Here is a 211,859-nt window from a genome sequence, read left to right as displayed (position 1 = left end):
TGGGAAAAAACCTTCGGTGTACTGGGCAATGCGGACACTGCAAAACTGTTGCCCACTCCCCGACCCTCCGGCGCCAGAAGTCCGGGGAGGATCAGGAAGTAGGCATCACTAATAAAGACCTTGAAGACAGACTTACTTCAACAGCTTGTCGATCGCCCTGGAGAATTCCTCGAACGACTGGGCGCCTTCAATGCGGGCCTTGCCGTCGTTGAGGATGAAGGTCGGGGTCGCTTCGACCTTGTACTGGTTCTGGCCGGTCAGGCGGCTGTTCAGGATGGCGTCGGCCAGCTCCTTGTTGGCGAGGCAGGCATCGATGGTCTCCTGGCTCATGCCGGCCAGCTTGCCATACTGGCCCAGCGCCTTGGCCGGATCGGACGCGCGGCTCCAGGTCGCCTGGCTCTTGAACAGCACGTCGGTCAGCGGATAGTAGCGCTCGGCCGGCGCGCAATGGGCCAGCATGCTGGCGCTGAGTGCGGCCTGATCGAAGGGGAAGTCGCGGAAGATCAGCTTCACCTTGCCGGTGTCGATGTAGGCTTCCTTGATCTTCGGCAGGATGTCGGTGTGGAAGTGGGCGCAGTGCGGGCAGGTCATCGACGAATAGTCGAGGATCGTCACCGGCGCCTTCGGGTCGCCCATGACGCGGTCGGCCATCAGCTCCGACACCGGCGGCAGGGTGGCGGCGGCCTCTGCCGCCGACGGCGCCGCGGTCATGGCGGTGCCGAACGCGGCGGTGAAGCCGATGGCCAGAAGCCCGGCCAGCCCGAAATACCTGCGTCCCAGAATTTTGCGGTTCACTTTGCCCTCGTTCCTACCAGATGTTGACGTATAGACAATGACGTACCGATGCGTCCAGCAAGGCGGCTAGCGCGCCGCCCGCTTCGGCCGGGCCATCAGCGAACGGCCGAAGCGCTCCAGCGTGGCGCGCAGTTCCTCGTCCTCGATGGTCGCCGTGGTGGTGGTGATGCCGATCTCCTCGTCCATCGTCAGGGCGCGCGGGCGCACCACCGGCGACGGGGTGGACGGCAGGGCCGCATGGATCAGCTTGATCTTCGCCACCGCGCGATAGCCGAAGAAGCTGTTGATGCGCTCGATGATCTGCGGCTCCAGATGCTGCAACTCCAACGCGATGGCACCCATGGCGCGGATGTGCAGGGTTGCCTCCTCCCGCTTGCCGCGGGGGAAGCTGAGCTTGTCGGGGGCGGTGCGCAGCGACAGCTGCTGGCCGACGATGGACGGCCAGTCGGTGATCAGCGCGCCGAAGGCAAGCCCGCGCTTGCCCAGCACCTTGCCGGCGACCTCCGGAACGGATTGGCCGATGCGACGCGGTCCGCTCATGCTCTGCGATCACTCCTGTGCGGCCCCGGCCTTGGCGACCGGTTCCGGGTCATGTGGGTTGGCGGCACCCTAGCGCAAGCGTGGGCCGATGCCCAGCGCCCGGCCAGCGGGGTTGGGCCGGGGATTGGCCGAACACGTGGACGGGCACTTGGACGGGCACCTGCCCACTCCCTTCCCCAGACGCTCCGAACCCTCTATTTCTTCCCATCATGATTCCAGATTCCATCGAGGCCGCCCGGCGGCTGCTGTCCTGGTACGACCGCCACCGCCGCGACCTGCCCTGGCGCGCCAAGCCGGGGGAGACCGCCGACCCCTACCGGGTCTGGCTGTCGGAGATCATGCTGCAGCAGACGACCGTCCCCGCCGCAGCGCCCTATTTCCGCAACTTCACCGAACGCTGGCCGACCGTGCGCGATCTGGCGGACTCGCCGCTGGACGATCTGCTGGTCGCCTGGGCCGGGCTCGGCTACTACGCGCGGGCGCGCAACCTGCACAAATGCGCCCGCGTGGTGGTGGACCGTCATGGCGGGCGGTTCCCGGGCGACGAGGCGGCATTGCTGGAACTGCCGGGCATCGGCGCCTACACCGCCGCCGCCATCACCGCCATCGCCTTCGACCGCAAGGCGACCGTGGTGGACGGCAATGTCGAGCGGGTGATCGCCCGCATCTTCGCGGTGGAGGAACCGCTGCCCAATGCCAAGCCGACGCTGCGCCGGCTGGCCGCCACCCTGACGCCGGACTTCCGGCCCGGCGACTATGCCCAGGCGATGATGGATCTGGGCGCCACCATCTGCACGCCGCGCAAGCCGAAATGCATGCTGTGCCCGTGGGCGGAATATTGCGAGGCGCGCGCCGCCGGCATCGCCGAAACCCTGCCGCGCAAGGTCGCCAAGGCGGAGAAGCCGACCCGGCGCGGCGTCGCCTATTGGCTGCTGAACCCCGACGGTTCCGTCCTGCTGCGCCGCCGGGCGGAGGAAGGGCTGCTCGGCGGGATGGCGGAAGTGCCCTCCACATCCTGGGGGCCGGAGCTGCCCGGCGAGGCGGCGGTGGCGGCGCAGCAGCCCCTGCCCGCCCGCTGGCGCCGGCTGCCCGGTCTGGTCCGCCATACATTCACCCATTTTCACCTGGAGCTTGAGGTGGTCGCCGGACAGGCCGGCGCCGACTGGCGGCTGGCCGACGGCAACTGGGTGCCGGTGGACCGGCTGGGCGATCACGCCCTGCCGTCGGTGATGGTGAAGGTGGTGCGCCATGCCCTCTCGCATGCCTGAGCGGGGGGCGTAAGGCGCGCATAGGATGGAGTGCCGATGGAAATGCCGCGTGCCGTGATCGTCCTTCTGGTGGCCCTGCTCGGCCTGTGCGGAACGGCGCAGGCCGCCCCGCCCGGCGGGACGGATGGGAAGGCGGGGGTGGCGCTGGTTCTGGCGCTCGACGGATCGGCCTCGATCACCACCGGCGATCTGGAGTTCCAGCTGCAGGGCCATGCCGCCGCCTTCCGCGATCCGGCCGTGGCCGACGCGCTGGCCTCGGCCGGGGCACAAGTGACTCTGGCGGCCTATTCCGGGCCGAACAGCCTGCGCGTGCTGATCCCCTGGACCGCACTGACCAAGCCGGAGGATGCCGGCCGCTTCGCCGACCGCATCGACGCCCTGCCCCGCGGCTTCCAGGGCGACTCGACCGCCATCGGCAGCGCCCTCGTCGAGGCGGCGAAGCTGTTCGACCGGGGAGGCAAGGCGCCGCGGCAGGTGATCGATCTGGTGTCCAACGGTTTTTCCAATGCCGGGATCGAACCGGCCGAGGCGCGCGACCGGGTGACGAAGCGCGGAATCACCGTCAACGGCCTCGCCATCCTCGACGAATTCCCCTGGCTGGAGGAGTATTTCGAGGAGTCGGTGATCGGCGGACCGGGCAGCTTCGTGAAGAGCGCCCTGGACAAGGACAGCTTCGTCGCGGCATTGCGGCAGAAACTGATCCTTGAAATGGTCGCCCTGCCGGATCACATGCCGCAGCAAAGCGCCGCCGCAAGATAGGCGGCCGATAACAAGGCGAGAGGAGCGGGACCGTTGGAGCGCGTCGATTTCCTGGTGATCGGGGCCGGCATTGCCGGCGCATCCGCGGCCTACGAGCTGGCCGCCCATGGCCGGGTGCTGGTGCTGGAGCGCGAAACGCAGCCCGGCTATCACTCGACCGGCCGCTCGGCGGCGCTCTACACCCAGACCTACGGTCCGGCGCCGATCCGCGCGCTGACCGTGGCCAGCTGGGACTTCTACACCGACCCGCCCGCCGGCTTCGCCGAGCATGCGATGCTGACCCCGCGCGGCGTCCTCATCGTCGGGCGCGAGCATGAGATCGACCGGCTGGATGCGGAGTACGAACAGGGCCGCAGCCTGACGCCGTCGGTGGAGCGCTACGACCGCGAACAGGTACTGGCCCGCGCGCCCTTCCTGCGCCCGGACTATGTCGCCGGCGGCGTGTGGGAGCCGGATGCCCGCGACATCGACGTGCATGCCCTGCACCAGGGCTATCTGCGCGGGCTGAAGGCGCGCGGCGGCCGGGTGGTGACCGACGCCGAAGTGCGGACGCTCTCCCGGAAGGACGGGCTGTGGGTGGCGGAGACCGGGGCCGGCAGCTTTGCCGCACCGGTGGTGGTGAACGCCGCCGGTGCCTGGGCGGATGGGGTGGCGAAGCTGGCCGGCGTCGCCACCGTCGGTCTGGTGCCGAAGCGGCGCACCGCCATCACCTTCGACCCGGTGTTCGAGGATCCCGCCGACAAGGCCGGGCTGGACGGCTGGCCGATGGTGTCGGACGTGGCCGAGACCTTCTATGTCAAGCCGGATGCCGGCCGCCTGCTGGCCTCCCCCGCCGACCAGACGCCGATCGAACCCTGCGACGTGCAGCCGGAGGACATCGACGTCGCCATTACGGTGGACCGGCTGGAACAAGCCGCGCGCTTCTCCGTTCGCAGATTGGCCCACCGCTGGGCCGGTTTGCGCAGCTTCGTCGCCGACAAGGTGCCGGTGGTGGGGTTCGCGCCGGATGCGGAGGGGTTCTTCTGGCTGGCAGGCCAGGGCGGCTACGGCATCCAGACGGCGCCGGCCATGGGCCGGGTGGCGGCCGGGCTGGCCACCGGACGCGGCCTGCCGGAGGATGTGCGGGCGCTGGGCGTGACCGAGTCGGATCTGTCGCCCGCCAGGAAGCGCTAACAGGGAAGTCGGCAGTCGCCCGTCGGGGCGCAGGAGGCGTGCGATGCGTGTGCGTCGGTCGGTGGTGCGTCGGTCGGGGACGATGAGCGGGCGTGCTCTTGCCATAGCGGCGCTGGCCGCCGGAGCGCTGGCCGGCTGTGCCAACCCCGCGGCGGACGAGGCGCTGGTGGCGCAGACCGCCCTGGTCGGCATGCCGAAGGAAACGCTGCTGTCCTGCGCCGGGGTGCCGGAACGCCAGGCCAGCGTCGACAACCGCGAGTTCTTCACCTACCGCAGTTCCCGCCTCGTCTCCTACCCAAGCCCGCCGCCGGTGGGCTATTACGGCGGCTGGGGCTGGCCTTACTACGGCTATGGCGCCGGCTGGCCGTCCTATGGTTATGAAGTCAACAGCTTCGACTGTGAAGCAACCTTCAGTTTGAGGAATGGCGTGGTCGAGCGCGTCGTATATGGCGGCGCCACCGGCGGGTCGGCGCGACTTGGCCAATGCTATGCCATCGTCCAGAACTGCATGGCGCTGGTTCCGCAACGGACGATCAAACCAAGCCCTTGATTTCCTTGTCCATGCGACAACTCGTCACTGTTGCATAGCTGCTGCATCAGGAGAGGAAGGGTTGTAGCCCCCCTAGTACCCGTACTCGGTGTCTGGTAATAGCTCCATCGGCTGATGCCACAGAACAGCAACAACGCATTGCCTGGAGCAGACCCCATGACCATCCTGTCGCGCGCCGTCGCCGCCCTGCTGGTGACCTCGGCCCTTGTCGCCATCGCTTCCCCGTCGCTCGCTCAGGACTTCAAGGGTAAGTCGGCCGGCGACATCGTCGTCCGTGCGCGCGGCCTGGCCGTGCTGCCTCAGGAAAAGGGCACGATCAACAACACGACGCTGGGTGACGTCGGCTCGGCCAAGGTCGGCAACGACTACATTCCGGAAGTCGATTTCACCTACTTCTTCACCGACAACATCGCGGCCGAGCTGATCGCCGGCACCAGCCGTCACCGCGTGAAGGGCAACCTGATCGCCGCCGCCGGTGGCGTCACCGAGATCGGCAAGGTCTCGCTGCTGCCGCCGACCCTGACCTTGCAGTACCACTTCCTGCCGAAGGAGCGCATCAGCCCGTACGTCGGCGCCGGCATCAACTACACCTTGTTCTACAACGAGGACGCGGCCGAGAGCCCCAACGCCGGTGGCCTGCGCATCACCGACACCAACTACAAGAACCGCTTCGGCTGGGCACTGCAGGCCGGTGTCGACGTTGCCCTGACCGGCAACTGGTCGCTGAACTTCGACGTCAAGAAGGTCTTCCTGAAGACCGACGTGACCGCCAACGCCCGCCTGGGCTCCGCCGTCCTGCCGGTCACCTCGAAGGTCACGCTGGACCCGTGGCTGGTCGGCGTCGGCGTCGGCTACCGCTTCTAAGACCGGGTTTCGGGACCCGTCCCGGGCATCCGAAGGGCTGCCTCCCCCATTTTGGGGGAGGCAGCCTTTTTTCTTTTTACCGTCAGCCTTGCGGATTGTACGGTCATTCCCATGATTCCGATATAGGGGTCATCGGAAGGGAGGCCGTACCGTCATGCATGTTGCAGCCGTTTTGAAGCGCAAGGGCAACAGGATCGTCTCTGCCGCACCGGACGACAGCGTTGCCGCCGTCACCCGCCTGCTGACCGAGCATCGGATCGGCGCCGTGCTGGTGATCGATGGCGACGGGCAGCCGGTCGGTATTCTGTCGGAACGCGATGTCGTGCGGGCAATCGCCCGCAACGGTGCCGCGGCCCTGGACGGCCCGGCCGCGAACCTGATGACGCGCGAGCTGATCACCGCCGCCCCGACCGACACCGTTGCCGACATGATGGCGGTGATGACCGAACGGCGCATCCGCCATGTGCCCATCGTCGAGGCCGGCCGGGTGATCGGCGTCATCAGCATTGGCGACGTGGTGAAAGCCCGCATCGACGATGCCGAGCTGGAGGTCGAGTCGCTACGCGGCTACGTCGCCGGCATGGGCTGACCCGGCTCCCGCAGCCTGAAAAGCAAACGCCCCGCCGGATCGCTCCGGCGGGGCGTTTGCTTTTGCTCGGAAAGAGCGGCGTCAGGCCGAGTGTGACTGCGGGAAGGCCATCGCCGCCTGGGTGCGGTTGCGCACGCCCAGCGACTTGAAGATCGCCGTCATGTGGATCTTCACCGTGCCTTCGGACAGGCCCAGCTCGTGGGCGATCTGCTTGTTCGACTTGCCTTCGCGCAGACGGTCCAGCACCTCGCGCTGGCGCTGGGTCAGCAGCTGTTCCAACTGCGGATCGGTCGGCGGAATGAGCGAGCCGCCGCCACGCTGGTCGGGCTCGTTCCCCTCGCGCAGAACCGTCGCCGGGACATAGACGCCGCCGGAGAAGATCAGGTCGAGCGCGCTCAGCATGATCTTCACGCTGGACGATTTCGGGATATAGCCGGCAGCGCCGTTCTCCAGCGCCTCGCGCACGTCGGCATGCGCTTCGGACGCGGAGATCACCACGACCTTCGCGTTCGGCTGCCGGTCGCGCAACATGCCGATGCCGGAAAAGCCGGGCCATCCCGGCATGCGCAGGTCGGTCAGGACGAGGTCATAGGCCTCGTCCTTCGATGCCGCCATGTCCAGAAGCTCATCGAAATTGCTTGCCTCCGCAAAGGCGGCATTATCTCGAAGCTGCTCAAGCAGACGGCGAAGACCTTCCCGAAACAGGACGTGATCATCACCGATCAGGATCTTCATCGCTCTAACTCCTGAACCATGCTGCCCCTCCGAAAGACGCCCAAGGGGCTCGAGAAAAGGAGGGGGTTGTCGCCACCCGCATATTCCCTAAAATCCAAAGGATATAGCAGGCACCGGCCGAACGTAATCTCTGTTGAGATGTAACACGCAGGGACGATGACCGACAACCGGAAATTAACTTTTGTCACCGCTCCGAAGGCCTAGGGGACAGGGACCGCACTTCCCACCCGTGATATTCCCAAAGAGCTATGACAATTTTGGGTCACTGTGCGAATGCGCCGCTGGATCTGCGGAAAGCGCGCAAAAAAAGAGCCGGTCCGGCACCATTTCAGTGCACCGGACCGGCATTGAAGTTGCGCGTCCCGGAGGACGGACGGATCAGGGATCGACCGGTCCGTCACAAGGACGGACCGGGGATCGACAAGTCCGTCAGAAGGCGGCGTCTTCCAGTTCCATCAGCGGCTTGGCGCCGGCGGCGATGGTGATGAACAGGCTGTTGGTCTGCGGCAGCAGCTTGGTCATGTAGAAACGCGCGGTCTTGATCTTGGCATCGAAGAAGGCGGCATTGCCCTCCCCAGCTTCGAGCCTGGCCTGCGCCTTCTCCACCATGGTCAGCCAGGTCCAGCCCAGCGCCACCAGCCCGAACAGGCGCAGATAGTCGCTGGCGGCGGCACCGGCCTCCTCCGGATCCTTCAGGCCCTTCTGGGCGATCAGGGCGGTGGCCTGCTGCAGCTTGGAGAAGGCCTTGGCCAGCGGCATCACGAACTCGCCCAGCTCGTCCTTCTCCATCGCCGCCTCGATGTCGCGGCCGACGGGGTGGAAGAAGTGGCGCAGTAGGCGGCCGATGTCCTGCGGCAGCTTGCGCCCGACGAGGTCGAGCGCCTGGATGCCGTTGGTGCCCTCATATATCTGGCAGATGCGGGCGTCGCGGACATATTGCTCGACGCCGGTCTCCCAGATGAAGCCGTGGCCGCCATGAACCTGCACGGCGATGTTGGCCGAATCGAAGCCGATGTCGGTGAACAGCGCCTTGACGATCGGCGTCATCAGCTGGACGAACTCGTCGGCATCGCGGCGGGTGCGCTCGTCGGGGTGCTTTTCCGCCACGTCGAGCTTGTAGGCGGTCAGTGCGCCGAGCGCACGCGCCCCTTCGGTGAAGGCGCGGGCGGTCAGCAGGTTCTTGCGCACGTCCGGATGGACGATGATCGGGTCGGCCGGCTTGTCCGGTGCCTTCACCCCCGACAGCGAGCGGCCCTGGAGCCGCTCGCGGGCGTAGTTGACGGCGTTCTGGTAGGACACCTCGGCCAGCCCCAGCCCCTGGATGCCCACGGCCAGACGGGCCGCGTTCATCATCACGAACATGGCGCGCATGCCCTTGTGCGGCTCGCCGACCAGCCAGCCGGTGGCGTCCTCGAAGTTCATGACGCAGGTCGACGACGCCTTGATGCCCATCTTGTGCTCGATGGAGCCGCAGGCGACGCCGTTGCGCGCCCCCGGCGTGCCGTCGGCATCGGGCATGAACTTCGGCACCAGGAACAGGCTGATGCCACGGGTGCCGGCCGGGGCGTCGGGCAGACGGGCCAGCACCAGATGCAGGATATTCTCGGTCAGGTCATGCTCGCCGGCCGAGATGAAGATCTTGGTGCCGGTGATCCTGTAGCCGCCCTCCCCGTCGGGCACCGCCTTGGTGCGGATGATGCCCAGGTCGGTGCCGCAGTGCGGCTCGGTCAGGCACATGGTGCCGGACCAGGTGCCGTCGACCAGCTTGGGCAGGAAGCGCTGCTTCAGCTCATCGGACCCGTACATCGCCAGCGCGTTGTAGGCGCCGAGCGACAGGCCGGGATACATGCCGAAGCTGAGGTTGGCGGAGCAGATGAACTCCTCCAGCATGGTGTTGACCAGCTTCGGCAGCCCCTGCCCGCCATAGGCCGGGTCGCAGGCCAGCCCCTGCCAGCCGGCTTCGATGTAGGTGGTGTAGGCTTCCTTGAAGCCCTTCGGCGTGCGGACCTCGCCATTCTCGAAATGGCAGCCCTCGCCGTCGCCGGACTGGTTCAGCGGGAACAGCACCTCCTCGCACAGCTTGGCGCCTTCCTCCAGCACCTGCCCGACGAGTTCCGGCGTGGCGTCCTCATAGCCCGGCAGGGCCGACAGCTTGTCCAGACCGACGATCTCGTCCAGGACGAAGCGCACATCCTCAAGCGGAGCCTTGTAGATCGGCATCTCTCGTTCCTCCCCCTCAGTTCCGCAGCGGCTTGCCGGTGAGCAGCATGTGCTCGATCCGGTCGATGGTGCCGCCGGTGCGCACCAGACCCATGAACGCCTCGCGCTCCAGCCGCAGGATGTGGTCCTCGCCGACCGGCTTGGAGATGTCGGCCTCCTCGCCGCCGCTCAGCACCTCAGCCAGGGCGGCGCAGACAATCTTGTCGTGCGGCGTGACCTTGCCCTGCAGGGCGAAGCCCTCCACCGCCAGTTCCATCGCCGCCTTGGCGCTGGGGCCGGGCAGGACGTAGCTGGTGGTCTTCTCCGGCGCGGTGTAGTCGGCTGCCAGTTCCAGCGCCTTGGCCTTGGCGTCGGCCAGCAGCCGGTCGCGGTTCATGGTGATGCCGTCGCTGGCGCGGAAATACAGCAGCTCCTTGGCCTCGGCCGCCGACTTGGCGACGGTGGCGGTGCTGATGATTTCGAAGGCCTTGGCGATGCCGGGCATCGGACCGCGCGGCGCCTTCGGGTTGGCCTGATGGCGGGCCAGCATTTCGGTGCAGCCACCCCAGGCCGGGATCAGCCCGACGCCGACCTCGACGAGGCCGACATAGGTCTCGGCATGGGCCTGGACATGGTCGGAATGCAGCAGGATCTCACAGCCGCCGCCCAATGCCATGCCGCTGGGGGCCGCCACCACCGGGAAGGGCGCATATTTCAGCGCGCGGTAGGTGCGCTGGCCGCCCTCCACCATCTCCTCGATCTGCGGCCACAGGCCGATGTTCAGCGCGAACAGGGCAAGACCGAGATTGGCGCCGACCGAGAAATTGTCGGCCTCGTTGTGGATGACCAGCGCCTTCCAGTCACCTTTCCCGTCGCCGATCAGGCGCATCGCCTTCTCGTAGGCGGCCATGATGTCGGCATCGACGGCGTTCATCTTGCTGGTGAACTCGACGCACAGCACGCCGTCTCCGATGTCCCACAGGCTGGCCGAGCCGTTCTTCCACACCGGCTTGCCGGCGGCGCGCTTGATGTCCGACAGCAACAGCACGCCGTCCGGACGCACGACCGTGTCGTAGACGCCGGCAGTGGTCAGGTGCTGGAGCTTGCCGCCCTCCACCCGGTAGAAGGGACGGCCGGCGGCGGTCTCGACCAGCGCCGGGACCGGGATGCCTTCGGAGCGGCACAGCTCGGCGAACCAGTCGGTGCCCAGCCGGTCGATCAGTTCGAACGGCCCCTGCTTCCAGTTGTAGCCCAGCCGCATGCCCTCATCGACGGCGACGATGCTGTCGGCGATTTCCGGCACCAGGCTGGCGGCATAGGCCAGCGTCTGCGCCAGGACGCGGCGGGCGAAGCGGCCGCCCTTGTCCGGATGCTCGCACAGCTTGCGCAGATCGCGGCCGGCGGCGGACACGCTGTCCAGCCGGGCCTTCTCCGACGGGGCATACTCGCCGGTCCGGAGGTCGACCGACTCCTTCACCTTGCCGCCGCCGGCCTTGTTGATGCGGTAGAAGCCGCCCTTGCCCTTGCGGCCGGTATAGCCCTCGGCGATCATCTTCGTGATGACCGGGTGCTCGCGCATCTGGCCACGATAGGCGTCGTTGGCCGGCAGGGTGGCCGACATGCTCTTGGCGATGTGCGGCATCAGGTCGAGCCCGACCAGATCCATCAGGCCGAAGACGCCGGTCTTGGGGATGCCCATCGGACGGCCGCCGACGGCGTCCGCCTCCTCCACCGTCAGGCCGAGATCGACCGCGGCATTCACCGCCGCCTGGATCCAGAAGACGCCGATGCGGTTGGCGATGAAGCCCGGCGTGTCCTTGCAATGGACGACGCCCTTGCCAAGACGGCGGTCGCAGACATCGGCGATGGCGGCCAGCGCATCGGCGCGGGTGCCGGCGCCGCCGACGATCTCCAGCAGCCGCATGTAGCGCGGCGGGTTGAAGAAGTGGGTGATCAGGAAGTCGCGGCGGAACTGCTCGCCCTGCCCCTCGGTCAGCACCGCCAGCGGAATGGTGGAGGTGTTGGATGACACCACCGAGCCCGCCTTGCGCACCGGGTCGATGCGCTTGTAGAGGTCGGCCTTGATCGCCGGGTTCTCGACGATGGCCTCGACGATCCAGTCGACGTCGGCCAGCAGGTTCAGGTCGTCCTCAAGATTGCCGGGCGTGATCAGCTTGGCGTTCTTGGGATGCATGAAGGGAGCCGGATCGGTCTTCAGCATCTTGGCCACCGCACCCCTGGCGATGGCGCTGCGGTCGGCACCCTCCTTGGCGGGGATGTCGAGCAGGACGCAGGGGATGCCGGCGTTGGCGAAATGGGCGGCGATGCCCGCACCCATCACGCCCGCACCGATCACGGCGGCGCGTTCGATCTTCATGGTCGTTTCCTCCCCGATCCCGTTCGTCAGACCGCTTCCAGGATGGTGGCGATGCCCTGGCCGCCGCCGATGCACTGGGTCGCCAGCGCGAACTGCTTGCCTTCGCGCTTCAGCAGGGCCGCGGCCTTGCCGGTGATGCGGGCGCCGGTGGCCCCCAGCGGATGGCCGAGCGCCAGCGCGCCGCCGTCCGGGTTGATGCGGGACGGGTCGATGTCGAGGTCGCGCATGCAGGCGATGGCCTGGGACGAGAAGGCCTCGTTGATCTCGATGATGTCGATGTCATTGATCGACAGGCCGGCGCGGGCCAGCGCCTTGCGGGTCGCCGGGACCGGGCCCAGCCCCATCAGCTCCGGCGCGCAGCCGGCGACGGCGACCGAGCGGATCTTCGCCAGGATCGGCAGGCCGTTGGCGCGGGCATATTCCTCCGTCGTCACCAGCACGGCGGCGGCGCCGTCGGTCAGCGGCGAGGAGGTGCCGGCGGTCACGGTGCCGTCGGCGGTGAAGGCCGGCTTCAGGCCCGACAGGCTGTCGGCATTGGTGCCGGGACGGATGCAGCCGTCCTTGTCGATCAGGCCGGCCGGGGTTTGGATGCCGACGATCTCATCGGCCATGCGGCCGGCGGCCTGGGCCTCGGCGGCCTTGGCGTGGGAGGCGACGGCGAGCGCCTCCTGCTCGGCGCGGGAGATGGCGTATTTGCGGGCGACATTCTCCGCGGTGATGCCCATCGAGCAGTAGGCCTCGGGGTAGGAGGCCTTCAGCGCCGGGTTCGGCATCGGGTTGAAGCCCATGATCGGCACGCGGGTCATCGATTCGACGCCGCCGCAGAGGAATACCTCGCCGGCCCCCATCTGGATGGCGCCGGCCGCCTGATGGATCGACTGCATGGAGGAGCCGCAATAGCGGTTCACCGTGGTGGCTGCCGCGGTCTGCGGCAGCTTGGCCAGGAAGGCGATGCTGCGGGCGACGTTCAGGCCCTGCTCGCCCTCGGGGAAGGAGCAGCCGACGATCACATCCTCGATGTCGTCGGTCTTCAGGCCGGTGCGCTCGACCAGCGCCGCGAAGACGCGGGCCAGCAGATCGTCGGGGCGGACCTTGGTCAGCTCGCCCTTATGGGCGAAGGCGAAGGGCGAACGGGCATAACCGGCGATGACGACCGACTTCATGAGTGCTTCTCCTCCATGTCCTGCGTCTCCGTGATGCCGTTGCGGCGAAGATGCTCGGAGATCTGGGTGTCGATGGTGCACAGCTCCGCCAGCGTCTGCTGGACGTCGGCAAGCTGCTGTTCAAGTGCGGAAATCCGGCGGCGCGCGATGGAGCGCATGTACCGCATCTGCTCGATCTGGGCGTCGTCGGTGTCGTAGAGGTTCAGGAAATCCTTGATCTCGGCCAGGCTGAAACCCAGCCGCTTGCCCCGGCAGATCAGCGCCAGCCGGGCGCGGTCGCGGTGGCCGTAGACACGCGCGCTGCCACGGGCGCTACCGAGCCGTTCCGGCGACAGCAGCCCCTCATCCTCGTAATGGCGGATGGTGCGGTGGGTCAGACCGAACTCCCCGGCCAGTTCGCCGATGGCGAGCCGCGGACCGGACAGGCAGCCATCGCTGTCCCCCTCCCCTGTCTCCATCGCGCCGTTGCCGAACGAAAGCCGATCCACTCCGCTTGCTCCCTTCCCTGACGTTTACGTAAAGGTAAGGTCGATGCCGCTTGCTGTCAACAGACTTGTTGACCATGCCAACCAGTTGACAGGCCAGCAGGCAGGCCCTGTCCAGCCACCAATAGGTGCGGCGCGCCCGCACAGTGACAGGATGCCACGCCCCGGCACTCCCAATAGCTGTGGCAGGCTTTGCGGTGAACGCGCGCGTCCGCCCCATTCCCCTATCGGATGTGGGAAGCGGAGGCGGCGAATAACAGACGGCCGGAAGGCCGTGACGGCTTCAGGGCGGGTTTTGAAAGTTTCGGGCGGATCAGGACAGGGGACAGGAGACAACCCATGTCGGCGCGCGCCATCGTATCGTTGGGCGTCTGGATACTGGCCATGGTGCTGATCGGCACCATGACGGTCGGCCTTGCACTGGCCTTTTACCTGATGCTGACCTTGGCTTTCGCCGTGGTGGTCGCAGGATTGACCCTGCTCGCCCGGCGGCGGGACAGCCACCGGGGCGAACAGAGCTACCTTTAGGCATCGTCAGCTCGTTTGGGGGCGCCGTTGCCGGCGCCCCTTACGCCTGTGCCTGCCTCACTCCGGCAGCACGCGCAGCCGGGAGGCGGCGGTGCGGGCGGACAGGTGGGGACGCTGGAGATCCTGCACCTGGGCGCCGGGGGCCGCGAAATCGCCGGGGGTGACGGCGCGGACCAGATAGACCAACCGGAAGCGGGGCGCCGCCTTCGGCAGGTCGACGGCGGCCAGGAAGCGATCCTCGCGGAACTCGACATTGCGGGCCGACGACAGGTCGCCCAGCCAGGACAGCTTGCCGAGTTGGCCGCTGTTGGCGAGCCGGACATTCTCGATCTCGAAGCCGGCCGGCAGCGGATCGCTGACCATCACCGAATGATCGAGCGGGTCGCCGACTTCGCCCTCCAGGATCACCACCAGCAGGTCGTTGTGGCGGATGCCGGCCGGATCGACCGGACGGCCGGCCATGTCGAACAGGCGGCGGCGGATGGTCATCCCCTGCTCCTCCGCGCCGGCCGGCTGGTCGGGCACGCCCGTCACCGAGACGATCTGCCGGACCTCGCCGCCCAGATTGCGGATGGCGGGCGGGGCAGCGGGATCGACGGCCAGGATCTGCGGCTTGGCGTTCTCCACCGTCTGCTCGCCGATGGCGAGCTTCATCGGAGCGGCGCGGTCGATCAGCGCCTTGGACGCCAGCAGCAGCCAGGCCTGCTCCTGCAGGTTGGTGGTGCGGACGGCGGCGAAGGTCTTCGCCACGCGTTCGGCGGCCTGGAAGATGCGGTCGCGCTCCACGGCACCGCTCTCCGCCATCAGGAAGACGACGCCGGCCTCGTCCCGCAGGGAGGAACCCTGGTCGCGCAGGCCGGCGGTCACCATGCGGGCGCCGGACAGCTTGGAGAAGGCTTCGGCCGCGCCCGGCTGGTCGCCCAGCACGGCGGTCGCCGCAGCGATCTGCGCCCGGGCGAAGTCGGTCGGCAGACGGTCCCAATAGTTCTCGCGGAAGTACCGCACCGCACCGGCATCGATCATCTTGGCCCGCGCCAGCACATGGAGCGCATAGGCGCGGCCCGGCAGGTCGGCGGTCTCGACCCAGGCGTTGTCGATGGCCTGCTTCAGCCAGTCCAGACCCTTGCGGTAGGGCTGGTCGGGAATGCGGTAGCCCGCCGCCTTGGCCCGGCCCAGCACATCCACCGCATAGGCGGTCAGCCAGGGATCGAGATCGCCCTTCGGCGACCAGGGGGCGAAGGCGCCGTCGAGGCGCTGGAAGGTCAGCAGCCGGTCGATGCTGCGCTGGACGCGCGCCTTGATGCGGTCCTCCGGCGCGATGCCGAGGCCGGCAGCGACGTCGCTCAGCGACAGCAGCGGCAGGATGCGGCTGGCGGTCTGCTCCGCTCCACCGGCGGCGGTGCGGTCGAGCGCGAAGAGCAGGCCCGGCACGTCCAGGTCCGGCAGCGGCGCGACCTCCGCACCGACCGCGACGGTTTCCGGCCGCAGGCCGGCGGTGATGTCGGCCGGAACGGTCAGCCCCTTGTCGGTCGGCAGGGCGGCGACGTTGCGGCGCGACACCGGCGGCGAGGCCGGGCGCACCGTCACGTCCCAGCGGCGGGTGACGCGCACGCCGTCGGGACCGGTGACATCCAGCGTGACATGGCCGGCCCCGACCGCGGTGGCGGTCAGCACACGGCCGGCGGTCGCCCGCTTGCCGCGCACCAGCTTCGGCACGGCCAGTTCAATGCCCGGCTCATTGCCCGAGTCGCTTTGGACAATGGAGACGGCGCCCTCGGCGGTCAGCGTCATGCGGTAATCGCCGGACGGGCCGCTCAGGTTGTCGAGCGACAGCAGAACCTGCGCCGAATCGCCGGGGGCGAGGAAGCGCGGCAGCACCGCGTCGGCGACGACCGCGTCGCGCACCAGCATCTGGCTTTCGGCCTGGCCGATCCGCCCTTCGCTCCAGGCCACCGCCATCAGGCGCAGGCGCCCCTGGAAATCGGGCAGGTCGAAGGGAACCGAAACCTTGCCGTCGGCGCCGACGGTCAGGATGCCGGAATAGAGCGAGACCACCCGTTCCGACTTGGGCGGAACCATCCCGGAGATCTGGCGCAGGCGCGGCGTCGGCTGCACCGGTGGCCGGGCGGCCTCCAGGCTGGCCGGGTCGATCAGGCGGCCGTAGGAATCGCGCAGTTCCACGGTCAGCGGGCGCTTGCGCAGGTAATGGCGGGCCGGATCGGGCGAGGGCTGGTCGGTCAGCTGCATCACCGATTCGTCGACGGCGGCCAGCGTGACGAAGGCCTGCTTGCCTTCGGCGACACCGTCCACCGTGATGTCGGCGGTCATGGCGCGGCGCGGTTCCGTCTCCGCCGGGGCGGAGAGCCGGACGTCCAGCGTGCGCGGGGCCTTGTCCATCGCCAGCCAGGCGAGGCCGACGGCGCGGCGCGGCGGCTTCTTCGACTGCGGGTCGGAGGTGGCGAAGGCGGTCGCCAGCACATGGGCGCCGCTGGTCCAGCCCTGCCCGACCGGGATTTCCAGGAAGGCGCCCTGCGGACCGATGGCGCGGGTGACGGCATAGCTGACGCCGCGATCGGCCACCGCCACCAGCACCTGGCTGTCATAGGGCGGCTTGACGAAGATCCAGGCGCTTTCGCCGGAGCGGTAGGCCGGCATCATCACCGAGACGTCGACCGCGTCCGGCCGGTCGCCGGCGGTCGGGGTCATCCACCAGCCGGCGGCGAAGCGGAAGCTGCTGGCGACGCCGGTCTTGGGATCGAACACCTCCAGCCGGTAGCGGCCGGCGGCGACCGGGGTCTCCACCGAGGCCGGGGCGGCGGCCTGGGCCGACAGCGACCCGCCGGTCACCCGCTGGTCCTTCACCGTGACCTTGTAGTCCCAGCGGCCGTTGGCCTCGTACCACGCGTAGTCGTATTCCTCCTCGAACAGCTCGTAGGAGAGGTCGGCGCGGTCGGTCGGCTTGCCGTCGGGGCCGACGGCGATCACGTCGAAGCCGGCGGTGGCACCCTCCGGCACGCCGTCGCCTTCGAAGCGCGGCTTGATGCCGACGGCGAAGGGCTGGTGGCGCACCGGCAGCACGAAATCGCGGCCGACCGGGCGGCCGCCGATGTCGAACAGGGTGGCGCGCACCACCGCCTCCAGCGGACGGGTGCTGTCGGGCGGACGCGGCAGCTTGACCTTCAGGCGGGCGGAGCCGTTGGAGTCGGTGATGAAGCCCGGCAGGTCGGCGCGGGCCGGCTTCACCTCCTCCTGTACCAGACCGAAATGGTAGCCCGGCAGGTTGGGATAGGGGTTGTTGGCGGCGCGTAGCGTCACCGTCAGCTCGCCCGGCAGGCCGGAGGCTGGCGCGCCATAGAGATAATGGCTGTCGAGCGCGATGTCGGCCTCGCCGTCGGACGCCAGCTCCGTTGTCGGGGAGGCAAGCGCCACGTCCAGCCGCGGCGGCACGAAATCCTCCAGCAGGAACTCGACCCTGCCGATGGCCGGGCCGTCCGGCTCGGCATGGGCGGTGACGACCCAGTTGCCGGGATAGGCGTTCAGCGGCAGGTCGATGCGGGTGGCATAGCCGCCGGCCCCGCTGTCGGCCAGGCTGCGCCGCTCCACCTCGAGGCCGTCGGGGCGCAGGACGCGGATGGTCAGCTGCTTGCCGGCCGGCGGCGGGTTGAGGTCGGCGTCGCGCAGCAGGGCGGTCAGCTGCACCGTCTCGCCCGGCCGGTAGATGCCGCGCTCGGTGTAGAGATAGGTGTCGAGTCCGCCGGCTGCTGGGCGGACGACGCCGACCGGTTTGTCCTGCGCCTCGGCCGGCGGGGCGCCGCCGGCGGTCAGGTCGAGAACGGCGAAGTCGCCGTCGCCGCGCGCGGCGAACAGCGCCTGGACGGGTTCGGCCCCGGCGGCGCGCAATGCTGCGAGGTCGAAGCGGCCGAGCCCGTCCTCGCCGGTCTGCAGGCGTCCCAGCTCGGTGCCGTTGCGGGCGACCAGACGCAGCTCCACCCCGGCAGCGGGTGCCGCGGTCTGGACGGAGCGGGAGAAGACCACCAGCGAGTCGTCGCCGAGGATGGTGTTGAGGCCGAGGTCGGAGACGACGAACCACTGGGTCGCCTTGCGGTCCCAGCCGCCCGGCTTGATCTCGTCGGCACCGGCGATGGCGACATAGACGCCGGGGTCGAGCTTGCCCAGCACGCCGTCGATCGGGAAGGCGGTGGTGACGGTGCGGTTCGGCTGGTTGCCGATGCCCATCTCGCCGCGCCAGACCTCCTGGCCCGACTTGTCCAGGATCTCGCCGATGTCGTAGTCGGTCATCTGCTGGGTGATGCGGCCGAAATAGATCTTCTCGACCAGCGCGCGGTCGGCGATGCGCAGGACCTGGAGCTTCGCCCGGTCCAGATTGATCGAGCGCAGCGGCAGTCCTTCGGCGCCGACGCGCGGCAGGATGTAGCCGGCGCCGCGGAAGGCCAGCGACGGCTTGCGGTTGGGCACCTGCACCTCGCGGGTGTCGGCGGCCGGCAGGCGCTTGCCGTCGGCGCCGGGCAGCCCGTCCTTCAGCGTGACGCGGTAGCTGTCGCCGTGGCGCAGACCCTCGACGCAGAGCGTGCGGTCGCGGGCGATGGCGGCACCGTCGACCGCCGGCTCCACCGTGACATAGTCGCGGTAGTTGACGGCGCGCGAGCGCTCCAGCCGGTCGGTGAAGGTGAAGCAGGCCTGTGGCGTATCGCGCTCCGCCACCACCTCGACGCTGGATACGCCGAAGGGCACCGGCTCGGCCGGCGGGTCGGCGGCGAAGGTCTGGGATACGGTGAGCGTGCCGGAGCACGCGGCAAGAACGGCACAGACACGCGCCAGCGCACGCAACATTATAGACAGGCCCCAATTCCGCGGGTGGATCCGAAGGCACGCGGCCGGGGACAGCCCTGGCGTCGGCTCGGACCTGGATAAAACCGGCGCGGAGTATGCCCAAGCGGCAATGGTTTCGCCATGGCTTTGCGGCGCCGGCACGAAGATCGCTTTGATCGCGCGCCGGAAATGGGAGCCGGCGGCAGGGTCAGGCGGCGAATTCCAGCGTGACCTGGCTGCCCTGCCCCGGCCGGCTATCGATGCGGAGGCTGCCGCCATGCGCCTCGATCAGCGACTTGACGATGGGCAGTCCCAGGCCGGTGCCGCGGCCGGGCTGGGTGGTGAGGGCGGAGGTCTGTCCGAAGGGAATGGAGGCCTGCCGCAATTCCTCCGCCGTCATGCCGATGCCGTTGTCGGTGACGCGGACGACGCAGCGGCCACTCACCCCGCGCGCGACGCTGACCAGCACGCGCCCGTTCTCGGGCGTGAATTTCAGGGCGTTGCCCAGCAGGTTCAGCAGCATCTGCTTCAGCGCCCGCTCGTCCGCGCGCACCAGCGTGGGCGACGGCGGGCGGTTGATCTCCAGCCGGATCGACTTCTGCTCGGCCTGGGGAGCGACGATGCGGGGCGCCCATTCGGCGGCGGCGACCGGGTCGACATCCTCCATCAGCAGGGCGAACTTGCCGGCCTGGAGGCGCGACAGGTCGAGGATGTCGTCGATCAGGGTCAGCAGATGCTGGCCGGAGGCATGGATGTCGCGGGCATAGTCGGCATAGCGCGGACCGGCGTCCTGTCCGAACATCTGGTCCTTGATGATCTCGGAAAAGCCGAGGATAGCGTTCAGCGGCGTGCGCAGCTCGTGGCTGACACGGGCGAGGAAATCGCGGTTGACCGCCAGCGCCGCCGCCAGCCGTTCGGCGTTGCGCTGCTGGACCAGCAGGAAGGCGGCGACCAGCAGGATGGAGACGCTGAGCAGCGCCGCGATGATCCGCATCTGCCCACGGAAGCCGGCGACCGCGGCGTCGATGTCCTTCACCGCGATGCCGACGACGAGGATCAGCGGGTAGCCCTCGACCGGCCGGTAGGCGTAGGCGCGGCGGATGCCGTCGGCGATGCTGTCCTGCCAGAAGACACCGCTCAGCGACTGCTGGACCGCAACCCACAGGTTGGAGCCATTGCTGTCGAGCCCGATGGAATCCTTTCCGTCCTTGGAGCCGCGGGCGCGGATGACCCGGTCCAGCCCGACCAGCGTGACCACACCGTTGCGGCCGACATCGGCCTGCCGGTAGAAGCCCGAGAGGTGATCGGGATCGACATTGGCGACCGCCACGCCGGCGAACTCGCCCGCCGCATCCTCCAGCCGCCGGGAAAAGCGCAGCAGAGGCTGCCCGGTCGCCGAGCCGTTGAAGGGCAGGCCGATCTTCATCAGCGACCGCCCCTCCCCCTGGTGATAGGCGATCAGACCGCTGCCCTCCAGCCCTTCGGGCGGCCCCATCCCCTCGCTGCGGAAAAGCTGGGCGCCGTCGGGACCGAAGACGCTGAAGTGATGGATCAGGCCGGTGTCGTAGAGCCCGTCGTCGATGATGCGGCGGGCGCGGGGCAAGCCGCCTTCGGCATAGCGTTCGGCGAAGGAGCGCAGCGTGGTGTCGACGTCATGCACGGTGCGGCTGGTGCTGCTCTCATAGGCGCGTGCCGTCGTCTGCGCATTGACGATGGCCTCCCGCATCTGGCCTTCCAGCATGGAGGACGCCATCACGGCATAGCCGACCCACACCCCGGCCAACGCCAGGGCGGTTGCCGTCAGGATGCCGTTCCGAATGGACAGCAGCCTAACGGAGGGGAACCGAAAGGTCGGGAGACGTGGCATGCCCTGCGCTCCGCCGTTCCACCGCCCCCCGCATCCGGTCCGCAGTGCCGATCCGTAACGTCCGGCGCGATGCGGCGGGGGTGGAGCCGATCATCGCACCAATCGGTTAAGACTTGTCAAATGTCCGAACTGTTTGTCTACCTACCAATTGTGCCCGTGGATTTCTATTTTGATACGAAACGGTGCCGCAGCCGCTCGATGGCGGTGTCGAGCACTTCGTCCTTCTTTGAGAAGCAGAAGCGCACGACGTTGGTCGGCGCGTTTTCCACGAAGAAGGCGCTGACAGGGATGGCGGCGACCTTCGCCTCCGCCACCAGCCAGCGGCAGAAGGCCTGATCGTCACCGTCGAAGCCGAAGCGCGAGATGTCGGCGGCGACGAAATAGGTGCCGGCGCTGGGCAGCACGTCGAAGCCGACCGAGGCGAGCCCGGCCGACAGCCGGTCGCGCTTGGCCTGGAGCCCGGCGGCGAGCCCGGTGAAATAGCCCTCCTCCTTGCCCAGCCCGTAGGCGACGGCGGTCTGGAGGTTCGGCGGGGTGGTGAAGGTCAGGAACTGGTGTGCCTTAGCGACCGGCTGCAACAGGTGCGGGGCGGCGGTGACGTAGCCGACCTTCCAGCCGGTTAGCGAGAAGGTCTTGCCGGCCGACCCGATCTTCAGGCAGCGGTCGCGCATGCCCGGCAGGGTCATCAGCGGGATGTGGCGGCGGCCGTCGAAGACGATGTGCTCGTACACCTCGTCGCAGACCGCCAGCGCATCGTGGCGCTGCACGAACTCGGCGATCAGCTCCAGCTCGGCCCGGTCGAAGACCTTGGCGGCGGGATTCAGCGGATCGTTGATCAGCACCAGCTTGGTGCGGGGAGAGAAGGCGGCCTCCAGGTCGGCGCGGCTGAAGCTCCAGTCCGGCGCCTTCAGCGAGACGAAGCGCGGCACGCCGCCGGCCAGCCGGACGATGGGCAGGTAGCTGTCGTACATCGGCTGGAACAGCACCACCTCGTCGCCCGGATCGATCAGGCCGAGCAGGCAGGCGGTCAGCGCCTCGGTCGCACCGGAGGTGACCATCGTCTCGGTCTTCCAGTCGACGTCGAGCCCGTAGAAGCGGCCGGCGTGGGCGGCCAGCGCCTGACGCAGATCGGGCGTGCCCATCATCGACGGGTACTGGTTCCACCCGGTCAGCAGCGCATCGGCCGCAGTTTGCAGCACGTCGGCCGGCCCGCGGTCGTCGGGGAATCCCTGGCCCAGGTTGATCGCGCCATGCTCCTCCGACAGGCGGGACATGACCTCGAAAATGGTGGTGCCATAGCTGGACAGCAGCGCGTTGCCCGACTTCACCGGAAAGCCTCCTCATGCGAACGGACGCACAAGATGGCCGCTGCGGGGCGACGCTGTCCAGTGCCCGCTTCCGCAGGGCAGACCGCAGAGGAGCGGTTGCTGGCGGTCGGCGAAATCGTTTGGACTCCCACCGAGCGATGGAGACGGCCATGGTATGGCTGTTGCATACTCAGGTAAGTTTCTGTCCCAAGGAGTGTAATTCCGATGTCATTCTCTTCCCGCTGCCGCGGTGCCGCCCTGTCGGCCCTGGTCCTGTTCGGGCTGGCCGGTTCCGTGCAGGCTGCGGAACCGATCAAGGTCAAGGTGTTCGTCGGCTCGATGTTCGAGATCGGCAAGAACACCGGCGACCGCGCCGGCGAGTTCCAGCACTGGTACGAGCGCTATTGGCAGACGGCCGAGCCGATCGCGGTGAAGGGCGCGCTGAACCCGGTCTACTGCAACGCCGACGGCGTCTGCGGATCGGTGCTCGGCATGGGGAAGGTCAGCTCGTCGGCCTCGATGCAGGCGATCCTGCTGAACCCGCAGCTCGACCTGTCGCAAGCCTATTTCATGGTCACCGGTGTGGCCGGCACCCCACCGTCGCGCGGCACCATCGGCGAAGTGAGCTGGGCGACCTGGGTGGTCGACTATGACCTCGGCCACCGCTGGGCGCCGGAGGAGAACAAGCCGGGCGAGCCGACCTTCATGCCGCGCAAGGGCTACGAGGCGGTGCGTCTGTTCCCGATGAACCCGGCGCTGGTGTCCTGGGCGATGCGCCTGACCGCCGACACGCCGCTGAAGGACAGCGACTCCGCCCGCGCCTACCGCAAGCGTTATCCGCAGGAAGCGGCACAGCGTGCTCCTTTTGTGGGCACCGGCACGCACATGACGGGCGACACCTTCTTCCACGGCCCCGGCATGTCGGCCCAGGCGCAGTATATCGCCAAGCTCTATGGCGCGGACGACTACGTCATCACCGAGATGGAAGCGGCGGCGATCACGCTGGTCATCAAGCGGCTGCAAGGCTCCGACCGGGTGATGAGCCTGCGCGGCGCGGTCAATTTCGACCAGGGCAACCCGAACGAGACCACGCTCCAGCACCTCGACCCGAAGCCGGGCGAGACCGCCGGTGGCTTCGCCGAGACGGTGGAGAATGTGGAGCTGGTCGGGTCGCGGATGGTCGACCACATCGTCGGCCATTGGGACCAGTGGAAGGACGGCGTTCCGGCCCTGCCCGCTCCCTGACGGACGGACTCGTCAGCGCCTGCCGGGAAACCGCCCGGCAGGCGCCTGCGAGTCACTCACCGTAAATCTTGCGCAGGCGGCGGTTGCGCAGCTTCAGCCGGATGCGTTCGACCGGGCTGAAGATGCGGGGATAGCGGCGCTTGCCCCGTACGAACAGACGGCGGGCGTCGGCGGAGTTGCGCAGCACCAGCACGCCGCCGAGCAGCATCACCGGCAGGCCGCCGGGACCGGGCAAGGGGGCGATCAGCAGGCCGAGCAGGATGATCGTGCATCCGGCGCCGATCAGGGCCAGCTGTCGCACGCGCGCGAAAGGCAGCGTCTGGGCGGTATCGGGAGGACTCATCTGCGGTTCGACAGGCTCCAAGCTTTGCGTTCGTCCGCATATGGGCCTGGGGGAGCGGCTCGAAAAGGCCCCCCTCCCCTTTGCAGGTGTGGGAACGCGTCTTCTCCCGTCCCGGAAGGGGGCTGGACTCAATGCCCCGATTTTCAATGCAGCGTGCGCATCGGTTCCGGCGGCGCGGCGCGCAGGCGGGCCGGGTCCAGGCGGCTGAGGGCGGCGTCGCGTTCGGCGGGCTTGGGTTCCCAGCCGAATTCACGGATCAGCTGGTCGCGGGCGGCGACGGCGCGGCGGGACAGGTGGGCGCATCCGTCCGGCGCTTTGCCCCGGCTCGGCGGCGGGCAGCGGCGGTCGGCGCAGCTTTCCAGCATCAGGCGGATCATCCGCTCGCGCTTCGCGGCGTCGACATAGCCCATCTGGTCGAAATAGAGCTTGGTGAAGGCCAGTTCCGTGACGCGGGCCTGGGCTTCGCGGTCACCGACGATCACCGCCGCCACCACCTCCACGCAACGGCCGGCGAAATGCGGCAGCGGCGCGGTGCCGTCGTCGGCACGGTCGAGCAGGCGGCTCGGCAGATCGACCAGCCGGCCGGTCACGTCCTTCACCAGATAGCGGCGCCACACCGACATTTCCGCCTCCCGTCAGGCTTCAGCCCCGATGCGAAGCCTACACCAGACGGAGGGAACACGGAACCGGTCATGAACACACGATCTCGTGAACGGTCGGGTTCCGGCGCGCCTCGGCCTCAGCGCGGCACCAGCGGCCAGAAGATCGCGATGGCCGTCGTGCCGAACACCACCACCATGATCGACAGCGGCAGGCCGAGCCGCCAGTAATCGCCGAAACGGTAGCCGCCGGGGCCCATCACCAGCGTGTTGCACTGGTGGCCGATGGGGGTGAGAAAGTCGCAGCCCGCCCCGATCGCCACCGCCATCAGGAAGGCGTCGGGCCGCAGCCCGAGATGGGTGGCGAGGCTGGCGCCGATGGGCGCCATCACCAGCACCGTCGCGGCGTTGTTCAGGAAGGGCGTCACCGCCATCGCCGCCACCATGATCATCGCCAGCGCCCCCGCCGGCGGCAGGCCCTGCGACATCTCCGACAGGAAGCCGGCGATCAGTTCGGTGCCGCCGGTGGTGCGCAGCGTCTCGCTGACCGGGATCAGGGAGCCCAGAAGCACCAGGATCGGCCATTCGATGGCCTCGTAGGCGTCGCGCAGGCTGACCACCTTCAGGGCGGTCATCGCCACCGCCGCGCCGAAGAAGGCGATGGCGACCGGCACCAGCCCGGTGGCGACCAGCGTGACGGCCAGCCCCAGCACCGCCACCGCCGCGGCGCGCTTCGGCGTGCGGCCGATGGCGAGGTTGCGCTCGGCCAGCGGCAGGCAGCCCAGTTCGGCCAGCGTGTCGGAGACGGCGGCCTGCCGGCATTGCAGCACCACCAGATCGCCCGATTGCAGGCGGATGCGGCGCAGCCGCTGGCGGATCGGCCTGCCGCGCCGGCTGAGCGCCACCAGATTGGCGCCGAACCGCTCGCGCAGGTTCACCTCCTCGATGCTGTGGCCGATCATGGCGGAACGCTGCTCCACCACCGCCTCGACCACGGCGATGTCGTCCTCGTTCTCGACCCCCTCCTGGTCCTTGTCGTGCATCATGCGCAGGCCGGCGCGCTTGACCAGATCGCCCAACGCCGTGGTGTCGCCCTCCAGCACCAGGATGTCGTCGGCGAACAGCACCCAATGGCCCGACGGGACATAGCGGCGGTAATTCTCGCGCACGATGGCGGCGACGGTCACCTCGTTCTCGCCGAAGGTCTCCAGCTCCGCCACCGTGCGGCCGACGAACTGCGAGCCGGCGGGCAGCCGCGCCTCCGCCGTGTAGTCGTCGATGTTGAAGGCAGGACCGGCCCCCGCCGCCCGCCCCTTCGGCAGCAGCCGGTAGCCGACCGTCAGGAAGGCGACGCCGACCAGCGCGATCACCAGCCCCACGGGGGTGAAGTCGAACATGTGGAAGGGCTCGCCCGTCATCTCCGCCCGCACGCGCGACACGATGATGTTGGGCGAGGTACCGACCAGAGTCATCAGCCCGCCCAGCAGCGAACCGAAGGCCATCGGCATCAGCAGCATCGACACCGGCGTACCGCTCCTCCGCGCGACCTGCAAGGCGATGGGCATGAAGATGGCCAGCGCGCCGATGTTCTTGACGATGGCCGACAGCAGGGTCACCGCCCCGGCCAGGACCGCCACCTGGGTCCAGACGCCGCTCATCCGCGCGGTCAGCGGGCGCATCGCCGCCTCCACCACGCCGGAGCGGCCGACGGCGGCGCTGACCACCAGGGCCGATCCGACGATGATGACGATGTCGTCGGAAAAGCCCTGGAACGCCTCCTTCGCCGGCACGATTCCGGCGGCGACCGAGGCCAGCAGGGCGATCATCCCGACAAGGTCGTAGCGCAGCCGGTCCCAGATCAGCAGCGCGATCACCGCGCCGATGATCCCAAACGATAACATCTGGTCGATGGTCATTGGGAAAGGCAGCGTCCTTATCCTGTAATCCGGAGCCGGATCGGACAAAGGAACGCGGTTCTGCGTTCGGTCAGCGCGCCGAACCCGACGCCTTTCCGTCCCCGCGGCCATTGCCCGACTTGCCGGATGCCGCTGCCCCCTTGTCGGGTGACCGGGCATCCTGCACCAGTCGGCCGCACTGTGGCTGTTCCTCGCTGCCCGGGTCAAGGAAGGGCAGCACGCCGGCCAGCGGGGTCAGCAGCACGCCCAGCGCCACCGCCGCAGCACCCCGCGCCGCCGACTCGGTGGGATCGACGCCGATGTCCGGGTTGCCCAGCGTGCCGCCGACCAGCACCGGGACATGGGTGGCGAAGACCTGCGGCGACTTCGAATCGCCGACGATGCGCAGGTCGAGCGCCTCGTTGCGCAGGCTGATCCGGCCCTTGCCGGTCACCAGCGTTTCCGGCGTGTCGAGCACCAGCGCCTCGACCTGGGCGACACCGTTCTGCACCGACATATTGCCGACAAGGCAGTTGAAGGGCATCGGCTTCGACCCGGAAATGACCACGCCCAGCGTTTCCAGGATGTTGGTCTTCAGCCCCTTGACCGCGAGGCTGGTGACCCGTCCGCCGTCCACCGCGACGCCGATCTTGCCGTCGGAGCTGCCCAGCAGGTCGGCCACCGTCTTACCCGAGCCGGCGAGTTGGATGCGCCCGGCCACCGTGCCGCCGATCTGGCCCGCCAGGGAGGTTTCGCTGAAGAAGGTGGACAGCTTCATCGCGCGGATGTCCAGGTTGGTGCGCATCGCCGGCACCTTGCGGCTGCCATCCACCTGCACCGTGCCGGCGATCCGCCCGCCGCCGATGCCCAGCGACAGCGGATCGAAATGCAGATCGCCGTTGGCCAGCCTGACCCGCATGTCCAGATCCTGAAGGGGGGCGAAGGGTGCCTCCACCCGCTTGCCGCGCAGGCGGACGTCCATGTCGGTGTTGCGCAGCATCTCCACATTCACCGGGGTGGCGGGGATGACGCGGCCGTTGCCGCGGGTCGGATAGTCGTCGCTGCCGCGCGGCGAGGCGCCGATCAGGCCGGCCAGATCCTGGGCCGCCAGCCGGTTGGAGGTGAGGTCGGCCTTCACCATCGGCCGCTCCCCATTGGTGTCGACCGACAGGTCGCCGGACAGGTCGCTTTCGCCGACCTTGCCGTTCATGCCGTGGAAGGCCCACAGGCCCCCTTCGCGCGACAGGTGGCCGGAAATGGAATAGGGCCGGGTCTTCGGCGTCGGGATGCCGAGGATCGGGAAGATCTCCGCCAGATCGTTGCCGCTGAGCGCCAACGACAGGTCGACGCCCTCCAGCTTCACCGGCTCGGCCACCGACCCTTCGATGCGGCCCTTGGTCTTGCCGACGGCGGCATCGATCTTCAGCGGATAGGGCTTGGGATCGTCGCGCAGATAAAGCAGCGAACCGCCCTCCACCGCCAGGGTGAAGGGCTTGCCGGCGAAGTTGCCCTTGCCGTTCAGCTGCACGGTGTCGCTGTCGTTGTCGCCGGTCGCGGTGTTGATGCTGTTGTCGATGTCGATGTCGCCGGTGGGGTCGCGGTAGCGAAGCCGCCCGTCGGCGATCAGCAGCCGCTCGATCACCGGAATGTCGCCGCGCTTGTCGGGGGTCGCAGCCTCCTTCGCCACCGCCTTCTCGGCATTGGGCGGGCCGAAATTCCAATTCGCCTCGCCCTTGTCGTTCTTTTCCAGGATCAGCTTCGGCCCCTGGAATTTCAGCTCCGGCAGTTCCCAGTTGCCGCGCAGCAGCGGCCAGAGACGCAGCGAGGCGTCCAGCGCCTCGATCTCCGCCATTGTTCGGTCCTGCGCCCAGTCGGCATTGGCGACGCGCAGCCCTTCCAGATGGATGCGGATCGGGTTGCCGAGATGCACGCGCAGGTCGCCGTCGATGGCGACCTCGCGGTTCAGCGCCGCCGAGGCGCGGCGAGCGACAAAGCCGCGGGCGTCGTTCCAGTCGAACAGCAGCACCACCGCGCCGACCCCGACGACGACGAGACCGACGAGGCCCAGCAGGCCGTAGCCGATCCATTTGAACACCGATCCCGCACCCGCTTTCATCCCCCTGCCCTCCACGCACCGTCCCTTCCCCTGACAACGGACAAGGGGGCGGAACAGCGAAGGCCGGAAGCAGGGAGTACCGCAAGAGATCCGTTCCGACTCTCCGAAGGTTATATATTCCATTGGCGCTTATATTGGATTTAACGCAAAATTCAGTATCGCAGCGCCGTAATCCAACGACGCCCCGCCCCCACCCCGCAGCCAGGGCCGCAGGACAAGATGCGTTCTCTGACCAATTTCGCCCCGTCCACCTTCGAAGAGCGCGGCGCCGCCGTGGCCTTCACCACGCCGGTGCTGGCGCAGACCCGCGTGCGCAAGGACAGCCGCGACCAGCTGGAGGTGCTGGTGCCCAACCTTTCGGAAGGGCGCGGCGTTTATGTGGTTCCGTGGAAGTCGCTGCCGCTGGCCTTCCCGATGACCGTGCATGACCGGATGCTGCACGATCTGATCGCCAAGGCCGACGGCTGCTCGCCCGACGACATCCGCAAGGCGGTGCTGGAGGCGGCGCGCTGCGGGCTGGCCGGCGGTGGTGCCGTGGCGGCGGCGGAAGCGGCGCTGAGCGACGACGAGGACCAGCGGCTTCTGATCAACTACCAGCTGATCGTCGAGGCGCTGAAGGCGGTCGGCCTGGAATCGACGGAGATCCTGAAGGTCGGCCTGACCTCCGCCGCAGGGCAGAAGCTGACGCGCGACCTGATGATGAAGGCGGCGCAGCGTCTGGCTCTGGAACCGAAGGAACTCTATGGCCGCATCGCCGAGCTGGCGCTGATGATGGAGGCCATCGGGCTCGCCAGCTCGCCCAAGCCGGCGCGGCTGCGGCGGCTGATGCGCGATCTCCAGGGCTTCCGCGACAGCATGACCGACTGGGCGACCGACAACGTGTCGGAAGCGGCCCCCATCGGCGGCTTCTGCGCCGAGGTGGCGGAACATACGGTCAACCATGCCCGCAACGTCATCGGCCAGTTCGATCAGGCGATGGCGTCGTTCGAGGTGCTGCTACGCCAGTGGGAGACCAAGCGCCCGCAGATCCGCAAGGCGTCGAGCCGGCTGTCCTGGCTGCTCGACGGCTGGGAATATCTGATCCTGCTGTGGAACGACGCGCTGAGCCAGGACCGCTACACCCAGGACATGGCCGTCCACGACATCTTCCGCGTCATCCCCCTGCTGCCGAAGGACGAGGGGCGCGCCGACCAGTCGATGCTGGCGGACAAGCTGACCAGCAGCCACAAGCGGTCGGTGCGCGCTTATGTCGACTGGCGCAGCGGCCAGCTCGACGTCGATCTGGTCATGCGGATCGAGACGATCAAAGGGAGAGCGGCCTGATCATGGAGATGAGGGATCTGGTCGCGCTGGGCGACAAGCTTCTGGACATCGACGAGCCCAAGTTCCGCCAGATCGTCGATCTGCTGGAGCAGATGAACGACCATCCCGACATCCAGCGCACCATCGCCGTGATCCGCCCCCGTCTGGTCGAGCTGCGGCTGCACCGCCGGCCGACGCTGAAGCGGCTGTTCTGCGATCCGTTCGAAGACCTGTTCGAAGCGCTGGGCAAGGCCGACCCGGTGCCGCTGAGCGTGATCGAACGGTCGCTGATGAACAGCCTGTGGCCGCTGGTGGAGGCGCAGGTCGGCAAGGAGCGCATGCGCGCCTTCCGCCCGGCCCTCCAGAACGGGCCGGAGCGCAAGGCGCTGACCGAAGCCTTCTGGGGGGAATGCGCCGCGGCGGTGTCGACGATCGCCGAGGGGGCGGTGTCCGGGCATTTCAGCGAAGCGCTCGACCTGCGGATGAACCCGAGCCGGACACGGGCGCTGGCGGACATCACCATCATCCTGTCCATCGCGCCCGAGATCATGGAGCTGAAGGCGGCGCTGTCGCCCAAGCCGGTGCCGAAGCTCCATGGCGACCATATCGAGGCGATCCAGACCATCGGCCGCCGGCTGTCCCGCGCCAGACCGGAGACGCTGAAGATCTTCATCCTGCTCGCCGCCTCGCGCCTGACCGATCCGTCGGTGCTGCTGAGCGGGCTGTGGGACATGGATCTGGGCCAGAAATCGGCCGACCGCGCCGCCCTGTTCATGCAGCTGAGCGGCACCGTCGTCGCCCAGATCGAGGACCGCTCGCGCAGCTGGCAGAACACCCCGGCCAGCGACCGCATGGCGGTGGCCGATCTGGCGCTCGACCTCGTCGCCAGCCTGGACGCCACGCGGACGGCGATGGAGCACAGCCGCAACAAGGAGTTCGACCAGCGGCTGAAGCAGGTCCGCAACTCAGTCCATACCATGGTGAAGACCCAGGTGTTGCAGGACGCCGATGCCGGCATCGTCGCCGCCGTCGGCGTGCTGGACAACGCCGCCATCGGCGCCAGCGAGGGACGCGCCCAGCTCGCCCAGGCGGAGAACCACGCCCGTGCGCTGCGCAAATGCGCGACCATCGCCGATACGCTGGGGCTGCGCGGCGAGCTGCGCGAGATGACGCAGAAGACCACCGCCTCGCTGACGGAAAAGGCGCAGCAGGCGCTGGCCGGTCCCGCCGGCAGCACCCGCACCGGCTACACCGCCATCCGCATGATCGAACTGATTGCCGGACCGGCCGAAGCGAATAAGATCATGGACGACATCATGAGCGGCGGCCGGCGGTGAGTGTGCCGGCGCCTTTCGGTTCGGAGGAGCGGGCGATGGGATCGGGATACACCGGGTGGGAACTGCCGGCGGACGAGCGCGGGCGCCTGCTGGCCCTGCTTCCGCCCCGCTATGAGAGGCTGGTCGCCGACCATGTGACCCTGACCTTCGGCGTCGGGCCGCAGGAGCCGCTGCCCGCCGCCACCGAGGCCGACGTGATCGGCTATGCCGACGACGGCGAGGGGGTGCAGGCGCTGGTCGTCGCCGTCGACGGCGCCAGCGACCGGCCGGACGGATCGACCTACCACATCACCTGGTCGCTGGCGGACGGGCGGCGCCCGGTGGAATCCAACGACGTCATCCGCGACTATGGCTGGCGTCCGGTGGACCCGGTGACGGTCAGGCTGGTGCCGCGCTATTTCGCGCTGTAAGGCAAAACCTCACAGCAGCTTACGGCACCTCCGCCACCCCCTCTGCCACGACGCCTCGTTTCACGCGCTGTTCGCGGTAGACGATGAACAGGCCGCTGCCGATGATCAGCGCCGCCCCCACCCCCATGCGCGCGGTGGGGGCCGTGCCCCAGACGGCGAGGTCGAGAATCACCGCCCACAGGATCGACACATACTGGAACGGCACCACCACCGCGGCCGGGCTGAGTTGCAGCGAGCGGTTCATCATGGCGTGACCGGCCAGCGCGGTGACGCCCAGCAGCCCCAGCAGGATGAAGCCGAACCAGCCCGGCGCCTCCCAGGTCCAGGGCAGCGTCACCCCGCCGATCAGCAGGCCGCCGACCATCTGGTTGCCGACCAGCGTCAGGCTGGAGGCGGAGCGCAGGACGCGGGTGGAGATCACGCCGCTGGAGAAGATGAAGGCGCCGATCAGCGCCACCAGCGACGGCCACAGGTCGAAGCGGCCGGTCGGGTTCAGCACGATGACGACACCGACGAAGCCGACCAGCACAGCCACCCAGCGGCGCCAGCCGACGCTTTCCCGCAGGACCAGCACCGACAGTGCGGTGACGATCAGCGGCGCCGACATGTAGATGGTCATCACGTCGGCCAGCGGCAGATAACCGACCGCCCAGTAGAAGCAGGCGACATCCACCGTCATCAGCAGCACACGCAGGATGTGCAGCGGCAGCCGGTCCACCGCGAAGACCGCGGCGATGCCCTCGCGCCAGATCATCGGCGCCAGCACCGCCAACCCGAACAGGCTGCGCACGGCCAGCAGCATGGCGACCGGGTGGTCGGCCACCAGCCATTTGCCGAGCGCGTCGTTCAGCGTGAAGAGCGTCATCCCGCCCAGCATCATCAGGATGCCACGGCGGGTGTCGGTCGCGGGGGCCGCGGTCATGGAGGGGTCCGGCAATGGTTGAGAGCGTGGGATCCGCGGGAGCAGGCCGGAGACCTGCGCGGGCAGCGATATTGCTGGAATGGCGGACGAACGCAACCCCCGCCCGGCGGGCAGGAGCGATGCGAAAATTCAATCGGCCCGATTGACTCCGCCTGCGGGGCCGGGACGGTCAGCGATAGGGCGCCTGTTGAACGGGCAGCCGGTTGGTCTCCTTCATCTCCCGCAGCGACAGGTTCGAGCGGATGCTGGCCACGCCCGGCAGCTTCCGCAGAACCCGGTCGACGAACCCGCTGTAGTCGTCGAGATCGCGCGCGACGACCACCAGCAGGAAATCCGCCTCTCCGGTGGTGTTGTGGCAGCTCAGCACAGAGGGGCAGCCCTGGATGATCGCCTCGAACGCCGCGGTCGCCTCCTCGCCATGCTGGGTGCAGACGATCTGCACGAAGGCCATGACACCGAAGCCGAGCTTGCGGCGGTCGAGAACCGCCTGATAGCCCTTGATCACCCCGCTTTCCTCCAGACGCTTCTGCCGCCGCCAGCAGGACGCCTCGCTGAGCGTCAGCTGTTCGGACAGCCTGGCGTTGGACAGCCGGCCATCCTGTTGCAGCCGGTCCACAATCGCGGCATCCATTTTATCCAGCGGGTCCATATCGAAGGACTCCTTCATCAGTGCGCCATCAGAAGAAAGAATCCTTCATATCTGCGGTTCGACCGATCTTCAATTGAAAGCCAATTTCAGCGGGTCCGTCGTAGACTGCGGGGAGCGTCCAGACGGAGTTCCCCGATGAAAGCCGTGGTCTACGAGGCATTTTCCGCCCCGCCCAAAATCATGACCGTGCCCGATCCGACGCCGGAGCCGCATGGCGTCGTCGTCAAGGTGATGGCGACCGGCGTCTGCCGCAGCGACTGGCACGGCTGGGTCGGCCACGATACCGACATCCAGCTTCCCCATGTTCCCGGCCACGAACTGGCCGGCATCGTCGAGGCGGTCGGCAGGGATGTGACGAAATGGAAGGTCGGGGACCGGGTGACGGTCCCGTTCGTCGGCGGCTGCGGCGCCTGTCCCGAATGCCATTCCGGCAACCATCAGGTCTGCGACCGGCAGTTCCAGCCCGGCTTCACCCATTGGGGGTCGTTCGCGCAATATGTCGGCCTGCATCAGGCGGACATCAATCTGGTGGGCCTGCCGGAGAGCATGGACTTCACCACGGCGGCGAGCCTGGGCTGCCGCTTCGTGACCTCGTTCCGCGCCGTCATCGACCAGGGCAAGACCTCCGCCGGCCAGTGGGTCGCCGTTCACGGCTGCGGCGGCGTCGGCCTGTCGGCGATCATGATCGCCAATGCCGTGGGCGCCAATGTCGTCGCCGTCGACATCTCGGAAGACAAGCTCGCCCTGGCCCGCGCGCTCGGCGCCGTCGCCACGGTGAACGCGTCGGAGGTCGGGCAGGTCGCCGAAGCGGTCATCGAGATCACGCGCGGCGGCGCCCATGTCTCGCTCGACGCGCTGGGCCACCCCACAACCTGCTTCAATTCGATCGCCAACCTGCGCAAGCGGGGCAAGCATGTGCAGGTCGGGCTGATGCTGGCCGAGAACAGCACGCCGGCCATTCCGATGAGCCGCGTCATCGCCAACGAGCTGGAGATCCTCGGCAGCCACGGCATGCAGGCTCACCGCTACGACGCGATGCTGGAGATGATGCGGTCCGGCAAGCTGGCGCCGGAGAAGCTGATCGGCCGGACGATCACGCTGGAACAGTCCATCGACGCCCTGATGAGCATGGACAGGTTCGAGGGCACCGGCGTCACCGTGGTGACGGAGTTCTGACGACAAAGCCGGAAAGCTCGCGCTTTCCGGCTTCCGAAACAGCGCTCAGATCACGCCCTTCTCGCGCAGGGCGGCGATGTCGGCCTCGCCCAGCCCGAGGGATTCTGCCAGCACCGTGTCGGTGTGCTGGCCAAGCGTCGGCGGGGCGGTGTCGTGGACCAGCGGGGTGCCGCTGTAGCGGATCGGGCTCGCCACCGTCGGCACGCTGCCCTGGGTCGGGTGCGGCAGATCCTGGTGGATGTTGCGGGCCTTGACCTGCGGGTCTTCGAAGACCGCGGCCAGATCGTTGATCGGACCGCAGGGCACGCCGACCTGCTCCAGCGCGCCCAGCCAGTCCTGGCTGTCGCGGGTGCGGATCAGTTCCTCCAGCAGGGCCACCAGTTCCTTGCGGTTGGCGACGCGGGCCGGGTTGGTGGCGTAGCGCTCGTCCTTCGCCAGATCGAGGCGGCCGGCGACCGTGCAGAACTTGGCGAACTGGCCGTCGTTGCCGACCGCCAGGATGATGTAGCCGTCGCGGGTGGCGAAGGCCTGATAGGGCACGATGTTGGGATGGGCGTTGCCGAGACGCTGCGGCGCCTTGCCGCCGACCAGACAGTTCATCGCCTGGTTCGCCAGCACCGCCACCTGCACGTCGAGCAATGCCAGATCGACCTGCTGCCCTTCGCCGGTGCGGTCGCGGTGGGCGAGCGCGCCCATGATGCCGATGGTGGCGTAAAGGCCGGTGAAGATGTCGGTCACCGCGACGCCGACCTTGACCGGACCGGCGCCCGGCTCGCCGTCGGGCTGGCCGGTGATGCTCATCAGCCCGCCCATGCCCTGGATCATGAAGTCGTAGCCGGCGCGGTTGCGGTACGGCCCGGTCTGGCCGAAGCCGGTGATCGAGCAATAGACCAGCCGCGGATTGACCGCTTTCAGGCTGTCATAGTCGAGCCCGTATTTGACCAGCCCGCCGACCTTGAAATTCTCGATGACGACGTCGGCCTGGGCGGCGAGCCTGCGGACAAGCTCCTGCCCTTCCGGCCGTTCGAAATCGATGGTGATCGACCGCTTGCCGCGGTTGGTCGACAGGAAATAGGCAGACTGGTCGCCGGCCCAGGGCGGGCCCCAGGCGCGGGTATCGTCACCGGCACCCGGCCGTTCCACCTTGATCACGTCGGCGCCGAGATCGGCCAGCGTCTGCGCCGACCACGGCCCGGCCAGCACGCGCGACAGCTCCAGCACCCGGATGTGCGACAAGGGTCCGGCCAAGGTGTCTTCCTCCTGAATTATTCTGTTCCCCACGTCCCTCCCGCCCGTCCGCCCCTCTCGGGACGGACGGGCGGGAGGGGGAGGTTATTACGCCGACACCAGTTCTTCCAGCGAGCGCTCGATGATGTCCAGGCCTTCGTCGACCAGGGCGTCCGACGCGGTCAGCGGGACCAGGATGCGGATGACGTTGGCATAGGTGCCGCAGGACAGCAGGATCAGGCCCTTTTCCGCCGCCTTGGCGACCAGCGCCTTGGTCAGGTCGGCCGCCGGCTCCTTGGTCTCGCGGTCGGTCACCAGCTCCATGGCGACCATGGCGCCCAGGTTGCGGACGTCACCGATCACCGACAGGCTGTTGCGCTGGGCCATGGTGCGGAAGCGGCCGGCGATGCGTTCGCCCAGCTTCTCGCTGCGCTCGACCAGCTTCTCTTCCTCGATGACGTTGATGACGGCCAGCGCCGCGGTGGTCGCCAGCGGGCTGCCGGCATAGGTGCCGCCCAGGCCGCCGGGGATCGGGGCATCCATCAGCGCCGCCTTGCCGGTCAGCGCCGACAGCGGGAAGCCGCCGGCCAAGCTCTTCGCCATGGTGACGAGGTCCGGCTCGATCCCGGCATGCTCGAAGGCGAACATCTTGCCGGTGCGGGCAAAGCCGGTCTGGATCTCGTCGACGATCATGACGATGCCGTGCTTGTCGCAGACCGCACGCAGCGACTGGAGGAAGGACGGGCTGGCGATGTTGAAGCCGCCTTCGCCCTGCACCGGCTCGATGATGATCGCGGCGACGCGGGCCGGATCGACGTCGGACTTGAACAGAGTGTCCAGCGCCTTCAGGCTCTCCGCCTCGCTGATGCCGCGATAGGCGTTGGGGAACGGCACGTGGAAGATTTCGGCCGGGAACGGGCCGAAACCGACCTTGTAGGGCACGACCTTGCCGGTCAGGCCCATGGTCAGCAGCGTGCGGCCGTGGAAGCCGCCGGAGAAGGCAACCACGCCCGGACGGCCGGTGGCGGCGCGGGCGACCTTCACGGCATTCTCGACCGCCTCGGCACCGGTGGTGAAGAAGGCGGTCTTCTTCGGGGTCGGGCCGGGAACCAGCGCGTTCAGCTTCTCCGCCAGCTCGACGAAGCTGTCATAGGGCGTGACCATCGCGCAGGTGTGGGTGAAGCGCTCCAGCTGCGCCTTCACCGCCTCCATCACCTTCGGATGGCGGTGGCCGGTGTTCAGCACGGCGATGCCGCCGGCGAAGTCGATGAAGCGCTTGCCCTCGACGTCCCACATCTCGGCATTCTCGGCACGGTCGATGTAGAAGGGCATGCCGGCGGAAATGCCACGGGAGACGGCGGCCTCGCGACGGGCGACGAAGGACTGGTTGGTGGTCATGGTCTGTGTTCCTTTGTCTTTTCCCTTGGGGGGATCAGGCGCCGAGGCCGACGCAGAGATATTTGACTTCCATGAAATCATCGAGGCCGTACTTGGAGCCTTCGCGGCCGATGCCGGACTCTTTGACGCCGCCGAAGGGAGCCACCTCGGTGGAGATGATGCCCTCGTTGATGCCGACGATGCCGTATTCCAGCTTTTCCGCCACGCGCCAGACACGGCCGATGTCGCGGCTGTAGAAATAGGCGGCAAGCCCGAACTCGGTGTCGTTCGCCATGCGGATGGCGTCCTCTTCCGTCTCGAACTTGAACAGCGGGGCGACCGGGCCGAAGATCTCCTCGCGGGCGACGCGCATTTCGGTGGTGATGCCGGTCAGGATGGTCGGCTCGAAGAAGGTGCCGCCCAGCGCGTGGCGCTTGCCGCCGAGAGCGACCTTGGCGCCCTTCTCCAGCGCATCGCCCATCAGCTCTTCCACCTTGGCGACGGCGTCGGCGTTGATCAGCGGACCCTGGGTGACGCCGGCCTCGGTGCCGTCGCCGACCTTCAGCGCCTTGACGGCCTCGGCCAGCTTGGCGGCGAAGGCGTCATAGACGCCGGCCTGGACCAGCAGGCGGTTGGCGCAGACGCAGGTCTGGCCGGCATTGCGGTACTTCGACGCCATGGCGCCCTTGACCGCCTCGTCCAGGTCGGCGTCGTCGAAGACGATGAAGGGAGCATTGCCGCCCAGTTCCAGCGACACCTTCTTGACCGTGCTGGCGGCCTGCCGCATCAGCAGCTTGCCGACCTCGGTCGAGCCGGTGAAGCTGACCTTGCGGACGATCGGGCTGTGGGTCAGCTCGTTGCCGATGGCGGCCGGCTCGCTGCCCATGACGATGTTGAAGACACCGGCGGGGAAACCGGCGCGCTCGGCCAGCTCGGCCAGCGCCAGCGCCGACAGCGGGGTGTCCTCGGCCGGCTTGACCACCACGGTGCAGCCGGCGGCCAGCGCCGGAGCCACCTTGCGGGTGATCATGGCGTTCGGGAAGTTCCACGGCGTGATCGCCGCGACGACGCCGATGGCCTCCTTCAGCACGACGATGCGCTTGTTGGCGGCGAAGCTCGGGATCACGTCGCCGTAGGCGCGCTTGCCCTCCTCCGCGAACCACTCGATGAAGGACGCGCCATAGACGACCTCGCCGCGCGATTCGGTCAGCGGCTTGCCCTGCTCGGCGGTCATCAGCTGGGCCAGATCCTCCTGCGCCGCGAGGATCAGCTCGTACCAGCGGCGCATGATGGCCGCGCGCTCCTTGGCAGTCTTGGCCTTCCAGCCCGGCAGGGCGGCGTTGGCGGCATCGATGGCTTCGCGCGTCTCGGCCGCGCCCATGTCGGACACTTCGGCGATGACGGCGCCGGTGGCGGGGTTGGTGACCGGGAAGCTCTTCCCGGAATCGGCCGCGCGCCACGCACCGTTCACGTAGCCCTTGGTTCGGAGAAGGCCCTGGTCGTTCAGCGACAGCATGTTCGATCCGCCCTGGATGAAGGAATGTGGAACCGGCCGGCCGCGCCCGGCGAAAACTTCCTTGGCATTCAAGGATTTCCTGCGCGGGGGCCTGGACCTTGGACAGAAGCCTACCATGTTTAATAAATTAAACAACCCCTGTTTAACTGTTCATATTCTGATGACGGGGTTGCGCGAATGGGCTATTGCCTTAATGGAAGTGGAGCAGGAGTCCGGTGATGGAATTCGACGTCGGCGCCAGGTTGAAGCAGATCCGCGAGCAGAATGGGCTGTCGCAGCGGGCGCTCGCCCAGCGGGCCGGAGTGACCAACGGCACGATCTCTCTGATCGAGCAGAACCGCAGCAGCCCGTCGGTATCGTCGCTGCGCAAGGTGCTTCAGGGCATCCCGATGACCCTGGCCGAATTCTTCTCCTCCGATGACCTGCCGCCGCCCGAGCAGATCTTCTTCAAGGGCGACGAGCTGATCGAACTGGCCGGAGAGCTGAAGGGCACGGTCGGCCAGGTTTCCTTCCGTCAGGTCGGCGACCTGCGCAGCCGCAACCTGCAAATCCTCCACGAACGCTACGCCCCCGGCGCCGACACCGGCCGCACCATGCTCCAGCACGAGGGAGAGGAAGGCGGTATCGTCATCAAGGGCCAGATCGAACTGACGGTGGGTGACCGCAAGCAGCTTCTCGGTCCCGGCGACGCCTATTTCTTCGACAGCCGCGTCAGCCACCGCTTCCGCAACATCGGCGAAGTGGAGTGCGAGGTGATCAGCGCCTGCACCCCGCCCTATCTGTGAGCGGGACCGGGGAGGAGCGTACCCCCCTCCCCGTCAGACACTCCCCTACTCCGCCTTCCCTTTCAGCCGCTCGTTGCGCCGGCGCAGGATTTCCAGCGTCGACAGCATGCAGACCGAGATCACCGTCAGCACCACCGCCACCGCGGTGATGGTCGGGCTGATGTTCTCGCGGATGCCGCTGAACATCTCACGCGGCAGCGTCCGCTGCTCCGGCCCGGCGAGGAACAGCACCGTCACCACCTCGTCGAAGCTGGTGGCGAAGGCGAACAGGGCACCCGACGCCAGACCCGGCAGGATCAGCGGCAGGATCACCTTGCGGAAGGTCAGCAGCGGCGGCGCGCCCAGCGAGGCGGCGGCCTTCGCCAGCGTCATGTCGAAGCTCTGCAGGGTCGCCGACACGGTGATGACGACGAAGGGCGTCGCCAGCGCGGTGTGGACCAGGATCAAGCCGAGATAGTTGCCGGTCAGCCCCAGCGGCGCGAAGAAGAAATAGACGCCGACCGCGGTGATGACGACCGGGACCACCATTGGCGACAGCACGACGGCCAGCACCAGCGGCTTCCACTTGCTCTTCCACTGGGCCAGACCCAGCGAGGCCAGCGTGCCCAGCGCCATCGACAGCATGGACGACGCCACACCGATGATGACGCTGTTCTTCAGCGCGTTCATCCAGCGGGCCGAGCCGAGGAAATCCTCGTACCAGCGCAGCGACAGGCCGGGCAGCGGATAGGTCAGGTAGGTGCTGGAGCTGAAGGAGAGCGGCACGATCGCCAGGATCGGCGCCATCAGGAAGATGAACACCAGCGTGGAGGCGACGACCGTCGCCATCCAGGCGAAACGCTGGCTGGCGGTCTGGGGGGAATGGTTCGCGCTCAATTCTTCAGACCTCCCGTCGTCTGGCGGCCGAGCGCCAGCTTGCCGTAGACCAGCGCCAGCACCAGCGTGGAGAGCAGCAGAACCGCTCCCAGCGCCGAGGCGAGGCCCCAGTTGACCGTTTCCGTGGTGTAGAAGGCGATGAAGGACGAAATCATCTGGTCGGCGGCCCCGCCGACCAGCGCCGGCGTGATGTAGTAGCCGATGGCCAGGATGAAGACGAGCAGGCAGCCGGCGCCGATGCCCGGAATGGTCTGCGGCAGGTAGATGCGCATGAAGGCGGTCGCCGGCGGCGCGCCCAGCGAGGCGGCGGCCCGCATATAGGCCGGCGAGATGCCGCGCATGACGCTGTAGAGCGGCAGGATCATGAAGGGCAGCAGCACATGGGTCATCGCCATGTAGACGCCGAAGCGGTTGTAGATCAGCCGCATCGGCTCGTCGATCACGCCCAGCCATTGCAGCGAGCCGTTGACGATGCCCTCGCTCTGCAAAATCACGATCCAGGCGCAGGTGCGCACCAGCAGCGAGGTCCAGAAGGGCAGCAGCACGAAGATCATCAGCAGGTTCGACCGGCCGGTCGGCAGGTTCGCCAGCAGATAGGCGACCGGGAAGCCGAGGATCAGGCAGAGCGCGGTGACGCCGAAGCCGATGGTGAAGGTGCGGATGAAGACGTCGCGGTAGATCGCCTGATCCGGCGGGGCGGCCACGATGGCGCCGTCGGCGTTGCGGGTCAGGTCGACCGCGGCCAGCAGGTAATAGCTGGTGACCGGGCCGCTGGCGCTCTTGATCGCCGTCCAGCTCTCGCGCTCGCCCCAGGCGGGCGAGAGGCCGATCAGCGTCTCCTTCGCAGTGCCGGGAGCGGGCTGCTCCTTCAGCTTGCGCGCGGTGGAGAGCAGCGTCGTGCGGTAGCCGTTGACGATGTAGTTCAGCCGCTTGGCCGCAACGGCCAGCGTTCCGGCATCGCGCGCGGTGCGCATGTCGGCGGCGAGTGCGGCGAAGGCGGCCTCGTCGGGCAGGCCCTGGCCGTTCCACTGCTTCAGCGCCGCGACGGTCTGCGGCATCACCTGCGGCACCTCCCAGTCGTCCGCGGACTTCCAGATCATGCCGGCGAGCGGCACGACGAAGGTGAACAGCAGGAAGGCCAGCAGCGGCAGCACCAGACCCAGCGCACGGAACTGCCGGGCCCGCTCGGCCCGTTTCAATCGACGCTTCAACGGCACGTCGGCGCCGGCAACGAATGCGGCTGTCATCGGCATTGTCCTGTTGGAAAGACGCAGGTGCATAAAGCCCCGAAACGCGGGACCATCCCCTCTCCCCCCGGGGAGAGGGTCAGGGTGAGGGGGACGCATGGCGTCCGGTCACCGAAGGGCGGGAAACGATCCGCCGAAAAGTATAGTGGGGAAGCATATTTCGGCCCGATGCGTGCCGCTGCGCTTCCCCCTCACCCCGACCCTCTCCCCGCTATCGGCGGACCGGAGGTCCGCCTGTCGCATCAGCGCAAACTTCGTTTGCGCGTCAGCGGGGGGAGAGGGGGTATAGGGTGGCCCTCAGATAGAGCTTACTTCGCCGCCCACTTGTTGAAGCGCTCGGTCAGGCGGTCGATGTTCTCCAGCCAGAAGTCGGTGTTGATCTCGATCGCGTTCTTCATGTTGTCCGGCGCGGTCGGCAGGTCGGTCAGAACCGCCTTCTGCAGCAGCGCCGGGGCCTTCTTGTTCGACGTGCCGTAGGCGATGCCTTCGGACAGCTTGGCCTGGTTCTCCGGCTTGCCGACGAAGCTCAGGAACTTGTAGGCGGCATCCTGGTTCGGGCTGCCCTTCAGGATGACCCAGCTGTCGACGGTGTAGAGCGCACCGTTCCAGACCATCCCGAAGTTCTTCTTCTCGTTCTTGTTGGCGGCGTCGATACGGCCGTTATAGACCGAGGTCATCGCCACTTCGCCCGACGCCAGCAGCTGCGGCGGCTGGGCGCCGGCCTTCCACCAGACGATGTCGTTCTTGATGGTGTCGAGCTTCTTGAAGGCGCGGTCGATGCCGGCCTCGGTGCCCAGAACCTTGTAGACGTCGGCAGGCGCCACGCCGTCGGCCATCAGCGCGATTTCCAGCGTGGTCTTGGCGCCCTGGCGCAGGCCGCGCTTGCCCGGATACTTCTTGGTGTCGAAGAAATCGGCCCAGCTCTTCGGCGCGTCCTTCAGCTTGTCCTTGTCGTAGCCCAGGACGAAGTCATAGACGATGGCGCCGACGCCGCAGGCGTTGACGGTCGACGGCAGATAGGAATCCTCGCCGCCGATTTTGGAGAAGTTCATCTTCTCGTACAGGCCCTCGTCGCAGCCGAGCGCCAGTTCCTCGCTCTCGACCTGCACCACGTCCCAGGTCGAGGCGCCGCCCTGGACCTTGGCGCGCAGGACGCCGACGCCGCCGTCCCAGGACTCGTCGTTCATCGCCGTGCCGGTGGCCTTGAACGGCTCGAAATACACCTTCTTCTGGACGTCCTGATAGGCGCCGCCCCACGACACGACGGTGAGGTCGCGGGCGCTGGCCGCCGATGACAGGGCCGTGAGGGCGGTGAAGGTCGCAGCGAAACCGAGAGCCACCTTAATCTTCGACATGATCCCCGTCCTTATTCGTCGTGGTTGTTGTTGCTGGAAGGCACCCTGGCGCTGAGGAACCACGTCCTCAGACCGGATCGAGCGCCCGGCAGTCCTCCGGGCGGAAAGCGATGTAGACGTCCTGGCCCGGCACCAGGCCGGCATAGGAGCCGGCCGGCAGCTTGACCATGAATTCCGGGTTGGCCGGGGTGCTCAGCACCGCCAGCGTGTGATCGCCGAGATAGATCAGGTCGGTCAGCGTCGCCGGCAGCCGGTTCATCGTGCTGTCGCCGCTGTCGCCGGTCTCGATCGCCACGCGCTCCGGGCGGAGCGACAGCGAGGTGCGGTTACCGGCGCCGCCGATGTTCACCGCCTGCGCCACCACCGAACCGCCGGCATCCAGCGCGACCCGCGCCCAGCCCTGTTCGATATTTTCGACAACGCCGCTCAGAACATTGTTCTCGCCGATGAAGTTGGCGACGAAGCTGTTCACCGGCCGCTCGTACAGCGCGTCCGGCCGGTCGATCTGCTGGACGATGCCGTCGTTGAAGACCGCGATGCGGTCGGACATCGTCAGCGCCTCCCCCTGGTCGTGGGTGACGTAGACGACGGTCAGGCCCATCGTCTCGTGCAGCCGCTTGATCTCCAGCTGCATATGCTCGCGCAGGCGCTTGTCGAGCGCGCCCAGCGGCTCGTCCATCAGCACCAGCGCCGGGTTGAAGACCAGGGCGCGGGCGAGCGCCACGCGCTGCTGCTGGCCGCCCGACAGCTGGCCGGGACGGCGGCCGGCGAGGTTGCCGAGCTTGATCATGTCGAGCGCGGCCCGGACCCGGTCCCTGGTTTCCGCCTTGGAAACGCCGCGGACCGACAGCGGGAAGGCGACGTTTTCCTCGATGGTCAGGTGGGGGAACAGGGCGTAGTTCTGGAAGACCATGCCGATGTCGCGCTTGTGCGGCGGAACGTTCTTGATCGGCCGGTCGCCGATGAAGATGTCGCCATGGGTCGGCACCTCGAACCCGGCCAGCATCATCAGCGTGGTGGTCTTGCCCGACCCCGACGGCCCCAGCAGCGTCAGGAATTCGCCCTTGCGGATGTCGAGATCGAGGCTTTTCACCACCAGATGCTCGCCATCGTAGGTCTTCTGCACCCCGGTGAAGCGCACCAGGGTATCTGTCGTCGCGATCATCCCGCCGTCCATCCGTCCGCTCCCGTCACAGGCGACCTGCGGCCGGGTACGCCACCCCGGCCCGGTCCGTCTTTCTGGCCCTGACGGTAACACGCGTTTAAGAAAATAGACAAGAGGAATGACTATGTCTTGATCAATTCAACAGTCTGCCGAATCTTTGTGCAAATGCGAAGGCGATGCCCACGCTTAGACCGCCAGTGTGCTCCATCCGCGTGCGATTGAGAAGACCGATGATCGAGATAGCGGACATACGGCGGCATGAAAATCGGTGTTTTCCGCGAAGGGAGGGGCGAATCGCCGCAGGCGACCCGCCCCGTCACGGCTCAGCGCTCCAGACTTATTTCTGCTGCGCCGCCTGGCTGTAGACGAAGCTGTCGAAGCCGTTCTCGGCGACGCGGAACCACAGGCGCTCCTGCTCCAGGAACGGCTTCCAGCCGTCATAGACCTTCTTGAAGCGGGGATTGCTGGAGGCCAGCTTTTCGTAGAATTCGAACGCTGCCTTCTCGCAGGCCTGCATCATGTCGCGCGGGAAGGGACGCAGCACGGCGCCGGCACCGACCAGACGCTTCAGCGCCGCGGCGTTCAGCGTGTCGTACTTGGCGATCATCCAGCTGTTGGCCTCCCAGCAGGCCTGCTCCAGGATGGTCTGGTAGGATTTCGGCAGCTGTTCCCAGGCCTGCATGTTGAACATCAGCGGGATCTGGGCCGACCCCTCCCACCAGCCGGGGTAGTAGTAGTATTTGGCGACCTTGTGGAAACCGAGCTTCTCGTCGTCATAAGGACCGACGAACTCCGCCGCGTCGATGGTGCCGCGTTCCAGCGCCGGATAGATGTCGCCGCCGCCGAGCTGCTGGGGCACGAGACCGAAGGGCGTCAGGATCTGGCCGACCAGACCGCCGATTCGCATCTTCAGGCCCTTCAGATCGTCCAGGCTCTTGATCTCCTTGCGGAACCAGCCGCCCATCTGGGCGCCGGTGTTGCCGGCGGGGATGTGGTGGATGTTGTAGTCCTTGAACACCTCCCGCATCAGCTCCAGCCCGCCGCCATGCATCATCCAGGCGATGTGCTGGCGGGTGTTCAGGCCGAACGGCATGGCGGTGTCGAAGCAGAAGGTCGGATCCTTGCCGACATAGAAATAGGCCGCCGACTGGCCGCACTCGACCGTGCCGTTCTGCACCGCGTCCAGCACCTGCAACGCCGGGACGATCTCGCCGGCCGCGAAGGTGCGGATCTGGAACTTGCCGTCGGTGGCGTCGGACACCCGCCTGGCGATGAATTCGGCCGCGCCATAGATGGTGTCGAGGCTCTTGGGATAGCTCGACGCCATGCGCCACTTGATCTCGGGCTGGGAGGACTGCGCGATGGCCGGAGCCGCAACGGTCCCGGCGGTCCCGGCGGCGGCAAGGCCGACGCCGGCGCTGGTGAGAAACGCACGCCGTTTCATGATGAGGACTCTTCCCGATCTTATGGTTCGTTGGGCCGACATGATAGCGCAACCAACTCTCCGGGAAATCCCCCATTGACGGGGCGACGGCGCTGGGAGGAAGATTCTTGCGGCGGAAACGAAAAATCCAGCCTCATCGGGCTGGATTTTCGGCGACACAGCATTATTTGTTGTTTCTATCGCCTTTCAGGCGTTTCCTCCCTAAACTCGGGCCGCGGCTGTATTGCTAGCGGCCTTTTCCTTTTTACGCAATATGCTGAAAGTCAGCTTTGCGAACTTTTTTGATCGCCATGCGCTCGAAACGGGTCCGGAGCGCGACCCGACACGCCTGCAGATTGCACAGTAAAGTCATGGTTCCGCTTGACCCTTTATAAAGGGCTGGGATGATAGAGCGTCTTCACAGACCGTTCCTTATCCGGCTTGGGCCGAGATCGCCCGAAAGGATCACGCCACGATGACGGCCATCGGACAGCCGAGCGGCAGCACTGCCGGAGAGCGCAGCAGGCCGGCCCGCAAGCCGGGCCGGGCCATCGGGTTGCGGGCGACCGTCGCGGTCACCGTCGCCGTTCTGCTGCTCGGCTCGACACTGGTGAAGGGGCTGGTGGTCGGCAACGGTGCGGCGGATGCGCTGGCGAAGGAGGTCGGCAACTCGATGACCGGGCTGGCGCAATCGCTGGCGCGGCAGCTCGATTCGACCATGTGGGCGCGCGCCAACCAGATCGCCGCGCTGTCGCGCATCGAGGCGCTGAAGGACCCGACGGTGGCGCAATCGACCATCGACGAGCTGAAGCGCCGCGACCCGACCATCGCCTGGATCGGCATGACCGATGTGAACGGACGGGTGGCCGCCGCGTCCAACGGGTTGCTGATGGGAGCCGACATCTCCAGCCGTCCGGTCCATCAGGAAGGCATGAAGGGCCTGTTCGTCGGCGACGTGCACGAGGCGGTGGCGCTGCGCGGCAAGGTGCCCTACCTGGAAGGCGAGACGCCGAAATTCGTCGACGTGTCCGCCCCGCTGCAAAAGGCGGACGGCAGCATTGTGGGGGTGCTGGCGACCCATTACAGCTGGGAATGGGCGCATGCCCTGATCCGGCAGCTGGTCGAGCCGCTCGCCGACCACAAGGGACTGACCCTCTACATCCTGTCGGCCGACGGCACCGTACTGATCGGCCCCGATTCGGCCGTCGGAAAGCCTCTGCCCGTGCCGACGTTGAATTCCAAGGCGCGCGACGGCTGGCGCAGCGAGGTCTGGCCCGACGGCATCACCTATGTGACCGGCGTCGCCCACGGCAAGGGGCTGCACGATTACGCCGGGCTGGGCTGGACCGTCGTCGCCAGCCAGCCGGCCGGCATCGTCAATGCCGAGACCGACCGCCTGCGGACGATGATCGTCGGGGTGGGCGTGCTGCTGGCCCTGCTGTTCAGCGGACTCGGCTGGATCGCTGCCGGCCGCATCGCCCGCCCGCTGGGCGCCATCGCCGATGCCGCCGAGCAGATCGGCAAGGGCGAGCGCGGCATCGCCATTCCCGACGTCGGCGGTGCGGCGGAGATCCGCCGCCTGTCGGTATCGCTGCGTGAGATGATCGACAACCTGACCAACAAGGACGCCGCGCTGATGCGGCTGGAGGACATCGCTTACGAGGACCGGCTGACGGCGCTGCCGAACCGGCGCTATTTCGAGCAGTATGTCGAGGCCTCCACCGGCACGGGCGGCGGCTCGGCGACGGTGATGTACATCGATCTCGACGGCTTCAAGCCGGTGAACGATCGGCTGGGCCACGATGCCGGCGATGTCGTGCTGCGCCAGATCGGCGGCCGGCTGGCCGGCATCTTCCGCGACGACGACGTGGTCGCCCGGCTGGGTGGCGATGAGTTCGCCGCCGTGCTTCCCCGCCGCGCCGGACGCCCGGCCCCGGACACCGCGGAACTGGCCGCCCGGATCATCGTCGCCGTCAACGAACCGGTGTCGTTCAACGGCGAGCGGATCAGGGTCGGCTGTTCCATCGGCATCGCCTCCTGGCCGGAGGACGACCGCGACATGGCGACGGTCATGCGCCACGCCGACGCCGCGCTTTACAAGGCCAAGCGCGACGGGCGCAACCGTGCGGTGCGCTGGATGCGGTCGGCGATGGCGGCGGAGGGTTAAGACTGGGGCTTCGTTACAGCCCCCGCACCATCCCGTTCATGAAGCCCAGCTTCTCGATCACCGCGGGCGACAGGATGAAGGGGTAGAGGTCAGGCTGGCCCATGCTGCGGTTCAGGCTGTTCACCGCATAGGTCAGCGGCAGCCAGGGTTCGATCAGTTCCTCGATCCGCCGGGCCTTGTGCGGGTTGAAATCGACCTCCGCCTCCAGTTCGGCCCCCTCGGTGATGCGCGGCCGGATCTTCAGCCCGAAGGCGCGGGCGGTCTCCAGCGTGTCGACGATGTGCAGGAAGTGCGCCCAGGTCTCGGCGAAATCCTCCCACGGGTGGGCGGTGGCATAGGTGCTGACGAAGTTGGCCTGCCAGTCGGCCGGCGCGCCGTTGGCATAATGGCGCTTCAGCGCCTCGCCGTAATCCTCCCGCTCGTCGCCGAACAGGGCGCGGAACCGCTCCAGCAGGGCCGGGTCGTCGCGCACCAGACGGTCCCAAATGTAATGGCCGATCTCGTGCCGGAAATGGCCGAGCAGCGTGCGGTAGGGCTCGCCCATGTCGGTGCGGCGCTTCTCGCGCTCGGCGTCGTCGGCTTCCGCGACATTGATGGTGATCAGGCCGTTGGCATGGCCGGTCAGCACCGGCGTCACCGTGCCGTCGGGGACCACCGTGTCTGTCAGGAAGTCGAAGGCCAGCCCCTCTTCCGGATTCTCGATCCGGGTCTGCAAGGGCAGCTTCAGGTTGGTCAGGGTGTAGAACAGGTGATGCTTGGCCAGTTCCAGCTTGCGCCAGCGCGTCAGGTTGTCGGTGTCGGACAGGTCGGGAATGATGTGGTTGTGCCGGCAGGCGGCGCAGTGGGTGTCGGCCGAATCGGCCGGCAGCATCCAGTTGCAGGCGTCCAGTTCGGCATTCGCGCAGAATTTATAGAGCGGTTCGCTGGTGGCGAGCGCGCTCCACACCCCGTCATGGTCGGTGGGGTCGATGGCCGACAGGGTTCCCACATCCGGCAGATAGCCGAGCCGGTAGCCGCAGCGCTCGCACAGCGTGTTCTCGAAGTAGAGAGGCTGGTGGCAGTTCTGGCATTCGTAGAGTTTCATGGCGGGCGATCCGGGGTCCGGGAGGCCCCCTCTCCCTTGCCGGGAGAGGGGGAAACAAGGCGATGGGTCAGCTGGACGTCTTCGCAGGGGCTTCGCCCGTCGCCGGTGCGGGCTCCGCAGCCGCTTCGGCCTCCGCCGGCTCCTTCGTCTTCCCAGTCTCCACGGTCTCCGCTGGGGTCTCCGCCGGCTTCGCCGTCTCAACGATCTCTGACGGCTTCGCCGTCTCGGCGGTCTCCTCGCCGAAGGACAGGGTCGGGCTCTCGGCGACGTTGCGCAGGGCGCGGGCGGCGCGGCGAAGCGCGAAGGAGGTCTTGCCGTCCGGTTCCAGCGCCAGCAGCAGCAGCGAGCGGCCGGTCACCATATAGCCCTCGCCGGTGTTGACGCGCGGCACCTCGTCCGGGTCGGGCAGGTTGGTGTCGAGCAGGCAGCGCCAGACGCTGCCGCCGGTCACTTCCGGCAGGGTGAACTCCACCACGTCATGGTGGGAGTTGATGACCAGCAGCAGGGTGGCGTCCATCGCCGGGCGCTTGATGCCGCTGGCCTGGGCGCGGCCGTCCAGCAGCATGCCGAGGCAGCGGGCGTTGCCGTCGTGCCAGTGGCCCTCCTCCATCTCGTCGCCGGCGGGGGTCAGCCAGGTGACGTCCTTCACGTCGAACTCGGCGTTGTATTCGCCCGACAGGAAACGGCCGCGGCGCAGCATGGGGAAGGATTGGCGGATGGCGATGACGCGGCGGACGAACTCGATCAGCGACTGGCCGTCCTCATCGATGTCGTCCCAATTCAGCCAGGCCGTCTCGTTGTCCTGGCAATAGGCGTTGTTGTTGCCGTGCTGGGTGTTGCCGAGCTCGTCGCCGGCCAGCAGCATCGGCGAGCCCTGCGACAGCAGCAGCGTCGCCAGAAGGTTGCGCTTCTGCCGTTCGCGGAGCGACCTGATCTCCGGATCGTCGGTCGGCCCCTCCGCCCCATGGTTCCAGGACAGGTTGTGGGAGTGGCCGTCGTTGTTGCCCTCGCCATTGGCCTCGTTGTGCTTGTCGTTGTAGGAGACGAGGTCGTTCAGCGTGTAGCCGTCATGGGCGGTGATGAAGTTGACGCTGGCCCAGGGCTTGCGCCCGCGCTTGTTGAAGACGTCGCCCGAACCGCAGAGCCGCGGCGCCACCTCGGGCAGCTTGCCCTCGTCGCCCTTCCAGAAGGCGCGGACGGTGTCGCGGAACTTGTCGTTCCACTCCGCCCAGCCCGGCGGGAAGTTGCCGACCTGATAGCCGCCGGGGCCGCAGTCCCACGGCTCGGCGATCAGCTTGACGCTGTTGAGGATCGGGTCCTGCAAACAGCTGTCGAGGAAGCCGCCGCCCTCGTCGAAGCCGTAGGGCTCGCGGCCGAGGATGGTGGCGAGGTCGAAGCGGAAGCCGTCGACATGCATCTCCGTCGCCCAGTAGCGCAGGCTGTCGGTCACCATCTGCAACACGCGCGGGTGGCTGAGATTGACGGTGTTCCCGGTCCCCGTCTCGTTGATGTAGTAGCGTTTCTGGTCCGGAAGCAGGCGGTAGTAGGAGGCGTTGTCGATGCCCTTGAACGACAGGGTGGGGCCGCGCTCGTTGCCTTCGGCCGTGTGGTTGTAGACGACGTCGAGGATCACCTCCAGCCCGGCATTGTGGAGATGGGCGACCATCTCCTTGAATTCCTTGATCGTGTTGCCCGACGCGGCATAGCGCGGCTCCGGCGCGAAGAAGCCGATGGAATTGTAGCCCCAGTAATTGGCCAGCCCCTTGTCGACCAGATGCTGGTCCTGGACGAAGGCGTGGACCGGCAGCAGCTCCACCGAGGTGACGCCGAGCGACTTGATGTAGTCGACCACCTCCTTGACCGCCATGCCGCCATAGGTGCCGCGCAGGCTGTCGGGCACCGCCGGATGCAGCTTGGTGAAGCCCTTCACATGGGTTTCATAGAAGATGGTGCGGTCCCAGGCGGTGCCGGGCTTGTGGTCGCGGCCCCAGGTGAAGGCGGGGTCGATCACCTTGCATTTCGGCATGAAGGGCGCGCTGTCGCGCTCGTCGAAGGTCAGGTCGTCGCCCGACTCCATCACATAGCCGAAATGGGCCGGGTTCCAGCGGATCTCGCCGACCAGTTCCTTGGCATAGGGGTCCAGCAGCAGCTTGTTCGCGTTGAAGCGGTGGCCGTTCTCCGGCTCGTAGGGGCCATGCACGCGGTAGCCGTAGAGCAGGCCGGGGCGGGCGTCGGGCAGATAGCCGTGCCAGATCTCGTTGGTGAATTCGGGAAGCTCGATGCGTTCAAGCTCCTCCTCACCGCTTTCATCGAACAGACACAGTTCCACCTTGGTCGCGTTGGCGGAAAACAAGGCGAAGTTGACGCCGAGTCCATCCCATGTCGCGCCCAGCGGAAAGGGCAATCCTTCACCGAGCCGCGTTGCCTGTTTCAGGATGTATGCCATGGTCGCCCGTTTCTCCGCCTGGATCGAAAGTCATTGTCCGGTCCTCTTGGACAGTGAGGAGCACGAACCGAGCCTTCAACCCGGCCGATGGGCGCTTGTTCCTCCCGCCTCAGTCATCTCTTCGGGATAGAACGGATTCCGTGCCCGGCGGCAGAGTGCGGCGCAGCAAGGCCGCCAGATCGTGCAGGCCGCGGTCGCGCGGATCGCTGCTGCGCCAGACCAGACCGATGACACGGCCCGGCGGCCGCCCCCCTGCGGATGCCCCGTCGAAGGGGCGGTAGTCGACCAGTCCGCCGACAGTGGCGGTCCGTCCCTCGTCCCCCATGGTCGCCAGCATCGGCATCAGCGTGCAGCCCGCCCCGGCCGCCACCATGTGGCGCAGGGTTTCCAGCCCGGTCGCATGCACACCGCCGCCCCGCGCACTAAGGCCGCAGGCGGCCAGCGCCTGATCGCGCAGGCAATGCCCCTCCTCCAGCAGCAGCAGCTCCGCCGGATCGAGATCGCCCAGCGACAGGTGGGGAGCGCCGCACAGGCGATGGCCGGCGGGGTGGGCGAGCAGGAAGGGTTCGAAGAACAGCGCTTCGGCGGCCAGCCCGTCGGCCTCCACCGGCAGGGCCAGCAGAACGGCGTCGAGCCGGCCGTCGCGCAGTTCGTCCAGCAGGCTGTCGGTGCGACCCTCCGACAGGATCAGGGTCAGGTCGGGCCATGAGCTGCGCAACTGCGGCAGGATATGCGGGAACAGGTAGGGGCCGAGCGTGTGGATCGCCGCCAGCCGCAGCCGTCCGTTCAGCGCCCCGTCCGACCCGTCGGCGAGCGCCAGCAGGCGCCGCGCCTCCTCCAGCACGACGCGGGCCTGGGCGACGATGGTCTCGCCGCGCGGGGTCAGCAGGACCTTGCGGCTGGTCCGCTCGAACAGGGAGAGGCCGAGCAGTTCCTCCAGCTTGCGGATCTGGGCGCTCAGCGATGGCTGGCTGACGGCGCAGCGTTCAGCGGCGCGGCCGAAATGGCGCAGCTCGGCGACGGCGACGACATATTCCAGGTCGCGCAGGGACAGGCCGGAGAGATTCATAGAGACATTCATAGACAGTTCCTATTGGTGCATTTCCTTCTATGTCCTGGATATATCGTTCAAGACGCCGGATAACCAGGGGCGAGACAATGACGCCGCTTCAGGCGACACCGCCCCAACGAGGATGACCCGGATGAGCACCCTGACCACCAGCTTCGGCCAGCCCGTTCCCGACAACCAGAATTCGCTGAGCGCCGGGCCGCGCGGTCCGCTGCTGCTCCAGGATTTCCACCTGATCGAGAAGCTGGCCCACTTCAACCGCGAACGCATTCCGGAGCGCGTGGTGCATGCCAAGGGCGCCGGCGCCTACGGCACCTTCCGCGTCACCCGCGACGTGACGCAATGGACCAAGGCCGCCTTCCTGTCGGGCGTGGGCAAGGAAACTGGCGTCTTCCTGCGTTTTTCCACCGTCGGCGGCGAGAAGGGGTCCGCCGATGCCGCCCGCGACCCGCGCGGCTTCGCCGTTAAGTTCTATACGGAGGAAGGCAATTACGATCTGGTCGGCAACAACACGCCGGTCTTCTTCCTGCGCGATCCGCTGAAGTTCCCGGACTTCATCCACACCCAGAAGCGCAACCCGGCCACCAACCTGAAGGACCCCACCGCGATGTGGGACTTCTTCTCGCTGTCGCCGGAGACCATGCACCAGCTGACCATCCTGTTCAGCGACCGCGGCACCCCGCGCGGCTATCGCCACATGGACGGCTTCGGCAGCCACACCTTCTCGTGGATCAATGCGGCCAACGAGCGCTTCTGGGTCAAGTACCACTTCAAGACCCGCCAGGGCATCCAGAACCTGACCGCCGAACAGGCGGAAAACATGAGCGGCATCGACCCCGACCACGCCACCCGCGACCTGTACGCCGCCATCGAGGACGGCGACTTTCCGGCCTGGACCGTGTCGGTGCAGATCATGCCGGAGGCCGAGGCCGACGGCTACCGCATCAACCCGTTCGACCTGACCAAGGTGTGGCCGCACGCCGATTACCCGCTGGTCGAGATCGGCGAGCTGTTGCTGAACCGCAATCCGGAGAATTTCTTCGCCGAGACCGAGCAGTCGGCCTTCAGCCCGGCCAGTGTGGTGCCCGGCATCTCCTTCAGCCCGGACAAGATGCTGCAAGGCCGGCTGTTCGCCTATGCCGACGCCCACCGCTACCGGCTGGGCGGCAACTACGCCACCATACCGGTGAACAAGCCGCAGGGTTGCCCGGTGCACAATTACCAGCGCGACGGCGCCATGCGCACCGACGGCAACGGCGGCGGCCGGCCGAACTACGAGCCGAACAGCTTCGGCGGCCCGACCCAGACCGGCGTGGCGAGCGAGCCGCCGCTGCGCATCAGCGGCGACGCCGCCCACTACGACCACCGCGAGGGCAACGACGATTACGCCCAGGCGGGCGCGCTGTTCCGCCTGATCGGCGCGGAGGCTCAGGACCGCCTGATGGACAACATCGCCGGCAGCCTGCGCAATGCCCCGCTGAACATCCAGCAGCGCCAGCTCAAGCACTTCCTGGCCGCCGACCCGGCCTATGGCGAGGGCGTGGCGCGGCGTCTGGGCCTGACGGTGGCGCAGGCCGCCGAGTGACGTGACCATTCCGGCTCTTCCGCGACGCCCGCGGAGGGGCCGGCTTCGAGATGCCGCGCCTGCCCCCCGCGGGCGCCGGCATGGTTGCCGGCATCCTGCCGCGCAGTTCCCCGACTGACTTGCGGTCCTCTTCCCTGAATGGAAAGAGGACCGTTCTTATTCCGACCGCCGGCCGGCTGTTCGCTATGCCGCCCGGACACTGTCGAGGAAGCCCTTGACCTCGGCCGCCAGGACCTCTGCCTGATGCGACAGTTCCTGGGCCGCACCGAGGACCTGTGCCGCCGCCGCCCCGGTTTCGTTGGCAGCCTCGCGAACACTGACGATGTGCGAGGACACCTCCTGAGTTCCGACGGCCGCCTGCTGGACATTGCGAGAGATCTCCTGCGTGGCGGTGCCTTGTTCTTCAACCGCCGCAGCGATCGCCGCGGCGATCTCACTGATCTCGCCGATCACACCGCCGATTCCCTTGATAGCGTCGACGGCACCATCCGAATCCTGTTGCATCTGGGAGATCTGCTGCCTGATCTCGTCGGTCGCCCGCGCGGTCTGGGTGGCGAGCGCCTTGACTTCGGAAGCCACCACGGCGAAGCCCTTCCCGGCTTCACCGGCTCGCGCAGCCTCGATGGTCGCGTTCAGCGCCAGAAGATTGGTCTGGCTCGCGATATCCTGGATCAGATCCACGACCTGCCCGATCCGCTTCGCACTGTCGGCCAGCTTGCGCACGGCCTCATCGGTCTGCCTCGCATCGGTCACGGCATTGCCCGCCACGTTGTGCGACTGCGACGCTTGGCTGCCGATCTCGGTGATGGAGGCGGCAAGCTCCTCGGTCGCCGCTGCCACCGTCTGGACATTGGCGGACGTCTGCTCCGAAGCCGCGGCCACCGCGGCGGATTGCCGGTTCGTCTGCTCCGCGGTGGACGACATCGACCCTGCCGATGCCTCCATTTCCGTCGCCGCCGAGGATACGGCGCCGACCAGACGGCCGATCCTCTCCTCGAAACGGTCGGCAAGCTCGAGCATCGCCGCCCGCCGATCTTCCAGCCCCCGCTGCTTCAGAACCTCCTGCTCGGCCCGCAGCGCCTCGGTTTCGATCATGCCGCGGCGGAACACCTCGAGCGCGTCCGCCATGGCGCCGATCTCGTCGCGGCGCCCGATCCCGGAAACGCGGATATCGGTGCTCCCCCTGGCAAGGTCGCCCATCGATTCGGTCATCGCCTGAATGGGACGTGCAATGCCCCGGTTCACCAGCCAGGCGACGCCGAGCGCCACCGCGAGCACCGCCAATCCGATCAGGATCGCCGAGGTCCGCGCCTCCGCGATTTCCACGTCGAACGCGCTCCGGTCCATCGCGATGGTGTAGAAACCGATGGCGGTTCCACGATAATCACGGACGGGAGCGAGCCGGACGGCGTAGCTGGCGCCGCCGAGCTGGTAGGTCTGCACCTCCGATTCCCGGGTCAGCGCGTCCTTCATCCGGTCCTGGCCGAGGGCAAGCGCCTCTCGGAAGGTCGAGGCGAAGGTTTCGAATCCCCCGTCCTTTACAATATTGAACGCGACCTCGGCACCGGTCTCCTTGTGAAACGCCTCGAAGAACGGTTTGCCGAATGACAGGCCGACCTCGAAGGAGCCGATCTGGGCTCCCTGGCTGACCATCGGCACGACACCGCGAATGCCGAGGCCCTCCACTCCGTTCTCCAGCCCGAAGACCGGCTTGTGGGTCTTGTTCACCTCGACCACGGTGAAGCGGAACGAGGACAGGTCGTCGCCGAACTTCTCCGGACGATGAACCCGCAGGAACGATACCGATGCCGGTGTATGGAACTGCATCTGGGTGATGCCATGCTGTTCCTTGAGATCCTTGAACCCCGGCACGAGCATGCCCGCCAGACGGTTGCGGTCCTGCGCGGCGAACGCCGCCTGGATTTCCCCGTTCCCCGCCAGCGCCTGGGCAAGGGTCAGAGCGCGCCGGGCCTCGCTCGCAACATTCGCATCCAGGAATTCCTGCAGCGTCTTCAGTTGATTGTCGGCGGCATGTTCGACGAGCAGGCGGCTGAGCCACAGATTGCTGAGCGTGGTCGCACCGACCGCCAGTACGACGCTTCCCGCCAGAGCAACCGCCAAACGGGCACCGATCTTCATTCCGCGGAACATGGTCGCCCTCCTGATTGTACCGCAGGAACGGATAGATCTGCCTTGGCCTTCGCCCGGCCATACCGTCTCTGCATACTATAATATTAGCTACGGCCGGAAATGATGAAGAAAGCACTAACTGTATTTGAGGAACGACCACAGCTTCACGGGAACATTGCGTCCTGCTCTGGCAACATCTTGATCGGAAGCAGGATTAGAGATGCATCATTTGCACATATATTCGGCGTCCGAGCCCAAAGCAGCGCCGGAAACCACGTCCCTTTCCCGGGCTTCCCCAGTGGGCCACCCAACGTCCTGCATCTACGGCAAACAGCAAAAAGCCGTTCTGTCACGCCGGAGTTCGCTTCATCACGGCCACATGTCGGCTCCGTCGGCATCTCCCGGCAGAGCCGAATTCCCTGCCCTCCCCCACCCAAACGGTGTGGCCCCCGCTTGGGGGCAGACAAAGCGGCGGTCGGCGTCCTAAAGTCCGCCTTCGGTGCGACAGCTTCGATGACGGAATGGGACGGGACCGCGACACCGACAGACCCAATGGGGAGCAATCCAGCGGGGAACGATCCACCAGCGCCTTGACCGGCAAGGGGCTGGATACCCTGCTGGCGGCGGCGGAAACCCTGCCGCATGCGCCGGAGGATGCGTGGCGGCTCGACCTGCTGCGGGTGGCGCTGCGCATCGCCCGTTCCACCGAGGACCTCGCCGACCTGGAACGCGCCAACCTCGCCTTCAAGGCGCTGCCGCGCCGGCTGCGCAACCCGCTGGTCGACCGCGCCGCCATGCTGGCACGGCGCGAGGCGGAGCGCGCCCAGATGACCGAGGAGCCGGAGGACGCGCCGAAGCCCGGCGGGCTGCTGGGTGGGCTGTTCGGGCGCGGCGGCGGCCGGCCGAGCCGGAAGACTGCCAAGGAACGGCTGCTGCGCGAACTCGCCACCCGCCGTGATCCGGACGACGACCGCGAAAGCTGAGAACCCCGAACGGTGATCGCCGCGAAAGCCGATGGCCCGAAAATCCGGCGACGGAAATCCCGCCATAGGCCGCACCGGACGGCAGATGCCCGGACGGCCGCTTGCGCGTCCGAAGGACTAGACGGCCCCCTCCCCCTCCGCGCTCTCCGGCCGCGTCGAAGGTCACAGCTGGGACGGTTTACGGCGGGCCGGGAATGTGCAAATGTCCGTACCTCCAAATCGGGCTTATCCAGAAGATTGAACTGAACGATGACCGGGGGTTCCGTGCGTCGCCTGAAGCCGTTGCTGACCTGCGCCGCCTTGACTGCCCTGCTGAGCGCCTGCGCCAGCGGGGGCGGTTCACATCGCGTTGCCTCTCCGGAGGAAGTCGATGCCCATGTCGCGGAGGCATCCAAGCGGTTCGACATGCCGGAGCTGTGGATCCGCGAGGTCATTCGCCAGGAGAGCGGCGGACGCACCACCGTCAACGGCAAACCCATCGTCAGCAAGGCCGGCGCCATGGGCCTGATGCAGGTGATGCCCGCGACCTATGACGAGATGCGGCGCAAGCACAATCTGGGATCCGACCCCTTCGATCCGCATGACAACATCATCGCCGGTACCGCCTACCTGCGCGAGATGTACAATCTGTTCGGCGCGCCGGGCTTCCTCGGCGCCTACAACTGCGGTCCCGGCTGTTACGGCGATTATCTGGCCGGCAAGCGCACCCTGCCGGGCGAGACCAAGCGCTACATCGCGTCGGTCGGGCCGCGGTTGAACCGCACCCCGGCGCCCAACGGCGCCGACATCGTGCTGGTCAGCGCCCCGCCATCCACCTCGTCCGATTCGCCGCCGGATTACGGCTCGCCCTACGCGCGGCCGTCCTCCTCCTATTCGGCGCCGGTCAATCCGGCGCCGTCCTACACGCCGCCCGCCAGCACCCGGCCGGCAGCCAGCCGTCCGCCGATTGCGGTGGCGGCCCTGCCCTCCCCCGCTCCGGCACCGGCTCCGGCACAGACCGTGCGCGTGGTGGCGCCCGACACCTCGACCCCCGATGCTCCGGCTCCGCGGCCGGTCGCGACGATGGCTGGCGCCGCGACGGCCGGCGGCGGGGTGTGGACGGTGCAGCTCGGCGCCTTCCGCTCGCCCGACGACAGCCAGCGCGTGATCGACCGCGCCCGCAGCTCGGTGCCGGTGCTGTCGCGCTCGCAGCGGATCGTGCAGGCGGTGGATACCCAGACCGGGCCGCTCTACCGCGCCCGCCTGTCCGGCCTGTCGCAGCAGGACGCGGCCAACGCCTGCAGCGGGCTGGTCAACCAGGGCATGGCCTGCTTCGTGGTGGCGCCGGGGGCCTGACTGGCCCCCGGACCTATGCCCGTCAGCCTTCGCTGACGCGGCGGCAGCGGCGCTTGACCAGGGCCAGCGCCTCCTCCGCACGGTCGCCGCTCAGGTCGAACGACCGTTCGTCCAGCAGCACGCCGTCGGAGTTGTAGGCGCGCAGCTGCAAGCCGTCCGGCCCTTCGCTCACCGTCACGTCGAGGACGCCGTCGCCGGTCTCGTTGCCGGCGATGTCGAGGAAGTCGTTGACCTCGTCGAAATTGGCATCCACGTCGTCCGGCCACACGCCTTCGGCGGTGAAGTCCAGCAGGTCGTTCAGCCCGCCGACCGGCTCGCAGCGCTTGACCCGCGGGTCGGCGGCGCCGACCGCCTCGGCGAAGGCGACCATCGACTGGCGGATGCGCTCCTGCTCGATGGGGTCGATCTCCATCTCCCGGCCCTCGCCGGCGAAGCCGAGGTTGAGCGGGTCGGGCATCGCCTCGCCCTCCTGCTCGGCATCCTCCTCGATCACCAGACCGACGACGCCGACAAGGCGGACGCCGGCATCCTCGGGGGCGGCGACCAGATCCTGTTCGCGCACGAAGGTCTCCGCCGCTTCCGTCGAGTCGATCAGGCGGCGCAGCAGGGTGCGGCGGTCGGCGGCCTCAAGGTAGGACAGCGGTTCCGGATCCAGCCACAGCGGCAGCAGGCGCATGTCGGATGCCTTCTCCAGCAGCCCGGCCGAATCCAGCGCGCGTTCGATGGTGTCGACCGACGGCGGCTCGTCCAGCCGGCCATCGACCTCCAGCGCCAGCCAGAACAGGGTCGACAGGGTCGGGTCGCCATGCTCGTCGGTGCTCTGCGCCGTTTCCGAGAAGGCCTCGACCTCGTCCATGAAGTCGTAGCTTTCCTCCTCGCGCAGCTTGCCCACCGCGGCCTCGATCACGCCCTGGCGGTTGCCGTCCAGCACCTCGTCCAGCAGGGCGCCGAAGCGCTCGTCGTTGTTGCGCCACAGCCGGACCAGCCGGTCGGCCGGCGTCCCGCTGAACTGGCCGCCCTTGCCGTTGACTCCGTCCTTTTTCGCCATGATGCGCCCGTTCCTTTCTGAATTCGCTCGTCCGGTCGGCGAGACCATAGGAGCGCCGCGCCGTCCTGTCGACCGCGATATGGTGACGGAATACCCGGTGGATGGTGGTGCCCCACGCCACCCGCCGCAGCGACGATTGGCCCCTTCCCCGCCGACGGGAAAGGGGTAGGATCCAACCACTCTCCTTTCGGGTGATCCGCCATGGCCGAACGTCCGGTTTTTCCCAAAGAGTTCCTGTGGGGCGCCTCCACCTCCGCCTATCAGATCGAGGGCGGGGCCGAAGCCGACGGGCGGGCGCCCAGCATCTGGGACACGTTTTGCAAGCTGAAGGGCCGGGTCGACAACGGCGACAGCGGCGACGTGGCCTGCGACCATTACCACCTGATGCCGCAGGACGTGGAGCTGATGGCGGAGCTGGGCTTGCAGGCCTACCGCTTCTCCGTCTCCTGGCCCAGGGTTCTGCCGCGCGGGCGCGGGGTTCCGAACGGCAAGGGGCTGGAGTTCTACGACCGGCTGATCGACCGGCTTCTGGACAAGGGGATCGAGCCCTGGCTCTGCCTCTACCACTGGGATCTGCCGCAGGCCTTGCAGGACATGGGCGGCTGGGCAACCCGCGACAGCATCGGCTGGTTCGAGGATTACGCTGCCCTCTGCGCCCGGCGCTACGGCGACCGGGTCAAGCGCTGGGCCACCTTCAACGAGTTCTCGGTCTTCACCCTGTTCGGCTGGGCCTTCGGCTGGGGCGCCCCCAGCATCGCCGACCGCGCCACCCATTTGAAGGTGATCCACCACGTCAACCTCGCCCATGGCGCCGGGGTCGACGCGCTGCGCGCCCTGGTGCCGGAGGCCTCCATCGGTGCGGTGCACAGCGTCCAGCCGATGCGGCCGGAGACCGACAGGCCGGAGGATGTCGAAGCCGCGGCCCTGTTCGACGAGCATTGGAACCGCGCCTTCCCCGACGCGCAGCTGCTGGCCCATTACCCGCGCCGCATCGCCGAGGCCATCGAGCCCTATGTGCAACCCGGTGACATGGCGCGCATCGCCCGGCCGGTGGACTGGTTCGGGCTGAACCATTACGCCCCTGTCTACGGTCGCCGGGACGACAGCCTGATCTGGGGCTTCGGCTTCGGCTCGCCGCCGCCGGGGATGAAGCGGACGGCCATCGACTGGCCCTACGATCCCAGCTGTTTCCGCGACACGCTGCTCGACCTGACCCGGCGCTACCGCCTGCCGGTCTATGTCACCGAGAATGGCTACGGCACCAAGGCGGCGGAGACGCCCGACGCCGAGGGCCGCGTGGTCGATACGGAGCGGCTGTCCTACCTCCAGGCCTACATCGCGGCGATGGCGGAGGCGAAACGGCTGGGGGCCGACGTGCAGGGATATTTCGTCTGGTCGCTGCTCGACAATTTCGAATGGGGCGGCGGCTACGGCACCCGGTTCGGCATCGTGCGCGTCGATTTCGAAACCCAGGCGCGGATCCCGAAGGAGTCCGCGCGCTGGTATTCAGACCTGATCCGGGGGGCGTGAGGAAAAAGCCCTCTCCCGGGACGGGAGAGGGAGATTCTCCCCCCTCCCCGCTTACTTCAGAAACGGCAGGTTCAGCCCCTGCTCCTTGGCGCACTCGATGGCGATGTCATAGCCGGCGTCGGCATGGCGCATCACGCCGGTGGCCGGGTCGTTCCACAGCACGCGCTCCAGCCGCTTGGCCGCTGCGTCGCTGCCGTCGCAGACGATGACCATGCCCGAATGCTGGGAGAAGCCCATGCCGACGCCGCCGCCATGGTGCAGGCTGACCCAGGTCGCCCCGCTGGCGGTGTTCAGCAGCGCGTTCAGCAGCGGCCAGTCCGACACGGCGTCGGTGCCGTCCTTCATCGCCTCGGTCTCGCGGTTCGGGCTGGCGACCGAGCCGCTGTCGAGATGGTCGCGGCCGATGACGATGGGGGCCTTCAGCTCGCCCGACTTCACCATCTCGTTGAAGGCGAGGCCGAGGCGGTGGCGCTGCCCGAGCCCGACCCAGCAGATGCGCGCCGGCAGGCCCTGGAACTGGATGCGCTTGGCCGCCATGTCGAGCCAGTTGTGCAGGTGCGGATCGTCGGGGATCAGCTCCTTCACCTTGGCGTCGGTCTTGCGGATGTCCTCCGGGTCGCCGGACAGCGCCGCCCAGCGGAACGGGCCGACGCCGCGGCAGAACAGCGGACGGATATAGGCGGGGACGAAGCCGGGAAAGTCGAAGGCGTTCTCCAGCCCCTCTTCCTTCGCCATCTGGCGGATGTTGTTGCCGTAATCGACGGTCGGGATGCCCATGGCGTGGAAGGCCAGCATGGCCTCCACCTGCACCCGCATCGACTGGCGCGCGGCGGCGGCGACGGCGGCGGGCTGGCTTTCGCGAGCGCTCTCCCACTCCTCCAGCGTCCAGCCCTGCGGCAGATAGCCGTTCACCGGATCGTGGGCGGAGGTCTGGTCGGTGACGATGTGCGGCCGGGCCTTGATGTCGGTGCCAGCGCGGCGCGCCAGTTCCGGGAAGACGTCGGCGGCGTTGCCGAGCAGGCCGACGGAGATCGCCTCGCCCTTGGCACAGGCCTCGTCGATCCAGGCCAGCGCCTCGTCCAAGTCGGCGGTGTGGCGGTCGAGATAGCCGGTGCGGATGCGCATCTCGATGCTGCTGGGACGGCATTCGACCGCCAGCATGCAGGCGCCGGCCATCGTCGCGGCCAGCGGCTGCGCCCCACCCATGCCGCCCAGGCCGCCGGTCAGGATCCACTTGCCCTTCAGGTCGCCGTTGTAGTGCTGGCGCCCGGCCTCGACGAAGGTCTCGTAGGTGCCCTGCACGATGCCCTGGCTGCCAATGTAGATCCAGCTGCCGGCGGTCATCTGGCCGTACATCGCCAGACCCTTGCGGTCCAGCTCGTTGAAATGCTCCCAGGTCGCCCAGCGCGGCACGAGGTTGGAGTTGGCGATCAGCACGCGCGGCGCGTCGGCATGGGTGCGGAAGACGCCGACCGGCTTGCCCGACTGGACCAGCAGCGTCTCGTCGTCGTTGAGAGTCTTCAGCGCCGAGACGATGCGGTCGAAGCTCTCCCAGTCGCGGGCGGCGCGGCCGATGCCGCCATAGACGACCAGCTCCTGCGGCCGTTCGGCGACGTCGGGGTCGAGGTTGTTCATCAGCATGCGCATCGGCGCCTCGGCGAGCCAGCTCTTGCAGCTCAGTTCGGGGCCGTGCGGGGCACGGATGACGCGCTGGTTGTCGAGGCGGGATGACATCTGGTGATGGCTCCTGGTGGGAGGGATGTGCTGTTCCGAGGATCGGTTTTGCTAATGGGGCGGCAGCTGGAAGCGTGCGCCCAGCCGGTAGCGGCTGCCGGGATGGACCAGCATCGCCACCGTCACCACTCGTCCACCGACCCAGGTGCGGCGGGTCACGCGCAGGCAGGGCTCGGTGACGGGGATGTCGAGCAGGCGGGCGATCTCCGCCGTCGGCGACACCGCTTCGATGACATGCTCGACCTGCGGCGAGGACTCCAGCCGGATCAGGTACTCGCCCGGCGTCTGGCGGGTGAAGTCCTGGTCGAGATAGTCGGGCGCCACCGCCGGGTTGACCCAGCGTTCCTCCAGCTGGACCGGCACGTCGCTTTCGCTGTGGACGACGATGGAATGGAACAGCCTCGCCCCGACCGGCAGGTTGAAGCGGCGGGCCAGCCCGGCATCGGCGGCAACCGCGAGCAATTGCTCCACCCGGCAGGAATGGAGGTTGCCGCGCTCGGCGATCTCGTCGGCGATGCTGCGCAGCTCAACCACGTCGGTGCTGGGCGGCCGTTCGGCGACGAAGGTGCCCAGCCCCTGCACGCGGGTTAGCAGCCCCTCGTCGGTCAGGTCGCGCAGCGCGCGGTGGACCGTCATGCGGCTGACCGAGAATTCTTCCAGCAGCTTGTGCTCCGACGGGATCTGGAAGCCTTCGGGCCAGTCGCCGGAGCTGATCCGGCGGCGGATGGCCTCCTTGATCTGGGCGTAGCGCGGCTGGGCGGTGGAGATGGTGTCGCTCATGCGGCCTCCAAACGCGGCTTGCGGACCACCCCGCCATTGACCACCGCTATGCAGGGGTTGAGGCCGATGGCATAGGCCAGTTCCGCCGGATGCTCGATGCGCCAGACCGCCAGATCGGCGCGCTTGCCCGGCGCGATCACACCGCGGTCGTCCAGTCCCAGCGCCTTGGCCGCATGGCGGGTGATGCCGGCCAGCGCCTCCGCCGGGGTCAGGCGGAAGAAGGTGCAGCCCATCGACAGCATCAGCAGCAGCGAGGTCACCGGCGAGGTGCCGGGGTTGTTGTCGGTGGACAGCGCCATCGGCACGCCATGGCGGCGCAGCAGGTCGATTGGCGGCAGCCTGGTCTCGCGCAGGGCGTAGAAGGCGCCGGGCAGCAGCACCGCCACCGTGCCGGCCTTGGCCATGGCGACGACGCCGTCCTCGTCGAGATGCTCGATATGGTCGGCCGACAGCCCGCCGAACTCCGCCACCAGCCGGGCGCCGCCGAGGTTGCTCAGCTGTTCGGCATGCAGCTTCACCGGCAGGCCGAGCCGCTTCGCCGTTTCGAACACCCGGCGGGTCTGGGCGACGGAGAAGCCGATCCCCTCGCAGAAGGCGTCCACCGCATCGGCCAGCCCGGCTTCGGCGATGGCCGGCAGCGTCTCGGCGCAGATGCGGTCGATGTAGCCGTCGGGGTTGCTCTTGAACTCCGGCGGCAGGGCGTGGGCGCCAAGGTAGGTGGTGCGCACCTCCACCGGGCGGACCTGGGCCAGCCGGCGGGCGACGCACAGCATCCGCGTCTCGGTTTCGGTGTCGAGGCCGTAGCCGGACTTGACCTCCACCGTCGTCACGCCCTCGGCCAGCAGGCTGTCCAGCCGCGGCAGGCTGGCAGCGAGAAGCTGGTCCTCGCTGGCGGCGCGGGTGGCGGTCACGGTGGACAGGATGCCGCCGCCGGCCCGCGCGATCTCCTCATAGGTGGCGCCGTTCAGCCGCATCTCGAATTCGCGGGCGCGGTTGCCGCCATAGACGAGATGGGTGTGGCAATCGATCAGGCCGGGGGTCATCCAGCCGCCCTGCCCCGAATGCACCTCGGTCGCCAGCGCGTCCGGCGCATCGGTCAGCTCGGCGCGGCGGCCGACGAAGGCGATGCGGCCGTCCTTGATGCCGACCGCCGCGTCGGCGATGGCGCCGTAGCCGTCGGCCCCGTCCGTCGCTGTGCCAGCCATCGTGGCAACGGACAGGTCGATCCACAGGGAATCCCACGGCGCGCTGGTCGGCATCGGTTCGGCTCCTTCCTACAAGTTCGTGCAGCAACCCTCTTGGCATCAGGTTGCCTATACTTGTATAGTGTTGTCTATAATAGCGAGGGCGCCCTCATGAGCAACCTGTTTTTTGCCTCGGCGTTGCTGCCGGACGGCTGGGCGGAGGATGTGCTGGTCACGGTGGACGACCAGGGCAGGATCGTCTCGGCGACGCCCGGTGCCGCCTGCCCGGCCGATGCGGAGCGCTTCGCCGGAGCGGCGGTCGCCGGCATCGCCAATTTGCATTCCCACGCCCACCAGCGCGCCATCGCCGGCATGGGTGAGTCCTCCGGCGAGGGGTCGGACAGTTTCTGGAGCTGGCGCGATGTGATGTACCGGGCGCTCGACCGCATGGGTCCGGAGGATTTCGAGGCGGTCGCCGCGCAGCTCTATGTCGAGACGCTGAAGGCCGGCTTCACCGCCATCGCCGAATTCCATTACCTGCACCATGACCGCGACGGCAGCACCTACGCCGACCCGGCGGAGATGAGCCACCGCGCCATCGCCGCCGCGCGGACCGCCGGTCTGCCGATTGCGTTGCTGCCGGTGCTCTACAACGCGTCGGGCTTCGGCGGCACGCCGCCGACCGCCGGGCAGCGCCGCTTCATCCATGACGGGGCAGGGTTCGACCGGCTGACCACCGCCCTGCGCCGCACCTATGGCGAATCATCCGACGTGCAACTCGGCATCGCCCCGCATTCGCTGCGCGCCGTGCCGGACGAACTGTTGACCGAGGCCGTCGCCGCCAACCCGCAAGGCCCGATCCACATCCACATCGCCGAGCAGCGCCGGGAGGTCGAGGACTGCGTCGCCTACCGCGGCCGCCGCCCGGTGGAGCATCTGCTCGACACCCAGCCGGTCGATGGCCGCTGGTGCCTGATCCACGCCACCCACATGATCGAAGCCGAGGTGGCGGGCGTCGCCGCCAGTGGCGCCATCGCCGGCCTGTGCCTGACCACCGAAGCCAATCTCGGCGACGGCTTCTTCGCCGCCCAATCCTACATGGCGCAGGGTGGGCGCTGGGGCATCGGCTCCGATAGCCACATCTCCGTCAGCCCGGTGGAGGAACTGCGCTGGCTGGAATACGGCGCGCGGCTGACCAGCGAACGGCGCACCGTGCTGGCCGGCGGCCCCCGCCGCTCCACCGCCCGCCGGCTGGTGGAAGACGCCCAGGCCGGCGGGGCGCAGGCGACCGGGTTCGACTCCGGCCGCATCGCCACCGGCCTCCGCGCCGACATCGTCGTGCTCGACACCGACCACCCGCTGCTGGCGGCGCGCAAGGGCGATGCGCTGCTGGACGGCTGGATCTTCGCCGGAAACACTCCCCTCGTCCGGGACGTGGTGATCGCAGGATGCGCCGTCGTCCGCGACCGCCGCCACCCGCGCGAGGAGGAGATCGCCGACCGCTTCAAAAAGACACTTGGGAGACTTCTGGGATGAGCGAGACCATCACTCTGGTTCCGGGCGCGCTGTCGCTCGACACGCTGCGCAGCATCTACCGCGACCGTCCGGCCCTGACGCTCGACCCGGCGGCCTATCCGCGGATGGAACGCTCGCGCGCGCTGATCGACCGGATCGCCGGCGGCGACGAGGCGGTCTACGGCGTCAACACCGGCTTCGGCAAGCTGGCCCATACCCACATCGCGGCGAGCGATCTGGAAAAGCTCCAGCGCAACCTGATCCTGTCGCACGCCACCGGCGTCGGCGCCCCGCTGGCCGACGGCGTGGTGCGGCTGATCCTGGTCATCAAAGCGGTCAGCCTCGCCGTCGGCGCCTCGGGCGTCCGTCCGGCGCTGGTCGATGCGCTGCTGAAGCTCTATGAGGCCGACGTGCTGCCGGTGGTGCCGGGCAAGGGGTCCGTCGGCGCGTCGGGCGATCTGGCGCCGCTGGCCCATCTGTGCGGCGTGCTGCTCGGCATCGGCCATGTCCGGGTGAAGGGCGAGACCCTGCCGGCGGAGGAGGGTCTGCGCATCGCCGGCCTGCCGGTCTTCGACCTGAAGGCCAAGGAAGGTCTGGCGCTGATCAACGGCACCCAGGTGTCGACCGGTCTGGCGCTCGCCGGCCTGTTCGAGATCGAGCGCACCTTCAAGGCGGCGCTGGTCGCCGGCTCCCTGTCGGTCGAGGCGGTGATGGGCAGCCACCGTCCCTTCGACGCCCGCATCAGCGCCCTGCGCGGCCAGCCTGGCCAGATCGCCGTCGCCGCCGCCTTCCGCGACATGCTGGCCGGCAGCGAGCTGAACGCCAGCCACCAGGGTCCCGACTGCCACCGGGTGCAGGACCCCTACAGCCTGCGCTGCCAGCCGCAGGTGATGGGCGCCGTGCTCGACCAGATGCGGCAGGCGGCGCGCACCCTGGTGATCGAGGCCAACGGCGTCACCGACAACCCGCTGGTTCTGGTCGATACCGACGAGGTGCTGTCCGGTGGCAACTTCCATGCGGAGCCGGTGGCGATGGCCGCCGACCAGCTCGCCATCGCCGCGTCGGAGATCGGTGCCTTGGCCGAACGCCGCATCGCCATGCTGATCGACACCACCATCAGTGGGCTGCCGCCCTTCCTCGTCGCCGAGCCGGGTCTGAACTCCGGCTTCATGATCGCCCATGTCACCGCCGCCGCGCTCGCGTCGGAGAACAAGACGCTCGCCCACCCCGCCAGCGTCGACAGCCTGCCGACCTCCGCCAACCAGGAGGACCATGTCAGCATGGCGACCTTCGCGGCGCGCCGGTTGGGCGACATTGCCGGCAACGTCGCCGACATCGTCGGTATAGAGCTTTTGGCCGCGATTCAGGGGCTGGAGTTCCATCGCCCGCTGAAGACCACCGAACGGCTGGAGCAGGCCATCGCCACCATCCGCGCCCAGGTGCCGCGCTACGAGGTCGACCGCTACTTCGCCCCGGATCTGGCTGCCATCGGCACCCTGGTGCGCGACGGGTCGCTCGACCATCTGATGCCGGTATCGCTGGAGACCGCACAATGACCGATACCATCTTCGATCTGGAGCGAGGCGACGGGCCGCTGGTCATCAGCATGCCCCATTGCGGCACCGAGCTGTCCCCCGGTCTGGCCGAGCGGCTGACGGAGGAGGCGCTGACCCTGCGCGACACCGACTGGCACATCCCGCGCCTGTACGGCTTCGCCAAGGACATGGGCGCCACGCTGCTCAGCGCCCGCTATTCCCGCTATGTCGTCGACCTCAACCGGGCCTCGACTGGCGAGAGCCTCTATCCCGGACAGGCGACCACCGGCCTCTGCCCGGACGTGATGTTCGACGGCACGCCGCTCTACCGCGACGGCCAGACCCCCGACGAGGCCGAGGTGGCGCAGCGGGTGCAAGGCTATTGGCGACCCTACCACGAGGCGCTGGCGGCGGAGCTGGAGCGGGTAAAGGCGCGGCACGGCTTCGCCCTGCTCTATGACGCCCATTCGATCCGCAGCCATGTGCCGCGGCTGTTCGACGGACGCCTGCCCGACCTCAATCTGGGAACGGCGCGCGGTACCAGCGTCGATCCGCAGCTGGCTGCCCGGGTCGTCGCGGCGATGGAGAGTGCCACGGCGGCGGAGGGCTTGACCTGCATCACCAACGGCCGCTTCGTCGGCGGCCACATCACCCGCGCTTACGGCCAGCCGGCAAACGGCGTCCATGCCATCCAGATGGAACTGGCGCAGGACCGCTACATGGACGAGGAGGCGCCGCCCTTCGCCTACCGTCCGGACCGGGCTTCAAGCCTGCAGCGGGTGCTGACCGCGCTGCTGGACGCCTTCACCGGCTGGCGGCCGGCGCAGGGCTGATAGGAACGGACAGGCGCGCGGGGGCGCGGAACCGCCCCTGCGTCCGCTGCGTTCCTCTGCGGCGCCGGTTTTCGCGGCGCGGCATGCAGGGGACCGGCATTGAGCGACATCATCGAACGGAACGGCGACCAGGGCGGCATCGAGAATCAAGGCATCGAGAATCCCGGTGGCGGCATCGGTTATGGCGGGCGGCCCGCACCGGCGGTTCTTCAGCCGGCCCTGACGGCGGTCGACGCGCTGGACGCCCAGGTCCATGACATCGTCACCTGCGATCCGGGACCGGTGAGCCGGGTGCTGGCAAGCGCGGGCCATTACGTCATAAAGCGGCCGGTTCTGATCCCCAGCTTCGCCATCGCCGGACTTGTCGGACTGCTGACCGGTCAGGAGGATCTGCGCCGCGCCGGCAGCGTCGGCGTCCTCGGGCTGGTGGCGACGGCGACGGCCAGCCGCTCGATCAAGCGCTACGTCAAGCGCCGCCGTCCCGACGAATGCGAGCCGCGGCAGAGGCCGGGCAAGCGGATCAGCGCCCGCTCACTGCCGTCCGGCCATGCGGGAAGCGCCTTTGCCGCCGCGACCGCGCTCGCCACGGTCAGCCGGTCGCCGGCGCAAAGTCTGATGATTTACGGCGCCGCGGCGGCGATGGCCAGCGGCCGGGTGGTGAAGCACCGCCATTGGGCGTCCGACGTGGTAGCCGGCGCCCTGCTGGGGACCGCCATCACGCTGGTGGCGCGGCGCCTGCTGGCGCGCTGAGCGGCTATTTCTTCGGCAGCGGCAGGCTGGCCTGTTCGGCCTTCGCCGGATCGGCCAGCCGCTTGGCGCGCTTGTTGCGCATTTCCGCCACCTCGCCAGCCTTCAACGGCACGAAGCCGTCGGGCCGCATGGCGTTGCCGACGATCTGCTTGAGCAGGTCGATGTTGGTGATCTGCACCCGGCGGCCGCGGCGGACCTGATCGAGGAACTTTTGCGACGGGGTCAGCACATAGTCGATGGCGTCGATGCGCTTGCCGACCTTGGTATATTCCTTGTCGGCGATGTCGAGAATGCCCTCGTCCACCAGGGCGTCGACGGCCGACGTCACCACGCGCAGGGTGTCGCGGCGGCGCGACCACTCGTTCATGCCGCTGTTCTTGATGATCTCGTCGGCGCTGATCGACACCGGCTTCGCCTCGTCGTCGGCGGTGTCGTACTCGATGGACAGGCGGTTGTAGAGCCAGCGCGACACCGGCGACTTCAGCTTCATCAGCCAGGCGTAGGAGACCGGCTTGAACTCCAGGTCGCGGATGGCGGCGGAGACCAGCGGGTTGAACTCCAGATAGGTCTCCTCGACCCCGCCGTCCTCATCGACCAGATCGGGGCGCGAGCGGATTGCCAGCACCGGGAAGGCGGTCGATTCCAGCAGGTTCTGCCCGCGGCTCTTCTTGCCCGGCTCGGCGCTGCCGCCGGTGGAGATGATGATGCGCGAGCGGGCCAGGATGGTCAGGGATTCGCGGATGTCCTGGATCGACAGGGTGTGGTTGACCGCCCGCAGTTCCCGCTGGATCTCGTAGAGGCTGAAGCGCATCTGCACCTTGTCGCGGTTCTCGCCGGTCAGCGACAGGCGCGAGCGGTCCATCGCGAGGCGGCGGACGACCTGCTCCACCACCTGCTCGCGCTCCGACGGGAAGATCTCGACTTCGACCAGATCCGGACCGGCGCCGGGGGCGCGGTCGTCCTTCTTCGCCGTGCTGAGCCGGTCGATACGGGCGGGCTGGACGGTCAGGCGGTAATTGCGGCCGCGGAAAGCGAACTCGCGCCGCACCGACTTGATGAAGTTGTCCTTGGTGACCAGCTCGCCCTTGTCCTTGGCGGTCTTTTCCTTGTCGTTGTCGCGGGAGACGAAGACGAAGCGCGGCGCCAGATCGTAGAGCGCGATCAGGTGCGATTGCGAACGGTCTTCCAACTCGAACAGGATGAGCTGTGCGGCGCTGGTCGGGGCCATCTTGGTCATGAACGTCTCCGGATGTCGGGAGTAACCATGGCGCGGCGGACCCGCCGGTGCAACAGAACGCAGTGAGTTTACCGCATCCGGGATGGAGCGACAGCCCGCGGATATGGTGCCGCACCCCGCGATGATGGAGCAACGGCCCGCGGTCATGGAGCGATAGCCCGCGATTGCCGCCCGGACGCGGCATCGCTGGGGCCGAACTCCGCGAGCCCTTGAAGAATCGGGGAGAATCGGCCCAGCCGGCCGGGAATTGCGGCGAGGCGAACCGCGGGCTGCCGCTCCATAGGGGGCGGAGGCGGATCGCTTCGGTGCCGGATTGCCCGCGATTCGCACCATCGTCACGGCATCGGCGGCCAATCGCGGGCTGTTGCTCCAGCATCGCGGGCCGCGGACCGCCGGCAATCGCGGGCAATGGCTCCACATCCGCGGCCAAAGGCGCCAGGATCCCGATTCGGCGCGCCATCGCCGGCCAATCGCGGGCCGATGCTCCATGGTCGCGGGCAGGGGCTTTACGGTCGCGGGCTGTCGCTGACCATCCGCGGGCTGCGGCTCCATGGAGTGCGAGCCCGCGATTCGACTCTTCCGCCGACCGCTTCGAATCCTCTGCGCCAATCGCGACGGCCGATCATGCGGCCAATCTTGCGCCCATGGCGCGGAGGAGTATCGCCACAGATGACAAACCGGACCGCAAGCCCGAACCGCCCCGGGCAAACCCACACCCAGCAACCCCAAACCCGGCAAACCCACGCCGGCCAAAACAATACGCGACAGAACCGCTGGGGCCGGATCCCGGCCTGGTGGCTCGACCATCCCGAACTGGACGCCGACGGGCTCGCCGTACTGGCGGCGCTCAGCACCTACGCCGACGAGGCGGGGGTGTGCTGGCCGTCGCAGGCGACGCTGGCGGACAAGCTGAAACGCAGCCGGCCGACCGTCAACCGGATCCTGGGCCGGTTGGAAGCGCTCGGGCTGGTCGGCATCGAACACCGCCGCTCGGCCAATGGCGGGCGGCTCAGCTGCCGCTACCGGCTGGCGCTGACCTGTTCGAACGGGACGCAGGACGGTGCAGGGGTGGACATCCCCGCTGACTCATCCACGGACTCCCCCTGTTCAACGGCGAGTCACGAACAGCCTGAACCAGAACAGATTCCTGACACGCTCCATCGGCGTGCGGACGAGGGGACATCGTTCAGCTCTGCCGGCGCCGCCGAACTGGTTGCTCCCGATTGGGCGCCACCCCCGGCCGACCGGCAATGGGCGGCAGAGCGCTTTCCCGGCATCGACGTCGACAGCCATGCCGAGCGCTTCGTCCAGCAATGCCGGGCCCACGGCTACCGCTACCGCGACCCGGCCGCGGCGTGGCGATCCTGGCTGCTGCAGGATGCCGGCCGTATGGCGCAACAGCTCGCGGCAACGGCCCGCGGACCGAACAGCCGGGGACCAAACGAACGAGCGGCGCGAACGACGCCCCGCACCGCCGCTTCCAGGCCGAATTCCGCAGCCGCCAACGCCGAACAGCGCCTGTCGGCCTGGGCCAGCGTTGCCGCCCGTCTGAACAACACGCCGTCCAACGCACCAACCAACCCCTGGGGGATCGCATGAGCAACCTGCACCAGTTCCCCACCTCCTCCTCCACCGCCGCTGCACCGCCCGGCCTGCCGCTGCCCTTCGACCCGGCGATGGCGCCGGCCCTGCGCAGCCGCATGCTGCGCGACGCCCTGCCGGAACCGTTGCAGCGCCTTCTCGACCGTGGACAGGTCGGGCGCCACAGCCGCTTCACCGAGGACGGCTTTGCCGATGTCGTGGAGGACTGGACACCACCGGACGGGGTGACGCCGCGCCATGCCGCACTGGCCCGCCGCGCTCTGTCGGAGATCACCGACACCATCCTGGCGCCGGCGTCGGCCAACCATCTGTTGGGACGGGTGCTGGCTCTGCTGAGCCATTTTCCGGCGAAGGCGACCAGCCCGGAGGTGGAGCAATTGCTCGCGATGGACTGGGCCGACGATCTGGGCGAGTTCCCGGCCTGGGCCATCGATCAGGCGGCACGCCGGTGGCGGCGCACCCGCAAATGGCGGCCGAGCATCGCCGAGATCCGCGCTCTGTGCGAGGAAGCCTGCGCCGAGGAAAATGCCCTTGCCGACCGGTTGCGCGCCATCGCCATGGCAGGCGAGCGGGTCGGGGAGACGGGCAGCGGAACCGGTGCGGTGCGCCCGGTGCTGGCGTCGGCGATGCGTCGTATGCGATGATGAGGGGAGGTTCTGTCTTAGATCGCCAATCTGTGGCAGGGGCGACACCCTGTCCGGCCGCTGCGAAGCTAAGACATGTCTTAGATTTGCGCCACGGCCGGGCTTTGGTAAAAGGGGCCGACAGCCGATGGCGATAAGGGGCACGGGAATGAGCAACGACACGGGACACGTGCCGGTGAAACGCTTGCTGGTCAATGGCCCGAAGGGCGGGATCGGCAAGACGACCCTCAGCCGCAACATCGCGGTGGCGGCGGCGCTCGATGGCTGCGCGGTGGCGACGCTCGACCTCGATCCGCAGCGCAGCCTGACCAAGTGGTTCGCCAAGCGCCCGGACGGCATGGCGTCCATCACGCATTTCGAAGCGGGCATGACGCCGCTCGACATCCGCGCGGCCCTTGACGGCATCGCGGGCTTCGACCTGCTGGTGATCGACACGCCGCCGTCCATCGAGGACCATCCGGAGGAGTTCAAGCTGCTGGCCCTGTCGTCCGACCTGATCGTCGTTCCGACCGGCCAGAGCGACGACGACCTGGACTCCGTCCGACCCTGGATGCGCTTCGTCCGCCGCTACGGCAAGAACGCCGCCTTCGTGATGAACCGCGTCAAGCCGCGCACCCGTGGCTTCACCGAGGCGCAGCGCAAGCTGCTGGGCGACGGCCGGATCTGCCCGGTCGAGGTTCCCGACTACGAGGACATCCAGTTCACCGCCGGCCGCGGGCTCGGCCTGCTGGAGCTGAAGGGGGGCAAGGGGGCCGAGCATGTCGCCGGCGTCTGGGCCTTCGTCCGCCACGAACTGGAGCTGGCGCAATGAGCGGGTTCAAGCAGGTTTCCAAGGCCCAGGCCCGTCGCCACATCGCGGTGGACGAGCGGATCGAGCGCATGGCGGAGGCGACGGTCGACCTCGTCCGGCGCGAGGAGTTCGTCCAGGAGATCTCCACCCTCTGGCGCAGCGCGCAGGAGAAGTTCCTGCTGATCGGCCGCTATCTGGTCCAGGCGCGGGCGCGCCTGCCGCATGGCGAATTCCAGGCGATGGTCGAGAACGAGCTGCCCTTCGGCTATCAGGTCGCCTACCAGCTGCGCATGGTGGCCGAGGCGGTGGACAGCGGCCGCCTGCCGGGGGCGAAGCTGCCGCCGAGCTACGCCACCGTCTACCAGCTTGCCACCTTGACCGGCGAGCAGCTGCGGCTGGCCGACCAGAGCAACCTGATCCGGCCCGACGTGACCCGGCCGGAGATCGTCCGCTTCAAGCGCGACCTGCGCAACCGTGCCCTCGACCATGTCAGCCGCCGCGAGGCGCTGGAGGCCGAGCGCGACCGGCTGCGGGAACGGCTGGCGGTGATCGAGGTTGAGCTGGCGGCGCTGGACGACCGGGACTGACAGGACAGCAGCGATGGTCCGGCGTGCGATGATCCGAAACGGGGATGAGTGAGGCATGCTGGACCTGAAGTCGCTGGAGACCTTCATCTGGACGATGCGGCTCGGCGGGTTCCGCCGGGCGGCGGAGCGGCTGAACACCACCCAGCCCGCCATCTCGGCCCGCATCGCCCAGCTTCAGGACGAGTTGGGCGTCGTCCTGTTCGACCGTGTCGGCCGGCGGGTGGCGCCGACGCCGCAGGCGATGGTCCTGCTGACCTATGCCGAGAAGATGATGGCGCTCAGGTCGGAATTGCTGACCGCGGTGGCAGACCGCAGCGCCATCCGCGGCGTCATCCGGCTGGGCGTGGCGGAGACGGTGGTCCACACGTGGCTCAGCCAGCTGATCGAACGGCTGAATGCTCTCTACCCGGCGGTATCGCTGGAGATCGAGGTCGAAACCTCGCCCAGCCTGCGCGATGCGCTCGCCCGCCACGAGCTGGACGTGGCGGTGATGCTGGCCTCCTACACCGACGTGCGGTTCCGGGCGATCCCGGTCGGCAACTATCCGCTGGGCTGGGTGGCGAGCCCGACGCTGCCCCTGCCGGAAGAGCCGGTGTCGCTACGCGATCTGGCGGTCTGGCCGATCATCACCTTCTCCCGCACCACCCAGCCCTACGGCGTGATCCGCGAGATGTTCTCCTCCGTCGGATTGCAGGTGCGGATGTTCGGCAACAGCTCGCTCGCCAGCGTCGTCCGCATGGCGGTGGATGCCGTCGGCGTCAGCGTGATCCCGACGGTGATCGTCCAGCGCGAATTGGCGGAGGGCCGGCTTCGCCTGATCCGCTCGCAAGCGCCCTTGCCGGGGATGACCTTCTGCGCCGCCCATTCCGCCACGGCGGAGAACCACATGGCGTCGGTCGTCGCCGATCTGGCCGCCGCGGTGGCGGCCGACTACGAAGCCGCCACCGGCAACGAGGCGCCGCGCGCATTAGAAGCCGATTGATCGCCGCAGCTTATCAATCCAGATCAAAACTTACGATTGGACGCACCCAAGACTGTTCGTGTCATCATCCTGTCAGAAGCGCAACCGAACAGCCGTAAAGGCCCGCGCTGCAAGCCACCAAGGCACTGAACAGAGGAGATTTCACGATGCGGTTCGCGGCAGCGATCACCAACCCCACCCGCACGCCCACCCGCCGTCAGACGATCAAGCGCATGCTTGCCGCGGCGGCCCTGCTGACCACGACCGCGCTGACCGGCATCGGCTTCGGAGCCGCCCCGGCCCATGCCGAGGATGAAATCCGCATCGGCGTGATCTATCCGCTGACCGGTGCCGCCGCCTCGACCGGCGTCGAACTGAAGGCCGCCGCCGAACTGGCCGCCGCCATCGTCAACAAGGAAATCCCCGCCCCGCCGGGGCTGGTCGCCGGCATCGGCCTGCCGAACCTGAAGGGGGCCAAGATCAAGCTGATCTTCGGCGACCACCAGGGCAACCCGCAGGTCGGCGCCACTGAGGCCGAGCGGCTGATCACCAGCGAGAAGGTCGTAGCGCTGACCGGCGCCTATTTCTCCAACGTCACCGCCACCGCCAGCCAGGTCGCCGAACGCTACGGCGTGCCGTTCCTGAACGGCGAATCCTCCTCGGCCTCGCTGACCCAGCGCAAGTTCAAATGGTTCTTCCGCACCACGCCCCATGACGACCTGTTCGTCGGCAACTTCTTCACCTTCCTCGGCGACATGGAGAAGAAGACCGGCGACAAGCTGCGCAACATCGCGCTGTTCAACGAGAACACGCTGTGGGGCAACGAGACGACCAAGCTTCAGGTGAAGCTGTCGGAGGAGCAGAAGTTCACCATCGCCGAGAAGATCCTCTACCCGGCCAAGACCACGCAGATGACGTCGGAGGTGCAGCGCATCAAGGCCGCCGCTCCGGCGGTCATCATGCAGTCCAGCTATCTCGGCGATGCTATCCTGTCGATGAAGACCTACAAGGAACTGGGCTTCCTACCGAAGATGCTGCTGGCCAACGACGCCGGCTTCAACGACAGCGAGTTCCTGAAGACCATGGGCAAGGATGGCGAGTTCGTCATCAGCCGCGAGGTCTGGGCGCTCGATCAGGCCGAACGCAACCCGCTGATCAAACAGGTCAACGACCTGATGCAGAAGCGGTCGGGCGTGAACTTCAACGGCAACTCGGCCCGCGCCTTCACCGGCATCGCCGTGCTGGCCGACGCGCTGGACCGTGCCGGCTCGACCAAGCCCGACGCGATCCGCGAAGCGCTCCAGAAAACCGACATCCCGGCCAGCGGCCTGATCATGCCGTGGAAGGGCGTCAAGTTCGATGCCAGCGGCCAGAACGAGCTGGGCACCGGCATCATCGTCCAGGTCCAGGGCGGCCAGTATGTGACGGTGTGGCCGTTCGACGTGGCGACCAAGCCGGTCGTCTACCCGATGCCCGCCTGGGACGGCCGCTGACCACCGCTTCTTTCATCGGGCTGCTGCTTACCCTTTCCTTTCCCGGAAAAGGGGGAGCCCGTCGCGTCGCGACGGGTAGGGCTACGGAGATGTTCAGTCGGTTCCGCGCTTCGATCCACGATGCATCTCCCGCCCGGCGCCATCGGCGCCAACCTTTCCGGGATGGGAAAGGGGCTTTTCCCGCACAGTTCCTCCGGCCCACCCTGACCGCAAAAGGGGTGCTGCAATGACCGCAGACATTCTTTTCCAAGTGCTCGTCTCGGGCCTGCTGATCGGGCTGATCTACGCCCTGGTCGCGGTCGGTCTGACGCTGATCTTCGGCGTGATGGACATCGTCAATTTCGCCCATGGCGAATTCCTGATGCTCGGCATGTATGCCAGCTTCTGGGCCTTCGCCCTCTTCGCCATCGACCCCATCGTGGCGCTTCCCCTGACCGCGCTGCTGCTGTTCGCGGTCGGCGTCATCGTCTACCAGACGGTGATCCGCCGCATCCTGAAGGCGCCGATGCTGTCGCAGATCTTCGCGACCTTCGGCCTGATGATCCTGCTGCGCGGTCTGGCCCAGTTCTTCTGGAAGCCGGACCACCGGCTGATCCCGCACAGCCTGGTCAGCGGTAACGTTGCCTTCGGTCCCGTGCAGTTTGGCCTGCCGCAGTTCGTCGCCGCGCTCGGTGCCGTCGGCGTGACCGGTGCCCTGTGGATGTTCCTGCACCGCACCCGGCTCGGCACCGCGCTGGAAGCCACCGCCATCGACCGTGAGGCCGCCACCCTGATGGGCATCGACGGCCAGAAGATGTTCGCGCTCGCCTGGGGCATCGGCGCCGCCTGCGCCGGTCTTGCCGGCGGACTGATCGCCACCTTCTTCCCGATCTTCCCGGAGGTGGGGTCGAACTTCATCCTGATCGCCTTCGTGGTGGTCGTGCTGGGCGGCTTCGGCAGCGTCACCGGCGCCTTCCTGGCCGGCATCATCGTCGGGCTGATCGAGGTGCTGGGCGGCTTTCTGGTCGGCCCGGAATACAAGACCGCCATCGTGCTGTCGCTGCTGCTGATCGTGCTGCTGGTGCGTCCGCGCGGCCTGCTGGGGAAAGCCTGATGACGACCGGAACCAACTCCTCACGTAAGATGGCCGGCACCGCCGCCCTGCTGGCGCTCGCCGCCGTCCTGCCGCTGGCGATCAGCGAACCGTCGCAGCAGAATTTCCTGATCCTGATCCTGATGGGCGCCCAGATGGGCGTCGCCTGGAACATCGTCGGCGGCTATGCCGGACAGGTCTCGCTCGGCCATGCGGTGTTCTACGGCATCGGCGCCTACACCTCGACCATGCTGCTGCTGACCCTGGGGCTGACGCCCTGGATCGGTGCCTTGGCCGGCGGGCTGGTGGCGGCGGCCTTCGCGCTCGCCATGGGCTGGCCCTGCTTCCGGCTGAAGGGGCATTATTTCGCCATGGCGACCATCGCGGTGGCGGAGATCATGCAGATCCTGGTCACCAACAGCGACGCCCTCGAAGGGGCCGTCGGCCTCTACCTGCCGATGGACCAGAGCGGCTGGGGCGTGCTGATCTTCCTGTCGAAGCTGCCCTACTACTACGTCATCCTCGGCCTGCTGGTGCTGACGGTGCTGGTGTCCTGGGCCATCGAGCGCAGCCACATCGGCTACTATTTCCGTGCCATCAAGGACGAGCCGGAAGCGGCCCGCGCGCTCGGTGTCAGCCTGACCCGCTACAAGCTGATCGCGCTGACGGTGTCGGCCTTCCTGACGGCGATGGGCGGTAGCTTCTACGCCCAGAAGGAGATGTTTATCGATCCGGGTTCGGTGTTCGCCACGACGATCTCGATCAAGATCGCGCTGATCGCCATCCTGGGCGGCGTCGGCCGGCTGATGGGACCGGTGCTGGGCGCCGTCATCCTCATCACCATCGAGGAATACAGCCGCACCCTGTTCGGCAGCACCGGGTCCGGAACCGACATGATCATCTACGCCGCCATGATTATCCTGGTCGCCGTGTTCAGCCCGTCCGGCGTGCTGGGCCTGCTGGGCGATCTGCGGCGCCATCTGCCCGGCGCCAAGCCGGCGGAGGCCAAGACCAGCGTCAAGGAGATCCGCCCGTGAACACCGCCCCCCTGCTTGCCGTGGACGGCCTGGGCAAGGCCTTCGACGGGTTGGTCGCCAATCGCGACATCAGCTTCATCGTCCATCACGGCGAGATCATCGGGCTGATCGGCCCGAACGGCGCCGGCAAGACCACCCTGTTCAACTGCCTCGCCGGCTTCCACACCCCCACCACCGGCCGCATCGCCTTCGAAGGGCAGGACATCACCGGCTCGACGCCGGAGGCGGCAGCGGCGCTGGGCATCGCCCGCACCTTCCAGATCGTCCGCGTCTTCCAGTCGATGACGGCGCTGGAGAACGTCATGGTCGGCGCCATGCTGCGCAATAAGCGGGTGGCCGAGGCGCGCGAGCGGGCGGAGGACGAACTGGCCTTCGTCGGCCTGTCGCACCGGGCGAACACCCCGGCGTCGGACCTGACGGTGTCGGAACAGAAGCGGCTGGAGGTCGCCCGTGCGCTCGCCACCGAACCGAAGCTGATCCTGCTGGACGAGGTGATGGCCGGCCTCAACCCGACCGAGGTGCGCGAGGCCTCTGCCCTGGTCCACCGCATCCACCAGCGCGGCATCGCCAGCATCATCGTCGAACATGTGATGGAGGGCATCATGCCCATCGCCCACCGGATGCTCGTGCTGGACTATGGTGCCAAGATCGCCGACGGCACCCCGGCCGAGATCGCCGAGAACCCGGCGGTCATCGCCGCCTATCTGGGGGAGTGAGACGATGCTCCAACCGACGCTGTCCGAACCCGTCCGCCCCGTCGCCGTCGCCCCCGCGGGCGAGACGATGCTGCAGGTCCGCAACATCCAGTCCAGCTACCGCCGCGTCCCGGCCATCCGCGACATCAGCCTCACCCTGAACCAGGGCGAGATCGTCGCGCTGGTCGGCGGCAACGGCAACGGCAAGTCCACCACGCTGCGCGCCGTCGCCGGGCTGAACGCGCTCGACGGCGGATCGATCCTGCTGAAGGGCCAGGACATCTCCGCGGTGCCCGCCCACGAGCGGGTGAAGCGCGGGCTGGTGCTGGTGCCGGAAGGCCGCCGCCTGTTCCCGCGCCTGACGGTGGAACAGAACCTGATGCTGGGCGGCTTCACCGCCAGCGATGCGGCCAAACGCGAGCAAACGCTCCAATTTGCCTACGACACCTTCACCGTGCTCGGCGAACGCCGCCGCCAGCAGGCCGGCACTCTGTCGGGTGGCGAACAGCAGATGCTGGCGATGTGCCGCGGCCTGATGAGCCAGCCCGACCTCCTGATGCTGGACGAACCCTCCTGGGGCGTCGCGCCCAAGCTGGTGACCCGCATCTTCGAGACCATCCAGCTGATCCGCCAGCGCGGCATCACCGTGCTGCTGGTCGAACAGAACGTCCACCGCGCGCTGGAGATCGCCGACCGCGGCTACGTCATCCAGACTGGCCGCGTCGTGATGGAAGGCAGCGGCCAGGACCTGCTCGGCAACGACGAGGTGCGGCAGGCGTATCTGGGCATGTGAGAGCCTTTCCGTCGACGAACGCCATCCTTCCGACTCCTTTTCCGGAACCCTCCCCATGACGACCTCCCCCCTCTCCCCCGCCGCCGCCGAACGCCTGCGCATCCGCAGCGGCGCCAACAGCGGCCAGACCGCCGGCCTCGCCCCCGGCCATGTCCAGGCCAACCTCGCCATCCTGCCGGCGGACTGGGCCGGCGATTTCCTGCGCTTCTGCCAGGCCAACCCGCGGCCCTGTCCGCTGCTGGCGGTGTCGGAGGTCGGCGATCCGCGCCTGCCGACGCTGGGCCACGACATCGACATCCGCACCGACGTGCCGCGCTACCGCGTCTATCGCGACGGCGTGCTCTCCGCCGAGCCGACCGACATCGGCGACCTGTGGCGGGACGATTTCGTCGCCTTCCTGATCGGCTGCTCCTTCTCCTTCGAGGAAGCCCTGCTGGCCGACGGGCTGCCGGTGCGGCACATCGCGATGAACCGCAATGTCCCGATGTACGAGACCAGTATCCCCTGCACCCCGGCCGGCCGCTTCGGCGGCACCATGGTGGTGTCGATGCGGCCGATGGTGCCGAAGGACGCCATCCGCGCCATCCAGATCACCTCGCGTTTCCCGTCGGTGCACGGTGCGCCGGTGCATTTCGGCGATCCGGCCGCCATCGGCATCCGCGACATCGCCCAGCCGGAACATGGCGAGGCGGTTCCCATCGAGCCCGGCGAGGTGCCGGTCTTCTGGGCCTGCGGGGTGACGCCACAGGTCGCGATCCGCAACGCCCGTCCGCCCATCGCCATCAGCCACAGCCCCGGCGCGATGCTGATCACCGACCTGCTGAACACGCACCTGTCGGTGCTCTGACCGCTTCTCTCCCCCGCTTCATCCCCTGCGATACCGGCCGCCGCACGGGCATTCCGCCCCGCGCGGACACGGTGGAGGCTTGCCCGATGCAAACCCCGTTTTCTGTCCGCCTGCTCTCTTCCACCGTTCTCCTGCTGACCGCCGTCGCGGCGCCCGCTTCGGCCGACCAGCTGCGCATGGTGGCGCTCAGCTTCCCGCCGCTGATCTATGACGATGGCGGCAAGCCGGCCGGCATCGCCTACGACATCGTGACCGAGGCGATGAAGGCTGCCGGCCATAGCGTGACGGTGGAGATCATGCCCTGGGCGCGGGCGCTCGACACCGTGCGCGAGGGCGGCGCCGACGCCGTCTTCACCGCCTACAAGACGCCGGAGCGCGAGCAGTTCCTGAACTACTCGACCCAGGTGCTGGTGCCGCAGGTGGTCTCGCTGTTCGTGGCGAAGGACAGCCCGGTCAGCTTCGACGGCGACCTGTCCAAGCTGGCCGACCGCAAGTTCGGCGTGGTCAACCAGATCAGCTATGGCTCCATCGTTGACGACGCGATCAAGACCGGCGTGCTGCCGGCGGTGGAGAAGTCGAACGACAGCGACAGCAACGTCAAGAAGCTGGTCTCCGGCCGTTTCGAGGTGATGCCCAGCAACCGCTACGTCGCCCAGTATTTCCTGAAGCAGGCGGGCGCCCTGGACAACGTCAAGGAACTGACCCCGGCGGTGCAGGACATCCCCAGCTACATCGCCTTCACCAAGGCGCGCGACACCGCAAAGCTGCGCGACGAGTTCGACGCCGGGGTCGCGGCGATGAAGGCCAGCGGCGCCTATCAGCAGATCCTGAACAAATACGCCCGCTGACCGGCGAGCCTTCCCCCTCCGACCAGCTTCGAGAAGCCTCCATGAGCGTGACCACCACGGTTCCGGCCCCCGTTCTGCGGGCGGCCGGGGACAGTGCCCTGATCGTCGAGTTGGGCGACGGCATCGCCCCGGATCTGAATGCCGCCGTCCACCGGCTCGACCGCCGCATCGCCGAGGCCCAGCTGCCGGGCATCGTCGAGACGGTGCCGACATACCGCTCGATTCTCGTGCAGTTCGACCCGGCAGTGACTTCGGCCGAACCGCTGGGCCAAGCCCTGCTCGGGCTGGCAACCGAGCTGACGCAGGCGGCGGCGGAACCGCAGCTGCGCTGGATCGTGCCGGTCTGTTTCGGCGGCGCCCATGGCGAGGATCTGGACGAGGTGGCCCGCCGCTCCGGCCTCGGCACGGAGGAGGTGGTGCGGCTGCACTGCACCGCCGACTACCGCGTCTATATGCTTGGCTTCTCTCCCGGCTTCGCCTATCTCGGCGGCTTGCCGGAGGTGCTGCACCAGCCCCGGCGCGAGAACCCGCGCATGGTCACCCCGGCCGGCAGCGTCATGCAGGGCGGGGCGCAGGCGGCGATCTCCCCCATCGCCATGCCCAGCGGCTGGCACCTGCTGGGCCGCACGCCGGCCCGGACATTCGATCTCAGAAGGGAGCCGCCCTTCCTGCTGGCCCCCGGCGACCGAATCCGCTTCACTGCGATCAGTGCTGCGGAATATGACCGCCTGGACGGTATCAGCGGTTACCTGCCCGACTGCGAGACGGTGACCTCCTCTGTTGCCCTAATGCAGGGAGCCGCCGCATGACCACCCATCTGCGCGTGGCGGCAGCCGGTCCCAGCTCCACCATTCAGGATCGCGGCCGGGTCGGCTATCAGCGCTACGGCGTCTCGGTCGCCGGGGCGGCCGACCCGCTGCTGCATGCCGCCGCCAACGCCCTGGTCGGCAACCGGCCGGGGGAGGGGGCGGTGGAGTTCACCTTGGCCGGCGACAGCGTGACGGTTGAAGGCGGGCCCGTGCGCATCGCCGTTGCCGCCGATGCAGACCTCACGGTGGACGGCGATCCGGTGCCGGGCTGGACCAGCCTGCGCCTGACCGATGGGCAGACCCTGCGCATCGGCACCCTGCGCAGCGGCATGCGCGGCTATTGGGCGGTGGAGGGCGGCTTCGCGCTCCAGCCGGTGCTGGGCAGCGTCGCCACCCACATACGCAGCCGTATGGGCGGGATGGACGGCGGTGCGCTGAAGGCCGGCGACCGGCTGCCGCTGGCCCTCGACCACGCGGCGGACCGGGGGGAGCGTTGCCTCGACCCCTCCCTGTTGCCGGCACGCGGCGGGCGGCTGCGCGTGATGCTCGGACCGCAGCAGGATTATTTCACCGCCGCCGGGATCGAAGCCTTCCTGGAGGAGGACTACGCCCTCAGCCACGAGGCCGACCGCATGGGCTGCCGGCTGGACGGCCCGGTGATCGAGCATGCCCGCGGTTTCAACATCACGTCGGACGGCATCCCGCTGGGTGCCGTGCAGGTGCCGGGCACCGGGCGGCCCATCGTGCTGCTGGCCGACCGCCAGACCACCGGCGGCTATCCCAAGATCGCCTGCGTCGTCGGGCCGGACGTGGCGGCGCTGGCGCAGATGCGGCCCGGCGAGCGGCTGCGCTTCGCCGCCGTCGATGCGGCGGAGGCCGGACGCATCCAGGCCCGCCATCGCGAGCTGGTGGACGGCCTGCCGGCGCTGCTGCAATCGGCCGGCGGCTTTGCCCTCTACGACAGCAGCCGGCTGCTCGGCTTCAACCTGATCGGCGGCGCCGTCACCGGCTGGGACTGACCTTTCGCTTTCCAACGCCCCAACACCCACAATGGAGTGGACCTGATGCTGCAGCGTGTGGGCCGTACCCTTGCCATGCGTGTCGTCGTTCCCATCGCCCTGATGGTCACGGTCATCAGCGCGACCGGCATAGCCGCCGTCGTCACCGTCAACCGCGAGGATGCCCGCACCGCGTTGGAGGACCGGGCCGCCGTCACCGTCCGCGTCATCGCCGGCGGGTTGGCCGAACCGCTGTGGAACGTCGATGCCGAATCCGCCGCGGCACAGCTCGCCGCGCTGACCAACGATCCCGACTATCTCGGCAGCCGGGTGCTCGATCCCAAGGGGCAGGTCTTCGCCAAGAGCGGCGACGTGTCGGACGGCGATCCGTCTGTTCTGGTCCGCCATGCCGACATCCTGCGCAAGGCCGGCACCCGGATGGAGAAGCTCGGCACCGTGGAAATCCACCTGTCGCCCCGCCGGGCCGAACGGCAGGCGGCGGAGCGGGGGTGGCTGCTGGCCGGCGGCGGGCTGGCGGCGCTGGTGGCGCTGTGCGGCGTGCTGTTCCTAATGGTGCGCGGCGCCACCCGGCCCATCGTCCGCCTGACCGGGGTTATGACCCGGCTGGCCGCCGGTGAGCGCGCGGTCGATGTCCCCTCGCTCGACCGCCGGGACGAAATCGGCCGCATGGCCGAAGCCGTGCAGGTCTTCAAGGAGCAGGGCGCCGCCAAGCAGCGGCTGGAGGCCGAACAGGTCGAACTGCGACGGCAGGCCGAGGCGGAGCGTCATGCCGCCATTGCCGCGGTCGCCGACGATTTCGAACGGCGCGTCGGCAGCAGGCTGGGCGAGGTGATGCGCACCACCGACGGCATGGGGCTCGCCACCCGAAGCCTTGCCGGGGTGGCGGAGCACAACGGGCAGGTCAGCCGGCAGGCCGCCGGCAATGCCGCGGCGGTGAATGCCTCGGTCGACGGCATGGCCGCCGCGGTGGACGAGCTTGTCGCCTCCATCCGCGAGATCTCGGCCCAGGCCCAGCATTCGCAGTCCATCGCCGACGAAGCGTCGCGCCGCGCCTCGAAGGCCACCGATCGGGTGGCCGGGCTGGTCCAGGCGTCGGACCGGGTGTCGGCGGTGGTGACGCTGATCCACGCCATCGCCAAGCAGACGAACCTGCTGGCCCTCAACGCCACCATCGAGGCCGCCCGCGCTGGGGAGGCCGGCAAGGGCTTCGCCGTGGTGGCCGGCGAGGTGAAGGTGCTGGCGACCCAGACCGCCAAGGCGACCGAGGACATCGAGACCCAGATCCGTGCCATCCAGGGCTCCACCGGTTCCGCTGCCGACGAAATCGTCGAGATCGCCCGCGTGGTGGAAAGCCTCAGCCAGATCAGCGCCTCCATCGCCGCGGCGGTGGAGGAGCAGAATGCCGCGACGGCGGAGATCGGCCGCGGCGTCAGCGAAGCCGCCCAGGGCGTCCGCGCCCTGCTGGGCGACGTCAACGCCACCTCCGAAGTGGCCGGACAGACCGGCGACGCCTCGGCTCAACTGGACACCGCCGCCGGCATGCTGACCGACCAGATGGGGGCGATGCGCAGCGAGGTTGCCGGCTTCATCCATTCCCTGCGACAGTCGGATGCGGCGTGAGAACGCCGGGGTCTTCTGACGATTGAACGAGCGAGAAACGCCATGCCGAGCATCGATCTGAACTGCGACATGGGCGAAGGGTACGGCGCCTGGACCATGGGCGACGACCGGGCGATGCTGGACATCGTCACCTCCGCCAACATCGCCTGCGGCTTCCATGCCGGCGATCCCACCATCATGGCCGACACCGCCCGGCTGGCGGGAGAGAAGGGGGTGCGCATCGGCGCCCATCCCGGCTTCGAGGACCGCTCCGGCTTCGGCCGCCGCGTCATGCGCGGCATCACGACGACGGAGGTCGAACGGCTGGTCGCCTATCAGGTCGGCGCGCTCCAGGCCTGCGCCGCGCTGTCAGGGCAACGGGTGACCCATGTGAAGCCGCACGGCGCCCTCTACAACATGGCGGCGGTGGAGCCGGATCTGGCCGGCGCCATCGCCCGCGCCGTCAAGGCGGTCGACCCCGCCCTGCTGTTCGTCGTCCCGCCGCTGAGCGCCATGGAGCGCGCCGGGCAGGATCTGGGCCTGCGTGTGGCGCGCGAGGCCTTCGCCGACCGGACCTATGAGGATGACGGCACCCTGACGCCGCGCACGGTGGCCGGGTCGGTGATCCACGACCCGGAACTGGCGGCGGCCCGAGTGGTGCGGATGGTGCTGGACGGGGCGGTGGAGAGCCGGCACGGCACCCGGCTGCCCATCGTGGCGGACACCATTTGCGTCCATGGCGACACGCCGACCGCGGTCGCCATGGCGGCGACGGTCCGCCGCGCGCTGGAGGCGGCAGGAGTGACGGTTCGGGCGGTGGTCTAGCCATTGCAACTTGCCGTGACCGTCTTCCTGACCTGACGCTTCCCGTTTAACGCGAATGATCGTGCTCTTTTGCATCGCAGCATGCAAAGAGCGGGTCACAGTTTTGTCAGAATTTTAGACGAACATCTCTCAAACCGGAAAGGATACACAAGGCTGTATCGACCAAACGGACAGTCGACCATCGGCCGAACAGCACAGGGCTTGCCAAATGAAACGAAGCATTTCCATGCCTATTCTGGCGGCAATGGCGATTTTATCGGCAACCGGTGCGGCTGCGGATATCCTATACCAAAAGGGTAGTTTTTCAGATCAGCGGCATTTCTTGGCCGTCGATGTCTCGTGGGGGGAGCTTGAGATCGGGCAGGCCGACAGTGCCCGCAACCGGCTGGTCGGGGCGGCGGCCGTGCCGGCTTCCGGCGGGGCCGGCAGCCGGACGGCGAAGCTCAGCTATTACACCCCGCCGCTGCGCGGTTTCGAACTGGGCGCCAGCTACACCCCGATGCCGCGCGGGGCCGGCGACATGCCCGACCCGCGCGAGGCCATGCATCTGGTGGAGGCGGCGGTGCGCAAGACCATCCTGATGGGAGACATCGGCACCCGCTTTTCCGCCGGGACCAGCCGGGCGCGGGTGCGCAGCGACAGCCGCCGCCTGCCGCGCCAGTCCTGGATCGTCGGCACCCAGTTCGCATGGCAGAGCGTGACGCTGGACGGCGACCTGCGCCAGCAGCAGGAGTCCGACGGCGTGTCGGTGCGCAGCCTGAACGCGGCGTTGGCCTATGGCCGCGGCGACATGACCCTGTCCCTGCGCGCGCGGCGGACCTTGCCAGAGAATGGCGCAGCCAGCGGCCATTATCTCGCCGATCTCGCCTATCGCATCACGCCGCGGTGGCAGGTGATGGCCGATACCAACATCGATACCGGTGCCGAGTCCATGGGTGCGGTGGTCAAGGTCGGCGCGCGTCTGGTGTTCTGACCGCACCGGCTGCGGCGGGGCGATGGCATCTCCATCCCCCCGCCGCAGCCGGTGGCGAACCGCTCAGTTCGCCGCGAAGCAGTAGAGCAGCCCGGCGCCGCCGGTGCTCTTCAGCGCGTCCTGGCTGCAGCCGCCGCGCGAGGCGTGCGACGAGTTCCAGGATTTCGCCGGCGGCTGCTCGTCCAGGCCCATGCGGTCATGGTGGCCGAGCATGGCCGCACCCTCGGTCCCGCTTCTGGTCCAGTTGCCGCAGGTCATGTCCTGGCCGGCGGGGAAGGCGGTGCCGTCGGGCTGCGACCCGGTCAGGATGTCGTGCGTGTTGGGCTGGTCGCCGCGGCCATTGACCGCCTCGCCCTTCTCGTTGAGCGCGGTCTGCTTGGTCAGGGCGTTGGTGCCGTGCAGCTCTTCGACCGAGCGGGCGACCATTTCGCCCTTGGCGTTCTGCCAGGGACCCTTGCCGATGCGGTCGCGCGCATTGACCGCCGGCTGGCCGTCGGCGGCCTGGGTGCTGAGATAGGCCCGCCATGTGCGGCTGCCGGCGCCCGCCGCCTGGGCCAGCTGCTGGCAATGCCCGTCGGCGCCGCTCAGCCCGCCGAGATCGGCCCCCTTGCCCATGCCCACACTTGTGACGAAGAAGGTCATGGCGGACGGGCCGGCCTGCTGCGCCGACGCAGCCGCCGGGATCGCCAACAGGAAGGCGGCCGCCGCCGCGGTCCGGATGCTCGCACCGATCATGGTTTCTCTCCCTTTGCCGTTGTTTTCCCCGCCAGATCAGCCCTTGCCGGCGGAGCCAGTTGGAAGGAGACGCTCCGGCCCGGCGATTCATTCCCTCGGCTTCGCCGAATCCAGTACGGCCGCCAGCCGGTCAACCGCCTCGTCCACCTCCGCCGCAATGGTGCCGCGGCCCAGCCCGAAGCGCAGGCTGGCATGGGCGTCCGCCGCGGACAGACCGAGCGCCAGCAGGACATGCGACGGCTCGCCCTGTCCGCTGTGGCAGGCGGATCCGGTGGCGACGGCAAGCTCCGGCAGATCCAGCAGCAGGTCGGCGGCATCGATGCCGGGAATGGTGACGTTCAGGCAGCCGGCCAGCCCATCCTCCGTCCCATTCCGGCGGATGCCGGGCAATCGGTCCCGCAGGCGCTGCCAAAGCCGGTCGCGCAGCGCGCCGATGCGGCGAGCATCCTCCTCCCGCCGCGTCCGAGCCAGCCGGCAGGCGGCACCCAGCCCGACGCAGAGCGGCGTCGGCAGTGTTCCCGCCCGCAAGCCGCGCTGCTGCCCGCCGCCGGCCGAGGCCGGCACCGGCCGGAAGGGCGGACGGACGATCAGCACGCCGATGCCCATCGGCCCATACAGCTTGTGCCCCGACAGGCTGAGCCCATGCAGCCCGAGCGCTGCCATCTCGAGCGTACGCGTGCTCAGCGCCTGCACGGCGTCGCTGTGCATTGTCGCGCCATGGCGTGTGGCGACCGCGGCCAGCTCTGCCAGGGGCTGGACCGTCCCGACCTCGTTGTTCGCGGCCATCACCGAGATCAGGGACGGTTTCGGCAGGCCGGCCAGGGTGCTGTCCAATCCGGCCGGATCGACCAAGCCGCTGCCGTCGACCGGCAGGACGATCACCGGATGACCGCGCCGCCGCAGCTCGGGCAGGCAGCCGAGGATGCTGGCATGCTCCACCGCCGAAACGACGCAGCCGCCGCCCGCCGGCACGCCGCCCAGCAACGCCAGGGCATTGGCTTCGGTGGCGCCGGAGGTGAAGACGACCTCGCCCGGCTGGGCGCCGGCCAGCGCGGCGACTTCGCCCCTCGCCTGCTCGATGGCGTCGGCGGCGCGCCAGCCGGCCGGATGAGCGGCGTGCGGGTTGCCGGCCGCGTCAATCCGCATCCAGGGCAGCATCGCCTCCAGCACCTGCGGGTCGAGCGGCGTCGAGGCCAGATGGTCGAGATAGATCATGGCACAGTATCGCGCCATCGCGCGGGGAAGGGGAGGGGAGATGCCCGCCTCCCCTCCCTGCCTTCACTTCGCCGGCTGCTCCGGCCGCTCCGCCGACTGTGCGGTGGCGGTGCCGCCGACGCGCCAGATCGCGTCGCCGACATCGTCGGCGACCAGCAGGGCGCCCTTGCTGTCCAGGATCACGCCGACCGGGCGGCCCTGCGCCTTGCCGTCCTTGTCGAGGAAGCCGGTCAGCACGTCCACCGGCTCGCCCGCCGGCTTGCCGTTGCGGAACGGCACGAAGATCACCTTGTAGCCGCTGGCCGGGTCGCGGTTCCACGAGCCGTGCTGGCCGATGAAGGCGCCCTCCTGCAGGTTCGGCGGCAGGTCGCCCTGGCGGGAGAAGGTCAGGCCGAGCGAGGCGGTGTGCGGCCCCAGCGCATAGTCGGGCGGGATCGCCTTGGCGACGAGGTCGGGGCGCTGCGGCTCCACCCGCTGGTCGACATGCTGGCCGTAATAGCTGTAGGGCCAGCCATAGAAACCGCCGTCCTTCACCGAGGTCATATAGTCGGGGACGAGGTCGCTGCCGATCTCGTCGCGCTCGTTGACGGCGGTCCACAGGACGCCGGTCGTCGGCTCCCAATCCATGCCGTTCGGGTTGCGCAGGCCCGACGCGAAGGTGCGGTGCGCACCGGTCTTCAGGTCGATCTCCCAGATGGCGGCGCGGCCCTGCTCCGCCTCCATCCCGTTCTCCCCGACATTGCTGTTGGAGCCGACGGTGGCATAGAGCTTGGTGCCGTCGCGGCTGGCGATGATGTTCTTGGTCCAATGGTGGTTGATCGGCCCGCCCGGAAGGTCGACGACCTTCACCGGCTTGGCGGTGATCCGGGTGTCGCCCGGCTTGTAGGGCACCTTCACCACGGCGTCGCTGTTGGCGATGTAGAGGTCGCCGCCGACCAGCGCCATGCCGAAGGGGGAGTTCAGCCCTTCGAGGAAGGTCTCGCGGACATCGGCCTTGCCGTCGCCGTCGCTGTCGCGCAGCAGGGTGATGCGGTTGGCGCTGGGCGTCTTGGCGCCGGCCTTGCCCATCACCAGCCCCATGACCCAGCCCTTGATGCCCTTGCCGTCCTCCGGCTTCGGCGGGGCGTTGGTCTCCGCCACCAATATGTCGCCGTTCGGCAGGGCCAGCATCCAGCGCGGATGGTCCAGGCCGGTGGCAAAGGCGGTGAGGCTCAACCCCTGGGCCGCCACCGGCTGCGCGCCCTGCGGCCAGCCGATGGCGTCGGCGATGTTGACCGTCGGAATCAGCGAGGATTTCGGCGCCGGCAGCGTCGGGTTGGGGCCGGTGCCGGCGGACACCGGCAGGGACGCCTGATCGCCGCAGCCGGCGAGCGACAGGACGGCGACCGTCGCCGAAAGCATGAAGGCGAGCCGTGTGGTGCTGTGCATGCGCCGAAATCCCGCGTTTGTAAGCGTGGAGGGAGTACCCACGTTCAACGCCGGCGCGTTCGCGTTGGTTCCGCAGTCAGTGCGGCAGGGTCAGGGCCCGCAGCTCCCCCGCCAGGGCGGCGGCCAGTTTCCCGCCGTCGCACAGCGGCCCGGCGGCCATGCGGGTCCGCAAGGTGCGGCGCAGCTCCGCCAGCCCCTGCCGGTCCGCCGCCCAGGCGACGGCGCGTTCGACGTAATCGGCCGGATCGGCGGCGATGCAGCCCTCGACGCCGGCCACCGTCAGGAAGGCCAGCGAATGGCGGCTGGAGAAGGTCTCCCCCGGCAGGGTGACGACCGGCACCCCCATCCACATCGTCTCAAGCGTCGTGGTGCTGCCGGAGAAGGGGAAGGGGTCGAGCGCCACATCGACCGACGCGCACCGGCGCATGTGGTCCAGGCTGTTGCTTGCCCCCACCATCGTCACCCGGCCGGGGTCGATGCCGGCGGCGGCCAGCCGGCCGCGCCACAGGTCGGCGGTGTCGGGGCAGGACAGCGCCTTGGTCTTCATCAGCAGGCGCGACCCCGGCACCCGGCCCAGGATCGCCGCCCAGGCCGCCAGCACGCTGTCGTTCAGCTTGGTCAGGATGTTGAAACTGCCGAAGGTGACCGGCCCGCCCGCCAGGCAGGGCGGGAGCGTCAGCGGCAGTTCGTCAATTTCCGGCGGATCGTAGGCGATGAAGGCGTCGGGCATGTGCAGGACCCGCTCGGCATAGTAGGCCTCCATCCCCGCCGGCACATGGTGGCGGTCGGCGACCAGCGCATCCATCGCCGCCAGCCCGGTGGTCGCCATATAGCCCGACCACGCCACCTGCACCGGGGCCGGCTTGCGGGCGAAGACGCCGGGACGGCCGCGGGCATTGTGGCCGGCAAGGTCGATCAGCACGTCGGGCCGGTCGTGGCGGATCCGCGTCGCCAGCTCCGCATCGGTCAGGCCGGCGACCGCGGTCCATTGCGCCGCCGCCCGGCGGAAGCGGGCGGTCACGTCGTCGGATTCGCTCTGGTTGGCATAGAGCAGCAGGCGGATGTCGTGGCCGGGCAGCGCCTCCACCGTGCGGAGGGCGAACAGGCCGGCGGGGTGGCGGCGGAAATCGCCGGACAGGATGGCGACGGTCAGCGGCCCCTTTCGGGCGCCTGCCTTCCCCGGCTTCACCCAGCGCCCGCGGTGCGGCGCGCCATGGACCCGGTCCCAGTCGCGATGCGCCTCCAGCACCGCCGCCGCCGTCACCCCTGGCCGGAACAGCAGCAGATAGGCGAGGTTGGAGCGCACGTCGGCGAGATCAGGGTCGAGCGCCAGTGCCCGCCGGTTGCCGGCCTCCGCCGCGTCGAGCAGCCCCTGGCCCTGGCGGACCAGGGCGAGGTTGGCCAGCGCCTCCGCCAGCGCCGGGTTCCAGGCCAGCGCCGTCCGGTAGGCGTCGGCGGCGGCGCCCAGCCGGTCGGCACGCTGGCGCACCTCGCCCAGCCGCAGCAGGCAGTCGGCCAGATCCGGCCGGGCGGCCACGGCATGGCGGGCCGCAAGCTCGGCGCCGTCGCGGTCGCCCAGCGCCAACCGGGCCGCGGCGAGGTTGGACAGGGCCGGAGCATGGTCGGGGCGCAGCGCCAGGGCGCGGCCCAGATCCGCAGCCGCCTCCCGCGGGCGCTCCAGCGCCAGCAGCAGGGCACCGCGGTTGGCGTGCACCTCGACGAAGGTCGGATCGTCGGCCAGGGCGGCGCGGTAGGCGTCGTCGGCGTCCGCCCGCCGGCCCAGTGCGGCCAGCACGTTGCCCAGGTTGAAGCGGGCGCGGGCATAGCCGGGACGGCGCGCCGCCGCCTGCCGGAAGGCGGTCGCCGCCTCCTCCAGCCGGCCCTGCGCCTCCAGCGCGTTGCCGAGATTGTAGAGCGCCTGGGCGAACTCCGGCCGCAGCCGGACCGCCTGCCGGTGGGCGGCCACCGCCTCCTCCAGCCGGCCCAGCGATTTCAGCGCGCTGCCGAGATTGTCGTGATAGTCGGCGACGCGGTGGTTGTGCTGGATGGCGCCGCGGATCAGGGTGACGGCGCGCTCGGGCTGGCCGGATTGCAGATGGACGACGCCCAGCAGATGGGCGGCGTCGGCATGGCCGGGCAGGGCATCCAGGACGGCGTGATAGAGCGCCGCCGCCTCGCCGAGCCGGCCGGCCTGATGATGCGCCACCGCGGCAGCCATCGCTTCCTGGATCGTCGCCATGACGACCGTCATACCGGCTGGCGCGGGCGGGCGCCAGCGCTTTCCCAGTCCGAGGGGACGCCCAAGCTGGCACCCGTGTGGGCGCGCGCGGTTTTCAACACTTGACCCGGCGGGCCGGGACGGTCAGCTTGCCGGCCGTATACAGCCCCCGGCCGATCCCCGATGAACCGACTGCAACGGTACCTGTTCCGCAACCTGCTGATCGCCACGCTCTATTCGACGGCCGGCCTGACGCTGACCATCTGGCTCAGCCAGTCGTTGCGCCTGATCGAGATCGTGGTCAGCGCCGGCGCGCCGATGGGCATGTTCCTGTGGCTGCTGCTGCTGACCGTGCCGACCTTCCTCGGGATCGTGCTGCCGCTGGCGCTGGTCGGGGCCATCCTGTTCACCTACAACAAGATGGCGACCGACAGCGAGCTGGTGGTGATGCGTGCGGCCGGCGTCGGTCCCTTCTCGCTGTCGACCCCGGCGCTGGCGCTGGCGGTGGGGGTGATGGCCGTCGTCTTCACCCTGAACATCTGGATCACCCCGGCGGCCCACCGCGAGCTGGTGCGGATGGAATACACCGTGCGCAGCGACTATTCGCAGCTGTTCCTGCGCGAGGGCGTGTTCAACGAGGTCGGCGACCGCTTCAGCGTCTTCCTGCGCGACCGCGATTCCGACGGCAACCTGCACAAGGTGCTGATCCATGACGGGCGCCAGCCGGACAAGCCGGTGACGATCATGGGCGACCGCGCAGTGATGCAGACCGGTCCCGACGGCACGCGCTTCGTCGTCTACGACGGCAACCGGCAGGAGCTGGACCGCAAGACCAACCGGCTGTCGCAGCTGTTCTTCGACCGCTATGCCGTCGACCTGAAGGCGGTGGCGCCCCAGGCGGCGGAGCGCTGGCCCGACGCCCGCGAACGCACGACGGCGGAGCTGATGGACGGCAACGTCCCGGCCCAGGACGACCGCATGCGCCGCGGCCTGATCGCCGAGCTGCACCACCGCTTCTCGTCGCCGCTGCTGGCCCTGACCTACGCGCTGGTGGCGCTGTCGGCGCTGCTGTCGGGCGAGTTCAACCGGCGCGGCCAGTCTTCCCGCGTCACCATCGCCGTGCTGGCGGTGATGGGGTTGCAGGCGGGCGCGCTGGGTCTGACCAGCCTCGCCGGCAAGGCGACCGTCTTCGTGCCGCTGATGTACGCCATGCCGCTGGCGATGCTGCTGCCGCCGCTCTGGGTGATGTCGCGCGGCCTCAGCCTGCGTCCGGGGCGCCGGAAGGGTGCGCCCGATGCCGACCTTGATGCCCACCCCGATGCCGGCCCGGCCGGGTCGGCGTCATGAGCCGGATCCTCTTCATCACCTCCAACCGGCTGGGCGACGCGGTGCTGTCGACCGGGCTGCTCGGCCACCTGACCGACGCCTATCCGGGCGCGCGGCTGACCGTCGCCTGCGGGCCGCTGCCGGCGCCGCTGTTCCGGTCGGTGCCGGGGCTGGAGCAGTTGATCCCGCTGGCGAAGCGGTCCTATGCGCGGCACTGGCTGCGGCTGTGGCTGGACTGTGTCGGCACGCGCTGGGATCTCGTGGTGGATCTGCGCAATTCGGCGGTCGGGCGGCTGGTGCCGGCGCGGCGTCGCGCCTTCCACGCCAAGGCGGCGCGCCCGATGCACAAGGTGGAGGAGAATGCCGCCGTGCTGGGCCTGACGCCGCCGCCGGCCCCGCGCCTGTGGATCGACGCGGAGGCGAGGCGGCAGGCCGACGCCCTGATCCCCGCCGGGACCGGGCCGTTCCTCGCCATCGGGCCGACGGCGAACTGGCTGGGCAAGGAATGGCCGGCGGAGCGCTTTGCCCGGCTGGCCCTGCGCCTGACCGGGGAGGGCGGGCCGCTGGCCAGCGCCCGGGTGGCGGTGCTGGCCGCCGGGCCGGAGCGGGAACGGGCGCAGCCGGTGCTGGCGGCGCTGGGGCCGCGGGCCATCGACCTGACCGGCCGCACCGACCCGATGGCCGCCGCCGCCTGCCTGGAGCGGGCGGCGCTCTATGTCGGCAACGACAGCGGGCTGATGCACATCGCGGCGGCGGCGGGCGTGCCGACCGTCGGGCTGTTCGGTCCCGGCTATCCCGCCATCTACGGACCCTGGGGGCCGCGCGGGCGGGTGGTTGTCAGCAGCGTTCCGCAGCCGGAGCTGCTGGCCCGCGTCACCGCCGACCCCAACGCCCGCGGGCTGATGGACGGCATCGACGAGGACCGGGTGGCCGAAACGGCGGCGGCTCTCCTTGCCGAAACGCATAGAACTTGTGACCAGTTTGCGTCAGGGTCCTCCGCACCGGCCGAACTACCCCCGTTGCGTTGACAAAGCCGGTCGGATAACCGACACTTCCGGGACGAAGCAAAGGGGCAGGTACGCCCCCACCGGATGGGTTTTCCCCCGAGGGTTTGGAATGAAGCCGACTCCCACCTACGCCAACAAGCCGACCTCGGACAATCCGCGCGACGTCGAGGCTTGGGCCCTGGCGGAAGCGGCGCGCCGTATCATCGCCGCCAGCCATGCCAAGGACGAAAAGGCCTACCGCGAGGCTCTTCAGCTGAATCAGCGCCTGTGGACGATCTTCCAGGCGGCGATCACCGAAGAGGATTGCGGCCATCCGCCGGAAGTCCGCACGAACATCGCCGCCCTGTCGCTGCTGGTCGACCGCGAGACGACCAACCGTCTGATCGACCTGGATTTCGGCAAGATCGACACGCTGGTCAACATCAACCGCAACGTCGCCAGCGGCCTGACCGCCCAGGGCCAGTTCATCGCCGCCCAGCAGGCGACCCAGCCGCATCCGGGCACGCCGCAGACGGCCGCTCCGCAAGCGCCCCAGGCCCCGCAGGCCGCTCCGGCGCCGGGCCAGCCGCCGGCCGGCATGCGCCCCGCCGTGCCGCCGCGCCCGATGACCGCCCCGGACGCCGCCCCGGTCAACCGCGAGTCCCTGCGCATTTCGATCTGATCGCTGTCGCGACAGACAGGAAAAAGGCCGGCGCTCCAATGGGGCGCCGGCCTTTTTCGTTCTTTCACTCCGCCGGAACCTCGCGGTCCAGCTCCTCCAGCCAGATGCGGGCGTTGCCGTCCGACGGGGCGCGCCAGTCGCCGCGGGGGGACAGCGAACCGCCGGCGGTCACCTTCGGGCCGTTCGGCATGGCCGAGCGCTTGAACTGGCTGAACCCGAAGAAGCGGCGCAGGAACACCCGCAGCCAGTCGCGGATCTCGGCCGGGCTGTAGGCGCGGCGCTTCTCCAGCGGATAGCCCTCCGGCCAGTCGCCCTTCGCTGCATCGGACCAGGCATGGCGGGCCAGGAAGGCGATCTTCGACGGGCGGAAGCCGTAGCGCAGCACGTAGAACAGGGTGAAGTCCTGCAGATCGTACGGTCCGACCACGGACTCGGAGCTTTGCAGTGCCTTGTCGGAGCCGGCCGGCACCAGTTCCGGCGAGATTTCCGTCTTCAGGATGGCGTCCAGCGTCGCCGACACCTCCTGCTGGAACTGGCCGGTGCGGCCGACCCAGCGGATCAGATGCTGGATCAGCGTCTTCGGCACGCCGGCATTGACGTTGTAATGGGACATCTGGTCGCCGACGCCATAGGTGCACCAGCCCAGCGCCAGTTCCGACAGATCGCCGGTGCCCAGAACGATGCCGTTGTGCTGGTTGGCGAGGCGGAACAGGTAATCGGTGCGCAGGCCGGCCTGCACATTCTCGAAGGTGATGTCGTAGACCGCCTCGCCGCGGGCGTAGGGGTGGTCCATGTCGCGCAGCATCTGGTTGGCCGCCGGCCGGATGTCGAGTTCCTTGGCCGTCACCCCCAGCGCCGTCATCAGTTTCCAGGCGTTGGACTTGGTGCCCTCGCTGGTGCCGAATCCCGGCATGGTGTAGCCGAGGATGCCGGTGCGCGGCAGGCCGAGCCGGTCCATGGCGCGGGCGGCGACGATCAGCGCGTGGGTGCTGTCCAGGCCGCCCGACACGCCGATCACCACCGTCTTGATCCCGGTGGCGCGCAGCCGCTGCACAAGGCCGGCGACCTGGATGTTGTAGGCCTCGTAACAATCCTGCTCCAGCCGTTCGGCGGCGGCGGGCACGAAGGGCAGGCGCGGCACCGCGCGCAGCAGGCCGACATCCGCCTCCGGCGCGTCCAGCCGGAAGGCGACGGTGCGGAAGCTGCCGGTGGCACCGGGGAACAGGCGGCGGTTGTCGTCGAAGGTGCCCTGGCGCAGCCGCTCCTGCCGCAGCAGGTCCAGATCGACGTCGGCCACCGCCATCTGGGCGCCGTCGGGGAAGCGGTCGGTCTCCGCCAGCTTCTCGCCATTCTCGAAGATCGAGGTCTGGCCGTCCCAGGCGAGGTCGGTGGTCGATTCCCCCGTTCCGGCCGACGAATAGAGATATGCGGCGAGGCAGCGCGCCGATTGCGATTTCGCCAGCAGCCGGCGGGTGTCGGACTTGCCGATGGTGATGTTGCTGGCCGACAGGTTGGCGAGGATCGTCGCGCCGGCCAGCGCCGCCATCGTGCTGGGCGGGGCCGGAACCCACAGATCCTCGCAGATCTCGGCGTGGACGACCAGACCGGGCTGGTCCTCGGCGGAGAACAGCAGGTCGGGGCCGAAGGGGGCGGTCAGGTCGCCGATGCGGATCGTCCCGCCTTCGGTGCCGGCGCCCGATGCGAACTGGCGCCGCTCATAGAATTCGCGGTAGTTGGGCAGATGCTGCTTCGGCACCACGCCTAGCAGTTCGCCGCGGTGGATCGCCACCGCCGTGTTGTAGAGCCGCCCGTCATACAGCAGCGGCGCCCCCACCAGCAGCAGCGGCATCAGGCCGGCCGACGCCTGCACCAGATCGAGGATCGCCTGCTCCACCGCGTCGATCAGCGGGTCCTGCATCAGCAGATCGTCGATGGCATAGCCGGACAGCGCCAGTTCGGGGAACAGCGCCACCGCCACCGACGTGTCGTGACAGGCGCGCGCCGCCTCCAGCACCGCCGCGGCATTGGCCGCCGGATCGGCGGGGGTGCTGCGCGTGGTGCAGGCGGCCACCCGCGCGAAGCCGTGGCGATAGATCGAGGTGAAGCTCATGACCCGTTCCCGCTGCCTTGCATGCCATTGACGCCCCAGGATGCGACGCCCGGGGGCAGCAAACATAGCAGGAATTTCGCGCACGTCAGGTCCCCCGTCCCGCCCGCGCTCCGCTTGATCCTTTGGCTTCGGGTCGTTCGGAGGGATCGATGCTGTGGTTCGCCCGGAGGATGCTTAAGTGACGATACATTCGTTATAAAACCAAAGTCAAATCGATGGGAAGACGCAGACATTCCAATTAAATTGATGATGTTGGAGGACGACGCCCTACGACAGTCAAGTTGACCAAACCAACAGCGTTGGATATAGGCAGGGGCTCGCTTGCGCAGAGAACCAGCAGGCCGCCGCCAGAAGGACTCGTTTATCGCCGTGCCAACGGATACGCCCGCCCCGCATCCTGACCCGCCGCCTGCCGTATCGCCCGATGCGGACACAGGAGGAATGTCGTCGGAAGCCGGTGCATCGGAGCAGGCCTGCTGCATCGTCGGCATCGGTGCCTCGGCCGGTGGGCTGGAGGCGTTGCAACGCTTCTTCGATGCGGTGCCCGGCGACAGCGACCTCGCCTATGTCGTGGTCCAGCACCTGTCGCCGGTGCACAAGAGCCTGATGGTCGATCTGCTGGCGAAGCACACGGCCATGGATGTGGTGCAGGCGACCGAGGGCGTGCCGGTCCAGCGCAACACCGTCTATCTGCTGCCGCCGGGCAAGCATCTGAGCATCGAGGACGGCCGGCTGCGGCTGACCGCCAAGGATGCCGCGGGCGGCATGAGCCTGCCGATCGACATCTTCCTGACCGCGCTCGCCCGCGACCAGGGGCCTTTCGCCATCGGCCTGATCCTGTCGGGGACCGGGTCGGACGGCACGCGCGGCCTGATGGCGATCAAGTCGGCCGGCGGCTTCACCGCCGTCCAGCAGCCGGAAACCGCGCAGTTCGACGGCATGCCGCGGAGCGCGCTGGCCACCGGACAGATCGACGCCACCCTGGCGCCGGAGGCTCTGCCGGCCCGCCTGATCGAGCATGCGCGCAAAACCCTGGCCCGCGCCCGGCCGATGCCGGCGCGCCAGCGGCGCGAGGATGGCGACGACCCGCTGGCCCAGATCATCGCGGTCATCCGCTCCGTCACCGGCGTCGATTTCTCGCATTACAAGCTGGCGACCCTGCTGCGGCGGATCGAGCGGCGGATGCAGGGCGCCGGCCTGGAGTCGATGGAGGAGTATGCCGCCCTGCTGCGGCGGAACAGCGCCGAGACGGTCAACCTCTACAAGGAGATGCTGATCGGCGTCACCCGCTTCTTCCGGGACGAGGCGGCCTTCCGCGTCCTGGCCGACCGGGTGATCCCCAGCCTGCTCGCCAACCGCAGCCCGACCGACATGGTCCGCGTCTGGGTCTGCGGCTGCGCCAGCGGGGAGGAGGCCTATTCCCTCGCCATCCTGTTCGCCGAGGCGCAGGAAAAGCTGGGCCGCACCGTCGACGTCAAGATCTTCGCCACCGACATCGACCAGGACAGCATCGAGATCGCAAGCCTCGGCGAGTATCCGCGCGCGATTGCCGAGGATGTGTCGCAGGACCGGCTGAGCCGCTTCTTCGTCGCGCGCGGCGACAGCTATGTGGTGTCGCGCGACATCCGCCGCATGGTGGTGTTCGCCGCCCATAACATCATGCGCGACCCGCCCTTCACCAAGATCGACCTGCTGAGCTGCCGCAACCTGCTGATCTACATGGACCAGCCGTTGCAGCGGAAGGTCCTGAGCCTGTTCCAGTACGCTTTGCGCCAGAGCGGCTTCCTGTTCCTCGGCACCAGCGAGACGCTGGGCGACCTCCAGTCCGATTTCCACACCGTCGACAGCCGCAACAAGGTGTTCCAGAGCCTGCGCGCCGGCTCCTTCCGGCTGTCGCGCCTGCTGGTGCCGACGGTGGCGGCCCCGCTGGCCCGCCATGGCGAGGATGCCGTAAGCCATGGCATGGAGGAGGGGGCGGTCATCGACGAGGCCATCGGCGCGTTGATGAAGGCCTATGTGCCGCCCTGCCTGCTGGTCAACGAACAGATGACCATCATGCATGTGTTCGGCGACGCATCGTCCCTGCTGAAGGTGCCGGCGGGCGAGGCGACGCTGAACGTGCTGAAGCTGCTGCCCTCCTCGGTCGCCATGGTGACGGGCACCGCGCTGAACCGCGCCTTCCGCTCCGGCGAGGAGTTCGCGCTGTCCAACATCCCGGTGAAGGACCGCGAGGGGGTGGCGGCGATCAGCCTGCGGGTCCAGCCCTATGTCGCGCGCAAGACCGGGCGCCGCTTCGCCCTGGTGGTGCTGGACCGCGCCAACATGCTGCCGCTGTCGGTTCCGGATTCCGACTTCGACCTGAATGCCGATGCCGCCGAGCGCATCCGCGGGCTGGAGCAGGAGCTGCTGTCGCGCGGCGAGAACCTCCAGGCGACCATCGAGGAGCTGGAAACCGCCAACGAGGAATTGCAGGCCACCAACGAGGAGCTGCTGGCCTCGAACGAAGAGTTGCAGAGCACCAACGAGGAGCTTCAGTCGGTCAACGAGGAGCTTTACTCCGTCAACGCCGAATATCAGGCGAAGGTGGAAGAGCTGACCGAGATCACCAACGACCTCGACAATCTGCTGCGCTCGACCGAGATCGGCACGGTGTTCCTGGACGGCGACTTCGTCATCCGCCGTTTCACCCCGGCGGCGGCCGGCTTCATCAACATCATCCCGCGCGACATCGGCCGGTCCATCGCGCATCTGTCGACCAACATCGACTATCCCGATTTCCTCGGCGACATCCGCAAGGTGTTCGACGGGCAGGAGGCGGTGGAACGCCATGTCCGGGTTTATGACGGCCGCTGGGTGCTGACGCGCATCCTGCCCTACCTGACCGACAAGAGTCAGATCGGCGGCGTGGTGGTGACCTTCGTCGACGTGACGGAGACCAAGCAGGCGCAGGACCGGCTGCAGAAGGTGCTGGACAGCCTGCCGGAGCATATCGCCGTGACCGACCGGGACGGCCGGATCGTCATGGTGAACGCCGCCTGGCGCGGCTTCGCCCAGCGCAACGGCGCCCCGGCGACCGAGCGCTGCGGTGTCGGCACCAACTATCTCGACGTCTGCCTCAACCCGGAGGCGGCACAGAAGGACGGCATCGCCCGGGCGGTGCATGACGGGCTGCGCCGCATCCTGGACGGCGAAGCCGACGATTTCTCCATCGAATATCCCTGCCATTCGCCCGATGAACAGCGCTGGTTCCTGATGCACGCCACCTGCCTGAACGACCATGACGGCGGCATCGTCGTCAGCCACATCAACATAACCAACCGCAAGCTGATGGAACTGCAGGTCGACGGAGCCGGTACAGGCGACCGGGGCGACGGAGGCGGGGAATGACCGAGGATTCCTCCGGCCGACTGCGGCGCCGTGCCGAAACCATTCTCAACGGCGGGAATTTCGAGGCGACGGATGTTACCGCCACCTCGATGAAGGAACTGCTGCACGAGCTGTATGTCCATCAGGCCGAGCTTGAGATCCAGAACGAGGAGCTGCGCGGCGCCCAGCAGGCGCTGGAGGCGTCGCGCCTGCAATATCTCCAGCTTTTCCAGTCGGTGCCGCTGGCCTGTCTGGCGGTGAACGCCGCCGGCATCGTCGGCGAGGCCAACGCCGCCGCCGAACGGCAGTTCGGCCTGCCGATGCTGCGGCTGAAGGGCCGCCCGCTGACCCTGCTGCTCGACAGCGTCGACCATGGCCGGCTGTTCACCGCGCTCGGCCGGCTGCGCGACCATGGGGACTGGGTCCGGCAGGAGTTCCGCTATCTTGGGCCCCAGGGCACGATCATCGACGGGCTGACCGACGCCCGCCGGGTGACGCTGGACGACAGCGACCGCGGCGACGTGCTGCTGACCATCACCGACCTGACCGAACGCAACGCCTGGCTTCGCGAGGTGCAGCAGGCCCGCGACGACGCCGAGCGGGCGCGCGCCGACTATCACCACATCCTCCAGTCGGTCGGCGACGGCATCCTGGGAGTGGACGCCGACGGCCGCATCCGCTTCGTCAACGCCGCGGCGACGGCGATGACCGGGCATCTCGACCTCGACCTGATCGGCCGCCCGCCCTCCGACCTGTTTGCCGGACCGGCGGAGGCCGGGACCGGGTTGCCGGTCGGCGAAACGGATCCGGCGGCATCCCAGGCGGGCGGGGCGGCCCGTGCGCTGGCCCTGTCGCTGACCGACGGCCGGCCGCGCAGCGTCGCCTGCGAGAAGCTCCGCCGGGAGGATGGCGGGACGCTGCTGGTGGAGATCACCATCTCCCCCATGCTGGCGTCCGGCATGCGCCTCGCCCCGACGGAGGAGCGCATTCAGGGCGCCGTCGTCGCCTTCCGCGACGTCACCGCGCGGCGCACCGCCGAAGCGGCGCTGAACCTGAGCGAGCGGCGGCACCGGGTGCTGGTGCAGTCGCTGCACGATGCGCTGGCGATGACCGCCGTCGATGGCCGCAGCCTGCTGGCGAACGCCATGGCCGAGCGGCTGCTGGACGGCCCCGCCCGCGCCCTGCTCGACCCGATGGCGTCGGCCTTCGACGCGGACGGCATAGCAGAGAGCCGGGCTGACGGGCAGCTGGTCCCGGCAACCGCCCCGTCCACCATGGTCCCGACCACCGCCGGCCGCCGCTTCATCGACGCCAACGGCAACCGGCTGCATGGGCTTCCCCCCGCTGCGGAGGCGGCGCGCAGCGGCAAGCCGGTGGTCGAGCGCATCGTCGGCGTGGTCGAGGGGGAGGAGGCGACCGCCCCCACCCGCTGGCTGCGGGTGTCGAGCCGCCCGGTCGCCGATCCGGCCGGCCGGGTGGAGGCGGTGGTGTCCAGCGTCGCCGACATCACCGCGGTGAAGGCACTGGAGCGCGAGCTGAACGTGGCGCTGGACGCGCGCGAGCGCTTCCTGGCGGCGGCGAGCCACGATCTGCGCCAGCCGGTGCAGGCCCTGCTGCTGCTCTCCGACCTGCTGATGAAGGAAACGCTTCCCCCCGGTGCCCGGCGGATGGCGGAGCAGATCCAGTCTTCGCTCGCCGGGCTGGGCGGCATGCTGGACGGGATGCTCGACATCTCCAAGCTGGAGGCCGGTCTGGTCGCCCCCAATCCGGAGCCGGTCGACATCGCCGCCCTGCTGGCTCGGCTGCATGGGGAATTCGCGCCTGCGGCCGAGAAGGCGGGGCAGGCTCTGCGCTTGGTGGCGCCGTCCCTGACGACGCGCACCGACCCGCGGCTGTTGGAGCGGGTGCTGCGCAATCTGCTGGCCAACGCGCTGCGCTTCGCCCCCGGCGGGCGGGTGCTGATCGGTGCGCGGCAGCGCGGCGACCATGTGCAGATCGAGGTGTGGGATACCGGCATCGGCATCGCCGACCAGCACATCGACCGCATTTTCCAAGACTTTTTCCAGGTCGGCAACGCCGCCCGCGACCGGCGCGAGGGGCTGGGGCTGGGGCTCAGCATCGCCAAGCGGCTGGTCACCATGCTGGACGGCACCATCGACGTGACCTCCTCGCTGGGCCGCGGCAGCCGCTTCACCGTCAGCCTGCCCCTGACCGAAACCAGGCCGGACATGACCGACCGGTCCGGCAGCGCCGGCCGCAGCGGGGCCGACGACGAGGCCGGGCGGCTGGTCATGCTGGTGGAGGATGACGCCGTCATCCGCATGGCGCTGGTCCTGATGCTGGAGGACTGGAACTATCGCGTGGCGGAAGCCGGCAGCGGGGCGGAGGCTGAGCAGCTGCTGGGCGACCTGATCGAGTCCGGGGAGGAGCCCGACCTGATCCTAGCCGATTACCGCCTGCCGGAAGGGACGACGGGGCTGATGGTGATGGACATGGTCCGCCGCCGCCTGTCGCGCGACATTCCCGGCGTGCTGCTGACCGGCGACACCTCGGCGGACCGGCTGCGGGAGGCGGCCGGCGCCCAGTGCGCGTTGCTGCACAAGCCGATCCAGCCCGGCCGCCTGCACGATGCGCTGGCGGCGGCGCTGGGTGGCTAAAGTGGGATCGCTTCATGGGATGGGATCACGATGGTTTGTCAACGTAGCTTTTTTTGATTCACGTCAATGCCCGGGATAGGTGAAGATCCATGCTGTCCGGACTGTTTAAGAGGTGAACGACGCCGCAGGACGGGGACGGCCCATGCCCATCGACACGGATGCCAGCCTTGCGCGCCGGACGGTGCGCGCCCGGGCCGCAAGAGTATCGGCGCTGCTGCTCGCCGGCCTGTTCGTCGGCTTCCTGCTGCTCGTCGTCGTGTTCATCGAATATCGCCGCGCCATCGACTGGATCGACCACACGCACGAGGTCATCTCCGCGGTTGGGGAACTGCAATCCACCCTGTCCGACACCGAATCCGGCCAGCGCGGCTACCTGCTGTTGCCGGACCCCGTTCATCTCGCCGCCTACGAGGAGGGGAGGAAACGCAGCCGCCGGTTGCTGGACAGCATCGGGTCGCTGACCGCCGACAACCCGGTGCAGCAGGACAAGCTGAAGGCCCTGCGTTCCCTGACCGCTGACAGGCTTGACCAGATTGCCGAGGTTCTGCGGCAGGCCACCAACGAAGGACTGGAGCAGGCACTGGCGACCATCCGCGACGGGAAGGGCGCCGCCACGATGGCCGCGATCCGCCGTCTGACCGCCACCATGCGGGCGGAGGAGGACGTGCTGCTCGCCCGGCGCAGCCGGCATGCCACCATCCTCGAGTTGCTGATGATCGCCTATGGGGTCGTCTTCGTCACGGTGACCGGCTGGCTCGGCTTCACCACCGTCCGGCGGCTGGAGCGGGATTACCAGGCCGAGCGGGCCGAAGGGGAGGCGCTGGCCGCGTCGTTGCAGGAGAACCGGGTCCTGCTGGACGAGGTCAACCACCGGGTCAAGAACTCCCTGCAGATCGTCGCCAACTTGCTGCGGACCCAGGCGATGCGGCATCGCAGCGCGGAGGTGCGGCAGGAACTGCTGGACAGCAGCAGCCGGGTGCTGGCGATTGCCGAGGTCCATCGCCGCCTCTATGGCGAAGGGGCGGTGTACGACACCGTCGAGCTGACCGACCTGATCCGCAGCATCGCCGAGAACGCCGTCCCGCCCACCGGCGGGGCCGAACCGGCGATGACCCTGGCGACGGGGGCGCCGCTGTCGGCCCCGGTCGACACCGCGGTGCCGGTGGCGCTGATCGTCAACGAGCTGCTGACCAACAGCTACAAGCACGCCTTTCCCGACGGGCGGCGCGGCAGGGTCACGGTGGATATGGCGGTGGCGGGGAACGAGGTCCGCATCGATGTCGCCGACGACGGCATCGGTCTGCCTGAGGCGGTCGCGAGCGGCGGCGGCGGCGGCTTCGGCCTGAACACCGTCCGCAATCTTACGCGGCAGTTGAGGGGGCGTCTGGAGATCGAACGTTTGACACCAGGGACACGCTTCCTTTTAACTTTCCCCATGAAGCCGCGCGCTCCAACCCAGGCGTGATCCTCCCGGTCAACCCGCAAAAGATACAAGAAAAACAATGAAGATACTGATCATAGAAGATGAATTCCTGATCGCCGAGGGCGTGTCGCTGACTTTGCAGTCGGCCGGCCACGCCGTGACGGGCATCGCCGAGGATCTGCCGACCGCCCTTGCCCTGGCCGGGCAGGAGAAGCCGGACATGGCCTTCGTCGACATCAAGCTTGCCAACGGCTCGAACGGGCTCGACGTCGCCCGTGCATTGAAGGCGATGGGGATCGCTTGCGTCTTCGCCACCGGCAATCCGCCCAACAAGGCGCAGGCCGGCGGGGTTGGGCTGGGCTATATCGCCAAGCCCTTCTCGCCGCGCGTGCTGGTCCAGACCGCCGCCTTCGTCGCCGGCATGCTGTCCCCCTCCGCGCCGTCCGCGGCGGCGCCCCACGGGTTCGTGACGCTCTAAGGACGCCCCGTCAGAATCCGGTGAAGCGGGTGAATCCTTCCGCCGGTTCGCGGTCCGTCGGGAAGTTGTTTTCCGGTGCCGACCAGTCGGCGAAGCCCAGCGCCATGCCGCTGGCGATGATCTCACCGTCGGGCAGGCCCAGATGCCGCGCGGTGATGGCGTGGCGGTAGCAGAAGGCGGCCTGCGGGCAGGTCTCCAGCCCGAAGCCGCGGGCGACGATCATGACATTCTGCATGAACATGCCGAGGTCGAGCCACGCCCCCTTGCCCATGTCGCGGTCGATGCTGAAGAACAGCCCGACCGGCGCCCCGAAGAACAGCCAGTTGCGGCCGTGCTGGCGCGCCATCCGCTCGCGGTCGCCCTTGCCGATGCCGATGGAGCCGTAGAGCGCCCAGCCCACCGCCCGCCGGCGGCCCAGATAGGGCTCCCGCCAGCTTTCGGGGTAATAGGGATATTCCGGCACCTCCGGTTCCCCGGCCTCATGGGCGGCCAGCAACTCCGCCGACAGGGCGGCGCGCGCCTCACCGGCGATGGCGTGGACCTTCCAGGGCTGGATGTTGGAGCCGCTCGGCGCGCGGGCGGCGAGGTCGAGGATGTGCCGCACCGTCTCCCGCTCCACCGGCGTGGCTAAGAAGGCGCGGACGCTGCGCCGGCCGGCGACGGCGTCCAGCACGGGCAGGGGGTTTTGCAAGGGCAGGTAGTCAGCGCTCATCGCCGTCCGCCTCTCCCTCGACCTCCACCGCCGGTTCGTGCCGGACCGGGAAATTGACGGACCGGGCGATGAAGCATTTCTCCGCCGCCTCATGGTGCAGGGCCAGCGCCTTGGCGGCATCGGACCCCGGCGCCAGCGTCACCCGCGGGCGCAGAACGACGGCGGTGAACTGGCCGCCGCCGCCGGTCTCCTCCTCCATCATCCCGTCCGCATCGTCGCTGTAGCCGGTGACGACGATCCCGGCGGCCGAACAGAGATGCAGGTACCAGAGCTGATGGCAGGAGGACAGGGCGCCGACCAGCATCTCCTCCGGGTTCCAGCGCGCCGGATCGCCGCGGAAGGCGGCATCGGAGGTGGCGGGGATCGCCGGCTTGGTCCCGGCGCTCAGCGTGTGGTCGCGGCTGTAGGCCCGGTAGGACGAGGTGCCGGTGCCGAGATTGCCGGTCCAGTCGAGCCGGACGGCATAGCGGTGTTCCCTGTGCGCCATGAAGCTCCTCCCTTCTACTGCATCACGAACATCAATAGCGCCGGCAGGCCGACGAAGGCCATGGCGGTGGACCCCAGGACCATGCCGGCGACATCCTCCGGCGCGTTGCCGTAGCGCAGCGCCCAGAGATAGTTGAAGACGGCCACCGGCATCGAGCTTTGCACAAGCACCACGCCGCGCGCCGCCCCGGTCAGCCCCATCGCCCAGGCCACCAGCAGCCCCATGGCGAAGCCGACCGCCAGCCGGAAGGCCGACATCGACAGGGCCTGCACCGCGCTGGAGAGGCGCAGCTTCGACAGCGCCACCCCCAGCGAGAACAGCATCAGCGGCACGGCGCAGTTGCCCAGCAGCGTGGTGGTGTTGCCGATCCACACCGGCAGTGGCAGTTCTGCCAGCTGGATCGCAACCGCCGCCGCCACCGCGTAGATCGTCGGGGTGCGCGCCATCTGCGCCAGATCGAAGCGCCCGGCGGCCAGCGCCGGCCCCAGCGTGAACTGCCCCACCGACATCACCGCATAGAACAGCACGGCAAGGCTGAGGCCGTTCTCGCCGAAGGCGAACAGGCAGACCGGCAGGCCCAGGTTGCCGGCGTTGGGGAAGGCCATCGCCGGGACATAGACCCGCAGCGACAGCCCCGACGCCAGCAGCACCGGGACCGACGCCAGCGCGGTCAGCGCCATGCACAGCGTCGCTGCCAGCGCCATCTCCCCCATCACGTCGGCGGACAGGTGCAGCCGCGTCAGGGCGGAGAAGACCAGGCAGGGCGACGACACGTTGATCGCGAATGTGGTGATGAAGGCGCTGTCGTAGGGCAGCTTCCCCCGGGTCCAGCCGTAGCCGAGTGCAGCCACCACGAAAACCGGGGCCAGCACGGCGAAGGCATCGGACAGAAGGGCGGAAATGGGCATGGGGGCTGGCGGAACCCTGTGCTGCAACCGGGGGGTGGGCGGACTGTCAGTCACCATGGCGGCAATCCCGCCCGCCGTCATCCCCCCAAGCCCAAGCCCGGACGCAGGGCAGCCGCGCGACAGGGATCGGCAAGGCTCGGATCGCCGCGGCGTTCCCGGACCCCTGCGGCGCTCCCCCCTCGAGTCGCACCCATTTGCATGCGGCGGCGGGGAAAATGCTGGCGGACCGACCGTTATCGGAACGACACAGGTCCGCCGGAATATGGCTTTTGAGCGGGCATTATCTCAAGTCAGTAACGATTTGTAACGAAGCTTGAGCCATAAGGGGGCACCCACTAGGGTGCAATGGCCCCATTCTGCGGATCCGCATGACAACCTCGCCCGGCGCCAAGACCGTTGTTCGGCCCCTGAACAATAAGGCGCAGCAATCCAAACGACAGCCGAACCTGAACAGTCGCCGATTCTCTCTGCGCTCGGTCCTGCTCTGGATTCTATTGTTGCTGTCGGCGGGTTTGTTTCTTGCGCTGGCCGCCTTGCCCGTTGGAAGATTTGCAAGCGCTGCCATCTCGGCCGGCGTGGTGGCCGCCGCCTTCGTGCTCGGGCGCTTCGCCCAGCGCTTCTGGCATGCCCGCACGCTGACCGTTCTGCTGCTGGCCTTCGTCACCTTCCGCTATTTCTTCTGGCGCCTGACCGGCACGCTGCCGCCGGTGGACGATCTGGTGAATTTCATTCCCGGCGTGACCCTGTTCGCGGCCGAGGCGCTGTCCTTCGTCCTGTTCCTGACCTCGCTGTTCGTCATCATCGACCCGCTCGCGCGCGAGCCGTCGGAACCGACGGGCGATCCCGCCTTCTGGCCCAGCGTCGACGTCTACATCCCCTCCTACAACGAGGAGCCGGAGCTGCTGGAGACGACGCTGGCCGCCGCGGTCTGCATCGACTATCCGCGCGACAAGCTGCACGTCTATCTGCTGGACGACGGCGGCACCGACCAGAAGCTGGCCCACAGCAACCCCGAACAGGCCGCGGCAGCGAAGGAGCGGCGGGAGACGCTGACCGCGCTGTGCGAACGGTTGCAGGTCACCTACATGACCCGGCCGCGCAACGAGCATGCCAAGGCCGGCAACATCAACCACGCCTTTCATAAGACGTCGGGCGATCTGTTGCTGATCCTGGACGCCGACCATGTGCCCACCGTGGGCATCCTGAAGGCGACGGTCGGCTTCTTCCAGCAGGACCCCGGCCTGTTCCTGGTCCAGACCCCGCATTTCTTCGTCAATCCCGACCCGGTCGAATACAACCTCGGCACCTTCGAGCGGATGCCGAGCGAGAACGAGATGTTCTACTACTCGATCCAGCCCGGGCTGGACCGCTGGAACGGCTCCTTCTTCTGCGGATCCGCCGCCATCCTGCGCCGCGCGGCGCTGGAGGAGGTCGGCGGCTTCAGCGGCGACACGGTGACCGAAGATTGCGAAACCGCGCTGGAGCTGCATTCGCGCGGCTGGCGCAGTGTCTACCTGCCGCGCCCGCTGATCGCCGGGTTGCAGCCGGAGACCTTCGACAGCTTCATCGCCCAACGGTCGCGCTGGACCCAGGGCATGATCCAGCTGTTCCTCCTGAAGAATCCGCTGCTGAAGCGCGGCCTGACCGTCTCGCAGCGGCTGTGCTACCTCAGCACCATGCTCTACTGGTTCTTCTGGTTCTGGCGACCGATCTTCCTGCTGTCGCCGCTGTGCTATGCCCTGTTCGGGCTGGAGATCTACCGCATCAACCTGCCGGACTTCGGCTGCTTCGTCATTCCGCACGTCTTCGCCGCCGCCTTCCTGTCGCAGTTCCTGCATGGGCGGATGCGCTGGCCGCTGTTCTCGGAGCTGTACGAGTATCTGCAATCCTTCCACGTCTCCCGCGCGGCGCTGGCGACGCTGATCCGGCCGCGCGACCCGGTGTTCAAGGTGACTGCCAAGGGCCAGTCGGTGGAGGAGGACGGCTTCTCGCCGCTCGCCACCCCCTTCATCGTCACCACGCTGCTGCTGGCGGCCGGGCTGGCGGCCTGCGCGTGGCGCTATTCCATCTTCCCCGAACACCGGGCGGCCATCGTTCCGGTGGCGGTGTGGTGTTCGCTGAGCCTGCTGCTGGCGTTGGGCGGCCTCGCCGTCGTCTATGAGCGCAAGCGCGTCCGCCGGCAGGAACGCTTCACCGTCGACCGCCCCGCGGTTCTGAAGTTCGAGGACGGCACCGCCATCGACCTGACGGTCGCCGACGTGTCGGCCGGTGGCGTCGGGCTGATCGTCGATCCGAAATGGCGCGAGCTGCTGAGCCGGCCCGACCAGACGCCGGTGCTGACCATCGCCGCGACGGAGACGGAGGCCGCGACCACCACCGGCGTCCGCTTCTTCCGCATCGAGATGCGCAACGGCGAACTGGCGGTCGGCGCCGGTTTCGCTCCGCGCGACCGCCAGGACATCGTGGAGATGGCGCGCTTCGTCTTCGGCAACAGCGTCGGCTGGGACATCTTCCTCGACCGCAAGCGGGTGGCCGCCCCGACCTTCTTCGGCGGGCTGCTGTTCTTCGCCACCCGCGTGGTTCCGCGGCTGGGCCATGTCCTGCTGGCCCTGCCGGGCGCGCTGCGCCGCATCCTGACCTTCCAGGCTCCGTAACGGCGATGGCGGTTCTGGGAAACGATACCGGCGGGGGCCGGATGCTGCGGGCGTCGCCACGGACGTTGTTGGCGGCCCTGAGCGCGCTGCTGTCGCTGTGGATCGGCCTATGCGCCGGCTGGGCGGCGCCGGCGCTGGCCGCCGACCGCCGGGTGATCCCGCTGTCGAACCTGCGCGACGGCCAGCCGGAGGTCACGCTGCATGGCGAGACGGAGACGGTGGCGCTGCGCGCCGTCCTGCCGCCGGTGATCGGGCTGACCAGCGCCGTGCTGACGCTGACCTACGAGAACGGCATCGACATCCTGCCTGAAAAGGGGTCGATGTCGGTCTTCATCAACGGCTCTCCGGTGGCGGACCTGCCGCTGGCCGCCTTCCGCGGGCCGGTCAACGCCTCCATCACCCTGCCCGGCAGCCTGATCCGCCCCGGCGAGAACCAGATCGTCTTCCAGACCAGCGCCCAGCACCGCGCCATCTGCACGGTCCGCGGCACCTACGATTTGTGGGCGCGGGTCAACCTCGCCGCCTCGTCGCTGACGCTGATGTCCGACGGCGGCGTGCCGGAGCCTGACCTCGCCATGGTGCGCCAGCTTCTGGCCTCCGCCGACCGGGCGCGGGAGCCGCTGGCCATCGTCCAGCCCGGCGGCGAGATCGATGCCGATCATCTCGGCTGGGGCTCCATGGTGGCGCAGTCCTACGGCCTGCTGCTGGGCGACCAGACCCCGCGGGTGATGGCGGTGCCGGTGAAGCCCGCCGGCAACCCTCCCACCAATCCTCCTGGCAATCCCCCCGGCAATCCCGCTCCGACTCTGGAAAGCCTGCCGCTGCCGGGCGGCAAGAACATCCTGATCGGCACCCGCGACCGCCTCGCTCCCCTGCTGGGCGAAGCGCGGGCCGCCGCCATCGGCGGACCGTTCCTGGCCGTCTATCCCTATGCCGGCCCGTCCGCCGTCCCGTCCGCCGCCAACAAGGGCGGTCCGGAAGGAAGCGGCGCCGGCGGTGGCGGATTCGTCGCCGTCGCCTCGGGACGGACCCAGCAGGAGGTCGATCAGGCGGTGATGCGGCTGGCCGACGTGACCCGGCCGCTGCCGACCCAGACCGCGATGATCGTCACCGACGCGGCGGTCCCGGCCGCGCCGCCGGCCGTGCCGGTGCAGGTGGAGGGACGCTACCGCCTGTCGGACCTCGGCTTCCAGACGGTGCAGCACAGCGGCTACCGCTACACAGGGCGCTTCGGCCTGACCCTGCCGGCCGGCTTCGCCCCGGTCAGCGACCGGTCCATCCTGTTTCACGTCAATGCCGCGTTCGAAGGCAATCTCGGCCCCGGCGCGGTGCTGAACGTCCGGGTCAACGGCAAGTCGGCCGGCGCGATGGAGGTCGACAAGCGCTCCAGTGGCATCATCGAGAATGGCGAGATGCCGCTGCCGATGGCGCTGTTCCGTCCCGGCCCCAACCTGATCGAGCTGGAGGCGGAACTGCCGCCGGCCGGCGGCACCGACTGCGTCTTCGCGGTGCGGCGCCCGACCTTCACCCTGCTGGACAGCTCCAGCATCGAGATCCCCGGCTTCGCCCGTCTGGTCACGCTGCCGAGCCTGGGCGGCTTCGCCAACACCGCCTTTCCCTATGGCGGCACCGCCGGGGGAGAGCAGGCGCCGCCCTTCGATCTCGTCGTCGTCGGGCGCGACCCCGCCTGGTTCGGCGCCGCCTGGAGCCTGACCGCCAAGCTGGCGCAGCGGGCCGGCGACCTGATGGCGGTGGTGCCCTACACCGGCTGGGACGGGCTGCCGAACGACAACGCGCTGATCGTCGGCCCGGTCGCGGCGCTGCCGCAGGCCGTCTTCACCTCGGCCCCGCTGCCGGCCGACCGGCTGGCCGGTCTGCTGGAGGCCGGCGCCCTGATCGCCCAGGCCAAGGCCCGCGGCGAGCCGATGGCCGCTGCCGACCGCCGCGCCCTGGCCGACCGGCTGCGTCTGGGCTGGTCCGGCAGCAATGCCGCCCGTTCGGGGCCGGCGCGGCCGGGGGGCGTGCCGCAGGGCATGGGGCAGCAGATGGGTGCCACGGGCTCGGCGCTGGCCGCCGACGGCGGTGCGGCCAACCGCTGGCAGCGGATGGCGGGCGAGGCCAAGGATCCGGCCGCAACCGGGCGCGGCTGGGTGCCCGACTGGGCGCGCCGGGTGATGGCGGCAGCGGCGCGCTATATCAACAGCTGGACGGTGGAAGAGGCGCCGGTCGACGTGGTCGCGCTGACCGAGAATGCCGAGACCCTGCCGGAGGCGGCGCTGCTGCAATACCGCGCGCCGGGTGCCGAGCCGCTGACCTGGACGCTGCTGACCGCGGCGGATCCGCGCGCCGTCGACCGCGCCATGCGCAGCCTGGGCGATGCCGGGCTGTGGGACAAGCTGCGCGGCGGCGGGGCGCTGTGGAGCAGTGCGGCGCCGGCAATCACCACGCTGGAGGTGTCGCGTCCCTACCAGATCATTCTCAATCCCTTTGACATCGGCAACCTGATCCTGATTCTGGCCCGCAACCTGTCGCAACGGATCGAGCTTCTGTTCGCCCTGCTGCTGGGGACGGCGGTGGTGCTGACGGTCAGCATGCGCCTTCTGCTGAAGAGCGGGCATCGGGAACGGAGCGGGTCATGACGTCCCCTGTCGGAACATCGCGGCGCGGCATGCTGGTCGGAACGGCCGCCCTCGGACTGGCTGCGGCGGTGCCGGGCGCCTTGCGCGCGGCCCCCTATGACGGGGCGGCGTGGCGCCGCTATGCCGAACGCTTCCTGCTGCCGGAAGGCCGCATCGTCGACACCGGCAACAAGGGCATCAGCCATTCCGAAGGGCAGGGCTACGGCATGCTGCTGGCGGTGGCGGGGGGCGACCGCGCCGCCTTCGACCGGCTGTGGGGCTGGACCCAGCGCGTGCTGATGGTGCGCGGCGACGGGCTGGCGGCGTGGCGCTGGACGCCCGACGGCGGGGTTGCCGACCGCAACAACGCGTCGGACGGCGACATGCTGATCGCCTGGGCGCTGCTGCGCGCCGCCGAGACCTGGCAGGCGGAGGCCTACCGCACCGCCGCCGCCGCCATCGTCAAGGCGCTGGCCGCCGGGGTTCTGGTGGAGCAGGCCGGGCTGACCGTGCTGCTGCCCGGACGCGACGGCTTCCGCAAGGGCGAGACGCTGGTCCTCAACCCCAGCTACTGGATTTTTCCCGCCATCCGCGCCTTCGCCGTTCTGCCGGGGGGTGAGCGCTGGGGCAAGCTGTCGGACGCCGGGCTGGTCCTGCTGTCGAAGGCGCGCTTCGGCGGTTTTCAGCTGCCGCCGGACTGGATGACCCTGGACGCCGCCGGAACGGTGGGCATCGCCGACGGCTTCAAGAAACAGTATGGCTACGACGCCGTGCGGGTGCCGCTCTATCTGGCGATGGACGGCTATCGCGATCCCTATTATTTCCGTCCCTTCGCGACGCTGGCGACGAAATTTGGCGGCTCGGCGGTTCCGGCCACCGTGTCGCTGCCGGGCGGCACCACCACCCAGGTGGCGGCGTCGGTCGGCATGCTGGCGGTCTACCGGCTGGCCTGCAAGCTTGCCGGGGCCGGCGACGCCGTGACGGTGCCGCCGCTGGCGCCCGACGAGGATTATTACTCCACCACCTTGGCCCATCTTTCCGCGCTGGCGGCGCAAAGCCTGGGGATCGATCCGTGACCCGTCCTCTCCTCCTTTCCGTCCTTCTCCTCGCCGGCATCGCCGCGGCTGATGGGTCAGATGCCTGGGCGCAGTCGAACGGCGGCGCGCGGGCGCTGGCTCCCGGCGTGAAGGTCGAGGTGGCGCCGGCTCCCGGCAGCGGCTCCGCCCCCGCCGCCGGCAAGGTGGACGAGACGGCGCTGCGCTATTACGCCCGCATCGGCGACGGCGAGCGGATGGAGGCGGAGATCGCCCGCCTGCGCGCGCTCGACCCCGGCTGGGAACCGCCCAAGGACCTGTTCGCGCCGCAGCCGACCGCCGCCGGCGTCGACGAGACGCCGTTCTGGAATCTGATGTCCGCTGGCAAGGTGGCGGAGGCCCGGGCCGCCATCGCCGAGCAGCGGCGCAAGTCGCCGTCCTGGCAGCCGTCGGACAAGCTTTTGCAGGAACTCGAACTGGCCGAGAGCGCCGGGCGCATCCGCTCCGCCAGCGACACCAAGCGCTGGCAGGAGGTGGTCGATGCCGCCGCCGCCCAGCCGGAGGCGGTGGCCTGCAACCGGCTCGACAATGCCTGGCGTCTGGCGGAGGCCTATGCCGAGCTGAAGCAGACCGACCGCGCCTTCGACACCTACAAGACCATTGTCACCACCTGCCCCAAGGCGAAGGAGCGGCGCGACACCATCTTCAAGGCGTCGCGCCATCTCAGCCCGGAGCGGCTGCGCGAGCTGTCGGCGCTCGGCGCCACCGCCAACCCGGCGACGGGGGAGGATTACTCCGCCGTCCGCAGCGCCGAGGCGGAGCTGGAGACCGGCCGTCTGCTGGAGCGCTTGGGGAACGCCAAGCCCGGCGCCCTGTCGGCGGGCGACCTGTCGCGCGTCCAGGGCATCGTCCGCGACAAGCAGGACGCCGACGGCGCCATCGCGCTCGGCTGGTATTTCCAGAAGCAGAAGAATTACGCCGAGGCGCAGAGCTGGTTCACCCAGGCCAATGAATGGACGCCGTCGGACAAGGCGGCGGAAGGGCTGGTGCTGGCCTACAACGGGTTGGGCGACAAAGCGCAGGCCCGCGCCGCCGCCGCCCCGTGGAAGGGCAAGTCGAGCCGCATCGATCAGGCGCTGAAGGCGGTGGATCCGCCGCGCGGCCCCTCCGGCGCCGGCGGCGGACGCAGCGCGCCGCAGGGTCCGAGCGAGCTTGACCGCGCGCTGGCCCGCCACGACTTCGCCGAGTGCCTCAGCGTCATCCGCAGCACCATCGCACGAAGCGGCCCGACCGCCTCCCTGTTGCAGCAGCGCGGCTGGTGCCTGCTGGAGCTGAAGCGCCCGTCGGAAGCCGAGGCCGCCTTCGCCGAGGCGCAGACCCTGGCTGCCCGCGAACCTGCCCGCGAACCCGCAAAAGGCGGTGCGTCGGCCGCCGGAAAGCCGGGCAGCCGGAGTCCCGCCGCATCGGGCCTGCCGCAGACGGCGACGCCGGCCCAGGAGAACGCCTATGGGCAGGCCATCGCGCGTCTGGCGACCGGGGACGTGACCGGTCTGACCCGCGACCTGCCGCGCGCCAATCTGACCGCGACGCAGCGGGCGGAAATCCGCGCCTCGCTGATGGCGACGGAGGCCGGCCGGGCGCTGGAGGACAAGCGCTACAACGACGTGCTGCGCCTGCTCGACGCCCGCAAGGAGCTGGAGCCGGAGCCGCGGAACCTCGGCATCGTGCGTGGCTGGGCGCTGTACAACCTGATGCGCTTCGACGAAGCCTACGTGCAGTTCAAGTCCATCGATGACCGGCTCAGCACCGAGGAATCGCGCGAAGGCCTCTCCACTGCCTGGAAGACGATCTACCATGACTGGTAAGGAAGCCCCGATGGCCGTGATGCGGATTGCCGCGACCCTCATGCCCCGGACCGCAGGGCGCGCCGCGCTGTGGGCGGCGCTGGCGGCGGCCACGCTGTTGACCTCCGGCTGCGCCGGCTGGGTCCGCGACAACCTGACCCAGTCGGCCACCCCCTGGCGCCGCATCCAGCCGGCGGCGCTGCCGGTGACCCTGCCGGAAAGCCGCGACTTCCCCATCGTCGCCGCCCGCATGCGCGACACCGGCGCGGTCTACAAGACCTACAACGTGGCGCTGGGCAACCCGACGTCGCTGGCCGGGGAGAACCGCCTGACCGTCGACGTGCAGACCCTGCCGGACAGCCTGTTCGGCGCCCTGGTCCAGCCGCCGCGCGTCTTCCCGGTGCCGCTCTACACCATGGAAACGCTGACGGTGACGACCCGGCGCGAGTTTCCCGACATGAAGGTGAAGGTCGCCGACGGCGCCCGCCGCAACCGCTACGGCGACTACGACTACGCCACCGCCCAGGACGCGGTGAACAGCTGCGTGCTGGCCTGGCAACTGATCACCGACCACAAGCGGATGCTGCCGGAACGGATCGAGGCGGTTCGGCTGGAATACCGGGTCTGCGGCGTCGGCTCCAACATCCGCGCCCTGCTGGCCCCCTTCGACGGCCTGACCCTGACCCTGCCGGAGACGATCCTGGAAGCGCAGGATCTGGGAGGACTTTAGGAGCACGCCCGCGATGACCACCGTATCCGAAGCCTTGCGCATCGCCGTCGGCCTCCACCAGGGCAACCGGCTGGCCGAGGCGGCGGACATCTACCGGAAGATCATCCAGGCGGCGCCCGAGGTGGCCGATGCGTGGCATCTGCTGGGCGTGCTGCATCACCAGTCGCGCGAGCATGCCGATGCGGTGCGGCTGATCGGCGAGGCGATTGACCGGGATCCCCTGTGCGCCGCCTACCGCGACAATCTGGGATCGGCGCTGCGGGCAACGACGCAGGCGGCCCGGGCGGCCGGCCAGCATCGGGCGGCGATGGCGCTCGACCCCGCCTGGGTCAAGCCGTTCGGCAACCTCGCCGGCGCCTTGACCGACCTTGGCGATAGCGGCGGCGCGGCGGAAGCGCTGGGCCGGGCCCTGCGGCTGGCGCCGGACAATGACGGCTACCTGCTGCGGCTCGGCGACTGTCTCTATGCCCAGGATCGCACCGCGGAGGCCGAGGCGCAGTACCGGCGGCTGGACGCGCTCCAGCCCGGCCGGCCCGACTGCCTGTACCGGCTGGGGCTGTGCCGGCTGGCGGCGAGCCGGGTGATGGGCGTCGCGCTTGCCGATGCCGGCCGGCTGGTCGACCGGGTTGCCCTGGCCGAGGCCATCGCCGCCTTCGGCCATGCTGCCGACGGCGGCCATGGCGATGCATGCCGGAACCTGTTCGGGACGGCGGTCGTCGCGGTTCAGACCGGCGTGATGGACGACGCAACGCTGGAGCGGGCCGCCGCCGCCGCCCGTCGCCGGCTGATGGCGGAGCCGCGCGACAGCGTCGCCCTGTCGGTGGTCTGCTACGCCCTCTACCGGCGGCAGCGGCTCGCCCTTGCGGAGCGCTATTTCCGCAAGTTCGCCCGCCATTGGACGGCGGAGGAGATCGCCGCCGATTTCGAGATGCTGCTGTGGTCGATGGTGCGCGGCGGGTCGGCCTTCTTCGAAGCGCTGGCCGCCGAGCCGCCGCACTGCTTCGCCCGCGCCGCCCGCCGCATGCCGGTGGCCGCGAAGTCCAATGACCGGCCGATCCTGCTGGTCGGCTGCGACGGCGACTATTGGCGCCGCTTCGGCGCCGGCTTCCTTGAGACATGGCAAGGCAAGGCCGCGTCCTGCGCCCTGCATGTCCATGTCGTCAACCCGCCGGCCGACATCGAGGCGGAGCTGATGCGGCTGGCGCGGGCGAAGCAGTGCGGCGGCCTGCCGCTGTCCGTCTCCTTCGAGACCGTCGATCTCAGCGCCCTGCCGGAGCCGGTGCGGCTGACCTATTACGCCTCCGCCCGTTTCGCGGTGACGCAGCAGCTTTTGCGGGCGGGGGCCGGGCCGGTGATCCAGATCGATGTCGATGCGCTGCTGCTCGCCGATCCCGGCCTCGCCATGGCGGCGTGGCCGTCCTGGGACGTCGCGGTGATGCAGGACCGGCGCGGCCGCGGGCCGACCCGCGATTTCCTCGCCGGGTTCCTCGCCTTCAACCGCACACCGGCGGCGCAGCGCTATCTCGACCTCGTCGTCGGCTATATCGGCCGGCATTTCGACGAGGGCCGGGCCTTCTGGGGGCTGGATCAGGCGGCCCCCTACTGCACCTACGACCATCTGCTGCGCAGCGGCGGAGCGCCGGCCCTGATCCGCTTCGACTTCGAAGCCTTCTCCTTCCTGCATTTCCTCGAAAAGTAAGGCGTCCTCACGCCGCCTGCGCCGTCCGCTCCCGCAGCCGCTGCTCCAGCGCCTGCCAGCGCGGCTCGACCGCCTCCAGCGCGCGGTGCTTGACCGGGCCGAAGCCGCGGATCTCCTGCGGCAAGGCCGCCAGTTCAACCGCGGTGGCGAGCCGGTCGGCCGTCAGCCGCTCGGCGATCTCCGCCACCGTCGCCTCGTAGCGGGCGACCAGGGCGCGTTCCATCTTCCGCTCCGCCGTGTAACCGAACGGGTCGAGCGCCGTGCCGCGCAGCCGTTTGCAAGCCGCCAGCCCGCGGAACACCGGCAGGATCCAGGCGCCGAGCGCCATCTTGCGCGGCTCGCCATAGCCGTTGGTGTCGCGTGACAGCAGTGGCGGGGCGAGGTGGAAGACCGGCTTCCAGTTGCCGTCGAAACGGTCCTTCAGGCTTTTGGCAAAGGCCGGATCGCTGTGCAGGCGGGCGACCTCATACTCATCCTTGTAGGCCATCAGTTTGAAGGCGCTGCGCGCCACCGCTTCGGCCAGCGCGGTCGATCCGGGGGCGACGCGGGCCTCCGCCTGCCGCGCCCGCTCCACCAGCGCGCGATAACGGTCGGCATAGGCGCGGTCCTGATAGTCGGTGAGGAACGCCGCCCGCCGCTCCACGATGCTGGCCAGATCGGTGGCCGGCGCCTCATCCTCCGCACCCAGCGTCGCCAGCAGCTCCGGCCGGTGTGCGGCGAGGCGGCCGAAGGCGAAGGCGCGCAAATTGGCGGGCACGCCGGTGCCGTTCAGCTCGATGGCGCGGGTCAGCGCCTCCAGCCCGACCGGCAGCAGGCCCTTCTGGAAGGCGACGCCCATCAGGAAGACGTTGGCGAGGATGCTGTCGCCGAACAGCGCGGTGACCACCCGGTTGGCGTCCACCACCTCCACCCGCTCGGGTCCGGCGGCGCGGCGCAGGGACCGCAGCAGCGATCCGCCATCGGGCAGTTTGCTGCCGTCACGGGTGAAGGCGCCGGTGGGGGCGACATGGGCGTTCGCCACCACCCGCGTGCGGCCGAGCCGCACCGTCTTCAGCGCGTCCGGCGAGGCCGCGACCACCGTGTCGCAGGCCAGCACCAGCTGTGCCTGCTTCGGGTCGATCCGCGCCTGATTCAGCCGTGCCGCGTCGCCCGCCACCCGCAGGTAGCTGTAGACGGCACCGCCCTTCTGCGCGAAGCCCATGAAGTCGAGCACCGAGGACGCCTTGCCCTCCAGATGCGCCGCCATCGCCAGCACCGCACCGATGGTGACGACGCCGGTGCCGCCGACGCCGACGATGAGGATTTCTGCTGGGTCGTCCGTGCTGGAAAAATGCGGCAGCGGCAGCGCTGCCAGATCGTCGGCGAAGCGGGCGGCGACGCTGTCGGGGTTCGGCTTGCGCAAGGTGCCGCCAACCACCGAGACGAAGCTGGGGCAGAAGCCATCGGCGCAGGAATAATCCTTGTTGCAGCTGGACTGGTCGATCTGCCGCTTCACGCCGAATTCGGTCTGCTTGGGCTGCACCGACAGGCAGTTCGACTTCTTGCCGCAATCGCCGCAGCCTTCGCAGACCAGATCGTTGATCACCATCCGGCGCGCCGGGTCGGCCATGGTGCCGCGCTTGCGCCGGCGGCGCTTCTCGGCGGCACAGGTCTGCTCATAGACGATGGCGGTGACGCCGGGAATCTCGCGCATCTCGCGCTGAACGGCGTCCAGCTCCTCGCGGTGATGCACGGTGGTGAAGGGCGCAAGGCCGCTGCGGCTGTCGTACTTCTCCGGCGCGTCGCTGACCACGGCGATGCGGGTGATGCCCTCCGCCGCCAGCTGGCGGGTGATGGCATCGACGGAGATCGGGCCGTCCACCGGCTGGCCGCCGGTCATGGCGACGGCGTCGTTGAACAGGATCTTGTAGGTGATGTTGATCTTGGCGGCCACCGCCTGCCGGATCGCCAGCAGGCCGGAATGGAAATAGGTGCCCTCGCCCAGATTCTGGAAGATGTGCGGGCGCTTGCTGAACGGCGCCTGTCCGATCCAGCTGACCCCCTCGCCGCCCATCTGGCTGAGGCCGACCGTGTCACGGTCCATCCACGACGCCATGAAATGGCAGCCGATGCCGGCCATCGCCTTGCTGCCCTCCGGCACCTTGGTCGAGCTGTTGTGCGGACAGCCGGAGCAGAAATAGGGCGTGCGCGGCAGGGCAGGAGCGGCGGGCGCCTCGCCCGGCAGCAGATCCGCCAGCCGGGCGGAGAAATCACGGTCCGGGAAGCGGTGGCGGATGCGCTCCACCAGCGCCTTGGCGACGATCCAGGGGCGCAGTTCGCCGGTGGCGGGCAGGAGATGCGCGCCGAACTCGTCGGTCTTGCCGACGACGGCGCGCGGGCGCTCGCCGGCCGGCAGGTGGAACAGCAGGTCCTTCAGCTGGCTTTCGACGACGGGGGCCTTTTCCTCGACCACCAAGATTTCCTCCGCCCCCCGCGCGGCGGTCAGCGCGAAGTCGGGCTCCAGCGGCCAGGACAGGCCGATCTTGTGGACCGACAGCCCGATCTCCGCGGCCTCCGCCGGGCCGATGCCCAGCAGGCGCAACGCCTCCATCAGGTCGAGATGCGCCTTGCCGGTGGTGACGATGCGCAGCCAGCCGCCACTCCCTAGTACGCTGCGGTCGATGCGGTTGACGCGGGCGAAGGCCTTCACCGCCGCGACCTTGGCGGCCAGCCGCTCCTCAATGGCGAGGCTGGGCAGGTCGGGCCAGCGGTAATGCAAGCCCCCCGGCGGCGGATCGAACGCCACCGGCAGGAAGCCGCGCTCCAGCGACGGCAGCCGGACGGTGGCGGAGCTTTCGACCGATTCCGAGATCGCCTTGAAGCCGACCCAGGCACCGGAAAACCGCGACAGGGCATAGCCGTAGAGGCCGAAGTCGAGATACTCGCGCACGCCCGACGGGTTCAGCACCGGCATCGACCACGCGATCATCGCAAGGTCGCTCTGGTGCGGCATGCTGGAGGACACGCAGCCATGGTCGTCGCCGGCCACAGCCAGCACCCCGCCGCGCGGCGAACTGCCATAAGCGTTGGCATGCTTCAGCACGTCGCCGGAGCGGTCCACCCCCGGCCCCTTGCCGTACCACATCCCGAACACGCCATCGACGGTGGCCTCGCCGGAGGATTCGACCTGCTGGGTGCCCATGACGGCGGTGGCGCCCAAATCCTCGTTCACGCCGGGGACGAAGGTGATGGCGTTGGCATCAAGATGTTTGCGCGCCTGCCACAGCGCCTGATCCAGCCCGCCCAGCGGCGAGCCGCGATAGCCGCTGACGAAGCCGGCGGTGTTCAGCCCGGCCCGCCGGTCGCTTTCCGCCTGGAGCAGCAGCAGACGGACCAGCGCCTGGGTGCCGGACAGATAGACCTGGCCCTCGGCCCGGCCATAGCGGTCGTCCAGGCGATAGCTCCGGTCGATCTCCGCCTGTTCCGCCCGCAGGCCTTTCGGCATGCCGTCCATCTCTCGTCCCCTCGGATTTCTTTTCTGGGGACAAGTCTGCGCCTTTCGCAGGCAAATGATTTTGCGGGTTGGCCGGGGATCGGGGGTGTTCGGAAAATCCTGTTGCGGATTGTTGGTCGAGTCAGCGAAATTTTTGCGCGGGATCGGCGCGTCCGGACGGGGTTACCCCCGCAGGGAGGCGCGGCGGTCGTCCCGCATCAGGGCGGCACCGCGCTCGGCGATCATCACCGTCGGCGTGTTGGTGTTGCCGGAGGTCAGCGTCGGCATGACCGAGGCGTCGATCACCCGGAGGCCGCGCACGCCGCGCACCCGCATCTCCGCATCGGTGACGGCGGTGGCATCGTCCTTTCCGCCCATCCGGCAGGTGCCGACGGGGTGGAAGATGGTGGTGCCGATGTCGCCGGCGGCCTGCGCCAGCTCCTCCTCGGTCTGGAAGCTGGGGCCGGGCTTGTATTCCTGCGGGTGGTAGGGGGCCAGCGCCGGCTGCGAGACGATGCGCCGGGTCAGCGCCAGCGCCTTGGCCGCCTTCGCCCGGTCGGCCGGATCGGACAGGTAGCAGGGGGCGATGGCCGGGTTGGCACGGTGATCGGCCGTGGTGATGCGGGTCCAGCCGCGCGACGCCGGGCGCAGGTCGCAGACGCTGGCGGTGAAGGCGGGGAAACCGTGCAGCGGATCGCCGAACTTCTCCAGCGACAGCGGCTGCACATGATATTCCAGGTCGGCGCTCCCGACCTCCGGCGACGATTTGGCGAAGACGCCGAGCTGGCTGGGCGCCATGGTCAGCGGCCCCTTGCGGAACAGCGCATATTCCAGCCCCATCATCGCCTTGCCGAACAGGTTGCCGGCCCGCTTGTTCAGCGTCACGATGCCGTCGACCTTGTAGATCATGCGCAGTTGCAGATGGTCCTGCAAATTGGCGCCGACGTCCGGCGCATCCAGCACCACCGGAATGCCGAGCGACTTCAGATGCGCCGCCGGGCCGATGCCGGAGCGCTGGAGGATCGCCGGGCTGCCGATCGACCCGGCGGCCAGCACCGTCTCGATCTTCGAGACCGCCCGCGCCGGCTCGCCCTTCACGGTGAAGCGGATGCCGGTGGCGCGGCCGTCGGCGATCTCCACCCGGTCGATGGCCGCATCGATGACCAGCTTCAGGTTCGGGCGGTCGAGGGCGGGGCGCAGGAAGGCCTTGGCGGCGCTCCAGCGGATGCCGCCCTTCTGGTTCACCTCGAAGCTGCCGACGCCCAGATTGTCGCCGCGGTTGAAATCGTCGTTGCGGGGAATGCCGACCTGCCGGGCCGCCTCGGCGAAGCGGTCGAGCAGGTCCCAGCGCAGCCGCTGCCGCTCCACCCGCCATTCGCCGCCGCTGCCATGCATCTCGTCGGCGCCGCGCCAGTAATCCTCGCTGCCCTTGAAGACCGGCAGAACCTCTTTCCAGCTCCAGCGGCTGTCGCCGGTGAGGGCGGCCCATTCGTCGTAGTCGCGCGCCTGCCCGCGCATGGCGATCATGCCGTTGATCGACGAGCAGCCGCCCAGCACCTTGCCGCGGGCGTAGTGGATGCTGCGGCCGTTCAGCCCCGGCTCGGCCTCCGTCTTGAAACACCAGTCGGTGCGCGGGTTGCCGATGCAGAACAGGTAGCCGGCGGGGATGTGCAGCCAGATCCAGCTGTCCTTGCCGCCGGCCTCCAGCAGCAGGACCGAGACGTCGGGATCGGCCGACAGCCGGTTGGCCAGCACGCAGCCGGCCGTGCCGCCCCCGGCGATGATGTAATCGAAGCTGCCGAAGTCGAGCACGCCTGCCATCCCGTCCGCCATCCGCGTCCCTCCCGAGGGATCTGTTGATTTGTCAGGCATATTAGATTGCTGACCGGGCGGACGATCCAGCGAAATTTCGCCGCAGCAGGATCCGGCGCTGTGGACTCCCCGGTCTCCCGCCCGCTCACTCCACCCTCTTACCCGGCCATCCGCCGCCGCTCGCGCTCGGTCAGCAGATCGACGAAGGCCCGCACCTTGGTCGGGCGGAAGCGGGCGGCGGGAAAGACGGCATGGATGCCTCCCGGCGGCAGGCTCCAGCCCGGCAGGAGGCGGACGAGGCGGCCCGACGCCAGATCGTCGGCCACGCAGTAATCCGGCAGGACCGACAGCCCGGCTCCCTCGCGCACGGCCTCGCGCACGGCGAAGGTGGCGTCCAGCGCGATGGATGCCCGCGGCGACACCGTGCGCACCTCGCCGGTCGCGGCGGTGAACTGCCAGCTCAGCGGGTTGCGCAGCACCGTGTTGGCGACGAAGGGCAGGGCGGCGATGTCGTCCGGCCCGGCCTCGTTGTCACCTCCCTCGCCCATCCGGGCGGCCAGGGCCGGGGTGCCGACCAGAAGCTGGCGAAAGCTGCCGAACTGGCGGGCCTGGAGGCTGGTGTCGGCCAGCCAGCCGACGCGGATGGCGAGATCGAAGGTCCCGCCGACGAGGTCGAGCGACTGGTCGGACAGGGCCATGTCGGCCTTGCAGGCAGGGTGGGCGGCGACGAAGGCGGCGATGGCCGGCACGACGACCGCGACCCCGTAATCGAAGGGGGCGGTCAGCCGCAGCAGACCGGAGGGCACCGCCGCGGTCTCCGCCAGCTCGCCGAAGGCATCCTCGGCCTCGCGTAGGATCACGACGCAGCGGCGGTGGAAGGCCATGCCGGCCTCGGTCGGCCGCACCTTGCGGGTGGTGCGGACCAGCAGGCTGGCGCCGACCTCTTCCTCCAGCTTCGCCACCTGCTGGCTGACCACCGCCTTGGTGATGCCCAGCCGCGCCGCCGCCGCGGTGAAGGACCCGGTCTCCACCACCGCGGCGAAATAGGCGATGCGGTTCAGATGCCTGGGGTCGCTCATCGGGCGCCTGACGATTGTTTGCCGATGGCATACGATATGTCGGTTTTGTGCCGGCTACCCAGCACAATCGGCTGCGGGTAAGGTCATCGCCATCGCCCAACCGCCAGCCACGGATGCTGTTCATGAGCCGGACCAGGACCGTCACCTATCTGTTCGACCCGCTCTGCGGCTGGTGCTACGGCGCTTCGCCGGCAATCGCGACGCTGTCGGAGGTCGGGGATCTCGCGCTGGAACTGCTGCCGACCGGCCTGTTTTCCGGCGCGGGCGCCCGGCCGCTGGACGACGGCTTCGCCGCCCATGCCTGGGCCTACGACCAGCGCATCCACGCCCTGACCGGGCAGGTCTTCAGCGAGCGCTACCGCACTGGCGTCCTGGGCGACCGGAGCCAGCGGATCGACAGCGGTCCGGCAACGCTGGCCCTGACGGCGGTCGCGCTGACCGCGCCCGACCGCGAGTTCGCGGCGCTGGCCGCCATCCAGTCGGCGCGCTATGCCGACGGGCTCGACATCACCGCGGCGGCGACGCTGGCCGACATCCTGGCCTCTCTCGGCCTCGATGCTGCCGCTTCCCTTTTCGCCGAGGGGGCAGCCGAGGGGATGGGGGAGTTGACGGTCGCCGACGCCGCGCGGGTGGAGCGCGGCCGCCAGCTGATGGCCGCCTACCGCGCCAGCGGCGTGCCGACCCTGCTGTTCGACGACGGCTCGCACCGGCGCAAGCTCGACTCCGAAATCCTCTTCTCCAAGCCCGGCCGGCTGGCCGCCATTCTCGGCGCCGGCTGACTGCCAACACCCGACCCTAGGACATCGACGATGATCACACGCAGGGACCTCCTTGCCACCGCTGCGCATGCCCTGACGCTGGCGGGGGCCGCCACCCTTCTGGCCCCGGCCGGCGCGCTTGCCGCCGCGGCAACCCCGACGGCTGGCCCGCTCCGCTGGCAGGCGTTTCCCGCCGGGGAGGGCGGCTTCTTCCGGTCTCCGGTCCTGCTGTCCGGCGACAGTGAGGCGATCCTGATCGACGGCGGCTTCACCCTGTCCGACGGCAGGGCGCTGGCGGATGAGATCAGGGCGGCCATAAAGACGACCGGCAAGCGGCTGACCGCCATCTATGTCAGCCAGAGCGACCCCGACTATTATTTCGGCCTGGGTCCGGTGAAGGCGGCCTTCCCCGATGCCCGCGTCATCGCTGCCAGCGCCACCGTCGAGGCGATCAAGGGCAATGTCGAGAAGAAGCTGGCGGTCTGGGGGCCGAAGCTGAAGGAGAACGGCCCGCAGACGCTGGCCGAGGTGGTGATGCCGCAGCCGTTCGACGGTGAGTCCCTGACGCTGGACGGCCAGACCGTCGAGATCGTCGATGCCCAGGGGCTGCCCAACCGCCGTTACCTGTGGGTGCCGTCCTTGCAGGCGGTCTTCGGCGGGGTGCTGGTGTTCTCCGGCCTGCATGTCTGGACCGCCGACACCCCGACGGCGGAGGCGCGGGCCGCCTGGGTGAAGGCGCTGGATGCCATGGCCGCCCGCAAGCCGGCGGTGGTGGTCGCCGGCCATGCCTCACCGGGTGCGGTGCCCGAGGCGGCAGCCATCGCCCACACCAGGGGCTATCTTCTGGCTTTCGAGGAGGAGCTTGCCAAGGCGAAGACCAGCGCCGAGCTGATCGCCGCCATGACGCGGCGCTATCCCGTCGCCGGGATGGGCATCGCGCTCGACATCGGTGCCAAGGTGGCGACCGCCGAGATGAAGTGGGGCTGAGGACCCACCGTCTCCCGCCGCCCCTGTCTCACTTCCGGTTCACCAGCGCCACGCCGCAGACCGCCACCGCCATGCCGGCCAATGCTGCGATGCCCAGCTTTTCGCCGAACAGCATCCAGGCGACCAGGGCCGTCACCGGCGGGGTCAGGTAGAACAGGCTGGCGACCTTGGCCGCCGCCCCGCGGCGGATCAGGGCGAACAGCAGGAAGATGGCGCCGACCGACAGCACGAAGCAGAGCCACAGCAGGGCGAAGATGAACTCGCCCGTCCACTGCACCTGCATCGTCTCGGTCAGCGGGGCGACCACCGCCAGCACGACTGCGGTGGCGGCATACTGGATGGCGGTACCACTGCGCAGATCCATGCCGCCGCCGTGGCGCTTCTGGTACAGCGTGCCGAGCGTGATCCCGACCAGCGCCGCCATGGCATAGCCGATGCCGATCAGATGTTCGGCGTCGACCGACAGCTTCTCGCGCACCACCAGCCCGACGCCGGCAAGGCCCAACAGCAGCCCGACCCATTGCCGGCCGCTCACCCGTTCGCTCAGCAGCGGGCCGGACAGGGCGGCGGTCAGCAGCGGCTGGATGCCGACGATCAGCGCGGTGACGCCGGCCGGCAGCCCATGGGCGATGGCGAGGAAGACGCCGCTCAGATAGACGCCATGCACCAGCAGCCCGGCCAGCGCGATCCGCCCGGCGGTCGCCCAGTCCTTCGGCCAGGGCGCCCGGCTCGCCAGCGCCACCAGCGCCAGCACCACGGCGACCAGCCCCAGCCGGATCAGCAGGAAGGTCAGCGGCTCCACATAAGGCAGGCCGTATTTCGCGCCGATGAAGCCGGTGCTCCACAGCAGCACGAAAAGGCCCGGCATCAGGCGCAGCCAGCTCTGGCCGCCCGTCGCGGTCCCGCCCATTGTTCAGATCCTTCCCCGTCCGGTCAGCTCACCGCCGGAACGGCCGGAGACGACTGGGTCGGCTGGCGGCGCGCTTCGGCGACCGCCTGGATGTGGGACTGCAAATCCGCGTCCTTCTGCACCAGCCGGCGGAAATCCTTCTCATCCAACACCAGCAATTGGCAATAGCCCAGCGCCCGCACGTCTGCATTGCGCCGCTGGCGGGACAGGAGCGCCATCTCGCCGAAGAAGTCGCCGGTGCCGAGCTTCACCGGCTCCGCCAGCATCGGCACCAGCACCTCGACGGCTCCCGACGCGATGAAGAACATGGCGTCGCCGCGGTCGCCCCTGCGCACGATGGTCTCGCCCGGCAGCGCCAGCTGGGCGCGCAGCAGCGTGGCGATGGTCGCCACCCGCTCCGCCGGCAGTTCGGCGAACAGCGGCACCCGGCGCACCAGCTCCGCCACATCGAAGCGGACATCCAGCTTCGGCAGCCGTTCCAGCACCCGGCGCCGCTGTTCCAGATCGCGCTCCAGGTCGGTCAGCACCTCCTGGCTGATGATCGATTCGGCGTGCATGGCACGGTATTCGGCATGCTCCAGCCGCAGCGCGGCCCGGCCGACATAGCGGCTTTGCAGCACCACGGCATAGTCGGGATATTGCAGCTTCAGGGCCGACAGCGCCTGCTCGACGATGCCGAGCCGGCCGACCAGCATGCCCTCCAGCACGAACGCCACCTCCTGGCCCAGCACGCGGGCCAGCCGGTCGCGGGTGAAGGCCAGCAGCTCGCGCAGCACCGTGCGCACGGCGACCAGCACCTCGAACCGCATCGACAGGCGCCGCGCCAGCGGGCCGTGGATGCCGAAGCGGCGTTGCAGCCAGCTGGCGGTCCGCATCCAGGGGGAGAAGGCGATGAACGGCTCCTCGAAGGCGCGATAACCGTTGCGGCCCTGGCTCTTGACCGCATCGAGCAGGCGCCCGCTGCGGCCGGCCAGCATCTCCATCACCGCGCGCGACACCACCCCTTCGGAGAAATGGGCGTAATAGAGTTCTTCCTCGCGGTTCACCAGGATGACGAGGCCGATGGTGACGCGGTCCTCGTCGGTCAGCTTGGCCTCTTCCTGGCTGTCGCGGTCGATCTTCTTCAGCCGCTCCTCGTAGCGGGCGATCATCACGTCCTTGACCGCGCCGTCGACCTCATAGGTCTGGGCGACGGCGGAGACGCGGTCGCGGATGCTGTCGGTGGACAGCGCCAGCGCCCGGTTGCGCATGGCGCGCTCCACCGGCGTCAGCTCGTCAAGCTTCAAGAGGCGGATCAGCCAGCGCAGCGTGGTGCCGTTGACGAACAGCGTGACGAAGACGAAGCCGGTCACCATCACCGCGATGAAGCTCTGGAGCTTGTCGGGCACCCGGAAATTCTCGGTCACCGCCAGGGCCAGCGTCAGCGACACCGCCCCGCGCATGCCGCCCCACAGCATCACCGACTTGTAGGAATTGCTGACCTTCTGCGCCAGACCGGCCCAGGACAGCACTGGCAGCAGCCCGAACAGCACCACCGCGCGCGCGGCGAAGGCCGCCAGCACGACGACGATCACCAGCCCGACCTCCGCCCAGCCGGCGTCGGCCATCAGGCGCGGCACCAGGATGGCGGTCAGCAGGAAGATCATGGAGTTGGCCCAGAAGCCCAGCTGCTGCCAGACATGCTCCATGGCGCCCCAGGTGGCGGGGGAGATGCGGGTGCGCCCGACCGACCCGATGACCAGAGCCGAGGTCACCGTCGCCACCACGCCCGACGCGCCGACATAATGGTCGGCCAGCACATAGGACAGGTAGGCCAGCGCCACCGTCAGCGTGATCTCCGCCATCGGCTGGTTGCGCACCGGCTCCACCAGCATGCAGACGATGCGGCCGCAGACATAGCCGGTGACGACACCGCCTGAGAAGTCGCGCAGGAAATCCACCGCCGCCGCCGCCGCCCCGCCGTGGGAGGTGCGCGTCAGCATTTCCAGCAGCAGGGTGAAGAGCGCGATGGCCGCGGCGTCGTTCAGCAGGCTCTCGCCCTCGACCAGCGTGGTCAGCCGTCTCGGTGCGCCGAGGTCGCGGAAGATGCCGATCACCGCCGCCGGGTCGGTGGAGGCGACGATGGCGCCCAGCAGCAGGCAGGCGACCAGCGGCAGCGGGGTGAACAGGTTGACGGCATAGCCGACGGCGAAGGTGCAGACGAAGACCGCCACCACCGCCATCAGCAGGATCGGCCCCAGATCCTCGAACAGCCGCCGCACATCGACCGCCAGCGCCGTTTCGAACAGCAGGATCGGCAGGAAGACATGCAGAAGCACGTCGGACGAGATGTCCAACTCGGCCAGCGAATTCAGGAAGTCGTGCAGCGGATCCTTGCCCGGCCCGGCGAAGGTCTGGATCACGGCCCCCAGCGCCACGCCGACGCCGGCCAGCAGCACCGTGTAGGGCACCTGGAAGCGGGCGGCGAGCGGCGGCAGGAAACTGACGAGGGCGAGAAGCCCGGCAACGCCGAGGACTTGGATGACGATGTCGTGCATGGTTCCACGGAACGGCTGCGGCGTGGGCTGCACGGTATCGCCGCACTGTGGCGGGGGCAAGGCCATGGGCCGCAGATTCCTGCGGCAAAAATGGTCCGCAGCGATGCGCCGGCCGCCAGCAGGGGGGTACGCCGCTCCGACCTATTCCCCTCCCTTTATCCGGGCCTCAGCGCCAGCCGCCGTCCTGCGTCAGGCCTGACAGGATGTCCGTCAGGATGGCGTGGGTGGCGCGGGCGGCGGCCGACATCGGCCGGCCGGCGGCGTGGGCCAGCAGGATGCTGCGGTCGATCTGCGGATCGGCGATGGGCAGGCCGGTCAGCCGCTCCGCCGCCACGCCGTGGCGCGCCACCCGGTCCGACAGCACGGTATAGCCGCAGCCTTCCGCCACCAGCGCCTTGATCTGCTCCAGCGCGTCGATCTCCAGCGCCACGGTGACGCTTGCCCGCGCCAGCAGGGCGGCATGCTCCACCTCCTCGCGCACGCCGTGCGGCCGGCCGGGCAGGATCAGTGGCAGGGAGAGCGCCTCGGCGAAGGGGATGGCGCTGCGGCCGCGCAGCAGCGGATCGTCGGCCGGCCCGACCAGATGCAGCTTCTCGCGCGCCACCAGTTGGGTCTCCAGCCCGCCCATCTCCTTGGTGCCGAACACCAGCGCGAGGTCGAGCTGCCCCGACAGCACCCATTCCAGCATATGGCCGGACAGCCCCTCGACCACCCGCAGGCGGATTTGCGGGTGGGTGCGCCGCACCGCCAGCGCCAGCGGCACGGTCAGCACCGGCCCCAGCGAGGTCGGGATGCCGACGGTCGCCGGCCCTGCCGGCACCGCCTCCACCGCCCGCACCTCGTCGCGCAGCCCGTCCATCTGGCCGATCAGCGCCGCCGCCCGCTGCGCCAGCCGCCGCCCGCTTTCCGTCGGCACCACGCCGCGCGCCGTGCGCAGCACCAGCTGGCAGCCGAAATCCTCCTCCAGCCGCTTCAGATGCAGGCTGAGCGCCGGCTGCGCCACCCGCAGGGAATCCGCCGCGCGGGAGATCGAGCCATGCTCGACGATGCCCAGGAAATAGCGAAGCTGCCGCACATCCATCCCGCCGGAACCCCTGCCGTCCATACCGTGGCGCTATGAAAGGGGCGGCGGGGATCGTGTGTCAATATGGGGGGTCAGTGCTTTCGGAAATTGGATGTTTGGTTCAGAAAATCTTTCAGTTCATTGAACTGAGAGGCGCCCCTGGAGGTTGACAACGCTGCTTCTTCCGCGGCCAAAGCAGCTAGTTCTATAAACTTAGCCAAGTCGTCTAGATCGCTGCGAGCGGCATCGCTTCCCAAAGAATCAAGGCATGCTTTTATAGCCAGTGCAACGTCTGCTCTGTCATCTTTCATACCCCTTGAGGATTGAGATGATCCTCTTGTTGCGTCTTCTTTGATGATTTCATGCAGATCCAAATGCTTCTTTCTTCTATATTCGTCCAGTTCCGCGCAAGCGTCCTGCAGTTTCTTATCTTTGACTTTGGCAATGGAGTGGAACAAATCGACCATACGCCATTTGAAATCCCCAACATTCTGCGTGTTGGGGATAACGGCTTCATAAACCTGTCCATCGACTTGTAGGCGATACAGTCTTGCCAGAGATCCATATGGACCTGCATCCACCCAACCGTTGCCCTTGAGATAGGTGATGACGTCATCGGGGGTCAGCGACTCCGCCGTGTCGAGCATCTTTGCAGTTATCATGTCGGTAGACATTCAAGAACCTCCCCGACTGGCAAAGTCGGTCCGCTCCAGCAGATCAAGGATAGCATGATGATCGAACAGGCTGTCCGGCGAAATACGAACGGCGACGCTCTTTGTTCCAACGTCCGGCGCACCCCGCATATCAACCCAATAAGCGGCGCGGCGCATGATGGCCGCATCGGAATCCACTTCAAGCCAATCATCCGGGTCGTTCGGCAGATCCAGAACAACCAGCAACACCGGGCAAGTCGCCGGCCGACGCAGTAGATCATAGGTGCGACGGTCCAACGGAAAGGACAAGGCACGTCCATCGTCGATTCTTGCAAGGCGGACTGTCGCCTTCAGCTGGATCAGGATCCTTGCAGTGAGAGAACCTTCAACCGGCGATATCCACAAATCCACGCCGTTGCGATCCACCGCCGGGGTCAAAACCTGACAGCCGGCGCGCGCCGCGACCATGGCTACGAACGCGTATGACAGCCGCTCTTTGATATCGCTTGTTTTGGTTGTGACAACCGGCATGGTATGGGTGGTGAGTAGATAGTATCCATGAAAATTCGCGCTTTCATACCAGCTCCTGATCGGGTTTTGGTGCAATTTTCGTCGGAGTGATGCCGAAATCGCCCCCCTCTTGATCGCCGCAAATCCGTTAACCATTTACCCATCAGGCACCGGACGGTCGCGCATTCGCGGACTGTCGGGGGCGCCGTTCCGCGCCGGATGACTGGGCGGAAGACCATGGAAACGGAGTGCCGGATGGACTTCGGTCAATTCACTGATCGTGCGCGCAGCGTCATTCAGGCCGCACAGATCGCCGCCCTTGCCGAGCGGCATCAACAGCTTCTCCCCGAACATCTGCTGAAAGCCCTGATCGACGAGGGCAGCGGCGTGGCGGCGCGTCTGGTGCGCGACACCGGTGGCGACCCCGATCTGCTGAAGTCCGCGACCGAGGAGCAGCTGTCCCGCGCACCGGTCCAGGCCGTCGCCGACGACGGTCCGCAGCCGCTCTACATGTCGCCGGCGCTGGCCGCCGTGCTGCAAGGCGCCGTCGCTTCGGCGCGCAGCGGCGGCGACCGCTTCGTCACGGCGGAGCGCCTGCTGGAAAGCCTCGCCCGCCAGAGCGGCCCGCTGCGCGCGCTGTTCCGCCGGGCCGGCGTCGATGCCGACGCGCTGGCCGCCGCCGCCGATGCCCAGCGCAAGGACCATCCCGCCGACGCGGAGACCGAGACGACGGCCGGCGAGGCGCTGGCCCGCTACACCCGCGACCTGACCGAAGAGGCGCGGCAGGGCAGGCTCGATCCGGTCATCGGCCGTGACGACGAGATCCGCCGCACCATCCAGGTGCTGGCGCGCCGCACCAAGAACAACCCCGTCCTGATCGGCGACCCCGGCGTCGGCAAGACCGCCGTGGTCGAGGGGCTGGCCCAGCGTCTGGCCTCCGGCGACGTGCCGGAAGGGCTGAAGGACCGGCGCGTGCTGTCGCTCGACCTCACCGCGCTGCTGGCCGGCGCCAAGTTCCGCGGCGAGTTCGAGGAGCGGCTGAAGTCGGTCCTGAGCGAGGTGCAGGAGGCCAATGGCCGCATAATCCTGTTCATCGACGAACTACACACCCTGATCGGCGCCGGCCGCACCGACGGGGCGATGGACGCCGCCAACATGCTGAAGCCCGCGCTGGCGCGTGGCGAGCTGCGCTGCGTCGGCGCCACCACGCCCGACGAGTACCGCAAATACATCGAGAAGGACGCCGCGCTTGCCCGCCGCTTCCAGCCGGTGACGGTGGACGAGCCGTCGGCCGACGACGCGGTGTCGATCCTGCGCGGCATCAAGGGCAAGTACGAGGTCCATCACGGCGTGCGCATCGCCGACGCGGCGGTGGTCGCGGCGGTGAGCCTGTCGGCGCGCTACATCGGCGACCGCCGCCTGCCCGACAAGGCCATCGACCTCGTCGACGAGGCGGCGAGCCGCCTGCGCATGGCCATCGACAGCAAGCCGGAGGCGCTCGATGCCGTCGACCGCCGCGTCGCTCAGCTGAAGATCGAGCGCGAGGCGTTGAAGGCCGAGCCGGACGCCGCCTCGCAGGAACGCCTGCACGTCCTAGAAGGCGAACTGGCCGAGGCGGAGGCCCGCCAGACCTCGATGGAGGAGGAGTGGCGCGCCTCGCAGTCCCGCCGCACCGAAGGGCGCCGCCTGAAGGAGGAGCTGGACCAGGCTCGCACCAAGCTGGAGCGCGCCCAGCGCGACGGCGATTGGGCCAAGGCCGGCGAGCTTGCCTATGGCGTGGTGCCCGATCTGGAAAAGCGTCTGGCCGAGGCCGAATCGCGCGCCAGCGCCGAGCGTGACGAGGTGACGGCCAAGGACATCGGCGCCGTCGTCACCCGCTGGACCGGGATTCCGGTCGAACGGATGCTGGAGGGCGAACGCCAGCGGCTGAAGGGCATGGAGGACAAGCTGGCCGAGCGCGTCGTCGGCCAGAAGGAGGCGGTGCGCGCGGTGTCCAAGGCGGTGCGGCGTGCCCGCGCCGGGCTGAAGGACCCCAGCCGTCCGACCGGCTCCTTCCTGTTCCTCGGCCCGACCGGCGTCGGCAAGACAGAACTGGCCAAGGCGCTGGCGTCCTTCCTGTTCGACGACGAGACGGCCATCACCCGGCTCGACATGTCGGAGTATATGGAGAAGCACGCTGTCAGCCGGATGATCGGTTCGCCGCCGGGTTATGTCGGCTATGACGACGGCGGCTCGCTGGCCGAACGCATCCGGCGCCGGCCCTATCAGGTCGTGCTGCTGGACGAGGTGGAGAAGGCGCATCCCGACGTGCTGAACGTCCTGTTGCAGGCGCTCGACGACGGACGGCTGACCGACGGGCAGGGCCGCACTGCCGACTTCCGCCACGCCATCCTCATCATGACCTCCAATTTGGGGGCCGAGGCGCTGAGCGCCCTGGGCGACGACGAGGATATGGCCGGCGTGACGGTGGAGGTGATGGACGCGGTGCGCAAGGCCTTCCGGCCGGAGTTCCTCAACCGGCTGGACGATGTCCTGATCTTCCGCCGGCTGGGCCGGGACCAGATGTCGCGGATCGTCGACATCCAGCTGTCCCGTGTCAACGAGCGGCTGGCCGAGCGCGGCGTCACCCTGGCGGCCGACGCGGCGGCCAAGCGGCGGCTGGGCGATCTGGGCTGGGATCCGGCCTTCGGCGCCCGTCCGCTGAAGCGGGCCATCCAGGGCCTTGTCGAGGACCCGATCGCCGAGCGTCTGCTCGACGAGGAGGTGGAGGGCAAGACCACCATGACCCTGTCGGTGGTCGACGGCCAGCTGGCGCTGGACGGGGTGGTGGTCGAGGAGGACCGGGCGCACGGCTTCAAGGCGCCGGAACGCCCGCCGCTCGGCTTCGCCCTGCCGCCGGTGGCGAGTTCCGCCGCCAGCCGCGAGGCCTCGGTCCACTGACGGTCCACTGCCGGGTGACGTGTGACGGGGAAGGGGGCGCAGGCTTTGCGCCCCCTTTTCCATTTCCGGGGCTGCCCTTGGGCCGCTGCGTCTGCTAAATGACCGCTGCAACGCCGCACCGGACAGGGGGCAGGACATGACCGCGACGACTCCTTCCAATTTGGCCTACCTGTCGACTTTCTCGCTGGCCGGTCAGGTGGCGCTGGTCACCGGCTCGGGGCGCGGGCTGGGGCTTGAGATTGCGCGGGCGCTGGCCGGCTCGGGCGCGCATGTGCTGCTGAACGGCCGCGACGCCGCCACGCTGGAGGCCCGCGTCGCCGAGATCGAGGCGGCTGGCGGCAGCGCGTCGGCGCTGCCCTTCGACGTGGCGGACCGGGCGGCGGTGCGCGATGCCTTTGCGCGGATCGACCGCGAGCATGGCCGGCTCGACGTGCTGGTCCAGAATGTCGGGCAGCGCAACCGCAAGCCGCTGGCCGATCTCACCGACAACGAGATCACCAGCCTTCTCGACGTTGATCTGGCGTCCAGCCTCATTCTGGCGCGTGAGGCGGCGCGGCTGATGCTGCCGCGCGGGCGTGGCCGGCTGATCGCCGTCACCTCCGTCGCCGGGCAGATCGCGCGGGCCAACGACAGCGTCTATGCCGCGGCGAAGGCCGGGCTGAACGGCATGGTGCGGGCGCTGGCCGCCGAGTACGGCGCGCAGGGCCTGACCAGCAACGCCATCGCCCCCGGCTTTTTCGCAACCGAAACGAATGCGGCGATTGCCGGCGATCCCGACCGCGGGGCCTATTTCGCCAACCGCACGCCGCTGCGCCGCTGGGGCCGGCCGGAGGAGATCGCCGGGGCGGCGGTGTTCCTGGCCTCGGCCGCGGCGTCCTATGTCAACGGTCACGTCTTGGTCGTCGATGGCGGCGCCACCATCTTGATGTAAGCCGCCGGCCGACTGCCCCCACCATGCTGACGATCCCGATCTCCTGCGGCGATCCCGCCGCCCTGTTCCGCCCCTGGAGCGTCGCGCCCTGGGCGATGCTGCTCGACAGCGCCGCCTCTCACCCGCAGAACGGGCGCTATTCCTATATCGTTGCGGACCCGTTCCAAACCGTGGAGGCCACCGGCGGGCAGACCCTGGTCGACGGCCGGCCGGTCGGCGGCAGCCCCTTCGATGCGCTGGAACGGGCGCTGGCCGCATGTCCGCTCCCCTCCGCCGGCCCGGTTCCCTTCACCGGAGGGGCCGTGGGCTTCATCGGTTACGAAGCCGGAACGGCTTTGGAGGGCCTGATCTCCCGCCACGGCAATCCGGGCGGCCAGCCCGACTTCGCCTTCGGACTTTACGATGTCGTCGCCGCTTTCGACCGGCAGGAGCGCCGTGCCTGGGTGATTGCCGCCCGGCCGGAGGCGGAGGACCGCGCCCGCCGCATGGCGGCGCGGCTGTCCGTTCCGTCACCGGAACAATCGGCCGGGCCGGCGCCGCTGCGCTGGCGGTCGGAGCTGACCCGCCCCGACTATCTCGACCGGGTCGGGCGGGTGCTGGAGTATATCCGGGCCGGTGACATCTATCAGGCCAACTTCACCCAGCGCTTCCTCGCCGAGACCGGCGGGGTCATCGATGCCTATGCGCTCTACGAACGCCTGCGTGTCTTGAGCCCGGCGCCTTTCGCCGCCTTCCTCAACTGCGGCCCGAGGCTGAGGCTGGCCGGGGCGTCGCCGGAGCGCTTCATCCGGCTTGGCGCCGACCGCAACATCGAGACCCGGCCGATCAAGGGCACCCGTCCGCGCCACGCCGATCCGGCGGCAGATGCGCGGGCTGCGGCTGAACTGTCGGCCAGCATCAAGGACCGGGCGGAAAACCTGATGATCACCGACCTGCTGCGCAACGATCTGGCGCGGGTGTCTGAAATCGGCAGCGTCAAGGTGCCGGTGCTGTTCGGGCTGGAGAGCTTCGCCACCGTCCATCACCTCGTGTCCGTCATCACCGCGCGCCTGCTGCCGGGGCTGGGGCCGGTCGATCTGCTGCGCGCCGCCTGTCCCGGCGGGTCGATCACCGGCGCGCCGAAGATCCGCGCCATGCAGATCATCGACGAGCTGGAGGTGGCGCGCCGCGGCGCCTATTGCGGCTCGGTGGCCTGGATCGGCTTCGACGGCGCGATGGACAGCAACATCGTCATCCGCACCCTGTCGGTGACGCCGGACGCGGTGATCGCCCAGGCCGGCGGCGGCATCGTCGCCGATTCCGATCCGGCGGACGAGCATGAGGAAATGCTGGTCAAGGCCCGCGCCCAGCTGCGCGCGGCGGGGGAACTGGTGGGGGAGGGAACGCCATGACGATCTGGCTGAACGGGCGGTTGATCCAGGCGGCGGAAGCGCGGATCGACCCGGCCGACCGCGGCTTCACGCTCGGCGACGGGCTGTTCGAGACGATCCGGATCGAGGACGGCGTTCCGCGCCACCTGCCGCGCCATCTCGACCGGCTGGCGGCGGGCGCTGAACTGCTCCGCCTGCCGCTGCCCTACAGCGCCGCGGAACTGACCGGGGCGATGGCGGCGCTGATCGGGGCGGCCGGCATTGCCGACGGCGTCCTGCGCCTGACCCTGTCGCGCGGCACCGGCGCCCGCGGGGTGCTGCCGCCGGCAGACGCCCAGCCGACCCTGCTGATGACCGTGGCGCCCGCCACCCACATGACCGCGCCGGTGGCCGCAGTCGTCGCCCGCAGCACCCGCCGCAATGAGCATTCGCCGCTGTCGCGCCTGAAGTCGTTGAACTACCTCGATTCCATCCTGGCCCGGCAGGAGGCGGCGGAGCGCGGTGCCGACGAGGCGCTGCTGCTGAACGCCGCCGGCCGGCTGGCGGAATCGAGCGTCGCCACCCTGTTCCTGTCGGTTGGCGGCCGGTTGCTGACCCCGCCGGTTGCCGACGGCGCCCTTCCCGGCATCCGCCGCGCCCTGATCCTGGAACGCCATGGCGCCGAGGAAGCGCCGCTCGGCTTGGAAGACCTCGCCCGCGCCGACGAGGCCATCCTGACCAACAGCCTGGGCCTGCGCCCGCTGGTGGCGGTCGATGGCCGCCCGGTCGGCAGCGGGGCGGCGGGACCGGTTCTGGCCCGCCTGCTGGCCGATCCCGACCTGTAATCCGTTGCCATCCAAGGGACCGTGATGATCGAAACCGTGAGCTTTCCCGAACTGACAATCATCGGCTGCATGGTGGAGGCGAGCGGCGAGGAACTGCCCGCCGCCGTCGCCGCCGCGTGGGAGCGCGTGTTCGCCGCCGATGTCGGAACGGCGGCCTACGCCGCGGTGTCGCTGCCGGACGAGACCGGGCTTCACCGCCGGCTGGTCGGCTTCATGGCGGCCAAGGCCAGCGAGATCCCCGACGGCATGGTCCGCCTCGACCTCGACGCCGGCCGTTACCTGCGCACCGCGCAGGACGGTCCGCAGGCGGCGATTGCCGACGGTTTCGCCCGGCTTCACGCCCATGCCGAGGCGAACGGGCTGAAGCTGTCGGGCATAGCGCTGGATTTCGGCCACCAGCCCGGCCAGCAGGATGGGCGCCACGAACTGCATCTGGCGCTCGCCCCGCAACTGCCGGCGCTCGGCTGAAGGCCCGGCGACGGCCAGTCAGCGCGCCGTGCTTCAGCGTGCCGTGCTGTAGACGCCGTGGATGCCGAACTCCACCGGCTGTCCGGCCAGATGGCGGTTCAGCAGGGCGGCGACCTCCGCGGCGGCCGGCTTGCCGTCGAGCGCGGCGAGGTCGCGTTGCAGCGCCGCCATCGGCTTGGGCGAAGCGATGGCGAGGAAATGGTCGGCGCCGAAGGGCGGCTCCACCGTCAGCGCCAGCCGGTAGGGGCCGCCGCGCGGGATCTGCGGCGGGTCCTTGCGGTCCGCCAGCGGGTAGAGGTAGTTGACCGTGCCGTCGGCGGCGAGGTTGATCAGGGTGAAGTAGGTGCCGCTGTTGCCGCCGATGTCGAGCGAGACCGTTTCCCCCTTGCGGTAATCGCGGTCGCCCGGCTCGACGGCCAGCGCGAGCGAGCGGTCCTGTGCCGCCGCCTTCACCCGCAGAACCAGGGCCCATTTGTCGATCACCCCCTGCACCCGCCGCCGGGTCTCCGGGGCCGCCGGGTCGCCGGGAATGCTGGCCAGCACGTCGCCCGTCGAACTGACCACCTCGCCGGAGGCGCTGTCCCAAACCAGGGCGGCATCGTCCTTGCCGGCCGGCGCGATGCCGGTCAAGCCCGCCGCCAGCGTCTTCGCCGCCGCCGGCTTGCCCAGGATGCGCAGCGGGATGGCACCTGCCGCCGGCAGCAGGGAGGGCGGCTTCGGCCGGCCGGCGACCGGGTCGATCAGTGGGACCTCGCCCCGGCCGCGCGGCTGGACCTGCGGATGCTGCCGCCCTTCCAGCGCCATGCGCACGGCGCCGCGGATGTGCGCCTCCAGCTCTCCCTTGGTGACGATGCCGTCGCCGTCGCGGTCGGCCTGCCCGCGGAGCGCGTTGGCGAAGGCCCAGCTCAGCGCGCCGCGCGGCTTACGGTCGATCAGCACCTCCGGCGCCAGCTCGTGGTCGGCCACCGCGGCGAAGAAGGTGACGTTCGGCTGCTCTTCCGCCTCCGCCTGCAAGGCGGCGCGGGTGGGCGGGGGCAGGGCGTCGTCCTCAATGCGGTCGACCGGCACCCCGTCGATGGTCGCCACCCGGGTGCCGAGCTTGCCGGCGCGGTCGTCGAAGGCGCGGGTCATCGTTCCGGAGTGGCACGAATCGGAGACGAAGATCACCCGGCGCGGCGCTGCCTCCTTGAACAGGACGGCGATCTCGTCGTCGGTCAGGCGCTGTGCCGTGCCGGGGCCGCGCGGGGCGAAATCGGCCAGCACCAGGAATTCGTCCAGCCCGTCGGCCTCGCTGCCGGGTACACGCTCGGGTTGTTGTGCGCCATGGCCGGCGAAGGTCAGCACCAGCGTCGAGTCGGGGGAGGTTTCGGCGATCAGCTGCCGCCAAGCGGCGATGATCCGGCTGCGCTCGGCCTCGCCATCGACGAACAGGCGCAGTTTCCGCACACCCAGCCCCTTCAGCGCATCGGCGATGTCGCGGGCGTCGTTGACCGCCCCCTGGAGCGGATTGATCCGGCTGTAGTTGTCGATTCCGATCACCAGCGCGGCGATTTCCGCCTGTGCCGGACCTGCGGCCAGCATCGGTCCGGCGGCGAGCGAGAGGCCCGCGAACGCAGTCGCCAACATGGTCAGCCGCCGCAATGCTGCAATCATTCGATGCCCCCCGATACCCCAGAAGAGACCTGCCCACCCGAACGGGTTACGGCCGATGATAGTTAAAAGACTGCACGAATTGGTAGCAATGCCCCCTTCCTTCAGGGTTGTTGCTGTGGCAGCGTTGCAGCCGGGTTCGAGCCGCCGTGACGATTCAGCCGCTGGGGGGTGGCGCCGATGGTCACGGTTTCGGATCTGAAACGCAAGACGCGATCGAACAGAAAAGCAAACGGGAATCCAGGCAATGCGAAGCAACCGTGTCAGGGCAAGCCTCCTCTCCGTCACCATCGTCGCCATGGCGCTCAGCGGCTGCGTGACCACGCAGCAGGACCGCATCGGCGCCAATGACGGGTCCGATGCCTGCTACCAGTACCGGGTCGCCCTCGATTCGACCGGCAATTTCTACGCCGAGGATATGCTGAAGGGCGCCGCCATCGGTGCGGGCGCCGGCGCTCTGACCGGTGCGCTGGCCGGCGGCAACCTCAAGAGCGCCCTGATCGGCGCTGCGGCCGGGGCCGCCGTCGGCACGCTCGGCGGCTACTGGAATTCCCGGATGCAGCAGGGCCGCGATCAGGCAATCCTGGGTGTGGCGAACGATCTCGACACCGAGAACCAGAACCTGGACCGCACCCAGGTCGCGCTCGACCAGCTGGTGAACTGCCGCCGCGCCGAGATCGCGCGGGTCAAGGCCGACTACAAGGCGAACCGCATCGGCAAGCCGGAGGCCGAGCAGCGCCTTGCCCTGATCCGCGGCCAGCTGGACAAGGACTACGCCATCGCCAGCAGCATCAACCAGAACATCGTCAAGCGCCGCGACGAGTATCTGATCGCCGCCGACAACATCGAGCCGGGCGCCGCCGCCAAGATCCGCACCAAGACCGCGGTCAAGGCGCAGACCAAGAAGAAGCCGGCCAAGCAGACAACGACCGCCAGCGCCGCCTCGCCGTCGCAGGTGGTCCAGCGCACCAACACCGCCTTCGAAACGTCGGAGCGCATCAACGCCTCGACCAACGCCATCCAGCAGATGGCCCAGAAGGAAGCCACCCTCGACGCGGTCTGAGGCGCGTCCGAGGCGCGATCCGACAAGGTCCGATAGGATCCGCCCGGCTGCAGCATCCCCAGGGGTGCCGCGGCCGGGCGGTCTTCGACATTCAGTGCAAGCGGAACCGACGATGGCCGGCTGTCTCCCTCACAGAATCGCGCTCCTGCGGTGCGGCGCCCGCTCCGGCGTTCTCCTCGCGGTCCTCCTCGGCCTTCTGCTGGGCTGGCTGGCGGCGGGAAGCGCGCTGGCGGGCGACGCATCGACGGGTGCGTTCCTGCGCATCGAGACCGGCGGCCACACCGCCCGCGTCAACCGACTGGCCAGCGATGCTCAGGGCCGGCTGATCGCCACGGTGTCCAACGACAAGTCCCTGCGCCTGTGGAGCCGCGACGGCGAGCCGCTGGGCGTGCTGCGCGTGCCGATGGAGGCGGGGGAGGAAGGGGCGCTCTATGCCGTCGCCCTGTCCGCCGACGGGTCGCTGGCCGTGGCGGCCGGCAACACGGGCACGAGTTGGGGCGACGGCGTCACGCTCTACCTGTTCGACGTGAAGGCCCAGCGGCTGAAGGCGCGGCTTGCCGGCCAGCCGCAGGTGCTGAACGATCTGGCCTTCTCGCCCGACGGGCGGTTCGTCGCCGGGGCCTTCGGCGGCACCGCCGGGATCCGTGTGTGGGACAGCGCCAGCTTCAAGCCGGTCGCCGAGGATGCCGGCTACGGGGCGCGGGTTTCGGCGCTGGCCTTCTCGCCCGACGGACGGCTCGCCACCGCGTCCTTCGACGGCAACATCCGTCTCTACGATGCCGGCTTCAAGCAGAAGGCCAAGCGCAAGCCGGGCAGCGGCATGCCCTATTCGGTGGCCTTCTCGCCCGACGGATCGCAGCTGGCCGTCGGCTATGCCGACCAGACGCGGGTCGACGTGCTGTCCGGCAGCGACCTGAAGGCGCGCCTGTCGCCCAAGACCACCGGCATCTCCGGCGGCAGCTTCGCCGCCGTCGCCTGGGACGGCACGGCGCTGGTCGCCGCCGGCACCGCGACGCAGGACGGCGCCCGCAACGTGGTGCGCCGCTGGGCCGATGGCGGCAAGGGCGCCTTCGCCGATACCCCCGTCGCGCGCGATTCGGTGACCCACCTGCTGGCCCTGCCCGGCGGCGGGGTGGCCTTCGCCGCCGCCGACCCTGGATGGGGCGTGCTCGATCCGGCCGGCCGGCTGCTGTTCGCCCGCATCGGCGACATCGCCGATTACCGCGACATCCATCTCGGCCGTTTCGGCCTATCGGACGACGGGCTGGTGCTGGAATTCGGCATGGAGCAGGGCGGCCGGCGGCCGATGCGCTTCGACGTGCTGGCCCGCAGCCTGACCTCGGCGCCCGAGGCGCTGCCCGGCCTGAACCGCCCGTCCGCCGAGGGGCCGGGCATCGGCGTCTCCGACTGGCGCAACAGCCGGACGGCCAAGGTCAACGGCCAGCCGGTGAAGCTGGACAGCGGCGAGTGGGCGCGCAGCGTCACCGTGCTGGGCACGCAGCGCCGCGTCCTGCTCGGCGGTGAATTCAGCCTGCGGCTGCTCGATTCCGCCGGCGCCGAGCTTGCCCGCGCCGAGGTGCCGGCCGCCGTGTGGGGCGTTGTCGCCTCCGCCGATGGTCGGGTCGCCGTGGCGGCGCTGGGCGACGGCACGCTGCGCTGGTATGCCCTGTCCGGCGGCACCCGCCCGCTGGAGGAGCTGGCGGCGCTGTTCCCGCACCGCGACGGCCGCCGCTGGGTGCTGTGGACGCCGGAGGCCTTCTTCGACCATTCCGAAAGCGGCGGCGAGACCCTGGTCGGCTTCCACCTGAACGACCCCAAGAAGAAGGGGCTGCAATGGGTGGAGTTCAAGCAGGTCTATCGCGTGTTCGACGCCCCCGAACTGGTGCGCGCCAAGCTGCGCCAGACCGGGCAGGCGGAGATCGCGGCGCGCCTGTCCGCCATCGGCGACATCCGCCTGCTGACCCAGCGCCGTCCGCAGGTGACCCTGCTGGATTACTGCACCGTGCCCGCAGCCTCCCGTGGTCTGGCGCTCGGCACCGGTGCGGTTGAGGCCCCGACCACGACTACGACCCCGGCCCCGGCGGTGACGGCGGATGCCGAAACCTGCCATCCGCTGGACATGACGCCGGTCAGCCGGGCCTTTGCGCGCGCCAAGGAGCCGGCTCCGGCCCCCGCACCGGCGGCAGCCGCAAAGGCGCCGCCGCAAGGGGCGGCCCAGGCGGCGGATCCCGACGGCACGGCGGACACGCCCCGCCTGACCGTGACGCTGCCGGAGGGGATCGGTGCGGTGCGCCTGCGTTACCGTGTCGCCGATACCGGCGGCGGCATCGGCTCGGTCGATTTGTTCCGCAATGGTCGCAACGTCAGCGGCCAGGACAAGTCCCGCGCCTTCGCCCGCGCCAAGGATCCCTCGCCGCAGCCTGCCGAACAGCCCTCCCCGCAGCCATCCTCGCCGTCCGCAGCCGACGCCGCCAAGGACCAGGGGCCGGCGCCGGAGGAGCGGGTCAGCATCGTCCGGCTCGATCCCGGCAGCAACCGCGTGCAGATCCGTGCCTACAGCGGGTCCGACGCCATCTACGAGCGCTCGGCTCTGGTCGATTTCGTGCTGCCGGCTCCGGTCGCGCAGGCGGAGGACGGCAAGGCGCGGGACGTGCCGGACCGGCCGCGGCTGATCACCTTCGTCGTCGGCATCGACAAGTACCGGCCGGCCGGTTCGCAGCTGCGCTTCGCCCGTGCCGACGCCACCTCCTTCGCCGAGGCGGTGCGCGGCCGCATTCCCGCGACCTACGACCGGGAGCAGTCGCTGGCGCTGTCGCGGACGCTCTATGACGAGGAGGCGAGCCGCAACGCCGTCATTTCCGGGCTGGAGGCGCTGGCCGCCGCCGCGCGGGAACAGGACACGGTCGTCCTCTACCTTGCCGGCCATGGCGTGATCGTGCCGTCGCCGAAGGACCCGTCGGTCAAGCTGTACCATTTCATCACCCAGGACGTGGCCGCCACCACGCCCGAGGCGATCACCCGGCAGGGCCTGTCGGAAAAGGATCTGAACCGGCTGGTCAGCGCCATTGCCGCCCGCAATGTGCTGGTTCTGCTCGACACCTGCCATTCTGGCGCGGTGTCCGCCGGCACGGTCGACAAGCTGTACCAGGACATGGGCCAGCGCTATCTGCTGGCGGCCTCGTCGGAGCAGGAGGAGGCGCTCGACAGCTATGACGGCCGCAACGGCATCTTCGCCCATGCGGTGCTGGAGGGGCTGAAGGGCAAGGCCCTGCTGCCGGGCGACGAGGCGGTCTACAATCTGACGCTCGGCCAGTACGTCAACCGCGCCGTGCCGCGTCTGGCGCGGGAGAAGCGGTGGAACCAGTCCGCCATCTTCAAGACCGGCGGCAACGAGCTGAACCCCTTCCCGCTGGCGGCGCCGGAGCCGGCGAAGCCCTGAACGCCTGTATGGAAAGCGCCCATCATGATCCGCGTCCTTTCCGGTCCGTCACTCCCGCGACTTTGGGGAGCCCGGCTTTCGGCGGCGGCCGGCATCGCCTGCCTCCTGACGGTCGGGGTGTCGCAGGCCCAGTCCCCGCCGCCGGCGGCTGTGGACACCCCGCGTCCGACCGCCGCCGAGGCTCGCGGGCAGGTTGACGCGGCGGTCGGCCGCCTGACCTGCGCCGGTGTCGAAACGACGGAGACCGGCAAGGGGCTGCGCATCGCCGGCTATGTCGGCAGCGACGAGGATGCCGGTGTCCTGAAGGCGGTACTCACCGCGCTGCCGCCCGGCATCGATCTCGAGGCGCGGGTGGCCGTGCGGCCCTGGCCGCTGTGCGAGGCGCTGGACATCGCCGGGCTGGCTGGTGGGCCGAAGGAGAATCCGGAAGGGCAGAGGGCCGACGCCCCGACTCTCGGCTTCAACCGGCCGTCTCTGGTCTACCGCAAGGGCGAGACGCTGGAGATCACGGTCACCGCCGGCATGCCGGGCCATTTGACCGTCGACTACATCGACACCGACGGCAGCGTGATCCACATGGTGCCGATGCGCCTGCGCCGCGACGACCGTGTGGAGGCCGGGCGGCCGGTGACGCTCGGCGTCGCGAAGTCGGCGACCGACCGCATCTACACCATCGCCCCGCCCTTCGGCCCGGCGATGATCCTGGCGCTGGTGACCCGCGACCCGCTGTTCCCCGCCGACCGGGAGGAGGTCGAGCCCGCCGGTCCCTATCTGGCGGGCCTGCGCGCCGCGCTGGCGGCGTTGCCGGCCGATGCCAAAGGCGCCGTGGCCGTCCGCTCCGCCGTCCTCACCACCGTCGCCGAGTAGCGTGGCCGCCACGGTCTTAACGAATCCACTGCTGGCCCGCACTGCCGTCCATTGCCAGATGCCGGGGCAAACACTATGATTCAAGCGGTAGAAGCCGGGTGTCCTCAGGGGCGAGACCCGTACCGCTTGAGACGATCGGAAGACCCGTATGGACGCTCACGACCTTTCGCTGGACGACAACCGCACGCTCCAGGCCATCGGCATCCTGGCCGACGTTCTGGATGGGGTCGAGGGGCCGGGCGGTCTCGACACGGTGCTGGTGTCCAAGGCGCTGCGTCAGGTGATCGCCACCAAATCGCAGCCGGCCTTCGAATTCGCCTCCCGCGCCTTCAACACGCTGGAACCGTCGGTCCGCCGCCAAGTGGCGCAAACCGCGGACGAGGCGGCGCATCACTCGGTCGAACTGCGCGGTCGGGTCGGCGGCTTCCTGTCCACCGCCCCGAAGAAGCCGGTTCCCCAGGGTCAGGTCGTCGGCCAGCAGCCCAACTTCATCACCGCGCTGAACCTGCGGTCCCGCCGCCGGCCGAACTCGCCGACCTGAGCCCACCCACCTGGGCCGGCTCAGCCGCTCCCCTCGCGCCTTTTGGGCCTTTCACCTCCCGGCCATGCTTCCTCCGGCAGCGTGTCGAGCAGCGCGCAGTCCCAATAGGGGCGCGGGCCGAAGCGCTGCACGAGAAAATCGACGAACACCCGCACCTTCGGCGACAGGTGGCGGTTCTGCGGATAGACCGCGTTGACGCTCACCTCGGTCGGGACATAGCGGTGCAGGATGCTGACCAGCTCGCCGCGCGACAACGCCTGTCCGCACAGGAAGGTCGGCGACATGATGAAGCCAACGCCGGCCGCCGCAGCCTCGCGCAGCAGGTCGCCGTTGTTGCTGCGGATCGGGCCTGACACCCGGACGCTGCGCATCTCCCCGTCGACGATGAACGGCCACAGGTCGGGGGTGGGGACGTTGGTGTAGATCAGGCAGGCGTGATTGCTCAGCTCGTCCGGCGTCTGCGGCACGCCATGCTTTTGCAGATAGGCCGGGCTGGCGCACAGCGCCATCCGCGCCGGGGCCAGCCGCCGGGCGATCAGCGAGCTGTCGCGCAGTTTTCCGATGCGCACCGCCAGATCGTACCCCTCGTCGACCAGATCGACCGTGCGGTCGTTCAGGTCCATGTCGATCTCGATGGCCGGGTAGCGTTCCAGGAATTCCGCCACCGCCGGGGCCAGATGCAGGATGCCGAAGCTGACCGGCGCGTTCAGCCGCAGCCGGCCGCGCGGAGCGGCATGCAGGTCGGCGACCGCCTGCTCCGCCTCCTCCAGATCGGCGAGGATGCGGGTGCAGCGCTCGTAATAGGCCTGCCCCACCTCGGTCAGGCTGAGCTTGCGGGTGGTGCGGTTCAAGAGCCGTGCGCCGAGCCTGTTCTCCAGCTCGCCGATGCGGCGGGAGACCACCGACTTCGACAGATTGAGCCGGTCGGCGGCGGCGGTGAAGCTCTTGGTGTCCACCACCTTGATGAAGGCGAGCATGTCGTCGAGGCGATCCATGGCATTGTTGTACACCCGGAAACAATGAGGTGCCAAGATCCGGGATTACCGGAAGCGCCGCCGCGCCCTATTTCTGGTGTCACCGCCGCGCCGGCAACGGCCCGCGGCGGCCGGAATATCGACGAACCATTCACGCAAACCAACAGGGAGTGACGGCGATGGCGAAGGTTCTGGTCCTCTATTACAGCAGCTGGGGCCATGTGTCGGAGATGGCGCAGGCGGTGGCCGAAGGCGCCCGCTCCGTCGCCGGGACCGAAGTGGCGGTGAAGCGCGTGCCCGAGCTGGTGCCGGAAGCCGTCCGCCAGTCCGCCCACTACAAGGACGAGAGCAACATCCCCGTCGCCACCGTCGACGAACTGGCCCAGTACGACGCGATCGTCATCGGCACGCCGACGCGCTACGGCAACATGGCCTCGCAGATGAAGAACTTCCTCGACCAGACCGGCGGGCTGTGGGCCAAGGGTGCGCTCGTCGGCAAGGTCGGCAGCGTCTTCACCTCCACCGCCACCCAGCATGGCGGGCAGGAAAGCACCATACTCAGCACCCACACCGTCCTGCTGCATCTGGGTCTGGTGATCGTCGGGCTGCCCTATTCCTTCCAGGGCCAGATGGGCGTTTCGGAAGTGATGGGCAACTCGCCCTACGGCGCCAGCACCATCGCCGACGGCGACGGCTCGCGCCGCCCGAGTGCTGTCGAGCTGGACGGTGCCCGCTACCAGGGCCGCCACGTCGCCGAAATCACGACCAAGCTGCACGGTTGATGTCCGGTCTACAGTAAAAAAGGGGAGGGAGCCGTGGGCCTGCTGATCGATGGACAGTGGCAAGACCAGTGGTACGACACCAAAAAGACCGGCGGCGCGTTCGTCCGGACGGAGGCGCAGTTCCGCGACCGGGTGTCGGCCGACGGCTCCACCCCCTATCCGGCGGAGGCCGGGCGCTATCATCTGATGGTGTCGCTGGCCTGCCCCTGGGCGCACCGCACGCTGATCTTCCGCAAGCTGAAGCGGCTGGACGACGTGATCGGCGTCAGCATCGTCGACCCGCTGATGCTGTCGGACGGCTGGACCTTCGCCGAACCGGAGCCGGTCACCGGATCCGGCCGCCTCTACGAGGTCTATCTGAAGGCCAAGCCCGGCTACAGCGGCCGGGTGACCGTCCCGGTCCTGTGGGACAAAAAGACCGGCAGCATCGTGAACAACGAGTCGGCGGAGATCATCCGCATGCTCAACCGCGCGTTCGACGCCTTCACTGACGTGCGCACCGATTTTTACCCGGTGGACTTGGCGGAGGAGATCGACCGTGTCAACGCCCACGTCTATGATGCCGTTAACAACGGCGTCTACAAGGCCGGCTTCGCCACCTCCCAGGACAAGTACGAGGCGGCGTTCGACGCGCTGTTCGCCGCCTTGGACGGCATCGACGCCAGGCTGGCGACGCAGCGCTGGCTGGTCGGCAACCGCCTGACCGAGGCGGATTGGCGGCTGTTCACCACGCTGGTGCGCTTCGACGCGGTTTATGTCGGGCATTTCAAGTGCAACCAGCGGCGGATTGCCGACTATCCGCACCTGTCGGGCTATCTGCGCGACCTCTATCAGGTGCCGGGCGTGGCCGAGACGGTGAATTTCGACCACATCAAGCGCCATTACTACGGCAGCCACGCCACCATCAACCCGACCGGCATCGTGCCGAAAGGGCCGAAGCTGGACCTCGATGCGCCGCACGGGCGCGGCGGTCTCGGGCCGGATCCAGTGTGACGCGTGACGGATCGGCTCCCCGGCGGTTGTCAGATGAAAACGACAACCGCATGAGGGAGATCGTCCGATGCGTACAGTCATCCTTGCCGCTGCCGCCGTCCTGGCCCTATCGTCTCCGGCGCTGGCCCAGACCGGCCAGTCGCAAGGCGGGTGGGGCGGGGCGCTCGACCAGCTGAACCGCACCGTCAACCCGAACGCCTATCCTCAGGACCGCAACGACCGGGCGGTAGAGGACCGCGACGCCAACCGCGATTCCCGCCGTTCCGAGGGTTCCTCCGGCAACCGCCGCGGCAACGCCTACAGCGACTATTCCGACCGCGACCTGCGCAGCCAGTATGACCGGCTGGGCGAGGAGCAGCGCCAGCTCCGGCAGAATCGCCGCGCCATCGAGGACGAAATGGAGCGCCGCGGCATCAACCGCTAAAAAAGGCCGCTAAGGAAAGGCCAGCCGTCAGGGCTTGTAGCAGCGGGCCATGTCTTCCGGGTTGCCCATCGCCTCGCACTGGAAGCCGTTGGAGAATTTGAAGCGCAGCGGGCCGGTCTTGCGGACGCTGACCACCGGCTTCTTACCCGCATCCTGGAATTCCACCCAGGCGGAGCTGTCGAAGCGGGTCTGCACCCCGTTGCTCAGCTGCACGCGGCCCTGACGGTCCTTGATGACCTGGATGCCGGTGTTGAACAGCAGGTTCGGGCCGTCGGGCTTCGCCGACAGGCCGTTGGTGCAGTTGACCCCCTCCGGCTTGACCGCGACGCATTCGAAGGATTGCGGCTGGTTGGCGGTGAGGACCATCGCATAGATGGCGATTTCCAAGACATTCATCGGCATCGGCGTGCACCAGCGGGAAGGCGGCGGGGTTTTTCGTCTTACCGGCCATCTGGTTACGAAAGAGATAATGTCGCACCCGCGGTCGAATCTTGCGTGGACCGCCTCGCGATCCGGCGCAAGGGCGGTTGCGGGAGTGCTGCGGCCATCCGTCGCCGTAACATGAGGGGTGCAGCGCCCCGGTGCCTGGACTTGCGCGTCCCGGACCGGTAGAAGCGGTGGCATCGGCCATTTCTTCAGCGACAGGGGGCGGGCGCAATCCCATGACGTTCCAACAGCGTTTGATCCTGCTGGTCACCGGTCTGGTGCTGCTGGCGGTTGCAGCGGTCACCACGACGATGGCCTGGACGACGCGCGCCGCCCTGACCGAACGGATCGAGACGGAGGCGCGGCTGGCTGCCGGCCTGCTCGCCCGTGGTGCGGCCCAGTCCCGCGACATCCCGCAGGAAATCGACGCCCTGCTGTCGGAACGCCTGCTGTCCGAAGCGACGCTGACCGCGCATCTGGTGGCGCTGGCCGAGACGGCGAAGCTGGCGCCGCGCGCCATCAACGACCGGCTGAAGCAGATCGCCGAGGCCGGCGGCCCGGACGAGATGTGGATCACCGACAACCGCGGCCGCGCCTATCTGCACAACCTGTCCGGCCCCGATCCGCTGTTCGGCCAGGATGCCAAGGGCGGCCCGCGCCATGGCGCCTACACCGGCCTGCTCAACCGCTCCCCGGCGTCGGTGGTCTCCGAACCGGCGATGGAGAACGGCAAGCTGATGAAGTTCGCCGGGGTGGCCGGCGTCGACAAGCCGCGCATCGTGCAGGTTGGCGCCGACGTGCGGCGGCTGGGCGACATGCTGCGCAAGTCGGGGGCCGACGGGCTGGTCGACGGTCTGATCGCCACCCGTGCCGTGGAGGCGGCGTGGCTGCTCGACCGCGACGGCCGGGTGCTGGCCCGCGGCGCGGTGGTGGCCGACGGCACGTCGCTGTCCGACGCCGACACCGCCGCGGCCAAGGCGGTGCTGCCCGGCGGCGACGTGACCGTCCGCGTGTCGGGCAACAGCCTGCTGGCGCTGGCGCCGATCAAATATGCCGGTCCCACTGCTGCCGCCGCTTCGGCGACCGGCGTCCCGGCGGTCGCCGCGGTGCGGGTGGCCTACAGCGAGCCGGGCGCGATGCTGAGCCGCCAGTTGAAGATCGGCGGGCTGGTCGGCATCTTCGTGCTGGCGCTGGGCGTCTATGCCTGCATGCGCTTCGCCCGCGACCAGATGGCCCCGGTGGAGCGGCTGGGCGAGGCGGTCAAGGCGATGGAGGCCGGCCGCTTCAACCCCTTGACCCTGAACGAGGCCGCCGGCCGCGACGACGAGTTCGGCCGCCTGTCCCGCGTCTTCCGCCGCATGGCGATGGAGGCGAACGCCCGCGAGGAGACCCTCGACGCCCAGCTGGTCATGCGCGGGGCGGAGCTTGAGACCAAGAGCGAGAAGCTGGCCGCCGCCGAACAGCTGATCGAGGAAGAGCAGCGCGCCGCCCGCGACGTGCAGTCCAACCTGCTGCCGCGCCAGCTGCCGGTCGGCCGCGACAGCCAGTTCTACGGCATCCTGGTGCCCGGCCATGCAGTCAGCGGCGACTTCTACGACGTGGTCGAGTTGGACGAGCGGCACAGCCTGCTGGTCGCCGCCGGCGTGTCGGGCGGCGGCGTGCCCGCCGCCTTCCTGATGCTGATGGTGCGCGGCGCCATCCGCGAGGCTGCCCGCCCCGGTGTCGGCCCGGCCGCCATCCTGACCCATGCCAACGAGCGCCTGTGCGGCGAAAGCCCCTTCAACGGCTTCGCCACCGCCTTCGTCGCCGTCTATGACCGCGCCGCCGGCACGCTGGTGCATGCCTCCGCCGGCCATCGCGGCGCCGCCCGCATCGCGACCGACGGCGCGGTGCAGTTCCTCTCCGAGGCCGGCGGTCCGCCGCTGGGCGTGCGCCGCGGCGCCCCCTACAGCGAAGCGACGACGGTGATGACCCAGGACGACACGCTCTTCCTGTGCACCGACGGCGTGCTCCAGTCCGTCGACGGCCAGCGCGAGCCCTTCGGCGAGGCCCGCCTCGCTGCGGCGCTGGCCCACAGCCGCGGCATGTCCGTCCGTGACCGCACCGAGATGGTCCTGCGCACGGTGCAGGCGCATGTCGGCGCCGACGGGATTCTTGCCGGCGATCTGGTCTGTCTGGTCATGCGCCGCCTGCTGCCGGTGACGGAGACGGCCGAGGCGGTTTGAGGGCCGGCAGTCTGAGAGCCGCTGGTCTGAGGCGGGAGCGTCGGCTTGCGATGCTCCCGCCCGCTCCTATTTCTTCCGCCGCGCACCCTCCCGCGCCCGCGCCGCGGTTTCGCGCTCCAGCCTTTGGCGCAGGAAGGCCAGCACCGCGGCCTCCTCGCCCCTCAGTCCGGCCAGATCGTCGCGCAATTCCGCCTCCACCTCCTGCTTGAGCGACGCCAGCAGGCCGCCCTCCAGATAGGCGTCCAGCACTTCGGGATGGACGTAGCTCTTGCGGCAGACGCTGGGGGTGTTGCCCAGGCGGGTGGCGACCTGTTCGATGGCGCGGGTGACGTTGCGCTTGGCGGCACTGGCGCTGTCGAAGCTCTCGAATTCCCGCAAGGCCATGGCGGCCAGCACCGTGCCGGCCCAGGTGCGGAAATCCTTGGCGGTGAAGTCGGCGCCGGTCGCCTCGCGCAGGTAGGCGTTCACATCGCCCGAGGTCACGGCGTGACGCTGGCCGTCGCGGTCGAGATACTGGAACAGCTCGTCCCCCGGCACATCGCGGCAGGCGGCGACGACGCGGGTTAGCCGGCGGTCCTTCAGGGCGACGTTCCACTCCTTGCCCGACTTGCCCTTGAAGGAGAAGCGGACCTCCGTCCCCTCGATCTCGGCATGGTCGTCGCGCAGGGTGGTCAGGCCGTAGCTGCGGTTCTCGCGGGCATAGGCCTCGTTGCCGACGCGGATCAGCGTGGTTTCCAGCAGCCGCACCACCGCTGCCAGCACCTTCTCCCGCGGCAAGCCGCGCCGGCCGAGGTCGGCGTCCACCCGTTCGCGCAGCTTCGGCAGGGCATGGCAGAACTCTACCATGCGGCCGAACTTGGTGCCCTCGCGCAGCTCGGTCCAGCGCTGGTGGTAGCGGTACTGCTTGCGCCCCTTGGCATCGCGACCGGTCGCCTGGAGATGGCCGTCGGGATCGGGGCAAATCCAGACGTCCCGGTAGGCCGGCGGGATCGCCAGCTTGCGGATGCGCGCCAGCGTCTCCTCCTCCGTCACCGGGGTGCCGTCGGGCCACAGGAAGCGGAAGCCCTTGCCATAGCGCCGTCGCCGGATGCCGGGCGTCTCGTCGGCGCTGTAGCTCAGCCCGGCGCAGGCGGCTTCCTGCTCGGGAGAGGGGCCGTCCTTATCGGATGCGGCATCGGATGTGGCGCCATCGGGCGGGGGGAGAGGGCTGTCCATAAGGCCAACAACGGCCGGAACGGGCGTTGGTTTCCGCTACCTCCTTCGGAGAGGGTTTCTTCGCAGTTGCAAAAACCATATTGTTGCGACGCAAGATCCCGACGACATCCCGACCCGAATCCGATTGGAGCGCCAGACCATGGACCGCAAGCCGGACGAGACGATTCTGACCGCCCATCTGCCGAACCTGGAAATCCAGATCAGGCACCGCGAGGCCGGGGAGGATGGGGCGGAGGTCATCGCCATCCAGCTGCGCGCCACGCCGTCCTTCGACGCCGTCGCCGGCATGCTGGCGCCTGCGATGATGAACCCGCTGCTGCTGGCCGGCCCCGCCTTCGGTGCGCGAACCGGGCAGGGCGGCGCCAATCCGATGGGGTCGGCCGCCGGAATGACGGAACTGTGGCTGGCGCCGATGCGGCTGTGGGGCGAGATGGTCCGGCAGGCCTGGGCGCCCTGGCTCCAGATGGGACAGCGCCGTTAGGCCGGGCCGCCAAGTCAGCCCAGCCGGATCACGGCCACTTCACCTCGGGCGGCAGGCTCATCAGGATCGCCTCGGTGTTGCCGCCGGTTTTCAGGCCGAAGGTGGTGCCGCGGTCGTAGAGCAGGTTGAACTCGACATAGCGGCCGCGGCGGACCAGCTGGTGTTCGCGCTGCTCGGCGGTCCAGGGCCGGTTCATGTGCCGGCGGACCAGGGCGGCGTAGCTGTCGAGGAAGGCGGTGCCGACATCGCGGGTGAAGGCGAAATCCGCCTCCCAGTCGCCCGACTCGAGGTTGTCGAAGAAGATGCCGCCGACGCCGCGCGCCTCGCCCCGGTGGGGCAGGAAGAAATAGCGGTCGCACCACTCCTTGTAGCGCGGATAATAGTCCGGGTCGTGCCGGTCGCAGGCGGCGCGCAGGCCGGCATGGAAATCGGCGGTGTCCCGCTCGTCCTCCATCATCGGCGTCAGGTCGGCGCCGCCGCCGAACCAGCCCTTGGTCGTCACGATGTGACGGGTGTTCATGTGGGTCGCCGGGACCAGCGGCGAGCGCATGTGCGCGACCAGGCTGATGCCCGCCGCCCAGAATTCGCCGGTCTCGGCCGCGCCGGGGATGTTGGCGCGGAATTCCGGGCTGAAGGTGCCGTGGACGGTCGAGATGTTGACCCCGACCTTCTCGAACACCCGGCCCTTCATAACCGACATGGTCCCGCCGCCGCCCTCGCCGCCGCCATGATCCGGCCGGGTCCAGCTCTTGCGCTCGAACCTGCCGGGGGGCAGGTCGGCATGGGTGCCGGTCAGCTCGTCCTCCAGCGCTTCGAAGGACGCGCAGATGCGGTCGCGCAGCTCCTTGAACCAGGCGGTGGCGCGGGCCTTGCGCTCTTCGACGGTGCTGGAGTCGGCAGTCGTTGCGGCTTTCATGGCGTTTCCGGCTGTGCGGGAGCATCGGAGTGGAGCGCGGCAGACTGCCGCCCATCCAATGCGGCAGTCTGCCGCAAGGCCTCACCCAACACCATCGCCGCGCTGACCGCAACGTTCAAGGAGCGGGCGGGCGGCACCATCGGGATCACCAGCCGGGCGTCGGCGGCGTCATGAACCTCGTCGGGCACGCCTGCGCTCTCGCGGCCGACCAGCAGGCGGTCGCCGGGGGCGAAGCGGAAATCGATGTAGGGGATCGCCGCCCGCGTGGTCAGCAGCACCAGCCGGCCGCCCTGCGGAGCCGTACGGTACGCGGACCACGAGCTGTGCCGGGTCCAGTCGAGATGGTCGAGATAGTCCATCCCGGCGCGGCGCAACCGCCGGTCATCCAGCACGAAACCGCAGGGTTCGATCAGATCCAGCGACACCCCCAGCCCGGCTGCGAGTCGCATCAGGGTTCCGGCGTTCTGCGGAATGTCGGGTTCGAACAGCACAAGGCGCAACGCGGGCCTTGCCTCGAAGTGTTTGTTTTGCATACAAATGTTCTTGCCCCTGTACACGCGACAAATTGTCTCCCGGCCAAGGACTTTTCAAGATGTCGACGCGACGGTATACCGCAGCGCAGAAGCTGGAGATACCCACTCCGGACCGATGCGGCATGCCTGAGGGTTTTTCCTTCGGCGGGCGGGCGTGCCGTGTCATGCATAAAAACGGTCCATCGGTCGTCCGGCGCGGGCAAAGGGCGTCGGGCATGCCTTGAGGAGAAACAGGCTTATGGCTCAGACCACGCATCCGCCCGGGACGGGTGGCCACGCGGCCTCCAGCGGCGAGGGGGGTTCCCGCCGCGATTTTCTGTATCTTGCCACCGGTGCGGTCGGTGTCGTCGGGGCGGCCTCGGCGGCTTGGCCCTTCATCGACAGCATGAACCCGGCGGCCGACACCCTGGCGCTTGCCTCCATCGACGTCGATCTGGCCCCCGTGGCCGAAGGTCAGGCGATCACGGTCACCTGGCGCGGAAAGCCTGTCTTTGTCCGCCACCGCACCGCCGAGGAGATCGAGTCCGCCAAGAAGGTCAATCTTGGCGATCTGCGCGATCCGGTTGCCGACGATGCCCGCGTGAAGAAGCCTGAATGGCTGATCGTCATCGGCATCTGCACGCATCTGGGCTGTGTGCCGCTCGGGCAGAAGGTCACCGATCCGCGCGGCGACTACGGCGGGTGGTTCTGCCCCTGCCACGGCTCGCACTACGACACCGCTGGGCGCATCCGCAAGGGCCCGGCCCCCGCCAACCTTGTCCTTCCGACGTACGCCTTCACCGGCGATACCAAGATCCGGCTCGGTTAACGCGGCCCAACGGTTCTGGAGACCCCCGAGATGGCTCAGGTTCAAGCCACCAAGTTCAAGAATCCGGTCGTGAACTGGATCGACAGCCGCCTGCCGATCTTCACGATGCTGGATCACGAGTACAACCACTACCCGATGCCGCGGAACGTCAACTATCTGTGGGCGTTCGGTGCGATTGCCGGCATCATGCTGATGATCATGATCGCCACGGGCCTGTTCCTGGCGATGCAGTACTCGTCCCACACCTCGCTGGCCTTCGATTCGGTCGAGCGCATCATGCGCGACGTCAATTACGGCTGGCTGATCCGCTACGTGCACGCCAACGGCGCGTCGATGTTCTTCATCGCCGTCTACATCCACATGTTCCGCGCGCTCTATTACGGCTCCTACAAGGCCCCGCGCGAGATCCTGTGGATCCTCGGCGTCATCATCTTCCTCGTCATGATGGGCACCGCCTTCATGGGCTACGTGCTGCCGTGGGGCCAGATGAGCTTCTGGGGCGCCACCGTCATCACGAACCTGTTCTCGGCCTTCCCCATCGTCGGCGACCCCATCGTGACGCTGCTGTGGGGCGGCTTCTCGGTCGACAACCCGACGCTGAACCGCTTCTTCGCGCTGCACTTCCTGCTGCCCTTCGTCCTGCTGGGTCTGGTGATCCTGCACACGGCGGCGCTGCATGTCTGCGGCTCGAACAACCCGCTCGGCATCGACCCGAAGGGCCCGCAGGACACCGTTCCGTTCAACCCGTACGTCACGCTGAAGGACGGCTTCGCGGTGGTGATCTTCCTGATCGTCTTCGCGGTGTTCGTGTTCTTCATGCCGAACTACATGGGCCATCCGGACAACTACATCCCGGCCAACCCGCTGGTGACCCCGGCGCACATCGTGCCGGAATGGTACTTCCTGCCCTTCTACGCCATGCTGCGCGCGATCCCGGACAAGCTGGGCGGCGTGCTGGCGATGTTCGGCTCGATCGCGCTGCTGGCCTTCCTGCCGTGGCTCGACCGCTCCAAGGTCCGCAGCTGCAAGTTCCGCCCGGTCTACCGCCAGTTCTTCTGGATCCTGGCCATCGATGCCCTGATCCTGGGCTATGCTGGCGCCATGCCGGCCGAGGGCTCCTGGCTGCTGATCGCGCGCATCGGCACCTTCTACTACTTCTTCCACTTCCTGGTCCTGCTGCCGGTGCTGGGCAAGCTGGAACGCACGCGTCCGCTTCCCAACAGCATCTCCGAGTCCATTCTGAAGGGCGGGGGCAGCATCGCCGCCGGCGCCCATGCCAAGCCGATGGAGAAGGCCTGATGCGCGCGTTGAAGACTGCAATCCTCTCGGCGGCGCTGGCTCTCGGCATCGCCGGGGCCGCGCAGGCCTCCGAAGGCGTGCACATCCCCAAGCAGAACTGGGCGCATGCCGGCATCTTCGGCACCATCGACAAGGCGGCGGCGCAGCGCGGCTTCCAGATCTACAAGGAAGTCTGCTCGGCCTGCCATTCCATGCGTCTGGTGCCGATCCGCACGCTGGCCGGCATCGGCTTCAAGGAAGACGAGCTGAAGGGCATCGCCTCCGGCTATGAGATGCAGGCCGGCCCGAACGACGCGGGCGAGATGTTCATGCGTCCGGGCCTGCCGTCCGACCGCTTCCCGTCGCCGTTCGCCAACGACCAGGCGGCCCGCGCGTCGAACAACGGCGCCCTGCCGCCGGACCTGTCGCTGATGGCGAAGGCCCGCGTCGGCGGCGAGGATTACCTCTACGCCTTCCTGACCGGGTTCGAGGAGCCGCCGGCCGACGTCCATGTGATGCCCGGCATGAACTACAACAAGGTGTTCCCCGGCCATCAGGTCGGCATGCCGAACATCCTGCAGCCCGACGGCGTCACCTTCGCCGACGGCACCAAGGCGACGGTGGAGCAGCAGGCGCACGACGTGGCGACCTTCCTGACCTTCGTCGCGGAGCCGCACCTCGATGCCCGCAAGCAGATGGGTGTCAAGGTCATCCTGTTCCTGCTGGTGCTGGCCGGCCTGATGTACGCCGCCAAGCGCAAGCTGTGGAGCACGCTGCACTGAGCCTGACGGTTCGGTCGAGGCAATTGGTATCTGGACAGGGCGCCCCTTCGGGCGCCCTGTTCTTTTTGGCGGAGCGTGTCGTCGGGCGACGCAAGGCAAGGCGGAGAAGACAATGGTGGACAGTCTGATCGACGAGATCGTCGATTTCTGGTTCGACGAGGCGATGAAGCCCTATTGGTTCCGCAGGTCGGCCAGCTTCGACCGGGCGGTGGCCGACACGCTGGGCCCGCATTACGAGGCGGCGGCCCGCGGCGACTACGATGACTGGATCGAGGATGTCGACGGCTGCATCGCGCTGTGCGTGCTGCTCGATCAGGTGCCGCGCAACATGTTCCGCGACGATGCTCGCGCCTTCGCCACCGACGCCAAGGCGCGGGGCGTGAGTGAGCATGCCGTCGCCAACGGCTTCGACCTGGAATGCAACGAGGACGAGCGGACCTTCCTCTATCTGCCCTTCGAACATCACGAGGACATGGGCAGCCAGGAGCGTTCCGTCGCGCTGTTCACCGAACGGGTGGGCGACGAGACGACGATCCGCTATGCCGAACGCCACCGCGAGATCATCGGGCGCTTCGGCCGCTTCCCCCACCGCAACGCCGTCCTCGGCCGTGCGAACACGCCTGAGGAGGACGCGTTCCTCAAGGAACCCGACTCCTCCTTCTGAGGACCTGCGTTCCCCAGGCGGGCAGTTCCATCAAGCAGGTTGCGGCGCCAGCCAGCGCTCCAGCGCCCCCAGCAGGTCGGCACGGCGGACCGGCTTGGTCAGATAGTCGTTCATCCCGGCCGCCAGACAGCGGATGCGGTCCTCGGGCTGGGCGTTGGCGGTGACGGCGATGATCGGGATGCGTGCCCGGTCGTCGCCCATCCGGCGGATGGTGGCGGTGGCGGTGGCCCCGTCCATGTCGGGCATCGCCACGTCCATCAGCACCGCCTCGGGCGGCACCGGCGCCTGCGCGACCGCCTCCACCGCTTCCGCCCCGCCATTGGCGGTCTCGACCGAGAAGCCGGCCTTGGCGAGCAGCCCGGCCACCACCATGCGGTTGGTGGCGCTGTCGTCCACCACAAGCAGCCGGCCGCCGCGCGACCGCGCCCAGTTCATCAGCAGCTCGCCGTCGGTGGTGCGGGAGGGCAGGGCCGCCGGCATGTCGAGCACCGCGCGCCGCGATCCGTCGGCCTCCTCGGTCACGCTCATCTGCGCGCCCAGGCCCGCCAGCAGGCGGCGCATGAAATCCTTGTTGAAGCCGTCCTCGCACTTGGCCCCGCAACTGGCCTCGTAGCGGCCATGCAGCTCCGCCCGGAAGACGACCGAATCCTCGCCGGCCGGCAGCGCCGAGAGCCGCAGGCCGAGCCGGCCCGGCGCGGCGCTGGCGATGGCGCTCGCCGCCAGCGCGTTGCACAGGCTGCTGACGGTCTCGGCATTGCCGATCAGGCGCGGCGGCGTGCCGGTCAGAACGCCGACATCCAGGCTGATCCCCCGCCCCTGCGCCAGGGCCTTGGTGGAAACCGCCAGCATGCGGGCCATCGCTTCCGGAGCGAACGCCGTCCCCCTGTGGTGGGGGGCGTGATGCAGAATGTCACCGTTCATGGCCCGCCATTGGCAAAATGCAAAGCAGCTTGCATCGATCGGGTCAGAAAAGGACCGAGGTCCGCGATCCGGCCGATCTTGCGACCAATTCTCAGCAAGTTGCGGGCCAGCGCGGCATCATTTCGCGAGCCGCACGCGGCAAAGAGGGTTATTCTGCCGCTACATACCTAGGTACGCCGACCTGGGTGCGTTGACCGACGCCGGAGAAGTGGCTCTATGGCAGACTCGTTGTCCGGGAGAGCGGCAAGGCGGCTGCTGCAATGCCTGATGGTCCTGGCGATTCCGGTCCAGCTCCTGGCCGGTGCGGCGGCCTATGGCGCCGAGGGCGTTCCCTATTGCGCCGACCCCGATTGGCCCCCCTATGAAACCATCACCGCCGACGGCAGGCACCAGGGGATCGCCGCCGACCTGCTGGCCCTGGTGTCGGAGCGTTCCGGGGTTGCTCTGCGTCTCCTGCCGACCGGCGACTGGGAGGACAGCATGGCGGCGGCGCGTGAGGGACGCTGCCGCCTCCTCAGCTTTCTGAACCGGACGGCGAAACGGGAGGAGTGGCTGGCCTTCACCGAGCCGATGTTCGTCGACCCCAACGTGCTGGTGACGCGGGAAAGCCATGACTTCATCGCCGATCTCGCCGGGCTCGGCGGCGAGACGATGGTGCTTCCCAAGGGAACCTCGACCGAGGAGCGGGTGCGCAGCGACTTTCCCGACCTGCGCATCGTCGTGGTCGACAGCGAGGCGGACGCCTTCGCCATGGTGTCCCGCGGCGAGGCCGACATGACGCTCAGGTCTCTGACCGTCGCCGTCTTCACCATCAAGACGGCCGGCTGGTTCAACCTGAAGGTCGCCGGCCATCTGCCGGGCTACGAGAATTTGCTGCGCATCGGCGTCCGCCGGGACGAGCCGGAGCTGCTGGCGGCGTTGGACCGCGGCGTCCGGACGATTTCCGCCGCCGAACGCACCGCCATCGCCAACCGCCATGTCGCCATCCAGGTGCAGTCGCCGCTCGATCCGTGGACGCTGGCGAAGCTGCTCGCCATCCCGGCGGCGGTCATCCTGACCAGCCTGTTCTGGATCGTGACGCTGATGCGGGTGAACGAGCGGCTGCGGGTGCAGTCGCGCACCGACGGGCTGACCGGCCTTGCCAACCGCAGCCATCTGAACGAAATCTGCCGTGCGGAGATGGAGCGCGCCGCCCGTTACGGCAGGCCGGTGTCGATCATCCTTGTCGATCTGGACCAGTTCAAGCAGGTCAACGACCGCTATGGCCATGTCTTCGGCGACCGGGTGCTGATTGAGTTCGCCGGGCTGGCCCGCAAGGCGCTGCGCGCCACCGACACGGTCGGCCGCTGGGGCGGCGAGGAATTCCTGATCCTGTGCCCGGAGGCCAGCCCGGAAGCGGCCTTCGCCCTGGCCGAGCGGCTGCGCCGGACGATCCGCGGCTACGACTTCTCCAACGGCCACCGGCAGACCGGCAGTTTCGGCGTCGCCGGGTTCCGCGACGGCGACAGCATCGACCGCCTGCTGATCCGGGCCGACAACGCGCTGTACCGGGCGAAGGACGAGGGGCGCGACCGCGTCGTCCTCGACACCGACGACAGTGAGGGTGGCGGCGGTGAGGGCGGCGGTCGGCCCGGCAGGGCGTTCAGCCGGACGGCGTGTCCGGCGGATTGAACAGGTAGGGTACGAAGCTGCGGTGATGCTCGTTCACCCGCAGCTCGCTGCCGATCGGCGGGAAGGCGCGCTGCTGGCAGTCGGTGCGCTCGCACAGGCGGCAGTTGACGCCGATCGGCACCGCCGCCTTCATGTCGGTGATGTCGATGCCGGCGGCATAGACCAGTTCCGGCGCGTGGCTCGCCTCGCAGCCCAGCCCGACGGCGAATTGCCGTGACGGCTTCAGATAGGCGCCGCCGCGCTTGGTCACCGTGCGGGCGATGCTGATATAGGCGGTGCGGTCCGGCATCTGGGCGAACTGCACCAGGATCTTGCCGGGCTGGGCGAAGGCCTCGTGCACGTTCCACAGCGGGCAGGCGCCGCCGAAGCGGGCGAAGTGGAAGCGCGTCGCCGAATGGCGCTTGGTGATGTTGCCGGCCATGTCGACCCGCACGAAATAGAAGGGCAGGCCGCGCGCCCCCGGCCGTTGCAGGGTCGACAGCCGGTGGCAGACCTGCTCGAAGCTAGCGGAAAAGCGGCTTTGCAGCTGCTCCACATCGTGGCGCAGGGCCCGGGCCTGCGCCGCGAAGGCGCGGTAGGGCAGAACCAGCGCCCCGGCGAAATAATTGGCAAGCCCGACCCGGCAGATCGAGCGGGCATCCTCGCTGGAGAATTTCGCCTGCTCCACCAAATCGTCGATCTGGTCGCCGAACTCCAGCAGCGCGATCTGGTTCGCCATGTGGAAGGCGCGGCTGGAACTGGTCAGCAGGGCCGACAGCCTCAGCGTGCCGGTGGTGGCGTCGTAGCTGCGCATGGCGGTGTCGCCCGCCTCGTCGGCGACGATCTTCACCCGCACGTCGTGGCGCCGCTTCAGATAGGCGGCGAGTTCGTTCAGCAGCGATCCGGAATGGATCTTCTCGGTGTCCCACAGCCGTTCCGCCGCCTCGTCCAGCGGACCGATGTAGTTGTTGCAGTAGTGGAAATAGTCCCGCACCTCCTCGTAGGGAAATTGCGGTCCGGCGAAGCTGTCGCCCTGTTCGGTGTTGGAGAGGCTGTCGGTCAGCGACTGCACCCGCTCATGCAGCTTCTGATAGGCCTGATGCAGGCTGAGCACCCGGCGGGCCAGTTCCGGGCTGGACCCCACTACGCTGCGCAGTTCCGCCGCGGTCAGCGGGGCGCCTGCGAACAGCGGGTCGGCCAGCGCCTCGCGCAGGTCGGAGACCAGCCGGCTGTCCTCGTCCTCCAGGAAGGCGGACAGCTCCAGCTCGAAGGTGGCGGCGATCCGCATCAGCACCGGCAGGGTCAGCGGGCGCTGGTTGTTCTCCAACTGGTTGAGATAGCTGGGGGAAAGCTCAAGCGTCTTGGCCAGCGACGCCTGGGTCAGGCCGCGCTGCTCGCGCAGGCGGCGCAGCTTGTAGCCAAGGAACAGCTTCTTTTGCATGCGTATAAATTCCTGCCCGGCGCCAGCCTCGGGAATCAGCCGTTCTTCGCAATCTTAGCAAGCGCAAACCGGCATTTGCAAAGGGCTTCGCAACTTCGCACGTTTTTGCGAAGAGGCTGTTTGAAGCGCTGCGAAGTTTGTGAATAATCCGCGGCGTTCCGGTGAATGATTGCGTCGCTAGGCGCCGGGGCAGGGACCGTCACTGCGACGCCACATAATGGGAACGCCCGATGCAAGACATTCTGGCCAAGTTGGAGTCCAAGCGCGCCGCGGCGCGGCTGGGCGGCGGTGAGAAGCGCATCGCCGGCCAGCACGCCAAAGGCAAGCTGACCGCGCGCGAGCGGATCGAGCTGTTCCTCGACGAAGGGTCGTTCGAGGAGTTCGACATGTTCGTCGAACACCGCTGCATCGACTTCGGCATGGAAAACCAGAAGGTTCCGGGCGACGGCGTGGTCACCGGCCACGGCACCGTCAACGGCCGCCTCGTCTTCGTCTTCAGCCAGGATTTCACGGTCTTCGGCGGCGCGCTGTCCGAAGCGCATGCCGAGAAGATCTGCAAGATCATGGACCAGGCGCTGACGGTCGGCGCCCCGGTCATCGGCCTGAACGACAGCGGCGGCGCCCGCATCCAGGAGGGCGTCGCCTCGCTCGGCGGCTATGCCGAGGTGTTCCAGCGCAACGTCGACGCCTCGGGCGTCATCCCGCAGATCTCGCTGATCATGGGGCCGTGCGCCGGCGGTGCGGTGTACTCGCCGGCGATGACCGACTTCATCTTCATGGTGAAGGACAGCTCCTACATGTTCGTCACCGGCCCCGACGTGGTGAAGACCGTCACCCACGAGGTCGTGACCGCCGAGGAACTGGGCGGCGCCGTCACCCACTCCACCAAGTCGGGCGTCGCCGATCTGGCCTTCGAGAACGATGTCGAGGCGCTGCTCCAGCTGCGCCGCTTCGTCGATTTCCTGCCGTCGTCGAACCGCGAGAAGGCGCCGGTCCGCCCCTGCGCCGACCCACTCGACCGCGAGGACTTCTCGCTCGACACGCTGGTCCCGGAGAACCCGAACAAGCCCTACGACATGAAGGAGCTGATCCTCAAGATCGTCGACGAGGGCGACTTCTTCGAACTCCAGCCGGAATACGCCAAGAACATCCTGATCGGCTTCGCCCGGATGAACGGCTCCACGGTCGGCATCGTCGCCAACCAGCCGATGGTCCTGGCCGGCTGCCTCGACATCGACAGCTCGAAGAAAGCGGCGCGCTTCGTCCGCTTCTGCGATGCCTTTGAAATTCCGATCCTCACCCTGGTCGACGTCCCCGGCTTCATGCCCGGCACCAGCCAGGAATATGGCGGCATCATCAAGCATGGCGCCAAGCTGCTGTACGCGTACGCGGAGGCCACCGTGCCGAAGGTGACCGTCATCACCCGCAAGGCGTACGGCGGCGCGTACGACGTGATGTCGTCCAAGCATCTGCGCGGCGACCTCAACTATGCCTGGCCGTCGGCTGAAATCGCGGTGATGGGCGCCAAAGGCGCGGTGGAAATCATCTTCCGCAGCGACATCGGCGACGCCGAGAAGATCGAGGCGCGTACGGAAGAGTACAGGCAGAAGTTCGCCAATCCCTTCGTCGCCGCGTCGCGCGGTTACATCGACGACGTCATCATGCCGCACGGAACCCGCCGCCGCATCACGAAGGCGCTGTCCATGCTGAAGAACAAGCAGCTCCAGACCCCCTGGCGCAAGCACGACAACATTCCGCTGTGAGGGCCGGCAGCATGTTCGAGAAGATCCTCATCGCCAACCGTGGCGAGATCGCCTGCCGCGTCATCCGCACGGCACGCCGCATGGGCATCAAGACCGTCGCGGTCTATTCCGACGCCGACAGGAACGCGCTCCATGTCGAGATGGCCGACGAGGCCGTCCACATCGGCGCCGCCCCGTCCGCCCAGAGCTATCTGCTGATCGACAGGATCGTGGAGGCCTGCAAGCGGACCGGCGCCCAGGCCGTCCACCCCGGCTACGGCTTCCTGTCTGAAAAGCGCGAGTTCCAGGAGGCGCTGGCGGCGGCCGGCATCGCCTTCATCGGTCCGGACGCCCACGCCATCCAGGCGATGGGCGACAAGATCGAGTCCAAGAAGCTGGCGAAGGCCGCCGGCGTCTCCACCGTCCCCGGCTATCTCGGCGTCATCGCCGACGATTCGGAAGCGGTCACCATCGCCCGTGACATCGGCTATCCGGTGATGATCAAGGCGTCGGCCGGCGGCGGCGGCAAGGGCATGCGCGTGGCTTGGAACGACGAGGAGGCGCGCGAGGGCTTCCGCTCGGCCACCAACGAGGCGCGCTCCAGCTTCGCCGACGACCGCGTCTTCGTCGAGAAGTACATCCAGCAGCCGCGCCACATCGAAATCCAGCTGCTGGCCGACGGGCAGGGCACCTGCCTCTACCTGCACGAGCGTGAATGCTCGATCCAGCGCCGCCACCAGAAGGTCATCGAGGAGGCGCCGAGCCCGTTCCTCGACGCCGCCACCCGCAAGGCGATGGGCGAGCAGGCGGTGGCGCTGGCCAACGCGGTGCAGTACAAGTCGGCCGGCACGGTGGAATTCATCGTCGATGCCGAGCGCAACTTCTACTTCCTGGAGATGAACACCCGTCTCCAGGTCGAGCATCCGGTCACCGAGCTGATCACCGGCCTCGACCTCGTCGAGCTGATGATCCGCGTCGCCGCCGGCGAGAAGCTGACGCTCCGCCAGGAGGACGTGCAGTTGAACGGCTGGGCCGTCGAGGCGCGCGTCTATGCCGAGGATCCCTTCCGCAACTTCCTGCCTTCGACCGGCCGCCTGACCCATTACCGGCCGCCGGCCGCCGACAGCCATGTCCGCGTCGACACCGGCGTGTTCGAGGGCGGCGAGATCTCGATGTATTACGATCCGATGATCGCCAAGCTCTGCAGCTGGGGGCAGACGCGCGACGAGGCCATCACCGAAATGCGCGAGGCGCTGGACCAGTACTACATCCGCGGCGTCAGCCACAACATCCCGTTCCTGGCCTCGCTGATGGCGAACCAGCGCTTCGTCGACGGTCGGCTGACCACCAACTTCATCGCCGAGGAATATCCGAACGGCTTCCACGCCTCGGACCTGCCGCCGGAGGATCCGGCGGTGCTGGTCGCGGTGGCGGCAGTGATCCACCGCAGCCTGAACGACCGCGACAACCAGATCTCCGGCAAGATGCCTGGCAACAAGGTGACGGTGCGCGGAGACTGGGTGGTGGTGCTCGACGGCACCCAGCATCCGGTTCACCTGCATGCCGCCGAGGGCGATGGGCAGCGCATCGGCTACACCGTTGATGTCGACGGCACGCACCACACGGTGCGGAGCGACTGGCAGATCGGCGAGCCGCTGTTCCGCGGCACGGTGAACGGCCGGCATGTCTGCGTGCAGATCGACCGCGTCGGCATCGGCTACCGGCTGCACCACAGCGGGTCGCAGGCCATCGTCAAGGTGCTGACGCCGAAGGCGGCCAAGCTGGACGCCCTGATGCCGGTCAAGGCGCCACCGGACATGTCGAAGTTCCTGCTGTCGCCGATGCCGGGCCTGCTGGTGTCGCTGTCGGTGTCGGAAGGCCAGGAGGTCAAGGCCGGCGAGGTGCTGGCCGTGGTCGAGGCGATGAAGATGGAGAACATTCTGCGCGCGTCGCAGGACGGGACGGTCGCGAAAATCCACGCAGCCACGGGCAGCAGCCTGGCGGTCGATCAGAAGATCGTGGAATTCGCGTAACCGTATAAGAATAAGAAACGCAATCGAGAGGAAGCGTCGCCCCTGCCCCCCATCCGGCCGCCGGATGGGGGGCATCGGGGGGACCGCACTGCCAACATTACCTGCGCCATAAGAAGCCATCAGGAGGCGTCGATGACCGAGTTCCCGCAGAAGACCCTTGCCGACTGGGACAAGCTGGCCGCCAAGGATCTCGGCGCCGACGGCGACATTTCCAAGCTGGTCTGGAAGACCCCGGAGGGGCTGGACGTCAAGGCGCTCTACACCGCCGCCGATCTGGAAGGGCTGGAGCTGGACACGCTGCCGGGCTTCCCCCCCTTCACCCGCGGACCGCGCGCCACGATGTATGCGGTGAAGCCCTGGACCATCCGGCAATATGCCGGCTTCTCCACCGCGGAGGAGTCGAACGCCTTCTACAAGGCCAACCTCAAGGCCGGCCAGATGGGCCTGTCGGTGGCCTTCGACCTCGCCACCCACCGCGGCTATGACAGCGACCATCCCCGCGTCGTCGGCGATGTCGGCAAGGCCGGCGTGGCCATCGACAGCGTCGAGGACATGAAGGTCCTGTTCGCCGACATCCCGCTCGACAAGATGTCGGTGTCGATGACCATGAACGGCGCCGTTCTGCCGATCCTGGCCGGCTACATCGTCGCGGCGGAAGAGCAGGGCGTCTCCCAGGACAAGCTGAGCGGCACCATCCAGAACGACATCCTCAAGGAGTTCATGGTCCGCAACACCTACATCTACCCGCCCGAACCCTCGATGCGGATCATCGCCGACATCATCGAGTACACCTCCCAGCACATGCCGAAGTTCAACTCGATCTCGATCTCCGGCTACCACATGCAGGAGGCCGGCGCGACGGCGGTGCAGGAGCTGGCCTTCACCATCGCCGACGGTTTGGAATATGTCCGCGCCGCGATGTCGAAGGGGTTGGCCGTGGACAAGTTCGCGCCGCGCCTGTCCTTCTTCTTCTCCATCGGCATGAATTTCTTCATGGAGATCGCCAAGCTGCGCGCCGCGCGCCTGCTCTGGTCCTCCCTGATGCAGGAGAAGTTCCAGCCGAAGGACACGCGCTCGCTGGCGCTGCGCACCCATTGCCAGACCTCCGGCGTCTCGCTGACCGAGCAGGACCCCTACAACAACGTCATCCGCACCACCATCGAGGCGATGGCGGCGGTTCTGGGCGGCACCCAGTCGCTGCACACCAACGCCTTCGACGAGGCGCTCGGCCTGCCGACCAAGACCTCGGCCCGCATCGCCCGCAACACCCAGCTGATCATCGCGGAGGAGGCTGGCGTCACCAAGGTGGTCGATCCGCTCGGCGGCTCCTTCTACATCGAGCATCTGACCCACAGCCTCGCCAACGCCGCCCTTGAGCTGATCGGCCGGGTCGAGGAGATGGGCGGCATGACCAAGGCGGTCGAGAGCGGCATGCCCAAGCTGCTGATCGAGGAGGCCGCCGCCCGCCGTCAGGCCGCCATCGACCGCGGCGAGGAGGTGATCGTCGGCGTCAACAAGTACCGTCCGGAGAACCCCGAGGGGGTGGACGTGCTGGACATCGACAACACCGCCGTCCGCGAGGCGCAGATCGCCCGCCTTAAGCAGATCCGCGCCACCCGCGACGAGGCCAAATGCCAGGCGGCGCTGGCGGCGCTGACCGAGGCCGCTGCGGCGAAGACCGGCAACCTGCTGGCCCTGTCGGTCGAGGCCACCCGCGCCCGCGCCACCGTCGGCGAGATCTCCGACGCGCTGGAGAAGGCCTTCACCCGCCATGTCGCCGTCATCCGTTCGGTGTCGGGCGTCTACGGCTCGGCCTATGAGGGCGACGAGGGCTTCAAAAAGATCCAGGAGGAGGTGGCGTCCTTCGCGGCCGACGAAGGCCGCCGGCCGCGCATCCTGGTGGTGAAGATGGGCCAAGACGGCCACGACCGCGGCGCCAAGGTGATCGCCACCAGCTTCGCCGACATCGGCTTCGACGTCGACATCGGCCCGCTGTTCCAGACCCCGGACGAGGCGGCGCGGCAGGCGGTGGAGAACGACGTGCACGTCATCGGCGTGTCGTCGCAGGCCGCCGGCCACAAGACGCTGGTGCCGCAGCTGATCGAGGAGCTGCGCCGCCAGGGCGCCGGCGACATTCTGGTGGTGTGCGGCGGCGTGATCCCGCCGCAGGATTACGACTTCCTCTACAAGGCGGGTGCCGCGGCCATCTACGGTCCGGGCACCAACATCCCGAAGGCGGCGTCGGACATCCTGGGCATCCTGCGCAAGCAGCGGGCGGCGGCGTGATGTCGTCCGAAGATCGGCACGGCTCTTCGGCTTCGGAGGCTTGCGCACACCGCAAGCGAGCGCGTATGACCGAAGCCGAGAAGCAACGCTGGACTGAGGAAAACCGTGAAGCCTTCAAGGCTTACGATGAGTGGGTCGATAAGCACGGCCTCTTCGGCGACGGTAAACGCCTATTCTAATCCCCCTCTCCCCCCCGGGGAGAGGGTCGGGGTGAGGGGGAACCACTTCGAGGATCCCTCTAGTATCGCGCAGTCCCTCACCCGGCTGCTGCGCAGCCACCCTCTCCCGCAAGCGGGCGAGGGTCCGCCCCCCTCACCCGGCCGGCGATGCCGGCCGACCTCTCCCCGCTTTCGGCGGATCTTCGATCCGCCTGTCGCGTCAGCGCAAACGAAGTTTGCGCGTGAGCGGGGGGGAGAGGCGGATTCGCGGTCCCTCGGCGAATGACCGTCACCGCTGAAACCGACCTCTACGCCCCCGTCAAAGCCTTCCTCGAAGCCCAGGGCTATGACGTGAAGGCGGAGATCCGCGGCTGCGATATCGTCGCCACGCGCGGGGACGAGCCGCCGGTGATCGTCGAGCTGAAAAAGCGCTTCACCCTCGACCTCGTGCTCCAGGGGGTGGACCGGCTGGCGGTCAGCGACAGCGTGTATCTTGCGGTGCCGCAGCCAGGGCGCAAGGCGACCGGGCCGTCTCCGCTCGACAGCGATGTGAAGAAACTCTGCCGCCGGCTGGGGCTCGGCCTGCTGATGGTCGATCCGGGTCTGGCCGAGGGGCGGCAGGTCGCCGTGCTGCTCGACCCCATCCCTTACACCCCGCGCAAGGATAAGAAGCGCACTCATCGCCTGCTCGGCGAGCATGCCCGCCGGGTCGGCGATCCCAACCGCGGCGGTTCCACCCGCGTCGCCATCGTCACCGCTTACCGCCAGGATGCGCTGCGCATCGCCCGCCTGCTGCGCGGCGGGCCGCTGACCGTCGCCGACCTGCGCAAGGCCGGGGCGCCGAAGGATGTCGGGCCGATGCTGCTGCGCAACGTCTATGGCTGGTTCGAGCGGGTCGAGCGCGGCACCTATGCCCTGACCCCGGCCGGCGTGCAGGGGGTGGAGCAGTTCGCCGGTGCGCTGGCGGAGGCGTGACACTCCGCACCGCCGAGCCTATGATCGCCGCCGCCCAATCCACGATCACAAAAGGCTGGAGCCCGCTTTGTCGGACTACATCAGCAACCTCGTCGTCTTTTTCGTCGTCGTCGATCCGCCGGGGCTGGTGCCGCTGTTCATCGCGCTGACCCGCGGCTTCGACGACCGGCACAAGCGGATCATCGCGCTGCGCGGCACCGCCATCGCCTTCGTGGTGCTGGTCTTCTTCGCCTATTTCGGCAAGGTCGTGCTGGAAACGCTGTCCATCGAGATGCCGGCCTTCCGCATCGCCGGCGGGGCGCTCTTGTTCTGGATCGCCTTCGAGATGCTGTTCGCCAAGCGCTCCGAGCGCAAGGAGCGCGACACCGGCGAGGCGATGACCGACGAGGACGCGCACGACATCGCCGTCTTCCCGCTGGCGGTGCCGCTGATCGCCGGGCCCGGCGCCATCACCTCGATCCTGCTGCTGATGGACCGCGTCGGCACCACGGCTGCCGGCCAGATCAGCGTCCTGGGGGCGGCGGCGACGGTGATCGGCGGAGTGACGCTGATCCTGCTGGGGGCCGACCGGGTCGGGCGGCTGCTCGGCCGCACGGTGATCCACACGGTCAGCCGGGTGCTGGGCATCGTGCTGGCGGCACTGGCGGCGCAGACGGTGATTTCCGGCATCACGGCGGTCTATCCGCCCCACTGACCGCTGGGCGGTGTCGCCGCCGCCTTCCGGGCGGGCGCCTCTGGACGGAGGCTACCGTCGGGCGGGCCGCGCGGAAAGCCCAGGCTCCTGCCTTGGAGCAAGCCGGAAATCGCGGGAGCCGAGAGCGCGACCGTCCTGCGCCATCAACAGTAGTTTGGCGAGTGGCTGTCCGTTTGGCTTGTCGACCATCGCAACGTCGAGTTCACCGGACTCGAAGCAGTTTTCCTCACCCCATTGCCAGAGTGCAACGAGGATGATGTGGAGTTGCTCCCCCTTCGGGGTGAGCACGTAAAGGTGACTGAGCGCAGAGTCCGGGTCCGGTTCGATGACGAATATTCCATTGTCGGCCAATTTCTTCAGACGGCTTGAAAGGATATTTTTCGCAAGCCCCAAGCTCTTCTGAAACTCGCCAAATCTCTGCTTTCCTCCGAATGCTTCGCGCACGATCAGCAGCGACCACCAATCGCCAATGACCTGAAGGGAGCGTGCGATCCCGCAGTTTGCCTGCCCCAGGTCCTTGCGCTTGCCCTTCATTCGGTTCTCCGTTCGCCGCGATCAATAGGGTTGCAAAGTTAAACCATTTCGGTCAGATGTCGAGAGGTTGCAAAGTTAAACCATTCGGCACGGATGCCCGTGTCGAAAACGGAGGCATGGAATGAGTGACCTGTTGGACCTCGCGGTTTCAGCGCATGGCGGTTGGGACCGCTGGCAGACGCTCAGGACGGTGAGCGCGCATGTCTCGATTGGTGGCGGCGTCTGGCAACTCAAGGGATGGCCGGACGTGTTCAAGGACGCTCAGGTCTCGATCGACCCTCACAGGCAGCACACCGAATATTCGCCCTTCGCCCAGGCTGGCCGGCACACGCTATTCGACGCCGCGCGCACGGCGATCCTGACCGATGGCGGGGAGGTCGTCGAGCAGCGTGAGGAACCGAGGAAGGCGTTCGAGGGCCATACCCTGACGACGCCGTGGGATGCCCAGCATCTGATCTACTTCAGCGGCTACGCCATGTGGACCTACCTGACCACGCCCTTTCTCTTCAAGCTCCCGGGGGTCAGGAGCGAGGAGGTCGAACCCTGGGTGACGGAAGAGGGGGAGACGTGGCGCCGTCTGACGGTGACGTTCCCGTCGGGCATCGAGACGCACTCGACCGAGCAGACCTTCTATTTCGATGCCTCGGGGATTCTTCAGCGTCATGACTACAGCGCCGATGTCCTGGGCGGGACGTCGAGCGCCAATTATGCGACGGAACACAGGACGTTCGGCGGTTTCGTCTTCCCGACCAAGCGGCGCGTATACGCGATCGGCGAGAACAACCTGCCCCTGCGTGAGCGCGTGGCGGTTGCCATCGACTTCCTCGACATCGACGTTGTGTGAGAGGGGAACTGTCGATGGCCTGATCGGCTCTCTTCTCTCCCTTGAGGCTCGGCGCTGGGTTCGATGGTGTCGAGCTTCACGGGGCGAACGGCCACCTCATCGACTGGTTCCGGCGGTCGAACACAAATCGACGGACGGATCGCTATGGCGGCTCCATAATCCCTTGTGCTGTCGGGTTTAAGACTGAAAGACTAGTCCCCCTTTCCGCGGCAGTCGTCCAGTCTACATCGCCTCCTGCCACATCGGCGCCGGGCCTCCACCCGGTGTCGGCGTGTCATCGCGCCCCAACACAAGAGGCGGCGGCCATGGACCTCGACCCGCTGATCCTGTCGCGGATTCAGTTCGCGTTCACGATCTCCTTCCACATCCTGTTTCCCAGCTTCACGGTCGGGCTCGCCTGCTGGATCGCGCTGCTGGAAGCGCTGTGGGTCGGCACCGGCAAGGGCATCTATCGCAGCCTGTCGGAGTTCTGGACCCGCATCTTCGCGCTGTCCTTCGGGCTTGGCGTGGTGTCGGGCATCGTCATGTCCTACCAGTTCGGCACCAACTGGAGCCGCTGGTCCGACACGGTGGGCAACGTGCTGGGTCCGCTGATCCAGTACGAGGTGGTGACCGCCTTCTTCCTAGAGGCCGCCTTCCTTGGCATCCTGCTGTTCGGGCGCGACCGGGTGCCGCGCGGCATCCACCTGATGGCGGCCTGTCTGGTGGCGCTGGGCACGCTGCTGTCGTCCTTCTGGATCCTGTCGGCCAACAGCTGGATGCACACCCCGGCCGGCTTCGAGATCAAGGACGGCCGTTATTTCGTCACCGACTGGTGGCAGGTGGTGTTCAACCCGTCCTTCCCCTATCGCCTCGCCCATATGGTGACGGCGATGTTCCTGACCACCAGCTTCGTCGTCGCCGGCATCAGCGCCTTCTACCTGCTGAAGCGCCGGCATTTCGACCATGCAAGGCTGGGGCTCGGCATGGCGCTCGCCCTCATCACCGTGCTGGCCCCCTTGCAGATCTTCCTCGGCGACGAGCATGGGCTGAACACGCTGGAGCATCAGCCGGCCAAGATCGCGGCGATGGAAGGCAATTGGGAAGGCGGTCCGCGCGCCCCCCTGGTCCTCTTCGCCATCCCCGACGTGGAGGCGGAGACCAACCGTCTGGAGATCGGCATCCCCGCCCTGTCCAGCCTGATCCTGACCCACGACTTCAACGGCAGCGTCCCCGGCCTGAAGCAGTTCCCGGCCGACGAGCGGCCCGACCCGCGCATCGTCTTCTGGACCTTCCGCCTGATGGTCGGCATCGGCTTCCTGATGCTGACGGTGGCGGCGGTGCATCTGGTGCTGAGGGTCCGCGGCCGGCTCTACAGCAGCGACTGGTTCAACCGCATCCTGGTCGGCTGCATGCCCATCGGCTTCGTCGCCATCCTGGCCGGCTGGTTCACCACCGAGATCGGGCGCCAGCCCTGGGTCGTCTACGGCCATCTGCGCACCGCCGATGCGGTAACCCCGTCGCTGACGGTGGAGGCGGCGCTGGTCTCGCTGGTCTCCTTCGTCGTCGCCTACACCATCATCTACGGCGCCGGCACCTATTACCTGATCCGCCTGCTGCGCGCCGGCCCGGCCCATGTCCATGACGCCCGGCAGCCGCCGGAGGCGCAGAGCCCGAAGCGCCCGCTGTCGGCCGCCGATCCTTCCATCGAAGCCGCGGAGTAAGCCCCATGCAGGAAATTGCGGAAGGAAGCCTGCTGACCCTGATCTGGGTCGGGATCGTCGGCTTCGCGGTGTTCATGTATGTGCTGATGGACGGCTTCGACCTCGGCATCGGCATCCTCTACCCCTTCGCCCCGACGGAGGAGGACCGCGACACCATGATGAACACGGTGGCGCCGGTCTGGGACTTCAACGAGACCTGGCTGGTGCTGGGCGGGGCGGGCCTGTTCGCGGCCTTTCCCATCGCCTATGCCGTGGTCCTGCCGGCGATGTATCTCCCGCTGCTGGTCATGCTGATCGCCCTGATCTTCCGCGGCGTGGCCTTCGAGTTCCGCTTCAAGGCGCGGGCGGGCCGGCATTGGTGGAACCGCTCCTTCTTCGTCGGGTCGCTGCTGGCCACCTTCGCGCAGGGCGTCGTGCTCGGCTCCTTCATCCAGGGCATCCCGGTCTATGAGCGGCAGTTCGTCGGCGGCATGCTGCACTGGCTCTCCCCCTTCGCGCTGTTCTGCGGGGCGGCGCTGGTGGTCGGCTATGCCCTGCTCGGCGCGACATGGCTGATCTGGCGGACCATCGGGCCGTTGCAGGACTGGTGCTTCCGCATGGCGCGGCGGCTGATGCTGGTGGTTCTCGTCGGCGTGGCGGCGGTCAGCCTGTGGACGCCCTTCCTGCTGCCGCAGATCGCCGAGCGCTGGTTCTCGCTGCCCAACCTGTTCTTCCTGGCGCCGGTGCCCATCGTCACCGCGGTGCTGGCCTTGGCCCTGTGGCGGGCCATCGACAACAGCAGAGAGGTCGCGCCCTTCGTGCTGTCGATGGCGCTGTTCGCCCTGTCCTACCTTGGCCTCGCCATCAGCCTGTGGCCGCATCTGATCCCGCCCGGCGTCACCGTGTGGGAGGCGGCGGCGCCGCCCAAGACGCAGGTGTTCCTGCTGGTCGGCATGGCCTTCCTGATCCCGTCGATCCTGGGATACACCGCCTATTCCTACTGGGTCTTCCGCGGAAAGGTGACGGGGGCCTTCGGATACCATTGAGCGGAGAGGGCGCCCCGGCCTAAAAAGGGCGCCTTCGGACGGGAAAGGGATCCGCCATGGACAACGACATCAGCTTCGCCGAGGCCATGCTGCGCCGTGGCGCCGGCCTGCTGGACGCAGAGGCGGATGCGCCGGGCGGCGATCCCTTCGCCGTGCTGGCCCGCCTGCTGGCCGCCGCCGCCGCGACCGACGCGCCGCTGGTGGTGCTGAGCGAGGGCGGCAACCATCCCGCTCTGTTCGACGAGGCCAACCGCCGCGCGGGCGAGCCGCTGACCGCCCGCCTCGCCGCTCTCGCCGCCACCCGCCAGGGCGAGCGCGCCACGATGTACGAGTTCGACGGCACCGGCCCGCTGACCGGCAACCGCATCGTCGCCGCCCTGCTGCGGCCGGAGGAGCGGCCCGACCTGCTGCATGTCTACATCGCCGTCGGCCGCCTGCGCGGTGGCGAGGCACAGATCACCGTGCCGCCCGCTCTGCTGCGCTTCGACGCCGCCGCGCTGGGCCAGACGCTGGGGCTGCTGGGCGATGCCGTCTCGCGCAGCCCGAATGCCGCCACCGCGGCGCTGGCCCATGCCGCCGCCATCTTGCCGATGGAAGGCCATGAGCAGGGCGGCATGCCGGCGGCCCTGCTGGACCTCTATTGGCATGCGCTGACCTTGGCGTCGGTGCGCGCCGCAGGCGGCGCTGGGGCGTCGGTGCGCGCCGCCGGCAGCGCGGCCGGGGGATTGGCCGGGATGACGCCGGAGGGGAATGCGTAGAGCGCGATCGCTTCAGACGGCATCGTCCGAAGCGTGAACCGCACGGAGGATCAGGGAGCGGCCGCGTTCCGGTTGCCGCCCGTCATTCCGCATTCCGTCGGCGGTTGCCGAGTCGGGCGCCACCACCACCGGCAGGTCGCGGCGCTCCCCTCCGGCCTGGCTGGGCTGTATCGGGCCACGGTCATGTCCGCGTCTCAAGAACGACGAAGCTCCAGCGGATGTCGGTTCGCCCCAACATATCGTTGCGCTCTGCAACGTGGACAGCGTCGAGCCCGTGCAACCTCGCAAGTTCGATTGTTTCATCTGCCGAGACCTCGAACATCCTCCGCCCTTCGGGAACCGGACCGTGACGCAGTGACATGCTGATCCGGCCATTGGCATCGAGGAGTCCCGCCAGGGATTTCATCGCCGTTTGCCGCTCCTGAAGGTCCAAGTGCATCCACACGGCGGTCAGAAGAATGAGGTCGAAGCGATCCTTTCGACGATGAAGCTGCAGGAGGTCAGGAAGATGGTCGTCGATCCAGTCGATGGGCTTTCCGCCATGGAGGCGCAATCCCTCCTGTCGAAGCGCATCGGTCGGTTCCACAGCGACGACCCTGTGGCCGCGCGCGGCGAGCGCGGCGGCGTCGCGACCCGACCCCGCCCCGACGTCGAGGACCCGCGCGGGCGGGGACGGAAAGAGATGCATCACCTCTTGGTGGACGACTTCAAATGTGATGCTCTCATATTGTTCGGCCAGTGCCGGCGCGTTGTCGCCGTACCCTTGCGTTCCTCTGATCATCGTTTCCTCTCCACTCCCGCCGGGGTGTTGTCATATTGGCGGCCCTGCATGGCGGGTCGGACGGGCATGAGCACCTCCACCAATCCGCAATGGGCGGTTCCCGCTCTCCGGCGGCAGGCATCAGCGAGGCTGTGTCGCCGTGTCGGGTGCTGTCAAGCCGCCTGCGGGGAGTTGCCGACCTCGGAGGCTACCGGGGCGGAAGGTGAATTCCGACCCGGGCAAGTCCCTTTGGCGTTTTAGCGGCTCTCATGGCGAGCAGGTCACCCTCCGGTTCCGACCGGCCCTCGGCGGCAATGACGGTGCCGTCATCCGGGATTGGGAATTGGCCGGTCTGGGCATCATTGTCCGCCCGGAAAGGGGTGTAGCCGGCGATCTCAAGCCGGGCCGCTTGATCGCCTTGCGCCGGCGCTCGTGCGCCTTCACGGGGAAGGTAAAAGCCATTCGATCCGACTGCCAAACACCATTGCCCCTGCCGTGGAGAGATGCCGCCTCGCTCCGTGTTTTTGCACAAAGTCCGCCGACAAAGGATTAAAATCCTATAACCTCTCCGCAAACGTCCCACCAGCTTGCGGAGCGACCCCATGCCCCTCGACAGCCGTACCTTCCAGAACGACAATTTCCCCCGCTGGGCGGAGGAGCCGCCGGTGCCGTCGGAGGGCTCGCTGGTTCCCGGTTCGCAGTTCCATGAGGAACAATGGATCATGGCCGCCGGCATGCTGGCGCGCGGCAGCAGCTTCCTCTATGTCGCCCGCGCCATGGGATGCAGCCGCACCACGCTCTGGCGGGCCTATTACGGCTCCAAGGATTTTCGTCACAGGGTCTGGTGGGAGCGACAGGCGCTGAACCGCGAGGCCGACCTGCGCCTGTCCTCGCTGCGCAGTCTGGTCGTCGAGCAGATCGAACGGCTGGTCTCCTCCGGCGATCCCTCCACCGTGCGCTGGCTGGCCGAGAAGCTGGGGCTGTTCGCCAGTCTCGATGCCCCAGCCTCAAAACGGCAAACCACGCAACCGGACCGTCAGCTCGTCCCCGAACTCGAGGACGACCTTCCCGGTGCACTATGTGAGCAGACGGCGGATCGCCCTCTCTCCCCCGGGGAGAGGGAGGGGACCCGCGCCGCAGGCGTGGGGAGGGTGAGGGGGCCGGCGCGCGATCCGCGCGCCGCCAAGGGGCATGCTGCCCCTTGGCAATCCCCTGGCGCGGTCGTTCCGTCCGCGCTGCCCCCCTCACCCAACCCTCTCCCCAGGGGGGAGAGGGCTTATAAGCTGTCGCCTTGCCCAACCGCTCTGCCGCGCCACCGGTAGGCGGCAGATGGAACAGCCGCCGGAAACCGTTCCACGCTGTTCCACCCCTCCCACCGGCCCCCGCCGGATGCGGTCCGCATCGTCCCCGAGGAGTCCCGCGCAACGCCGCTCTTTTGCAAATCGTTTGAAACTCTTTCCCGCGCTGCCGATCTGGTGACAGAGTTAACGTCAGTGAAATACTGCGTCACATCGTCACCAGTTCATCGGGAGCAGCCATGCGCCAGCGCCTCCGCTTCTATCTCGGGGACGAGCTTCGGGAGATCGACGCGGTCGATCCCACCCTGACGGTGCTCGACTGGCTGCGGCTGTCGGAACGGCGGGTCGGCACCAAGGAAGGCTGTGCCGAGGGCGATTGCGGCGCCTGCACCGTGGTGGTCGGGCGGCTGGACGGCGACACCCTGCGCTACGAGGCGGTGAACGCCTGCATCCGCTTCCTCGCCACGCTGGATGGCTGCCGGCTGCTGACGGTGGAGCATCTGAAGGGACCGGACGGCGCGCTGCACCCGGTTCAGCAGGCGATGGTCGATTGCCACGGCTCGCAATGCGGCTTCTGCACGCCGGGCTTCGTCATGTCTCTGCTGGCGCTGTACCTGAATGAAGCCCGGCCCGACAGCCAGCGCATCGACGACGCGCTGGCCGGCAACCTCTGCCGCTGCACCGGCTACGAGCCCATCGTCCGTGCCGCCCACGCCATGTACGAGATCGGCGACCGCCAAAGCGACCGCTTTGCCGACCGCGCCGCCATGGCGGAAAAGCTGAAGGCCCTGCGCGACGAGGAAATCCTCAGCGTCGGTTCCGGCGGACGCCGCTTCCTGGCCCCTGCCACGGTGCCGCAGCTGGCGCAGCTTCTGCTCGACAACCCCGGCGCCACCATCGTGGCCGGGGCGACCGACGTCGGGCTGTGGGTGACCAAGTTCCAGCGCGTGCTGGCAACGGTGATCCACACCGGCCGGGTCCGCGCCCTGCGGCGGATTGAGGATCGCGGCGACGCGCTGGTGATCGGCGCCGGCGTCACCTACAGCGACGCGGCGGAGCGGATCGCCGCGCTCTATCCGGATTTCGGCGAGCTGATCCGCCGCATCGGGGCGGAGCAGGTGCGCAACATGGGCACCATCGGCGGCAACATCGCCAACGGCTCCCCCATCGGCGACACGCCGCCGGCCCTGATCGCCTGCGGCGCCACCCTGCGGCTGCGGCGCGGCGAGGGGACGCGAGAACTGGCGCTGGAGGAGTTCTTCCTCGAATACGGCAAGCAGGACCGCCGCGATGGCGAATTCGTCGAGGCGGTGATCCTGCCCAAGCCGGCGGCGGGGGAGCGGTTCCGTGCCTACAAGATCGCCAAGCGCTTCGACCAGGACATCTCCGCCGTCTGCGGCGCCTTCCGCCTGACGCTCGACGGCGAGGGCCGGGTGGCGGACATCCGCATCGCCTTTGGCGGCATGGCCGGCACGCCCAAACGCGCCGCCGGGGCCGAAGCGGTGCTGCTGGGCCGCCATTGGACCGAGGACAGCGTTCGGCTGGGGATGGAGGCGCTGGTGGGGGACTACGCGCCGTTGTCCGACTGGCGGGCCAGTGCCGGCTATCGGTCGGCCGTGGCCGCGAATTTGCTGATGAAGCTGTATGTCGAGACCAGCGACCCGGCGGCGGAGACCCGTCTGGTCGGCGACCGGAGGCTTGCACATGCCTGATTCCATGGCGCCTGACATCAGGACCCCCCTCGCCCCAGCCCCCACCCCGGACCGCATCCAGGGCGCCGTCCACGACTCCCGCCGGCACGAGAGCGCCCACAAGCATGTCAGCGGCGAGGCGGTCTATGTCGACGACATCGCCGAGCCGGCCGGCCTGCTCCATCTCTATCTCGGCCTCAGCAGCCGGGCCCATGCGCGCATCCGCGCCATCGACCTGTCGCCGGTCAGGCAGGCCCCCGGCGTGGTGGCGGTCTTCACTGCCGAAGACGTGCCGGGGGTCAACGACATCGGCTGCATGGGCAAGCATGACGAGCCGCTGTTCGCGTCATCCCTGGTCGAGCATGTCGGCCAGCCGATCTTCGCCGTCGCCGCCGAAACCCGCGACCAGGCCCGCCGCGCCGCCAGGCTGGCGGTGATCGAGTATGAGGATCTGCCGGCAATCCTGACCATCGCCGCCGCCCGCGACGGAGAGCGGACGCTGGTCACCCCGCCGATGAATCTCCGGGTCGGCGATGCCGATGCGGCGCTGGCCGCGGCGCCGCACCGAGTGGAGGGCCGGCTCGCCATCGGCGGGCAGGAGCATTTCTACCTGGAAAGCCAGATCGCCATGGCGGTGCCGGGCGAGGATGGCGAGGTGCTGATCCATATCTCCACCCAGCACCCGACGGAGGTCCAGCACATCGTCGCCCATGTGCTGAACCTGCCCAGCGCCGCGGTGACGGTCGAGGTGCGCCGCATGGGCGGCGGCTTCGGTGGCAAGGAAACGCAGTCGAACCTGTTCGCCGCCTGCACCGCGCTGGTCGCCGGCCGAACCGGCCGCGCCGCCAAGCTGCGCCCCGACCGCGACGACGATTTCCAGATCACCGGCAAGCGCCATGATTTCGAGATCGACTATCGGGTCGGCTTCGACGACAGCGGGCTGATCCAGGGCGTGGACATGCTGTTCGCCGCCCGCGCCGGCTATGCCGCCGACCTGTCCGGCCCGGTGACCGACCGTGCGCTGTTCCACGCCGACAACGGCTATTTCTATCCGGCGGCGCGGCTGCAGTCGTTGCCGCTGAAGACCAACACCGTGTCCAACACCGCCTTCCGCGGCTTCGGCGGCCCGCAGGGCATGGTGGCGGCGGAGCGGGTGATCGACGAGATCGCCCATGCGTTGGGCAAGGACCCTCTGGAGATCCGCAAGCGGAATTTCTACGGCAGCGATCCGGAGACGGACGGCCGCAGCCTGACGCCTTATCACCAGACCGTCACCGACAACATCCTGCCCGAACTGGTGGCGCAGCTTGAGGAAAGCAGCGACTACTGGCGGCGGCGGGAAGAGATCCGCGCCTTCAACGCCGGCAGCCGCATCCTGCGCAAGGGGCTGGCGCTGACGCCGGTGAAGTTCGGTATCTCCTTCACCGCCAGCCATTACAATCAGGCCGGCGCCCTGGTCCATGTCTACACCGACGGCAGCATCCAGCTGAACCATGGCGGGATCGAGATGGGGCAGGGGCTCTACACCAAGGTTGCCCAGGTGGTGGCGGAGGAGTTCCAGGTCGACATCGCCACCATCCGCCCGACCGCCACCAACACCGGCAAGGTGCCCAACACCTCGGCCACCGCGGCCTCCTCCGGCTCCGACCTCAATGGCAAGGCGGCCCAGGCGGCGGCCCGGAGCATCCGGGAACGGCTGGTCGCCTTCGCGGCGGAAAACTGGGGTGTCACGCCGGACGCGGTGCGGTTCGAGCGCAACCGGGTGCTGGTCGGCGACCGCGAGATGAGCTTCGCCGATCTGGTCCGCGCCGCCTATATGGCGCGTGTGCAGCTGTCGGCCACCGGCTTCTACAAGACGCCGAAGATCCATTGGGACCGCGCGGCCGGGCGCGGCACGCCCTTCTATTATTTCGCCTACGGCGCCGCCTGCGCCGAGGTGACGGTGGACACGCTGACCGGCGAATATGTCGTCGACCGGGTGGACATTCTGCACGATTGCGGCCGGTCGCTGAACCCGGCGATCGACAGGGGCCAGATCGAGGGCGGCTTCGTCCAGGGCATGGGCTGGCTGACCATAGAGGAGCTGTGGTGGGACGGGCAGGGCCGCCTGCGCACCCATGCTCCCAGCACCTACAAGATCCCGGCCTGTTCCGACCGCCCGCGCATCTTCAACGTGGCGCTTCTGGAAAACGCGCCGAACCGCGAGGACACCATCTTCCGCTCCAAGGCGGTGGGCGAACCGCCCTTCATGCTGGGCATGTCGGTCCTCCACGCCCTGTCCGACGCGGTGGCGAGCCTCGCCGGGCACCGCCTCTGTCCGCGGCTGGATGCGCCGGCCACGCCGGAACGCGTGCTCGCCTGCATCGCCGCCCTGCGGGAGCGGGCTACGTCTTCCCAACCATGAAGCCACTTTCCGCCACCCTCTCGCACTGGCTGTCCCAAGGCGCCCCCGCCATCCTCGTCACCGTCGCCGAGGCGCGCGGCTCCACCCCGCGGGAGGAAGGGGCCGGCATGCTGGTCGGGCGGGAGGCCTGTGCCGGCACCGTCGGCGGCGGCCGGCTGGAATGGACCGCCATCGCCACCGCGCGGCGGATGCTGGACGATGGCAGCGCCGCCGAAACGCTCGACCTTCCGCTGGGACCGGCGACCGGGCAGTGCTGCGGCGGGCATGTGGTGCTGCGGCTGGAGCGCGCCGATGCCGGCACCGTTGCCGCCCTGGAGGAACTCGAACGCCGGGCGCGGGCGGCGCGGCCGACCCTGCTGCTGTTCGGCGCCGGCCATGTCGGACGCGCCATGGCGACCGCCTTCGCACCCTTGCCGCTGCGCCTGCTGTGGATCGACGGCCGGGCGCAAGAGTTTCCCGAAACGATCCCTGCGGGGGTGGAGCGTATCCTGACCGACAGCCCGCTCGACCCGCTGGCCGGCGCGCCGTCCGGGTCCGGCTATCTGGTGCTGACCCACAGCCACGCGCTGGACTTCGAGATCGCCGAGGCGGCCCTGCGGCGCGGCGATGCGGCCTATGTCGGGATGATCGGCTCGGCAACGAAACGGGCGAAGTTCGAGCGATGGTTCCGGGCGCGGGGGCGGGAGGTGGACGCGCTGGCGGGCCTGACCTGTCCCATCGGCGCCGCGCTGACCGGCGACAAGCGGCCGGAGGTGATCGCCGCCCTCGTCACCGCGGAACTGCTGGTGGCATTCACGAAATCCGCCTGCATCCCCCTCTCCCCCCCGGGGAGAGGGTCGGGGTGAGGGGGACGCATGGCGAGGATCTCTTCCGCTCCGCCGAACCCCCTCATCCTAACCGTCTCCCCAGGGGGGAGAAGGGACTTGGCGTAGCGGTCGCGTCACCCCATCGCCTCCGCACCCGAAACCAGCTCGATCAGCTCATTGGTGACCTGCTCCTGGCGCAGGTGGCGGGCCGTGGCGGTCAACCCGTCCAGCGTGGTTTCGATGTTGTGGCGGGCCGTCATCATGGTGGACAGGCGCGCCGCATTCTCGGCAGCGAAGCTCTCCATCGCGGCATCGGCCAGCAGGGCGAAGACATACTCGTCCACCAGCCGGGCGATCAGCTCGCGCGGCGGCAAGTTGATCAACGGCGGCACCGGCCGGGCACCGTCCCGCGGTAGCCCGAGCGGCAGCAGCGGCCGGCGCACCGGTTCCGGCGGCGCACCGCCCTCGGTCCGGCCATAGAGCAGTTCCACCCGGCCCAGCCGCCCCTCCGCGGCGGCGCGGTAGAGCGTATCGGCGATGCGCCGGGTGGTGGCGGTGACGGCATCGGTGTTGGTCGCCATCGCCGTGCTCCACTCCGGCGGGCGTCCGCGCTCCTCCAGCAGGGCGGCGCCGCGCAGGCCCACCACCCACAGCGCGCAGCCGTCCGGGGCGGCCAGCGCGGCGTCGACCAGCCTTTCGGCGAAAGCGCCGACGAAGCCATGCTCCGGCGCGAACAGCACCAGCGCCGAATGACCGTGCTGCCCGTCCGCCGGCCACTGGACCGGCGCGTCGTCCAGCAGGGCCGCCGCCTGGGCCAGCGCCCCGGCGATGACCTCGGCATAGGCGCGGGTTCCGGCCAGTGTGCCCAGCGCCTGCTGCAGCCGCATGGCGGCGAGGGAGCGCATGACGTCGGTCACCGCCTCCAGCTCCTGCACGCTGGCCCGCCGGGCCTCGACATCGGCCAGCCGCTCGCTCATGGCGTCCCTCCGCCCGTCTCTCCGCCAAGCCCGGCGGTGGCGGCTTGGGCGGCGGCCTGGGCGATCAGGTCGCGCAAAGCGGTTCTGGTGGCGTCGTCCAGCGCCTCGCCGATCTTCGGCGGGCGGGCGGCGACCAGCCCGGCCAGTGCCGCCTGGAAACGCTGGATCGCCTCCAGCGGCAGCCCGTCCAGCGTGCCGTCGGCGAGCGCCAGCAACTGCGCCGCCTGGACCGCCAGCGGCCGGGGCGACAGGTGGCGCTGGGCCAGCAGGGCGCGCATGCGCTGGCCGTGCGCCACCGCCTTGCGGGTCCGCTCGTCCACCAGACCGCCGAAGCGGGTGAAGACCTCCAGTTCCAGGAACTGGGCATAGTCCAGCCGCAGCGGTTCGGCCAGGGTGCGCAGCACCGGCGGCTGCGCCTTGCCGCCGACGCGCGACACGCTGCGGCCGATATCGACCGCCGGCTTCCGCCCTTCGTAGAACAGCTTGGTGTCCAGGCAGACCTGACCGTCGGTGATCGAGATCAGGTTGGTCGGGATGTAGGCCGACAGGTTGCCGCCCTGGGTCTCGGCGATGGGCAGCGCCGTCAGCGACCCGCCGCCCCTGGCCGGGCTGAGCTTGGCGGCACGCTCCAGCAGGCGGCTGTGCAGGTAGAACACGTCGCCCGGATAGGCCTCCCGCCCCGGCGGGCGGCGCAGCAGAAGCGACAGTTGGCGGTGGACCGCCGCATGCTTGCTCAGATCGTCGACGATGACCAGGGCGTGGCGGCCGCTGTCGCGGAAATGCTCGGCCATGGTGAAGCCGGCATAGGGGGCCAGCCATTGCAGGCCGGGGGCGGAATCGGCGGCGGCGATGACGAACAGGGTACGCGCAGCCGCCCCGCCCTGGCGCACCGCCTCGATGGCCGCACGGACGCCCGACGCCTTCTGGCCGATGGCGACATAGACACAGAACACGTCACCGTCCGTCTGGTTGAGGATGGCGTCCACCGCGATGGCGGTCTTGCCGGTGGCGCGGTCGCCGATCAGCAGCTCGCGCTGGCCGCGGCCGAGCGGGAACATGGCGTCGACCACCGCGGTGCCGGTCAGCAGCGGTTCGGACACCGCCGCCCGCTCCGCGATGGTCGGGGCGGGGCGCTCCACCGGCTCCCAGCGCTCGGCCTCCACCGGTGGGCCATCGTCGAGCGGGTTGCCGAGCGGATCGACCACCCGGCCCATCAGCCCGTCGCCGACCGGCACGCGCAGCACCGTCCCGGTGCCGTGGACGGTGCCGCCGGCCATGACCGCCGCAGCATCGCCCAGCAGGACGCAGCCGATCTGCCCGTCCAAATCCATGGCGAGCCCGGCGACGCCGCCGGGGAACAGCAGCAGTTCGTCAACCCGGACATCGGGCAGGCCGGAGACATGGGCGATGCCGTCGCCCACCGACTCCACGCGCCCGACCGATTCCAGCCGCGCAGCCGTCTCCAGCCCATCGAGCCGGCGCAGCGTGCCCGGCATCCAGGCGTCGAGCGCCTCCTCAAGCGACGGCGTCGGCACTGTGTCTTGCGGAGTCATGACGCGTCATCTCCTCCTTCGCCTCGGCCAGCGCCTGCTTCCAGCTGCGGCGGACGACGCTGTGGGCAAAATGCAGCTCCACCCCGGCGATCAGCGACGAGTCCTCGACCAACTCCAAGGCCACCGGCCGGCCGAGCGCCGCCGCCAGCCGGTCGCGTGTCCGGGCGGTGTCGCCTTCCGGCAGCGGGGCGGCGGCAGCAAGCCGCACCGGCACCGGGTCGGCCCCGTCGGCCAAGGCATGGCGCTGGGGCGCGCTCAACCCCTCCACCGCCGCGCAGGCCTCGTCCAGAAGCGGGACGGTCAAGGCGGCGGCGGGAGCGTCGCATAGAAGCCGGGTCGCCAGACGGATGCCGAGATCGGCGGCATGGCGCTGCAAAGCCTCCAGCGCCTGCGCCCGCTCCTCGGCCAGACGGCTGCGCGCCTCCTCCAGCGTATGGTCGGCCTCGCCCCTCGCCTTGTCCAGCAGGGCGGTGCGTTCGGCCTCCGCCGCGGCGTGGGCGGCGGCGATCAGGCGGTCGCGTTCGGCGGGCAGGGCGGTGCGCTGGTCCTCCAGGCTTTGGCGCGCGGTTTCGGCGGCCTGACGCGCGGCCTCGGCCTCGCTGCGGACGCGCTCGGTGGCGGCCTGCCGCTCGGCGATCACCGCCAGGACCGGCCGGTAGAGGAAGCGGCGCAGCAGCCAGACCAGGATCAGGAAATTGACCGCCTGGAGCAGAAGGGTCCAACCGTCGATGTGCATGACGGACCTCGAGGGTTGCAGCACTCAGGCGAACGGATTGGCGAACAGCAGAAGCAGCGCCACGACGAGGCAGTAGATCGCCATCGTCTCGATCATCGCCAGACCGACGAACAGGGTGCGCGACAGGGTGTTGGCGGCCTCCGGCTGGCGGGCGATGGCCTCCATCGCGGCGGCGACGGCACGGCCCTCGGCCAGCGCCGGACCGATGGCGCCGACCGACACCGCCAGTGCCGCACCCAGGATGCTGATGGCATGGACATCCATGGTTCCTACCCTTTCTCGATGGTTCCGACAGCGCCGCCGATGAAGACCGCGGCGAGAATGGTGAAGATGTACGCCTGGACGAGGCCCAGCAGCAGCTCCAGCGCCATCAGCGGCACCGGCACGAACAGCCCGGCCAGCGACAGCACGATGGCGATGACGAACTCCCCGCTCATCACATTGCCGAACAGGCGGATCGACAGGGAGAAGGCGCGCGTCAGCTCCGACAGGATGTTTAGCGGCAGCAGAAGCGGGGTGGGGTGGGCGAAGCCCTTCAGATAGTTCCACAGGCCACGCCGGCGGATACCCAGCGCCTGCGATGCCAGCAACACGATCAGCGCCAGCGCCGCCGCCGTCTCCAGGAAGGCAGTCGGTGCCTTCAGCCCCGGCACCAGCCCCGACAGGTTGGCGACCGCCAGATAGAGGAACAGTGTGCCCAGCAGCGGCAGGAAAGGGGTGGCGTCGGTCTGCATCGTCTCGGCGATCTGCCGGCGCAGCGTTTCCACCACCAGTTCCAGCACGGTCTGGACCGGGCCGGGCCGCTCCACCCGCAACCGCCGGGTTGCCAGTGCGGAACCCAGCACCATCGCCGCCATCAGTCCCCAGGTGAGGGCGACCGGCAGCGTCACCGGGACCGGGCCCAGCAGGAAAACGACCGGCGTCGTCAGCGGGGACTCGGTCATGGCATCCTCTCCTGCGGCCCCTCCGGCGCTCCCTCCAGCATCCGCCGCTCGCGCCGGACCACGACGCTGCGCGCCAGCTGGAAACCGGCCAGCATCGCCAGCAATGCCTCCGCCCCGCCCCAGACCGCAGCGATGGTGAAGCCGGCGGTGGCGCCGGCCAGCCGCAACAGATAGAGCGGCATCGCCTGCCGCACCCCGCCCACCACATAAAGCCGCGCCGTCGCCGCCAGCCCGCGGAAGAACAGGGTGCCGAACGTCAGGCCGGCCAGGGCCCCGACGACGATCGGGAGCAGATAGGGCGGCACTGTCATGTCAGCGTTCCTGTTCGATGCGGTTCCAGGCGAGCCATCCGCCGAGCGCGACGCCCGCGACCAGCAGCGCCGCCGTCCAGAAGATCCCACCGCCGGCCCGTTCGTCGAGCCAGCGTCCGGCGAACAGCCCGGCCAGGGTCGGGGCGATCACCAGCCAGCCGAGCGCTCCGATCAGGGCGAGGTTGCGGCCCATCGGCCGTTCCCCCTCGCGCTGCCAATGCTCCTGCCGTTCACGGTGGCGGCGGACGCTGCCGGGAAGCGGATCCTTGTCGTCGGTCATGGTCTGTCCTCCCCGCCGTCCGTGGTGGGTGCGAATGGACCCGTGGGGCGCCGGTCCGGCCGCAGATAGGCCAGGATGTGGCGGACCGCCGCCAGATGCATGCGGCGGGCGCCGGAGCGGGCCTCCCCCTCCTCCTCCACAGTCCGGCGGAAGCGGGCGAGCACGTCGCGTTCCAGCGCGCGCAGGTCGTCGCCCGGCACCGCTTCGCGCGTCGCGACGGCAACCTGCGCGCCACCGCGGACGGTCAGCACCCCGCCGCGCACGGCGCAATGGCCTTCCCGGCCGTCGGCGGTGCGCCAGCTGATGACGGAGATGGCGAGGGCGGTCAGCAGATCGGCATGGCCGGGCCAGATGCCGAAGGCGCCGCTGGCATCCTCCGCCCGCAGATGCCGGATGCCGGTGAGCTTCGCGGCGACGGAGGTTGGAGTTGTGACGATGAGGGAGAGGTCGTTCATCCCGTCCTCCCGGCGCGGTCGCGCTCGCGGATCTGGTCCAGGGTGCCGGTCATGAAGAAGGCGCTCTCCGCCCAGTCGTCGCACTGGCCGTCGAGGATGGCGCGGCATCCCTTCAGCGTTTCCTCCAGCGGCACGCTGACGCCGCCATGGCCGGTGAAGGCCTCCGTCACCAGGAAGGGCTGGGTCAGAAAGCGCTGCAAACGGCGGGCGCGGCGCACGGCCAGACGGTCGGCGGCGCTCAGCTCCTCCATTCCCAGCAAGGCGATGACGTCCTGCAATTCGCGGTAATGGGCGATGGTCTTGCGCACCTCCTCCGCCAGCCGGTAATGCGCCTCGCCCACTACCAGCGGGTCGAGCAGGCTGGAGGTGGAGCCGAGCGGGTCGACCGCCGGATAGAGCCCTTCCGCCGCCATGGCGCGCGACAGCACGATGGAGCTGTCGAGATGGCTGAACAGCTCCGCCACCGCCGGATCGCTGAAATCGTCGGCCGGGACATAGACCGCCTGGATCGCCGTCACCACGGCGCCGGGGGTGGAGGCGACGCGCTCCTCAAGCTCGGCGATCTCGCTGGCCAGCGTGGGCTGGTAGCCGACGCGGGACGGCAGGCGGCCCAGCAGGCCCGACACCTCCGCACCGGCCTGAACGAAGCGGAAGACATTGTCCATGAGCAGCAGCACGTCCAGCATCTCCTCGTCGCGGAAATGCTCGGCGATGGTCAGGGCGGTCAGGCCGACGCGCCAGCGCGCGCCCGGCGGCTCGTTCATCTGGCCGAAGACGAGCGCGGTGCGACCCAGCACGCCGGACCGCTTCATCTCCTCCCAAAGCTCCTGCCCCTCGCGGGACCGTTCGCCGATGCCGGCGAAGACGGAGATGCCGGTGTGGCGCTCCACCATCTTCCGGATCAGTTCCATCACCAGCACGGTCTTGCCGACCCCGGCGCCGCCGAACATCGCCGCCTTGCCGCCGCGGGCCATCGGGGCCAGCAGGTCGATCACCTTGATGCCGGTTTCCATCAGGTCGCGGCGCGGACTGCGGCGGGCCAGCGGCGGCGGCGGGCGGTGGATCGGCGAGCGCGGTGTGTCTGGCGGCAGCTCCGGCCCGTCGTCGCGCGCAAGCCCCATCACGTCGAGCAGACGGCCGAGCACCGCCTTCCCCACCGGGGCGGTCAACGGGCCGCCGGTGGGGCGTGCCGGCGTGCCGCGCTGCAGGCCGGAGGTGCCCTGGAGGGCGATGGCGCGGGCGGTCCGGGCGTCCAGATGGCTCTGCACTTCCGCCACCAGCCGCTCAGGACCGTCCCACAGGATCTCCACCGCCTCGAACAGCGGCGGCAGGGCCGCTTCGGGAAAGCGCAGGTCGATGACGGAACCACGGACGGCGACCACCTGTCCCGGTTCCCGCTGTGGATCCGGCGCGGACGAACGGTCGGCGGATGGTGTTTCGGCGGAAGACTGAATGGACATGGTCACTCCGGCCGGTTGGGCAGGATGGAAACCGTGCAAGATGGAGCGGGCGACGGCGACGTTGCGGAAAGAAGCCCCACCCGGCCTTCCCCCGTTGGGCGGGGGAAGGGGCGCCGGGAAGCGGCGCCGTCGGGGTGGAGGGCAACGCGTCAACCAGATCGACCACCAGATCCAAGGATAGACCCCTTTGCCGCGTTGCGGCATTGCGTCAAATCAAACCCTGTGCCCACAAATTGTCTTAGCCGGCGCGGAGAGCGGCGTTCTGTCTTCGACCGAGCGCCCTGTTCTCCGCCCGGATTCGCACGGCGAGCATCGCCGCGTTGAGGAGGGAGAAGAGAAGGGCGTAGCCGGACATGCCGAAGGCGAGCGGAAGAGCGGCGATCTCCACCGCGACCGCCAGATAGTTGGGATGGTTGGTGAAGCGGTAGGGGCCGGTGCGGACCGGCGGCGCTCCGTCGAGCACGACGATCCGGGTGGTCCAGCGCCGCCCCAGCGTCGCCTGCACCCAGAGGCGGAGCGTCTGCATGGCGAGGAGGACCGCCAGCCAGACCGGCTTGACGGGTAAGATGCCCGCCGTTCCCGGAATCCGCAGCGGGCCTCCCAGTGCGGCATCCCAGAGGCCGGCCAGCCACCCGACATGTAGCAGCACCATCACCGGGTAATGGCCGCGCCCATGCTCCCGCGCACCTTGGGCCAGCAGCGCCGCGCGGTTGCGCCGGTCAATGACCAGTTCGCTGAGGCGCTGCGCCGTCACCAGCAGCATGACGATGATCGGAGCTGTCATGGCCTGCGCCGTCATTGTGGACCCCGCCGCATCGTGATCAGGTTGGCGGCAAAGCCGGGGCCGAGCGCCAGAAGCGCCGCCCGGTCCGGCAACCCCGCCCGGCGCGCCCGGTCCAGCACGAACAGCACCGTGGGGGCGGACATGTTGCCGTGATCGGCCAGCACCGCCCGTTCATGGTCGAGGCTGCGGGTTTCCAGCCGCAGCACCTCTTCCAGCGCCGCCAGCACGCGGGTGCCGCCGGGATGGCAGATGAAGCGGCCGATCTGATCCTTTTCCACTCCGCATTGGACGAGCAGCCGGGCAAGGGCGGGGCGGAGATGGGTTTGCAGGAATTGCGGCAGCGTCGCCGACAGCACGATGCCGAAACCGCCATCGTCGATGCGCCAGCCCATGATGTCCCGCGACCGTGGGAACAGATGCTGGCCGGCACCGTCGATGACGGCGAAGGTGCGCTCTTCCGCACCGCCGCGCAGCACGCAGGCGGCGGCACCGTCGCCGAACAGGGCGGTCGCCACCAGATTTGCGCGGCTGCCGTCATCCTGCCGGAAGGCGAGGCTGCACAGCTCCATGATCACGAACAGCACGGTGCGGCCGGGGGGCGCCGCCAGCCGTGCGGCGGTCGCCAGTCCCGCCACGCCCCCGGCACAGCCGAGCCCGAACAGCGGCAGCCGCTCGATGTCGGGCCGGAAGCCCATGGCTTCGGCGAGCTGCGCTTCCAGGCTCGGCACTGCGAAGCCGGACGAGGAGGAGACGACCACGCAATCGACCTCCGCCGGAGCAACGCCGGCATCCGCCAGGGCCGCGCTCGCCGCCTGGACGAACAGGGACTCCGCCGCCTGCCGGTAGGCGCCCATGCGGTCGCTCCAGCCATGGGGGGCGGCGTACCAGTCTGCCGGACGGGCGCAGTGCCGCCGGGCGATGCCGGTGTTGGCGAAAACCCGCTCGAACTGGGGGAAGCCGGCAAGCCGGTCGCCGAAGATGCGGGTGGTGAGGAGGGCGGCCTCCTCCTGGGACAGGACATGGGGCGGCAGGCCGAGGCCCAAGCCAAGCAAAGCCACGGGTGGGAACACGGGGGGCGGCTCCATTCAGGACATCGCGGTCGCAAGCGGGATGCTGGCGGCGCGGCGGGTGGGGAACACGCCGGTGGGGCCGTCTATTCGCTGCCGCTGAGGGCCCGAAAAAACTTATCTGCGACCGAATAGCCGCCGGGGGTGGCGTGTTGTCCGCCAGCGCCGCGATACGGCGAACCGTCCCCCCGAATTCCAGGAGAAGTCATGAAGAGAGTTTACGCCAAGGCTGGAAGCAGCGTCCTTGCCGGCCTGCTGTGCGCCGCCGTTCTCGGCACCGGCCTGCTGGCTTCCGTCTCCGCCCGTGCCATGGGCGACGACACCACCCCAACCTGCAAGCCGGGGGAGGTCTATGACAAGAAAACCAAGCAATGCGTGAAGCAGAGCGGTGCCAACCTCACCGACGACAACATAGCCGACTACGCCTATTCGCTGGCGAAGGCGGAGCGCTATCGGGAGGCGCTGGACATCCTCGCGACGGCGCGCAATCAGGACAGCCCGGTCGTGCTGAATTACCGCGGCTATGCTACCCGCAAGCTGGGCCGCGTCGACGAGGGCATCGGCTATTACCTGAAGTCGGTGGCTGCCGACCCCTCCTACGCCAAGGTCCGGGAATATCTCGGGGAAGCCTACATGCTCAAGGGGCGCTCCGATCTGGCGTGGGAGCAGCTGGCGGCGATCCGTTCGATCTGCGGCACCGGATGCGAGGAGTACCGCGACCTTGAAGAGGCCATCGCCGCGCCGGCCAGGGGCTGACGCCACCGGCGGGGACGCTTTCCCTCCCCGTGCGGGGGCGTTCCCGCCGCTTTGTTCGGTCACCGGAAAGGCGGATGATGGCTATCGTCGAGAGCGGTCGTGAGGCATATGGTTGGTCGCGGCCGGTACAGTGCCGAAAGGACCGGATCGGCCCGGATGCCATGCGAGGGGGCGGTGAGATCGCAAGCGAAGCGGAAGTCAAGCACGGCTTGTCCGTCACCTTGCCGCGCCTTTGGCGCTATGGCTTCGTCCTGTCGCGGCAGCGCGACTGGGCGGACGATCTGGTGCAGCAGACCTGCCTGCGGGCATTGGAGCGGCACGGCCAGTTCCAGCCCGGATCCCGCATCGACCATTGGCTGTTCTCCATCCTGAACTCGGTCTGGCTGAACGAGGTCCGGGCCCGCCGTGTCCGCTTCGGCCAGGGAACCGTCGAGGCGGAGACGAGCCTGGAAGTCGACGGCGCGCGCGAGACCGAGGCGAAGGTTCTGGCCGGGCAGGTGATGAGGCTGGTCGGCGATCTGCCGGAAGCGCAGCGGGCAGCCGTGTTCCTCGCCTATGTGGAAGGCCTGACCTACCGCGAGGTTGCCGCGGTTCTCGACGTGCCGGTCGGAACGGTGATGAGCCGTCTGGCGGCGGCACGGGCAAAGCTGGCGGACAGGATGAGCGACGGAGCGGCAAAATGACCGGAGAGAACGACGAGTCCGCGATGCCCTCCGACGAGGAACTGACCGCCTTCATCGACGGCGAACTGGAGGAGGAGCATCGCGCCCGCCTGCTCGACCTGATCGAGCGCGATCCGGCGGTCGCCGCGAGGGTGGAGCATCTTTCCCGCGCCAGCCTGCCCTATGGCGAGGCATTCCAACCCCTGCTGGACGCCGCCCCGACGGCGGATCTGCAACGCATGCTCGACGGAATGGCCGCGCCGCCGGTTGCTGCCAACGCGGTCGTTCCGCTGACACGCCGCCGACTGTTCGGCGCCATCGCCGCATCGGTGATGGCGGGCGTGCTGGGCGACCGGCTTCTGGTCCGGCTGTTCGGAACCGGCGACGGCGACGACTTGGCCGACGATGACGGCGGGCCGGACCGGGAGCACCACTGGCATGGTGTGGTCGCTCAATATATGGGGTTGTACACGCGGGAAACGCTGGGCGGGGCCACGCCCGGCCATGACGCCCAGTCGGCACAGCTCGCCGCCCTGAACCGGCCGCTCAACCTGTCCTTGACGCCGGAGGCGGTGGAGGTCGCCGGAGCGGAATTCCGCCGGGCGCAAATTCTATCCTATGACGACATGCCGCTCGCCCAGATCACCTATCTCGATCCGCGTAGCGGTCCGCTGGCACTCTGCATCCTGCGCCGTCCCGGCACCGTGCGCGGGGTGGAGCAGGAAATGCGTGGTGGGCTGTCCATCGCCTATTGGAACGGGCAGGACCATGCCGCCCTGCTGATCGGCCGGCTGCCTCCCCAGGACCTGACGGCCAAGGCCGAAGCGGTCCGGGGGAGGCTGGCGATCTGATACGCGTGCCGATCCGGCCGGGACAGGCTCGCCAATGGCGGCTCCGTCCCGGCCGGAAAAGCCTCAGCCGATCTCGAACTTGATGCCCTGGGCGAGCGGCAGCGCGGAGGAGTAGTTCACCGTCGCGGTCTGGCGGCGCATGTAGGCCTTCCACGAGTCGGAACCGGATTCGCGGCCGCCGCCGGTCTCCTTCTCGCCGCCGAAGGCGCCGCCGATCTCCGCACCGCTGGGACCGATGTTGACGTTGGCGATGCCGCAGTCGGAACCGGCGGCCGACAGGAAGCGCTCCGTCTCACGCAGGTCGGTGGAGAAGATGCAGGAGGACAGCCCTTGCGGCACGGCGTTTTGAAGCGCGATGGCCTCCTCCAGCGTGTCGTAGGTCAGGACATAGAGGATCGGCGCGAAGGTCTCGTGCCGGACCACCTCGGTCTGGGCCGGCATCTCGACGATGGCGGGAGTGACGTAATAGGCGTTGGGGAAACGGTCGGTTAGCGTGCGCTCGCCGCCGGCCACCGCGCCGCCCTCGGCCTTGGCAGCCTCCAGCGCGCGCTGCATCGCCTTGAAGGCGTCGGCGTCGACCAGCGGACCCATCAGCACGCCGGCCTCCAGCGGGCTGCCGATGGGAACGGAGGCGTAGGCCGCCTTCAGGCGCGGCAGCAGCTGGTCCTTGACCGAGCGGTGGACGATCAGGCGGCGCAGCGTGGTGCAGCGCTGGCCGCAGGTGCCGACGGCGGAGAACAGGATGGCGCGCAGCGCCATGTCGAGGTCGGCCGACGGCGCGACGATCATGGCGTTGTTGCCGCCCAGTTCCAGGATCGAGCGGCCGAAGCGCTCCGCCACCACCTTGGCGACCTCGCGGCCCATGCGGGTGGAACCAGTGGCCGAGACGATGGGGAAGCCGGGGTGGGCGACCAGCGCCTCGCCGACCTCACGGCCGCCCTGGACGATCTGGGACAGGTTGGCCGGGGCATCGCCGAAGCGGGCGACGGCGCGGTCGAAGATCACCTGGCAGGCGGCGGCGGTCAGCGGGGTCTTTTCCGACGGCTTCCAGACGACCGGGTCGCCGCAAACCAGCGCCAGGGCGGCATTCCACGACCACACCGCCACCGGGAAGTTGAAGGCGGAGATGACGAGGCAGGGGCCGGCCGGGTGCCAGGTCTCGCGCATCGTATGGCCCGGACGCTCCGACGCGATGGTCAGGCCGTAGAGCTGGCGCGACAGGCCGACGGCGAAGTCGCAGATGTCGATCATCTCCTGCACTTCGCCCAGGCCTTCCTGGTAGATCTTGCCGGCTTCCAGCGAAACCAGACGGCCCAGATCCTCCTTGGCGGCGCGCAGCTCCTCGCCCAGCAGGCGGACCAGTTCGCCGCGGCGCGGGGCCGGCACCGAGCGCCACGCCTCGAAGGCGCGGGCGGCGTTGGCGACGATGTCCGAAACCTGCGACGGCGCGGTCTCCGCCACCGTGGCGAGCGTGGCGCCGTCGACCGGCGAACGGGCGGTGAGCCCGGCTCCGCTGGAGGTCAGGCCGAAACGGGAGAGGATGTCGCTGTGCTGCACCGGGGTGGCTCCTTGGGTCAAAAAGCGAGGCATATGATGTTCCCTGTCCCATGCCGGGAGAGGGAGGTATTCGCTCAGATCACTTTCCCCTGCCCGATGCACGGATCTCGGAAAGCGTCCGGCTGGGCGTCAGGGCCTCGGGGTCGAGCTTGATGTGGATGATCGCCGGCAGGCCGGACGCGCGGGCGCGTTCGAAGGCCGGAGCGAACTGCTCGGTGGTCTCCACCGTCTCGCCATGTCCGCCATAGGCGCGGGCGAAGGCGGCGAAATCGGGATTCTGCAGTCGGGTGCCGGACACGCGGCCGGGATATTCGCGTTCCTGATGCATGCGGATGGTGCCGTACATGCCGTTGTCGACGACCAGCACGATCACGGCGGCGCCCTCCTGCACGGCAGTGCCGAACTCGATCCCCGTCATCTGAAAGCAGCCGTCGCCAGCGAAGCACAGGACATCGCGGGTGCGATGCTGAAGCTTGGCGGCGATGGCGGCCGGCAGGCCGTAGCCCATCGAGCCGCAGACCGGCGCCGCCTGGGTGCCGAAGCGGCGGAAGCGGTGGAAACGGTGGATCCAGGTGGCGTAGTTGCCGGCGCCGTTGGTGAAGATGGCGTCATGCCCCAGCCGCTCGTCCAGCCAGGCCATGATGCGGCCCATCTGAACGTCGCCGGGGATGGCGTCGGGCGGGGTGCTCCAGGCATCGTAAGCGGCGTGGGCCGCTTCGGCGCGGGCGGCCCAGCCGGGCTTGGCCGTCGCGCCGAGCCCCGCCATCGCCTCCAAGAAGGCGGCCGGCGTGGCGACCATGCCCAGCGTCGGGCGATAGACGCGGCCGATCTCCTCGGCGCCGGGGTGGATGTGGACCACCGCCTTGCCCGGATTGGGAATGCCCAGCAGGTCGTAGCTCTGCGACGGCACTTCGGAGAAACGGTCGCCCAGCAGGACCAGCAGGTCGCTGTCCTTGACCAGCGCCGAAAGCTTCGGATTGATGCCCAGCCCGATGTCGCCGGCATAAAGCGGGTGGCAATGGTCGAACAGCATCTGGCGGCGGAAGGTCACGGCGACCGGCAGGGCCAGCCGTTCCGCGAAACGCTGAAGTTCGGCGACCGACTCCTCGGTCCAGCGGGAACCGCCGACGACCAGCAGCGGCCGTTCCGCCTTGGCCAGCAGGGCGCCGAAGGACGCCACCTGCGCCGGGGTGGGGGCGCCATCGACCGTCTCCGCGCGCGGGGCAACGGGCACGTCCGCGGTTTCCGTCAGCGTATCTTCCGGCAGGGCCAGCACGACCGGGCCGGGGCGGCCGGCCATCGCGGTGTGGAAGGCGCGGGAGATCATCTCCGGCACGCGGTCGGCGCTGTCGATCTCGGCGACCCATTTGCACATGCCGCCGAAAAGCTTGCCGTAATCCACCTCCTGGAAGGCGTCGCGGCCGCGCATGCCGCGCTCGATCTGGCCGACCAGCACGACCAGCGGGGTTTCGTCCTGCTGGGCGACATGGATGCCGGAGGCGGCATTGGTGGCGCCGGGGCCGCGGGTGACGAGGCAGACGCCGGGGCGGCCGGTCAACTTGGCCTGCGCCTCCGCCATCATCGCCGCACCGCCTTCGTGGCGGGCGACGACCATCTCGATCGGGCTGTCGTGCAGGGCATCCAGCACGGCGAGATAGCTCTCGCCCGGCACGCCGAACACCCGCCGCACGCCCTGCGCCTCCAGCGCCTCGACGATCAACTGACCACCCGTCTTCATCGCGAACCCGCCCCGCCGTGCCTATGGGAATTTTCCGGATCTCCAGGATATCGAGCGTGCCGTGCCGTGCGCCAGGGTGCAAACGACTTTCTTTCCATAGGTCATGAGCTTTGGTAATGAGGTCGTCATGGATCTGCAGCGCCGCCTTCTCCCGTCCATGAGCATGCTGTCCGCCTTCGAGGCGGCGGCCCGCACCGGCAGCTTCACCGCGGCGGCGGCGGAACTGTCGCTGACGCAAGGGGCGGTCAGCCGGCAGATCAAGGCGCTGGAGGACCAGATCGGCACCGCCCTGTTCATCCGCAAGGGCCAACGGGTGACGCTGACCCCGACCGGCGCGCTCTATGCCGATCCGATCCGCGACGCGCTGCGCCAGATCGCAGCGGCCACGGTGCGGACCATCGCAGCACCAAAGGGCGGCGTGCTGAACCTTGCCATCCTGCCGACCTTCGGCACGCGCTGGCTGGTGCCGCGGCTGCCGGCCTTCCAGACGGCGCACCCGCAGGTGACGATCCACTTCACCACCAAGCTGGCGCCTTTCGATTTCCGTCTGCACGATCTGGATGCAGCCATCCATTACGGCTTCGGCGACTGGCCCGACGCCATCTGCGACCATCTGCTGGACGAGGAGGTGCTGCCGGTCTGCTCCCCTGCATTCCTCAAGGCGCATCCGGTGGCGGAGCCGGGGGACCTGCTGTCCCTGCCGCTGCTGCACACAAGCACGCGCGCCGACGCGTGGAACGAGTGGCTGTCGGCCCAGGGGCTGCCTCCGCGGCCCGGTGCCGGCATGGTGTTCGAACAGTTCGCCACCACCGCCCAGGCGGCCGAGGCCGGGCTGGGCGTCGCCCTGCTGCCGACCCTGCTGGTCCGTGCCGAGCTTGATGACGGCACCCTGCTCCCCGCCATCGACCGGCCCCACCGCAGCGCGCGGGCCTATTACCTCGTCCACCCCCGCGGCAAGGCCAACCACCCGCCCTTCGCCGCCTTCCGTCAATGGCTGCTGGCCGAGGCACGGGGGGAGCAGCCTCAGGCTTAGCTCACACCGCCGCCAATTCTGCGACCCCATCTCCGTTGCGCCGGACCGTCATCCGCCGGTCGTGGAAAGCGGCGAGGCTGGGACGGTGGCCGATGCTGACCAGCGTCGTGCCGGGCAGGCGGGCGCGCAGCAGGCCATAGAGCCGCTCCTCCGTCTCCGGATCGCAGGCCGAGGTCGCCTCGTCGAGATAGAGCCAGTCGGGCTTGTGCAGAAGGGCACGGGCGATGGCGATGCGCTGCTGCTCGCCGCCGGACAGCCGTTGCGACCAGTGGTCGTCCTCCGCCAGTCGGTCGGCGAAACCGGCCATGCCGACGGCATCCAGCACCTCGCGCACCGCCTCGTCCGGGAAGGCGTCGGGAGTGGCGGGGTAGGTGACGGCGGCGCGCAGGGATCCGATGGGCAGGTAGGGCTTCTGCGGCAGGACCATGCTGCCGTTTGACGTGGTGGCGCTGCCAGCCGCCATAATGCCGCTTGGCAGCGCGATCCGGCCGCGGCCGAAGGGCCAGATGCCGGCGATGGCACGCAGCAGGGTGCTCTTGCCCGACCCCGACGGGCCGGTGATCAGAAGGGACTCGCCCGGCTGCACCGTCAGGTCGGCGCGGACCAGCGGCGTACCGCCGTCCGGCAGGGTCAGGGCGAGCCCGTCCAGCGTCAGGGCGCCGTTTGCCGCAGCAGTGCGCTCCACCCCGGCATGGTCGCGGGCACTGGCGCGGACGGTCGCGACAGCGTGGTGGAAGCCGGTCAGGCGGCTGGTGGTGGCGTGCCAGTCGGCGAGGTTCACATAGGCGTCGATGAACCAGGACATAGCCCCCTGCACCTGCCCGAAGGCCTGCGAGGTCTGCATCAGCGATCCCAGCGGCAGGGCGCCGCTGAAATAGCGCGGGGCGGCGACCAGCAGCGGGAAGATGATGGCGATCTGCCCATAGGCGGAGGTGAACCAGACCAGCCGCTTCTGCGTGCGCATCAGCGACCACCAGTTGGCGACGACGCGGGCGAAACGGTCGCCGAAGCCGCGCGCCTCCTGCACCTCGCCCTGTTGCAGGGCGACGCTCTCGGCATTCTCGCGCAGGCGGACCAGGGAGAAGCGGAAGTCGGCCTCGTACCGCTGCTGATCGAAGCTGAGCCGGGCGAGCGGCTTGCCGATCATGTGTGTGATCCAGGTGCCGCCCACGGCATAGACCAGCGCCACCCACACCATGTAGCCGGGCAGGTCGATGCCGAGCCAGGGGATGGTGACCGAGCCGGATAGGCTCCACAGGATGGCGAGGAAGGAAACCAGCGAAACCAGATTGGTCATGAAGCCCAGCGACAGGCTCAGCGTCAGCTGAACGAAGCTGCGCAGATCCTCGGCGATGCGCTGATCGGGGTTGTCGGTGCTGGTGTTGGCGAATTGCAGGCGGTAATAGGTCTGGTTCTCCAGCCAGTCGCCGAGATAGCGCTCGGTCAGCCAGCGGCGCCAGCGGATTTGCAGCATCTGGTTCAGGTAGAGGCGATAGACCGCCACTGCGATGAACACCAGCGCCAGCCCGCCGAACACCAGCAGGGCCTGGATGAAGGCGTTCTCGTCCTTCTCCTGCAATGCGTTGAAGATGTCGGCGTTGATCTGGGTGAACCAGACATCCATGAACACCGCCGCCAGATTGAGGATGACGATTGCTGCCAGTAGGCCGCGCGCCGCCCATTTTTCCTCCGACGACCAATAGGGCTTGGTCAGCCGCCAGACATCGGACAGGAATTGGCGGGCGGCGGACAGACGTCCGGAAGAGGACGGTGGGGAATACGCACGCGCGGGCATTGTTTGGGCACTCGCAAGCGGTCGGGACGATGCTTGCCGATTACCACCCTTTGCCTCGGCCGGGGCATGAAATCGCTGTCACTTGCCGCGGATCATGTCCCAGCTCGCCATCAGCGCCCCGCCGGCGATCAGCGCGCAGGCGGCCCAGACGGCCCAGCCGCCGCTGGCCTGCCCGAACAGGATCAGCAGCAGGGTGGAGGCAGGCGGCACGGCATAGGACAGCACGCCCAGCGCCCGGATGTCGCCGCGCTTCATTCCATGGTCCCAGACGAAGAAGGCCAGCCCGTCCGGACCGATGCCGAGGGCCAGCAGGACCAGCCAGCCCAGCGCCTCCTGCGGCCAGACGGCGGCATCCTCGAACAGCAGGTGTCCGGTCAGGCCCAGCAGGGCGGTGACGAGGCAGAAACCGCTGACCGCCTCGGTCGGGACCGAGCCGAAGCGGCGTGACAGGACCGAATAGGCCCCCCAGATCAGTGCCGCCGCCAAAGCCGCACCGTAGGCGGGCAGGTTGCCCCCCAGGGTGCCGGCGTCCAGGTGCAGCCCGCCGCCTCTTCCGGAAACGATCAGCGCGGTGCCGGCCAGCCCGCACAGTGCGCCGGCCACATGGGCGGCCTTCAGCCGCTCCCCCGGCAGCAGGGCGGAGAACAGGACGATGCAGAGCGGCCAGAGATAGTTGATGAGATTGACCTCCACCGCTGCCGATGGCGCCAGATGGAAGGCAAGGAACAGGCAGGCGTGATAGCCGAACAGTCCGCCGACGCCGACCAGCCAGACGGGTAGCGGCTGGCGCAGGGCGCCGATCACGCTGCGGCCACGCAGAACCGCGACGCTGCTGCCGGTCAGGAAGGCGAGCCCGAAGGTGACCGCCACCAGTTGCAGCGGCGGCATGGCGCTGGACATCGAGGTCAGCAGCGCCGCCGTCGCCCACAGCAGGATGGCGATGGAGCCGATGCCAGTGGCACGCCGCACCTCCGCCACCGATGGCGTGACGGTGGATGACCGGGACAGAACAGAACTGGGCAGGGCGGAATCGGGAAGGGTGTCGGCACTCATGCGGGGGTGCATAGCCTATGGGTCAGCCGCCCGCAATGGCTGTCGGGAGCGGCTTGTTGTCGCCCGCTTCCCGTTTTCGGCCTTCCAACCTTTGGCCTGGCGATTTTCAGGCGGAAAGTAAAGCGGAACCGGTGATTTGCCTGACAAAGCACAGCACAGGGCTGCGTCAGCGCTGCTGCCCGGCCGAGGCGCGGCAGTCGTTCAAGATGTTGCCGACGGTCACCCGCTCCCGCTCATCCATGGTCAGGCTCCAGCGCGCCTTCACCAGGACCCAGTCGGCGACATAGAGGCAGATGCCGTCACGCTTGGGCGGCAGCCACTCCTCCGGCCCCTTGGAGCCCTTGGCGCGGTTGGCCTCGCGGCTTGAAACCAGCAGGGTCAGCGGATCGCTGGTGTCGTTGGCGTAGGCGGCGCGCTTCTCCCGGCTCCAGTCATAGCCGCCGCTGGCATAGGCCTCCTCCAGCGGCACGCGGTGGTCGATGTCGACCATCTGCGGGTCGGTGTAGCGCTCGGCGGTGTAGGGATCGAGCCAGTCGCCGGACTTCACGCCGCAGCCCTTGGCGTCGAGCGTCGCCGGGCGACGGGAGTCGCGGATCAACACCTTCTCGCGGGCATTCAGGCAACCGCCGTCGAGTGCCAGCCAGTGCGGCCATTCCTCGCGCTGATAGCCCTTGCGCTTTTCGGGCTCCACCCGGATGCCGTCGAGCTGGCGGGCGACCTCGGCATAGTCGATCCGGTCGGCGGGGCGGGCGACGACCGGCGGGGGCGGTTCAGCGGGCTCCTGCTTACGCGGCTGGCGGGGGCGGTGGGTTTCCTCGCCCAGCAGACGGTCGAGGGTACCGGGCGGGATGATGTGGAGCCGCTCGGCCACCGCGACGACGGCGAGGATCGCGAGGACGATCAGCAGCGCCCGGATGGGAAGGGATCGGCGGCGGGCCATGGTTCGCTCATCCTGATGGCGGCGTCCTCTCCCGGGGCGGGAGACGGAGTTTAATCTGCCCCCTCATACCCCGGTATCGGATTCAACCTCAAGGCATGCGGCCGGTCAGGGTGGCGCTCAGGCCCTGGAGCAGGCCGATCTGGCACACGGTGTCGAAGGTGGAGCGCAGCAGCGACGGGTCGCCGATCGACACGCGGATGTCGCCGGCGCGTGGTTCGGTGTGGCGCCGGCGGACCTTGCTGCCACACAGCTCCTGCAACACCTCCAGCAGCATCACCAGCGACGTCGCGCGGCCGGTGCAGAGGTTGTAGACCTGCGCCCCGGCAAAGCGCCGCTCCATCGCCAGCGCCAGGATGCGCACCACGTCGCCGACGAAGACGAAGTCGCGGACCTGCTGGCCGTCGCCATGGATCTCCACATCCTCGCCGCGGGCGACCCGGCGGGCGAAGATGGAAATCACGCCGGAATAGGGCGACATCGGATCTTGGCGCGGACCGTAGACGTTGAAGAAGCGGAAGCCGACCGTCGGCACCCCCTGGATCGCCCAGGCGACACGGGCGTGCATCTCGCACCCCAGCTTGTCGACGCCATAGGCGGACAGCGGGCGCGGCAACTCGTCCTCATTCAGCGGGGTGTTGCTGTTGTCGCCATAGATGGCGGCAGAGGAGGCGTAGACCACCGGGATCGGACCGCCGCGCTTGGCGTCGCGCGCCGCCTCGAACACGGTGACGGTGCCCAGCAGGTTGGTGCGGTGGGTTTCCGCCCACAACTCCCGCGATTTCTGGACCGACGCCACGGCGGCAAGGTGGAAGACGCCGTCGACCCCCTCGCCGGCATCGCCGGCCATCGCCTCGCGCACCGCGTCGGGATCGGCCACGTCGCCCACCACCAGCTTCGCGGCGCTTGGCTTGTTCTCCAGCCTGCCGCTCGACAGGTTGTCGAGGATCGTCACCCGATGCCCGTCGGCCAGCAGCCGGTCGGCCAGATGCGAGCCGATGAAACCGCAGCCGCCGGTGATGAGGTAGTGCGCCATGGTCGGTACAAGCCCTTCCTTCGTTGCACCGGCTTTGCCGCAGTGCAGCGGGGTCGCCGGAAATCCCATTCAAGAGTCGGGACACAACCGGCGGTTTGCCAGACCATCTTCGGGATAGGGAGGGCCCCCAACAGGGGAGGCGGCGTCGCCCGTCCGGCGATGGCGGGGGCGAATCGGCCGCATTTCCTCCATGACAGTTTCCGGACAGGCGGGGCCGATGGTTCAACAGGGTTATCCACCACCTTGTCCACGGTTCTGTGGATAACCATGGTCAAGCTTGTGAGGTTCGAACGCGAGTCACGCCGGTCACACTGGTGCATAAATGCTGCTGTGTGCGAACGGTTGCCTGACCGGATCCTTTGCTGCAAAGCACAATATCAGCCCACGCGAAAAGCCCCGCTGTGGCGGTTGTGCCACGGCGGGGCCGTTCGACGGCTGCGGAAGATGCTGTGGACGACAGTCCGGCTTGCGCTTGGTCGGACTGGACCCGTTCCGGCTTCAGCCCTGCTTGTTGGGACCGAACGTCTCGGCCTTCACGGTGGCGTAAGCCCAGTCGAGCCAGGGCAGGACTGCCTCCATATCCTCATTCTCCACCGTGGCGCCGCCCCACAGCCGCAGGCCGGGAGGCGCATCGCGGTAGGAACCGGCGTCGAAGGCGGCCTCTTCCTTTTCCAGCAGGGCGGACAGCTTCTTGGCGAAGGCGGCCTGGGCCTCCTCCGACAGGGCGGTCACCTCTGGATCGGTGAAGCGCAGGCAGATCGAGGTGCAGGAGCGGTTCGCCGGATCCGTCGCCAGGAACCCGGCCCAGCTGCTGGTCTCCACCCATTCGGCGACGATGCGCAGATTCTGCTCCGACCGGCGGATCAGCTGTGTCAGGCCGCCCAGCGACAGGGCCCAGCGCAGGCCGTCGATGGCATCCTCGACGCAGAGCATCGACGGGGTGTTGATGGTGTCGCCTTCGAAGATGCCTTCGATCAGCTTGCCGTTCTTGGTCATGCGGAAGATCTTGGGCAGCGGCCGGTCGGGCTGGAAGCTCTCCAGCCGTTCCACCGCGCGCGGGCTCAGCACCAGCATGCCGTGCGCCGCCTCGCCGCCCAGCACCTTCTGCCAGGACCAGGTGGCGACGTCGATCTTGTGCCAGGGCAGCGCCATGGCGAAGGCGGCCGAGGTGGCGTCGCAGATGGTCAGCCCCTCACGGTCGTCGGCGATCCAGTCGCCGTCTGCCACCCGTACGCCGGCGGTGGTGCCGTTCCAGGTGAAGACGACGTCCCGGCTGAAATCGACCGTCGACAGGTCCGGCAGCTCGCCATAGGGGGCGATCAGGTTGCGGACGTCCGGCAGCTTCAACTGCTTGGCGACGTCGGTGACCCATTCCTTGCCGAAGCTTTCCCAGGCCAGCATATCGACGCCGCGGGCGCCCAGCATCGACCACAGAGCCATCTCCACCGCACCAGTGTCGGAGGCCGGGACGATGCCGATGCGGTAGTCGCCGGGGATGCCGAGCGCCGCGCGGGTGAGGTCGATGACCTCTTTCAGCTTGGCCTTGCCCGGCTTGGAGCGGTGGGAGCGGCCGAGCAGCGCGCCGTCCAGCGCGTCGAGCGACCAGCCCGGACGCTTCGCGCAGGGACCCGAGGAGAAGAGCGGAGTGTTGGGCCGGCGGCTGGGCCGGCTGGCGCTGCTGGCAGTCATTGGGCGAACTTTCTGGGGCGAACTTCCTGTCCCGGAACGGGAATGTGCGGAGGTCCGGACCTTAAAAGCTGCGCCAGTCGTCGTCAATCGAGGGTGTGGCGAAGGATACGGGACCCAGCATGGCCTCGGCCGCAGGTCCCGCACCGGTTGACGCCTACTTGCTGCGGCCGATCTTGCCGTTGCGATAAGTCCAGGCGGCGTCCGCCCCGCCACCCGGCTGGGGCATGGAAACCGTCAGGGTGTCGTTGTCGATGGTGACCTGGGCGGCATCGCTGCACGAGCCGAAGGGGTAGGAGACCGTCGGCTGCGGGCCGCCGACCTCCAGGATGCGGAAGCGGGTCGGGCAGTCCTTGGCACCGGTGTCGGACTGAAACAGGGCGATCCAGCGGTCCTTCATCGAATAGGCACCGACGAAGGACAGCAGGTCGCTCTCCTTGTCGTCGAACACCGGCTTGTCGTTCACCGCCACCTGGGTGTGCTTCGGCCCGATGTCGGTCATTGTCAGCACGGTGTTGCCCAGCGCCGCCATCAGGCGCGGCTCCGCCGCACTGGCGGAGGTCGCGATCCCGCAGGCGATCGAAAGGCTGCCCACCACCGCGGCGCACACACTAAGAACCCGCAAATGCCGTCTCCCTGGCTGCTGCGCCCCGGCGGGGCGGCTTTACCGAACGGCGCGCACCATAATGCGGTGGGCGCTCCGCCGGAAGCCGTCCTTTTTGGTGCCGGTGTGCGGTCAGCAGTGGATCAGCGGATGTTGACGCTCAGGCCGAAGCCCGGAACCACCGGCTGCGGCGCATAGACGACGGGCGGCGGAGCATAGATCACCCGCGGCGGCGGGGGCGGCGCGTAAACCACGGGCGGCGGCGCGTAGATCACCGGGGGCGGGGCGTAATAGGCGCCGCGCTCCCGCCAGTGGCGATGGTGCGGGCGGTTCCAGCCGCCGCGCCAGTCCGGCGGGCCATCCCGCCATTCGCGGCCACGATCGCCCCGCCAGCCATCACGCCAGCCATCATGGGCGGCGGCGGTGCTGACGGAAGCACCCAGCATCGATCCGGCGACCAGAGCGCCCAGAACCACGGCTTTCAATCCAGTACCAAAGCGGCCAGTCATTCCGGCGTCCTCCTGGTGTCGGGGGTATCTTGTCCCCTCATGAGCCGATGAACGTCGCCATTCCCGCTTTCATTCCACCCGGCTCCAAAAGATTTCGTCCTATTGCTTTGGTTATGGGGGTGGACAGCGAATTTCACCGCGCGCGCCTCTTTTCCGGTCCGGGCATTTATGGTAAATGATCGGGCATGGTAGAGACCCGACGCACTGGCGACCGTTCGAACGAACCGATCCGCCCCGACTCCGGTGGCGGGCGCGTCCCCGCGTCAGGTGCGCGCGCCCGGGCAGAGGGCGCCGTCCAGCAGGGGCGTCAGCGGGTTCCGACCCTGCGCGAACTCGCCGCCCTGGTGGTCAACGGCGTGCTGACCCTGCCGCGCAACTACCGCCGCGGCATGTTCCTCGACGTTCAGGTGTAGGCGGCGGCTTCCGGGCCGAACAGCCGTTCGATCAGCAGCGGCGGCAGCTCGTATTGCGGCAGGCACAGGCTGGTACTGCGGGCATGCAGCGTGTGCAGGCACAGCCCCTCCGCATCCGGAAAGGCGCCAACGCGGAAGCGCTCGCGGGCAGCCTTCACGAACGGCGCGTCCTCGCAGGCGTTCACCGCCGGAAAGCGCGCAGTCTCCCAGACCAGCCGGCGGTAGGCGTAGGAGAAGCCATACCCATCGAGATTGTCGGGCGAGAAAGGGGCATCCGGCGCTTCGACATAGCCGCAAATCTGCCGGCCCCAGCGATGATGCGATCCGCCGAGTGCCGTATCCCAATAACCGAAGCGTCGGTGCGGCACGCTGTAGAGGAACCAGCCCGACAGCTTGACGAGATCGTACCCCTGTTCCAGCCAGCCCAGCATGCGCTCCACATAGGCCGGCGCATAGAAATCGTCGTCGTCCATGTGGACGATCACCGATCCCCTGGCATGCTCAGCCAGGATGTTGCGCTTCTCGCCGATGGCGTAGCGGCTGGGAGAGTAGAAATACTTCAGCCGCGGATTTGTCAGCGGCTTCAGATAGGCCGAGGGACGCGGGCTGTCGTCGAACACCAGCCACTCGATCTCGCCATGGGTCTGCGCCTGGATGCAGGCGTGCAGGCGGGGCAGAAACTCCTCCCGCTGCCAAGTTGGCGTGACGATACTGACCAGGGGTGCGGATGCAGGGGAGGACATCGTGCTTTCTTGCTCGGGCGCGGGGCCTGCGTGTAGACAGGCGACAGGATAGCACCGCCCCCCGGCCCTGCACATGGGCCGGGAGGAGCGAGGACGGGAAGGACAACACCCCTTGGGACTGATCGACCGCATCTGGATCGTCTTCGCCGCACTGAATGGCGCCATGGCGGTCGGCACCGGCGCCTATGCCAGCCACGCGCTGGCCGCCCAGTCGCAGGCCCAGGAATGGTTCCGCATCGCCGGGCAGTACCAGATGGCCCATGCGTTGGCGCTCGTCCTGCTGGTCGCGCTTGGTGGGCGGATAGGGGGCGGCCGGATGGGAGGTCTGACCCTGCGGATCGCCGGCTGGCTGTTCGTCGCCGGGATCCTGCTGTTCTGCGGCACGCTCTATGCGCTGGCGACGGTCGGGCCGCTGCCGGTGCCGATGACGGCCCCGGCCGGTGGATGGTGCCTCATGCTGGGCTGGGTGGCATTGGCGGCCGCGGCGCTGCGGACGCGCGGCTGAGGCCCGTAGCTTACAATCAAGGGCGCTCGATCGGCGGCGCCCGTTCGGTCTCGGGCGGTCAGCCGGCTGCGGCGGCGCGCAGGTCGGAACGGTCGGTGGTCTGGTCGATGTTGCGCTCCTCATCTTCGGAAGTTTCGGCGATATCCTCGGCGGTCTGCGTGCAGTAGAGGCCGTGCAAGGTGGTCATGATGGTCTGCGCCTCATGCCCGTTCAGCGAGTAGTAGATGTTCTGGGCGCTGCGCCGCGTGCGGACCAGATTGTCGTTGCGCAGGCGGGCAAGATGCTGGGACAGCGCCGACTGGCTGAGGCCGACCAGATCCTCCAATTCGCCCACCGACCGTTCGCCCTGGCTCAAATGGCACAAGATGAGCAGGCGCCGCTCGTTGCACATCGCCTTCAACAGCGCACTCGCCCGGCGGGCGTTGGCCTGCAAATCCTCGATCTTCATCGCTTTACCGTCGCCCTGTCCGTTCCGATTCGTTTCGCGCCAGAGCCGTCGTTGCGCGGCTTGGCAAAGAAAAATGCTCGTATCCTAGTATATTCGTACCCCGCGGGATTTGTCCACCTGTGGGAATCCAGCATGCGGAACATGCCGCTGCTTGGCGCCACCGTAGGCTTGAGCGTCGCGATCCTCACTGTGCTCCGGCTTTTTCTCGCATCGCGAAGCAAAGCCGATGGGGTTGTATCAGCCACCGGTTGTGATCGATAATCAACCGCATTGGGCGTTGCAGCCTTCCCACCATGCATCGTGACAGCGCATGGCGAGTCGGGTAGCATTTTCGCCATGACCGACCATCCGTTGAATACCAAGGGCTTGCAGTGCCCGCTCCCCGTCCTGCGCGCCCGCAAGGCGATCAAGGCCATCGCCATCGGCGATACTCTGACGGTAGAGGCGACCGATCCCGGTGCCCGCAAGGATTTTCCCGCCTTCTGCGAGGCGACAGGCAACCGTCTGCTGTCGGTCGTGGAGGAGGAGGGTGTCCTGCGTTTCGTCATCGAGCGGGCGGTCTGACCCGAACGGCCGGCCGCTGCGCCACCGGCATTGCATCCGTTCGTACCCCAATCGTGCCGTGTCACGGATTGCCTCCGCTCCCGAAAGTGGGCTGTGACGAATCGTCCTGGATTCAGCCTGTACTTTCATTAGCGATGCGGGAAGAATGGTTTTCGGAAACGCCGCCTTTACCGCCCGAAAACCAACGATAACGACCGAAAAATCGATGTTCACCACCCTGTTTACCCACCCGGCGTGCCTGGAGCACGACACGGGTCTCGGTCATCCCGAATGCTCCGACCGCCTGCGCGCCGTGCTCGCCGCACTGGAGACGGAGGAGTTCCACATGCTGGAACGGCAGGAGGCGCCGTGCGCCACGGTTGAACAGCTTCTGCGGGCGCATCCGCAGTCGCACATCGACCGCGTGCTGTCGCTGATCCCCGATGTGGAGCATGCGGGCGTCGATGCCGACACGGTCGTCTCGCCCGGATCGGGGGAGGCGGCGCTGCGCGCGGCCGGGGCCGTCTGCGCCGCAGTCGATGCGGTGGCGACCGGCCAGTCGCGCAACGCCTTCTGCGCCGTCCGCCCGCCCGGCCACCATGCGGAGCGGGAAAAGGCGATGGGCTTCTGCCTGTTCAACAACGCCGCCGTCGGTGCCTTCCATGCCCGCGCCGTCCATGGGCTGCAACGGGTGGCGGTGATGGATTTCGACGTCCATCACGGCAACGGCACGCAGGACATCCTTCAGTTCGACCCCGACATGCTCTATTGCTCGACCCATCAGTCGCCGCTCTATCCCGGTACCGGCGATGCCGGCGAGAAGGGTGAATATGGCAACTGCGTCAACGCGCCGCTGCCGGCCATGGCGGGATCGCCCGAGTTCCGCCACGCGATGACGCACGTCATCCTGCCGGCCATCGACCATTTCAAGCCGGATCTGCTGATCATCTCCGCCGGATTCGACGCCCATTCGCGCGATCCGCTGGCCGGCCTGCACCTGATCGACGACGATTTCGTCTGGGCCACGCGCAAGCTGGGCGAGCTGGCCCGCACCCATTGCGGCGCACGGATCGTCTCGGTGCTGGAGGGCGGATACAACCTTCGCGCACTTGCCTCGGCAAGTGCGGCCCATGTGCGGGAACTGATGTACTGCTGACCGGATCCTTCCCCACGGGACGGCGGCCTTCGTCTCCCGAAAGGGGTAGTTCCGCCCGAACGCATAGGCTGCCCAGCGGCCGAACATAGTCCGCAAGGGCCGGGGTACGGGAGTGCCTCGGGCCTTGCGCCGGACGAGGGCGGGGCATACCTTCGCGGGCTTGAGGTTCCATCGATGGTTCTGCCCGACATGCCCCCTTCCGCCGCTTCTGTTCCCATTCCGCCCGACATCGCCGCCCTCAGTTTCGAGGATGCGCTCGCCGAACTGGAGCGGATCGTCCGCCAGCTTGAGGAAGGCCGCGGCAAGCTCGACGATGCCATCTCCTCCTACGAGCGGGGCACAGCGCTGAAGCGCCATTGCGAGATGAAGCTGCGCGAGGCGCAGGCCAAGATCGACCGCATCACCGTAAGCGCCGACGGCTCCCTCGGCACCGAACCCGCCCGGATCGACTGACGTGCAGACCATTTCCCAATCCGATTTGAAGTCCGCCATGGCGGAGATCGCCCAGGCTGTCGAGATGAAGATCGGCGCCCTGCTGCCGACCACCGATTTGGCGGAGGCGCGGGTGTTCGACGCCATGCGCTATGGCTGCCTGAACGGCGGCAAGCGGCTGCGCCCCTTCCTGGTGATGCAGTCCTCCGCCCTCTTCGGGGTGAACCCGGACTGCGCCATCCGCGCCGCTGCGGCGGTGGAGATGGTCCACAGCTATTCGCTGGTCCACGACGACCTGCCGGCGATGGACGATGGCGAGCTGCGGCGCGGCCGGCCGACCTGCCACCGCCAGTTCGACGAGGCGACCGCCATCCTGGCCGGCGACGGGTTGCTGACGCTCGCTTTCGAGGTGCTGGCCGATCCGGCGACGCACGAGGACCCCAACATCCGTTGCCAGCTGGTGACGGCGCTGGCCAAGGCGGCCGGCGGCCACGGCATGGTCGGCGGCCAGATGCTGGACCTGATCGCGGAGCATGAGACGTTCGACCTGGGGACCACCACCCGGCTGCAACGCATGAAGACCGGCGAGATGATCGCCTTCTCCTGCGAGGCCGGCGGCATCCTGGGCAAGGCCAACCCGCCGCAGCGCACCGCCCTGCGTGCCTATGCCCACGATCTCGGCCTCGCCTTCCAGATCGTCGACGATCTGCTGGATGTGGAAGGCACGGCGGAGGAGACCGGCAAGACCGTCGGCCGCGACGCCCAGGCGGGCAAGGCGACCTTCGTGTCGATCCTCGGCCGCGACCGTGCCCGGGCCCAGGCGGAAATGCTTGCCGATCAGGCTTCGCAGCACTTGGACATTTTCGATGGGCGTGCCGATATGTTGAAGGCCGTCGCCGACTTCGTCGTCGCGCGCCGCGCCTGACCAGAGCTTTGAGGACCATCACGACGTGACCGCCACCAAGACCCCGCTGCTCGACCTTTGTCCGACGCCAGCCAAGCTGCGGGCTCTCAAGCCCGAGCAGCTCCGCCAGTTCGCAGACGAGTTGCGCACCGAGACGGTGGATGCCGTTTCGGTGACCGGCGGCCATCTCGGCGCCGGTCTGGGTGTGGTCGAGCTGACGGTGGCGCTTCATTACATCTTCGACACGCCTTACGACCGGCTGATCTGGGACGTCGGGCACCAGTGCTATCCGCATAAGATCCTGACCGGGCGCCGCGATCGTATCCGCACGCTCCGCATGGGCGGCGGCCTGAGCGGCTTCACCAAACGGTCGGAGAGCGAATACGATCCGTTCGGTGCCGGCCACAGCTCCACCTCCATCTCCGCCGGCCTCGGCATGGCGGTCGCCAGCAAGATCAAGGGCGAGCAGCGCAACGTCATCGCGGTGATCGGCGACGGCTCGATGAGCGCCGGCATGGCGTATGAGGCGATGAACAACGCCGCCTCGACCAAGTCGCGTCTGATCGTCATCCTCAACGACAACGACATGTCCATCGCCCCGCCGGTCGGTGCGATGAGCGCCTATCTGTCGCGGCTGATCTCGTCCAAGCCCTATCTGTCCCTGCGCCATCTGGCGAAGGAGATCGCCGACCAGTTGCCGCGCCCGCTGCGCAACGCCGCCCGCCGGGCGGAGGAATATGCCCGCGGCATGGTCACCGGCGGCACCCTGTTCGAAGAGCTGGGCTTCTACTACATCGGCCCCATCGACGGGCACAATCTCGACCATCTGCTTCCGGTGCTGCAGAACGTCCGCGACGCCGACGACGACAAGCCGGTGCTGATCCACGTCGTCACCAAGAAGGGTAAGGGTTATGGCCCGGCGGAGGAGTCGGCCGACAAGCTGCACGCCGTCGCCAAGTTCGACGTGGTGACCGGCGCTCAGTCCAAGCCGAAGTCCAACGCCCCGACCTACACCCGCGTCTTCGCCCAGAGCCTGATCGCCGAGGCGGTGGCCGACCCGACCATCGTTGGCATCACCGCCGCCATGCCGTCGGGCACCGGGCTGGACCTGTTCGGGGAACGCTTCCCCGACCGCTGCTTCGACGTCGGCATCGCCGAACAGCATGCGGTGACCTTCGCCGCCGGCATGGCGACGGAGGGGTTCAAGCCCTTCTGCGCCATCTATTCCACCTTTCTTCAGCGTGCCTACGATCAGGTCATCCATGACGTGGTGCTTCAGCATCTACCGGTGCGCTTCGCGCTGGACCGCGCCGGTCTGGTGGGTGCCGACGGGGCGACCCATGCCGGGTCGTTCGACACCGCCTATCTCGGCTGCCTGCCCGACATCGTCCTGATGGCGGCGGCGGACGAGCTGGAACTGATGCACATGGTGGCGACCCAGGCCGCCATCGACGACCGTGCCTCGGCCCTGCGCTATCCGCGCGGCGAGGGTGTGGGGCTGGAACTGCCCGACCGCGGCAGCATCCTGCCCATCGGCAAGGGCCGCATTCTTCAGGAAGGAACCAAGATCGCCATCCTCAGCTACGGCACCCGGCTGGGCGAGGCCCGGCGCGCGGCGGCGGAGCTGGCGGCGCGCGGCCTCTCGACGACGCTCGCCGACGCCCGCTTCGCCAAGCCGCTGGACGAGGATCTGGTCCGCCGCCTTGCGCTGGAGCATGAGGTGCTGATCACCATCGAGGAAGGATCGGTCGGTGGCTTCGGCAGCTTCGTGCTGCAATTCCTGGCGACGGCCGGGCTGCTCGACGGTGGGCTGAAAATCCGGCCGATGGTTCTGCCGGACACCTATCTCGACCATGACTCGCCGGCCAAGCAGTATGAGACGGCCGGCCTGAGCGCCCAGCACATCGTCCACACCGCGCTCCAGGCGTTGGGGATCGAGAGCGCCGCCGCCCGAGCCTGACACTCACTGGCATTACGCCTTCCGAACGTC

179 protein-coding genes and 1 pseudogene are annotated in these 211,859 nt (G+C 68.6%); 99 read left to right on the top strand and 81 right to left on the bottom strand.

Annotation, left to right across the window (positions count from 1 at the left end):
* Positions 1 to 132: 132 nt before the first annotated feature.
* The gene (locus ABNQ38_RS12170; RefSeq protein WP_377807094.1) at positions 133 to 795 is read right to left on the bottom strand and encodes a DsbA family protein; all 663 of its coding nucleotides are present in this window, start codon (positions 793 to 795) and stop codon (positions 133 to 135) included.
* A gap of 66 nt (positions 796 to 861) precedes the next feature.
* Positions 862 to 1,335 (bottom strand): DUF721 domain-containing protein, encoded by a 474-nt coding sequence (locus ABNQ38_RS12165; RefSeq protein ID WP_109047699.1) that lies wholly within the window; start codon positions 1,333 to 1,335, stop codon positions 862 to 864.
* Between the two features lie 209 nt (positions 1,336 to 1,544).
* Between ABNQ38_RS12165 and mutY the strand changes: the two genes are divergently transcribed.
* From mutY to ABNQ38_RS12135, 6 genes are all read left to right on the top strand, one after another.
* Positions 1,545 to 2,603, top strand: a complete 1,059-nt coding sequence (gene mutY, locus ABNQ38_RS12160) for an A/G-specific adenine glycosylase (protein WP_377807093.1) — start codon at positions 1,545 to 1,547, stop codon at positions 2,601 to 2,603.
* A gap of 36 nt (positions 2,604 to 2,639) precedes the next feature.
* A complete protein-coding gene (locus ABNQ38_RS12155; RefSeq protein ID WP_377807092.1) occupies positions 2,640 to 3,362 on the top strand; it encodes a DUF1194 domain-containing protein in 723 nt (240 codons plus the stop codon).
* A gap of 33 nt (positions 3,363 to 3,395) precedes the next feature.
* Positions 3,396 to 4,535: an NAD(P)/FAD-dependent oxidoreductase gene (locus ABNQ38_RS12150; protein ID WP_377807091.1), complete on the top strand. Its 1,140-nt coding sequence runs from the start codon at positions 3,396 to 3,398 to the stop codon at positions 4,533 to 4,535.
* A gap of 43 nt (positions 4,536 to 4,578) precedes the next feature.
* Positions 4,579 to 5,085 carry a hypothetical protein gene (locus tag ABNQ38_RS12145; protein WP_377807090.1) on the top strand — a complete coding sequence of 169 codons (507 nt, stop codon included), beginning with the start codon at positions 4,579 to 4,581 and terminating at the stop codon, positions 5,083 to 5,085.
* A gap of 156 nt (positions 5,086 to 5,241) precedes the next feature.
* Positions 5,242 to 5,949 carry an OmpW family protein gene (locus ABNQ38_RS12140; protein WP_377807089.1) on the top strand — a complete coding sequence of 236 codons (708 nt, stop codon included), beginning with the start codon at positions 5,242 to 5,244 and terminating at the stop codon, positions 5,947 to 5,949.
* 154 nt (positions 5,950 to 6,103) lie between these two features.
* A complete protein-coding gene (locus ABNQ38_RS12135; RefSeq protein WP_174469987.1) occupies positions 6,104 to 6,538 on the top strand; it encodes a CBS domain-containing protein in 435 nt (144 codons plus the stop codon).
* A gap of 81 nt (positions 6,539 to 6,619) precedes the next feature.
* On the opposite strand, the gene ABNQ38_RS12130 is transcribed toward ABNQ38_RS12135, so the two are convergent.
* From ABNQ38_RS12130 to ABNQ38_RS12110, 5 genes are all read right to left on the bottom strand, one after another.
* Positions 6,620 to 7,273, bottom strand: a complete 654-nt coding sequence (locus ABNQ38_RS12130) for a response regulator (RefSeq protein WP_377807088.1) — start codon at positions 7,271 to 7,273, stop codon at positions 6,620 to 6,622.
* Positions 7,274 to 7,702: 429 nt separating this feature from the next.
* A complete protein-coding gene (locus tag ABNQ38_RS12125; RefSeq protein ID WP_377807087.1) occupies positions 7,703 to 9,493 on the bottom strand; it encodes an acyl-CoA dehydrogenase C-terminal domain-containing protein in 1,791 nt (596 codons plus the stop codon).
* A gap of 16 nt (positions 9,494 to 9,509) precedes the next feature.
* Entirely contained in the window at positions 9,510 to 11,849 is a 2,340-nt protein-coding gene (locus ABNQ38_RS12120) for a 3-hydroxyacyl-CoA dehydrogenase NAD-binding domain-containing protein (protein ID WP_377807086.1), read from the bottom strand.
* Between the two features lie 26 nt (positions 11,850 to 11,875).
* Positions 11,876 to 13,012 carry a thiolase family protein gene (locus ABNQ38_RS12115; RefSeq protein ID WP_376962286.1) on the bottom strand — a complete coding sequence of 379 codons (1,137 nt, stop codon included), beginning with the start codon at positions 13,010 to 13,012 and terminating at the stop codon, positions 11,876 to 11,878.
* On the bottom strand, positions 13,009 to 13,500 hold the full coding sequence (locus tag ABNQ38_RS12110) for a MerR family DNA-binding transcriptional regulator (protein WP_377807085.1): 492 nt from the start codon (positions 13,498 to 13,500) through the stop codon (positions 13,009 to 13,011). Before ABNQ38_RS12110 ends, ABNQ38_RS12115 begins: the two co-directional genes overlap by 4 nt.
* A 336-nt stretch (positions 13,501 to 13,836) precedes the next feature.
* On the opposite strand from ABNQ38_RS12110, the gene ABNQ38_RS12105 reads away from it, so the two are divergent.
* Entirely contained in the window at positions 13,837 to 14,025 is a 189-nt protein-coding gene (locus ABNQ38_RS12105; RefSeq protein WP_098738052.1) for a hypothetical protein, read from the top strand.
* Between the two features lie 57 nt (positions 14,026 to 14,082).
* Here ABNQ38_RS12105 and ABNQ38_RS12100 read toward each other — a convergent pair whose 3' ends face one another.
* From ABNQ38_RS12100 to ABNQ38_RS12090, 3 genes are all read right to left on the bottom strand, one after another.
* Entirely contained in the window at positions 14,083 to 18,876 is a 4,794-nt protein-coding gene (locus ABNQ38_RS12100) for an alpha-2-macroglobulin (RefSeq protein ID WP_377807084.1), read from the bottom strand.
* A 187-nt stretch (positions 18,877 to 19,063) separates the two neighbouring features.
* Complete coding sequence (locus ABNQ38_RS12095) at positions 19,064 to 20,722, bottom strand: sensor histidine kinase (protein ID WP_377807083.1); 1,659 nt, start codon at positions 20,720 to 20,722, stop codon at positions 19,064 to 19,066.
* A gap of 164 nt (positions 20,723 to 20,886) precedes the next feature.
* Entirely contained in the window at positions 20,887 to 22,050 is a 1,164-nt protein-coding gene (locus ABNQ38_RS12090) for an aminotransferase (RefSeq protein WP_377807082.1), read from the bottom strand.
* A gap of 204 nt (positions 22,051 to 22,254) precedes the next feature.
* Here ABNQ38_RS12090 and ABNQ38_RS12085 point away from each other — a divergent pair, with 204 nt between their 5' ends.
* Entirely contained in the window at positions 22,255 to 23,274 is a 1,020-nt protein-coding gene (locus tag ABNQ38_RS12085) for a purine-nucleoside phosphorylase (RefSeq protein ID WP_377807081.1), read from the top strand.
* Positions 23,275 to 23,326: 52 nt separating this feature from the next.
* Here ABNQ38_RS12085 and ABNQ38_RS12080 read toward each other — a convergent pair whose 3' ends face one another.
* From ABNQ38_RS12080 to ABNQ38_RS12065, 4 genes are all read right to left on the bottom strand, one after another.
* The gene (locus ABNQ38_RS12080; protein ID WP_377807080.1) at positions 23,327 to 23,617 is read right to left on the bottom strand and encodes a hypothetical protein; all 291 of its coding nucleotides are present in this window, start codon (positions 23,615 to 23,617) and stop codon (positions 23,327 to 23,329) included.
* Between the two features lie 143 nt (positions 23,618 to 23,760).
* Positions 23,761 to 24,240 (bottom strand): hypothetical protein, encoded by a 480-nt coding sequence (locus tag ABNQ38_RS12075; protein WP_098738057.1) that lies wholly within the window; start codon positions 24,238 to 24,240, stop codon positions 23,761 to 23,763.
* Positions 24,241 to 24,356: 116 nt separating this feature from the next.
* A complete protein-coding gene (locus ABNQ38_RS12070) occupies positions 24,357 to 26,132 on the bottom strand; it encodes an SLC13 family permease (RefSeq protein WP_377807079.1) in 1,776 nt (591 codons plus the stop codon).
* Between the two features lie 70 nt (positions 26,133 to 26,202).
* Positions 26,203 to 28,227 carry an AsmA family protein gene (locus ABNQ38_RS12065; RefSeq protein WP_377807078.1) on the bottom strand — a complete coding sequence of 675 codons (2,025 nt, stop codon included), beginning with the start codon at positions 28,225 to 28,227 and terminating at the stop codon, positions 26,203 to 26,205.
* A gap of 219 nt (positions 28,228 to 28,446) precedes the next feature.
* Here ABNQ38_RS12065 and ABNQ38_RS12060 point away from each other — a divergent pair, with 219 nt between their 5' ends.
* From ABNQ38_RS12060 to ABNQ38_RS12050, 3 genes are read left to right on the top strand one after another with little or no spacing between them, the layout of a single operon-like run.
* Entirely contained in the window at positions 28,447 to 29,550 is a 1,104-nt protein-coding gene (locus tag ABNQ38_RS12060; RefSeq protein WP_377807077.1) for a hypothetical protein, read from the top strand.
* A gap of 2 nt (positions 29,551 to 29,552) precedes the next feature.
* Positions 29,553 to 30,866, top strand: a complete 1,314-nt coding sequence (locus ABNQ38_RS12055; protein ID WP_377807076.1) for a hypothetical protein — start codon at positions 29,553 to 29,555, stop codon at positions 30,864 to 30,866.
* 35 nt (positions 30,867 to 30,901) lie between these two features.
* Positions 30,902 to 31,276, top strand: coding sequence for a hypothetical protein (locus ABNQ38_RS12050; RefSeq protein ID WP_109049511.1), 375 nt, complete (start codon positions 30,902 to 30,904; stop codon positions 31,274 to 31,276).
* 19 nt (positions 31,277 to 31,295) lie between these two features.
* Here the strand turns inward: ABNQ38_RS12050 and ABNQ38_RS12045 are convergent, their stop codons facing one another.
* Entirely contained in the window at positions 31,296 to 32,198 is a 903-nt protein-coding gene (locus ABNQ38_RS12045) for a DMT family transporter (RefSeq protein ID WP_377807075.1), read from the bottom strand.
* A 169-nt stretch (positions 32,199 to 32,367) separates the two neighbouring features.
* Entirely contained in the window at positions 32,368 to 32,847 is a 480-nt protein-coding gene (locus ABNQ38_RS12040) for an Lrp/AsnC family transcriptional regulator (RefSeq protein ID WP_377807074.1), read from the bottom strand.
* Between the two features lie 135 nt (positions 32,848 to 32,982).
* Here ABNQ38_RS12040 and ABNQ38_RS12035 point away from each other — a divergent pair, with 135 nt between their 5' ends.
* Entirely contained in the window at positions 32,983 to 34,023 is a 1,041-nt protein-coding gene (locus ABNQ38_RS12035; protein ID WP_377807073.1) for a zinc-dependent alcohol dehydrogenase family protein, read from the top strand.
* Between the two features lie 45 nt (positions 34,024 to 34,068).
* Here ABNQ38_RS12035 and ABNQ38_RS12030 read toward each other — a convergent pair whose 3' ends face one another.
* From ABNQ38_RS12030 to ABNQ38_RS12020, 3 genes are all read right to left on the bottom strand, one after another.
* Positions 34,069 to 35,271 carry a CaiB/BaiF CoA transferase family protein gene (locus tag ABNQ38_RS12030; RefSeq protein WP_377807072.1) on the bottom strand — a complete coding sequence of 401 codons (1,203 nt, stop codon included), beginning with the start codon at positions 35,269 to 35,271 and terminating at the stop codon, positions 34,069 to 34,071.
* 87 nt (positions 35,272 to 35,358) lie between these two features.
* Positions 35,359 to 36,648 carry a 4-aminobutyrate--2-oxoglutarate transaminase gene (gene gabT, locus ABNQ38_RS12025; protein WP_377807070.1) on the bottom strand — a complete coding sequence of 430 codons (1,290 nt, stop codon included), beginning with the start codon at positions 36,646 to 36,648 and terminating at the stop codon, positions 35,359 to 35,361.
* Positions 36,649 to 36,682: 34 nt separating this feature from the next.
* Positions 36,683 to 38,143 carry an NAD-dependent succinate-semialdehyde dehydrogenase gene (locus ABNQ38_RS12020; protein WP_377807421.1) on the bottom strand — a complete coding sequence of 487 codons (1,461 nt, stop codon included), beginning with the start codon at positions 38,141 to 38,143 and terminating at the stop codon, positions 36,683 to 36,685.
* Between the two features lie 218 nt (positions 38,144 to 38,361).
* Here ABNQ38_RS12020 and ABNQ38_RS12015 point away from each other — a divergent pair, with 218 nt between their 5' ends.
* Positions 38,362 to 38,928: a cupin domain-containing protein gene (locus tag ABNQ38_RS12015; protein ID WP_377807069.1), complete on the top strand. Its 567-nt coding sequence runs from the start codon at positions 38,362 to 38,364 to the stop codon at positions 38,926 to 38,928.
* 45 nt (positions 38,929 to 38,973) lie between these two features.
* Here ABNQ38_RS12015 and ABNQ38_RS12010 read toward each other — a convergent pair whose 3' ends face one another.
* The 5 genes from ABNQ38_RS12010 to ABNQ38_RS11990 form a co-directional block, all read right to left on the bottom strand.
* Positions 38,974 to 39,804: an ABC transporter permease gene (locus ABNQ38_RS12010; protein WP_199235309.1), complete on the bottom strand. Its 831-nt coding sequence runs from the start codon at positions 39,802 to 39,804 to the stop codon at positions 38,974 to 38,976.
* The gene (locus tag ABNQ38_RS12005; protein WP_377807067.1) at positions 39,801 to 41,051 is read right to left on the bottom strand and encodes an ABC transporter permease; all 1,251 of its coding nucleotides are present in this window, start codon (positions 41,049 to 41,051) and stop codon (positions 39,801 to 39,803) included. The genes ABNQ38_RS12010 and ABNQ38_RS12005 overlap by 4 nt, the downstream gene beginning before the upstream one ends.
* 308 nt (positions 41,052 to 41,359) lie before the next feature.
* Positions 41,360 to 42,406: an ABC transporter substrate-binding protein gene (locus ABNQ38_RS12000; RefSeq protein WP_377807066.1), complete on the bottom strand. Its 1,047-nt coding sequence runs from the start codon at positions 42,404 to 42,406 to the stop codon at positions 41,360 to 41,362.
* A gap of 67 nt (positions 42,407 to 42,473) precedes the next feature.
* Positions 42,474 to 43,583: an ABC transporter ATP-binding protein gene (locus tag ABNQ38_RS11995; RefSeq protein ID WP_377807065.1), complete on the bottom strand. Its 1,110-nt coding sequence runs from the start codon at positions 43,581 to 43,583 to the stop codon at positions 42,474 to 42,476.
* A gap of 325 nt (positions 43,584 to 43,908) precedes the next feature.
* Positions 43,909 to 45,015 (bottom strand): TRAP transporter substrate-binding protein, encoded by a 1,107-nt coding sequence (locus tag ABNQ38_RS11990; RefSeq protein WP_377807064.1) that lies wholly within the window; start codon positions 45,013 to 45,015, stop codon positions 43,909 to 43,911.
* A 454-nt stretch (positions 45,016 to 45,469) separates the two neighbouring features.
* On the opposite strand from ABNQ38_RS11990, the gene ABNQ38_RS11985 reads away from it, so the two are divergent.
* The gene (locus ABNQ38_RS11985) at positions 45,470 to 47,161 is read left to right on the top strand and encodes a diguanylate cyclase domain-containing protein (protein ID WP_377807063.1); all 1,692 of its coding nucleotides are present in this window, start codon (positions 45,470 to 45,472) and stop codon (positions 47,159 to 47,161) included.
* A 13-nt stretch (positions 47,162 to 47,174) separates the two neighbouring features.
* Here the strand turns inward: ABNQ38_RS11985 and ABNQ38_RS11980 are convergent, their stop codons facing one another.
* The 3 genes from ABNQ38_RS11980 to ABNQ38_RS11970 form a co-directional block, all read right to left on the bottom strand.
* Complete coding sequence (locus tag ABNQ38_RS11980; protein WP_377807061.1) at positions 47,175 to 48,245, bottom strand: putative zinc-binding metallopeptidase; 1,071 nt, start codon at positions 48,243 to 48,245, stop codon at positions 47,175 to 47,177.
* Between the two features lie 67 nt (positions 48,246 to 48,312).
* Complete coding sequence (gene glgX, locus ABNQ38_RS11975) at positions 48,313 to 50,691, bottom strand: glycogen debranching protein GlgX (protein WP_377807060.1); 2,379 nt, start codon at positions 50,689 to 50,691, stop codon at positions 48,313 to 48,315.
* A gap of 109 nt (positions 50,692 to 50,800) precedes the next feature.
* Positions 50,801 to 51,760 (bottom strand): LysR substrate-binding domain-containing protein, encoded by a 960-nt coding sequence (locus ABNQ38_RS11970; RefSeq protein WP_377807420.1) that lies wholly within the window; start codon positions 51,758 to 51,760, stop codon positions 50,801 to 50,803.
* A gap of 133 nt (positions 51,761 to 51,893) precedes the next feature.
* Between ABNQ38_RS11970 and ABNQ38_RS11965 the strand changes: the two genes are divergently transcribed.
* Positions 51,894 to 53,345 (top strand): catalase, encoded by a 1,452-nt coding sequence (locus ABNQ38_RS11965; protein ID WP_377807059.1) that lies wholly within the window; start codon positions 51,894 to 51,896, stop codon positions 53,343 to 53,345.
* Positions 53,346 to 53,528: 183 nt separating this feature from the next.
* Here ABNQ38_RS11965 and ABNQ38_RS11960 read toward each other — a convergent pair whose 3' ends face one another.
* On the bottom strand, positions 53,529 to 55,496 hold the full coding sequence (locus ABNQ38_RS11960; RefSeq protein WP_377807058.1) for a cache domain-containing protein: 1,968 nt from the start codon (positions 55,494 to 55,496) through the stop codon (positions 53,529 to 53,531).
* 500 nt (positions 55,497 to 55,996) lie between these two features.
* Here ABNQ38_RS11960 and ABNQ38_RS11955 point away from each other — a divergent pair, with 500 nt between their 5' ends.
* Positions 55,997 to 56,458 (top strand): hypothetical protein, encoded by a 462-nt coding sequence (locus tag ABNQ38_RS11955; protein WP_377807057.1) that lies wholly within the window; start codon positions 55,997 to 55,999, stop codon positions 56,456 to 56,458.
* 249 nt (positions 56,459 to 56,707) lie between these two features.
* A complete protein-coding gene (locus ABNQ38_RS11950) occupies positions 56,708 to 57,793 on the top strand; it encodes a transglycosylase SLT domain-containing protein (RefSeq protein WP_377807055.1) in 1,086 nt (361 codons plus the stop codon).
* A 22-nt stretch (positions 57,794 to 57,815) separates the two neighbouring features.
* Here the strand turns inward: ABNQ38_RS11950 and ABNQ38_RS11945 are convergent, their stop codons facing one another.
* On the bottom strand, positions 57,816 to 58,841 hold the full coding sequence (locus tag ABNQ38_RS11945; protein ID WP_377807054.1) for a hypothetical protein: 1,026 nt from the start codon (positions 58,839 to 58,841) through the stop codon (positions 57,816 to 57,818).
* A 201-nt stretch (positions 58,842 to 59,042) separates the two neighbouring features.
* On the opposite strand from ABNQ38_RS11945, the gene ABNQ38_RS11940 reads away from it, so the two are divergent.
* Entirely contained in the window at positions 59,043 to 60,371 is a 1,329-nt protein-coding gene (locus ABNQ38_RS11940) for a GH1 family beta-glucosidase (protein WP_377807053.1), read from the top strand.
* Positions 60,372 to 60,422: 51 nt separating this feature from the next.
* On the opposite strand, the gene hutU is transcribed toward ABNQ38_RS11940, so the two are convergent.
* From hutU to hutI, 3 genes are read right to left on the bottom strand one after another with little or no spacing between them, the layout of a single operon-like run.
* A complete protein-coding gene (hutU, locus tag ABNQ38_RS11935; RefSeq protein ID WP_377807052.1) occupies positions 60,423 to 62,105 on the bottom strand; it encodes a urocanate hydratase in 1,683 nt (560 codons plus the stop codon).
* Between the two features lie 51 nt (positions 62,106 to 62,156).
* Positions 62,157 to 62,885, bottom strand: coding sequence for a histidine utilization repressor (gene hutC, locus ABNQ38_RS11930; RefSeq protein ID WP_377807051.1), 729 nt, complete (start codon positions 62,883 to 62,885; stop codon positions 62,157 to 62,159).
* Complete coding sequence (gene hutI, locus ABNQ38_RS11925) at positions 62,882 to 64,144, bottom strand: imidazolonepropionase (protein ID WP_377807050.1); 1,263 nt, start codon at positions 64,142 to 64,144, stop codon at positions 62,882 to 62,884. The genes hutC and hutI overlap by 4 nt, the downstream gene beginning before the upstream one ends.
* Before the next feature lie 96 nt (positions 64,145 to 64,240).
* On the opposite strand from hutI, the gene ABNQ38_RS11920 reads away from it, so the two are divergent.
* The 4 genes from ABNQ38_RS11920 (at position 64,241) to ABNQ38_RS11905 (ending at position 68,702) form a co-directional block, all read left to right on the top strand.
* Positions 64,241 to 65,605, top strand: coding sequence for a formimidoylglutamate deiminase (locus tag ABNQ38_RS11920; RefSeq protein ID WP_377807049.1), 1,365 nt, complete (start codon positions 64,241 to 64,243; stop codon positions 65,603 to 65,605).
* Positions 65,602 to 67,140 (top strand): histidine ammonia-lyase, encoded by a 1,539-nt coding sequence (gene hutH, locus ABNQ38_RS11915; protein WP_109095727.1) that lies wholly within the window; start codon positions 65,602 to 65,604, stop codon positions 67,138 to 67,140. Before ABNQ38_RS11920 ends, hutH begins: the two co-directional genes overlap by 4 nt.
* On the top strand, positions 67,137 to 67,952 hold the full coding sequence (hutG, locus tag ABNQ38_RS11910; protein WP_377807047.1) for an N-formylglutamate deformylase: 816 nt from the start codon (positions 67,137 to 67,139) through the stop codon (positions 67,950 to 67,952). The genes hutH and hutG overlap by 4 nt, the downstream gene beginning before the upstream one ends.
* Before the next feature lie 99 nt (positions 67,953 to 68,051).
* Positions 68,052 to 68,702 carry a phosphatase PAP2 family protein gene (locus tag ABNQ38_RS11905; RefSeq protein WP_377807046.1) on the top strand — a complete coding sequence of 217 codons (651 nt, stop codon included), beginning with the start codon at positions 68,052 to 68,054 and terminating at the stop codon, positions 68,700 to 68,702.
* A gap of 4 nt (positions 68,703 to 68,706) precedes the next feature.
* Here the strand turns inward: ABNQ38_RS11905 and ABNQ38_RS11900 are convergent, their stop codons facing one another.
* On the bottom strand, positions 68,707 to 69,939 hold the full coding sequence (locus ABNQ38_RS11900; protein ID WP_377807045.1) for a plasmid replication protein: 1,233 nt from the start codon (positions 69,937 to 69,939) through the stop codon (positions 68,707 to 68,709).
* A gap of 669 nt (positions 69,940 to 70,608) precedes the next feature.
* Between ABNQ38_RS11900 and ABNQ38_RS11895 the strand changes: the two genes are divergently transcribed.
* The 17 genes from ABNQ38_RS11895 (at position 70,609) to ABNQ38_RS11815 (ending at position 86,533) form a co-directional block, all read left to right on the top strand.
* A complete protein-coding gene (locus ABNQ38_RS11895; RefSeq protein ID WP_377807044.1) occupies positions 70,609 to 71,538 on the top strand; it encodes a helix-turn-helix domain-containing protein in 930 nt (309 codons plus the stop codon).
* Positions 71,535 to 72,185, top strand: a complete 651-nt coding sequence (locus ABNQ38_RS11890; protein WP_377807043.1) for a hypothetical protein — start codon at positions 71,535 to 71,537, stop codon at positions 72,183 to 72,185. The genes ABNQ38_RS11895 and ABNQ38_RS11890 overlap by 4 nt, the downstream gene beginning before the upstream one ends.
* Before the next feature lie 148 nt (positions 72,186 to 72,333).
* Entirely contained in the window at positions 72,334 to 72,996 is a 663-nt protein-coding gene (locus tag ABNQ38_RS11885) for a ParA family protein (RefSeq protein ID WP_098738091.1), read from the top strand.
* Positions 72,993 to 73,562 (top strand): hypothetical protein, encoded by a 570-nt coding sequence (locus tag ABNQ38_RS11880; protein WP_377807041.1) that lies wholly within the window; start codon positions 72,993 to 72,995, stop codon positions 73,560 to 73,562. The genes ABNQ38_RS11885 and ABNQ38_RS11880 overlap by 4 nt, the downstream gene beginning before the upstream one ends.
* Positions 73,563 to 73,617: 55 nt before the next feature.
* The gene (locus ABNQ38_RS11875) at positions 73,618 to 74,544 is read left to right on the top strand and encodes a LysR family transcriptional regulator (RefSeq protein ID WP_377807040.1); all 927 of its coding nucleotides are present in this window, start codon (positions 73,618 to 73,620) and stop codon (positions 74,542 to 74,544) included.
* A gap of 146 nt (positions 74,545 to 74,690) precedes the next feature.
* Positions 74,691 to 76,016: an ABC transporter substrate-binding protein gene (locus ABNQ38_RS11870; RefSeq protein ID WP_377807039.1), complete on the top strand. Its 1,326-nt coding sequence runs from the start codon at positions 74,691 to 74,693 to the stop codon at positions 76,014 to 76,016.
* A gap of 226 nt (positions 76,017 to 76,242) precedes the next feature.
* Positions 76,243 to 77,109 carry a branched-chain amino acid ABC transporter permease gene (locus tag ABNQ38_RS11865; RefSeq protein ID WP_109049546.1) on the top strand — a complete coding sequence of 289 codons (867 nt, stop codon included), beginning with the start codon at positions 76,243 to 76,245 and terminating at the stop codon, positions 77,107 to 77,109.
* The gene (locus ABNQ38_RS11860; protein ID WP_377807038.1) at positions 77,109 to 78,125 is read left to right on the top strand and encodes a branched-chain amino acid ABC transporter permease; all 1,017 of its coding nucleotides are present in this window, start codon (positions 77,109 to 77,111) and stop codon (positions 78,123 to 78,125) included. Before ABNQ38_RS11865 ends, ABNQ38_RS11860 begins: the two co-directional genes overlap by 1 nt.
* A complete protein-coding gene (locus ABNQ38_RS11855; RefSeq protein ID WP_377807037.1) occupies positions 78,122 to 78,841 on the top strand; it encodes an ABC transporter ATP-binding protein in 720 nt (239 codons plus the stop codon). Before ABNQ38_RS11860 ends, ABNQ38_RS11855 begins: the two co-directional genes overlap by 4 nt.
* 67 nt (positions 78,842 to 78,908) lie before the next feature.
* Entirely contained in the window at positions 78,909 to 79,613 is a 705-nt protein-coding gene (locus ABNQ38_RS11850) for an ABC transporter ATP-binding protein (protein ID WP_377807419.1), read from the top strand.
* Positions 79,614 to 79,668: 55 nt separating this feature from the next.
* A complete protein-coding gene (locus ABNQ38_RS11845; protein WP_377807036.1) occupies positions 79,669 to 80,460 on the top strand; it encodes a putative hydro-lyase in 792 nt (263 codons plus the stop codon).
* An 86-nt stretch (positions 80,461 to 80,546) separates the two neighbouring features.
* On the top strand, positions 80,547 to 81,308 hold the full coding sequence (locus ABNQ38_RS11840) for a substrate-binding periplasmic protein (RefSeq protein WP_377807035.1): 762 nt from the start codon (positions 80,547 to 80,549) through the stop codon (positions 81,306 to 81,308).
* Positions 81,309 to 81,349: 41 nt separating this feature from the next.
* Positions 81,350 to 82,117 carry a 5-oxoprolinase subunit PxpB gene (gene pxpB, locus ABNQ38_RS11835; protein ID WP_377807033.1) on the top strand — a complete coding sequence of 256 codons (768 nt, stop codon included), beginning with the start codon at positions 81,350 to 81,352 and terminating at the stop codon, positions 82,115 to 82,117.
* Entirely contained in the window at positions 82,114 to 83,136 is a 1,023-nt protein-coding gene (locus ABNQ38_RS11830; RefSeq protein WP_377807032.1) for a biotin-dependent carboxyltransferase family protein, read from the top strand. Before pxpB ends, ABNQ38_RS11830 begins: the two co-directional genes overlap by 4 nt.
* Positions 83,137 to 83,181: 45 nt before the next feature.
* The gene (locus ABNQ38_RS11825; RefSeq protein ID WP_377807031.1) at positions 83,182 to 84,756 is read left to right on the top strand and encodes a methyl-accepting chemotaxis protein; all 1,575 of its coding nucleotides are present in this window, start codon (positions 83,182 to 83,184) and stop codon (positions 84,754 to 84,756) included.
* Between the two features lie 42 nt (positions 84,757 to 84,798).
* Entirely contained in the window at positions 84,799 to 85,560 is a 762-nt protein-coding gene (locus ABNQ38_RS11820; protein ID WP_377807030.1) for a LamB/YcsF family protein, read from the top strand.
* A gap of 208 nt (positions 85,561 to 85,768) precedes the next feature.
* Positions 85,769 to 86,533 carry a porin gene (locus tag ABNQ38_RS11815; RefSeq protein WP_377807029.1) on the top strand — a complete coding sequence of 255 codons (765 nt, stop codon included), beginning with the start codon at positions 85,769 to 85,771 and terminating at the stop codon, positions 86,531 to 86,533.
* Positions 86,534 to 86,596: 63 nt separating this feature from the next.
* Here the strand turns inward: ABNQ38_RS11815 and ABNQ38_RS11810 are convergent, their stop codons facing one another.
* From ABNQ38_RS11810 to ABNQ38_RS11795, 4 genes are all read right to left on the bottom strand, one after another.
* A complete protein-coding gene (locus tag ABNQ38_RS11810; protein ID WP_377807028.1) occupies positions 86,597 to 87,268 on the bottom strand; it encodes a hypothetical protein in 672 nt (223 codons plus the stop codon).
* A gap of 87 nt (positions 87,269 to 87,355) precedes the next feature.
* Positions 87,356 to 88,483 carry a cysteine desulfurase family protein gene (locus tag ABNQ38_RS11805; RefSeq protein ID WP_377807027.1) on the bottom strand — a complete coding sequence of 376 codons (1,128 nt, stop codon included), beginning with the start codon at positions 88,481 to 88,483 and terminating at the stop codon, positions 87,356 to 87,358.
* 63 nt (positions 88,484 to 88,546) lie between these two features.
* Positions 88,547 to 89,911 (bottom strand): PQQ-dependent sugar dehydrogenase, encoded by a 1,365-nt coding sequence (locus ABNQ38_RS11800; protein ID WP_377807025.1) that lies wholly within the window; start codon positions 89,909 to 89,911, stop codon positions 88,547 to 88,549.
* Between the two features lie 76 nt (positions 89,912 to 89,987).
* Positions 89,988 to 92,150 carry a tetratricopeptide repeat protein gene (locus ABNQ38_RS11795; protein ID WP_377807024.1) on the bottom strand — a complete coding sequence of 721 codons (2,163 nt, stop codon included), beginning with the start codon at positions 92,148 to 92,150 and terminating at the stop codon, positions 89,988 to 89,990.
* A gap of 162 nt (positions 92,151 to 92,312) precedes the next feature.
* Here ABNQ38_RS11795 and lptF point away from each other — a divergent pair, with 162 nt between their 5' ends.
* The 3 genes from lptF to ABNQ38_RS11780 all read left to right on the top strand — a co-directional run bounded on the left by lptF (position 92,313) and on the right by ABNQ38_RS11780 (position 95,123).
* Positions 92,313 to 93,476, top strand: coding sequence for an LPS export ABC transporter permease LptF (gene lptF / locus ABNQ38_RS11790; protein WP_377807023.1), 1,164 nt, complete (start codon positions 92,313 to 92,315; stop codon positions 93,474 to 93,476).
* Entirely contained in the window at positions 93,473 to 94,483 is a 1,011-nt protein-coding gene (locus ABNQ38_RS11785) for a glycosyltransferase family 9 protein (RefSeq protein WP_377807022.1), read from the top strand. Before lptF ends, ABNQ38_RS11785 begins: the two co-directional genes overlap by 4 nt.
* Positions 94,484 to 94,571: 88 nt before the next feature.
* Positions 94,572 to 95,123 (top strand): flagellar biosynthesis regulator FlaF, encoded by a 552-nt coding sequence (locus tag ABNQ38_RS11780; protein WP_109049562.1) that lies wholly within the window; start codon positions 94,572 to 94,574, stop codon positions 95,121 to 95,123.
* Positions 95,124 to 95,187: 64 nt separating this feature from the next.
* Here ABNQ38_RS11780 and ABNQ38_RS11775 read toward each other — a convergent pair whose 3' ends face one another.
* Entirely contained in the window at positions 95,188 to 97,233 is a 2,046-nt protein-coding gene (locus ABNQ38_RS11775) for an NAD(+) synthase (RefSeq protein ID WP_377807021.1), read from the bottom strand.
* Positions 97,234 to 97,674: 441 nt separating this feature from the next.
* Between ABNQ38_RS11775 and ABNQ38_RS11770 the strand changes: the two genes are divergently transcribed.
* The 4 genes from ABNQ38_RS11770 to ABNQ38_RS11755 all read left to right on the top strand — a co-directional run bounded on the left by ABNQ38_RS11770 (position 97,675) and on the right by ABNQ38_RS11755 (position 105,157).
* A complete protein-coding gene (locus ABNQ38_RS11770) occupies positions 97,675 to 100,620 on the top strand; it encodes a chemotaxis protein CheB (RefSeq protein ID WP_377807019.1) in 2,946 nt (981 codons plus the stop codon).
* Positions 100,617 to 103,256, top strand: coding sequence for a PAS domain S-box protein (locus ABNQ38_RS11765; RefSeq protein ID WP_377807018.1), 2,640 nt, complete (start codon positions 100,617 to 100,619; stop codon positions 103,254 to 103,256). The genes ABNQ38_RS11770 and ABNQ38_RS11765 overlap by 4 nt, the downstream gene beginning before the upstream one ends.
* 142 nt (positions 103,257 to 103,398) lie before the next feature.
* Positions 103,399 to 104,721 (top strand): sensor histidine kinase, encoded by a 1,323-nt coding sequence (locus ABNQ38_RS11760; RefSeq protein ID WP_377807017.1) that lies wholly within the window; start codon positions 103,399 to 103,401, stop codon positions 104,719 to 104,721.
* A gap of 37 nt (positions 104,722 to 104,758) precedes the next feature.
* Positions 104,759 to 105,157 (top strand): response regulator, encoded by a 399-nt coding sequence (locus tag ABNQ38_RS11755; protein ID WP_377807016.1) that lies wholly within the window; start codon positions 104,759 to 104,761, stop codon positions 105,155 to 105,157.
* Positions 105,158 to 105,167: 10 nt separating this feature from the next.
* Here ABNQ38_RS11755 and ABNQ38_RS11750 read toward each other — a convergent pair whose 3' ends face one another.
* The 3 genes from ABNQ38_RS11750 to ABNQ38_RS11740 are packed head-to-tail and all read right to left on the bottom strand — an operon-like array spanning position 105,168 to position 107,264.
* Entirely contained in the window at positions 105,168 to 105,869 is a 702-nt protein-coding gene (locus ABNQ38_RS11750; RefSeq protein WP_377807015.1) for a nitroreductase, read from the bottom strand.
* Positions 105,859 to 106,356 carry an OsmC family protein gene (locus ABNQ38_RS11745; protein ID WP_377807013.1) on the bottom strand — a complete coding sequence of 166 codons (498 nt, stop codon included), beginning with the start codon at positions 106,354 to 106,356 and terminating at the stop codon, positions 105,859 to 105,861. Before ABNQ38_RS11745 ends, ABNQ38_RS11750 begins: the two co-directional genes overlap by 11 nt.
* 14 nt (positions 106,357 to 106,370) lie before the next feature.
* Positions 106,371 to 107,264, bottom strand: coding sequence for an AEC family transporter (locus ABNQ38_RS11740; protein ID WP_377807012.1), 894 nt, complete (start codon positions 107,262 to 107,264; stop codon positions 106,371 to 106,373).
* Positions 107,265 to 107,632: 368 nt separating this feature from the next.
* Between ABNQ38_RS11740 and bcsA the strand changes: the two genes are divergently transcribed.
* From bcsA to ABNQ38_RS11710, 6 genes are all read left to right on the top strand, one after another.
* A complete protein-coding gene (gene bcsA, locus ABNQ38_RS11735; protein ID WP_377807011.1) occupies positions 107,633 to 109,918 on the top strand; it encodes a UDP-forming cellulose synthase catalytic subunit in 2,286 nt (761 codons plus the stop codon).
* 68 nt (positions 109,919 to 109,986) lie between these two features.
* Entirely contained in the window at positions 109,987 to 112,557 is a 2,571-nt protein-coding gene (locus ABNQ38_RS11730) for a cellulose biosynthesis cyclic di-GMP-binding regulatory protein BcsB (RefSeq protein ID WP_377807010.1), read from the top strand.
* A complete protein-coding gene (locus tag ABNQ38_RS11725) occupies positions 112,554 to 113,612 on the top strand; it encodes a glycosyl hydrolase family 8 (RefSeq protein WP_377807009.1) in 1,059 nt (352 codons plus the stop codon). The genes ABNQ38_RS11730 and ABNQ38_RS11725 overlap by 4 nt, the downstream gene beginning before the upstream one ends.
* Positions 113,609 to 115,435 (top strand): hypothetical protein, encoded by a 1,827-nt coding sequence (locus tag ABNQ38_RS11720; RefSeq protein WP_377807008.1) that lies wholly within the window; start codon positions 113,609 to 113,611, stop codon positions 115,433 to 115,435. The genes ABNQ38_RS11725 and ABNQ38_RS11720 overlap by 4 nt, the downstream gene beginning before the upstream one ends.
* Before the next feature lie 40 nt (positions 115,436 to 115,475).
* Positions 115,476 to 116,144 (top strand): cellulose biosynthesis protein BcsN, encoded by a 669-nt coding sequence (gene bcsN / locus ABNQ38_RS11715; protein WP_377807007.1) that lies wholly within the window; start codon positions 115,476 to 115,478, stop codon positions 116,142 to 116,144.
* A 13-nt stretch (positions 116,145 to 116,157) separates the two neighbouring features.
* Complete coding sequence (locus tag ABNQ38_RS11710; protein ID WP_377807006.1) at positions 116,158 to 117,843, top strand: tetratricopeptide repeat protein; 1,686 nt, start codon at positions 116,158 to 116,160, stop codon at positions 117,841 to 117,843.
* Between the two features lie 7 nt (positions 117,844 to 117,850).
* Here ABNQ38_RS11710 and ABNQ38_RS11705 read toward each other — a convergent pair whose 3' ends face one another.
* The 3 genes from ABNQ38_RS11705 to ABNQ38_RS11695 all read right to left on the bottom strand — a co-directional run bounded on the left by ABNQ38_RS11705 (position 117,851) and on the right by ABNQ38_RS11695 (position 124,206).
* Positions 117,851 to 121,327, bottom strand: coding sequence for an indolepyruvate ferredoxin oxidoreductase family protein (locus ABNQ38_RS11705; protein ID WP_377807005.1), 3,477 nt, complete (start codon positions 121,325 to 121,327; stop codon positions 117,851 to 117,853).
* 171 nt (positions 121,328 to 121,498) lie between these two features.
* Positions 121,499 to 123,136 (bottom strand): GMC family oxidoreductase, encoded by a 1,638-nt coding sequence (locus ABNQ38_RS11700; protein ID WP_377807418.1) that lies wholly within the window; start codon positions 123,134 to 123,136, stop codon positions 121,499 to 121,501.
* A 149-nt stretch (positions 123,137 to 123,285) separates the two neighbouring features.
* On the bottom strand, positions 123,286 to 124,206 hold the full coding sequence (locus ABNQ38_RS11695) for a LysR family transcriptional regulator (RefSeq protein WP_377807004.1): 921 nt from the start codon (positions 124,204 to 124,206) through the stop codon (positions 123,286 to 123,288).
* Positions 124,207 to 124,328: 122 nt separating this feature from the next.
* Here ABNQ38_RS11695 and ABNQ38_RS11690 point away from each other — a divergent pair, with 122 nt between their 5' ends.
* Positions 124,329 to 124,985, top strand: coding sequence for a DsbA family protein (locus tag ABNQ38_RS11690; RefSeq protein ID WP_377807003.1), 657 nt, complete (start codon positions 124,329 to 124,331; stop codon positions 124,983 to 124,985).
* Positions 124,986 to 125,015: 30 nt separating this feature from the next.
* Complete coding sequence (locus tag ABNQ38_RS11685) at positions 125,016 to 125,951, top strand: MBL fold metallo-hydrolase (RefSeq protein ID WP_377807002.1); 936 nt, start codon at positions 125,016 to 125,018, stop codon at positions 125,949 to 125,951.
* Between the two features lie 28 nt (positions 125,952 to 125,979).
* Here the strand turns inward: ABNQ38_RS11685 and ABNQ38_RS11680 are convergent, their stop codons facing one another.
* From ABNQ38_RS11680 to ABNQ38_RS11660, 5 genes are all read right to left on the bottom strand, one after another.
* Entirely contained in the window at positions 125,980 to 126,861 is an 882-nt protein-coding gene (locus tag ABNQ38_RS11680) for a DMT family transporter (RefSeq protein ID WP_377807001.1), read from the bottom strand.
* A gap of 23 nt (positions 126,862 to 126,884) precedes the next feature.
* Positions 126,885 to 129,464, bottom strand: a complete 2,580-nt coding sequence (locus tag ABNQ38_RS11675; RefSeq protein ID WP_377807000.1) for a cation:proton antiporter — start codon at positions 129,462 to 129,464, stop codon at positions 126,885 to 126,887.
* 100 nt (positions 129,465 to 129,564) lie between these two features.
* Complete coding sequence (locus ABNQ38_RS11670) at positions 129,565 to 130,479, bottom strand: LysR substrate-binding domain-containing protein (RefSeq protein ID WP_377806999.1); 915 nt, start codon at positions 130,477 to 130,479, stop codon at positions 129,565 to 129,567.
* A gap of 74 nt (positions 130,480 to 130,553) precedes the next feature.
* Positions 130,554 to 131,135, bottom strand: coding sequence for a hypothetical protein (locus ABNQ38_RS11665; protein ID WP_377806998.1), 582 nt, complete (start codon positions 131,133 to 131,135; stop codon positions 130,554 to 130,556).
* Entirely contained in the window at positions 131,136 to 131,780 is a 645-nt protein-coding gene (locus ABNQ38_RS11660) for a DUF4365 domain-containing protein (protein ID WP_377806997.1), read from the bottom strand.
* A 99-nt stretch (positions 131,781 to 131,879) separates the two neighbouring features.
* On the opposite strand from ABNQ38_RS11660, the gene clpB reads away from it, so the two are divergent.
* The 5 genes from clpB (at position 131,880) to ABNQ38_RS11635 (ending at position 138,157) form a co-directional block, all read left to right on the top strand.
* The gene (gene clpB, locus ABNQ38_RS11655; protein WP_377806996.1) at positions 131,880 to 134,564 is read left to right on the top strand and encodes an ATP-dependent chaperone ClpB; all 2,685 of its coding nucleotides are present in this window, start codon (positions 131,880 to 131,882) and stop codon (positions 134,562 to 134,564) included.
* Between the two features lie 136 nt (positions 134,565 to 134,700).
* Positions 134,701 to 135,495, top strand: coding sequence for an SDR family oxidoreductase (locus ABNQ38_RS11650; RefSeq protein WP_377806995.1), 795 nt, complete (start codon positions 134,701 to 134,703; stop codon positions 135,493 to 135,495).
* 23 nt (positions 135,496 to 135,518) lie between these two features.
* Positions 135,519 to 136,886 carry an aminodeoxychorismate synthase component I gene (gene pabB, locus ABNQ38_RS11645; RefSeq protein ID WP_377806994.1) on the top strand — a complete coding sequence of 456 codons (1,368 nt, stop codon included), beginning with the start codon at positions 135,519 to 135,521 and terminating at the stop codon, positions 136,884 to 136,886.
* Entirely contained in the window at positions 136,883 to 137,689 is an 807-nt protein-coding gene (locus ABNQ38_RS11640) for an aminotransferase class IV (protein WP_377806993.1), read from the top strand. Before pabB ends, ABNQ38_RS11640 begins: the two co-directional genes overlap by 4 nt.
* Before the next feature lie 24 nt (positions 137,690 to 137,713).
* On the top strand, positions 137,714 to 138,157 hold the full coding sequence (locus tag ABNQ38_RS11635) for a GyrI-like domain-containing protein (protein WP_377806992.1): 444 nt from the start codon (positions 137,714 to 137,716) through the stop codon (positions 138,155 to 138,157).
* Positions 138,158 to 138,190: 33 nt separating this feature from the next.
* Here the strand turns inward: ABNQ38_RS11635 and ABNQ38_RS11630 are convergent, their stop codons facing one another.
* Entirely contained in the window at positions 138,191 to 139,783 is a 1,593-nt protein-coding gene (locus ABNQ38_RS11630) for a caspase family protein (protein ID WP_377806991.1), read from the bottom strand.
* Between the two features lie 271 nt (positions 139,784 to 140,054).
* On the opposite strand from ABNQ38_RS11630, the gene ABNQ38_RS11625 reads away from it, so the two are divergent.
* The 4 genes from ABNQ38_RS11625 to ABNQ38_RS11610 all read left to right on the top strand — a co-directional run bounded on the left by ABNQ38_RS11625 (position 140,055) and on the right by ABNQ38_RS11610 (position 145,717).
* The gene (locus ABNQ38_RS11625) at positions 140,055 to 140,870 is read left to right on the top strand and encodes a YMGG-like glycine zipper-containing protein (protein ID WP_377806990.1); all 816 of its coding nucleotides are present in this window, start codon (positions 140,055 to 140,057) and stop codon (positions 140,868 to 140,870) included.
* A gap of 112 nt (positions 140,871 to 140,982) precedes the next feature.
* Entirely contained in the window at positions 140,983 to 144,309 is a 3,327-nt protein-coding gene (locus tag ABNQ38_RS11620) for a caspase family protein (protein ID WP_377806989.1), read from the top strand.
* A gap of 24 nt (positions 144,310 to 144,333) precedes the next feature.
* The gene (locus ABNQ38_RS11615; RefSeq protein WP_377806988.1) at positions 144,334 to 145,176 is read left to right on the top strand and encodes a DUF4384 domain-containing protein; all 843 of its coding nucleotides are present in this window, start codon (positions 144,334 to 144,336) and stop codon (positions 145,174 to 145,176) included.
* A 148-nt stretch (positions 145,177 to 145,324) separates the two neighbouring features.
* Positions 145,325 to 145,717, top strand: a complete 393-nt coding sequence (locus tag ABNQ38_RS11610; RefSeq protein WP_109049593.1) for a hypothetical protein — start codon at positions 145,325 to 145,327, stop codon at positions 145,715 to 145,717.
* A 20-nt stretch (positions 145,718 to 145,737) separates the two neighbouring features.
* Here the strand turns inward: ABNQ38_RS11610 and ABNQ38_RS11605 are convergent, their stop codons facing one another.
* Positions 145,738 to 146,712, bottom strand: coding sequence for a LysR family transcriptional regulator (locus ABNQ38_RS11605; protein ID WP_377806986.1), 975 nt, complete (start codon positions 146,710 to 146,712; stop codon positions 145,738 to 145,740).
* Positions 146,713 to 146,870: 158 nt separating this feature from the next.
* Here ABNQ38_RS11605 and wrbA point away from each other — a divergent pair, with 158 nt between their 5' ends.
* The 3 genes from wrbA (at position 146,871) to ABNQ38_RS11590 (ending at position 148,890) form a co-directional block, all read left to right on the top strand.
* Complete coding sequence (wrbA, locus tag ABNQ38_RS11600) at positions 146,871 to 147,473, top strand: NAD(P)H:quinone oxidoreductase (protein ID WP_109095677.1); 603 nt, start codon at positions 146,871 to 146,873, stop codon at positions 147,471 to 147,473.
* Positions 147,474 to 147,506: 33 nt separating this feature from the next.
* Positions 147,507 to 148,466: a glutathione S-transferase family protein gene (locus ABNQ38_RS11595; protein WP_377806985.1), complete on the top strand. Its 960-nt coding sequence runs from the start codon at positions 147,507 to 147,509 to the stop codon at positions 148,464 to 148,466.
* 67 nt (positions 148,467 to 148,533) lie between these two features.
* Positions 148,534 to 148,890: a hypothetical protein gene (locus ABNQ38_RS11590; RefSeq protein ID WP_377806984.1), complete on the top strand. Its 357-nt coding sequence runs from the start codon at positions 148,534 to 148,536 to the stop codon at positions 148,888 to 148,890.
* Between the two features lie 27 nt (positions 148,891 to 148,917).
* Here ABNQ38_RS11590 and ABNQ38_RS11585 read toward each other — a convergent pair whose 3' ends face one another.
* Complete coding sequence (locus ABNQ38_RS11585; protein ID WP_377806983.1) at positions 148,918 to 149,292, bottom strand: hypothetical protein; 375 nt, start codon at positions 149,290 to 149,292, stop codon at positions 148,918 to 148,920.
* 260 nt (positions 149,293 to 149,552) lie between these two features.
* Here ABNQ38_RS11585 and ABNQ38_RS11580 point away from each other — a divergent pair, with 260 nt between their 5' ends.
* On the top strand, positions 149,553 to 151,541 hold the full coding sequence (locus ABNQ38_RS11580; protein ID WP_377806982.1) for a PP2C family protein-serine/threonine phosphatase: 1,989 nt from the start codon (positions 149,553 to 149,555) through the stop codon (positions 151,539 to 151,541).
* 66 nt (positions 151,542 to 151,607) lie between these two features.
* Here ABNQ38_RS11580 and ABNQ38_RS11575 read toward each other — a convergent pair whose 3' ends face one another.
* Entirely contained in the window at positions 151,608 to 152,756 is a 1,149-nt protein-coding gene (locus ABNQ38_RS11575) for a DNA topoisomerase IB (RefSeq protein WP_377806981.1), read from the bottom strand.
* Positions 152,757 to 152,895: 139 nt separating this feature from the next.
* Between ABNQ38_RS11575 and ABNQ38_RS11570 the strand changes: the two genes are divergently transcribed.
* A complete protein-coding gene (locus tag ABNQ38_RS11570; RefSeq protein ID WP_377806980.1) occupies positions 152,896 to 153,237 on the top strand; it encodes a hypothetical protein in 342 nt (113 codons plus the stop codon).
* Between the two features lie 28 nt (positions 153,238 to 153,265).
* Here ABNQ38_RS11570 and hemF read toward each other — a convergent pair whose 3' ends face one another.
* A complete protein-coding gene (hemF, locus tag ABNQ38_RS11565) occupies positions 153,266 to 154,153 on the bottom strand; it encodes an oxygen-dependent coproporphyrinogen oxidase (protein WP_377806979.1) in 888 nt (295 codons plus the stop codon).
* On the bottom strand, positions 154,150 to 154,653 hold the full coding sequence (locus tag ABNQ38_RS11560; protein ID WP_377807417.1) for a tRNA (cytidine(34)-2'-O)-methyltransferase: 504 nt from the start codon (positions 154,651 to 154,653) through the stop codon (positions 154,150 to 154,152). The genes hemF and ABNQ38_RS11560 overlap by 4 nt, the downstream gene beginning before the upstream one ends.
* A gap of 271 nt (positions 154,654 to 154,924) precedes the next feature.
* Between ABNQ38_RS11560 and petA the strand changes: the two genes are divergently transcribed.
* The 4 genes from petA to ABNQ38_RS11540 all read left to right on the top strand — a co-directional run bounded on the left by petA (position 154,925) and on the right by ABNQ38_RS11540 (position 158,218).
* Positions 154,925 to 155,494 carry a ubiquinol-cytochrome c reductase iron-sulfur subunit gene (gene petA, locus ABNQ38_RS11555; RefSeq protein WP_109049602.1) on the top strand — a complete coding sequence of 190 codons (570 nt, stop codon included), beginning with the start codon at positions 154,925 to 154,927 and terminating at the stop codon, positions 155,492 to 155,494.
* Positions 155,495 to 155,524: 30 nt separating this feature from the next.
* Positions 155,525 to 156,793, top strand: coding sequence for a cytochrome b/b6 (locus ABNQ38_RS11550; RefSeq protein WP_109049603.1), 1,269 nt, complete (start codon positions 155,525 to 155,527; stop codon positions 156,791 to 156,793).
* Positions 156,793 to 157,554 carry a cytochrome c1 gene (locus tag ABNQ38_RS11545; protein WP_377806978.1) on the top strand — a complete coding sequence of 254 codons (762 nt, stop codon included), beginning with the start codon at positions 156,793 to 156,795 and terminating at the stop codon, positions 157,552 to 157,554. Before ABNQ38_RS11550 ends, ABNQ38_RS11545 begins: the two co-directional genes overlap by 1 nt.
* A 112-nt stretch (positions 157,555 to 157,666) precedes the next feature.
* The gene (locus ABNQ38_RS11540; protein ID WP_377806977.1) at positions 157,667 to 158,218 is read left to right on the top strand and encodes a DUF924 family protein; all 552 of its coding nucleotides are present in this window, start codon (positions 157,667 to 157,669) and stop codon (positions 158,216 to 158,218) included.
* A gap of 30 nt (positions 158,219 to 158,248) precedes the next feature.
* Here the strand turns inward: ABNQ38_RS11540 and ABNQ38_RS11535 are convergent, their stop codons facing one another.
* The gene (locus tag ABNQ38_RS11535) at positions 158,249 to 159,139 is read right to left on the bottom strand and encodes a response regulator (RefSeq protein WP_377806976.1); all 891 of its coding nucleotides are present in this window, start codon (positions 159,137 to 159,139) and stop codon (positions 158,249 to 158,251) included.
* 216 nt (positions 159,140 to 159,355) lie between these two features.
* Here ABNQ38_RS11535 and ABNQ38_RS11530 point away from each other — a divergent pair, with 216 nt between their 5' ends.
* The gene (locus ABNQ38_RS11530; RefSeq protein WP_377806975.1) at positions 159,356 to 160,810 is read left to right on the top strand and encodes a diguanylate cyclase; all 1,455 of its coding nucleotides are present in this window, start codon (positions 159,356 to 159,358) and stop codon (positions 160,808 to 160,810) included.
* Here ABNQ38_RS11530 and ABNQ38_RS11525 read toward each other — a convergent pair.
* On the bottom strand, positions 160,782 to 162,230 hold the full coding sequence (locus tag ABNQ38_RS11525; protein ID WP_377806974.1) for a short-chain fatty acyl-CoA regulator family protein: 1,449 nt from the start codon (positions 162,228 to 162,230) through the stop codon (positions 160,782 to 160,784). The two genes, ABNQ38_RS11530 and ABNQ38_RS11525, sit on opposite strands and share 29 nt — an antisense overlap.
* Before the next feature lie 230 nt (positions 162,231 to 162,460).
* Between ABNQ38_RS11525 and ABNQ38_RS11520 the strand changes: the two genes are divergently transcribed.
* The 6 genes from ABNQ38_RS11520 to ABNQ38_RS11495 all read left to right on the top strand — a co-directional run bounded on the left by ABNQ38_RS11520 (position 162,461) and on the right by ABNQ38_RS11495 (position 170,118).
* Positions 162,461 to 163,993, top strand: a complete 1,533-nt coding sequence (locus ABNQ38_RS11520) for an acyl-CoA carboxylase subunit beta (protein ID WP_377806973.1) — start codon at positions 162,461 to 162,463, stop codon at positions 163,991 to 163,993.
* Between the two features lie 11 nt (positions 163,994 to 164,004).
* Positions 164,005 to 166,005: an acetyl-CoA carboxylase biotin carboxylase subunit gene (locus tag ABNQ38_RS11515; protein ID WP_377806972.1), complete on the top strand. Its 2,001-nt coding sequence runs from the start codon at positions 164,005 to 164,007 to the stop codon at positions 166,003 to 166,005.
* 132 nt (positions 166,006 to 166,137) lie between these two features.
* Positions 166,138 to 168,291: a methylmalonyl-CoA mutase gene (gene scpA / locus ABNQ38_RS11510; protein ID WP_377806970.1), complete on the top strand. Its 2,154-nt coding sequence runs from the start codon at positions 166,138 to 166,140 to the stop codon at positions 168,289 to 168,291.
* The gene (locus ABNQ38_RS11505; protein WP_377806969.1) at positions 168,291 to 168,470 is read left to right on the top strand and encodes a type II toxin-antitoxin system CcdA family antitoxin; all 180 of its coding nucleotides are present in this window, start codon (positions 168,291 to 168,293) and stop codon (positions 168,468 to 168,470) included. The genes scpA and ABNQ38_RS11505 overlap by 1 nt, the downstream gene beginning before the upstream one ends.
* A gap of 261 nt (positions 168,471 to 168,731) precedes the next feature.
* Positions 168,732 to 169,424 carry a DUF2161 domain-containing phosphodiesterase gene (locus tag ABNQ38_RS11500; protein ID WP_377806968.1) on the top strand — a complete coding sequence of 231 codons (693 nt, stop codon included), beginning with the start codon at positions 168,732 to 168,734 and terminating at the stop codon, positions 169,422 to 169,424.
* 67 nt (positions 169,425 to 169,491) lie between these two features.
* Positions 169,492 to 170,118: a MarC family protein gene (locus ABNQ38_RS11495; RefSeq protein WP_377806967.1), complete on the top strand. Its 627-nt coding sequence runs from the start codon at positions 169,492 to 169,494 to the stop codon at positions 170,116 to 170,118.
* A gap of 51 nt (positions 170,119 to 170,169) precedes the next feature.
* On the opposite strand, the gene ABNQ38_RS11490 is transcribed toward ABNQ38_RS11495, so the two are convergent.
* Entirely contained in the window at positions 170,170 to 170,652 is a 483-nt protein-coding gene (locus ABNQ38_RS11490; RefSeq protein ID WP_377806966.1) for a winged helix-turn-helix transcriptional regulator, read from the bottom strand.
* A gap of 121 nt (positions 170,653 to 170,773) precedes the next feature.
* On the opposite strand from ABNQ38_RS11490, the gene ABNQ38_RS11485 reads away from it, so the two are divergent.
* From ABNQ38_RS11485 to ABNQ38_RS11465, 5 genes and pseudogenes are all read left to right on the top strand, one after another.
* Entirely contained in the window at positions 170,774 to 171,496 is a 723-nt protein-coding gene (locus ABNQ38_RS11485; RefSeq protein WP_377806965.1) for a hypothetical protein, read from the top strand.
* 41 nt (positions 171,497 to 171,537) lie between these two features.
* Positions 171,538 to 171,642: pseudogene (locus ABNQ38_RS11480) on the top strand (hypothetical protein); the annotation flags it as partial.
* 159 nt (positions 171,643 to 171,801) lie between these two features.
* Positions 171,802 to 173,199, top strand: coding sequence for a cytochrome ubiquinol oxidase subunit I (locus tag ABNQ38_RS11475; protein WP_377807416.1), 1,398 nt, complete (start codon positions 171,802 to 171,804; stop codon positions 173,197 to 173,199).
* A 5-nt stretch (positions 173,200 to 173,204) separates the two neighbouring features.
* Positions 173,205 to 174,224 (top strand): cytochrome d ubiquinol oxidase subunit II, encoded by a 1,020-nt coding sequence (gene cydB, locus ABNQ38_RS11470; RefSeq protein WP_377806964.1) that lies wholly within the window; start codon positions 173,205 to 173,207, stop codon positions 174,222 to 174,224.
* Between the two features lie 56 nt (positions 174,225 to 174,280).
* Positions 174,281 to 174,982, top strand: a complete 702-nt coding sequence (locus ABNQ38_RS11465; RefSeq protein ID WP_377806963.1) for a hypothetical protein — start codon at positions 174,281 to 174,283, stop codon at positions 174,980 to 174,982.
* Positions 174,983 to 175,163: 181 nt separating this feature from the next.
* On the opposite strand, the gene ABNQ38_RS11460 is transcribed toward ABNQ38_RS11465, so the two are convergent.
* A complete protein-coding gene (locus tag ABNQ38_RS11460) occupies positions 175,164 to 175,763 on the bottom strand; it encodes a class I SAM-dependent methyltransferase (protein ID WP_377806962.1) in 600 nt (199 codons plus the stop codon).
* A gap of 581 nt (positions 175,764 to 176,344) precedes the next feature.
* Here ABNQ38_RS11460 and ABNQ38_RS11455 point away from each other — a divergent pair.
* The 4 genes from ABNQ38_RS11455 (at position 176,345) to xdhC (ending at position 181,980) form a co-directional block, all read left to right on the top strand.
* The gene (locus ABNQ38_RS11455) at positions 176,345 to 177,064 is read left to right on the top strand and encodes a hypothetical protein (RefSeq protein WP_377806961.1); all 720 of its coding nucleotides are present in this window, start codon (positions 176,345 to 176,347) and stop codon (positions 177,062 to 177,064) included.
* Positions 177,065 to 177,279: 215 nt separating this feature from the next.
* Positions 177,280 to 178,752 carry a xanthine dehydrogenase small subunit gene (xdhA, locus tag ABNQ38_RS11450; protein WP_377806960.1) on the top strand — a complete coding sequence of 491 codons (1,473 nt, stop codon included), beginning with the start codon at positions 177,280 to 177,282 and terminating at the stop codon, positions 178,750 to 178,752.
* Positions 178,745 to 181,135, top strand: a complete 2,391-nt coding sequence (xdhB, locus tag ABNQ38_RS11445) for a xanthine dehydrogenase molybdopterin binding subunit (RefSeq protein WP_377806959.1) — start codon at positions 178,745 to 178,747, stop codon at positions 181,133 to 181,135. The genes xdhA and xdhB overlap by 8 nt, the downstream gene beginning before the upstream one ends.
* The gene (xdhC, locus tag ABNQ38_RS11440; protein ID WP_377806958.1) at positions 181,132 to 181,980 is read left to right on the top strand and encodes a xanthine dehydrogenase accessory protein XdhC; all 849 of its coding nucleotides are present in this window, start codon (positions 181,132 to 181,134) and stop codon (positions 181,978 to 181,980) included. Before xdhB ends, xdhC begins: the two co-directional genes overlap by 4 nt.
* A 95-nt stretch (positions 181,981 to 182,075) precedes the next feature.
* On the opposite strand, the gene ABNQ38_RS11435 is transcribed toward xdhC, so the two are convergent.
* From ABNQ38_RS11435 to ABNQ38_RS11385, 11 genes are all read right to left on the bottom strand, one after another.
* A complete protein-coding gene (locus ABNQ38_RS11435; RefSeq protein ID WP_377806957.1) occupies positions 182,076 to 182,918 on the bottom strand; it encodes a FoF1 ATP synthase subunit gamma in 843 nt (280 codons plus the stop codon).
* On the bottom strand, positions 182,915 to 184,471 hold the full coding sequence (locus ABNQ38_RS11430) for a F0F1 ATP synthase subunit alpha (RefSeq protein WP_377806956.1): 1,557 nt from the start codon (positions 184,469 to 184,471) through the stop codon (positions 182,915 to 182,917). Before ABNQ38_RS11430 ends, ABNQ38_RS11435 begins: the two co-directional genes overlap by 4 nt.
* On the bottom strand, positions 184,434 to 185,207 hold the full coding sequence (locus tag ABNQ38_RS11425) for a hypothetical protein (protein ID WP_377806955.1): 774 nt from the start codon (positions 185,205 to 185,207) through the stop codon (positions 184,434 to 184,436). The genes ABNQ38_RS11430 and ABNQ38_RS11425 overlap by 38 nt, the downstream gene beginning before the upstream one ends.
* A 24-nt stretch (positions 185,208 to 185,231) precedes the next feature.
* Positions 185,232 to 185,471 carry a F0F1 ATP synthase subunit C gene (locus tag ABNQ38_RS11420; RefSeq protein ID WP_012977203.1) on the bottom strand — a complete coding sequence of 80 codons (240 nt, stop codon included), beginning with the start codon at positions 185,469 to 185,471 and terminating at the stop codon, positions 185,232 to 185,234.
* A 5-nt stretch (positions 185,472 to 185,476) separates the two neighbouring features.
* Positions 185,477 to 186,151 carry a F0F1 ATP synthase subunit A gene (locus tag ABNQ38_RS11415; protein ID WP_377806954.1) on the bottom strand — a complete coding sequence of 225 codons (675 nt, stop codon included), beginning with the start codon at positions 186,149 to 186,151 and terminating at the stop codon, positions 185,477 to 185,479.
* Positions 186,148 to 186,462 carry an ATP synthase subunit I gene (locus ABNQ38_RS11410; protein WP_377806953.1) on the bottom strand — a complete coding sequence of 105 codons (315 nt, stop codon included), beginning with the start codon at positions 186,460 to 186,462 and terminating at the stop codon, positions 186,148 to 186,150. Before ABNQ38_RS11410 ends, ABNQ38_RS11415 begins: the two co-directional genes overlap by 4 nt.
* Position 186,463: 1 nt before the next feature.
* A complete protein-coding gene (locus ABNQ38_RS11405) occupies positions 186,464 to 186,742 on the bottom strand; it encodes an AtpZ/AtpI family protein (RefSeq protein WP_377806952.1) in 279 nt (92 codons plus the stop codon).
* Complete coding sequence (locus ABNQ38_RS11400) at positions 186,739 to 187,197, bottom strand: F0F1 ATP synthase subunit epsilon (RefSeq protein WP_377806951.1); 459 nt, start codon at positions 187,195 to 187,197, stop codon at positions 186,739 to 186,741. Before ABNQ38_RS11400 ends, ABNQ38_RS11405 begins: the two co-directional genes overlap by 4 nt.
* Complete coding sequence (gene atpD, locus ABNQ38_RS11395) at positions 187,194 to 188,657, bottom strand: F0F1 ATP synthase subunit beta (RefSeq protein WP_377806950.1); 1,464 nt, start codon at positions 188,655 to 188,657, stop codon at positions 187,194 to 187,196. The genes ABNQ38_RS11400 and atpD overlap by 4 nt, the downstream gene beginning before the upstream one ends.
* Positions 188,658 to 188,895: 238 nt before the next feature.
* Positions 188,896 to 189,441: an isoprenylcysteine carboxyl methyltransferase family protein gene (locus ABNQ38_RS11390; protein ID WP_377806948.1), complete on the bottom strand. Its 546-nt coding sequence runs from the start codon at positions 189,439 to 189,441 to the stop codon at positions 188,896 to 188,898.
* Between the two features lie 11 nt (positions 189,442 to 189,452).
* Positions 189,453 to 190,511: a type III polyketide synthase gene (locus tag ABNQ38_RS11385; RefSeq protein WP_377806947.1), complete on the bottom strand. Its 1,059-nt coding sequence runs from the start codon at positions 190,509 to 190,511 to the stop codon at positions 189,453 to 189,455.
* Between the two features lie 204 nt (positions 190,512 to 190,715).
* Here ABNQ38_RS11385 and ABNQ38_RS11380 point away from each other — a divergent pair, with 204 nt between their 5' ends.
* The 3 genes from ABNQ38_RS11380 (at position 190,716) to ABNQ38_RS11370 (ending at position 192,777) form a co-directional block, all read left to right on the top strand.
* The gene (locus tag ABNQ38_RS11380; protein WP_377806945.1) at positions 190,716 to 191,264 is read left to right on the top strand and encodes a tetratricopeptide repeat protein; all 549 of its coding nucleotides are present in this window, start codon (positions 190,716 to 190,718) and stop codon (positions 191,262 to 191,264) included.
* Between the two features lie 209 nt (positions 191,265 to 191,473).
* Entirely contained in the window at positions 191,474 to 191,947 is a 474-nt protein-coding gene (locus ABNQ38_RS11375) for an RNA polymerase sigma factor (RefSeq protein ID WP_377806944.1), read from the top strand.
* On the top strand, positions 191,944 to 192,777 hold the full coding sequence (locus tag ABNQ38_RS11370) for an anti-sigma factor family protein (protein WP_377806943.1): 834 nt from the start codon (positions 191,944 to 191,946) through the stop codon (positions 192,775 to 192,777). Before ABNQ38_RS11375 ends, ABNQ38_RS11370 begins: the two co-directional genes overlap by 4 nt.
* Positions 192,778 to 192,840: 63 nt before the next feature.
* Here ABNQ38_RS11370 and ABNQ38_RS11365 read toward each other — a convergent pair whose 3' ends face one another.
* Positions 192,841 to 194,367, bottom strand: coding sequence for an aldehyde dehydrogenase family protein (locus tag ABNQ38_RS11365; protein WP_377806941.1), 1,527 nt, complete (start codon positions 194,365 to 194,367; stop codon positions 192,841 to 192,843).
* Between the two features lie 46 nt (positions 194,368 to 194,413).
* Positions 194,414 to 196,072, bottom strand: coding sequence for a thiamine pyrophosphate-binding protein (locus tag ABNQ38_RS11360; protein WP_377806940.1), 1,659 nt, complete (start codon positions 196,070 to 196,072; stop codon positions 194,414 to 194,416).
* A 127-nt stretch (positions 196,073 to 196,199) separates the two neighbouring features.
* On the opposite strand from ABNQ38_RS11360, the gene gcvA reads away from it, so the two are divergent.
* On the top strand, positions 196,200 to 197,105 hold the full coding sequence (gene gcvA / locus ABNQ38_RS11355) for a transcriptional regulator GcvA (RefSeq protein ID WP_377806939.1): 906 nt from the start codon (positions 196,200 to 196,202) through the stop codon (positions 197,103 to 197,105).
* A gap of 1 nt (position 197,106) precedes the next feature.
* Here gcvA and ABNQ38_RS11350 read toward each other — a convergent pair whose 3' ends face one another.
* The 7 genes from ABNQ38_RS11350 to ABNQ38_RS11320 form a co-directional block, all read right to left on the bottom strand.
* On the bottom strand, positions 197,107 to 198,900 hold the full coding sequence (locus ABNQ38_RS11350) for an ABC transporter ATP-binding protein/permease (protein WP_377806938.1): 1,794 nt from the start codon (positions 198,898 to 198,900) through the stop codon (positions 197,107 to 197,109).
* Positions 198,901 to 198,978: 78 nt separating this feature from the next.
* Positions 198,979 to 199,953 carry a DMT family transporter gene (locus tag ABNQ38_RS11345; protein WP_377806937.1) on the bottom strand — a complete coding sequence of 325 codons (975 nt, stop codon included), beginning with the start codon at positions 199,951 to 199,953 and terminating at the stop codon, positions 198,979 to 198,981.
* A 166-nt stretch (positions 199,954 to 200,119) separates the two neighbouring features.
* Positions 200,120 to 200,893, bottom strand: coding sequence for an HNH endonuclease (locus ABNQ38_RS11340; protein ID WP_377806936.1), 774 nt, complete (start codon positions 200,891 to 200,893; stop codon positions 200,120 to 200,122).
* Positions 200,894 to 200,981: 88 nt separating this feature from the next.
* Complete coding sequence (locus ABNQ38_RS11335; RefSeq protein ID WP_377806935.1) at positions 200,982 to 201,926, bottom strand: SDR family NAD(P)-dependent oxidoreductase; 945 nt, start codon at positions 201,924 to 201,926, stop codon at positions 200,982 to 200,984.
* Positions 201,927 to 202,424: 498 nt separating this feature from the next.
* Positions 202,425 to 203,615, bottom strand: a complete 1,191-nt coding sequence (locus tag ABNQ38_RS11330; RefSeq protein WP_377806934.1) for a phosphoserine transaminase — start codon at positions 203,613 to 203,615, stop codon at positions 202,425 to 202,427.
* Between the two features lie 154 nt (positions 203,616 to 203,769).
* On the bottom strand, positions 203,770 to 204,237 hold the full coding sequence (locus ABNQ38_RS11325; protein WP_247872736.1) for a hypothetical protein: 468 nt from the start codon (positions 204,235 to 204,237) through the stop codon (positions 203,770 to 203,772).
* Between the two features lie 122 nt (positions 204,238 to 204,359).
* Positions 204,360 to 204,725 (bottom strand): hypothetical protein, encoded by a 366-nt coding sequence (locus tag ABNQ38_RS11320; protein ID WP_377806933.1) that lies wholly within the window; start codon positions 204,723 to 204,725, stop codon positions 204,360 to 204,362.
* A gap of 185 nt (positions 204,726 to 204,910) precedes the next feature.
* On the opposite strand from ABNQ38_RS11320, the gene ABNQ38_RS11315 reads away from it, so the two are divergent.
* Complete coding sequence (locus ABNQ38_RS11315; protein WP_109048714.1) at positions 204,911 to 205,138, top strand: hypothetical protein; 228 nt, start codon at positions 204,911 to 204,913, stop codon at positions 205,136 to 205,138.
* Here ABNQ38_RS11315 and ABNQ38_RS11310 read toward each other — a convergent pair.
* Positions 205,129 to 205,881 (bottom strand): glycosyltransferase family 2 protein, encoded by a 753-nt coding sequence (locus ABNQ38_RS11310; protein ID WP_377806932.1) that lies wholly within the window; start codon positions 205,879 to 205,881, stop codon positions 205,129 to 205,131. The two genes, ABNQ38_RS11315 and ABNQ38_RS11310, sit on opposite strands and share 10 nt — an antisense overlap.
* A 112-nt stretch (positions 205,882 to 205,993) precedes the next feature.
* Between ABNQ38_RS11310 and ABNQ38_RS11305 the strand changes: the two genes are divergently transcribed.
* Positions 205,994 to 206,386, top strand: coding sequence for a DUF423 domain-containing protein (locus tag ABNQ38_RS11305; protein WP_377806930.1), 393 nt, complete (start codon positions 205,994 to 205,996; stop codon positions 206,384 to 206,386).
* 58 nt (positions 206,387 to 206,444) lie between these two features.
* On the opposite strand, the gene ABNQ38_RS11300 is transcribed toward ABNQ38_RS11305, so the two are convergent.
* Entirely contained in the window at positions 206,445 to 206,834 is a 390-nt protein-coding gene (locus tag ABNQ38_RS11300) for an ArsR/SmtB family transcription factor (protein WP_377806928.1), read from the bottom strand.
* 336 nt (positions 206,835 to 207,170) lie between these two features.
* Here ABNQ38_RS11300 and ABNQ38_RS11295 point away from each other — a divergent pair, with 336 nt between their 5' ends.
* The 5 genes from ABNQ38_RS11295 (at position 207,171) to dxs (ending at position 211,829) form a co-directional block, all read left to right on the top strand.
* Complete coding sequence (locus ABNQ38_RS11295; RefSeq protein ID WP_377806927.1) at positions 207,171 to 207,398, top strand: sulfurtransferase TusA family protein; 228 nt, start codon at positions 207,171 to 207,173, stop codon at positions 207,396 to 207,398.
* A 205-nt stretch (positions 207,399 to 207,603) separates the two neighbouring features.
* A complete protein-coding gene (locus ABNQ38_RS11290; protein WP_377806926.1) occupies positions 207,604 to 208,533 on the top strand; it encodes a histone deacetylase family protein in 930 nt (309 codons plus the stop codon).
* A gap of 174 nt (positions 208,534 to 208,707) precedes the next feature.
* Positions 208,708 to 208,986 carry an exodeoxyribonuclease VII small subunit gene (locus ABNQ38_RS11285; protein WP_376962580.1) on the top strand — a complete coding sequence of 93 codons (279 nt, stop codon included), beginning with the start codon at positions 208,708 to 208,710 and terminating at the stop codon, positions 208,984 to 208,986.
* A 1-nt stretch (position 208,987) separates the two neighbouring features.
* On the top strand, positions 208,988 to 209,890 hold the full coding sequence (locus ABNQ38_RS11280) for a polyprenyl synthetase family protein (protein ID WP_244592594.1): 903 nt from the start codon (positions 208,988 to 208,990) through the stop codon (positions 209,888 to 209,890).
* Between the two features lie 25 nt (positions 209,891 to 209,915).
* Positions 209,916 to 211,829, top strand: a complete 1,914-nt coding sequence (gene dxs / locus ABNQ38_RS11275) for a 1-deoxy-D-xylulose-5-phosphate synthase (RefSeq protein WP_377806925.1) — start codon at positions 209,916 to 209,918, stop codon at positions 211,827 to 211,829.
* Positions 211,830 to 211,859: the final 30 nt, after the last annotated feature.

Origin of the sequence: Azospirillum sp. A29, from assembly GCF_042604625.1 — a bacterium.
Taxonomy (GTDB): domain Bacteria; phylum Pseudomonadota; class Alphaproteobacteria; order Azospirillales; family Azospirillaceae; genus Azospirillum; species Azospirillum palustre.
This window is presented reverse-complemented; position numbering and strand designations above follow the sequence as displayed.

Bases quoted from the DNA above. Each gene is read 5' to 3' on its own strand.
- ABNQ38_RS12165 (WP_109047699.1), bottom strand. From the start codon at position 1,335: ATGAGCGGACCGCGTCGCATCGGCCAATCCGTTCCGGAGGTCGCCGGC.
- mutY (WP_377807093.1), top strand. From the start codon at position 1,545: ATGATTCCAGATTCCATCGAGGCCGCCCGGCGGCTGCTGTCCTGGTAC.
- ABNQ38_RS12155 (WP_377807092.1), top strand. From the start codon at position 2,640: ATGGAAATGCCGCGTGCCGTGATCGTCCTTCTGGTGGCCCTGCTCGGC.
- ABNQ38_RS12145 (WP_377807090.1), top strand. From the start codon at position 4,579: ATGCGTGTGCGTCGGTCGGTGGTGCGTCGGTCGGGGACGATGAGCGGG.
- ABNQ38_RS12140 (WP_377807089.1), top strand. From the start codon at position 5,242: ATGACCATCCTGTCGCGCGCCGTCGCCGCCCTGCTGGTGACCTCGGCC.
- ABNQ38_RS12135 (WP_174469987.1), top strand. From the start codon at position 6,104: ATGCATGTTGCAGCCGTTTTGAAGCGCAAGGGCAACAGGATCGTCTCT.
- ABNQ38_RS12130 (WP_377807088.1), bottom strand. From the start codon at position 7,273: ATGAAGATCCTGATCGGTGATGATCACGTCCTGTTTCGGGAAGGTCTT.
- ABNQ38_RS12125 (WP_377807087.1), bottom strand. From the start codon at position 9,493: ATGCCGATCTACAAGGCTCCGCTTGAGGATGTGCGCTTCGTCCTGGAC.
- ABNQ38_RS12120 (WP_377807086.1), bottom strand. From the start codon at position 11,849: ATGAAGATCGAACGCGCCGCCGTGATCGGTGCGGGCGTGATGGGTGCG.
- ABNQ38_RS12115 (WP_376962286.1), bottom strand. From the start codon at position 13,012: ATGAAGTCGGTCGTCATCGCCGGTTATGCCCGTTCGCCCTTCGCCTTC.
- ABNQ38_RS12105 (WP_098738052.1), top strand. From the start codon at position 13,837: ATGTCGGCGCGCGCCATCGTATCGTTGGGCGTCTGGATACTGGCCATG.
- ABNQ38_RS12100 (WP_377807084.1), bottom strand. From the start codon at position 18,876: ATGTTGCGTGCGCTGGCGCGTGTCTGTGCCGTTCTTGCCGCGTGCTCC.
- ABNQ38_RS12095 (WP_377807083.1), bottom strand. From the start codon at position 20,722: ATGCCACGTCTCCCGACCTTTCGGTTCCCCTCCGTTAGGCTGCTGTCC.
- ABNQ38_RS12085 (WP_377807081.1), top strand. From the start codon at position 22,255: ATGTCATTCTCTTCCCGCTGCCGCGGTGCCGCCCTGTCGGCCCTGGTC.
- ABNQ38_RS12080 (WP_377807080.1), bottom strand. From the start codon at position 23,617: ATGAGTCCTCCCGATACCGCCCAGACGCTGCCTTTCGCGCGCGTGCGA.
- ABNQ38_RS12075 (WP_098738057.1), bottom strand. From the start codon at position 24,240: ATGTCGGTGTGGCGCCGCTATCTGGTGAAGGACGTGACCGGCCGGCTG.
- ABNQ38_RS12070 (WP_377807079.1), bottom strand. From the start codon at position 26,132: ATGACCATCGACCAGATGTTATCGTTTGGGATCATCGGCGCGGTGATC.
- ABNQ38_RS12065 (WP_377807078.1), bottom strand. From the start codon at position 28,227: ATGAAAGCGGGTGCGGGATCGGTGTTCAAATGGATCGGCTACGGCCTG.
- ABNQ38_RS12060 (WP_377807077.1), top strand. From the start codon at position 28,447: ATGCGTTCTCTGACCAATTTCGCCCCGTCCACCTTCGAAGAGCGCGGC.
- ABNQ38_RS12055 (WP_377807076.1), top strand. From the start codon at position 29,553: ATGGAGATGAGGGATCTGGTCGCGCTGGGCGACAAGCTTCTGGACATC.
- ABNQ38_RS12050 (WP_109049511.1), top strand. From the start codon at position 30,902: ATGGGATCGGGATACACCGGGTGGGAACTGCCGGCGGACGAGCGCGGG.
- ABNQ38_RS12045 (WP_377807075.1), bottom strand. From the start codon at position 32,198: ATGACCGCGGCCCCCGCGACCGACACCCGCCGTGGCATCCTGATGATG.
- ABNQ38_RS12040 (WP_377807074.1), bottom strand. From the start codon at position 32,847: ATGGACCCGCTGGATAAAATGGATGCCGCGATTGTGGACCGGCTGCAA.
- ABNQ38_RS12035 (WP_377807073.1), top strand. From the start codon at position 32,983: ATGAAAGCCGTGGTCTACGAGGCATTTTCCGCCCCGCCCAAAATCATG.
- gabT (WP_377807070.1), bottom strand. From the start codon at position 36,648: ATGACCACCAACCAGTCCTTCGTCGCCCGTCGCGAGGCCGCCGTCTCC.
- ABNQ38_RS12020 (WP_377807421.1), bottom strand. From the start codon at position 38,143: ATGCTGTCGCTGAACGACCAGGGCCTTCTCCGAACCAAGGGCTACGTG.
- ABNQ38_RS12015 (WP_377807069.1), top strand. From the start codon at position 38,362: ATGGAATTCGACGTCGGCGCCAGGTTGAAGCAGATCCGCGAGCAGAAT.
- ABNQ38_RS12005 (WP_377807067.1), bottom strand. From the start codon at position 41,051: ATGACAGCCGCATTCGTTGCCGGCGCCGACGTGCCGTTGAAGCGTCGA.
- ABNQ38_RS12000 (WP_377807066.1), bottom strand. From the start codon at position 42,406: ATGTCGAAGATTAAGGTGGCTCTCGGTTTCGCTGCGACCTTCACCGCC.
- ABNQ38_RS11995 (WP_377807065.1), bottom strand. From the start codon at position 43,583: ATGGACGGCGGGATGATCGCGACGACAGATACCCTGGTGCGCTTCACC.
- ABNQ38_RS11990 (WP_377807064.1), bottom strand. From the start codon at position 45,015: ATGAAACGGCGTGCGTTTCTCACCAGCGCCGGCGTCGGCCTTGCCGCC.
- ABNQ38_RS11985 (WP_377807063.1), top strand. From the start codon at position 45,470: ATGACGGCCATCGGACAGCCGAGCGGCAGCACTGCCGGAGAGCGCAGC.
- ABNQ38_RS11980 (WP_377807061.1), bottom strand. From the start codon at position 48,245: ATGAAACTCTACGAATGCCAGAACTGCCACCAGCCTCTCTACTTCGAG.
- glgX (WP_377807060.1), bottom strand. From the start codon at position 50,691: ATGGCATACATCCTGAAACAGGCAACGCGGCTCGGTGAAGGATTGCCC.
- ABNQ38_RS11970 (WP_377807420.1), bottom strand. From the start codon at position 51,760: ATGAATCTCTCCGGCCTGTCCCTGCGCGACCTGGAATATGTCGTCGCC.
- ABNQ38_RS11965 (WP_377807059.1), top strand. From the start codon at position 51,894: ATGAGCACCCTGACCACCAGCTTCGGCCAGCCCGTTCCCGACAACCAG.
- ABNQ38_RS11960 (WP_377807058.1), bottom strand. From the start codon at position 55,496: ATGTTCCGCGGAATGAAGATCGGTGCCCGTTTGGCGGTTGCTCTGGCG.
- ABNQ38_RS11955 (WP_377807057.1), top strand. From the start codon at position 55,997: ATGGGACGGGACCGCGACACCGACAGACCCAATGGGGAGCAATCCAGC.
- ABNQ38_RS11950 (WP_377807055.1), top strand. From the start codon at position 56,708: ATGACCGGGGGTTCCGTGCGTCGCCTGAAGCCGTTGCTGACCTGCGCC.
- ABNQ38_RS11945 (WP_377807054.1), bottom strand. From the start codon at position 58,841: ATGGCGAAAAAGGACGGAGTCAACGGCAAGGGCGGCCAGTTCAGCGGG.
- ABNQ38_RS11940 (WP_377807053.1), top strand. From the start codon at position 59,043: ATGGCCGAACGTCCGGTTTTTCCCAAAGAGTTCCTGTGGGGCGCCTCC.
- hutU (WP_377807052.1), bottom strand. From the start codon at position 62,105: ATGTCATCCCGCCTCGACAACCAGCGCGTCATCCGTGCCCCGCACGGC.
- hutC (WP_377807051.1), bottom strand. From the start codon at position 62,885: ATGAGCGACACCATCTCCACCGCCCAGCCGCGCTACGCCCAGATCAAG.
- hutI (WP_377807050.1), bottom strand. From the start codon at position 64,144: ATGCCGACCAGCGCGCCGTGGGATTCCCTGTGGATCGACCTGTCCGTT.
- ABNQ38_RS11920 (WP_377807049.1), top strand. From the start codon at position 64,241: ATGAGCAACCTGTTTTTTGCCTCGGCGTTGCTGCCGGACGGCTGGGCG.
- hutH (WP_109095727.1), top strand. From the start codon at position 65,602: ATGAGCGAGACCATCACTCTGGTTCCGGGCGCGCTGTCGCTCGACACG.
- hutG (WP_377807047.1), top strand. From the start codon at position 67,137: ATGACCGATACCATCTTCGATCTGGAGCGAGGCGACGGGCCGCTGGTC.
- ABNQ38_RS11900 (WP_377807045.1), bottom strand. From the start codon at position 69,939: ATGACCAAGATGGCCCCGACCAGCGCCGCACAGCTCATCCTGTTCGAG.
- ABNQ38_RS11895 (WP_377807044.1), top strand. From the start codon at position 70,609: ATGACAAACCGGACCGCAAGCCCGAACCGCCCCGGGCAAACCCACACC.
- ABNQ38_RS11890 (WP_377807043.1), top strand. From the start codon at position 71,535: ATGAGCAACCTGCACCAGTTCCCCACCTCCTCCTCCACCGCCGCTGCA.
- ABNQ38_RS11885 (WP_098738091.1), top strand. From the start codon at position 72,334: ATGAGCAACGACACGGGACACGTGCCGGTGAAACGCTTGCTGGTCAAT.
- ABNQ38_RS11880 (WP_377807041.1), top strand. From the start codon at position 72,993: ATGAGCGGGTTCAAGCAGGTTTCCAAGGCCCAGGCCCGTCGCCACATC.
- ABNQ38_RS11875 (WP_377807040.1), top strand. From the start codon at position 73,618: ATGCTGGACCTGAAGTCGCTGGAGACCTTCATCTGGACGATGCGGCTC.
- ABNQ38_RS11870 (WP_377807039.1), top strand. From the start codon at position 74,691: ATGCGGTTCGCGGCAGCGATCACCAACCCCACCCGCACGCCCACCCGC.
- ABNQ38_RS11865 (WP_109049546.1), top strand. From the start codon at position 76,243: ATGACCGCAGACATTCTTTTCCAAGTGCTCGTCTCGGGCCTGCTGATC.
- ABNQ38_RS11860 (WP_377807038.1), top strand. From the start codon at position 77,109: ATGACGACCGGAACCAACTCCTCACGTAAGATGGCCGGCACCGCCGCC.
- ABNQ38_RS11850 (WP_377807419.1), top strand. From the start codon at position 78,909: ATGCTGCAGGTCCGCAACATCCAGTCCAGCTACCGCCGCGTCCCGGCC.
- ABNQ38_RS11845 (WP_377807036.1), top strand. From the start codon at position 79,669: ATGACGACCTCCCCCCTCTCCCCCGCCGCCGCCGAACGCCTGCGCATC.
- ABNQ38_RS11840 (WP_377807035.1), top strand. From the start codon at position 80,547: ATGCAAACCCCGTTTTCTGTCCGCCTGCTCTCTTCCACCGTTCTCCTG.
- pxpB (WP_377807033.1), top strand. From the start codon at position 81,350: ATGAGCGTGACCACCACGGTTCCGGCCCCCGTTCTGCGGGCGGCCGGG.
- ABNQ38_RS11830 (WP_377807032.1), top strand. From the start codon at position 82,114: ATGACCACCCATCTGCGCGTGGCGGCAGCCGGTCCCAGCTCCACCATT.
- ABNQ38_RS11825 (WP_377807031.1), top strand. From the start codon at position 83,182: ATGCTGCAGCGTGTGGGCCGTACCCTTGCCATGCGTGTCGTCGTTCCC.
- ABNQ38_RS11820 (WP_377807030.1), top strand. From the start codon at position 84,799: ATGCCGAGCATCGATCTGAACTGCGACATGGGCGAAGGGTACGGCGCC.
- ABNQ38_RS11815 (WP_377807029.1), top strand. From the start codon at position 85,769: ATGAAACGAAGCATTTCCATGCCTATTCTGGCGGCAATGGCGATTTTA.
- ABNQ38_RS11810 (WP_377807028.1), bottom strand. From the start codon at position 87,268: ATGATCGGTGCGAGCATCCGGACCGCGGCGGCGGCCGCCTTCCTGTTG.
- ABNQ38_RS11805 (WP_377807027.1), bottom strand. From the start codon at position 88,483: ATGATCTATCTCGACCATCTGGCCTCGACGCCGCTCGACCCGCAGGTG.
- ABNQ38_RS11800 (WP_377807025.1), bottom strand. From the start codon at position 89,911: ATGCACAGCACCACACGGCTCGCCTTCATGCTTTCGGCGACGGTCGCC.
- ABNQ38_RS11795 (WP_377807024.1), bottom strand. From the start codon at position 92,150: ATGGCGACGATCCAGGAAGCGATGGCTGCCGCGGTGGCGCATCATCAG.
- lptF (WP_377807023.1), top strand. From the start codon at position 92,313: ATGAACCGACTGCAACGGTACCTGTTCCGCAACCTGCTGATCGCCACG.
- ABNQ38_RS11785 (WP_377807022.1), top strand. From the start codon at position 93,473: ATGAGCCGGATCCTCTTCATCACCTCCAACCGGCTGGGCGACGCGGTG.
- ABNQ38_RS11780 (WP_109049562.1), top strand. From the start codon at position 94,572: ATGAAGCCGACTCCCACCTACGCCAACAAGCCGACCTCGGACAATCCG.
- ABNQ38_RS11775 (WP_377807021.1), bottom strand. From the start codon at position 97,233: ATGAGCTTCACCTCGATCTATCGCCACGGCTTCGCGCGGGTGGCCGCC.
- ABNQ38_RS11770 (WP_377807019.1), top strand. From the start codon at position 97,675: ATGTCGTCGGAAGCCGGTGCATCGGAGCAGGCCTGCTGCATCGTCGGC.
- ABNQ38_RS11765 (WP_377807018.1), top strand. From the start codon at position 100,617: ATGACCGAGGATTCCTCCGGCCGACTGCGGCGCCGTGCCGAAACCATT.
- ABNQ38_RS11760 (WP_377807017.1), top strand. From the start codon at position 103,399: ATGCCCATCGACACGGATGCCAGCCTTGCGCGCCGGACGGTGCGCGCC.
- ABNQ38_RS11755 (WP_377807016.1), top strand. From the start codon at position 104,759: ATGAAGATACTGATCATAGAAGATGAATTCCTGATCGCCGAGGGCGTG.
- ABNQ38_RS11750 (WP_377807015.1), bottom strand. From the start codon at position 105,869: ATGAGCGCTGACTACCTGCCCTTGCAAAACCCCCTGCCCGTGCTGGAC.
- ABNQ38_RS11745 (WP_377807013.1), bottom strand. From the start codon at position 106,356: ATGGCGCACAGGGAACACCGCTATGCCGTCCGGCTCGACTGGACCGGC.
- ABNQ38_RS11740 (WP_377807012.1), bottom strand. From the start codon at position 107,264: ATGCCCATTTCCGCCCTTCTGTCCGATGCCTTCGCCGTGCTGGCCCCG.
- bcsA (WP_377807011.1), top strand. From the start codon at position 107,633: ATGACAACCTCGCCCGGCGCCAAGACCGTTGTTCGGCCCCTGAACAAT.
- ABNQ38_RS11725 (WP_377807009.1), top strand. From the start codon at position 112,554: ATGACGTCCCCTGTCGGAACATCGCGGCGCGGCATGCTGGTCGGAACG.
- bcsN (WP_377807007.1), top strand. From the start codon at position 115,476: ATGCCCCGGACCGCAGGGCGCGCCGCGCTGTGGGCGGCGCTGGCGGCG.
- ABNQ38_RS11710 (WP_377807006.1), top strand. From the start codon at position 116,158: ATGACCACCGTATCCGAAGCCTTGCGCATCGCCGTCGGCCTCCACCAG.
- ABNQ38_RS11705 (WP_377807005.1), bottom strand. From the start codon at position 121,327: ATGCCGAAAGGCCTGCGGGCGGAACAGGCGGAGATCGACCGGAGCTAT.
- ABNQ38_RS11700 (WP_377807418.1), bottom strand. From the start codon at position 123,136: ATGGCAGGCGTGCTCGACTTCGGCAGCTTCGATTACATCATCGCCGGG.
- ABNQ38_RS11695 (WP_377807004.1), bottom strand. From the start codon at position 124,206: ATGAGCGACCCCAGGCATCTGAACCGCATCGCCTATTTCGCCGCGGTG.
- ABNQ38_RS11690 (WP_377807003.1), top strand. From the start codon at position 124,329: ATGAGCCGGACCAGGACCGTCACCTATCTGTTCGACCCGCTCTGCGGC.
- ABNQ38_RS11685 (WP_377807002.1), top strand. From the start codon at position 125,016: ATGATCACACGCAGGGACCTCCTTGCCACCGCTGCGCATGCCCTGACG.
- ABNQ38_RS11680 (WP_377807001.1), bottom strand. From the start codon at position 126,861: ATGGGCGGGACCGCGACGGGCGGCCAGAGCTGGCTGCGCCTGATGCCG.
- ABNQ38_RS11675 (WP_377807000.1), bottom strand. From the start codon at position 129,464: ATGGCCTTGCCCCCGCCACAGTGCGGCGATACCGTGCAGCCCACGCCG.
- ABNQ38_RS11670 (WP_377806999.1), bottom strand. From the start codon at position 130,479: ATGGATGTGCGGCAGCTTCGCTATTTCCTGGGCATCGTCGAGCATGGC.
- ABNQ38_RS11665 (WP_377806998.1), bottom strand. From the start codon at position 131,135: ATGTCTACCGACATGATAACTGCAAAGATGCTCGACACGGCGGAGTCG.
- ABNQ38_RS11660 (WP_377806997.1), bottom strand. From the start codon at position 131,780: ATGGTTAACGGATTTGCGGCGATCAAGAGGGGGGCGATTTCGGCATCA.
- clpB (WP_377806996.1), top strand. From the start codon at position 131,880: ATGGACTTCGGTCAATTCACTGATCGTGCGCGCAGCGTCATTCAGGCC.
- ABNQ38_RS11650 (WP_377806995.1), top strand. From the start codon at position 134,701: ATGACCGCGACGACTCCTTCCAATTTGGCCTACCTGTCGACTTTCTCG.
- pabB (WP_377806994.1), top strand. From the start codon at position 135,519: ATGCTGACGATCCCGATCTCCTGCGGCGATCCCGCCGCCCTGTTCCGC.
- ABNQ38_RS11640 (WP_377806993.1), top strand. From the start codon at position 136,883: ATGACGATCTGGCTGAACGGGCGGTTGATCCAGGCGGCGGAAGCGCGG.
- ABNQ38_RS11635 (WP_377806992.1), top strand. From the start codon at position 137,714: ATGATCGAAACCGTGAGCTTTCCCGAACTGACAATCATCGGCTGCATG.
- ABNQ38_RS11630 (WP_377806991.1), bottom strand. From the start codon at position 139,783: ATGTTGGCGACTGCGTTCGCGGGCCTCTCGCTCGCCGCCGGACCGATG.
- ABNQ38_RS11625 (WP_377806990.1), top strand. From the start codon at position 140,055: ATGCGAAGCAACCGTGTCAGGGCAAGCCTCCTCTCCGTCACCATCGTC.
- ABNQ38_RS11620 (WP_377806989.1), top strand. From the start codon at position 140,983: ATGGCCGGCTGTCTCCCTCACAGAATCGCGCTCCTGCGGTGCGGCGCC.
- ABNQ38_RS11615 (WP_377806988.1), top strand. From the start codon at position 144,334: ATGATCCGCGTCCTTTCCGGTCCGTCACTCCCGCGACTTTGGGGAGCC.
- ABNQ38_RS11610 (WP_109049593.1), top strand. From the start codon at position 145,325: ATGGACGCTCACGACCTTTCGCTGGACGACAACCGCACGCTCCAGGCC.
- ABNQ38_RS11605 (WP_377806986.1), bottom strand. From the start codon at position 146,712: ATGGATCGCCTCGACGACATGCTCGCCTTCATCAAGGTGGTGGACACC.
- wrbA (WP_109095677.1), top strand. From the start codon at position 146,871: ATGGCGAAGGTTCTGGTCCTCTATTACAGCAGCTGGGGCCATGTGTCG.
- ABNQ38_RS11590 (WP_377806984.1), top strand. From the start codon at position 148,534: ATGCGTACAGTCATCCTTGCCGCTGCCGCCGTCCTGGCCCTATCGTCT.
- ABNQ38_RS11585 (WP_377806983.1), bottom strand. From the start codon at position 149,292: ATGCCGATGAATGTCTTGGAAATCGCCATCTATGCGATGGTCCTCACC.
- ABNQ38_RS11580 (WP_377806982.1), top strand. From the start codon at position 149,553: ATGACGTTCCAACAGCGTTTGATCCTGCTGGTCACCGGTCTGGTGCTG.
- ABNQ38_RS11575 (WP_377806981.1), bottom strand. From the start codon at position 152,756: ATGGACAGCCCTCTCCCCCCGCCCGATGGCGCCACATCCGATGCCGCA.
- ABNQ38_RS11570 (WP_377806980.1), top strand. From the start codon at position 152,896: ATGGACCGCAAGCCGGACGAGACGATTCTGACCGCCCATCTGCCGAAC.
- hemF (WP_377806979.1), bottom strand. From the start codon at position 154,153: ATGAAAGCCGCAACGACTGCCGACTCCAGCACCGTCGAAGAGCGCAAG.
- petA (WP_109049602.1), top strand. From the start codon at position 154,925: ATGGCTCAGACCACGCATCCGCCCGGGACGGGTGGCCACGCGGCCTCC.
- ABNQ38_RS11550 (WP_109049603.1), top strand. From the start codon at position 155,525: ATGGCTCAGGTTCAAGCCACCAAGTTCAAGAATCCGGTCGTGAACTGG.
- ABNQ38_RS11545 (WP_377806978.1), top strand. From the start codon at position 156,793: ATGCGCGCGTTGAAGACTGCAATCCTCTCGGCGGCGCTGGCTCTCGGC.
- ABNQ38_RS11540 (WP_377806977.1), top strand. From the start codon at position 157,667: ATGGTGGACAGTCTGATCGACGAGATCGTCGATTTCTGGTTCGACGAG.
- ABNQ38_RS11535 (WP_377806976.1), bottom strand. From the start codon at position 159,139: ATGAACGGTGACATTCTGCATCACGCCCCCCACCACAGGGGGACGGCG.
- ABNQ38_RS11530 (WP_377806975.1), top strand. From the start codon at position 159,356: ATGGCAGACTCGTTGTCCGGGAGAGCGGCAAGGCGGCTGCTGCAATGC.
- ABNQ38_RS11525 (WP_377806974.1), bottom strand. From the start codon at position 162,230: ATGCAAAAGAAGCTGTTCCTTGGCTACAAGCTGCGCCGCCTGCGCGAG.
- ABNQ38_RS11520 (WP_377806973.1), top strand. From the start codon at position 162,461: ATGCAAGACATTCTGGCCAAGTTGGAGTCCAAGCGCGCCGCGGCGCGG.
- ABNQ38_RS11515 (WP_377806972.1), top strand. From the start codon at position 164,005: ATGTTCGAGAAGATCCTCATCGCCAACCGTGGCGAGATCGCCTGCCGC.
- scpA (WP_377806970.1), top strand. From the start codon at position 166,138: ATGACCGAGTTCCCGCAGAAGACCCTTGCCGACTGGGACAAGCTGGCC.
- ABNQ38_RS11505 (WP_377806969.1), top strand. From the start codon at position 168,291: ATGTCGTCCGAAGATCGGCACGGCTCTTCGGCTTCGGAGGCTTGCGCA.
- ABNQ38_RS11500 (WP_377806968.1), top strand. From the start codon at position 168,732: ATGACCGTCACCGCTGAAACCGACCTCTACGCCCCCGTCAAAGCCTTC.
- ABNQ38_RS11490 (WP_377806966.1), bottom strand. From the start codon at position 170,652: ATGAAGGGCAAGCGCAAGGACCTGGGGCAGGCAAACTGCGGGATCGCA.
- ABNQ38_RS11485 (WP_377806965.1), top strand. From the start codon at position 170,774: ATGAGTGACCTGTTGGACCTCGCGGTTTCAGCGCATGGCGGTTGGGAC.
- ABNQ38_RS11475 (WP_377807416.1), top strand. From the start codon at position 171,802: ATGGACCTCGACCCGCTGATCCTGTCGCGGATTCAGTTCGCGTTCACG.
- cydB (WP_377806964.1), top strand. From the start codon at position 173,205: ATGCAGGAAATTGCGGAAGGAAGCCTGCTGACCCTGATCTGGGTCGGG.
- ABNQ38_RS11465 (WP_377806963.1), top strand. From the start codon at position 174,281: ATGGACAACGACATCAGCTTCGCCGAGGCCATGCTGCGCCGTGGCGCC.
- ABNQ38_RS11460 (WP_377806962.1), bottom strand. From the start codon at position 175,763: ATGATCAGAGGAACGCAAGGGTACGGCGACAACGCGCCGGCACTGGCC.
- ABNQ38_RS11455 (WP_377806961.1), top strand. From the start codon at position 176,345: ATGCCCCTCGACAGCCGTACCTTCCAGAACGACAATTTCCCCCGCTGG.
- xdhA (WP_377806960.1), top strand. From the start codon at position 177,280: ATGCGCCAGCGCCTCCGCTTCTATCTCGGGGACGAGCTTCGGGAGATC.
- xdhB (WP_377806959.1), top strand. From the start codon at position 178,745: ATGCCTGATTCCATGGCGCCTGACATCAGGACCCCCCTCGCCCCAGCC.
- xdhC (WP_377806958.1), top strand. From the start codon at position 181,132: ATGAAGCCACTTTCCGCCACCCTCTCGCACTGGCTGTCCCAAGGCGCC.
- ABNQ38_RS11435 (WP_377806957.1), bottom strand. From the start codon at position 182,918: ATGAGCGAGCGGCTGGCCGATGTCGAGGCCCGGCGGGCCAGCGTGCAG.
- ABNQ38_RS11430 (WP_377806956.1), bottom strand. From the start codon at position 184,471: ATGACTCCGCAAGACACAGTGCCGACGCCGTCGCTTGAGGAGGCGCTC.
- ABNQ38_RS11425 (WP_377806955.1), bottom strand. From the start codon at position 185,207: ATGCACATCGACGGTTGGACCCTTCTGCTCCAGGCGGTCAATTTCCTG.
- ABNQ38_RS11420 (WP_012977203.1), bottom strand. From the start codon at position 185,471: ATGGATGTCCATGCCATCAGCATCCTGGGTGCGGCACTGGCGGTGTCG.
- ABNQ38_RS11415 (WP_377806954.1), bottom strand. From the start codon at position 186,151: ATGACCGAGTCCCCGCTGACGACGCCGGTCGTTTTCCTGCTGGGCCCG.
- ABNQ38_RS11410 (WP_377806953.1), bottom strand. From the start codon at position 186,462: ATGACAGTGCCGCCCTATCTGCTCCCGATCGTCGTCGGGGCCCTGGCC.
- ABNQ38_RS11405 (WP_377806952.1), bottom strand. From the start codon at position 186,742: ATGACCGACGACAAGGATCCGCTTCCCGGCAGCGTCCGCCGCCACCGT.
- ABNQ38_RS11400 (WP_377806951.1), bottom strand. From the start codon at position 187,197: ATGAACGACCTCTCCCTCATCGTCACAACTCCAACCTCCGTCGCCGCG.
- atpD (WP_377806950.1), bottom strand. From the start codon at position 188,657: ATGTCCATTCAGTCTTCCGCCGAAACACCATCCGCCGACCGTTCGTCC.
- ABNQ38_RS11390 (WP_377806948.1), bottom strand. From the start codon at position 189,441: ATGACAGCTCCGATCATCGTCATGCTGCTGGTGACGGCGCAGCGCCTC.
- ABNQ38_RS11380 (WP_377806945.1), top strand. From the start codon at position 190,716: ATGAAGAGAGTTTACGCCAAGGCTGGAAGCAGCGTCCTTGCCGGCCTG.
- ABNQ38_RS11370 (WP_377806943.1), top strand. From the start codon at position 191,944: ATGACCGGAGAGAACGACGAGTCCGCGATGCCCTCCGACGAGGAACTG.
- ABNQ38_RS11365 (WP_377806941.1), bottom strand. From the start codon at position 194,367: ATGCCTCGCTTTTTGACCCAAGGAGCCACCCCGGTGCAGCACAGCGAC.
- ABNQ38_RS11360 (WP_377806940.1), bottom strand. From the start codon at position 196,072: ATGAAGACGGGTGGTCAGTTGATCGTCGAGGCGCTGGAGGCGCAGGGC.
- gcvA (WP_377806939.1), top strand. From the start codon at position 196,200: ATGGATCTGCAGCGCCGCCTTCTCCCGTCCATGAGCATGCTGTCCGCC.
- ABNQ38_RS11350 (WP_377806938.1), bottom strand. From the start codon at position 198,900: ATGCCCGCGCGTGCGTATTCCCCACCGTCCTCTTCCGGACGTCTGTCC.
- ABNQ38_RS11345 (WP_377806937.1), bottom strand. From the start codon at position 199,953: ATGAGTGCCGACACCCTTCCCGATTCCGCCCTGCCCAGTTCTGTTCTG.
- ABNQ38_RS11340 (WP_377806936.1), bottom strand. From the start codon at position 200,893: ATGGCCCGCCGCCGATCCCTTCCCATCCGGGCGCTGCTGATCGTCCTC.
- ABNQ38_RS11335 (WP_377806935.1), bottom strand. From the start codon at position 201,926: ATGGCGCACTACCTCATCACCGGCGGCTGCGGTTTCATCGGCTCGCAT.
- ABNQ38_RS11330 (WP_377806934.1), bottom strand. From the start codon at position 203,615: ATGACTGCCAGCAGCGCCAGCCGGCCCAGCCGCCGGCCCAACACTCCG.
- ABNQ38_RS11320 (WP_377806933.1), bottom strand. From the start codon at position 204,725: ATGACTGGCCGCTTTGGTACTGGATTGAAAGCCGTGGTTCTGGGCGCT.
- ABNQ38_RS11315 (WP_109048714.1), top strand. From the start codon at position 204,911: ATGGTAGAGACCCGACGCACTGGCGACCGTTCGAACGAACCGATCCGC.
- ABNQ38_RS11310 (WP_377806932.1), bottom strand. From the start codon at position 205,881: ATGTCCTCCCCTGCATCCGCACCCCTGGTCAGTATCGTCACGCCAACT.
- ABNQ38_RS11300 (WP_377806928.1), bottom strand. From the start codon at position 206,834: ATGAAGATCGAGGATTTGCAGGCCAACGCCCGCCGGGCGAGTGCGCTG.
- ABNQ38_RS11295 (WP_377806927.1), top strand. From the start codon at position 207,171: ATGACCGACCATCCGTTGAATACCAAGGGCTTGCAGTGCCCGCTCCCC.
- ABNQ38_RS11290 (WP_377806926.1), top strand. From the start codon at position 207,604: ATGTTCACCACCCTGTTTACCCACCCGGCGTGCCTGGAGCACGACACG.
- ABNQ38_RS11285 (WP_376962580.1), top strand. From the start codon at position 208,708: ATGGTTCTGCCCGACATGCCCCCTTCCGCCGCTTCTGTTCCCATTCCG.